This is a genomic window from Sphingomonas sp. CARO-RG-8B-R24-01, assembly GCF_022662295.1.
Taxonomy (GTDB): domain Bacteria; phylum Pseudomonadota; class Alphaproteobacteria; order Sphingomonadales; family Sphingomonadaceae; genus Sphingomonas.
Genome location: NZ_JAKNQI010000008.1, coordinates 56,176 through 263,842, shown reverse-complemented (window position 1 = coordinate 263,842; position 207,667 = coordinate 56,176). Strand labels below are relative to the sequence as shown.

The following is a 207,667-nucleotide window of genomic DNA, read 5'->3' as shown; positions in this document are numbered from 1 at the left end:
TCGATTGCGGTCCGTCCGCTTCCATCCCCGAAAGCTGCATGTCCGCTTCCGGAATGGTGGCGGCCTGCATTAGCGGCTGAACGTCACGATCTGGTGGGGCAGCTGACCTGGCGGAGATGACGGTGGGGGGACGAAATTCCTTGCAACCTGTCCGTCATTCCGGCGTAGGCGAGCTCCCTTGCGAAAGTCGCTCGGCGCCCGACCGTCATCCCGGCGAAGGCCGGGGCCGTCTGGTTACCCGGGCGTGCCGGTGCGATCGGGCCCTGTATCGCCGGTTGCGTCTGAACAACAGGCCGGCCCCGGCCTGCGCCGGGGTGACCGGGGGGGGTGTGACCCTTTCATGGCGGCCCCCGACGCATTTGGTTGAAACAGCGCAAATTGGTCGATTGGGGACCGGCCGCTTCCGCCGGCCGGACATACGACAGCGCCAAACGCACCCAGCTGCGGCTCACCCCAGCTGGATCAGTTCCAGGCGGTTACCGAACGGATCCTCGGTAAAGAACCGCGTGCGCCCGGGGAGCGGCACGTCCTCGCCGATCGGACAGCCGGCATCCTGAAGCCGATGCGCAGCGCGGCAAGGTCGTCGGTCGTCAGCGCGACGTGCGCCTTGCGTGCGGGATGGAAATCCGCGTCCGCGCCGAGATGGAGCTGGTGGAGACCGAGATCGTACCAGCACCCGCTCCGCCCCGCCAGAATTGCGGGACGGTCGAGTTCGCGCAAGCCCAGCCGCGTGCCGTAAAAGCCAGGCGCTTCGGTCTCGCTACCCGGCGGGATGGCGATCTGCACGTGGTCCAGCGCGAACGCCATTACGCCAGCGCGATGTCCGGCGCGTCCTCGGCCTTCATGCCGATCACGTGATAGCCTGCATCCACATGGTGCGTCTCGCCGGTCACGCCGCTCGCGAGGTCGCTCAGCAAATACAGCCCCGCCCCGCCGACGTCCTCGATCGTCACGTTGCGCTTGAGCGGCGAGTTGAGCTCGTTCCACTTGAGGATCAGGCGGAAATCGCCGATTCCCGAGGCGGCAAGCGTCTTGATCGGCCCCGCCGAGATCGCGTTGACGCGGATGTTGTCGCGCCCGAGGTCGACCGCGAGATATTGCACGCTCGTCTCGAGCGCGGCCTTGGCGACGCCCATGACGTTGTAATGCGGGATGACCTTCTCCGCGCCATAATAGCTGAGCGTCAGCAGCGCGCCGCCGTTCGGCATCATCGCCGCCGCGCGCTTGCACACCGCGACGAACGAATAGACCGAGATGTTCATCGTCATCAGGAAATTGTCGAGGCTGGTGTCGACATAGCCGCCACGCAGCTCGTTCTTGTCGGAGAAGCCGATCGCATGGACGACGAAATCGATCGTCGGCCATTCCTTCGCGAGATCCGCGAAGGTCGCGTCGAGCGCCCCCATGTCCGACACGTCGCAATCGAACAGTCGAGCAACGCCCAGCTGTTCCGCCAGCGGGCGTACCCGCTTTTCCATCGCCTCGCCCTGGTAGCTGAACGCGAGTTCCGCCCCCGCTTCGCTCAGCTTCTTGGCAATCCCCCAGGCGAGCGAGCGATCATTGGCCAAGCCCATGATCAACCCGCGCTTGCCCGCCATCAATTCCGTCACGCCGCTACCGCCTCCTGTTGGTCTGTTGCGCTCTCTACCCCTTGTTCGGGCGGTTCCGCCAGTGCTGCATTGAGATGCGCCCCGAACACGATCCCCAAACCGACCAGGAAAAAGAACAACAGCGCGACGATCACGCCCGCCAGGCTGCCATAGGTCAGGTCATAGCTGCCAAGTTGCGACAGTACCAGCGGCAGCAAGGCGGTGATGGTGATCCACCAGACCGTGGTGAACAAGGCACCAGGCCATTTGGGGCATTTGCTGACGCGGTACTTCGATGGGGTGACCGAGAGGAACAGCATGTACAGCGCGCCGAACATCACCACGCCCGGCACCGCGCGCGACAGTCCGATCCAGCCCGCGACATTCTCCGCAAACGGCAGCAGCGCATAGATGAACCGCTCCGCCGCGGTCAGCATCCCCTGCACCAGGAAGGACAACAGGGCGAGCACCACCGACGCGACGATCACGAGCATCGAACTGATCCGGTAATGCCAGAACGGCTTGCTCGACTTGACGCCATAGGCCCGACGGAAAATATCCCGGATCGTTTCGACGAAACTGCCGACGGACCACAAGGCCACCAGCGCACCGATCCAAAGCAGCGATCCGGTCCTGGCCAGCAGCACGTCGTGGATCGGCTTTTCGAGCAGTTCCGCGACGTTCCCGGGCAGGACGTGCAGGAAGGATGCGACCGCACGCTGGGTCTCGGCGCTCTGGCCGAGCAGCGAAGCGATCGCCGCCGCCAGAATGAAGAACGGGAAAACGGTGACCAACGCCAGATAGGCGAGGTTACCCGCATGGATGAAACCATCGGAGAAGACGCCGATCAACGCGCGCCGGGTGACCTGCCAGGCCCGCGCCAGCAGCCGGGCATTGGGCGCCACATTATCGGGGTGGATCCCCGCCTCGCCACGGACGGCACGTTCTTCGGGCGAAGCGGGGGATACATCACTCATCCGGGATCAGACGCCCATGTCGCCCCTGGGGTTCCCTAAGTCGCGGTCTTTCCAGCCTTGTACGAACTCGATCAGCGCATCGTCATCGACCGGGAGATCGACCATGAGCGTCACCATCTGGTCGCCCCGCGTGCCGTCCTTGCGGTGGAACCCGCGCCCGCGCAGCCGCAGCACTTTGCCCGAGGACGAGCCCTTGGGCACCGTCAGCATCACCGCGCCCTCGACCGTCGGCACACGCACGCTCGCGCCGAGTACGGCTTCCGACAGGCTGATCGGCAGGTCGAGCAGGACGTTGTCGCCGTCGCGCGAGAAGAAGCGGTGCGGTTCGATCTCGAGCGTGACGATGCCGTCGCCATTGCCCCCCGGCCCCGGCTGGCCCTTGCCCGCGAGCCGCATCTGCGCGCCGCTCTCGAGCCCCGCGGGAAGCTTGAGGTCGATCGTCTTGCCGTCGGCGAGCGTGATCCGCTGCGGTTTGGCGGCGGCGGCGTCGGTGAACGGGACGTCGAGCTTGTAGAGCACGTTCGCGCCCTTGGGCTGTTCGCGATTGCGCCCGAACCCCCCGAACCCGCCCGAGAAACCGCCGCCGCCGCGACCGCCACCTGAGAACATGCCCTCGAAGATGTCGCTGAGGTCGGGGCCGTCCGCCTGGAACCCCTGCCCGCCCGGCCCGGGACGGAACCCGCCGCCGCCACCCGCCGGACCACCGAAGCCGAACGGCGACGCGGGATTGCCGTCGCCGTCGATCTCGCCACGGTCGAAGCGCGCGCGCTTGTCCTTGTCGTTCAGGATATCATAGGCCTGCGTCACCTTGCCGAAGCGGTCGCTGGCCTTGGGGTTGTCCTTGTTGCGATCCGGATGGAGTTCTTTCGCGAGCTTGCGATACGCCTTCTTGATGTCCGCTTCGCTCGCGGTGCGTTCGACGCCCAATGTCGTGTACGGATCGGCCACTTCTATCCCCGGTGCTGGTCTTTCCCCGTATTTGGGGAGTCATTACGGCTAGCGCAAATACTGGGCGCAAATCTCAGGCGACCGGCTCTAGCACAGGCGCGACGTCAACGCTGACATCCATCTTCTGCGCGCTCGACCCGAGCACGACGCCGTCGATCGGCGCGATCTCGCCGTAATCGCGCCCGATCGCCATCACGATATGGTCGCCCGCCATCCAGATCCCGTTGGTCGGATCGACCCCGACCCAGCCGAGCTCCGGCCCGCACCACAGCAGCACCCACGCGTGCGTCGCATCCGCCCCGACGAGCCGCGCCTGTCCGGGCGGCGGGATCGTGCGGATATAGCCCGAGGCATAAGCGGCGGGCAGGCCGGCGGCGCGCAGGCCCGTGATCATGATCTGCGCGAAATCCTGGCACACGCCGCCGCGCTTGAGGAACGCCTCGTGCGGGGGGGTGTCGACCAGGGTGGCATGCGGATCGAACGCAAAGTCGTGCTGGATCCGCTGCGCCAGCGCGATCGCGGCGTCGAGCGCGGGGCGATCCGGATCGAGATCGAGCGCGCAATAGTCCGCAATGTCGCGGTCAAGCGGGATCAGCGGCGACGGGAACAGATAGCTCGCCGGGCCCGCCGGGGACGGATCGCGGCTCGCGCGCGCGGCGACCGCGATGTCGTGGAGCCGCGGCGATCCGTCCGACGGCATCGGGACGGGCCGGTCGATATCGATCCGCGAGATGCTTTCGATCACGAGATGCCGGACGGGTTCGTCGACCACCAGCCGCACGACGTTGGCCAGCCCCGCCTCCGCGCGCGCAGGCGACACGCGCCCGGCGGGGGAGATGCGCAGGTCATAATCGAGCAGCCGCTGCCCCGACCAGTGGATCGGCTTGAGCCGCAGGTTGCAGCGCGCGAACTTGACGTTGCCACCGTAATCGAAGCGCGTGACGTGGCGGATGTCGTAGATCATCGCATCGCCCCTCCCGGGCTCGGCGATACCTTTGCCAATACCGAACTGTTCTCCTGCGAAAGCAGGAGTCCAGGAGTCCCGGACACGATCCGCGGCGGCTTTGCCCAACTCTGGGTTCCTGCCTTCGCAGGAACACAAGCGATGGATCGAAATTGTCGGCTCACGCGAGCACCATCCCCGCCGCGCGGAGCGGCTCCGCGCCCTGTAGAAAATAGCGCCGCGCGATCGCCTCGGACAATTGGAACAGCCGCCGTTCGACGTCGCCGAGGATATCCGCATCGAGCGCCGCGGCGGTCGCGGTCGAGACGATCGCGTGGAGCACGGTCCCCTGCGCCTGCTGCGGCTCCTCCATCCCGTCGTCCTCGAGCACGGGCAAATCCTTCAGATGCTCGCAGATCCGCACGATCTGATAGGCGAGCGAACGCGGGTTGTTGGGGTCGAGCGCAACGAGGTCGACGACGGGCACGCGCGCCATCCCGGTCAGATAGCGCTGGCGATAGCTGATCTGGCTGTCGGCGAGATCGAGCAGCGTCGACAGATCGTCCCCGCTCGCGCGCGCCAGCCCGAACGCGCGGATCGCGCGCGTCATCGTCGTCGCGCGCTCGAGCCGTCGCCCGAGATCATGGAATCGCCACGACGCGGTCCGCCCCATATGCTCCGCCGACAATCCCGACAAAGCCGCATAGCGCCGCTGGAGCGACCCCGCGCGATCGAGCATCCCGCCCCGGCTCGGGAAGGGCGCGTCGAGCAGGCGAATCACGTCCGCCGCCAGCCGGTCGCGCGACCCCTGCCCGATCCCGCGCGCGAGCCGGTTGATCGTCCGCACGCTGTGCCAGCCGTCATCCTCGAGCGCGGTGCGCGCAAACGCGGCGAGATCGGCGCGGCGCAGCGTCGCCGGATGCGGCGCGCCGCCGCCATTGACGACCAGCCCGACGAGCTTGCCGACCGTCTCCACCGCGAGCGCCGCGCCCGCATCGGCATCGATCGAATTGCCCAGCATCACGCGGATCACCCCGAGCAACGCCTCGCCGCGTTCGAGATAGCGCCCGAGCCAGAAGAAATTGTCCGCGACCCGGCTCGGCAGCGTGCCCGGGTTGCGGCGGACGTGGATCGTGTCGGCGGGCTGGAGCAGCGACACCGGCGCGACCGATTCGTCGCTGCCATGGACGACGACATCGGCGGACCACGTCCCCTGCCCCATCACCGACGCCCGCGGATCGGGATGCTCGCCGATCCGCGCGAACCCGCCGGGGAGGACGGTCCAGCGCCCATCGCCCCCGCGCGCGGCAAACACGCGCAGCGTGAACGGACGCGCCGCGAGCCCCGCGTCGGTCACCACCGGCATCGTCGATAGCCGGACGATCTCCTGCCCGACATAATCCTGCGGACGGCGCTCGAGGTCGGCGAGCAACGCGGCGCGTGCCTCCCCGGTGATTTCGATCCCGGGCCGCGCGATGCCGTCGGGCAAGCCCAGCGGCGCCACCCCGAAGGCGGGGCCGATCAGCATCGTGTCGAGATCCTCGATCACGCTGGCGCGCGCGGCATCCTGCCCGCACCACCAGGTCGCGATATTGGGGAGGATCAGGTCCCGCCCGGTCTCGCGCGCCGCGATCCGCGGCAGGAACGCGCCGAACGCGGGCGATTCGAGCACACCTGCGCCCGGCGCATTGGCGATCACCAGATTCCCCGCCGCCACCGCGTCGATCAGCCCGGCGACCCCGATCCGCGAATGCGAATCGAACGCGAGCGGATCGAGCAGGCGCGGGTCGATCCGGTGCCACAAGGCATCGACGCGCTTGAGCCCGCCGATCGTGCGGACATAGAGCTTGTCCTCGAGCGCGGCGAGATCCGGCCCCTCGACCAGCAGGAACCCGAGATAGCGCGCGAGATGCGCCTGTTCGGCATAACTCGCGCTGTAGCGGCCGGGCGTCAGCAAGCCGATGCGCGGCTCGACCCGGCGGCACGCCGCCGCCAGCCCGTCGCGGAACGCCGCGAAGAACGGCGCATGGCGTTCGACGTTGAGCCGCGCCTGCAGCCCCCCGAGCGACCGCGCGATCGCGAGCCGGTTTTCCAGCGCATAGCCCGCCCCCGCCGGCGCGCGCAGATGATCCGCGAGCACACGCCACTCGCCGGTCGGCCCACGCCCGAGGTCGATCGCGACGAAATGCAGATGATGCCCGCCGGGCGGCACCAGCCCCGCCATCGGGCGCAGGAAATGCGGCGAGCCGCCGACCAGCGCCGCGGGGAGCAGCCCGCGCGTGACCAGCGACGCGCTCCCGTACAGATCCGCGATGATCGTTTCGAGCAGGTCGGCGCGCTGGACGATCCCCGCCTCGATATGCCGCCATTCGTCGCTGGCGATCAGCAGCGGGACGGGCGACAGCGGCCACGGTCGCTCCTCGCTTTCGCCAATGATGCGGAAGCCGGTGCCGATATCCTCGGCATGCCGCTGCACCCGGTCGCGCGCGGTGGCGAGATCGTCGCCCGCCCCCGCCGCGAGTTCCTCGAACATCGCGGCCCAGGCGGGATCGGGCTGCGCGCCGAGCACGTCCCCCGCGCCGGCGCGCGCGCGATAGTCCGCGATCCAGCGCGCGGCATGGGTTCCGGCGTCGAGCAGCGAGGGGGCGGGGGCGGTGGCCATCAGGTCGCTCGCCGTAGGGCGATACCACGCCCGCCCGCTTGTTGTGCTCCTGCGAAGGCAGGAGCCCAGGGGTACCGCGCGCCAACCGGCGTAATTCCACTTTGCTCTGGGTTCCTGCCTTCGCAGGAACACGGGGCAGGCGGTGATCCGGACGTTCGCGTGCGGTCCGCTGCTCGGAGCTCTGCGCCCGCGCAACAATCCGCGATCCGGCGCGCGGCGGGCGTTCCCGCGTCGGGCAGCGAGGGGGTGGGAGCGGCGGCCATCAGATTCCTCGGTCTTGGGCGAGACCACCGAACAACGACCGTCGTGCTCCTGCGAAGGCAGGAGCCCAGGGGTATCGCGCGCCTGCCGGCCTTGTCCGGCTTGGCTCTGGGTTCCTGCCTTCGCAGGAACACGGCGCAAGCGGTGCGCACGCGGCCATAGCCGCCGCCCGGAGCGGAACGCCGGTCGACCCGTGGGAACAGCAAATGGATGGCGTGACGATCACTCGGGCCCCTTTGATCCCCGGCCGACTTGGCCACAATCCCTTCGCTAGCGCAACATCGCAATCAAAGATCGGGCAGAACCTGATCCGCCACGCCCCACCCGGCGAGGCCGGGCGACGCCGCCCGCGCGATCAGTTCGTCGGCGTCGTTGACGCTCCAGCGGTTCGCAGCGTCGAGCGCGCGGAGTTCGGTCCACGACACCGGTGCCGCGACCGGCGCCCCGGCACGCGCGCGCGCGACGTACGGCAGCACCGCGGTCGCGCCGCGCTGGTTGCGCAGCCAGTCGATGAAGATCCGGCCCTTGCGCTTCGCCTTGGACATGGTCGCGACGAACCGCTCGGGTTCCGCCTCGCCCAAAGCCCGCGCGAAGCGGTCCGCGAAATCCTTGACCGCGGGCCATTCCGCCTGCGGCGTCAGCGGCACGACGACATGGACGCCCTTGCCGCCGGACAGCAGCGCGAAGCTCACCAGCCCGAGTTCGGCAAGATGCTCCTTGAGATCCTCCGCCGCCTTCTTGACCACGTCGAATCCGAGGTCCTCGTCCGGGTCGAGATCGAACACCAGCCGGTCGGGCTGTTCGAGCGTTCCGACCGAAGACCCCCAGCCGTGGAATTCGATCGTTCCCATCTGGACGCAGGCGACCAGCCCGTCGGCATCGTCGACGTAGAGATATTCCTCGGTCGATCCGTCCTTTTCGAGGATCGGCACCTTGTGGACCTGATCCTCCTTGAAGCTCCCGGCGTCATGCTTCTGGAAGAAGCATTGCTTCGCGCGGCCTTGCGGACAGCGGACGAGGCTGATCGGCCGGTTGCCCGCGAAGGGGAGCATGATACCCGCGACCTTCGCGTAATAATCCGCGAGCTGGCCCTTGGTGACGTTCGATTCGGGGAAGATCACGCGGTCGCGGTTGCTGACCTTGACGTTGGTCTCGGGAACTTCGCCCGCAGCAACCGGTGCCGCCGCCGGGGTTTCGGCGACGACCTCGGACGCCTTCTTGTCCTCGCGCAGGCCGAGGAAACTCGAATGGCGCAGCACGCCGTCCGGGGTGGTCTCGGCGAAGGCGACTTCGGCGACGAGCTTGGGGGTGACCCAATGCGCGCCCTTCACCGCCGCGCGCGGGGCCTCGACCGTCGGAGTCTTGCGCTCGATCTTCTCCATCCGCGCGCGCAGGTCGAGCATCGTCGCGGTGTCGAACCCGGTCCCGACCTTGCCCGCGTAGATCAGCCCGTCCGGCCCGTGGACCCCGAGCAACAGCGAGGCGAACCCACGCGCCTTGCTGCTCGCGGTCCAGCCGACGATCACGAATTCCTGCCGCCGGGTGCATTTGATCTTGAGCCACGCCTGCGTCCGCTTGCCGCGATACGGCGCATCGGCGCGCTTGGAGACGACGCCTTCATAACCCTCGCGGCACATCGTCTCGAACAGCGCCTCGCCCTGCCCGACGACATGCTCCGAATATTGGACGCGCGCGTCCTTGCCGTCGATCAGCGGCTGGAGCCGGTCCTTGCGCGCGCTGTTGGCGAGCGCGGTCAGGTCCTCGCCGTCTACGCTGAGCAGATCGAACGCGAAGAAGGTCATGTCGCCGCCGGATGAGATAGCATTCTTGAGCGTCGAGAAATCGGGCTTGCCATCCTTGAACGCGACGATTTCGCCGTCGAACAAAGCGGTGGCGACCGGGAGCTTCGCGACGGCGTCGGCGATCGCCTGGAACTTGTCGGTCCAGTCGAGGCCCGAGCGGGTGAAGACCTTGGCCTTGCCCTTGGCTACCGCGATCAGCGCGCGATAGCCGTCATATTTGACCTCGTGCAGCCACTGGTTCCCGGACGGCACCGAGTCGACCAACGTGCAGAGCTGCGGCTCCTGGAACACTGGCTTCCCCGTTTTCCGGCGAAGGCCGGAATCCAGAGCAACGAGCGCAGCCTTCGTAACCCTGGGCCCCGGCTTTCGCCGGGGAACGGCAGGCTTCGCCCCCTCGGCGATCTCCACCATCGTCCTGCCGGTCGAAACACTCGTCAGCCCGGTCTCAACCAGCGTATCCGCGCCGCCCGCTTCCGCATCGCCGACCTTGCGGAGCAGCCAGTTCTCGCCCTTCTCCTTGCCGCGCGGCTTCAGCCGGATCAGCATCCACTCGCCCTTCATCCGCTCGCCATCGAGGACGAAGTGGAGATGGCCGTGCTCGAGGTCCTTCGCGCTCTTGCCCGCGATCGGCGACCAGGTGCCGCTGTCCCACAGCATCACCGTGCCCCCGCCATATTCGCCCTTGGGGATCGTCCCCTCGAAGTCGGCATAGGACATCGGATGATCCTCGGTCCGCACCGCGAGCCGCTTCTGGTCGGGGTCGATGCTGGGGCCGCGCGTCACCGCCCAGCTCTTGAGCACGCCATCGACTTCGATCCGGAAGTCCCAGTGGAGCCGGCTGGCGTCGTGCTTCTGCACGATGAAGCGGTTGCCATGACCCGGCGCAAGCGTACCCGCAGGCTCCGCGGTCTTGGCGAAGTCGCGCTTGGAATTGTACTTTTCGAGCGGATCAAGGGTCATTTTTGCTCCCCTGAGTGGAAGAGCAGGACACCTGCCTTCTCCCCTCCCTGGAAGGGAGGGGTCGGGGGTGGGGCGCTCTGCAACGGGCGACCGGCTCCACCTCGGACCAACCCACCCCCTGCCCCCTCCCTTCCAGGGAGGGGAGGATGACACACGTTACGCACGCTTTTTAGCCGGTGCGCGCTTGGCGGGCGCCTTCTTCGCCGCAGGCTTGTCCTCGGCCTTGGCGGCACTTCCCCCCATCGACTTCTTCAGCGCCGCCATCAGATCGACCACGTTCGAGCTCTTGGCGGGCGCATCCCCGTCCTTGTCCTCGATGATCTTGCCACCCTTCGACTTGCGTTTGCGCTCGATCAGATCGCGCAACGCATCGACATAGCGGTCATGGAAATCCTGCGGGTGAAACGCCCCGCTCTTCTTCTCGATCAGCGCCTCGGCGAGATCCATCAGGTCGGCATCCGGCTCGTCATCGGGAATGTCGCGGAAATAGCCCTGCGCCTTGTTGACCTCATCGGCATAGCGAAGCGTCTCGAGCACCATCCCGCGCCCGCACGGCTTGAGGCTGACGACATATTCCCGCCCGCGCATCGCGAGCTGCCCGAGTCCGACCTTCTTGGTCCGCCGCAGCGCCTCGCGCAGCACGATGAACGCTTCCTCCGCGAGGTCGTCGGCGGGCACGACGAAATACGGCTTCTCGTAATAGAGCACGTCGATCTCGCTCGCGTCGACGAACTGCGTCAGCTCGAGCGTCTTCTTCGATTCGAGCTTTACCGCGTCGATCTCGTCCTGCTCGAGCAGGACGTAGGAGCCCTTTTCATACTCGAAACCTTTCATGATCTCGTCGGTATCGACCGGACCGACCCCCGTGACGACCTTGTCGTAATGGATCGGCTTGCCGCTCGGCTCATGAATTTGCTTGAAGCTGACCTGCGCACCCGACTTGGTCGCGCTGTAGATCTCGACCGGAATCGACACCAGCGCGAGCCGGATCTGTCCTTGCCAATAGGCGCGTGCGGCCATTGCGATCGGTCCCTTCGTTGCGAGACCGATTCAATCCTTGGCGCGCTGAGTCGTTCCGGTCATCCGAGCCGACTGCGCAGAATTGCGGCTACATCGCGCGCGCCGTTCAAGACCGCGATCACGATCACGCGGTCACGCTCGACCCGGTAACAGATCACGTAGCGACGAATACGCGATGGCGCACGCCCTGGCGTGGAAAGTCTTCATGGATCGGATAGGCGAACGGGTACGCGCATAAATTCTGGCAGCACGCCCGAATCTCTTCGACAAAACGATCGGCGCGGACGGGATCGTCGCGTGCTATCCAGTTGCCGCTTTCCGCCACGTCCTGCAGCGCAGGCCGTGAAAAGATGAACCTCACCGACCGATCATCGACCGGTATTTCGCGCTCAATTCGTCGAGAAACGTCTCGCCATAGACCACGTCCCCAGCATCCGCCGCAGCGATTCCCGCTTCGATCCTGGCGCGAAGGGCGGGCGGCAGGGTGTCAAGATCGACGACGTCGTCGCGTGGCAGCGGATCAAGTTGCCAGATCGCAGCCTCGACCGCCTGCTCGAGCGACTCATAGCGCCCGCTCGATACCAATGCCTCGGCGTGCGCCTTGGCCGCTTCGCTGATCACCACCGATATCGGCATGCGCTACCTCCGCACCGATGATACGCGCGAAGCGGTGGCGATTGAAGCGGCTTTGTCCTAAAGCGCCCTGATGTCCAGCGACCCCTTCCCCCTGTTCGACGCCTGGTATGCCGAGGCGCGCGCGAGCGAGATCAACGACTCCAACGCCATGGCGCTGTCCACCGCCGATGCGGCGGGGCGGCCGTCGTCGCGGATGGTGCTGCTCAAGGGGCACGGCCGCGACGGCTTCGTCTTCTACACCAACCGCGAGAGCCGCAAGGCACGCGCGATCGCGGAGAACCCGTATGTCGCGCTGCTGTTTCACTGGAAGTCGCTCCGCCGCCAAGTCCGCATCGAAGGTGCTTTGAGCGAAGTCAGCGACGCCGAGTCGGACGCCTATTTCGCGACCCGCGGGCGTGATTCGCAGCTCGGTGCCTGGGCGAGCGAGCAATCGCGCCCGCTCGACACGCGCGACACGTTCGAGGCCGCCTTCACCGCGATGACCGAGCGGTTCGCGGGCGGCGACGTCCCGCGTCCGCCGCATTGGGGCGGCTACCGGGTCGTGCCCGACAGACTCGAATTCTGGCAGGACCGCGCGCACCGGTTGCATGAACGCCGCCTCTTCCTGCCGGACGGGAACGGACAGTGGACCGAGGGGTTGCTCTACCCATGACCGAGGAACAACGCCTCGCGATCCCGCATACCGTCCGCGCCGCCATCGCGAGCGTCGCAATGGCCTGCGGCCTGATTGCGCTTAAATCCTATGCCGCCTGGACCACCGGCTCGATCGCGATGCTCGGCAGCCTTGCGGACTCAGGGCTCGACCTGCTCGCCAGCCTCGTCACTTTGTACGGCGTGCGGCTCGCGGCGCAGCCTGCCGACCACGACCATCGCTTCGGCCACGGCAAGGCGGAGGCGCTCGCCGCGCTGTTCCAGGTCATGCTGATCACCGCGTCGGCCGCCGGGATCGGCTGGCGCGCGGTGATGGCGCTTGGCAGCAACGAACCGACCAAGGGCGCGGAATTCGGCATCGGCGTATCGATCGTCGCGATCCTCGCGACGATGGTGCTGCTTGCCTATCAGCGCGCGGTGATCCGCCAGACCGGGTCGGTCGCGATCGTCGCGGATAACGTCCATTACCAGTCGGACGTGCTGCTCAACGGCTCGGTCATCATCGCATTGGTGCTCGACCAGTATCTCGGCTGGCGCAGCGCGGACCCGATCTTCGGCATCGTGATCGCACTATGGCTGGCGTATGGCGCGTTCCGTGCCTCGTCCAACGCGATCGACCAGCTGATGGACAAGGAATGGCCCGAGGACATGCGCCGCGACTTCATCGAGGTCGCCGCGCGGCAACCGGGCATCAAGGGCATCCACGATTTCCGCACGCGGCATTCAGGCGCGCATGATTTCGCGCAATTCCACATGGAAGTAGCGCGCGACATCACCGTCGCGCAAGCGCACGAAGTCGTCGAGAACGTCGAGGTCGCGCTGCGCCGCGCCTTCCCCAAGGTCGAGGTGCTGATCCATCTCGACCCCGAAGGCCATGTCGACACCGACAATCCTCTGGTCGAAGCGGACGTGACGCCGCACTGGTTCGGAAAACGCATATGAAGCTCCCCATCACAAAGATCGACGCGTTTGCAAGCCGGCCGTTCGAGGGCAACCCTGCGGCGGTGATGCCGCTGACCGAATGGCTCGACGACGCGACGCTCCAGGCGATCGCCGCCGAGAACAACCTCAGCGAAACCGCGTTCATCGTCCCCGACACGACCGACGCGAGCGATTACGAGCTGCGCTGGTTCACGCCCACGTCCGAAGTCGTGCTGTGCGGCCATGCGACGCTCGCAAGCGGGCATTACGTGCTGTCGGGCGACCCGGCGCGCGCTGCCGTGCGGTTCCGCACGCGCAAGGCGGGAACCCTGTCGGTGACGCGCGCGGGCGAGGGCTATGAACTCGCGCTTCCGGCGTGGAAGCCCGAACCCAAGCCGCTTGCGCATATCGTCGCGGCGCTGGGACTCGAATCCGCGGTCGAGACTTTGTGGCATCCGCATCGCTACGCACTGATCGTGCTGGAACATGCCGACCAGATCCACGCGCTCGACCCTGATTTCCGCGCCTTGGGTCGCCCGTCCGCGGCGGACCCCGAAGTTGCGGGGAGCGCCGAACCCGATGTGCTGACGATCGTCACTGCGCCGGGCGACGGCACCGACGTCGTCAGCCGCGTCTTCGCGCCGGGTGCGGGGATCGACGAGGACCCGGTCACTGGCTCGGCACATGCGGTGATGACGCCCTATTGGACGCAGCGGCTCGGCCGCGACCGCTTCACCGCGTTCCAGGCGAGCGCGCGCGGGGGGCATCTGACGTGCCGGCTGGAGGGGGATCGCGTGGTGCTCGGCGGGCGGTGCGTGACGGTGCTCGAGGGGACGTTCACCCTCTGACGCCTGCGCGTGGGTCAGGACTACGGTTCGGGGCACGCCGCCGCAAAAATCACAGGGCGGCGGCAGGGTGCGCCGGGACAACGCCTGGAAAACCGCCGTCACCCCGGCGAAGGCCGGGGCCGCCATGTCAGGGGGTAAAACCGGCGTTACCGCACCCAGCTGTCCCGCCGCGCCCAGCTAACAAAACGGCCCCGGCCTGCGCCGGGGTGACGGTACGGGTTACTTCAGCAAATCCACCGCAAACACGCGCACCGTCTCGGCAATCTCCGGCCGCGTCAGCGCAACCGCGAGGTTGGCGGTCATATACCCCGCCTTGTCGCCGCAATCGTAGCGCTTGCCCTGGAAGGTTAGGCCGTGGAACGGCTGGTCGCCGATCATCCGCGCCATCGCGTCGGTCAGCTGGATCTCGCCGCCGGCACCCTTGCCCTGCGTCTCGAGGATGCGCATCACCTCAGGCTGGAGGATGTAACGCCCGATCACCGCGAGGTTCGACGGCGACGTGCCGGCCGCCGGCTTCTCGACCAGCCCCTTGACCTCGGTCAGCGTGCCGTCGCGCGTGCCCGGCGTGATCACGCCGTACATGTGCGTCTGGTTGTCGGGGACTTCCTGCGCGCAGATGATGTTGCCGCCGGTCTGCATATAGGCGTCGACCATCTGCTTGAGGCAGCCCGGTTCGCCGACCATGAAATCGTCCGCGAGCAGCACCGCGAACGGCTCGTCGCCGACGATGTCGCGCGCGCACCATACCGCGTGACCAAGGCCCGACGGCTCCTGCTGGCGGACATAGGCGACCGCGCCCGGGGTCAGCCGGGTCTGTTCGAGCAACTGCAACGACTTGCCCCGCGCGGACATCGTCGCCTCGAGCTCATAGGCAATGTCGAAATGGTCCTCGATCGCGGACTTGCCACGACCGGTGACGAAGATCATCTGCTCGATCCCCGCCTCGATCGCTTCGTCGACCGCATATTGGATCAGCGGGCGATCGACCACCGGCAGCATTTCCTTGGGGATGGCCTTGGTAGCCGGAAGGAAGCGTGTTCCCAGTCCACCGACCGGAAAAACAGCTTTGCGCAGGGGTTTGATAGCCATGGCAATATTCCTTCGAGCTCGTTCCGATTCGCGAGCTCGCGTTACCGCGCTGCAGCAGAGAATTAAAGGGCGTTACCTGTAACAAACGCGCCAGACGAGCCGCCTACACGGTGAAACTCTCGCCGCAACCACAGGCGCCTTTGGCGTTCGGATTGTTGAACACGAACCCTGCGGCAAAATCGTCCTCGACCCAGTTCATGGTCGACCCAATAAGATACAAAATCGAAGCCCCGTCGACGAACAGAATACCGCCCGGCGTTTCGATGCGTTCATCGAACGGCTTCGCCTCCGATACATAGTCGACCGAATAGGCGAGGCCCGAACAACCACGCTTTGGCGTCGAAAGCTTGACGCCGATTGCACCGGCGGGCGCCCTCTCCATCAGCGCGGCGATCCGTGCCTCAGCCGAAGGGGTGAGGATCAGCGCGGCAGGCCGCGGACGGGCGATCGTCGCCATTACAGCATCCCCAGTTCGAGTTTTGCGTCGTCCGACATCTTGGCGGGATCCCATGGCGGATCCCACACGAGATTGACTTCGGCCGAACCGACCCCGGGGACCGAGCCGACCCGAAGCTCGACCTCGCCCGGCATCGATTCCGCGACCGGGCAATGCGGCGTGGTCAGCGTCATCATCACGACGGCGTGTCCCGCTTCGGTCACTTCGACGCCGTAGATCAGACCCAGGTCGTAGATGTTGACCGGGATTTCCGGGTCGTAAATGTCCTTGAGCGCCTCGATCACGCCCTCATAGACCGCGCCACCGGGCGCACCCGCTGCATCGGCCTGCGGCTTTTGCGTAAGGAAGCCTTCGAGATAGTCGCGCTTGCGCTCGAACGTCTCGGTTGCGGCTTCGACGCGGGCGCGCGGGGGCTGCTCGACGCCCGTCACCTCTTCGATCTCGATCCGGTCACTCATGTGAAAGTCCTACCCAAAAATTCGCGTCACGCGCTCGATCCCGCGGACCAGCGCCTCGACGTCTGCGGCGGTGTTGTAGACACCGAAGCTCGCGCGCGCCGTCGAATCGACGCCGAGCGATGCCATCAGCGGCTGCGCGCAGTGATGGCCGGCACGTACCGCCACCTTCGCTTCGTCCAAGATGGTGCCGATGTCGTGCGGATGCACCCCCTGAATGCTGAAACTGACGATTCCGGCGGAATCCTCAGGCCCGAACAGGGTCAGCGAGTTGATCTGCGACAGCGCCTCGCGCGTCATCGTGACGAGCGCGGTTTCGTGCGCGTGGATCCGATCGAGCCCGATCGATTCGACATAGTCGATCGCGGCATGCAGCCCGAGCGCGCCGACGATGTGCGGCGTCCCCGCCTCGAACCGCCCGGGGGGCGGCGCGTAGGTGGTGCGTTCGAAGCTGACGCTGTCGATCATCGACCCGCCACCCTGGTACGGCGGCATCGCCTCGAGCAATTCGGGCCGCGCCCACAGCACGCCGATCCCGGTCGGGCCGTACAGCTTGTGGGCGGAGAAGACGTAGAAGTCGCAATCGAGCGCGGCAACGTCGACCGTCATTCGCGGCACCGACTGGCAGCCGTCGAGCAGGATCTTCGCGCCGACCGAATGCGCGATCTCCGCCGCGCGCTTGCCGTCGAGCACCGAGCCGAGCACGTTCGAGACATGCGCCAGCGCGACGAGCTTGTGCTGCGGCGTGATCATTGCCGCCATCGCGTCGAGATCGATCCGGTGATCGGCGGTCAGCGGAAGCACGTCGATATGCGCGCCGACGCGCTCGGCGACCATCTGCCACGGCACGATGTTGCTGTGATGCTCGAGCTGCGACAACAGGATGCGGTCGCCCGCCTTGAGCTGCGTCCCCGCCCAGCTATGCGCGACGAGGTTGATCCCCTCGGTCGCGCCGCGGACGAAGACGATCTCGTCCGCGCTGCCCGCGCCGAGGAAGCTCGCGACCTTGCGGCGTGCGGCCTCGTAAGCGAGCGTCATGTCGGCGGAGCGCTGGTAGACGCCGCGGTGGACGGTAGCGTAGCTGGCGTCATAGGCGCGGGTGATCGCGTCGATCACGGCTTGCGGTTTCTGCGCGGTGGCGGCGGTGTCGAGATACGCCCAGCCGGTTGGGATGGCAGGGAAATCCGCGACATGGTCCAGCGCGGCGGTCCGGGTTTCAGTCACGACGCTCATCCCACGCTCCCGTCATCCTGAACTCGTTTCAGGATCCAGCCCTCCACAAGTCCGGCCAGCCGGTGCGGCGCGGTGGATGCTGAAACAAGTTCAGCATGACGGCGGTTGTGGGAGTGCCTCACAACATCCGCTCCAGCGCAGCCTGCGCTGCCGCCTCGACCTGCGCACGCTCGGCCGGATCATCGATCCCGTCGAACACCGACCCGATGAACGCGCCGAGCAGCATCACCTTCGCCTGCGCCGGCGCAATCCCGCGCGACGCGAGATAGAACAGTGCGTTCGCATCCAGCTCGCCCACGGTAGCACCATGCGCGCACTTCACGTCATCGGCATAGATCTCCAGCTCGGGCTTGGCGTTGGCCGTCGCGGTGCGGCTGAGCAGCATCGCCTTGACGCTCTGCGACGCGTCGGTCTTCTGCGCATGCCGCGCGACCGCGACCTTGCCGAGATACGACCCCGTCGCGCGCCCGCCGAGCACCGTACGCACCACCTGGTTGGACGTGGCGTTAGGCTCGATATGGTTGAGCGTGGTGACGATCTCGAGCGTCTGCTCGCCCGTCCCGAGCATCGCGCCGCCGAGTTCGAAATGCGCGCCCGAGTGACACGTCACATCGATCGCGACGCGCCCAAAGCTGCCGCCGGTGTTGAGCACATGAAACGTCGCGGTCGCGCCCTCGCGCAGGATCACGCGGTAATCGCGGATCGCCACCGTGTCGGTCGCAGCGTCCTGCACGATGACGCGCGCGATCGATGTGCCGGCGGGCACGTCGATCACTTCGGTCTCGACGGGCCAGACCGATGCGACCGCTTCGAGGTTGCTGTAGTGCCACGTCTCGTCGCGGCGGGTTGGAACGGCGAGCACGTTCATCTCCCCTCCCCTTCAGGGGAGGGGCCGGGGGTGGGGCCGCGCCTCGCAGAGAGCGCAGTTCTGCTGAACTGCCCCACCCCAACCCCTCCCCCGAGGGGGAGGGGCTTGATGATGCGCAAGCGGCTCACGCAACCACCCCCGCATACCCTTCGCGCTCCAGCTCCGCCGCGAGTTCCGGTCCGCCCGAGCGAATGATCCGCCCGGCTGACAGGACATGCACGAAATCGGGCGCAACATAGCTCAAAAGCCGCTCGTAATGCGTGATGAGGATCACCGCTTTGTCCGGCTTGCGCATGATCCGGTTGATGCCGTCGCCGACAATCCGCAGCGCATCGATGTCGAGCCCGCTGTCGGTCTCGTCGAGGATCGCGAGCTTGGGATCGACGATCCCCATCTGCACCATCTCGTTGCGCTTCTTCTCGCCTCCGGAAAAACCGACGTTGACCGGGCGCTTGAGCATCTCGGCATCCATCGACAGCGCGGCCGCCTGTTCGCGCGCGAGCTTGAGGAATTCCGCACCCGACAGCGGCTTCTCGTCGCGCCCGCGGCGTTGCGCGTTCAAGGCTTCGCGCAGGAACTGCACGTTCGACACGCCGGGGATCTCGACCGGATACTGGAAGCCCAGGAACAGACCGGCAGCCGCGCGCTGGTGCGGTTCCATCTCAAGCAGGTCCTGCCCGTCGAACTCGACCGCGCCGGACGTCACTTCGTAACCGGGCCGCCCGCCGAGGACATAGCCGAGCGTCGACTTGCCCGCGCCGTTCGGGCCCATGATCGCATGGACTTCGCCTGCATTGACGCTGAGCGAGAGGCCCTTGAGGATTTCCTTGCCGTCGATTTCGGCGTGGAGGTCGGTGATTTTAAGCATCTGTCTTCCGCAAATTCGTTTGAACTATAGTCCGTCCGTCACCCTGAACTTGTTTCAGGGTCCACCGCGCCACACGTCCGGTCCGTGCCGGTTGCACGGTGGATGCTGAAACAAGTTCAGCATGACGGCAGTGTCGGGCGGCGCTTACCCCACAGAACCCTCAAGGCTGATTCCCAGCAATTTCTGCGCTTCCACCGCGAATTCCATCGGCAGCTGCTGCAGCACTTCCTTGGCGAATCCGTTGACGATCAACGCCACCGCGCTCTCCGAATCGAGCCCGCGCTGCATCGCGTAGAACATCTGGTCGTCGCTGATCTTCGAGGTGGTCGCCTCATGCTCGATCTGCGCCGACGGGTTACGCACCTCGATATACGGCACGGTATGCGCGCCGCACTGGTCGCCCAGCAGCAGCGAATCGCACTGGGTGAAGTTGCGCACGCCCTCCGCGCCCGGCGCGACGCGCACCAGCCCGCGATAGGTGTTGTCCGAACGCCCCGCCGAAATCCCCTTCGACACGATCGTCGAGCGCGATCCCTTGCCGTTGTGGATCATCTTGGTGCCGGTATCCGCCTGCTGGCGATTGTTGGTGACCGCGACCGAGTAGAATTCGCCGACCGAATTCTCGCCGTTGAGCACGCACGACGGATATTTCCACGTGATCGCGCTGCCGGTCTCGACCTGCGTCCACGACACCTTGGAATTCTTGCCCTGGCACAGTGCGCGCTTGGTGACGAAATTATAGATTCCGCCCTTGCCGTTCTCGTCGCCCGGATACCAGTTCTGGACGGTCGAATATTTGATCTCGGCATCGTCCAAAGCGACCAGCTCGACCACCGCGGCGTGGAGCTGGTTCTCATCGCGCATCGGGGCGGTGCAACCCTCGAGATAGGAGACGTACGAACCCTTGTCCGCGACGATCAGCGTGCGCTCGAACTGGCCGGTATTCTCGGCGTTGATGCGGAAATAGGTCGACAATTCCATCGGGCAGCGGACGCCCTCGGGGATGTAGACAAAGGTCCCGTCACTGAACACCGCGGCGTTGAGCGTCGCGAAGTAATTGTCAGTCATCGGCACGACGCGCCCGAGCCACTTGCGGACGAGCTCGGGATATTCCTTGATCGCCTCGGAGATGCTGCGGAAAATGACGCCTGCGGCCTCGAGCTCCTTGCGGAAGGTCGTCGCGACCGAGACGCTGTCGAACACCGCGTCCACAGCGACACGGCGCTTGGGCTGGCCGTCCTCGCCAAGCTCCTCGACGCCCGCGAGCATCTTCTGCTCGGCGATCGGGATGCCGAGCTTCTCGTAGACGCGCAGGATCTCGGGATCGACCTCGTCGAGCGAACCCAGCTTGGGCTTGGGCTTGGGCTCGGCGTAGTAGAACGCGTCCTGGTAATCGATCGGCTCGAGATTGAGCTTCGCCCAATCGGGTGATTCGAGCGTCTGCCACAGGCGAAACGCCTTCAGCCGCCAGTCGAGCATCCACTGCGGCTCGCCCTTCTTGGCGGAGATGAACCGGACGGTGTCTTCGCTCAGCCCCTTGGGCGCGAAGTCCTGTTCGATGTCGGAGTGGAAGCCCCACTCATAGGTCTTGTTGACGGCCTCATAGGCCTGCGCATTCTTGGTAGCCATCATGCAATCCCTGCCGCGCGGCGGCGTTCAGCTAATCTAAGATTCTTCGTGTCTTTGTGGCTTTGTGCGAGAAAGTCTGCCTCGCACAAAGGCACTAAGCCACGAAGGAAGAAGGGGGAGGTGTTGATCATGCCGGTGCCCTCGACAGGCTGGCCAGCGAGACACCGTCGAGCGCGCCACGGACGGCGCCGTTGACGACGTTCCAGTGCGGCTTGACCCGGCAATCGCCTTCCAGCGCGCAATCGTGGCGGCCCTCGTCGACACAGGTCGTCATCGCGATCGGCCCCTCGACCGCCTCGATGATCTCGGCCAGCGAGATCGCCGCGGCGGGGCGCGCGAGGCGGAAACCGCCACCGGTGCCGCGCGTGCTCTCGATCAGCCCGCCCGCGGACAGGCGGCTGACCAGCTTCTGCACCGTCGGCAGCGGCAGCCCGGTCTCCTCCGCGAGCAGCGTCGCGTTGAGCCGGCACGACGAGCCGCAATGTCGCGCGGCGGCGGACATCATCACGACGGCATAGTCGGCAAGGCTGGAAAGACGCATGAGCTCCAATCGGACAATATTGGTAGGATTGCAAATGGGGGTGCGTGGTGAGTCGGTCAAGGGCTGTCCAAGGGTCGCGTCCCCCTTGCGGCCGTCACCCTGAACTTGTTTCAGGGTCCACCGCGCCACAAGTCCGGCCTGTGCCTGCTGGACGGTGGATGCTGAAACGAGTTCAGCATGACGGCGCGTGCGCTTTGACGCAGGCCGGCACCAGTGTCATCAGGCCCGCATGCTGTTCCCGCTCCTCCGCCCCGCGCTGTTCGCGCTCAATGCCGAACAGGCGCACGGCCTGACGATCACGCTCCTGTCGCGCTTCCCGCGCACCGCCCCGAAAAGCGCGCCGATCCTGCGGACCACCGTCGCCGGGCTCGATTTCGCCAACCCGCTCGGACTCGCCGCCGGGGTCGACAAGAATGGCGAAGCGATCGACGGCTTTTTCGGATTGGGCTTCGGCAGCGTCGAGATCGGCACGCTGACCCCGCTCCCGCAAGCGGGCAACCCGCGCCCGCGGCTGTTCCGCTTGCAAGAGGACGAAGCCGTCATCAACCGCATGGGCTTCAACAACGGCGGGATCCACGCCGCCCTCCCCCGCGCGAAGGCCGCGAAGCGGCGCGGGGTGCTCGGCATCAACGTAGGCGCGAACAAGGACGCACCCGACCGGATTGCGGACTACGCACACGGCGTTGCAGCGGCGGCACCGATCGCGGACTATATCACGGTCAACATCTCGTCCCCCAACACCCCGGGCCTGCGCGATCTTCAGCATGGCCGCGAACTGACCGACCTGCTCGCCGCCGCAGACGATGCGCGCCGGATCGGCAAGACACCGCGCCTGTTCCTCAAGGTCGCGCCCGATCTCGAAGCGTCCGCGATCGACGCGATCGCGCGCTCGGCGATCGAGCATCATGTCGATGCGCTGATCGTCAGCAACACGACGATCTCGCGCCCCGACCTGCGCTCGGCCAATGCGGGTGAGACGGGCGGACTGTCGGGCGCGCCGCTTGCGCCGCTCGCACGCCAGCGGTTGCGCGATTTCCGCAAGGCGACCGGGGGCGCGATGCCGCTGATCTCGGCGGGCGGGATCGACAGCGCGGACGAAGCCTATGCCCGCATCCGCGCGGGGGCGAGCCTGGTGCAATTGTATAGTGCGCTGGTTTTCCATGGGCCGGGCTTGGCGCAGCGCATCCTGCGCGGGCTGGCGGAGGCGTTGCAGCGGGACGGGTTCGCGAATGTTGCGGCGGCGGTGGGGGCCGAGGACTGAGGTTCGCCGTGCGTCTGCGCAGGCAGGAGCCCAGGGTAAAGGGCGTAGCGTTTGTAACTCTGGATTCCTGCTTTCGCAGGAAAACCGAACACGATTGAGCGGAAGCGCGCACCTCTAGCGGCTTCTCTTTGCGTCTTTGCGGCTTCGTGTGATCCAGCTTTGCTTCTTCCAGGCCCTATCGGCGCGGTGCAGCGGGACAGGTTGGCGAGCGTGGCGGCGGCGGTGGGGGCCGACGGCTGAGGTTCGCCGTGCTCCTGAACAGGCAGGAGCCCAGGGTAAAGGGCGTCGCGTTCGCAACTCTGGATTCCTGCTTTCGCAGGAAAACTGCATAGGATTGAGCGGAAGCGCGCACCTCTAGCGGCTTCTCTTTGCGGCTTTGCGGCTTTGCGCGATCAATCCTTCCTTCTTCCCGGCCCCGCCCCGCGCTGCACCCGCGCGAACCTGCGGCCGTCGAACGCGCACCCCGGTGGATGCTGAAACGAGTTCAGCATGACGGGGGATGGGGAAGCGCGCCGTACCGAAACCCCAACCTTGCCTGACCATCAAAGCGCGCTACGGTCCCGCGCATGTACAAGTCGTTCGTAACCCTCGCGCTCCTGCTGCTCGCCCCCACCGTCGCCGACGCGCGGCGGACCGACCCCAAACCTGCCGCTACCCAGGCCGGAACCGGCATGGTCAGCGCCGCCGACCCGCGCGCCGCCGCCGCTGGCGTCGAGATCCTCAAAGCCGGCGGCAGCGCGACCGATGCCGCGATCGCGACGATGCTCGCGCTCAACGTGGTCGAGCCGCAAAATTCGGGGATCGGCGGCGGCAGCTTCATGATTCATCACGATGCCGCCGCCAACGCGACGACCAGCTTCGACGGCCGCGAAGCCGCCCCTGCCGCCGCCGATGCGCGCTGGTTCTATGGCAAGGACGGCCAGCCCCTCCCTTTCACCCAAGCCGTTCCTGGCGGGCGCAGCGTCGGCGTGCCGGGCAACTTGCGGATGATGGCGCTCGCGCACAAGCGTTACGGCGTGCTTCCCTGGGCGCGGCTGTTCGCGCCCGCGATCAAGCTCGCGCAGCTCGGCTTCACGGTCACGCCGCGGCTCCACAACGGGCTCGCCAATTTCGGCGACCGGCTCGATCCCGCCGCGCACGCGCGCTTCTTCCCCGTCGGCAACGAACCCGTCGCGGTCGGCACGATCTTCCGCAACCCCGCGCAAGCCGCGCTGTTCGCGAAGATCGCCAAGCAGGGTCCGGATGCCTTCTACAAGGGGCCGGTCGCGCAGCGGATCGTCAAGGCGGTCAACACCTCGCCGCGCAATCCTTCGAAGATGACGCTCGCCGACCTCGCCGGTTACCGCGCCAAGGAACGCGCCCCGATCTGCGGCACGTACCGTGTCTACAAGATCTGCGGGATGGGCCCGCCGGGATCGGGCGGGGTCGCGGTGCTGATGATCCTCAAGCAGCTCGAACGCTTCGACATGGCGGGCCTCGGCAAGACCAGCCCGGTTGCATGGCATCTGTTCGCCGAATCCGAACGCCTCGCCTACGCCGATCGCGACATGTACCTCGGCGACCCCGAGAAGGTCGACGTCCCCGCCAAGGGCTTGCTCGACCCCGCCTATCTCGCGCAGCGCTCCGCGCTGATCGCGACCGACCGCACGATGCCAAGCGTCAGCGCGGGCACGCCCCCCGGTGCCCCTGCGCGCCAGCTCGCGCCGAACGCCGACGTCCCCGGCACGAGCGATCTCGTCACGGTCGACCGGCGCGGTAACGTCGCCGAAGTCACCACCACGATCGAAAGCTATTTCGGATCGGGCCTTTCGGTCGACGGCGTGCAGCTCAACAACGAGCTGACCGACTTCGATTTCGTCCCCGAAAAGAACGGCAATCTCGTCGCCAACCGGGTCGCCGGGGGCAAGCGCCCGCGCAGCTCGATGTCGCCGACGATCGTCTATAACCCTGACGGATCGGTCCGCATCGCGATCGGCGCGGCAGGCGGCTCGACGATCATCGCGCAAGTGTCGAAGGCGCTGATCGCGGTGCTCGACTGGAAGATGAGCGCGCAGGATGCGATCGGCCTCGGTTTGCTCTATGCTCCGGGCCAGACCGCGGCGGCGGAAAAGGGCACGCAGCTCGACGCGATGATCCCGGCGCTCCGCGCGCTCGGCGAACGCGTGGTGAGCACGCCGCTCGGGCTGAAGGCGAATGCGATCGAACGCGTGGATGGGCGCTGGGTCGGTGCGGCCGATCCGCGCAGCGAAGGCGTCGCGATCGGTGAGGACGGGCGCAGGACCGAGATCGTCCGGGTCGGCGCGCTCGCCAACCGCCCGCCCGAATAAGCCGCCCGAAGTATCACGCGCAGTCGAACACGACGCGCCAAAGGGAGAGACCGATGCGTACTCTTGAAACCTTCCCCAACCTCGTCGCGATGTTCCTCGCGCGCGTGACCGAGCAAGGCGATGCGCCGTTCCTGTGGCACAAGGCGGGCGGGGCGTGGCGCTCGCGCAGCTGGACGCAGACCGCGCGCGAGGTCGCGAGCCTGGCGGCGGCGCTGAAGGCGATCGGGCTGGTGCCCGGCGACCGCGTCATGCTGGTGAGCGAGAACCGCCCCGAATGGTGCATCGCCGATCTCGCGATCATGGCGGCGGGGTGCATCACCGTGCCGACCTACACGACCAATACCGAGCGCGACCACACGCATATCATCGAAAATTCGGGCGCCAAGGCGGTGATCGTCTCGACCGCGAAGCTTGCGAAGACGCTGCTCCCCGCCGCGATCCGCGCGTCGACCGCGAAGATCGTGATCAGCATCGAAGATTTCCGCAGCGGCCAGCAGGGCGCGCTCGAGTTCCATCATTGGGACAAATTGCTCGCGGACCATGCCGCCGAACCGTCGACGATCCACACCACCGCGACCCGCGACGATACCGCGTGCATCATCTACACCAGCGGCACCGGTGGCGCGCCGCGCGGGGTGATGCAACATCACGGCGCGATCCTCCACAATGTGTTCGGCTGCTGCACGATCATCTCGGAGGATTTCGGCTGGGACGACGAGATCTTCCTGTCGTTCCTGCCGCTGAGTCACGCCTATGAACATAGCGGCGGGCAGTTCTTCCCGATCGCGCTGGGATCGCAGATCTATTATTCGGAAGGGCTCGACAAGCTCGCGTCGAATATCGAGGAAGTCCGCCCGACGATGATGGTCGTCGTGCCGCGGCTGTTCGAACTGCTCCGCGCGCGCATTTCGAAGGCGGTCGAGAAGCAGGGCAAGCTCTCGACCTATCTGCTCGGGCGGGCCGAGGCGCTCGGGAGCAAGCGGGCGGCGGGCAAGGCCGGGTTGCTCGACAAGCCGATGGATTTGTTGCTCGCCGCGACGCTTCGCCCCAAGATCCAGAAACGCTTCGGCGGGCGGATCAAGGCGATGGTCTCGGGCGGCGCGCCGCTGACGCCCGAGGTCGGCACCTTCTTCGACGCGATCGGGATCACCGTGCTGCAAGGCTATGGCCAGACCGAGTCCGCGCCGGTCATCTCGTGCAACCGCCCCAAGGTCGGGATCAAGATGGACACGGTCGGCCCGCCGCTCGCCAATACCGAGGTGCGGATCGCGGAGGATGGCGAGATCCTGGTGCGCGGCGAGCTGGTGATGAAGGGCTATTGGCGCAACGACGCCGAGACCGCGCGGGTGCTGAAGGCCAACGGGCGCGAGCCCGACGACAAGGGACTCTGGTTGCACACCGGCGACATCGGGGTGATCGATACCAAGGGACGGATCCAGATCACCGACCGCAAGAAGGACATCATCGTCAACGACAAGGGCGAGAATGTCGCGCCGCAGAAGGTCGAGGGGATGCTGACGCTGCAACCCGAGATCTCGCAGGCGATGCTGTTCGGCGACCGGCGGCCCTATATGGTCGCGGTGATCGTCCCCGATCCAGAATGGACCCAGCAATGGTGCGCGCGGAATGGCGATGCGTGCAACTTCAAGCGGCTCGCGGAGAATAGCGAATATCGCACCGCGCTCGGCCATGCGGTCGAACGCGTGAATGCCGAGCTTTCGCTGACCGAGCGGATCCGCCGCTTCGTGCTGGCGGACGAGCCGTTCGCCATCGAGAACGAGCAGCTCACCCCGTCGCTCAAGATCCGGCGGCACGTGCTGAAACAGGTGTACGGCGCGCGGCTGGAGGGGCTGTACAAGGCGTAACCGCGCCCGCCCCCTTTGCGCCGTCGCCACGATCGCTGGACGGGACGGCGCGGTGGTGCGACGATAGCGATACCATCCGCCAGCTCCGGGAACCGCCGATCGTGTCGCACCACACCCTAGCCTTCGCCAACACGCATTGCGCGGGCGGGCCGACGCGCCGCACCCTCATCACGGGGATGACCGCGCTTGTGGTGGCGCCCGCCTTCCCTGCGGCGGCGCTGGCCGCGGACACCGCGCCCGGGATCGAGCGCCTGTCTCCCGCCGCCGACCGCTATCTCGCGCCCGGCACGACGATCGAGACGATCGCCACCGGGATCCGCTGGGCGGAAGGGCCGGTGTGGGTTCCCGCGCTCACCGCGCTGCTGTTCTCGGACCCCCCCGCCAATCTGATGCGGCGGTGGACGCGATCGGGGGGTGTTGCGCCGTTCCTGACGCCGTCGGGTGCCGCCAACCCCGACCCGAAGACGATCCGCGAGGCGGGATCGAACGGCCTCGCGCTCGCGGCGGATGGCGCGCTGGTGATCGCGGACAGCGGCAGCCGCGCGCTGATGCGCTACGATTTCGCGAGCCGGAAACGGACCACGCTGGTCGATCGCTATCGTGGCAAGCGGTTCAACAGCCCCAACGACCTCCACATCGCGCGCTCGGGCGCGGTCTATTTCACCGATCCGCCCTATGGCCTGGTCGACGGCGACACCTCGCCGCTGCGCGAACTGCCGCACAACGGCGTCTATCGCTGGACGCGCGGTGGGGAGACGGTGCTGATCGACGGGACGCTCACCCGCCCCAACGGGGTCGCCTTGTCGCCCGACGAGCGCAAGCTCTACGTCTCGGTGTCGGACGACAAGGCGCCGCGGATCATGGTCTACGATCTCGACGTGCGCGGATTGCCGACCGCGCGGCGGGTGTTCCTCGATGCGGGCACGATGCACGGTCCCGGCCTTCCCGACGGCATGAAGGTCGCCGCGGACGGGACGCTGTTCTGCAGCGCGCCGGGGGGCTTCTACCTGATGACTCCCGAGGCCGAACCGATCGCGCGGATCGCCAATGGCGGCCCGATCGCGAACGGCGCCTTCGGCGAGGGGGGACGGACGCTGTTCCTGACCGCGAACGATCGCGTGCTGCGGGTCCCGCTGGCACGGTCGGCGACGGCGCGGGGGTAGCGTGACGACGGTTCGACCGAAGTGGGGAGCGGTTTTCTTCTAGCCGCCGTCACCCTGAACGCGTCCCAGGGTCCACCGCGCAGCAAGTCCGGTCCGTGCCAGTCGCGCAGTGGATGCTGAAACAAGTTCAGCATGACGGCAGGGGGGGAGAGACGTCGCTCAAAACCACCGTCACCCTGAACTCGTTTAGGGTCCACCGTGCTACAAGTCCTGTCCGTGCCCGTTGCGCGGTGGATGCTGAAACAAGTTCAGCATGACGGCGGGGTTGGAGGGCCGAACGGCAGAAGCCGTCACTTCGCCTTTGGCACTACCTGCATCGTCCAGTCCTTGTCCGGCCGCAGATACTTGACCGCCGTTTCCTGCAACTGCGCCGCGGTCATCGAGGAGATGTCGCTGTACAGATGCATCAGCGCGACGATCCTCGCCGGATCATAGACCGCGCCGTCCAGCTGGTTCATCCAGAACTGGTTGCCGGTCGACTGGCGCATGATCGCCTGCTGCATCGGGCCGATCGTGCGCTTCAGTTCGTCCTCGTCGATCGGCTTGGACACCAGCTCGGCCGCAATCTCGCGCGACAGCTTGAAGAACAGCGGCACGTTCGCCGGCGCGACCTGCCCGATCGCGACGATCCGCCCGCCGCCGGGCTGCCCCACCGGCCAGTTGCTCGACACGTTCGGGCTGTAGCTCGCGCCCGCCTGCGACCGCAGCCGATCGAACAGGCGATCGCTGAAGATCGCCGCCAGCACGTCCAGACGCCGCGCGTCGGTCAGACCCGCTACACCGCTCCCCGTCGGCCAGGCGATGACCGCCGCCGCCTGGTTCTCGGGGCCATCGTGCGTGCGCACGACCGGCGTCAGGTTATGCGCCGGGAACCGAACCGGGGGCGGGGCGACATTGACCGGTGCCGCACGCGGCGGCAGGGCGCCGAGCGTCTTCTGGACCGCTGCGATGGCGGCGTCGGCCTTGATGTCACCGAACACCATGACCTCGACCGGCCCCGTCTTCAGCAGCGGCTCCCAAAGACCGCGGAAGCTCGCGGGCGACGTCGCCTCGATCGCCGCCTGGCTCGGGGTGCCCCAGCGCGGGTCACCATCGTGCAGCAGCCGCTCGAGATCACGCTGCAACACGCCGTCCGGCGACGAATTGTAACCCGGGAATGCAGAGATCGCGACGCTGCGCGCGCGCGCCAGCGGGGCGGGATCCCAACCCGGTGCGGACAGCGCCGCCGCCATCAGGCGCAGCTGATCGGACAGGTCGGCCGGCGATGTCAGCGCATTATAGGTGAACGCGTCTTCATCGATGCCGAAATCCAGCCCGATCCGGCGTCCCGAGGTCAAAGCGTCGAGATCGCCTTGCTTGAGCTTGCCGATGCCGCCCGCAGTGAGGGCGAGGTCGGCCGCCCAGGCGGGCGACTCCTTGTCGGCCGGCAGCGCGTTATATCCCCCGCCGAAGCGGACGCGGACATAGACGCGACTGTCCTCCGACGTGGTGGGATAGACCAGCACGCGGACGCCGTTCGACAGCGTATATTCCTGCATGTCGAACGGCTTGATCGGCGTCGTCGACGTGATCGTGGCGGGCGCGCCGAGCTTGGGAAGCTGATCGAACGAGACGTTCCCCTGGCGCAGTCGCTTGCCCGCCAGCCCCTTGACGTCGGCCTTCAGCGCATTGGCGAGCGACGCCTCGATCCCCTGCTCGGCGGTCGGGGTCGAGATCAACGCGCGCGGTGGCGTGCCCTGGAACAGGCGGCGCGTCGATTCCAGGATCTTGGCGGGCGCGAAATAGCCCTTGGCCACGGCATCCTCGAACACCTTCTGGATCACGTCGGGGGAGGTCGTCGTCTCGCGGATGTCGACCGCCTGCACCATGTCGTCGGCTTCCTTCGCCCCGGCTTCGGCACGATAGGTGTCGACCTGCGTGCGGAACTGGACGCGCTGCTCGGCGAGTTCGCGCTCGACCTCGGCCTTGGTCGGCGGGGAGGTTTGCGCATCGGCAATCACCGCCCGCACGTCCTTGACCGCGGGCGCCCACGCGTTGCCCACCGGCAGGATCGTGACGAACGTCCCGTTGGCAGAGCGCGACGGATCGTCCAGCCGCACCGCGGCCGCGATAAAGCTGCCACCCGAGCGTGCGCGTGTCTCCAGCCGACGGTTGATGATCGCGAGGCCCAGGAAGTCGACCAGCCGCTTCTGGTTGAAGATCACCGTATCGTCATTGTAATGCCAAGGCCGCAGGATCGCCATCTCGATCCGCGCGGCAATCCCTGGCTCGACCACCGCCTTGGTCGTCGATTGCTTGGGATCGGGCTTGCCGAAATCGGGATCCGCCGGGGCCGGACCGATGCCGCGCCAGTCACCGAAATTCTTCGCGACCATCGCTTCGAGCTGGGCCGGGTCGAAATCCCCCGCGACGACGACGACCGCGCGTTCGGGGCGATACCAGCGATCGTGGAACGCCTTGACGCTGTCCGCGGTCGCCGCCTCCAGTTCCTTGACATGCCCGATCGGCGAACGGTCGGCGAGTGGCTGCCCGGCGAAGAAGGTGGCGTTCAGCGCGTTGACGAAGCGCACCTGCGGTCCGGGCGCCTCCCGCTGCTCGGCAAGCACGGCGGGCCGTTCCGCGCCGAGCGCCAGCGTCGTGATGTTGGGACGCGAGACCATGCCGGCCAGGATCTTGAGACTCTCGTCGATCCCGCCCGCAGTCGCGCTGGGCAGGTCGAGCTTGTAGACGGTCTGCGTCGTGGTCGTCTGCGCGTTGGTATCCGACCCGAAGGTCGTTCCCATCCGCTGCCAGATCCGCTTCGCCTCGCCGTCCGGCACATATTGCGAGCCGCGGAACGACAGGTGCTCGATCATGTGGGCAAAGCCGCGCTCGGGATCGGTCTCGTACAGCGAACCGACGTCCATCCGCACGCGCACGGCGATCTGCCCGGGCGGCACGCCGTTCTTGCGCACGGCATAGCGCAGACCGTTCTTGAGCGTTCCGAACCGCCACGCCGCATCCGGCGTGATGTCACTGCCCTTGTAGAGCCACGCATCGCGGTTCGCGATCGCAGCCTCGCCCGCCTCTGCGATGGCGGCGGCGCTTGCGGGGTGCACGGACGACGGCGTCGTCGAGGGCGCCGGCGCGGTCGCGGCAGGACCGCTCTGCTGGGGTGCTGCACCGATGATGAGGGACGACAGAAGGGCGAGGCGCATCTTGCGCTGAAGCGAAGTCATGGTTCGACGATAGCGGCGGAATCCCGCCACCGCCAGCATTCAGGCGGATCGCGCAAACGGCCAGATCGGCCGCGATCATCCCTTGCGATCCGTGCAGCAGCGCGCCACATGACAAGCATGTTGATCGAAACCGAAACCACGCCCAACCCGGCCACGCTCAAATTCCTGCCCAACCGGACGGTGATGGCGGCGGGCACGCGCGACTTTGCCGCTCCCGAAGAGGCAGAAGCGTCGCCGCTTGCCGAAGCCCTTTTCGGGCTCGGGGATGTGACCGGCGTGTTTTTCGGCAGCGACTTCATCTCCGTCACCGCCGCAGCGGGTACGGACTGGAGTGTGCTCAAGCCTGACGTGCTCGGTCTGATACTCGACCATTTCAGTGCCGACATGCCGCTGTTCCGGGCTGGGTCGGCAGCCGGGATCGCGGTCGCCAGCGACAGCGGCTTTGCCGACGATCCCGAAGACGCCGACATCGTCGCGCAGATCAAGGACCTGATCGAGACGCGGATCCGCCCGGCGGTCGCCAATGACGGCGGCGACATCGTCTATCGCGGCTTCGAAAAGGGGAAGGTCTATCTCGCGATGCAGGGCGCTTGCGCCGGCTGTCCGTCGTCGAGCGCCACGCTCAAGAACGGGATCGAGCAATTGCTGCGCTATTATGTCCCCGAAGTCACCGAAGTGCGCGCAATCTGATGCCGATGCTCGACGACGCGGCGCTCGACCAGATCTTCCGTACCGCCCGCACCTACAACGGTTACACCGACGCCACGGTCAGCCGCGACGATGTCCGCGCGATCTGGGACCTGATGAAATGGGCGCCGACCTCGGCGAACCAGATGCCGGCGCGCATGATATGGTGTACGACCGATGCCGCCAAGGCGAAGCTCGCCGACTGCGTTTCCGCGCAAAATGCGCCCAAGATCCTGAAGGCACCGGTCAGCGTCATCATCGGGATGGATCGCGACTTCCACGAACATCTCCCGACGCTGTTCCCGCATGTCGATGCCAAGGCTTGGTTCGACGGGAACGCCGAATTGCGTGCGGCTTCGGCATTTCGCAACTCGTCGCTGCAGGGCGCCTATTTCATCATCGCGGCACGCGCGCTCGGGCTCGATATGGGGCCGATGTCGGGGTTTGACGGCGGCAAGATCGACACCGCATTCTTCGCCGAAACGCCTAGCGTGACGGTCAACTTCATTTCCACGCTCGGCCATGGCGACCCCGCGACGATCTTCGATCGCTCGCCCCGGCCGGACTTCGAGACGTTCAACACGATCGTCTGATCGCATGCGCACGCTTGTCATCGAGACCGCGACCGCTGCCTGCTCGGTCGCGTTGATCGCTCAGCAGCGCGTGATCGCGCGCCGCCACGAAGTGGTCGGGCGCGGCCACGCCGAACGCCTGATCGCCATGATCGCGGAACTGCCCGACGGTGGTCGGGCACCGTGCATTCTGGTCGATTGCGGTCCGGGCAGCTTCACCGGCATCCGCGTCGGCATCGCCGCTGCCCGCGGTCTTGCGCTCGGGTGGGGCGCATCGCTGCATGGCTATTCGTCGCTGGCGCTGATCGCTGCGGCGGCGTTTGACAGCATAACGGGGTGTTCCGATCTTGCGGTGGTGCTGGAAGGCGGGCATGGCGAAGTCTTCATGCAAGGCTTCGCCGCCCCTCTTCGCGCGACCGCCCCCTTTACTTCGCTTCGTCCCGAAGCGGCGCTGGCGGCAGTGCCCGCCGACCTGCCGCTCTTCGGGAACGGCGTCCGCTTCATGACCGCGCTCGATGCCAGCCGTATGTCGACCGACATGCTGCCCGACGCGGCGCATGCGACGCTGTTGCCGTCCCAATTCGCAACATTGTCGCCGGTACCGATCTATGGACGCGCGCCCGATGCCAAGCCGGCGGCACGCAAGGTCGACCTGGCGGGACGATCGACATGAGTACGATGCTGCGCGTCGACCTGCGCGGCGGCGTTGTCGCGGACCTGCCGATCGTCGATCGTATGATGCAGGCAGCGTTCGATCCGCGCTTCGGCGAAGCCTGGACGCACAACCAGGTCCTGGGGCTGCTCGCCATGCCCGGCGTCTGGTTGACGATCGCCACGCTGGGCGGCGAACCTTCCGGATTTGCCCTGTCCCGTCGTGTCTTAGACGAAGCGGAACTGTTGTTGCTGGCGACTGTTCCGGCGTTTCGGCGGCGTGGTGTCGCGGCTGCGTTGTTACGATCGGTGGTCGCCGACGCGACAAGTCAGGGGGCGCGAACCGTCCACCTCGAAGTGCGTAGTGGTAACGACGCGATCAAACTGTACCGGTCGGCAGGATTCGAGAAAGTCGGCGAACGTCATCAATACTATCGAGGACCGGCTGGTCAGGCATTCGATGCGCTGACATATCGACGCGATCTATAATGACGTATCGGTCATCTTCGTAATTGATCCTTGCATTCGAATCAGTGCAGGGCGATAGCCCGCATGTGCCACGGACTGTAATCGTGCGCACTATAGTGTGAAAGGATTCCAATGGACATCAACAGCGAGCTTCAGGACACCCTGATCACGCTTACCGCCGACATCGTCGCGGCCCACGTCAGCAACAACAGCGTCGCGGTCTCCGACCTTCCAGTGCTCATTTCCAATGTGCATGGTGCTTTGACGTCGCTCGGTGGCCCTGCCCCCGTCGCCGAAGTTCGCCAGGAGCCGGCGGTTTCGGTACGCTCTTCGATCAAGCCCGATTTCATCGTGTGCCTGGAGGACGGCAAGAAGCTGAAGATGCTGAAGCGTCACCTCATGACGCATTATCAGATGACGCCCGAGCAATATCGCGCGAAGTGGAATCTTCCGGCCGACTATCCGATGGTTGCACCCAACTATGCGGAACAGCGCCGGACCTTGGCCAAGAAGATCGGCCTGGGCACCAAGCGTCGCAAGCCGGTCGGTCGCTGATCGTCCCGCACAAGCCCTTCCCGGTGCGGGAAGGGCTTGTTGCGACTCACTATCCTCTTTCGCAATAAAGCGAAGACGCCTACATCGGGCCCATGCCCCGCCATATCGACCTTGAAGCCTTGTGCGCCGAAAAAGGCCTGCGCATCACCGACCAGCGTCGCGTGATCGCCCGCGTCCTGTCCGATGCCGAAGACCATCCCGATGTGGAGAAGGTGTATGAACGCGCCTCTGCGATCGATCCCGGCATTTCGATCGCGACGGTCTATCGTACCGTCCGCTTGTTCGAAGAGGCCGGCATTCTGGATCGGCACGATTTCGGGGACGGCCGCGCCCGCTACGAACCCGCGCCCGAGGCGCATCATGACCATCTGATCGATGTCGAGACCGGCAAGGTAATCGAATTCGTCGACCCGGAGCTGGAACAGTTGCAAAAGGCGATCGCCGAGCGGCTGGGCTTCCGACTGGTCGACCACCGCATGGAATTGTACGGCGTCGCGCTTGACCGCAAGGGCTGAAGCCGCCGCCGCCCGCGCGGCTGCGCGGGCCGATGCGGCGGCCGGACGGCCGCCCCCGATCAGCTGGCTCGGCTGGGTCCGCCTGTGGACGCGGGTGACGCTGCTCGCCTTGTCCCTGCTGATTACCATTCCGCTGCATTATCTCTGGCGCTTCGTACGCCTGTCGTCGCCCTGGCCGCGGCTGTTCCTCGGGACGGCCGCGCGGATCTGCGGCGCGCGCGTGCGGGTCGTCGGCGTACCGTTGAAGCGCGACGTCTTCTATATTTCCAACCATGTCAGCTGGGTGGACATCTGCGCGATCGCCGGGGCCAGCGGGACCGCGTTCGTCGCCAAGGCGGAAATCCGGGAAGCCCCGGTCGTCGGCTGGCTGGCGACGCTCAACCGCACCGTGTTCGTCGCGCGCGAGGATCGCCTGGGGGTCGCCGAACAGATCAACGCGCTGCGCGAGACGCTTGCCGAGAACTGGTCGGTCACCGTATTTCCCGAAGGCACGACGACCGACGGTCGCTCGCTGCTGCCCTTCAAGACCTCGATGCTCAAGGTGCTCGAACCCCCGCCCCCCGGCGTGATGGTCCAGCCGGTGCTGCTCGATTACGGGCCGGTCGGTGCGGACATCGCCTGGATCGGCGAGGAAAGCGGCAAGGCCAATGCGGTTCGCCTGCTCGCACGCGCGGAGCGGTTTCGCGTCGCGGTGCACTTCCTCGAACCCTTCTATCCGCGGGACTATCCGGGTCGAAAGGCGATCGCGGCGGAGAGCAAGCGGCGCATCGAGGCAGCGCTGTCGGTCGTGATGTGCGGGCCGGTACCGCCGTTCATCGGCCACGACGTCTGGGCCGGCAAGGGCGAGACCCTGCCCGCGGCGCTGGAGATCAAGGACCATCCCGCCGCGCGCGCCGGGGAGGCCAACGGCGTGAAGCGGACGGGGTGAAGCGGGCGCCGCGGGCGTAAATCCGCGCAACCGCCGCGCGAATCCTGGGCGGCAAAAAGGAAACGGTCGCCCCCGCCGCGTTGCGAGATCCGGCAGCAACCGAGGGGTTCATCCCCTGTCCGTTCTCGCCTATAGCGACCGCGACATGACCCCTGCCCCCAAGATTCCGCACAAAGCCCCAAAGACCTTCGCGGTCAAATCGTTCGGCTGCCAGATGAACGTCTATGACGGCGATCGCATGGCCGAACTGATGGCCGCACAAGGACTGACGCAGGCGGACCCCGCGGATGCCGATCTCGTCGTCCTCAACACCTGCCATATTCGCGAGCGCGCGACCGAGAAGGTCTATTCGGACATCGGACGGTTGCGCAAACACGGCAAGGACCCGATGATCGCGGTGGCCGGCTGCGTCGCGCAAGCCGAGGGTGCGGAAATCGTGCGTCGCGCCAAGGTAGACGTGGTCGTTGGCCCGCAAGCCTATCACAATCTTCCCGACCTGGTCGCACGGGCGGCGCGGGGCGAAGCCGCGCTCGACACGGACATGCCGGTCGACATGAAATTCGGGCATCTCCCCGCACGCCGCCGGGTCCCGCCCAGCGCGTTCCTGACGGTGCAGGAAGGGTGCGACAAATTCTGCACGTATTGCGTCGTCCCCTATACCCGCGGGGCGGAGGTGAGCCGCACCTTCGGCCAGATCGTCGACGAGGCGAAGGCGCTGGTCGAAGCCGGCGCGCGGGAAATCACGCTGCTGGGGCAGAACGTCAACGCCTGGACCGATGGCGGCCAGGGCCTGCACGATCTGATCGCGACGCTGTCCGGAATCGATGCGCTCGCCCGGATCCGCTACACCACCAGCCATCCGAACGACATGACACAGGGGCTGATCGAGGCCCACCGCGATATCGCGAAGCTCATGCCGTTCCTCCACCTGCCGGTGCAGTCCGGCAGCGACCGCATTCTGAAAGCGATGAACCGTAGCCACAGCCGGGACTCGTACCTCCGCATCCTCGACCGGGTGCGCGCGGTCCGGCCGGACATCGCGCTCTCCGGTGATTTCATCGTGGGGTTCCCCGGCGAGACCGAGGCGGATTTTGCCGATACGCTGAGCCTGGTCGATGCCGTCGGCTATGCGCAGGCGTTCAGCTTCAAATATTCGCCACGCCCGGGCACGCCCGCGGCGACGATGGGGGAGCAGGTTCCCGCCGACGTCATGGACGAGCGGCTCCAGCGGCTCCAGGCCGCGCTCAATCGGGATCAGGCGGCGTTCAACGCCGCCAGTGTCGGACGGCGGTGCCAGTTGCTGGTCGAGCGCAAGGGCAAGCTGCCCGGGCAGATGCTCGGCAAATCGCCATGGCTGCAATCGGTCCATCTCGTCACCGACGCGAAGGTCGGCGATCTGGTGACGGTCGAGATCACGCAGGCCGGGCCGAATTCCGTATCGGGCACCGAGTCGGCCGGTCTGCCGATCAGCTGAGGACGGCCACCGCGGCGACCACGCCGGTCACCACCACGCCCCACAACGCCAGCGACGCGCCGACGATGACGACCAGGCGCGTACGCATCGGCAGACGACGGAATTCGGGGTCCGCGTTCGCATCGCTCGCGCCGGTCGGCAGGGGATCGGCGCCCGTTGCGAACGGGACCACGGTCTGGACCGCACGCGCGGCCAGCACGGCTCCCTCGGACAGCGGCTGGTCGAAGGCACAGCCATATCGCTGCCCGTTGCGCCGCACGATTCGCGCGGAAACGCGCCCGATTCCAGCGATGCCGATGCTGATGTCGGACGGCACCGCAACCACGCCATCGACGACGATCAGGCATCCGGTGGTGGAAAGATCGACAACCTCGGCATCGATCGGTCGCGCGCGGTCGTCGCGGACAGTGGCGCCGGCATGGATCGGGCGACGCGGCGCCTGACGACCGCTGGGGCCCGGCTCCTGCAGGGCACCATCTTCCTGAAGAAAGAGTTGTGCAGTCAAAACCATGTACCGTTCTCCGAGAGGACACACGGCTCACACAAGAATACTAAGATTTCGTAACCCTCTTTCCTTCTTGGTCGGTAGTTTAACCTGAATTGATGATACGCTTCCCAAGCAGCTTTGGCCAGCGGCAACCTGACGTGTCGCGCCGGCCGCTCGCCGCACATGCTCTCGACAAGCAATCCGCTTTGGCGCACCATGGTGTCCATGCTTCCCGATCGCTCCTCGTCCGACCTCGCACCCGGCCAGTGGAAGCCGAATCCGCCCGCATTATGGGTGTACATTTTCATCGGCGCGGCGCGCATCATCGTGTCGGGGGTCGAGGTGGCGCTGACGCGCATCGGCGTCCGGCGCTGACACCGCGGCGTCGATTGAACGCCTGCGCATTTTTGTCTGTCACCGTTCACGACGGCGTGCCACACCGTCTCCCGGATGCAGCCCCGAACGATCCCGCCCCCCATCCTTGCCCGGCTGCCCATCGCTCCCCATGTTCGCGTTCCGTTCAGCGTCACCAGTCGTGATGCCTATCGTCCGCCTTTTCCCAGCAAAGGAATTGCATGAGCCGCAAGCCAGTCCCCGCGCAATCCGGCGACCGTAGCCGCACCGAGGTCGTGTTCGATCGCCCCCAGTTGATGGCGCAACTGTTCGGAGAGTTCGACCAGAACCTGCTCGCCCTGGAGAACAAGCTGGGCGTCTATATCACCGCGCGCGGCAACAAGGTCGGACTGGAAGGCACTGCGGAATCGGTCGCGCAGGCGCGCGACGTGCTCCACGGCCTGTACAACCGGATCGCACGGGGCGAAGTCGTCGACCCGGGCCTGATCGACGCGGTCATCGCGATGTCGAGCGAGCCGACCCTGGCCGGAATCATCCAGGCCGATGCCAGCGGCGGCGCGGTTCCGCAGATCATGATCCGCACGCGCAAGAAGACGATCGTCCCGCGCACGATCGCCCAGGCGCATTACATGCGGCAGTTGCTCAACAACGACATCATCTTCGCGCTCGGGCCAGCGGGCACCGGCAAGACCTACATCGCGGTCGCGCAGGCGGTGGCGCAGCTGATCACCGGCAGCGTCCAGCGGCTGATCCTGTCCCGCCCGGCGGTGGAAGCGGGCGAGAAACTGGGCTTCCTGCCCGGTGACATGAAGGAGAAGGTCGATCCCTATCTCCGCCCGCTCTACGACGCGCTCAACGACTGCCTGCCCGCCGAACAGGTCGAGCGGCGCATCGCGAGCGGCGAGATCGAAATCGCGCCGATCGCGTTCATGCGCGGGCGGACGCTGGCGGATGCGTTCATCATCCTCGACGAAGCGCAGAACACGACGCCCGCGCAGATGAAGATGTTCCTGACGCGCTTCGGCGAGAACAGCCGGATGGTAGTGTGCGGCGATCCCAAGCAGACCGATCTTCCCGGCGGCATGAACGCGTCGGGGTTGAACGACGCGGTCGGACGCCTCGAGGGAGTCGAGGGGTTGTCGATCTGCCGGTTCGGGTCGGGCGACGTGGTACGCCATCCGATCGTCGGGCGGATCGTCGAAGCCTATGAGGGGGCGAGCTGACGAAGCCGTCACCCCGGCAAAGGCCGGGGCCGCTGCGTTACCCGGGCGTCATCCGCGATAACGACACGGCCCCGGCCTTCGTCGGGGGTGACGAGAGCGCAGACAGGATGCCGCGCGTGCTACGCTCCGGGTGCATTTGCTCGATCGCCGGCGCCCGCTGATACCCTGGCCTCGGTCCAGACCGGCGTGGATCGAGGCTGGGGAATCCCCTAGGCCGGGAGTGCCCGCGTACCGCTATCGGAGGAGGGAGGCGTCCCCGTTCGCAGGAGCCGTCTTGTCTCGATGCGCGCGAGGATCCGATGGAAAATCCGTACAGGTCGCTTCCTGATGCCGCTTTCTGGCGCCGTTCCGTTGCGGCATGCCCGGGGGACAGCATCGACCCGGTCGTCGACATCCCCTTCCGGCTGTTTCGCAGGGACCGCATCGCGACCGCGGGCAGTTGCTTCGCGCAACATCTGTCCCGGGAATTGCGCGCCGCCGGCTTCGCACCCATCGTTGCGGAGGGAAATCCCCCGGATCCCCGCGACGTGGCGGCGCACGCAGCGTTCTCGGCCGCTTACGGCAACATCTACACCGCGCGCCAGCTGCTCCAGCTGTTCGAGCGTGCGTTCGGACTGCGCGATCCGCACGACACTGCCTGGCGTCGCGCGGATGGTCGCTATGTCGATCCGTTCCGACCGACGATGTGCACCGCTGGCTTCGATTCGCCCAAGGCGGTCGCGACGGCGCGCGTCGGGCATCTCGACGCGGTGTGCCGGATGTTCGAGACGTGCGACGTCTTCATCTTCACGCTCGGGCTGACCGAATGCTGGATCGCGGACGCGGATGGCGCGGTCTTCCCGATCACGCCCGGCGTGGAAGCCGATCCGGGATCCGGCGCCTATCGGTTCCACAACATGACGGTAGAGGAGGTGGTCGACGACATGCGCCGGTTTCTCGCGCTGCTGCGCGAGGTCAATCCGCGCGTGCGCGTGCTGCTAACCGTGTCGCCCGTTCCGCTGATCGCGACCTATGTTCCCCGCCACGTGCTGGTTTCGACGATCGCGAGCAAGGCGATCCTGCGCGTTGCAGCCGACATGCTGTCCGAGTCCGAGCCCGACCTGGCCTATTTCCCGTCTTACGAGATCATCACCGGGCCACAAGCGCGCGGACGGTATTTCGAGGCGGATCTGCGATCGATCACCGCCGACGGCGTGGCGCACGTGATGCGGGTGTTTTCGCGTCATTATCTCACCACGGACGACGACGATCGCAGACCGCCGGACGAGCAGCCCGACCGAGCAATCGACGAGGCGGACGTCGCCGGATCACTCCAGCGCTTGCAGGCGCTCGGGCGAATCATCTGCGACGAGGAATTGCTCGATCCGGAACGGAGCGCGCAATGAAGATCGCCGTCGTCGGCAATTGCCAGTGCGAGAGTTTTGCCGCGTGGGCGCGACTGGCGATCCCGGATGCAGAGGTCACGACCGTCCACCTGACGTGTGTGTATCATCCGGACTACGAACAGTTGGTCGTAGCCGAGTTGGAGACCGCCGACATCGTCTTGTCGCAAGGGGTCGAATGGCCGCACCACGGGCCCGTTCGTGCCGCGGCCATCGCCGCGCGGCCCAAGACCACGCATTGGCCAGGCTTCGGTTTCGACGGCTTCCACCCCGACAGCGCCTATTTGCTCGACTCGGCGGGCGGGGTGGTCCGGTCGGTGATGGGGGATTACAATTCGCGGATCATCGCGGCCGCCTTCGTCGCCAATCGCACCCCGGCGCAAACGCGTCGCCTGTTCAACAGCCTCAGCTACGCCCGTCTCGGCTATTTCGACGCCTTTCCAAAAGCGCGGGCAGCGGCCACGCTGTGGCTCGGCGAGCATGGATTGGAAGCCGAGCGACTGTTTACGGAATGGCTCGGCGCAGGTTCTTTCATGCATACGGTCAACCATCCCGCGATCCGGGTCGTCGCCGACATTGCGCGGCATGCGCTGACGCAGGCTGGATTGGAGATCCGCGAAGACGTGCCCGCAATTACCGACGATCCGATGGCGGGATGCAAATGGCCGATCTATCCCGAGATCGCGCGTCGGATCGGCCTTGCCGGGGACATGCTGTTCGTCACCGGTCATCCCGGCGCACAGGGATTGACGCTGGAGCAGATGATCGACGGCAGCTTCGAGGCCTATGCCGCCTTGCCACCGGGTACGCTCGCCGAGATCGCGACGATCAAATCCGCCGTCGCCACCCTGCAACTGTGATGGATCCTTCCGCGTGCATCGCTGCCGCTGGCTGAAGCGATGGAGACCGACCTTGCCCTCGCTCAACGCGCGCGGTTATGCAGGAGCGTTCACTCCATCGGCCCCGTCCATCGGCGAATGCGTCGCGCGCGCTTCGCAGGCAAGCGGGTATCAGAAGGCAGTGATCTTGCGCACTCCGGTCTCAAGGACGCGATAGTTTCATGATCCTCGTCGAACTGCAGCAGGAAGACATCTGGCCCCAATATGACTGGGAGGCGCTCGCAACGCGGGCTGCAACCGCCGCTCTGGAACGCACGCCGCATGCCGAACTCGCCACCGGTGCCGCAACGGTCGAGATTTCGGTGCGGCTGACCGACGACGCCGAAGTGCAGACGCTGAACGCGCAATATCGCCACAAGGACAAGCCGACCAACGTGCTGTCCTTCCCGATGGTCCAGGCCGATCTGCTCGACACGATCGCGCAGAATTCTGACGATGGTGAGGTGCTGCTCGGCGATATCGTACTCGCCTACGAGACGTGCGCCCGCGAGGCGGCGGAAAAAGATATCGCGGTCGAAACGCATGCAACGCATTTGATCGTGCATGGCACGCTGCATTTGCTAGGGTATGATCATCTGGACGATGACGAGGCGGGGGCGATGGAAGCGATCGAGGTCGCGGCCCTCTCCGCGCTGGGCATCGCCGACCCGTATCTGATCGACGAGGACTAACCCAAGCTCATGCCCGACGGCCAAAGTACGACCGGCACCGCCAATCCTAACGGCGGTGTCACCCATGCCTCCCCCGGGCATGAAACCAGCATTTGGCGGTCGTTCCGCAGCTGGATCTCGGGCCATTCGGGCGACGAATCGCTCCGCGCGACGCTCGAGGAAGCGATCGACGCGCATGAGGACGACCCCGCGCCCGACGCCAAGGGGGATCTGTCCCCGCTCGAGCGGACGATGGTCCGCAACCTGCTCCACTTCGGCGAGCGCGATGCGGGCGACGTCGGCGTGCCGCGCGCGGATATCGTCGCGGTCGAGGAAAGCACCAGCTTCGCCAATCTCGTCGCTCTGTTCGCCGAGGCCGGGCACAGCCGCCTGCCGGTGTACCGCGAGAAGCTCGATACGATCATCGGCATGGTCCACATCAAGGACGTGTTCCAGATCCTCGCGACCGGCGCCGAGCATCCCGACAGCATCGCGCCGCTGATCCGCGAGCCGCTCTACGTGCCGATGTCGCGCGGCGCGCTCGATCTGCTTGCGGACATGCGGCAGAAGCGGGTGCATCTCGCGATCGTGCTCGACGAATATTTCGGGACCGAGGGGCTCGTCACGATCGAGGACCTGATCGAGGAGATCGTCGGCGACATCGAGGACGAGCATGACGACGCGCCGACCGCGTTGCTCGTGCCGCTGGACGGTGGCGCCTGGGATGTCGATGCGCGCGCCGAGCTCGAGGATGTCGGCGAGACGATCGACGAGCGGCTCGCGGAGGTCGATGGCGACATCGACACGATCGGCGGGCTTGCCGCGGTGCTTGCGGGGCACATGCCCAAGGTCGGCGATTGCATCGTCCACGACAGCGGCTGGACGCTCGAGATCGTCGCGGCGGATCCGCGCCGCGTGCTGAGCCTGCGCCTGCATCCGCCACGGTCGGTGCAGGAGGGGCGGGAAGACTAGGTAAGGTTGCGCTTACCATTCACGCTTCCCCGGCGAAGGCCGGGGCCCAGGAGCGGAACGCCGAAAGGTGAGGACTGCGCTCCGTTACCTCGGCCATCTCGACTGGGCCCCGGCCTTCGCCGGGGAAGCGAACGGTTTCAGAGCGAAACACAGCTTCCCAAATATCACCCAACCGATCACTCTCTTCGGATTAATGCATTTCCTCAATTGCGCCGGTCGTGGCAGTCTCCAGCCTGAGTTTACAAGAGTCGATTGGAGAGACCCATGGACGCAATCACCACAGGCAGCCCGCTGAGCGATCCGAGCAAGGAGCCGGCTGCGCTCCGCTCTTTGCTCGGCCGCACCAACCGCGATTGGTGGCCCAACCAGCTCAGCCTCGAAATCCTGCAGCAGAACGGCTTGTCGGCAAACCCGATGGGCGACGACTTCGATTATGCCGAAGCGTTCAACGCGCTCGACTACGCCGCGGTAAAGCGCGATCTGACCGCGCTGATGACCGACAGCCAGCCGTGGTGGCCGGCGGATTACGGGCATTACGGCCCGTTCTTCATCCGCATGGCGTGGCATTCCGCCGGTACCTATCGCACCGGTGACGGTCGCGGCGGATCGTCGTCGGGCTCGCAGCGCTTTGCGCCGCTGAACTCCTGGCCGGACAACGGCAACCTCGACAAGGCGCGTCGCCTGTTGTGGCCGATCAAGTCGAAGTACGGCAAGCAGCTGAGCTGGGCCGATCTGTTCATCATGGCGGGCAACGTCGCGATCGAATCGATGGGCGGCCCGGTGTTCGGCTTCGGTGGCGGACGCGAGGACGTGTTCGAGCCGATGAAGGACATCTACTGGGGCACCGAAGAGGAATGGCTCGGCGATACGCGGATCGAGGAGGAAGAGGGCCGCGCGCTCGAGAGCCCGCTCGCCGCGATCCAGATGGGCCTCATCTACGTCAACCCGGAAGGCCCGGGCGGCTGCCCCAACCCGATGGGCTCGGCGCGCGACATGCGCGAGACGTTCGCGCGCATGGGGATGAACGACGAGGAAACCGTCGCGCTGACCGCCGGCGGCCACACCTTCGGCAAGGCGCACGGCGCGGGTGACGCCTCGCTCGTCGGCGTCGAGCCCGAGGGTGCGGATATCGCGACGCAGGGTCTTGGCTGGACCTCGACGCACGGCACCGGGATGGGCGACGACACGATCACCTCGGGGATCGAAGGCGCCTGGACCCCGACGCCGATCACCTGGGACCAGACCTATTGGGACATGCTGCTCGACCACGAGTATGAACTCGTCAAGAGCCCGGCAGGCGCGCACCAGTGGCAGCCGGTCGGCAACCCCGAGGAAACGCTCGCCCCCAAGGCGCACACCCCCGGCGTCAAGGTCCCGACGATGATGACGACCGCCGACATGGCGCTCAAGAAGGACCCGGCCTACCTCGAGATCAGCAAGCGTTTCCAGAAGGACCCGGCGGCGTTCGCCGATGCCTTCGCACGCGCCTGGTTCAAGCTGACCCACCGCGACATGGGGCCGAAGGTCCGCTATCTCGGTCCCGACGTTCCGGTCGAGGACCTGATCTGGCAGGACCCGATCCCCAAGGCGGACTATCCGCAGATCGACGCGGGTGACATCGGTGGCCTCAAGCAGGCGATCGCCAATTCGGGGCTTTCGGTCGCCGAGCTGGTGACGACCGCCTGGGCGTCGGCATCGACCTATCGCCAGTCGGACCACCGTGGCGGCGCGAATGGCGGGCGGATCCGGCTCGCGCCGCAGAAGGACTGGGAAGTCAACCAGCCCGAGCAGCTCGCCAAGATGCTTGGCATCTATGAGGGCATCAAGGCCGACTTCGACGGTCAGGGTAGCAAGAAGGTGTCGATCGCGGATCTGATCGTGCTCGGTGGTTCGGTCGGGGTCGAGGCGGCGGCGAAGGCGGCCGGCAAGACGATCGAAGTGCCGTTCCTGCCGGGTCGGACCGATGCGTCGGCCGAGCAGACCGATGCCGCGAGCTTCGACGTGCTCGAGCCCAAGGCGGACGGCTTCCGCAACTATCTGTCGGTCAAGTTCAGCGTTCCGACCGAGGAACTGCTGGTCGACAAGGCGCAGTTGCTCGGGCTGAGCGGCCCGCAGATGGCAGTGCTGCTCGGCGGACTTCGCGTGCTCGGGGCGAACCACCCCAAGGCCGAGAACCACGGTGTCTTCACCGACCGCAAGGGTCAGCTGACCAACGACTATTTCGTCAACCTGCTCGACATGCAGACCGCATGGAAGCAGATCAGCGACGAAAGCGACGAGGAATATCTCGGCACGCGGCGCGCGACCGGCGAGCAGAAGTGGACCGCCTCGCGCACCGACCTGGTGTTCGGCGCGAACTCGCAGCTGCGGACCGTCGCGGAGGTCTATGCCTCGGCGGATGCTGGCGACAAGTTCGTCAAGGACTTCGTCGACGCGTGGGTCAAGGTGATGAACGCGGACCGGTTCGACGTCGCGTCGGGCCATGTCGAAGGCGAGCCTGCGGTCGCCTGATAGGGGCGTGAGGATCCGGCGAAGGCCCGGGGGTGCAGGTTTCTCGCCTGTGCCCCCGGGCTTTCGCTTTTTTAGGGTCTGGTGTCGGACTTGGGTTGCGTCCGGCTAAAGTGGCGGCCCCGGCCTTCGCCGGGGTGACGGGTGTGTTGACGTCACCCCGGCGAAGGCCGGGGCCGCCATGTTCGGGGCACCACCGCGGCCACAAAGCCCCCTTCCAACAAGCCCCCCGCCCCCCTATCACCACCCCATGCGCAAACATATTCTCATCCTCCTCGGCATCTTCGTCGTCGTCGGCGCGGCGGTCCTCTGGTGGATGTTCCAGCCCGAACCCGCCCAGCTCCCGATCGCCCAGGTCGAAGGCGAACGCCCGACCATCGCCGCACCCCGCGAACAGACGATCCCGACCACGCAGGTCGCCAAGGCGGTCGGCTGGCCGGCGGGCGCGACTCCGGTCCCCGCCGCCGGGCTCAAGGTCGCCGCGTTCGCGCGAGGGTTGGAGCACCCGCGCTGGCTCTATCGGCTGCCCAATGGCGACGTGCTGGTCGCCGAGACCAATTCGCCGCCGCGCAAGGGCCGCAGCATCACCGACACCGTGATGCGCTACCTGCTCGGACGCGCGGGCGCGGGCGTTCCCTCCGCCAATCGCATCACGCTGCTGCGCGACGCGAACGGCGACGGCGTCGCGGAACAGAAGACCGTGCTGATCGGCGGGCTCAACTCGCCCACCGGCATGGCGCTGCTCGGGGGCTATCTCTACATCGCCAACACCGACGCGCTGGTCCGCGTGCCGTTCAAGACCGGCGAGACGAAGATCACCGCGACGCCTGATAAGGTGATCGCGCTCAACGGCGGCGGCAACCATTGGGCGCGCACGCTGCTCGCGGACCCGAACGGCAAGTATCTCTACGTCGGCGTCGGCTCGTCGTCTAACATCGCGGAAAACGGCATGGATAAGGAAAAATACCGCGCCAACATCCTCCAGGTCGACCCGCAGGCGAAGACGTTCCGCGTGTTCGGCGCTGGCCTGCGCAACCCGCAGGGGATGGCGTTCGAGCCCAAGTCGGGCGGGCTGTGGGTCGCGGTCAACGAGCGCGACATGCTGGGCTCGGACATCGTCCCCGATTACATCGCGCGGGTCGGCCTCGGGGACAACTTCGGCTGGCCGTGGTATTATTGGGGTGGCTATCCGGATGCGCGAGTGAAGCCCGAGAACCCGGCGTTGCAGGAATATTCCAAGCGCCCCGATTTCGCGATGGGGCCGCATGTGGCCGCCCTCGGGCTGACCTTCGCGAACGACGCGAGACTCGGGGCGGCGTATGCGAACGGCGCTTTTGTCGGCGAGCATGGCTCGTGGAACCGCGTGCCGGTGTCGGGCTACAAGGTCGCGTTCGTGCCGTTCGGCGAGCTCGGCTTCCCCAGGAAGGGTGCAAAGCCGGTCGACGTGTTGACGGGGTTCCTCAACGCCAAGGGCGAGGCGCAGGGCCGTCCGGTCGGCGTGACGTTCGATCGCGGCGGCGCGCTGCTGGTCGCGGATGACGTCGGCAACACGGTGTGGCGGGTCAGCGCGAAGTAGCCGTTCTTCTCCCCTCCCTGGAAGGGAGGGGCCGGGGGTGGGTCGCTATGGGGCGGGCGCTGGTCCCAATTCACACCGACCCACCCCCACCCCTCCCTTCCAGGGAGGGGAGACGCCTACAACCAGCGCTACTCCAGCATCTTCGGCGCTTCCTTCGCCAGCTTCGCGCGGATCTTGTCCGCGAACAGCGCGAGGAACGGCGGCAGGTCGACCTCGGCACGGACCGACGTCTCCGCCACCGTCAGCCGGCTCGCGACGCGCTGCCCCATCGCCGCGACGGTGAAGAACATCGTGTCCCCCTCCCAGCGATGATCGACCGCGGCACCGCCCGGGAACATCCCCGCGAGCTTGCCGATCCCGCCATCAACGCGCGCGCGCGCGGCGGCGAGGCCGAGCTTGTGGGGGATATCGACGACAATCGGTTCGCTCATGGTCTGTCCTTCACGCGACGGCGTATCACTGCGCGAAGATCATCGCGTCGTCGGCAAACGCCTTGAACTCGAGCGCGTTGCCGCTGGGATCATAAAAGAACATCGTCGCCTGCTCGCCCGGCTGCCCGACGAAGCGCGTGTGCGGTTCGATCCCGAAGCGAGTCCCCGCCGCGGTCAGCCGCTCCGCGAGCGCGTGCCAGTCGGGCATCGTCAGCACGACGCCGAAATGCGGCACGGGGACGGCGTGCCCGTCGACCGCGTTCGACACCGCGACCGGCTTTGCGGCGGGGTCGAGATGCGCGACGATCTGGTGGCCGTAGAGATCGAAGTCGATCCACTGATCCGAACTGCGCCCCTCTGTGCACCCGAGCGTCCCGCCATAGAAGGCGCGCGCGGCGGCGAGATCGTGGACGGGAAAGGCGAGGTGGAAGGGGCGGGTCATGCGCGGACGATAGCGGCGGGGGTGGGGGGCGTCACGTTCAGACTGGCTGCTGACCCCGAGCCGCCAACATCATGCCACTTCCCCGGCGAAGGCCGGGGCCCAGGAGAGGAGCGGAGGATTGCTGGCCGCTGCGCTTCGTTACCTCGGCCATCGCTCCTGGGCCCCGGCCTTCGCCGGGGAAAGGGAGAGAGGGGAAGCGCAAGTAGGGAAACTGCGAGGGCGCGCGCTCCCCCGTTGCGTCCCCACCTCGATAACGCGATAGCCACCGCATGACCCAGCGCCCCGCCCTCTTCTCCTTCCTCCTCGGCGGGATCGCTGCGGTCGGCTTTGCGCCGCTTGCGCTCTGGCCGGTCACGCTCGGCTGTTTCGCCGCTTGGATGCTGCTGGTGCATCAGGCCCCCACCCGGCGTGCGGCGCTGTGGCGCGGGTGGCTGTTCGGGGTCGCGCATTTCTCGATCGGCAACAACTGGATCGCCAAGGCCTTCAGCTTCCAGGACGCGATGCCGCATGCGCTCGGTTTCTTCGCGCCGATCCTGCTGTCGCTGTATCTCGCGATCTTCCCGATGGCGGCGGCGGGGGTCGCGTGGCGGCTGCGCAAGCCAATGCTCGACGCGTCCTACGTGCTGATCTTCGCGACCGCCTGGATCGCGACCGAATATCTGCGCGGTACGCTGTTGACGGGCTATCCGTGGAACCCGCTCTCCGAACTCTGGCTCCCGACCCCGGTCGCGGCGAGCGGCGCCTGGCTCGGGACCTATGCGCTGTCGGGTATCGCGGTGCTGGCCGCAGGCGCGATCCTGCTCGCGGTCCGGCGGATGTGGCGCTTTCCGGTCGCGGTCGGTGGGGTGCTCGTCGTGCTGTCGCTGGCTGCGTTCGACCCGACGACCTCCCCCGCACCGCTCGCCAACGCGCCGCGCATCCGCGTCGTCCAGCCCGATCTCGACCAGGAACAGCGCCCGCGCGAGGATTATGCCGAGACCAACCTCCGTGCGCTCGCGGGGCTCAGCGGCACCCCGCACGCCGCGCCGCGCCTGATCGTCTGGCCCGAGGGCGCGCTGCGCTATCTCCCCGAGGATGGCTATCCCCCGCAATATTACTTCCGCGGCGCGCCGTTCGTCACGCGCTCGCGGATCGCCGCGCTGCTCGGCCCGCGCGATGTCGTGCTGACCGGCGGTAACGCACTGACCTTCGACAAGGCTGGCGAGGTCAACGCCGCGACCAACGCGATCTTCGCGATCGATGCGCAAGCCAAAATCATCGGCCGCTACGACAAGGCGCATCTCGTGCCGTGGGGCGAATATCTCCCCGCGCGCCCGCTGATGTCCGCGATCGGCCTGTCGCGGCTCGTCCCCGGCGACCTCGATTTCGCACCGGGCAAGGGGCCGGACGGGCTCGACATTCCCGGCATCGGCCGGGTCGGGTTCGCGATCTGTTACGAGATGATCTTCTCGGGTTCGATCGTCGACCGCAAGCATCGTCCGGCGCTGATCTTCAACCCCTCGAACGACAGCTGGTACGGCAGCTGGGGCCCCGCCCAGCATCTCGCGCAGGCGCGAATGCGCGCGATCGAGGAGGGCTTGCCGATCATCCGCGCGACCCCGACCGGCATTTCCGCGATCATCGACGCGCGCGGTCATGTCCTCGCGTCGATCCCGTGGGAGACGAAAGGCGCGATCGAACTGCCGATCCCGGCGGCGGCACCACCCACCCTGTTCGCGCGTATGGGCAACCTGATGGCGCTCCTGTGCGGGGTCCTGCTGGCGCTAACGGCAATTGCCATCCGCCGACGGGCGCGATAGGAGCACATATAAGGAAAGCTTTATATGCGTGTTCCGGTCGCCCCGGTCCGCGCCCAGACGAGGGTTTCACTAAATGCGCGCATCGTTTCTCTTCACTTCCGAGTCGGTCTCGGAAGGTCATCCCGACAAGGTCGCCGACCAGATTTCGGACACCATCGTCGACCTGTTCCTCAGCAAAGACCCGCAGGCGCGCATCGCGTGCGAGACGCTGACCACGACCAACCTCGTCGTCCTCGCGGGCGAGATCCGCTGCAAGGGCGTGTACGAGAACGGCGCATGGGCTGATGGCGCGCTCGAGGAGATCGAGGACGCCGTGCGCAACACCGTTCGCGAGATCGGTTATGAGCAGTCGGGCTTCCACTGGGAGAACTTCCGCTTCGAGAACAACCTCCACGGCCAGTCCGCCGAGATCGCGATGGGCGTCGACGAGGGCGCGAACAAGGATGAGGGTGCCGGCGACCAGGGTATCATGTTCGGCTATGCGACCGACGAGACCCCGGGCCTGATGCCCGCCACGCTCTATTACAGCCACAAGATCCTGCAGCAGATGGCGGCAGACCGGCACTCGGGTGCGGCACCGTTCCTCGAGCCCGACGCCAAGAGCCAGGTCACGCTCGAGTACAAGGACGAGAAGCCGGTCCGCGCGACCGCGCTGGTCGTCTCGACCCAGCACAAGGCGGGCTATTGCCTTCAGGGCGACAACGCCAACCCGGCGCTGTACGAGGAACTCCGCAGCTACGTCGCCGGCGTGATGAAGGACACGTTGCCCGAGGGGTTCGTGACCGATGCGACCAAGATCTACATCAACCCGACCGGTGCGTTCGAGATCGGCGGTCCGGACGGCGATGCTGGCGTGACGGGTCGCAAGATCATCGTTGACACTTACGGCGGTGCTGCCCCGCACGGCGGCGGCGCGTTCTCGGGCAAGGATCCGACCAAGGTCGATCGCTCGGCAGCGTATGTCTCGCGCTATCTCGCGAAGAACGTCGTCGCGGCGGGCCTTGCGCGTCGCTGCACGATCCAGCTGAGCTATGCGATCGGCATTGCCGAGCCGCTGTCGCTTTATGTCGACCTGCACGGCACGGGCACGGTGCCTGAGTCGAAGATCGAGGAAGTGCTCCCGCAGCTCGTCCGCCTGACCCCCAAGGGCATCCGCGAGCACCTCAAGCTCAACGCGCCGATCTACAAGCGTACCGCGGCCTACGGCCACTTCGGGCGCGAGCCCGATGCGGATGGCTTCACCTGGGAAAAGACCGATCTGGTCGACGCGCTCAAGGCCGCCGTCGCCTGATCGCTATCGGGCGCGGCACATGCCGCGCCCGAGACCTTGCGAGGCCGGATCGCGGCCTAGCGTGGACTACCGGAAAACACCGACGGATCGAATCGCGCGGGCAAGACCCGTTCGGCTTGCCCGGAGCGATCTTCCATTGCCGCGACCGCCTGTTCGCTGTCGGGTTGCAGCGTGAACCGCATGTCGTCCGCCAGATAGGCGACGACCGGCGTATCAGCCGGCAGGCGACCGCTGGTGCCGTGAATGAACAGCATCGGCCACGCCACCACAACGCCGCCGCCGATCGCGAGCAAGGCCTGGTCGAGACCCTTTCGTGCGGCCCGGCCGGAGAGCCGCACCGGCCCGCTCGGTGTCTGAACGTAGTTCAGGCGGACGTCCAACTGGCCGCGCTTGCCAAAATACCCGTTCTTTTCGGACCGCATGACTTCGCCGACCGCGAGGGATCCCGCCGGAACGACCACCTGTCCTCGGTAGACCACGGGTTCCGCGACTTCGAGGTAGAAGCGGTCGCCTGCCTGATTGTCCTTGGTATTCAGCTCGGTCCGCGTCTTCAGGTGAAGCGCGGTGCCCATCGGGAAGTAAGCCGTGCGCCCGGTTGCGGCAACTGGCGCGGACCATTGCACGACGTCCTGCGCCACCGCACCGACCGGGGATACAGCAGCGAGCACGACGCACGTCCAGACACTGGCTTTCATCACATTCCCCTTCATCTTCAGGGGGAAGCTAGCGCCGTGGTGTTGCACCCGGCTTAGCGCAGATGGTAAATCCCGGCTTTAGGATCATGGCTCCAGCCATCAGCCATCAGCCAGCCGCAGCACGCCGCGCTTACCGCCGCCGTCGCTTGAGCGCTCCCAGCAGCGCCGCCTCCGCGACCCGCACGGCGGCGCTCGCCGCGCGCTGCGCGACGAAGCCCACGGCGGCCCCCGCGACGGTATCGAGGATATAATGTTTCCCGCGCGGCATCTGCACCGCTGCCACCCCGCTGGCCAGCGCATAGGCCGGCACGCCCAGCACCGGCACATCCTTCGCCAGCGCGCCCGCGACCGCCACGGCACCCGCAGTGTGCCCCGAGGGGAACGAGCTCTCGTCGTGATCCTTGCTGTCGCCAGGCTTGAAGTCGTGCTTGCCCGTGGCGATCGCCTTCGCGGGCCGTGTGCGATCGACCGAGCGCTTGATGATCGACTTGATGCCGGTCGCCACCACCTCGCTCGCCAGCATGCGCGCGCCCGTGCGCAGCATCACCGGCTGGCGCAGCGCCGCGCCGACCACCATCGTTCCCACGCCGAGCAGCAGCAACGGCGGCTGGTCCGCGCCTTCGCTGAGCTTGCCGAGGGCCTTGACGGCGGGCTGGTCCCGGTGTTGCGCCGCCTCGTGCGTCGCCTTGCGATCGGCTTTCGCCAGCTTCTTCGTGGCCTTGCTCATTGTGCTCATCGTCCTGCGTCTCCGACTGTGCCAAACCGAACGGGCGAGCCCGTGGTTCGGTCCATCGCCGCGCTCACGCGCCTTGCTCGCGCACCTGCGCATGCGCCAGCACCGCGAACAACCCGGCCCCGCCGAACAAATTGCCGAGCACCGCGGGAACGAGGAACGACAGCACCCCGCCGACCCCGATCTTGCCGGTCCATAGCAACAGGAACGCCTCGCTCGATCCGACGACCGAATGGCTGAAGCCGCCGATTGCCACGACATAGACGATCCCGAAGATCACCAGGAACGCCTGCTCGCGCGCGTTGGGTAGCGACCAGGCGACGATCGCGATCAGGAACCCCGCGGGCACGGCGTTGAAGAACGTCTCGAGCACGCCATGTTCGGTGATCTTCATCGACACCTCGATCATCCCGGCATCGAGCGACGCATCCCCCAGGCCGAGCCCCGCAAATGCACCGGTCGACAGCGCCGTACCGATGCAATTGGCGAGCAGCACCACCGCCCATAGCCGCAGCGTGCGCCCTAGCGCATCCCACGACGGTGTCGTGACGAGCGGCAGCATCGCCGTCACGGTACTCTCGGTAAAGAGCTGCATGCGCCCAAGAATCACCATCACGAACCCGATCGGATAGCCGAGCGCGATCAGCAGCGGGCGCGTCGGCCCTGGTGGAACGTGCGACGCGATCGCGCCCTCCGCGATCAGCGACGCCGTCACCGCAAGCCCGGCCGCGACCCCGGACCAGAACAGGGCGCTGACCGGGCGTTCGAGCTCCTCCTGCCCTTCCTCGCGCACTGCACGGTGCAGTTCCTGCGCATTGGCGGCCTTCAGTTCCTCGACGCTTCCGGCATCCTGCTCCTGCGTTTCGTCCTGCTGGTTCGCGTCCGCCATGATAGTCCGTTTCCTCGTTGCCGCAGGGTAACGACAGGCTCGGGACTTTGCTCCCGTCGCATCCCGCGCTACACGCCCGCCCGATGACCGATCCGATGACGACACGCCGCCTCTATGGCCGGCGCCAGGGCCACAAACTGCGGCTGGGCCAGGCCGACCTGGTCGAAACGCTGCTTCCGCAGATCAGCGTGCCGACCGATGGCCCGCTCGACGCGACGACGCTGTTCGGCGCGGACCGCCCGCTCGAGGTCGAGATCGGCTTCGGCGCGGGCGAGCATCTCGCCGGGCAGGCGGGGATGCGACCGGATACCGGGTTCATCGGCTGCGAACCGTTCCTCAACGGCGTGGTTGGCGCGCTCGCGCATATCCGCGACGATGGCCTCGACAACGTTCGGATCCACATGGGCGACGCGCTCGACGTGGTGGAGCGGCTCCCGGATTCATCGCTGTCGCGCCTGTATCTGTTGCACCCCGATCCGTGGCGCAAGGCGCGCCATGCCAAGCGTCGGATGGTCAACCACGGCCCGCTCGATCTGATCGCGGCGAAGCTCAAGCCCGGCTGCGAGTTCCGGCTCGGCACCGACGACCCGACCTATTGCCGCTGGGCGATGATGGTGATGGGGCAGCGCCGCGACTTCGAGTGGACCGCGCAGGGTCCCGCCGATTTCCTGATCCGTCCCGACGACTGGCCCGAGACGCGCTACGAACGCAAGGCGCGGCGGCAGGGGCGTGAGGTCTGGTACTTCCGGTATCTGCGGGTCTGATCCCAATCGGGCGGCCCCGGCCACGTTCCTGCAGAACGCCCGCTACCGCTTGCGCGACCGCCCCTTCGTCATCAAGTCCGGCTTGGGCGGTGGTGTCCACCCCTCGGGCGGGGTCATGCGCTGCTGGCTCGACCCTAGCCCCATCGCGCCGGGTTGTTGCCGCACCAGCCCCGCCGTATCCGCGTCTGCCGCGTCCTGCGTATCCGCCCCGCCGCGCACCAGGCTGATCCGGTCGCGCAACCGCCGCGCCTCTTCGAAATCAAGTGCGGCGGCCGCCGCTTCCATTTGTTCCTGAAGGTCCTCGAGCTCGCTCATCCTCCTTCAACGCCGGACGCCCGCATCCGCTCCCCGGGTTGCGTCGGCGCACCGCATTGCGCACAACGGCCCGGATGAATCCCTATCCCGCCGTCACCACGATCGCCCAGACGATCCAGCTCTCGCTCTCCCCCGTGTTCATGCTCGCCGGTATCGGTGCGTTGCTCAACGTGCTGGCCGGGCGCCTGTCGCGCGTCGTCGATCGCGCGCGCGCGCTGGAGGCGCTGCACCCTGCCTCGCAGGGCCCCGAGCACGACCGTCACGTGTGGGAGTTGCGGTTGCTCGACCGACGGATGATCGTCATCAACGCAGCCCTGGTGCTCGCGGTGTCCAGCGCGGTGATGACGTGCCTGGTGGTGGCGCTGCTGTTCGTGGCCGAACTGGTGAAGCTGCATATCGGGACGATGGTCGCGGTGTCGTTCATCCTTGCGATGGGCTTGCTGATCGCGTCGCTCATCTCGTTTCTGTTCGAAGTGCGGATGTCGCTGATCGCGATCCACATCCGGCCGGAACTGCTGGAGAAGTAAGGACCGCACCGTTGCCCGTTGGAAGCGGACGAACGGACGGATCGGGTTGGCCGCCGCTTGGCCGCACACCGGTCGGCGCGGTCCCCCCGCAGCGCCCTACCGCGTGCCGGCCAGCCCCGGCCCGGCATCGGTTGTCGCAAGATAGCGCGGCGCGACGCGCGCCTTGGCCGCCTGTTCGAACACATAGCCCGCGTTGAGCACGGTCTGGTCGCCCCAGCGCGTCGCAATGAACGACAACCCGACCGGAACCCCACGCACCAGGCCCATCGGCACGGTCAGATGCGGATAGCCCGAGATCGCCGGTAGTTCGCTTGCGCTCGGTCCGTTGAATGTGTCGCCATAGACCGTGTCGGACAGCCACGGCATGCCGTAAGTCGGGGCGACGATCAGCGTGGCCTGCGCCTTGGCGAGCAGCGCGTCGATCCCCTCGGTCCGCGACAGTCGCAGCGACTTGGCTCGCGCGCCGAGATATTCGGCGTCGGCCAACCCCCGCGTCTTGGCGGCCGCAAGGAACGTCTCCTGCAGGAAGAACGGCATTTCGGTGGCGGCATTGGCGGAGTCGAACGCGATCACCTGGTCCAGCGTCCGGGTCTGGACCGTTTTCGGCGTCGTCGTGAGATAGGCGTCGAGATCCGCCTTGAGTTCGGTCTGCAGCACCAGCGATTCGGCATCGCCCAGCCCATCGAGCTTCGGGCTGTCGACATCGACCAGCACCGCGCCCTGTGCCTTCAGCACCGCCAGCGAGGCTTCATAGCGCGTCCTCAGCATCTCGGGCATGTCGGGGCGGAGCACGGCAACGCGGACGCCCGATAACGACGCGGTGGCGAGCGGCGCGACGAAATCGTGAATGTGCGCCTTGCTCTCGCGGGTCGCCGCGTCGTCCGGATCGACCCCGACCATCGCGTTGAACAGCAGCGCCGCGTCGCGCACGCTCCGGGCCATCGGGCCGGGCGTATCCTGGCTATGGCTGATCGGGACGACATGCGTCCGGCTGACCATGCCGAGCGTCGGCTTCAGGCCGACCAGCCCGTTCATCGACGATGGGCAGACGACCGACCCGTCGGTCTCGGTCCCGATCGCGACGGCCGCGAGGCTCGCCGCGACCGCCGCGCCCGATCCGCTCGACGAGCCGCACGACGTCCGGTCGAGCGCATAGGGGTTGCGCACCAGCCCTCCGACCGCGCTCCACCCGCTGATCGAATGGGTCGAGCGAATGTTGGCCCATTCGCTGAGGTTGGTCTTGCCGAGGATTACTGCGCCCTGCCGGCGCAGGGCGGCCACCACCGGCGCATCCCGGCCGGTGACATTGTCCTTGAGCGCAAGGCTGCCCGCGGTCGTCGCGATCGGATCCTTGGTTTCGATATTGTCCTTGATCAGGACCGGGATACCATCGAGCGGGCCGAGCGGCTTGCCGGCCCTGCGGCGGGCGTCGCTTGCCTTCGCCTGGGCGAGCGCATCGGGGTTGGTCGCGATGACCGCGCGCAGCGTCGGGCCGGTCCGGTCGATCGCGGCAATTCTGGCGAGATAGGCTTGGGTGATGGCGACGCTGCTCGCCCCCTGCGCCATCTGCGCCCGCAGCGCGTCGATCGACTGTTCCTCGATGATGGGGCCCGGCTGCTGCGCCGGCAGCGCCGCCGGACTCATCACCAACGCCGCGACTACCGCCCGCATCCTCATTGCCCGTCATCCCCTCTTGATCTTCGAAGAGGCTGATCATGCTGGATTGTCTGCCGCACAACAAGCGGCTGTCGCGCAGTGCCGCGCCAGAAATGAAAAGAGGCTGCCGGGGGTCTTCACGACACCCCGGCAACCTCCTGACATGGTCAGCGGCCGGAAGCTCCAGCTTGGGAGACCATGCGAACCACTAGTACCTCGATGCGGCGGCTACGTTGTCTGGGGGAAGATACCCCCCGTGCCCACGATCGAAGGGGTTTCCCCCAAAGGCCTAGCGGTGCGTCCCCCGAACGAACTGAACCGACCCCTTTGCTGAACCATGAGACATCGGATCACCTCCTTTCGCTAGTTGAAACGGCGTGACCTGCGGTGGTCACGACTCGTGTTTGAATCATATATTTTTGCGAAACAAGTCTTGTAATGTTCGCGAGAATCACCGATTCTCCTCCGCCTGCCCGAAGCATGCCCGCAGCGGCATCCGATCAGCGACGGCAATCCTCCGTGACCCGTGCGATTTCGGCCCAGGCGGGCACGACCAGCGTCGCAGCGCCCGCCTGTTCCACGATAAAACGCCCACGACTGAACACCATCGCGTCGAGCAACGGATCCCGCGCAGTCAGGCGGGCGGCGACATACGCGGGCGCGCCAAGTGGCCCTGCGCTGGTCGGCTGGACCGGCAAGCTTCGCGCGATCGACGACGTCCGCACGGTGAGCGGCGTACCGCCCGCCCCTTGCCGCGACAGATAGAGTGTTCCGCTCGCCGCGTCGCAGTGCAGGGTCAGCACGGCGTTGGCGCCGGTCGCCCCGAACAGCGCAGTCGATCCGCCCTGCTCCTGGCGATACACCCAATCGCCCGTCGTGACCGGCCAGTCGCGCCAGTCGGTGCTGGCTGGCGGCACGGGACGGGGAACCACGGCGGGTCGGGCGACGGGTGCCGGCGCCGGGCGCGGCGCGACGGGCTTGGCCACGCACCCCGCGAGAACCACCAGTGCAACCAAGGGGATAGTGTTACGCATCCGCGGTCTATGCGCGATGCGCGCCGCCCGCTCAACCGCAACGCCCGCGCCGCCCCGCGTTTTCAACCCGTCCAACCTCAAAGCCACGCGGAACCGGGAGCACCCTAGCGCCGTTACGCCCGCGAACTGTAGGGATTGATCCATGTCACAAACCGAACCGACCCAGCTGCTGCTCCAGTCCAACAAGAGCGACACCATGCAGGTGCGCAGCCGCGACGGCGACAAGATCGGTTCGGTCTTCTCGTTGATGGTCAACAAGCGCAGCGGCCAGACGATCTACGCGGTGCTGACGATCGGCGGCTTCCTGGGCATGGGCAAGGCGTTCTACCCGCTGCCCTTCTCGCTGCTCCAGTTCGACCCGGTCAACGACACCTATATCGTGACGATCGACCGCCGCGTCCTTGAAGGCGGCCCGAGCTGGGCCAGCAACGCACCGGCATTCGACCAGGCCTATGCCGATCGCGTGTCGAAATATTACGACGTGGCGAGCGAGGACCTTTCGGTCGGTTAAGCCGCGCGGGGGACGATCCGGTCAAGCGCGCCATTGAGGGCGCGCTTGGCCTCGACGATTTCGTAGCGATCTTGCAATCGCAGGAAGAATCCTTCGGACATCCTGAAATAGCGCGCGAGACGCAGGTCCAATTCTGCGTCCATCGGGCACGTACCGTCTATCACGGCGGTGATCCGCTCCGGGCTTACCTCGATAGCAGTGGCCAGCCTTTCAACGCTGAGCGCTTCGGGCTCCAAAAATTCGCTTACCAGCAATTGCCCGGCGTGTTCGTTTTCAAGCCAGTCCGGATCAGTGATAGTCAACGATTGCGACGTCATATGCGTCTCCGTTCTTCCAGACGAAGCATATACGCCATTGGTCATTGATGGAAATGGAATGCTGCCCGGCGCGATCGCCGGTAAGGCGATGCAGCCGGTTTCCGCGTAGATTTCCAAGTTCTTCCAACGAATTCGCAGAATCTAGCAGCGTCAAACGGCGCATGGCTCGTAGCTGAATCTCGGACGGCAGTCGGCGGCTGAATTCCCGGTTCCATATACGCTCGGCATCAGCTGAAGCGAAAGTTCTTATCATGGCGTCGTCTCCGTCGGACACGGCAAAACTCACGCCAAGATTTCGTTTATAAGGGTCCGTTCGATAGCCTCGCAAGCGATCTTACGCCGCGTCATCCGTGGCAACCGTCGACTTCGCGCGAACTTCGAACCCTCTAATCACCGCGCCCGTCGCGAACTCCCCGCCATTCCAGCCCGCATCTTCTGGCTCTTGCCATAGCGCGTCTTGCGCGTCCCCGGCTTGCCCTCGTTCGAGCGCCCCATGATCGGCAACTTCTGCTGCTCGACCGGAAGCCCGAGCTCTTCCTGCTCGAGCTGCCGGATCTCGTCGCGCAGCCGCCCGGCGGTCTCGAACTCCAGATCCGCCGCCGCCGCGCGCATCTTCTTCTCGAGATCCTCGATATACGCGCGCAGGTTGTGGCCGACCATGTGCGGCCGGTCCTCGTCGATTTCCACGGTGACCTGATCGCGGCTCGACACGTCCTGGATGATGTCGCCGATGTTGCGCTTGATCGTCGTCGGCGTGATGCCGTGTTCCTCGTTATACGCGCGCTGCTTTTCGCGACGGCGCTCGGTCTCGTTCATCGCGCGCTCCATCGAGCCGGTGATGCGGTCGGCATACAGGATCACGCGCCCGTCGACGTTGCGCGCCGCGCGACCGATCGTCTGGATCAGCGAGGTTTCGGAGCGCAGGAAGCCTTCCTTGTCCGCATCGAGGATCGCGACCAGCCCGCACTCGGGAATATCGAGCCCCTCGCGCAACAGGTTGATCCCGATCAGCACGTCGTACACGCCAAGACGCAAGTCGCGGATCAGCTCGATACGCTCAAGCGTCTCGACGTCGCTGTGCATGTAGCGGACGCGCAGGCCCGCCTCGTGCATGAACTCGGTCAGATCCTCCGCCATGCGCTTGGTCAGCGTCGTCACAAGGGTACGATAGCCGAGCTCGGCGGTCTTGCGCGCCTCGACGATCAGGTCCTGCACCTGTTCCTCGACCGGCTTGATCTCGATGGGAGGGTCGATCAGCCCGGTTGGGCGAATGACCTGCTCGGCGAACACGCCGCCGGTCTGCTCCATTTCCCATGCGCCTGGCGTCGCCGAGACATAGGTCGTCTGCGGGCGCATCGCCTCCCATTCGTTGAAGCGCAAAGGCCGGTTGTCGATCGCCGAGGGCAGACGAAAACCATATTCGGCGAGCGTCAGTTTGCGGCGGTGATCGCCGCGCGACATGCCGTTGATCTGGCCGATCGTCTGGTGGCTCTCGTCGACGAACAGCAACGAATTCTCAGGCAGATATTCGAACAAAGTGGGTGGCGGCTCGCCCGGCATCCGTCCGGTCAGGAAGCGCGAGTAATTCTCGATCCCCGCGCAGGACCCGGTCGCCGCGATCATCTCGAGATCGAAATTAGTGCGTTGCTCAAGCCGCTGCGCCTCGAGCAGCTTGCCCTCGGGCACCAGCTCCTTGAGCCGCTCCTGCAGCTCGAACTTGATCGCTTCCATCGCCTGCTTGAGCGTCGGCCCCGGCGTCACATAGTGCGAATTGGCGTAGATGCGGATGTAACCGAGGCTCGCGACCTTCTTGCCGGTCAGCGGATCGAACTCGACGATATCCTCGATCTCGTCGCCGAAGAACGACACGCGCCACGCGGTGTCGTCATAATGCGAGGGGAAGATCTCGAGCGCATCGCCGCGCACGCGGAAATTGCCGCGCTGGAACGCCGCGTCGTTACGCTTGTACTGGAGCGCGACGAGCTTGCGCACGATCTCGCGCTGGTCGACGGTCTGGCCCTTCTTGAGGTCGAAGATCATCGCCGAATAGGTCTCGACCGAACCGATGCCGTACAGGCACGACACCGACGCGACGATGATCACGTCGTCACGCTCGAGCAGCGAGCGGGTCGCGGCATGGCGCATCCGGTCGATCGCCTCGTTGGTCGAGCTTTCCTTCTCGATATACGTGTCCGACCGTGCGACATAGGCCTCGGGCTGATAGTAATCATAGTAACTGACGAAATACTCGACCGCATTCTCCGGGAAGAACGACTTCATTTCCCCGTAAAGCTGCGCCGCGAGGATCTTGTTGGGCGCGAGGATCAGCGCGGGGCGCTGCACCGCCTCGATCACCTTCGCCATGGTGAAGGTCTTGCCCGAACCCGTGACACCCAGCAGCACCTGGTCGCGCTCGCCCGCCTCGGTCTGCGCGACGAGCTCGGCGATCGCGGTTGGCTGGTCGCCCGCCGCGGTATAGTCCGAGACGAGCTTGAACTTTTTGCCCCCTTCCGCCTTGGGCGGACGCGCCGGACGGTGGGGGACGAAGCTGACCCCGGTTTCGGGTTCATCGAGCGTGGTGCGAATCTGGATTGCCATCACGCAGCAATATGGGAAGGGATGCGGCAACAGACAATCGTGCCCGGCCGCGTGTCGCGTACGGCGCATCGGGGAAATTGCATGACGCTTCATCGTATAGCGACGCTCGCGCTCCCGATCCTCGCGGTCGCGGCGTGCTCGCCCGAGCAGGTGATCAAGCGTGAACCCGGCAGCTGGACGCAAAAGGTCCAGATCCTCCGTCTCGAGGGCAAGGGCGCGACACCGCAGGTCAAGGCGCAGATGCAAGCGATGTTCGACGCGATGGCGGGCATGGCGATCTGCCTGACCCCCGAGGCGGCCGCCAAGGAGGATCTCGCACAGACGATGGAGCAGATCGGCCCGCGCGGGAAGAACTGCAAGATCGGCAAACGCGACGAGACCGGCGCGACGGTCGGGCTCAGCGCGGTCTGCCCGCAGGAGGGCGGCGGGACGGTCAAGCTCAGCGTCACCGGCACCAACGCGACCGGCGACCGCGACATGACGATGAAGTCGGAAGGCTTCGACGCCAAGGGCGTGGCGGAAGGCGTGATGGAAATGCGCGTCCACGCCGTCCGCAGCGGACCGTGCAAGGCCGGTGACATTACGCCGCCGGCGACCCCGGCGGTGAAGAACTGACACGGACACGAACGGCGCCCCCCCCCTCCGTCACCCCGGCGAAGGCCGGGGCCGTCCGGTTAGCCTGGCGCGGCGGGACGACGGAATGCTGTATCGCCGGGCACGCCACGCAACATGGTGGCCCCGGCCTTCGCCGGGGGGACGGGAGGGGGCTCGCCTTCGCTAGAAAACAAGACGTCAGGGCAACGTCCGCACCGCCGCCGGCAGACGCTCGACAATCTCGATCCGGTCGATCGGAGCAACAGGCACACGCCCAACATACGGCGCAATCACCCGAGGTTCCCCAAGCGGCACCGTCCCGAACCCCAGCACCCCCGCCGCCCGTGTCACCCCCGCGAGCAACCGCGGCGGCGTATCATACGCTTCGGACGACAGATGGAACGTCCCCCAGTGGATCCCGATCCCCGTCGACGCGCCCAACCGGCGATAGACTTCGGCAGCGTCGATCGGCCCGATATGGCTCCCCGACACCATCTGCCCCGGCGCGAAGCGGAACGCGCCGATCGGGAGCAGCGCGAGCCGCACCGGCCCATAGCTTGCCGCCGCATTCGCCCAGGTCAGGTCACCCGGCCCGGTATCGCCCGCGAAAAACACGTTGCCGCCCGCCAACCGCACCACGAACGCCGACCACAAGGCGCGGTTGCGATCCCCGAACCAGCGGCTGCCCCAGTGATGGTTGCGCGTCACGATCACGTCGACCCCGGGCTTGACCGCAATCCGCCCGCCCCAGTCGAGCGCATGCGACGGAACGCCCGCTTGCCGGATCACGCTGTCATTACCCAGGCTGGTGACGATCAGCGGATGATCGCGCGTCCACAGCCGTTTGAGCGTCGCGAGATCGAGATGGTCGTAATGATCGTGACTGATCAGCACGACATCGATCTTCGGCAGCTTTCCGAACGCGATCCCCGGTTTGGCGACCCGCGCCGGCCCGATGCCGAGCGGACCCGCGGTCTTGCTCCACACCGGATCGGTCAGGATGTTGAGCCCCTGCGTCTGGACCAGCACCGTCGCATGCCCGACCCAGGTCGCGACCATCGCCTGCCCCGCGACACGCTGCGGCGGTGCGACCGGATGGATTGCGACGTGGTCGGGCCATTTCGGGCGTCCGTCGCTGCCCGTCAGGTAACGCCACAGGAAGCCGGCGCGGTTGCCGGCCATCTCGTCCTGCTCGCCGTCCGGATTATAGAAACGCTGCCCGTCGAAATGCCCGCCCGCCGCGCCGCGATAATAACGCGCGTCGAGAAAGCGCGGTACGATCGTCAGCGCGAGGCACAGCAGGATGACGATCCAAAGAAGGGCCGTGCCGATGCTTTTCGCGGCGCTTCGAAGGGTCAAGGGCAGGCCTTTGCAAAGGGAGGGGCGGGATGATGAAGTGCAGTCCCTAACTATCGCCAGGCTTGGTCGATCCGTCACCCCGGCGAAGGCCGGGGCCGCCACGTTATGGTTCGCGACCTCGATCACACATCGTCCGAGTCAACATGGCGGCGCCGGCCTTCGCCGGGGTGACGGTCATTTGTGCAGCGTATCCCACAGATCATCCCAGTTCGGATTGGCTTCGGCGATCAGCCGCAATTTCCAGGCCCGATTCCAGTCTTTCAGCCGCTTCTCCCGGAGGATCGCATCCTCGATCCGGTCGTGCACCTCGACCAGCACGAGCCGTTTACAGTCCCACTTCATGGCGAATGCAGCCCCCCGCCCCTCCCGATGCGCCTGAATCCGCAACAGGTCTGCCGTGACGCCGATGTACAGCACACCGAACGGCCGATTGGTCATGATATAGGTATAGCCCCCCACGCCCCGCCCCCGCGATGCCATGGTCGGGTTTTACCGCTTCTCCCTATCCCCGTCACCCCGGCGAAGGCCGGGGCCGCGAGGTTGTCGCGGATGACATGTGATCGAGGGAGCCAAACCATAACGTGGCGGCCCCGGCCTTCGCCGGGGTGACGAGATTACCGAAAACCGTCCCTGCCCAGCCAAGGCATCACGCCGGCAACAACCCCTCCCGCGCGATCTTCTCCTTCCACACCAGCGGCGCGAGCTGGTGGACGTTTGCGCCTGACGAATCGACCGCGACCGTCACCGGGAAATCGACCACCTCGAACTCGTAGATCGCCTCCATGCCGAGATCCTCGAACCCGACGACCTTCGAACCCTTGATCGCGCGCGCGACGAGATACGCCGCCCCGCCGACCGCCATCAGATAGGCGCTCTTGCCCTCGGCGATCGCCTTGGTCGCATCGGGCCCGCGCTCGGCCTTGCCGACCATTGCGAGCAGCCCCTGGTCGAGCATCATCCGCGTGAACTTGTCCATCCGCGTCGCGGTGGTGGGGCCAGCCGGGCCGACCACTTCCTCTCCGACCGGATCGACCGGCCCGACATAATAGATCACGCGGCCCTTGAACTCGACCGGCAGCGGCTCGCCCGCGTCGAGCATGTCCTTGATCCGCTTGTGCGCGGCATCGCGGCCCGTCAGCATCTTGCCGTTGAGCAGCAGCCGGTCGCCCTGCTTCCAGCCCTGCACGTCGGCCGGCGTCAGCGTGTCGAGATCGACGCGGATCGCGGCCTGGTCGGGCACCCAGTGGACGTCGGGCCACTCGTCGAGCTTCGGCGTCTCGAGATACGCCGGCCCGCTGCCGTCGAGCGTGAAATGCGCGTGGCGCGTCGCGGCGCAATTGGGGATCATCGCGACCGGCTTGCCCGCGGCGTGGCACGGCGCGTCCATGATCTTGACGTCGAGGATGGTCGACAGCCCGCCCAGCCCCTGCGCGCCGATGCCGAGCGCGTTGACTTTGTCGAAGATCTCGATCCGCAACGCCTCGATGTCGGTCTTCGGGCCACGGGCTTTCAGGGGCCCCATGTCGATCGGCTCCATCAGCGCCTGCTTGGCGAGCAGCATGCAATGTTCCGCGGTCCCGCCGATGCCGATGCCGAGCATCCCCGGCGGGCACCAGCCTGCGCCCATCTGCGGGAGCATCTCGAGCACCCAGTCGACGATCGAATCGCTCGGGTTCATCATCTTGAACTTGGACTTGTTCTCGCTCCCGCCGCCCTTCGCCGCGACGTCGACCGAGACGCGCGATCCCGGCACCATTTCGACGTGGAGCACCGACGGCGTATTGTCCTTGGTGTTGCGGCGGGTGAAGGCGGGGTCCGCGAGGATCGATGCGCGCAGCTTGTTCTCGGGGTTGAGGTACGCAAGCCGCACGCCCTCGTCGACGACTTGCTGGAGCGAGCGGCTGGTGTCGTCGAGCCGGCAGTCCATCCCCCATTTGACGAAGACGTTGACGATTCCCGTATCCTGGCAGATCGGGCGATGCCCTTCGGCGCACATCCGCGAGTTGGTCAGGATCTGCGCGATCGCGTCTTTCGCGGCGGGGCCCTGCTCCGCCTCATAGGCCGCGCCGAGCGCGCGGATATAATCCATCGGGTGATAGAAACTGATGAATTGCAGCGCGTCGGCGACGCTTTCGATCAGGTCGGCTTCGCGGATAATCGTGGACATAAGCGCTTCCCGTACTGGCGTTTGCCCAGCCTTATGCCGCGAAAAGCCCGTCGCCAAGCCGCCCGCGCCGCGCGACCGACTTCGTTAACCACCTCCTGCAAGGCAAAATGCAAGGATCGTCGGGTAGAGACACCTTGATGCGTATCAGTATAACCCCCTTTCGCGCACTCGGCGTCGCATTTGCGGCGCTGTGGACCGACCTGTCGCCCAGCACGACCGAGTCCGAGGGGCACCGCGACGCCTTGCGCCAACAATTGCGGCAGCTCTGCGCCACCTGGCCGTTCGCGGTGACCGTCGCGGTTGCAGCACCGCTACTGGTCGCGTGGACCGCGTGGGACGGGGGTGCGACCGGCGTTCTGATCGTCGCCATCGCCAGCGGCATCGCCATAACCGCATCGGGGACGGTACTGCTCGCGACGTTGCGCCACGATGCGGCGCGTCGCTGGCCGCCGCACGTGAAGGTCCGACTCGCGACGCTGCTTGGCGCGATCGGCGCGGCCGCGGTGCTCGCCCTGCTGTTTGCGACCGACCTGCTGCCGCCCGGGCCTTTGCGCATGGCCAGTTCCGCCACCACCATCGCCGCGATGATCGTGATGGTCATCGCTCTGTACCCGGTGCGCGCCGCAACGATCGGGTTCGGCGTGGGCCTGCTGGCGACGCTGGCGGTGCAGGACTTTTTCGGGATTGCCTGGTGGATCGGCCTGCTGGTGCTGCTGACGCTGACCGGCGCGACCTATCGACTCGCGCTGTTCGAGCGGAGCGCGGTCGCGCTGCGGGACCTCGACCAGGCGCAGGGTCGCATGGCGACCCGCCTCGTCGCCGAATTCGAGACGCATTCGAGCGGCTGGTTCTGGCAGACCAACAGCGAGGGCGAGGTGACCTATCTTACCGCCAAGGTCGCCCAGGAACTCGACGTGCCCGACGCCCCCGCGATCGGTGCGCCCTTGTCGCGCCTGTTCCGGATGGACAGCGCGCTACCCGAAACCGAGCGGACACTCGCCTTTCACCTGTCGTCGCGCACCGCCTTTTCCAATTATTCGGTCCGCCCGGCGAGCCGCGCCAAGCTGGAGCGATGGTGGTCGATGTCGGGGCGCCCGATTTTCGACGAGGACGGCATCTTCCTGGGATTCGTCGGCAGCGGCAGCGACCTGACCGAACGGCGCCGCGCGGATGCCGAGATCACCCGGCTCGCGCTGTTCGACAGTCTGACCGGGCTCGCCAACCGTCAGCGATTGCGCCTGTCGCTCGACCAGATGCTGGCGCATCCGGCGGCGGCGCAACGGATGACCAGCCTGTTCCTGCTCGACCTCGATCGTTTCAAGGCGGTAAACGACACGTTGGGGCACCAGATGGGCGACGCCCTGCTCAAGCAGGTTGCGCAGCGGCTGCAGCGGACGATCGGCGAAGCAGGCCTCGTCGGTCGGCTCGGCGGCGACGAGTTTCAGGTGATCCTGCCGGGTCATGCCGCGCGCGAGGATCTGACCGACCTTGCCCGCCGCGTTATCTTCGACCTGTCGCAACCCTATTCGATCGAGGGATCGGCGATCAGTATCGGCTGCTCGATCGGCGTTGCGATCGCGCCGCAGGACGGCGCGGATTCCGAAACGCTGGTCCGCAACGCCGATCTCGCGCTTTACGCCGCCAAGGGGGACGGTCGCGGCATCCACCGCTTCTTCCGCGACGAATTGCTGGTGGGCGCGCAGAGCCGCAAGCAGCTCGAGGATGACCTGCGACAGGCGCTCGTCGGCGACCAGTTCTACCTCGCCTATCAACCTGTGGTCGATACGCGGTCCGAGCGGATCGTCGGATACGAGGCGCTGCTGCGCTGGGAACATCCGACGCGCGGACTGGTCAGTCCGTCCGAGTTCGTCCCCGTCGCCGAGGATTGCGGGCTGATCGAGTCGATCGGCGAATGGGTATTGCGCACCGCGTGCATCGAGGCGGCAGGATGGCCGGGGGATGTCCGCGTCGCGGTCAACGTCTCGCCGATCCAGTTCGCCAATACCTCCTTGCCATCGCTCGTCACCTCGGCGCTCGCCAAATCGGGGATCGCGCCGCATCGGCTCGAACTCGAAATCACCGAAGGCGTCTTCCTCAATGAGAGCGCCGCGTCGGAACAGATGTTCAAGACACTGAAAGGGTGTGGCGTGCGGCTTGCCCTGGATGATTTCGGGACCGGCTATTCGTCGCTCGGCTATCTGAAAAAGGCGCCGTTCGACAAGATCAAGATCGACCAGAGCTTCGTCAAGGGTGCGACCATCGCGGGCAATCGCAACGCCGCGATCATCCGCGCGATCGTGTCGCTGGCCGAGGCGCTGGGCATGGACACCACGGCCGAGGGTGTCGAGAATCGTGACGAGATCACGCTGATCCGCGCGCTCGGGTGCAGCCACATCCAGGGCTATGTCTATGGCAAGCCCGCGCGCGCGGCGGACGTGCTGCAGCAGTTGGCGGTGGGCGGCGGGATGGCGACTGCGAGCGGCTTCCAGATCACCCGCAACCCGCGCACCGCGATGCTGCGCCACGCGCGGATCCAGGCCGGTGCCGTCTCGGGCGAGGTACGGATCCGCAACATCTCGTCGACCGGCGTGATGGTCGAGGGGATCGAGGTCGATGCGGGATCGGCCGACCTCGATGTGCTGATCGAATTGCTCGAGGACCAGATGTTCCCTGCCAAGCTGCGCTGGGCCGCGGATGGCCGCGCGGGTCTGGAATTCGCCGAGACCTTCAATCTGGAACGGCTCGCCGCGCCAAGCGTGCCGACGTCAGCGCGCAAGGCGGGATAAGGCTGCGCGGGAAGGGCGGGCCGCGCGCGGTTATCGCGCGGCCCGGTCGTTTACTTGCTTGCCGTCACGGTTGCGGTCGTCCGCGCAGCCGCGGGCGCAGCCGGCGCCACGGCGGGCGTCGCCCCCGGGGTTGCGTTAGGCGCAGCGGCCGGCGGTGGCGGCGGTGCGGCATCCTGCGCGCCGGGGCCATCGGGGCCGTCCGGTCCACCCGGGCCGCCGGGGCCATCAGGACCACCGCGCCCGTGCGGGCCACGCGGCCCACCCGGTCCACCGCGCGGCGGCATCGGGCGGAGCGCGGTGACCTTGCCGTCGGCACCGACCAGGAACGAGGCGTGCAGCATGCTGCGCCCGAAGCGCCCCTGCACGCTGACGGTCTGCCCGACCGCGACGAGGCCGGTTCCGTCGACCTGCCGCCCGCCCTCGACCAGCGTCCGCCCGGTGCCATCGGCAAGGATGAACATCGGGCCATAGGTCTCCGCGATCTTGCCGCGTACCGTGACGACGCTGCCGGTATCGCTGAGGCTCCGGATCGCGACGGGCTTGATCGGCGCCATCTCGACCGATGGTGCGGTCATCTGCGCGACGGTCGCGCCGCCGCCGACGCCGACCGCGACCAGCGCTGCGGCGATCAGCGCGCCGCGGGTCGAGATCGTGCGGCGCGGTGCGGTGTGTGTTTCTTCGGTCATGGTCATGCTCCTTCGGTTGGTATGCAGCCTTCTACCGAGTCGTCCCCCCGGCCCACTGAACCTTGTGGTTCAGATTGGGTTTAGCGCAGGGAGATAGCCGCAATGTTGCTGCGGCATCCGGTCCCGACCGCACGAGAGAGAGAGCTGCACAATGCGTATCCTGCTGGTCGAGGACGACAGCGCGCTCGCCGACGCGACCGCCAAGGCGCTGCGCGCCGAGCATTTCGCGGTCGACGTCGCAGCCAATGGCGAGGACGGCGCACATCTCGGCGACACCGAAAGCTATGATGCGGCGGTGCTCGACCTTGGCTTGCCGCTCAAGTCGGGCATCGCCGTGCTCGAGGAATGGCGTGCGGCCGGGCGCGTGCTCCCGGTGCTGATCCTTACCGCGCGCGATGGCTGGTCCGAAAAGGTCGCCGGGTTTCGCGCCGGCGCGGACGATTATCTGACCAAGCCGTTCCGGATCGAGGAACTGGTGATGCGGTTGCGCGCGCTGGTGCGCCGCTCGGCCGGGCATGCGTCGGCGCGAATCGTGTGCGGGCCGATCACCTTCGACGCGCAGACCGGGCAGGTCGAGCGCGACGGGCTGCCGCTACGGCTTACCGCGCTCGAATGGCGGGTGCTGTCGACGCTGATGCTGCGCAAGGGCGTGGTGGTCGAGCGGCTCGACCTGATGGAGCATATCTATGAGGGCGATGCCGATCCCGATTCGAACTCGCTCGAGGTGATCGTCGGACGTCTGCGCAAGAAGATCGGCGCGGACCTGATCGAAACGGTGCGCGGGCGCGGCTATCGGATCGTGGCAGCGTGAGCGCGCCCAGTCCCCCCTTCTGCCGTCATGCTGAACTCGTTTCAGCATCCACCGCGCTACAATGGCGGACAGCCGGTGTCGGACGGTGGACCCTGAAACGAGTTCAGGGTGACGCCGGGAAGAGGGGAAGCCTACCCGCCTACCCCTGCCGAGCAACCGCGTGACCCTCCTCCCGCGCTCGCTCTACGGACGCCTGCTCGTCACCGCGCTCGTCGCGACGCTCGCGGCGCTCGCCTTCGCTGCGCTGACGATCGGCGCGGTGCTCGACCGGTTCGTGATGCAGGGCCTCGACGACCGGCTGGATTCGCAGATCGCGATCCTGGCGCAGGCGGTTGGCCCGGACGGGCGCATCGATCGCAGCCGCCTGATCCTTGCGGCTCCCTATGACGATCCCGCGAACGGCTGGGGCTGGCGGGTCGACGCCGGCGGCAAGACGATCGCTTCCCCCGCGCCGCCCAATATCGATGCGATGCACGCGCCCTGGACCGCGTTGCCCCCGCCGCCGCCGCCGGGCGAGAATCCAGACGCGCTGCGACCCGCCGACCGCCATCCGGACCGCGCCCGCGCGCTGGACTGGCGCGACGGCAACGGCCGTCGCCATGCGCGCAGCCTGACGCTCGCGACGCCGGCGGGCGAGGTGCGCATCACCGCCTCCGCCCCGCGCGCGATCGTCGACCGGCCGCTGCGTGCCGCTATGGCGCCGCTGCTCGGATCGCTGCTGCTGCTGGGGCTCGCACTGGGCGCGGCGACGCTGGTGCAGCTGCGCGTTGGGCTCGCCCCGCTTGGGCGGATGCGCGCGGGCCTCGCGGCGGTACGAACCGGCCGCGCCACCGCCATTCCCGAAGACCAGCCGCGCGAGCTCGCCCCGCTTGCCAGCGAGATCAACGCGCTGCTCGGCGAGAATGCCGCCGCGCTCGCCAATGCGCGCGGGCATGTCGCCAATCTCGCGCACGGCCTCAAGACTCCGCTCGCGACGCTTGCCCTGTCGGTCCGCCCGCACGATCCGGACGGGACGCTCGGCGCGCAGATCGCGCGGATCGACCAGGCCGTGCGCCATCATCTCGGGCGCGCGCGCGCCGCAACCCCGGGGGTCGCGTCGCGCGTCGCTACCTCGCTCAGCGACGTCGTCGCGGATCTCGCCGCTGCGCTCGCGCGGATCCACGCCGAGCGCGGCATTACCGCCGACGTCGCGATCAATCCGGAGCTCGCGGTCGCGGTCGACCGGCAGGACCTCGACGAACTGATCGGCAACCTGCTCGACAATGGCTGGCGCTGGGCCGCCGCCCGAATCGTCGTCCGCGCCACGCAGGGCGCGGACGACCGGTTCGTCGTGCTGACGATCGAGGATGACGGCCCGGGCATCCCCGAGGCTACCCGTACCGCCGCGCTTTCGGCGGGACAGCGGCTCGACGAACGCGGCGACGGGCACGGCTTCGGGTTGTCGATCGCGACCGAACTGGCGAATCTGTATGGCGGCACGTTGACGCTCGATACCGCGACGATCGGGGGGCTCGCGGTCCACGTCACGCTCCCGGTCGGCTTCGCCGATCCGGCATGAAATAAATGTCACGTTCCCTGTTCGGCCTCTTGCCTTTCCGCAACGCCAGCTTTGACCGCGCGTCGCTGGCCATAAGTCACATTCGACGCCCGCCAGCCGCTGGAAAATAGCGACGAACCGAGTCCCCGAACTGTCATTTAGGATATTGCGTCGTGGACGCGATCGGCACAATCTGTAGGGGTAAGGTTCGGGGGCGAACCCAAGAACTGGTAGAGCGAAGCGTACGACCCTATATCGTACAGACGGCCGGACCGGCATCGTAGATGCTTGCAGGGCTGCTTTTTGGTCTCGCCGATCGCCCCTGAAATGCTAGCAAGGGGGCTCGTCCCCCGAGTCGAACGAAGATCGAACGGATCGGGAACGAATGTCGTGTCCGATCCTGTGACTTTGAGACGTAACCAGGGGCGGGACAATGGATTTTCGGGATACCGAGGAAGTGAAGACGGATATGGCAACCGACACGATCGAAGCGCTCGCGACGAGCGCCCAGGCACCGAATGCGGCCGACCGCAACGGTGCCGACCGCAAGCTCGAAGCGCGTGGGGATTCCAAGGAAGTCCACGTGCAGCTGTATCCGGTCGAGGTCGATCACTCGCGTGACGCGCTGCTGACCGATTTCGGCAAGGAGACGCTGCGCGACCGCTATCTGCTGCCGGGCGAGACGTTCCAGGACTTGTTCGTCCGCGTGGCCTCTGCTTATGCCGATAACGAAGCGCATGCGCAGCGGCTCTACGGCTATATCTCGCGCCTCTGGTTCATGCCCGCGACGCCGGTGCTGTCGAACGGCGGCACCGGGCGCGGCCTGCCGATCTCGTGCTTCCTCAACTCGGTCCCCGACAGCCTCGGCGGGATCGTCGATACGTGGAACGAGAACGTCTGGCTCGCCTCGCGCGGCGGCGGGATCGGCACTTATTGGGGCAACGTCCGCGGCATCGGCGAGCCGGTCGGCCTCAACGGCAAGACCTCGGGGATCATTCCCTTCGTGCGCGTGATGGATTCGCTCACGCTCGCGATCAGCCAGGGCTCGCTCCGCCGTGGCTCGGCGGCCTGCTACCTCGACGTGTCGCACCCGGAGATCGAAGAATTCCTCGAGATTCGTAAACCCTCGGGCGATTTCAACCGCAAGGCGCTCAACCTCCACCACGGCGTGCTGATCACCGACGCGTTCATGGAAGCGGTCCGTGAGGGCAGCGAATGGACTTTGGTCAGCCCGAAGGACGGTTCGGCCCGCGCGACGGTCGATGCACGCTCGCTGTTCCAGAAGCTGGTCGAGACGCGGCTTGCCACCGGCGAGCCGTACATCGTCTTCGCGGATCACGTGAACAAGGGCATGCCGCGCCACCACCGCGAACTCGGGCTCAAGGTGTCGACGTCCAACCTGTGCAGCGAGATCACGCTGCCGACCGGGACCGACCATCTCGGCAACGAGCGCACCGCGGTCTGCTGCCTGTCGTCGCTCAACCTCGAGACGTGGGACCAGTGGAAGGACGACAAGGGCTTCATCGAGGACGTCATGCGCTTCCTCGACAACGTCCTGCAGGACTTCATCGACCGCGCCGAACCCGGCATGGAACGCGCGGCGTATTCGGCAATGCGCGAGCGCTCGGTCGGCTTGGGCGTGATGGGCTATCACTCGTTCCTCCAGGCGCGTGGGTTGGCGTTCGAGGGCGCGATGGCGAAGTCGTGGAATCTGCGCATGTTCAAGCACATCAAGGCGCAGGTCGACGAAGCGTCGATGCACCTCGCGGTCGAGCGCGGGCCCTGCCCCGACGCGGCGGATCGCGGCGTGATGGAGCGGTTCAGCTGCAAGATGGCGATCGCGCCGACCGCGTCGATCAGCATCATCTGCGGCGGCACCTCGGCGTGCATCGAGCCGATCCCGGCGAACATTTACACCCACAAGACGCTCAGCGGCTCGTTCTCGATCAAGAATCCGTATCTGGAAAAGCTGCTGGTCGCCAAGTCGAAGAATTCGGACGCGATCTGGAACTCGATCCTCGAACAGGGCGGGTCGGTCCAGCATCTCGAGTTCCTCGACGTCGAGGAGAAGGATTGCTTCAAGACCAGCTTCGAGATCGACCAGCGCTGGCTGCTCGAGCTCCAGGCGGACCGCACGCCCTATATCGACCAGTCGACCTCGCTCAACCTGTTCATCCCGGCTGACGTCGAGAAGTGGGACCTGTTGATGCTTCACTTCCGCGCGTGGGAACTGGGGATCAAGTCACTCTATTACCTCCGCTCCAAGTCGGTGCAGCGCGCCGGTTTCGCGGGCGGGGTCGAGAACGACAACACGATCGAGAAGCCGCAATACGAGTTCGAGACGACCGACTACGACGAGTGTCTCGCCTGCCAGTAAACCATGCCGGGCACGACCGTCGACGGCGGCGTGCCCCCCATCCCGCGGCCTGAGCGCGGTCGTCCTCCAGGGTCAGCGCGACCGTTCCTCACCAAGCAACCGACGATAGTGGTGCTCGGGGCCGCCATAGGTGTCTCCGGCCAGCGCGATCAGCGTGGCGCGGTCGCGCACGATCACCCGCCCGCGCACCGCGCGGATCGCCTGTTGTTCCTCCAGCCGGTGGAGCGCGTCGGTGACGCTGCTGCGGCGCACGCCGAGCATCAGCCGAAATTCCTCGTGCGTCATGCTGATATCGTCCTCGCAGACGCGGTCGTGATAGAGCAGGATCCACCGGGCCAGCCGCCGCTCGACCGGATGCGCCAGCGCCGAGACGATCGTCCGGCCCATCTGGATCATGAAGACCTGGACGAAGCGTAACAGCGTCACCCGCAGCGTTTCGCTCCGCGCGGCCGCCGCCAGCAGCACGTCCGCCGGAATCCGCAGTGCCTCGCCGTGTTCGGCGCGCATCACGATGTCATACGGCGAGCGGTCGTCGCCCAGCAGCGGCGGCCAGCCGACGAACCCCTCCGCGCCGACCAGCCCGACCGCATAACACCGTTCCCCTTCCAGCGCGTCGAGCACCCCCGCGATGCCCGCCTCGAGAAAGCAGAAGCTCTCGACGGCGTCGCCCGCGCGCAGGATCACCTCGCCGACCGCGAACGGCACGCGCGTGAGATGTGGCTGGAGCAGCCCGAAATCCGCATCGTCCAGGCGGCTCAGCAGCCGGTTGCGGGTTTGCGCCCGCGTGATCGGTACGGCGCGCTCGATCGGATCTGGGGTGGCGGTGTTCACATCCATGCCATTCCATAAAAGGCTTCCCGCCATACCGCCAATCCGCTCTCTGTTCGGTTCCGTACAGAAACAACCACGGGTGCGTAGGTGTTGCTGCCTCCGAAGATACAGGAGAACCCATGACCTATTCGTTGAAGCGCGCCCTGTCCCACGGGGCGGTCGCGAGCACCCTGGCGATCGCATTGAGCCCGCTGTCGGCCCAGGCGCGCCGCGCGAACACCGCGCCGCCACCCCCGCCGCCCGCACCAACCCGGGTCCAGCCGCCCAAGGCCGCGCCGGACATGCAGACCGTGCTCGATGCGCTCGCGTCGCTCGGCGGAAAGCCGATCGAGACGCTGACGCCCGCCGAGGCGCGGCAGCAACCGTCCGCCGCGGACGGCGCGAAGGCAGTGATGGCGAAGCGCGGCATGCCGACCACGCCGGACGCAAGCGTGTCGACGCAGGATGTGCCTTATGGCGCGGATGCGATGCAGTTCGCGCGGGTCTACAAGCCCGCCGCCGCACCGGCCGGTCGCCCGTTGCCGGTCGTGGTCTATTATCACGGCGGTGGCTGGGTGATCGCCGATGTCGCGACCTACGATGCCGCCCCGCGTGCGATGGCCAAGGCGCTCAACGCGATCGTCGTGTCGGTCGAATATCGCCACGCGCCCGAATTCAAATTCCCCGCGCAGCATGACGACGCCGCGGCCGCCTATCGCTGGACGTTGCAGAACGCGGCATCGTGGGGCGGTGACCCTAGGAAGATCGCGGTCGCCGGCGAAAGCGCGGGCGGCAACCTTGCGGTCGCGACCGCCATCTATGCCCGCGACAACCACCTCACCGCGCCGCTCCACATCGTCTCGGTCTATCCGATCGCGAACAGCAGCATGACGCTGCCGTCGCGGCGCGATTCGGCGAACGCCAAGCCGCTCAACGCAGCGATGCTCAAGTGGTTCGGCCATTACTATCAGGCGACCCCGGCGGATGCGCAGGACCCGCGGCTCAATTTGGTCAAGGCCAATTTGCGGGGCTTGCCGCCGACGACGATCATCAACGCGCAGATCGACCCGCTTCGTTCGGACGGTGAGACGCTGGCGACCGCGATGCGCGCGGCTGGCGACACGGTCGAGCAGCGCACCTTCCCGGGCGTGACGCATGAGTTCTTCGGCATGGCGGCGGTCGTCCGCGGTGCCAGGGATGCCAATGACCTGGCGGTCGCGCGCCTGAAAACGGCGTTCGCCATGGCCCCACGCGCGCGTTGAGCGCGTTCAGGCAGGGGTGGCACGCTCCACCCCTGCCGATTTGTCTGCCCTGCAAGGAGTATTTGCAATGTCCCCGATCCGCTACAGCCCCGCCGTGGAAACCGTGCAGCCCGACGAGACCGAGACGGTCGCCGGCCTGAACGAAGCGTTCGACATCATCCTGGAGCGGACCGCCGAGGATTATGGCCATGCCGTTCGCTCGGTCCACGCCAAGTCGCACGGCCTGCTGGAGGGCGAGCTGGAGATTGACGGGAACCTTCCGCCCGAACTGGCGCAGGGCCTGTTCGCATCGCCGGGCAAGCACAAGGTGCTGTTGCGCATGTCGACCAACGCGGGCGATATCCTGCCCGACGTGATCAGCCTGCCGCGCGGCATGGCGATGAAGGTGTTCGACGTCGCGGGCGAACGGCTGCCGGGATCCGAAGGGACCGCGCAGGATTTCGTGATGGTCAACGGTCCGGTCTTCGCCGCCAAGACCGCCAAGAAATTCCTCGGCAACCTCCAGCTGCTCGCCAAGACGACCGATCGGCTGGAGGGCACCAAGAAGGTGGTTTCAGCGGCGTTGCGCGGCGTTCGTCACGCGTTCGAGGCGGTCGGTGCGGAGGCGCCGGCAGCGGTCAATTCCATGGGCGGCGCGCCCAATGTCGAGCCGCTCGGCGAGACCTATTACAGCGCGACCGCCTTCCGCTTCGGTGACTATGTCGCCAAGTTCAGCTTGGCCCCCGTCGCGCCGGCGATGACCATGCTGACCGGCAAGGAAATCACCATCGACGGGCGTGAGAATGCGATCCGCGAGGAAGTGCAGAAGGAAATGCGCGACATCAGCGCGGAATGGGAATTCCGCGTGCAGCTCTGCCGCGATCTCGATGCGCAACCGGTCGAGGATGCGACCGTGCTGTGGGACGAGGCGGACACGCCGTTCATTCGCGTCGGCACGGTCCGCGCAGCACCACAGGACAGCTGGAGCGATGCGCACGTCCGGAAGATCAACGAGGAAACCCGCTTCAGCGTGTGGACGGGGATCACCGCGCACCAACCGCTCGGCAACATCAACCGGGCGCGGCGCGATACCTATCGCCATTCCGCCGACTTCCGCGCGCGCACCAACGGCTGCCCCTATCACGAGCCGACCGGGCAGGACGGCTGATCGAAACCCGAACATAGCATTCAAGACCAGGCAAATGGAGACGACCATGACGTTGGAAGGCAAGAACATCGCGATCCTGATCGCACCGCGTGGCACCGAGGAGCCCGAATTCGCCAAGCCCAAGGCTGCGGTAGAGCAGGCCGGCGGCACCGTGACCGTCATCAGCCTGGCGACCGACGACGCGCAGTCCGTCAACAATGATCTCGATCCGGGCGCGACCTTCAGCGTCGACAAGGCGATCGAGGATGTTTCGGCGGACTCGTTCGACGGCCTGATCATCCCGGGCGGGAGCGTCGGCGCCGACACGTTGCGCGGATCGAAGGCGGTGGTCGCGTTCGTCCACGCCTTCTTCGCGCAGGCGAAGCCGGTTGCTGCCATCTGCCACGCCCCCTGGACGCTGGTCGAGGCGGACGTGCTGAAAGGCCGGACGGTAACCTCCTTCCCGACGCTGCAGACCGACATTCGCAACGCCGGCGGGACATGGGTCGATCAGGAGGTCGTCGTCGACCAGGGGCTGATCACCAGCCGCACCCCGGACGATCTGCCCGCTTTCTGCGCCAAACTCGTCGAGGAATTCGCCGAGGGCAAGCATGCCGAGCAGGCGGCCAGCGCCTGAACCCGCACGGGTCCCGGGAACGGTCGCAACCGTTCCCGGGATCCCCTAGCGCTGCCATGCCGTCATACGCTGGCCGGCATCAGCGGCAGCAGCAACGCAAAGCGTGCGCCGCCATCCGCGCCGTCGCCGATCTCGATCCGCCCGTCATGCAGGTCGACGATCCGCTGGACGAGCGATAGCCCGATCCCGGCACTGTCCGAGCGCAGGTGATCGGCCCGCCAGAAGCGCTGCGTCAGCAAGCTGCGATCGGATACCGTGATTCCCGGGCCTCGATCGGTCACGACGAGCGCGCCATTCGCGCACACCGCAACCTCGATCGCCGTTCCGGCGGCGGTGTGCCGCACCGCATTGGACAGCAGGTTGGTCAGCGCAATGTCGAGCAGCACGCGATTACCGCGAACCCGGACCGGCGCGTCGGGGGCCACGAACGCGACCGGATGCCCGCTGGCCAGTGCCATCGGCGCGGCCTGGGCCAGCGTGTCGCGAGCCAGCGCGACCAGGTCGACCGCGACCAGATCCTCATCCGAAATCGAATCGAGCCGCGCCAGGTCGCGCAACTGCGACACGACGTGCGACATGCGATCCGCCTGCGCCAGCAACGCCGCCCGCAGCGTGTCGTCCGCGACGGCGTCAAGCCGCACCCGCAGCGTGGCGAGCGGCGTGCGCAGTTCGTGGACGACGTTGCCGACGAACTCGGCCTGCGCGGCGAAGCTTTGCTCGAGCCGCTCGACCAGCCCGTTGGTCGCATCGACCAGCGGGCGGACCTCGGTCGGCAGGCCCGTATCGGCCAGGCGGACGTGCAGGCTGCGCGGCCCGATCGCCGCCGCGCGATCCGACACCTGCCGGACGGACCGCACCAGCCGGGCGATCAGCACGCTGTTGACCACCGGCAGCAGCAGCAGGATCGGCAGGAGCAGCGCCAGGTAGCGCGTCAGGAACGCGCGGGTGATGTCGTCGGTGATGGCGCCCGGGCGCGTCTCGTCCTGCGACACCAGGATCCACAGCGTTGCGCCGGACAGGCGTACGGGCACGCTGACGATCACATAGCCCGCCCGCCACAATGATCGCGCCGTCCGGCTGCGCGGGACCGCTTGCCAGGGAACGCCGCCCGCGTGGCGGCTGAACGCGACCGCTCGTCCGGTCGCCGCAACGATCGCGAAGGCGCGGCCGTCATAGGTGCTCGCATACAACGCCTCGAGCGCGGGGGGGAGCAGCAGGTGCCCGGCGTCGGACCGCGCCTGGGTCAGTTCGGCGGCGATGCTCTGTGCCTGCGCGACCAGCAGTTTCTCCTGGTAGATCGCCTTGGTCCGTTGCAGCACCGACCCGGTCAGCAGCGGGATGAGGATCGCCGCGCACAGGATCGCCACCCCTTCCAGCAACAGGATCCGCGCGATCAGCGACCGCGGCCAGCCGAACCTCATGCCGCCGCGCGCAGCATATAGCCCACGCCCCGGATCGTCTCGATCACCACGCTCGCCCCCGCCTGTTCCAGCTTGCGCCGCAGCCGATGGACATAGACTTCGACCGCATTCGACCCGAGCGTTTCGGACAAGCCGAACAGCTGGTCCTCGATCAGCGCCTTGACCACGACGCGGCCGGGCCGCTTGAGCAACAGGTCGACCAGTTCGAGCTCGCGCGCGGACAGCGTGACCACACGCGCCTCTACCGTCAGTTCGCGCGCGACGGAGTCGAATCGCACGTTGCCGACCGTCAGCTCGGCGCCCGCGAAGCCACCCTGTCGCCGCAACACCGCGCGCAACCGCGCGACCAGTTCCTCGACGTCGAACGGCTTGGCGAGATAGTCGTCGGCGCCATGGTCGAGACCGCCGATCCGCGCCGCCGTATCGCCGCGCGCGGTCAGGATGACGACCGGCACCGGGTCCTGCCGCGATCGCAGGGTGCGCAGCACGTCCAGCCCGTCGGCATCCGGCAGGCCGAGATCGAGCACCACCGCACTGTAGCGTGCGGCCCCCAGCATCAGCAGCGCGTCGTCGGCGGTCGCGGCGTGATCGCTCGACATGCCGCGCCGCGCGAGTGCCGCCGCCAGCGCCTCGGCCAGTTCCCGGTCATCCTCCACCAACAACAACCGCATCGACCCGTCCGAACCTGCTTGAGCGAAAACCCTCTTGGCAAAACCCTCGGGCCAGAAATAGGTCTGTAAGCCTGCTGTAAGCCTAGCCGCCTAGTGCGCCGGCTCCATCAGCCCCGCAAGCGAGTTCGAGACCGAGATGACGGCGACGACCGACCACACTATCGCCTTGCCACAGACCAAGCGGCTGGACCGACGTGCCCAACTCCGGCTGCTGGCGATCGCCGCAGCGCTTATCGTAGCGATCTTCATCGTCATCGCGATCATCGGCGCGGCGACCAAGCCGGCCGAACCGGTGACCGAGAAGACGCCGCCAGGCGCCTTTGCCCCGACGAAGGAGCAGCTTGCCGGAATGAAGCTGACGGTCGTGCGCGACGGGTCGACGATGGGCGGGATCCAGGCAACCGGCACGATCGCGGTCAATGGCGACAGCAGCACGCCCATCCTGCTCCCCTTCTCGGGTCAGGTCGCCGCGGTGTTCGTTCAGGCCGGGCAGAAGGTCACGCGAGGGCAGCCGCTGCTGCGCATCGCATCGCCCGATTTCGTCGAGGCGCGCGACCAGTTCCTGACCGCCAGCGCGCAGCGCGCGACCGCCGCCGCGCAGGTCCGCATCGCGCAGGACACCGCGACCCGCCAGGCCGCGATCTACCAGACCGCAGGCGGCGCGTTGAAGGATTACCGCCAGGCGCAAAGCGACCTGGTAACGGCGCAGTCCGCGCTGCGCTCGGCCGACGCAGCGCTCGCCGCGACGCGCGACAAGTTGTCGCTGCTCGGCAAGGGCGCGACCGAAATCCGCGGGCTGCAAACGGGCGGCGATTCGATCTCGGCGCAGACCGTTTACCGCGCGCCGGCGTCGGGCGTGGTCGCGACCCGCGACGTCGCGCCGGGCCAATATGTCACCGCGGGCGGCGACAAGCCGATCATGACGATCGCGGATGCCAGCCGCGTCTGGCTGATCGCGCAGCTTGCCGAAGGCGATGCCGCGAGCGTCCATCTCGGCGACCGTGCGCGCGTCACCACACCCGCCTATCCGGGCCGGGTGTTCGACGCGGTGATCGACAATGTCGGCGCAGCACTCGACCCCGCGACGCACCGCCTCCCCGTCCGCGCCACCGTGCGCAACGACGACGGCGCGCTGAAACCGCAGATGTTCGCGAGCTTCACGATCGAGCGGCGCAGCGGCGCGCCGACCGGAATCTACGTCCCGTCGGACGCGGTGATCCATGAAGGCGACAAGGCGGTCGTCTGGGTCGCCGGCCCCAAGGGCTATCTCTACGCACGCCCGGTCCAGGTCGCGGACAGCACTGACGGCGTCGACCATATCGTCGCTGGCCTGAAGGCGGGTGAGCGGATCGTCACCTCGGGCGCGTTATTCGTCAACGAAGCGGGGCTCTAAGGTGAACGGCATCGTCGGCTTTGCGCTGCGCCAGCGCATCCTCGTGCTCATGCTGCTGGTGGGGCTGATCCTGGCCGGCGGGATCGCTTTCTACAATCTCAACATCGAGGCCTATCCCGACCCGGTCCCGCCGATGGTCGAGGTGCTGACGCAGAGCAACGGCGTCTCGGCGGAGGAGATGGAGCGCAACGTCACGATCCCGGTCGAGGTCGCGATGGCGGGCGTGCCGCACATCACCTCGGTCCGCTCGATCTCGCTGTTCGGCCTGTCCGACGTGCGGATCCAGTTCAGCTACGATTACACCTTCGCCGAAGCCGAGCAGCGCGTGCTCGGTCGCCTGTCGCAGCTCGGCAACCTGCCGGGCGGCGCGCAGCCGCAGATCTCCCCGACCAGCCCGATCGGCGAAATCTACCGCTACCGCATCTCCGCGCCCAAGGGCTATTCGGTGATGGACCTCAAGACGTTGCAGGACTGGGTGCTGCAACGCCGGTTCAAGCGTATCCCGGGCGTCGCGGACGTGACCGGCTGGGGCGGCAAGCTGCGCACCTATGAGGTGGTGGTCGACAACGACCGGACGGTCGCGCACGGCGTGACCGTCTCGCAGGTGCTCGCCGCGATCAGCAAGGGCGACAGCAACGTCGGCGCGCAAACGATCAACTTCGGGTCGCAGGCGGCGATCGTCCGCGGGGTCGGGCTGATCCAGTCGACCGATGCGATCCGCAACGCGCTCGTCACGACCAATGCGGGCAACCCGGTGCTGGTCAAGGACGTCGCGACGCTGCGGATCGGCAATGCCCCGCGGCTCGGCATCGCGGGCGAAGGCGCGGACGACGACATCGTCATGGGCATCGTGCTGATGCAGCGCGGCGCGCAATCGATGCCGACGATCAACGCGGTCCAGAAAGAGGTCGAGACGATCAACGCATCCGGCATCCTGCCGCCCGGGGTCAAGCTCGAGCGGATCTATGACCGCTCCGAGCTGATCGGCGTCACCACGCACACCGTGATGCACAATCTGGTCGAGGGGATCCTGCTGATCTTCGTGCTCCAGTGGCTGTTCCTCGGCAACCTGCGCAGCGCGGTGATCGTCGCGCTGACCATCCCCTTCGCGCTCGCGTTCGCAGTGCTGATCCTGACGGTGCAGGGCGAATCCGCCAACCTGCTGTCGCTCGGCGCGCTCGATTTCGGGCTGGTGGTGGATGCCAGCGTCATCATGGTCGAGAACATCTTCCGCCACATGGTCGAACGCTCCGCCGCGATTGAAAGCGGGCACGGCCACGCCACCCCGGCGAGCCGCTTCTCCGCGATCCTGCACGGATCGAGCGAAGTCAGCCGCGGGATCTTCTTCGCCGCCGCGATCATCATCGCGAGCTTCATCCCGTTGTTCACGCTGACCGGGGTCGAGGGGCACATCTTCGGCCCGATGGCGAAGACCTATGCCTATGCGATCGCGGGCGGGCTGATCGCGACCTTCACCGTGTCGCCGGTGCTGTCCGCCTTGCTCCTCCCCGATTCGCTCGACGAGGTCGAGACCTGGGTCGTGCGCAAGCTGCGCGCGATCTACGAACCCGCCGCCGCCTTCGCCTTGTCGAACCGGATCGTCACGCTCGGGGGTGCGGCGCTGTTGCTCGTCACCGCACTGGTGGGGATGCGCTCGCTCGGGATCGAATTCCTTCCGCATCTCGAGGAAGGCAATCTCTACATCCGCGCGTCGCTGCCCGGGTCGATCTCGCTCGAGGCGGGGCAGCCGTCGGTCAACGCGATCCGCGACATGATCGCGGCCTATCCCGAGGTCCAGCGCGTCATCTCGACGCATGGCCGCCCCGATGACGGGACCGACGCGACCGGCTTCTTCAACGCCGAATTCTACACGCCGCTCAAACCTGCCGACCAATGGCCCGCGGGCGTGACCAAGGAAACGCTGACCGCCGAGCTGCAATACCGGTTGCAGGCGCGTTTCCCCGGCGTCGACTTTGAATTCTCGCAATATATCCAGGACAATGTCGAGGAAGCCTCGTCGGGCGTGAAGGGTGCCAATTCGGTCAAGGTGTTCGGCCCCGACCTCGCGACGCTCCAGCATATCGCCGAGCAGATCCGCGACCAGATGGCCAAGGTCCGCGGCGTCGCCGATCTCGGCATCTCCAACTCGCTCGGTCAGCCGACCGTCCAGATCGACATCGATCGCGGCGCGGCGGCACGCTATGGCCTGACGCCCGACGACATCAACACCGCGGTCGCCGCGTCGATCGGCGGGCAGAGCAGCGGCGACCTGTACGAGCGCGGGACCGACCGGCACTTCCCGATCGTCGTGCGATTGAAGGACGCGCAACGCGACAGCCTCGAGGCGCTGCGCCGGATCACGATCGGCGCGCCGTCGCCGAGCGGGACCGGGTCGATCCAGGTGCCGCTGTCCGAAGTCGCCAAGGTCCGGCTGACCACCGGCGCGTCGTTCATCTACCGCGAGCATCAGGAACGCTACGTCCCGATCAAGTTCAGCGTCCGCGGGCGCGATCTCGGCGGCACGGTCGACGAGGTCCAGGCGCGGATCGCCAAAAACGTCACGCTTCCGCCGGGCTACAGCCTCGAATGGGCGGGCGAGCTCGGCAGCCTGACGAGCGCGGTCAACCGGCTCGAGGTGGTCGTGCCGATCAGCCTCGCGCTGATCCTGGTGCTGCTCTACGCCAACTTCTCCTCGGTGCGTGATACGCTGCTCAGCTTCAGCGTGATCCCTATGGCGATCATCGGCGGTGTGCTCGCGCTCGCGCTGACCGGGACCGCGTTCAGCATCTCGGCGGCGATCGGTTTCGTCGCGCTGTTCGGGATCGCGGTGATGGACGGTATTCTGGTGGTAACGACCTTCAACCAGCATATCGACCAGGGGTTCGACCGCGACGCCGCGATCGCGAGCACCGTCCAGACGAGCCTGCGTCCGGTCGTGATGACGTGCCTTGCGGCTGCGATCGGGCTGCTTCCCGCCGCCGTCTCGTCGGGCATCGGAAGCCAGGTGCAGAAGCCGCTCGCGCTCGTCGTGGTCGGCGGGATGGGGCTCGCGCCGATCCTGATCCTGCTGGTGCTGCCGGTGCTGATCGGGCGTTTCTCGCGCCACGTCGGCCCGGAGGATCGCGGCGCGCACGGGCGCGACGTCGGGCACCGCCCGCATCCCGCCATCCCGCAGGGAGAACCGGCATGAAGCGTGTCACGCTCGCTGCGCCGTTGTTGCTGATCGGCTGCACGGTCGGTCCGCAGCATCCGACCACCGCGCTGTCGATGGCCCCCGCCGTAGCGCCCGAGCAGATCGCGCCGACACATGGCCCGGCGCAGACGATCGCGCCGGGGGCAAGCCTCGACGCAGCCTGGTGGCATGCCTTCCGGAACCCGGCGCTCGACGCGCTGGTCGCGCGCGCGCTGGCGGCCAACAACGATCTGGCGGTCGCCGACGCCACGCTCCGGCAGGCCCGCGCGCAGCTGGTCGTGACCGCCGCGGCTGGCAAGCCGCAGGTCGATGCCTCCTATCAGGTCGAGCGCGCACGCGTGTCGAACGCGCTGCAAAGCCCGCTCGCGGACCAGAACCAGAACCTCTACACGCTCCATACCGCGCAGGTCTCGGTCACCTATCCGCTCGACCTGTTCGGGCTGCAGCGCAACCGCAGCCGCTCCGCCCGCGCCGCGGCGGAGGTCGCCGCCAACCGCCTGCTGGCGGCGCGGACGACGGTGGTCGGCAATCTCGTCCTCGCGGTGATCCAGCAGGCCTCGCTCGCCGCGCAGATCGACGCCGCCGCCAGCAGCGTCTCCGGCAACCGCGACATCCTGCAACTGTTGCAACGCCGCCAGGCGCTGGGGGATATCGGCGCGGCGGACGTCGCCGCGCAACAGACCGTGCTGTCGACTGCCGAGGCCGCGTTGCCCCCGCTGATTCGCCAGCGCGATCATCAGCGGACCCTGATCGCGCTGCTACTCGGAGTCGCGCCCGGCGCGCCTTTGCCTGAACTGCCACGGCTGGACGCGCTGGCGCTTCCAGCGACGCTGCCGGTCGGCCTGCCCGCGCAGATCGTCGCCGCGCGCCCCGACGTTCGCGCGGCGGAGGCGCAGATGCGCGGCGCCGGCGCCGATCTCGGCGTGGCGATCGCGGCACGGCTGCCCAATATCTTGCTGACCGCGACAGGGGGCAGCAACGCGGTGGATTTCGGCGGGTTGTTCGCCAGCGGCAATCCGTTCTGGGCGTTGATCGGCGGGGTGACGCAGCCGATCTTCCACGCCGGCGCGCTGCGCGGGCAACAGCGCGCGGCCGAGGCGGCGTTGGACGGCGCCAAGGCGCAATATCGCAGTGCCGCGCTGCAGGCATTCGCGGATGTGGCGGACAGCCTGTCCGGGCTGCGCACCGATGCCGCCGCGCTCGATGCGGCGACTCGTGCGAACGACGCGGCGACGCAGAACCTCGTCTTCACCCGTCGCCAGCTGTCGCTGGGCGGGGTTGGCACGCTGACCGTCTTCAACGCGACGACCGCGAGCGCACAATCGACCGCATTGCTGCTCCAGGCGCGCGCCGCCCGGCTGGCGGATACGGTCGCGCTATATCAGGCGGTCGGCGGCGGCGTGACAGTCGAGGACGCTACGCGACAGTCGCACTGAAGCGCGTCATCCGTCGATGACCCAGACCAGGCACGGCCGGGCACGGCCGAAGGCGGTCGCATGCCCGCGCCCTGCCTCGCCCGCAACCGGCCCGGCGATGCCGCATGGCCACGGCGCGCGCGAACGGCGGCCCATCGGACGGTAGCCGATCTTGTATCTCGCGTGCCGGGGTAACACTACCCGTTGCGCATCCACCGCGCTTTTATGAACAGTTCGATAAGTTAGCGGTGGCGCAGCACGGTACGATCCGATACGTCTGGGACACGGTCGATCCGGGGGAGTCCCGCGTGCGGGAAACCGCCGGGTAATGCCCGGACGGCGCGGTATTCGGAGAAGACAAGTGCATCGGTCAGCGGCGTACCGGCTATGCGATGCGGGTTTTGTGGGACGGGTGTCTGCTGCCGTCGATGGCACATCAAACGTGCGCGCTGATGCCCCTGCCCTTGTGGCATCTGGCAGGCCGCCGAGATCGAAGGACATTGGGGTGACTGCTGCTGCCGCTTTCCACGGATACGACGCTTGCAAGAACGAGAGCATCCGTGCGTCGATCGTGTCGGGCGGCGTGTCGGGCAAGAAAAAGGGCACCGCATGAGCGATGCCCTTTTCGTGCGGACCCGTGCGGCGTGCGCGGGCCAGCCGCCGTTACTTCTCTTCTTCGAACGTCACGGCGACGTCGGCATTCGCGCTGAGGCGGACCTTGCCGTCCTCGACATCGGCGACCAGGCCGAGCGAGATGAAGTGATGATGGCCTTCATGGCTGCCGGTACCCTCGTTGACTTGCGCGCCCGAGTCCTTCTTGGTCAGCTTGATGCGGCCACCCTCGACGTGGTCGACCGTGCCGACATGGACGCCGTCTGCGCCGATGACTTCGGCATGTTCTTGGATCTGCGATGCGTCGACCATGATGGTAGCTCCTTCGTTACGGTTGCGGATCCCCAACGCGCGCCCGACCGATTCGATGCAAGGGCCATCGCATGAAGATGACGCGATCCGGCGTCGGCGGCCTGGCGATCGCGGCGGCGCTCCTGCTCGGCGGATGCGCGCACCAGGCAGCGAGCGCGATCGCGCCGGCGGCCCCTGGCTTCCTGCTGGGCGTGTGGCACGGCTTCATCTTCCCGGTCGCCTGGGTGGTGTCGCTGTTCGTTCCCGACGTGGCGGTCTACGCCGTCCCCAACGACGGCGGCTGGTATGATTTCGGCTATTTCGTCGGGATCGTCTTCCTCGGCGTCGGCTCGCACCGCACGCGCACGGTCTATGTCACGCGGGTGGTGAGGCGATGACCATGGCGATCGCGATCATGTATGTGGTAGCGGCGGTGTTCACCGTGATCGGCGCAGGTTTGCTGCTCGCGCTGCTGCGCCCGGCTGGCGAGGGCAAGGTCTATGCGTTCCGGATGGTCGGGATCATGGCGCTTGCGCTGGGCATCGTGCTGATCATGTCGGCAAGCGCGATGTGGCGCTGGAGCGTTGCGGCGTGACGGTCCGCCCCTTCTGGCTCCGTGACCCCGTCACCGCTTCCTTTCTGCGTTGCCCCATGCCACCCTTGTTTTCCCTTTTTGTTCCGGAGTAGCCCCCATGTCCCTCACCGAAGCCCGCAAGCAGTACAAGCCGTTCGAATACCCCTGGGCGTTCGATTTCTGGAAGCGCCAGCAGCAGATCCACTGGATGCCCGAGGAAGTGCCCTTGGGCGAGGATTGCCGCGATTGGGCGCAGAAGCTCAGCGACCATGAGCGCAACCTGCTGACCCAGATCTTCCGCTTCTTCACCCAGGCGGACGTCGAGGTGCAGGATTGCTATCACGAAAAGTACGGCCGCATCTTCAAGCCGACCGAGATCAAGATGATGCTGGCGGCGTTCAGCAACATGGAGACGGTGCACATCGCCGCCTACAGCCATCTGCTCGACACGATCGGCATGCCCGAGAGCGAGTATGGCGCCTTCCTCGAATATAGCGAGATGAAGGACAAGCACGATTACCTGCAGACGTTCGGCGTCGATTCGGACGAGGACATCGCCAAGACGCTCGCGATGTTCGGTGGCTTTACCGAGGGGCTGCAGCTGTTCGCGTCGTTCGCGATGCTGATGAACTTCCCGCGCTTCAACAAGATGAAGGGCATGGGGCAGATCGTCACCTGGTCGATCCGGGACGAATCGCTGCATTGCGAGGGGATCATCAAGCTGTTCCACGCCTTCTGCGCGGAACGCGATTGCATGACCAAGTCGGTGCGTGACGACATTGCCGACATGTGCCAGCACACCGTCCGGCTCGAGGACAATTTCATCGACCTCGCGTTCGAGATGGGTCCGGTCAACGGGATGACGCCCAAGGAAATCAAGAAGTACATCCGCTACATCGCCGACTGGCGGCTGGGGCAGCTCGGCATGAAGCCGATCTACATGATCGACGAGCACCCGCTGCCGTGGCTCGCGCCGATGCTCAACGGCGTCGAGCACGCCAACTTCTTCGAACAGCGCGCGACCGAATATTCCAAGGCGGCGACGCGCGGGAACTGGAACGAAGTGTGGGACGGGTTCGACAAGCGCCAGAAGGCGAAGGCTGGGCCGTCGGGCATGGTGTTCGCGAACGAGGATTCGGACGCGGGGGACATGTTCTCGCGGGCTGGGGTTGCGGCAGAGTAAGTTGCCTTGAGGCGGAGGATTGGCGCTAGCTAATCCACCGCCTGGGGCGCGATCGGCCGACGGCGCGGGCTTCGCCCGCGCTCGATCCGAACAGCTCATACGAACGTGGGCCATCAGATCCTCGGAAGTTTGGGTCTTCCCCGGCGAAGGCCGGGGCCCAGTCGAGGAACGCCTGAAAGCCACGCCGACGGAAACTAGCCAACGCTCTCGCTACTGGGCCCCGGCCTTCGCCGGGAAAGTAAGGCCGGTTACTAGATACGACTGACCAGCACCGCCCCGGGCCGTCGCCTCGGGCGATCGGCATGCTGTTCCCACGCGGCTCCGCTAGCCGCTCACCGCAACCAAGACAAAACAAACGGCCGCCGCACCCCGCTCGTCCCGTTCGGCACCGCCACGTCGATGTCCTGCCGGTGGAACTGGCGGTACAGCACCACGCTCAGCACCGCGGCATAGAAACACCACACCGAGGCGAAGGCATAGCCCTTCACCAGATGCACCACCGTCAGCCCGATCACGTTGAGCACCCCATATCCCCGCACCACGCGGTGGGTCGACAGCAGCAGCGCGCCGCACGTCGCGAGGATGTAGAGCAGCGACACCCACAGGCGGCTCGTCACCGGGTTGCTATAGGCGATCGAATGCTGGTCGATCACCGCGCAGGTCGGCGCGATCACCAGCCCCGCCATGTCCCACGCGAACACCACCGCGCCCACCCCCGTCAGCACGAGGACCGCGCGCCGCCGCCATCCCGGCGGCTCCATCAGCGCGACCGCGGTCGGCATCAGCAGCGGGAGGATGCCGATCGCGTAGAGGCTGAACAGGAACACGCTGTGATCGACCGCATAGCGCCCGAGCCGCCCCTCGAGCGACAGCCACACCAGCCCTTCCGAAAACTGGTGGAACGCGAACAGCAAGGGCACGCTCGCGAACAGCAGCGCGCGTGGTTCGCGGACGTGGCGCAGCGTGGCGACGCCGATCGTGGCGAGCACGGCGGCGGCGGTGAAGCTGGCGGTGGCGGAGAAGCACATGGTCGGTCCCTCGGGCGCGGAACCGCCGGGGCCTGTGTGGGGGGATTTGGGTTGGGTGGGAAGGGCCGTACTTCTTGAAGCCCCTCCCCTTTAGGGGAGGGGTTGGGGTGGGGCAGTCCAGCAGAACCCTGCTCTCTGCAAGGCACTTCCCCACCCCAACCCCTCCCCTGAAGGGGAGGGGCTTAAGTGTAACCCTACGCCCGCGCGCCCTCGACCACGCCGCCCGAATTATGCCGCAGCGCCTTCAGCACCGTCTCGACGATCGCATCCGCATCCAGACCCGCCTCGGCATATTGCGCCTCGGGCTTGTCCTGATCCTGGAACACGTCGGGCAAGCGCAGCGTGCGCAGCTTGAGCCCTGCGTCGATCAACCCGGTGTCGCTCGCAAAGGTCAGCACATGCGCGCCCAAGCCCCCGACCGACGATTCCTCGATCGTCACCGCGACCTCATGCGTGGTCAGCAGCTTGCGGATCAGTTCCTCGTCGAGCGGCTTGGCGAAGCGCAGATCGGCGACCGTGGTCGACAACCCCTTGGCTTCCAGCGCGTCCGCTGCCTTCAAGGCCTCGCCGAGACGAGTCCCCAAGGCCATGATCGCGACCTTGTGCCCCTGGCGGACGATCCGACCCTTGCCGATCTCGAGCCGCTCGGGAACCTCAGGCATCGCCACGCCCGTGCCGTTGCCGCGCGGATAGCGCACCGCGATCGGCCCGCTGTCGTGGAGCGCCGCGGTGTGGGTCATGTGGACCAGCTCGGCTTCGTCCGATGGCGCCATCACCACCATGTTGGGGAGCGTCGCGAGATAGGTCACGTCGAACGACCCGGCATGAGTAGCGCCATCCGCGCCGACCAGACCGGCGCGGTCGATCGCGAAGCGGACCGGCAGGTTCTGGATGCAGACGTCGTGGACGACCTGGTCGTAGGCGCGCTGGAGGAAGGTCGAATAGATCGCGCAGAACGGCCGCATCCCCTGCGCGGCGAGGCCCGCCGCGAAGGTGACCGCATGCTGCTCGGCGATGCCGACGTCGAAGAAGCGGTCGGGATACGCCTTGGAGAAGCCGTCGAGCCCGGTCCCCGACGGCATCGCCGCGGTGATCGCGCAGATCGTCGGATCGCTCTCGGCTTCCTTGAGCAACTGCGCGCCGAACACGTTCTGGTACTGCGGCGGCCCCGGGGGTGCCTTGGTCTGGACGCCCGAGATGACGTCGAACTTCTGGACGCCGTGATATTTGTCCGCCGCGGCCTCGGCCGGGGCATAGCCCTTGCCCTTCTTGGTCACGACATGGACGAGGATCGGGCCTTCCTCCGCATCGCGGACATTCTCGAGCACCGGGATCAGCTGCTCGAGGTTATGCCCGTCGATCGGGCCGACATAATAAAAGCCGAGTTCCTCGAACAAGGTCCCGCCCATCGCGAGGCCACGCGCGAATTCGTCCGCCTTGCTCAGGCTGGAGGCGAACGGGCGCGGGAGCTTCTTGGCGAGCCGCTTGGCGAGTTCGCGGAAACCGAGGAACTCGCGGCTCGACACGATGCGCGAGAGATAGGCCGACAGCCCGCCAACCGGCGGCGCGATCGACATGTCATTGTCGTTCAAAATCACGACCAGCCGGTTGCCCGCCTGCGCCGCATTGTTCATCGCTTCATACGCCATGCCCGCGGACATCGCGCCGTCGCCGATCACCGCGATCGCCTTGCCGGGCTTGTCCGCGATCTTGTTGGCAATCGCGAAACCGAGCGACGCCGAGATCGAGGTCGAGCTATGCGCCGCGCCGAACGGGTCATATTCGCTCTCGGAGCGCTTGGTGAAGCCGGACAGGCCACCGCCCATGCGCAGCGTGCGGATCCGGTCGCGACGCCCGGTGAGGATCTTGTGCGGGTAGCATTGATGCCCGACGTCCCACACGAGGCGGTCGCGCGGCGTATCGAAGACATAGTGAATCGCCACGGTCAGCTCGACCACGCCGAGCCCCGAACCGAGGTGCCCCCCGGTCACGCCAACGGCGGCAATCGTTTCCTGCCGCAGCTCGTCGGCAAGCGCACGCAACTCTGTGGCAGGGAGGGTCCGCAGATCCGCGGGAACATTGACCGTATCGAGCAACGGTGTCTTATGAGAGTCAACCATCGGACCTGTTTAGCGCCGCTGCCGCACGCTGTCGATTGCTCCAGATCGCTTCTGTCATATCGCGACATTTTCTTGACGCGCGTTGCAATCGCGCACGACAAGGATGCCATGCGCGACTTTTCCTACCGCACGGCGACCGAAGCCGACATTCCCGCGATCGCCGACCTGATGGAACGCGCCATCCTATCGCTGCAGACCGCCTTTCTCGACCCCGATGCGATCGCGGCGAGTCGGCTGAGCATGGGGCTCGACACACAACTGATCGCCGACCGGACCTACTTCCTTGTCGAGGAGGCGGGTGCCCTGGCGGGCTGTGGCGGCTGGAGCTTTCGCGCGACGCTGTATGGCGGGGATACGAGCGCGGTCGCACGCGACGTTCGAACGCTCGATCCGGCGAAAGATCCCGCACGGATTCGGGCGATGTACACCAACCCCGATTTCATCCGGAGCGGCGTCGGCCGCTTGGTACTGGCCTTGTGCGAAGATGCGGCGCGAGCCGCCGGCTTCAGGCGCGCCGAACTGATGGCGACGCTCGCAGGCGAGCCGTTATACCGCGCATGCGGCTATACCGAGATCGAGCGGGTCGCGCGGATGGCGCCGGCGGGGCCGCCGGTGCCGGGGGTGCGGATGGGGAAAGCGCTGGGGTGATTCACAATTTAAGCAGCGATCACTTTTAATACCAATCACTTCCCCGGCGAAGGCCGGGGCCCAGGAGCGGGCCGTCGATGCTCTGGCGCTGCGCTCTCTGACGACCACCTTCGCTACTGGGCCCCGGCCTTCGCCGGGGAAGCGGCAGGGGTAGGTCGACGCCCCCCGCTACGCAGCCTTCGCGGTCGCCGTACATGCGGCACATGTGCCGCGCACTTCGATCACCGGGCGTTCGGGCGTGAAACCCGCAGCTTCCGCGGCAGTCCGCACCCCCTTGGTCAGCCGGTCGTCATCCAGATGGACGATCTGCCCGCAGGAATCGCACACCAGGAAAATGCAGTCGTGCAGACAGTCTGGGTGGGCATTGGCGATATAGGCATTCGCGCTTTCGACCCGGCGGGCGAGGTTCGACGCAACGAACAGGTCGAGGATGCGGTACACGCTGTTAGCCGCAACCCTGCGCCCTTCGGTCTTGGAAACCGCCTCGGCGATGTCATAGGCCGAGGCCGGCTTGTCGAACCCCGCCAGCGCGCGGAAGATGTTGGCCCGCATGACGGTCCATTGCTCGCCCGATCGCTCGAGCGTCGCCTGCGCCGCCACGGCCAGATCGGCGTCCTGCGGGTGATAATGTCGATGCGTCGCCATGGACGGGAGATAGCCCCTGCCCGGCCCGGCCGCAATGTCCGGCCGGAATTCGCTCAGCAGGCGGCGCGACGGTTGAGGTCGTGCCCGAGTGCGAGCGTCGCCACGCCGATCAGCGTCCAGATCGTTTCCAGGCCATCGCCATCGTGCGGCAGCGAGATGGCGCCCGCCATCATCCCGAGTCCAGCCGATCCGACCACGGCGGGCATCATATAGCCATGCGTAAAGATCCCGCGCCCCAGCGCGAGCACGCCGAAACCGATCGCGATCGTCAGCCCGATCTCGTGGAACAAAGGGTTGAGCAGCAGCCCTCCCGCCGATGCCGCGAGCGCCAGGAACACCGAACTCGCGATGCAATGCACCACGCACAGCCCGGAGAGCCCGATCGCCATATTGTCGAATCGCTGCTCGATCCAACGATAGACAGGAAAAGAAGCGAGCGTCGTCATGCTGAGCGGCATGTGGCATGACCCACGCCAAGTTACAACATATCATGGTACTCTTTTTTGCACGCCGGCTGCAGCATTCAACAATCGACGTGTGCCTGCCCGAGGCGTAAGGCTTGAAGATGCTTCAAGCTTCCTCGCTTCCCGCTCGCGTCCGGCCCGCCACGCTGTCGGTCTGGCTGTTCGTGGCGGCGGCGCTCGTCGTCGCCATGGTGATCATCGGCGGGATCACCCGCCTGACCGAATCGGGGCTGTCGATCACCCAGTGGAAACCGCTCACCGGGATCATCCCGCCGCTCAATGCCGCGCAGTGGCAGGCCGAATTCGACAATTACAAACGCATCCCGGAATATCAGCAGCTCAACCGCGGAATGACGCTGGCCGGGTTCCAGGCGATCTTCTTCTGGGAATATGTCCACCGTTTGCTCGGCCGCGTGGTCGGCATGGTCTACCTGCTGCCGTTCCTCTATTTCTGGGTGCGCGGACGCCTGCCGCGTGGTTATGCGCCTCGGCTAGGCGCGCTGGTTGCGCTGATCGTGCTGCAGGGCGCGATCGGCTGGTGGATGGTGTCGTCGGGGCTGACCAAGCGTACCGACGTCAGCCATATCCGGCTCGCGATCCATCTTGTCACCGCGCTGACGCTCCTGGCGGGAACGGTATGGACCGCGCTCGACCTGCGCGACCTCGCTGCGACTCGCCTCGCGCGTCCAGCCCGGCTGCGCGCTTTCGCGGCGGCGGCGCTGGTGCTCTTGTTCACGCAGATCATGTTCGGCGCGTTCACCGCGGGGCTCGATGCGGGCTATGCCTTCTCGAGCTGGCCGTTGATGGGGGACGAGATCTTCCCCGCCGCCACGCCGATGACGGATCCGATGTGGCGCAACGCGATCGACAATCCGATCGTCGTCCAGTTCATCCACCGCTGGCTCGCCTTTATCGCCGCAGCGGGAATCGTCGCGCTGGGCTGGCGCGCGATCCGGGCGGGCGCGCCGCGAATCGGTGCCATCGCGATCGCACTGGTCGTGGGCCAGATCCTCCTTGGGATCGCCACGCTGCTCACCGGCGTCGAGATCGTCGTCGCCGTGGCGCACCAAGCGAATGCCGCCCTGCTGTTGATCGCAGCGATCGCCGCGGCGCATGCAGTCGGACGTCGTACGATCTGAGGCGGGATTGCCAGAGGTATCCCGATACCTGTCGGGAAACCCGCCGAAACCTTGACTTTCCGGCCCGCGCACAGCAATAGCCGCTCCAACGATGCCGTCCCCCGGGGCGGCATCCGTCATTTTAGCTATGTAAGGTCACAAGCCCCATGAAGGCGCTGATGAAGACCACCAAGCCGGCATTGCCGTATGAGGTGGAGAAGAAATGGATCATCGTCGATGCCGATGGTCTGGTCGTTGGCCGCATGGCCTCGATCATTGCCAACATCCTGCGCGGCAAGCACAAGCCGAGCTTCACGCCCCACGTCGATTGCGGTGACAATGTCATCATCATCAACGCGGACAAGGTGCGGTTCACGGGCAACAAGCTCAAGGACAAGGTCTATTACAAGCACACCGGTTATGCCGGCGGCATCAAGGGAATCACCGCGGGCAAGGTGCTCGAAGGTCGCTTCCCCGAGCGCGTGATCGAAAAGGCCATTGAGCGGATGATTCCGCGCGGCCCGCTCGGCCGTCAGCAGATGCGCAACCTGCGCGTCTTCGCCGGCACGGAGCATCCGCATGAGGCGCAGAACCCCGAGGTTCTCGACATCGCCAGCATGAACCGCAAGAACAAGGTGGGCGCATAATGTCCGACAACCGCCAGTCGCTGGCTGATCTCGCCGCTCTGACCAACACCCCCGCCCCTGCCGCCGCTCCGGCTGCAGCAGCCCAGTCCGACGCGCAGGCCGAGGACTACATGGCCGGCAAGATCGAGGAGCCCGCCGCTCCGACGATGCCGCTGCGCGAGCAGATCCTCGACCAGTACGGCCGCGCCTATGCGACCGGTCGTCGTAAGGACGCCGTCGCACGCGTCTGGATCAAGCCCGGCTCGGGCAAGATCACGATCAACGGTCGTGACCAGGAAGTGTATTTCGCACGTCCGACGCTGCGTCTCGTCATCAACCAGGTGTTCGGTGTGACCGAGCGCGAGGGTGCGTATGACGTCGTCTGCACCGTCAAGGGTGGTGGCCTTTCGGGCCAGGCCGGCGCGGTCAAGCATGGCATCAGCCAGGCACTGACCAAGTTCGAGCCGATCCTGCGCGCGCCCGTCAAGGCGGCAGGCTTCCTGACGCGCGACAGCCGTACCGTCGAGCGCAAGAAGTACGGCCGTGCGAAGGCACGTCGTAGCTTCCAGTTCTCGAAGCGCTAAGCTTCCAGACCTTCGATGCTTGCGAAAGGGCGGTCCGGCAACGGGCCGCCTTTTTCGTTTGGGGCAGAAGGCGAGGCGATACCATTCTTATTGATGAGCCGGACCATTGGCCCCGCACGATAAGGACACCCTTTCTCGTTCGTTGCGAACGACGTCGAGAAACCCGGCACAGCGCCGGTTTCTCGACTACGCTCGAAACGAACGGGGGGAACTTACTCCCCCGCCACAGGACCTTGCCCAGTGACCGACGACGCCACCCCGCCCGCCACGACCCAGACCGCCTTGCTGGACGGTCCCTCGGACGACGTCGTCGAGACTGCGGAGGGCACGTCGAATGAACCGACCTCCTTTGCCGAGGCGATCGAACAGGTCGGCGCCGGGTCGCTGCTCGGCTATCGGCTTCAGCAGCAGGCGATCCTTTCGGATTTCGGACTGTTCGCGTTGCAATGCCGCGATAACGCCGCGCTTTTGACGAAGGCGGCCGAAATGGCGGCTGACGGCATGCAGACCGGACTGTGCAAGGTGCTGGAATATCGGCCTGCACAAGACGACCTGCTGTTCCGCGCTGGCGTTGGCTGGAAGGCCGGAGTGATCGGCAACGCCACGCTCGGCGCGGACGAGGAATCACCCGCCGGCTTTGCGTTTCGCAACGGTACCCCAGTCATCTCCAACCATCTCGAGGGCGAGGAGCGCTTCCGCACGCCGCAGATCATGGTCGAACACGGCGTGCGCCGCGCGATCAACGTGCTGATCTCGACCACGGCGGGCGCCTGGGGCGTGCTCGAGGTCGACAGCCCGAGCGCGGGCCAGTTCGAGGCCGCCGACATCGCGTTCCTGCAGGGCTTCGCCAATCTGCTCGGGGTGGCGATGGACCGGCAGGAGGGCGAGCGGCGGCTGGCAGAGGCGCTCGACTACCAGAAGGTGCTCGTCCAGGAGGCGAGCCACCGCGTCAAGAACAGCCTGACGATGCTGTCGAGCATCCTCCACCTGCAATCGCGCAGCAACGCGCTCCCCGAGGTATCGAACGCGCTCAACGAAGCGTCGGGGCACGTCATCGCGATCGCGCGGACGCACGACCAATTGTGGCGGCAGGGTACCGGGCGGGTCGACATGCGGGCGTTGCTCGACGATCTCTGCGCGAGCCTGGCGGGACAATTGCCCAGCCTGACGCTTGAATGCACCTCGGATGCGATTTCGATCGATGCGGATCAGGCGGTCGCGGTCGGGCTGTTGATCACCGAGCTCGTCACCAATGCGGCAAAGCACGCATATGGCGAGGAGGGCGGCAGGGTGTCCGTCACCGCGATCGCGAACGACGTGTTGGTGACGTTGTCCGTTCGCGATTACGGCGCGGGGCTGCCGGAAACGTTCGACGTCCGCGCAGGATCATCGACAAGCCTCGGCCTGCAATTGATTCGCACGCTGGCGCGCAGCCTCGACGGAACCGTCGAGGCACAGTCGGACGGCGGCGGGCAGTTCGTCGTGACGTTCCCCGCGCAAGGGCGCTCAAGCTGACGGCCTCTGGCGCAATCCAGTCCTGTTCGAGCGACGATCGGTCCCCCAGCCGGTCAGATCGTCTTGCTGATCCCGAACAGGAAGCCGCGCCGCGCACCGAATTGCGGCGCACCGACCCCGACCCCGGAACCGTCGCGGATCTCGTACACATGGTCCGCTACGTTGATGATGTCCGCACGGATCTCGATCCCCGGGCCGGTGAAAGTGTGGCTCGTGGTCAGGTTGAAGACCGCATAGGCAGGCAGCTTGCCGCCGTTGGGAACATCGCCGTCGCGGCGCAGGCCTGACCCGTACAGCATCGACCCGCCGATCCGCGTGTTCCGCAACCCGCCCTGCTCGATGCGATAGGACGCACCCGCCGAGGCGGTCCATGTCTGGTCGTGGTCGAGATAGATCGACTGGCGCGCGATCGTCGCCAGGTCGGCGGGCGCAAAATTGAACTGTGACGAGACGATGTTGGTCCCCTGCGCCTTGGCATAGGCAAGGTTGCCGTACAGCGACAGGCCGTGCGCGGCATAGCTGACGTTTGCCTCGGCCCCCTTGATCGTCCCGCGCCCGTAATTGAACGGCGTCAGGATGATCGGCGCGCCGAACTGCCCTTCGTCGAGCAGGTCGTACGATTTGCGATAATAGCCATCGAGTCCGACCGTCACCGTCGGCGACAGCTTCCACTGCCCGCCGATATCGAAATAATCCTGCTTCTCTGCGTAAGGCGCATCCGCGAGTGGCGTATTTGCGCCATCGTCGCCCGGCGCCTGTGCACTTGTGCCACGGAACTTGAGCACGCTGGTCGTCGCGACATTGGCAAATGGCGGCGGCGAGAAATAGCGCGAATAGCCGGCATGGAGCGCAAGCCCTTCGACTGGCGTCAGCACGGCATTGACGCGCGGCGAGAAGGCGCTTTCCGAACGATAGCCGTCATAATGGTCGAAGCGTCCGCCGAAATTGACGACCAGAGGCTCGGCGATCTTCCATTCGTCCTGGAGATAGACACTGTACGTCATTTCGGTCTTGGCGCCATTGTCCACGACGGTGACCGGCTGTCCGGTCTGGGTGAAGGCGCGATCGGCATCATACGTGCCCGGCAACACCTGAGTCGCGGTCTGGCTGTTGTTGCGATCGCGCGACACGATCACGCCGCCGCGCAGCGTATGGGCGGAACTCAGGCGATACGCGCCCTCGACCTGCCCGCCGAAGGTGAAGTCGCGCTTATAGGCGTTCTGCGCGAGACCGTTGAACAGCAGTTCGCCGACCACGTCGGGCGTATAGCGCAGCGCGGAATAGCGCGCGAACAGGGACGCCTGGAGCGTCAGCGGCCCGGCATCGTGCAGCAGGCTGGCGAGCGCGAAGGCAGTCTGCTCGTGCTGGCGCTCGTCGAGATCGTTGCTGAGGAAGTCCGTCTGTCCACCAACGGTATAGCCGCTGTCCGGATGCAGACCGCGCGGGTTGGGAATCTGGAAGTTCTGGTCTGCATAACCCCCGATCAGCGAAACGCGGTTGTTCGAATCCAGCGTATGGTCGAGATAGACGAAGCCCTGATATTGGTCGGTATTGTCATGGATCGGCGTGCGCCCGGGATCGACCGCCTCGATCCCGATGTTGCTGTGCTTGTAGCTGCCGGTGACGAAGTAGTTGGTCTGTCCCGTCGACCCGCCATATTCGACGCTCGGCTGGATCGTGTCGTTGGTACCGCCGTACAGCGAGGCGACGCCGCTATTGTCGAAATGGCTCTTGGTCGTGACGTCGATGATCCCCGCCGTGCGCAGGCCATATTGCGCGGGGAGCGCGCCGGTGCGCAGGTCGAACCGCTCGACGATGCGCGGGCTGAGCGTCTGGCCGAACACCGAGACGCCTTCGGGCAGGATCGTGCCGTTGATGCGATATTGCAGATTGTTGTGATCATCGCGCACGTGGAACTGGCCCCCGCCATCCTGCACCACGCCCGGCAATTGCAGCAGGATCTGGTTGAGCTGGAGGTTGTCGCCGCCGGGCAGCGCCTGGATCTGGGCGTTGGTGATCGAATAGGTCGTCGCGCCAAGGCTCGGCTGGATCGAGGCGCGCGCCGCGTCGAGGCGACCGGTGATGACGATGTCGGGGCCTGCAGGGGTGCCGGGCGATGCGGTCGCCGTTGGTGCCGGCGTGGAGTCCACGGCCGTTTCGATCGTCTGCGTCTGCTGTGCGACGGCCGCCACGGGCATCAGCAGCGACACGGCAACACTCGACAAAAGAAGGGATCGAAGCATGGGGAGACAGCCTTTTCGAGCAACTTAGTTCGGTGCGACGGCGGTTCCGTACATGTGATGAGATAAAGTATCAAGGCCGTCTCATCGTCTCCCGGAACGATTCGGCCATGACCTTTCCGCCACGCTGCGCTGACGTGGGGCTCGCAAGCTTTCGCGGAGATGAACGACAGCGTTCCGGGAATGATGGGCGCACCCGCCGCGCGCCTGGCGGATCAGCGCTGCGTGCCGCGCAGGGTGACGATCGTGGCCAGTGCGAGGGATGCCGCGATCGCGACGACCGTCTCGCTGATCGAATGGCTGTTCCACTGCCAGATCTCGAGCCCGGCATAGCCGGGCATGTTCGCGCGGCGCCCCGCGCCGAATTGCTCGATCCACTGATATTCGCGCTGGGTGATCTCGCGCATGATGCACGCCGCGCTGCCAGCAAAGCATCCCATCCACACGCAGGGCGTATTGCGCACGCCGAACAGACGTCCGATTCCCCAGCATGCCAGCTGTAGGCCGATCGATACGGGAACATGGGCGAACATGGCGGAAGACGTGTTCCCTGATCGGGGGATGCTTCAGAAGCGCGGGTCGAGACCACCCTGCTTGACGAGCGAGTCGATCGCGATCAGCTGCTCCAGCAGCGGTTCAAGGCGGTCGAGCGGCCAGCTGTTGGGTCCATCCGACATCGCCTGGTCGGGATCGGGATGCGATTCCACGAACAAGCCAGAAATCCCTGCGGCGACGGCAGCACGCGCCAGCACGGGAACGAATTCCCGCTGTCCGCCCGAACGGTCCCCCTGCCCGCCCGGCAACTGGACCGAATGCGTCGCGTCGAACACGACCGGGCAATGGGTGTCCCGCATGATCGCAAGGCTGCGCATGTCGGACACCAGATTGTTGTAGCCGAAGCTCGCGCCGCGTTCGCACATCATGAAATTGTCGGTTTCCACCCCTGCCGCGGCGGCGGCGGCGCGAGCCTTGTCGGCGACGTGAATCATGTCGCCGGGCGCCAGGAACTGGCCCTTCTTGATGTTGACGGGCTTGCCGGACGCCGCGACCGCCGCAATGAAATCGGTCTGCCGCGCAAGGAAGGCGGGTGTCTGCAACACGTCGACAACCTCGGCCACCATCTTGACCTGGTCGTCGCCATGCACGTCGGTCAGCACCGGCAACCCGGTTTCGGCGCGGACCTTTTCGAGAATGCGCAGCCCTTCTTCGATCCCGGGACCACGGAAGGATTTCCCGGAGCTGCGATTGGCCTTGTCGAACGAGCTCTTGTAGATCAGCAGCACGCCAAGCCGGTCGGCGATCGCGCGCAACTGCGTCGCGGTGGACAGAGCGAACGACTCGCTTTCGATCACGCACGGACCGACGATGAAGAAGATCGGCTCGGCTGGACCGATGTCTCGCCCACACAGACGCATTATCCGTTTTCCCTCATCGTGCCGGCGCCAAAACACGCCTAAATGGCGGCGGCTGGTGACGCCGCGACTTCTGCCGTCGTTTCGCTGGAAGTCAACGCGATAACACTTTAGTTGCAAACCGACTGGGGGGTCAGAGCAACGTTGAGAGAGTCCATGCACGCGATCGCCGCGAAAGTATCAGACGAGAAGGGATTGCTCTCCGCCTTGCGGACGACGCGGATCGAGATCGATGCGTTGCACGCCCTGTCGGAAGCGCTGCGCACATCGCCCCTGCGGCAGAGTTTCCTGCAGACGGTGGCCGAGATCGGCGCGCTGTCCGGGCGCCTGATCGTGACCGGCATGGGGAAAAGCGGCCTGGTCGGTCGCAAGATCGCCGCCACTTTGGCCTCGACCGGCACGCCCGCGCTGTTTCTGCACTCCAGCGAGGCGAGCCACGGCGACCTGGGCATGATCAGCGTCGGTGACATCGTCTTCGCCCTGAGCTGGTCCGGCGAGACGACCGAACTCGGCGCGATCATCACTTATTGTCGCCGCTTCGGCGTCCGGCTGATCGTCGCTACCGCCAATCCGGAAAGCACCGCGGGACGCGCCGCCGATATCTGCCTCGCGTTGCCGACGGTTCGCGAGGCATGCCCCAACGAACTCGCGCCGACCTCGTCGAGCACCGTGCAGGCGGTGCTGGGCGATGCCATTGCGGTGGCATTGACCGAACAGCGCGGTTTCTCGCGGTCGGACTTTTTGACCTTCCACCCGGGCGGCCGGTTGGGCGCCCAGCTGACGACCGTCGCGCAACTGATGGCGAGCGAGGCCGACGTACCGATGGTGCGGATGGGCGCAACCCTGCTCGACGCGACGATCGAGATGAGTCGCAAGCGCTATGGCTGCACCGCGGTCGTCGACCTGCAGGACAGGCTCGTCGGCGTCTTCACCGACGGCGACCTCCGGCGCAGCTTTGCCAGCGAGCGGCTCGGAGACGCCATCGGCGAGCATATGACCGCGACACCGATCACGGTCGCGCCCGATACGCTGACCTCGGACGCGTTGCGGATCATCAACGACAATGCCGTCTCGGTCTTATTCGTGTGCGAAAAGGACCGGCTGGTCGGCGTCATCCATCTCCATGACATTCTGCGGGCAGGCGTTGCCTGAGGTAGCCGCGCCCGACCTGATCGTGGTTCCGGCCCGCTTCGGGTCCCAACGTCTGCCCGGCAAACCCCTGCTCCCGATCGCGGGACAGACGCTGCTCGCGCGCGTCGTGGCGATCGCGCGCGAAGGCGCGCGGCGCGCGGGGAATGTCGACGTGGTCGTCGCGACGGACGACCGGCGGATCCTCGACCATGCCCACAGCCTCGGCTGCGACGCGGTGATGACCGATCCTGCCATCGCATCCGGATCGGGCCGCGCCTGGGCAGCCGCGCTTAGTCGCCGCGATGCGCCACCCATCGTCGTCAATCTCCAGGGGGACGCGCCGTTCGTTCAGCCGGCGACGATCGCGACGCTGATCGCCGCGCTGCGGGCATCGTCGTGCGGTGTCGCGACCCCGGTGATCCAGCTGGCCTGGCCGGCGCTCGATGCGTTGCGCGCGCAAAAGGCGGTTTCGCCGTTCAGTGGAACGACCTGTACGCGTCGTCCCGATGGCCGCGCGCTGTGGTTTTCCAAGGCCATCATCCCCGCGATCCGCGACGAAGCGCGGGGGCGCGAGCGCGATCTCCTGTCGCCGGTGTTCCGCCACATCGGACTTTACGCCTACACATTCGCTGCCTTGCAACGGTTCGAGGCGACGACGCCGACGTGCTATGAACGGCTTGAAGGCCTTGAACAGTTGCGCTTCCTGGAGTCGGGTGACGACATACTGACGGTCGCCGCCGATCCGTCGCCGCACAGCATGTCGGGGATCGATACGGCTGCCGACGTGGCCATGGCCGAACGCTTGATCACCGAACACGGCGAACCCCTACTCTCATGGATCTGACGCTCGTGATCGTTCGGCACGGCAACACCTTTGCCGTGGGCGAGCCCGCACGCAGGATCGGCGCGGCGACGGACCTGCCGCTCGTCGAAAGCGGCGTGGCGCAAGCACAGGCGCTGGGCGTGGCCTTCGCGCGGCAGGGCCTGCGCTTCGATCGCGCCCTTGCGGCACCGCTGTTGCGTACGCGCGCCACGATCGCAGGGATCCTCGCCGATCAGCCGGACGCGCCGCGGATCGAAGCCGCCGATTGGCTGACCGAGATCGATCATGGCCCGGACGAGGGGCGGCTCGAGCAGGACGTTGTCGCACGGCTCGGCATGGCGGCGCTCGCGCGCTGGGATACCGCAGCGCAGGTACCCCCGGGATGGGTCGTCGATGTCGATCAACGGATCGAGGGCTGGCGCACCCTGATGACCACGGCGGGGGGATGCGTGCTGGTCGTGACGAGCAACGGTGCGGCGCGCTTTGCGTTGCACGCCGACCCGGCCTTGCAGCGCGACGCCTCGCAACTTGCCTCGCTCAAGCTGCGCACCGGAGCCTATGCCGTGATCGAACGCCGGGCCGGCATCCTCCGCCTTGCCGTATGGGATCGCAGACCATGACGGGCGTTGCATTGCCGCTGCTCCGCGCGCCTCCTTTCCCGGGGATCGACGCCGCTGTTACCCGCCCGGGCGACTGCCCCGCCCCGGATGTCACGCCCGACCGCATCGAACGACTGTTCTCGGCGATCCGCGAGGCCCGCGTGGGGGGCGATTTCTGGGGACGGCAACGACTTCCGGCAAGGTCGTGCGCGATATACCGGCCCCGATCGGACGCCGAAAGCGGCGTTGCCCTTGCGCTGGTGCCGGAAGGCGATCGGCCTACCGCGCAGGCCATGGCCACGATCGACGAGCAAGCGTCCCCGGTCGATTTCTGGTCGATGCAACCGAACATGACCGCCCTCGTCGCGCATGGCGACGACGAATGGGTGGCGCTTGCCGTGATCGCGGGGGTGCCGGTCCGCCTAATGACGGCAGGGCGCTACGGCACGCCTGGGGACGACGCGGCGACCCTTCGCGAGCGGGTTGCCCGGCAGCTATTCCAGAAGCTGTACCGCGATCCGTTCACCGGACAGCCCGCCGACCTGTTCGCGACCATCGCGGTCCTGGGCGATTGGCGACGGATGTTCGCGGACAACCGCAATATCGTCGCCGGTTGCGGCTTCAGCTGGTGGAAGCGCCAGGAGATCGGGCGCTTTCTGTACACGCCGGAACATCCGCTTCGCTTCTTCCGGTCGGAGCGCCGGGCGCTGGATCATGCGGCCCGGCTGGGCGGGGCGGTTGCGATATGGCCGTCCCGCGTCTCAAGCGCGATGATCGAGGCCGCGGCCGTCCGCGCCATTCCGCTCGTTCGCGTCGAGGACGGGTTCGTCCGGTCGGTCGGGCTCGGCAGCAATCTGGTACCCCCGTCCTCCGTCGCGGTCGATTGGCGCGGCATCCATTACGACCCAGGCAAGCCGAGCGATCTGGAAACCTTGCTCGCAAACGCCGATTTTGCGCCGGCCCTGCTGGCGCGGGCAGCGCGGCTGCGCGAAACGATCCTGCAAGCGGGAATCAGCAAGTACGGCAGTGACATGCCCCACGCCTTTCCGCCGCGACAGGCGGGACGTCGCCTCGTCCTCGTGCCCGGGCAGGTCGAGGACGACATGTCGGTGCGGCTCGGCGGCGGGGGCCTTGCCAGTAACCTCGACCTGCTGCGCCGCGCGCGGCAGCTCGAACCCGCTGCTGAAATCTGGTTTCGTCCGCACCCCGATGTGACCGCCGGTCATCGCAGGGGCGCGGTGTCGGAGAGCGATGCGCTGCGCTACGCCGACCGGGTGGTCGAGGGCGGTGGGATGGCGCCGCTGCTCGACCTGGTCGATGGCGTCCATGTATTGACGTCGCTGACCGGATTCGAAGCCCTGCTCCGGGGTCGTGACGTCACCTGCCACGGCACGCCGTTCTACGCCGGCTGGGGGGTCACACGCGATCTTGGAATTGTGCCCGAACGCCGCGGTCGCGCACGGACCGTGCTGGACCTGATCGCCGGGGTGTTGATCCAATATCCCCGCTATCTCGATCCGGTCACGGGCCTGCCCTGTACGCCCGAAGTGCTGATCGCGCGCATGGGGCAAGGGGCCGCGCGCAATCGCCTCGGATGGATCACGCGGCTCCGTCGACTCCAGGGGCGCATCACCGGGGCACGCAAATCGTGACGAAACGCGTGATTCTGGATCTCTCGCGGCTGGTTTCCCGCGCGCGACATCATACGCCATCCGGCGTCGATCGGGTCGAAATGGCGTACGCCCGCGGCCTTGTCGCGCGCCTGGGCGACCGCCTGGATTTTGCCGCCGTCCACCCGCTGGCGGGCTACGGCCGGCTGTCGCACCGTAGCGCGCTGCGGTATCTCGACCTGCTGGAGCGCCGCTGGGACAGCGAGGGCGGCGGCGTTGCGCAACGCTCGGTCGCCGAGACACTCCCGCTGCTGCTCTCGCTGCTCCCGAAACGTGGCCGCGCGTCGCCCGGGACCGTCTATGTGCAGGCCTCGCCACACCATTTGACCCGCCCTGCGCTGGTCAGGCGCATTCTCGATCAGGAACAGGCGCGGTTCCTGTGCCTGGTCCACGACCTTATCCCGATCGAATATCCCGAATATGCGCGGCCCGACGGTGCACTCCTGCATCGCCGCCGGATCGAGACGATCGCATCGCTGGCGGATGGCGTGATCGTCAATTCGGCAGCGACGGGCGAATCGATGCGACCATGGATCGAGAAGACGGGGCGGACGGTCGCCATGCACGTGGCCCTGCTCGGGACGCAATCGATGCCAACGCGGGCGATGGACGTCCCCGATGGGCGCTACTTCCTGTGCGTCGGGACGATCGAGCCGCGCAAGAACCACCTGTTGCTGCTGCACCTGTGGCGCACCCTTGCCGAGACCTTGCCGCAGCACGCCATTCCGAAGCTGATCATCGTGGGGCGTCGCGGGTGGGAAAACGAACAGGTCCTCGACATGCTCGAGCGCTGCCCGGCGCTGCGTGGCCATGTCGAGGAGCGCAACGGCTGTTCGGACCAGGACCTCGATGCGCTACTGCGCGGTGCGCGCGCGCTGCTGTTGCCATCCTTCGCGGAAGGGTATGGCATGCCCGTGGCGGAAGCGCTCGCGGTCGGTACCCCGGTTATTTGCAGCGACTTGCCTGCCTTGCGCGAGGCCGGCGGCGATGTCCCGGACTATCGCGATCCGCTCGACGGGCCAGCGTGGCGCGCCGCCATCCTCGATCATTACGACGATGGTCCGCTCCGCGCTGCCCAGCTACTGCGGCTTCCGGCCTATCGCCCGCCAACATGGGCCGATCATATCGCGATCGTGGAGACGGCGATCACTGCGCTCCAGCGCTGACCGGGACGCCGTCTCGGTCGATCACTTCTTCTTGGTTGGAATGTAGGTGCCGAACACGTGGTCCCACACGATCGCGGTGATCGCGAAATTGCCTTCCTGCTTGGCATAATGATGCCGGATATGATGCTGGCGCAATTTGCGCAGCAGCGGCCCGCGCATGGGAAGCTGATGGCACGCATAATGGATCACGTCGTACACGACATATCCGATCCCGAAACCCAGAAACAACACGGACCCCGGAGCGCCGAACAGCGCATAGAACAGAATCCAGATCATTCCCGAGATACCCACGCTGACCACCGGTGGCATGATGTTGCGATACCGATCGCCGGGCATCGTATGGTGGTTGCCATGGGTGATGAAGATCAGCTTGCGCCACCATTCCGAGCGCAGTTTGAGATGAAAGATAAACCGATGCATCGCATATTCGAACAACGTCCAGATCAGCAGACCGAGCGCAACGAGCACGATCGCCATCCCGAAGCTGACCACCCTCCAGCTGGCATAGACTGCACAGGACAGAAAGATCGTCCATGTTACAGCAAATGCCGGTGGTGAAATAAGTGTAAACCGTTCGAGCAAATCATTACGAAACAGCCGGATGCGCGGTGCAGCGGACCTGTAATTCGTCATAGGCAGGCCTCGCAATTCTGGATCCAATGCGCAGATGTGGCTCGCGGTATGCTCAGAACGGGGCACCTTCTGTCAACCCGCAAAGCGGCAAACTGCGGCCCCGCATCGGCCGATGGGGGGGTTTATTGTCGCTTTTGGCGACCGAACCGAGAGAAGCCTGCCATGAACGTTTCGTTACTAGATCGAATCTTGATCACGGGCGCCTCGGGCGGTCTCGGCGCGGCATTGGCAAGCCATTATGCCGCGCCGGGGCGCTCCCTCCTCCTGTGGGGCAGGGATCACGACCGGCTCGAGCGAGTCGCTGCCGCGTGCCGTGCGGCGGGCGCGACGGTCGCGGTCCGCCGCCTCGACTTGTCCGATATCGCCGCTGCGGTCGCCGCGGTCGAGGCGGATGACGCAGCCGCTGCGATCGGCGTTGCGCTGCTGGTGGCCGGTGCGGGCGACGTTCGCGCGCCGGGAGACATCGTCGAGGATGCGGCCCAGATCGCCCACCTCGGGCTTGTCAATTTTGTCGCGCCCAGCGCGATGGCGGCCGCGCTAGCAAGACGGATGGTGCAACGCCGCACCGGCACCATCGTCCTGGTCGGATCGGCGGCGGCGTTTCATGCCCTCCCCTTCGCGGCCGGCTATGCCGGATCCAAGGCGGGACTGCTGCGCTTTGCCGACGCGCTGCGATTGAGCGTCATCGACCGGGGGGTCCGCGTCACGGTCGTTTCGCCCGGCTTTATCGATACGGCCGCCGGGCGGAAGAGCCCGGGCCCACGGCCGTTCCTGCTGCAGCCGGCCGACGCCGCTGCTCGGATTGCGCGGGCGGCAGAACGTGGCCGCGCCCATTCGATTTTCCCGTGGCCGTTCGCGGTCCTGTGCTGGATTGATCGCCTGTTGCCGGCGATGGCTCGCGACCGGCTGTTACGTGCGCTTACGCCGCCGCAGGATTGACCGCGGCCCGGTCCCGTTGCGGTACCGCGCAGCCCAGAATCGCTTGGTGCAGATCGGCGGGGGTCAGGCTCACCGGAGCTCCGCTGCCGCGCATCGTTTCGCCATTCTCGCCGAAGCGCATCATGACATAGGGGGTATGTCGTGCGCCGCCTGGCGCGGTTACCCCCGGAATACTCGGCCGATGGTCACCGAAGAAGACCAACAGAGCGGGCCGACCATCGCGCGAAAGATGTGCGATCAAATTGCTGAGCATCGCGTCGCTGCTTTGCAGATGCCGCAGATAGGCATCACGCCGCCCGGCCGCATCGCGGGCGGTGGCGCTGTCCCACGGCCCGTGATTCTCCATGGTGACTGCGTAAAGCAGCGTCGGCTGTGCAGCCTGGTCGATCAGCGCGGCCAAGGACGCCCCGAGCGTCCGGTCATCGACATAGCGTCCAGCGTCCGGAGACCGCGGGGCGAACCCCTCCTCGCCGATCAACGCATCGAACCCGACCGCCGGCATCAACCGATCCCGGCTGTAGAAGCGCAAGTCGTGCGGATGGACGAACAGGCTGCGATACCCTGCACTGCCAAGGCGTGCGGACAGGGCAAAGGACGCCTCGCCCGCCGCCGTCAGAAACGGATCGTAGCGTCGGAAGCCCAGTTCCTGCTCGGTGCGGCCAAACAGCACGCCATATTCGGTCCGCATCGTATAAGCCCCGAACCCGCTGACATCCAGCGTGCCCCACTGCCATGCAGCCGCCCGTGCAGCCGCCAATCCTTCAAGCGTATTCCCGGGATCGTCGGTGATCTCCACCGGATCGCAGAAAGACTCGCACTGGACGATGACGATCACCTCGGGCGGAACGGGCGTCCTTCCGACGAGCGGGGGGCTCAGCGCGATGCAAGGCTGCGGATCAGGCGTCTCACGCCACCGCCACCAATACAATAAAAGCGTAGCGACCATGCCATAGCGCTCGAAATCGCGGGCGAGCTCCGGCGTCGCCGCAATGCCGTCATACGATCCCCCGCGCAGCAGCCCCGCCAAGACACCGATCGCCAGCAGCGCCAGCCCGGCACCGATGAGATGCGGGCGCCAGTGCCACGAAAACAACAGGGCGAGCGCGATCACCGCCCCCGCCGCCCCGAGCGCGAGCATCCAGCGCTGGCTCGCGGATATCGCGGTAAAGTAGAACCGGGGATGCCGGACGACCCCGACCAGCAAGGCGAGATCCGAAAAGACCAGCGGCTCCCCCAACAGCATTCGCTTGGCGTTGGAGGCAACCATGAAAAGACCGACAAGCGCTACCGACACGACGGCCGCGACCCAGACGTTGCCCGAAGCCGCGAGGAAGAAGCCGAACGCCCCCGTAACCACCAGCCACAGCAGGATCACGCCACGCCCGTCGCGCACTCGGGCCGCCCGCGGCCGTGCGGCCGTATCGAGGGCCAGGGACAGTATCAGCATTGCCAGGAAAGGGATCACACCGTCCGCCACAGAAAAGGTCGCGTCCCCGCCGTGTCGTTGTCGACCCGCGGCTTGGAGAAGAGAAGAATCCGGTCCGGCTATAGCGACGGGCCGTCTGGCTGTCACGGCCCCGCTCCGCCGCGCAATGCCTTGGAAATACGCCGCACGATCTCTATGGCCAGGCCGAGGCGGCGTTGCACTCAATGAAACGCCATCAGAAATGACGAGGAACTTACGGATGCCGGATCAGCTTTCCGACCAGTCCGGTCTGCGCGCACCGACCGCGGGGTTGGGGGATCCTCAACCGCTAGCAACGCGCAACATTCTCTTGTTGCAGGGATTGATGGGGCCACTCTTCCGTCGCCTCGGACAGGTGCTGCGACGCGACGGATATGCCGTGCACAAGGTCAACTTCAACGGCGGCGATCGCCTGTTCTGGCGGCTTCCAAATGCCATCGACTATCGCGGCCGTCTGGAAGACTGGCCGGCGGCGTTGCGTCAACTGATTGCCGATCGCGCGATTACCGACGTTCTGCTGTTCGGAGACTGTCGCCCGATCCACATGGCCGCCATCGCGGTCTGCCGCGAACTGCATATTCCCGTTCATGTCTTCGAAGAGGGCTATATCCGCCCGGATTGGGTAACGCTCGAACTCGGCGGGGTTAACGGTCATTCGACGCTGCCGCGCGACCCGCTATGGTATCGTGCCCAGGCGGCCGCGCTGCCCCCGGCCCCGCAGCACGAGCCCGTCTCGTCCTCCTTCCGACGCCGGGCGACCGAAGCGCTGATCTACAATACCGCAGACGTGCTCAGTCGTTCGCAGTATCCCCATTGGGAAAATCATCGGCCGTGGCATCCGCTGGTCGAGGGCATGGGATGGGTCCGGCGGCTGATGCGGCGCAAGGCAGCCGCGGAACGCGCGCAGTCCGTACAGAGCGCGCTGGCGGCGCGCGAGGACCCGTATGTCCTGTTCCCGCTCCAGCTCGATTCGGACGCGCAGATTCGGTTGCATTCGTCCTTTGCCGGCATCGCGGACGCCCTGCGCATGGTGATCACGTCCTTCGCGAGCCATGCGCCCCCTGCGCTGCGGCTGGTGATCAAGGAACATCCGCTCGACAATGGCGTGCGCGATTGGCGGCTCGAGACGATGACGCTCGCGGCGCTGCACGGCGTGACCGACCGGATCGATTATCTCGAAGGTGGCGACATCGTCCCCTTGTCGGAACGATCGCAAGGCATGGTGACGATCAACAGCACGAGCGGGACGCTGGCGCTGGCGCAGGGCATTCCGGTGATCGCGTTGGGGCAAGCCGTCTATGACATCGAGGACATCACCTTCCAGGGACGGCTCGACGACTTCTGGCGCAATCCCGGAAAACCGGATGCGGAGACCTTCGCTGCATTCCGGCGCGTTCTGATCGATCGGTGCCTGGTCCCGGGTGGTTTCTTCTCAGAAGAGGCGCTCGCCAAATTGACCGAAGGCATCGTCGCGCGGATCGAAGCGGCAAGCCCGCTGATCACCCCGCGCGTCCGGCAGACCCAGTCATCGGGACGGATGCGAACGACCCTGGCCAAGCCGCATCCCGGCTGACCGGATCGGCCTGCGCGCGCCGTGACAGGCGGCATTGGCTGGCACGGGCGTTTTTCAGGAATGCGTGGTGGGCTCGCCGGGATTCGAACCCGGGACCTACAGATTAAAAGTCCGTTGCTCTACCGACTGAGCTACGAGCCCACACGCCGATGCGCGTTAGGAGCGGACGGGCTTGCGGTCAACCATGTGCAAGCGCGTGGCGAGTTGGCGCATCGTTCGGCCCGACTGCGGATCGCGCCACTGCGGCGCAATGTCCGCGAGCGGCGCAAGCACGAAATCCCGCGACCGAAACGCGACGTGCGGAACGATCAGGCCCGGTTCGCGCCATGCCCCGCCCGACCACAGCACGATGTCGAGATCGATCACGCGCGCCGCCCAGCGCTGGCCACGGCGACGCCCGAACTGCCGTTCGATCGCCTTCAGCCGCAGCAGCAGCATCGGCGGCGGATCCGCGCTTTCCAGCAAGATGACGGCATTGGTGAAGCGCCGGATTGATGGCCCGATCGGCGCTGTCTCGATCAGCCGCGATACCGCCGTGACGCGCGGCAAAGCCGCAATCGCTGCCAGCACCTCGGCGCGCGGGCTGCCATGCCGCCCGCGCCGGTTCGAGCCGATTGCGATCGCATAGATCGGGTAGGTGGTTGAGATCGACACCCAAACACGCCTATCGCTTTTCGATGAACTTCGCACCCAGCCCGATCGCGGACTCCGAGCCGCCCCACGATTGCCCCCTCTGCCCCCGACTCGTCGGCTTTCGCGAGGAATTGCGGCAGGAATTTCCGACGTGGTGGAACGCCCCGGTCAACGCCTTTGGCGATCCGGCGGCGTGGCTCGGCATTATCGGCCTCGCGCCCGGCAAGCATGGCGCCAACCGCACCGGGCGCCCGTTCACGGGTGACTTCGCCGGGGTGCTCCTGTTCGAGACGCTCGCCAAATACGGCTTTGCCACCGGCGTTTATGAGGCAAAGCCGGATGATACGCTGCAGCTGCAGGGGGCGATGATCATCAACGCGGTCAAATGCCTCCCGCCCCAGAACAAGCCCACGCCGGAAGAAATCCGCACGTGCCGCCCGTTTCTGGAAGGACAGATCGCGGCGCTCCCGCGGGCGCGCGTATTCGTCGCATTGGGCCAGATCGCGCATCAGTCCGCGGTCAAGGCGCTGGGCGGCCGGCTGCCCAAGTGCAAGTTCGGTCATCTCGCCGAACATCGCATGCCCGATGGCCGGATCCTGATCGATAGCTATCACTGTTCGCGCTACAATCAGAACACCGGAAGACTGACCACCGAGATGTTCGAGGCCGTCTTCGCACGTGCAGCGGAATTACGCGATGAATCCGCACGTTAACGGAATATTTTCGGTCTAATGGATGAGAGATATTGTTACGCGCATTGGCTATACGGGTCTCGGCCGGTGCGGAGTATTGCAACGGTCGTGGCGCGTAGCGTACCGATGCGCGGGAGTGATCGAGGCATTTGAACGGGTCGAACCGTTCTCCCCCCCGCCCGGTTACCCCCGCGCGGATCTCCCCCGAACCATTGCTGTCGCATGCCGGTGTCAGATATCCTGGACCAGGCGACCGTACAGATCGGGCCGGCGATCCCGGAAGAAACCGAAGGCGGCGCGGTGGCGCTTTACCCGGTCGAGGTCGATCGTCGCGGTGATCACGCCCTCGTCTTCGCGACCCAGCTCGGCGAGAATGTCGCCGCGCTCGTCCGCGATGAAGCTGGTGCCGTAGAACGTCTGGTCATGCTCGACGCCGACGCGGTTGGCGGCGACGATCGGCACGACGTTCGACACCGCATGGCCGACCATCGCGCGCCGCCACAGCCGCGCGGTATCGAGCGAGGTGTCGTGTGGCTCGCTGCCGATCGCGGTGGGGTAGAACAGCACTTCCGCGCCCATCAGCATCATCGCGCGCGCGGTCTCGGGATACCATTGGTCCCAGCATACGCCGACGCCGAGCGTCGTCTTCTCAGGGCCGGGCCAGACCTTGAAGCCGGTGTTGCCGGGGCGGAAATAGAATTTCTCCTCATAGCCCGGGCCGTCCGGAATATGGCTCTTGCGGTACACGCCCTGCACTTCGCCATCGGGGCCGATCATCGCGAGGCTGTTGTAATGATGCGGCCCGTCCGCCTCGAAGAAGCTCGTCGGGATCGTCACCTTGAGCGCCTCGGCGAGCGCCTGCATCGCGAGCACCGCCTTGTGCTCGCCGACCGGCTTGGCGTTGGAGAACAGCCCCTCGTCCTCGACCCGGCAGAAATATTCGCCCTCGAACAATTCGGGCGGCAGGATCACCTGCGCGCCAAGGCTCGCGGCCTCGCGCACCCGTTCCGAGACATGCTCGATATTCGCGTCCATATCGTTGGAGAAGGCAAGCTGCAGCGCGGCGACGGTGATTTCGGTCATGCGCCGCCATATCGTGCTTCGCGCGCCAGATTCAAATGGGATATCGCTGATGGAACGCTTGTTCGAAACGATCGCGCAACGGGTTGCGAACTGGGCGGGCCGACCGGTCGCGTTCGTCATCGCCTTCATGGTCGTGCTGCTTTGGGGCCTGACCGGACCGGTCTTTCATTATTCCGACACGTGGCAGCTCGTCATCAATACCTCGACGACGATCATCACGTTCCTGATGGTGTTCCTGATCCAGAATGCACAGAATCGCGATGCCTCGGCGATCCAGGCCAAGCTCGACGAGATCATCCGCGCGACGAACACGGCGCGCAACGAGTTCATCGGGATCGAACATATGACGCAGGACGAACTCGAGCGGATCAAGCGCGTGCTCGAGCGCGAATGCGGTGACAACACGACGCATCATGAATCGATCGAGCGGTTGCTCGGGCGGCTGTAGGGTCCCGCCGCTGCGTGTTCCTGTGCAGGCAGGAACCTGGAGTTGCAGACACCGCGTTGGTTTGGCGCAATCCCCCCATCCGTTCGGGCTGAGCGAAGTCGAAGCCCCGCGCGCCACAGGCTCCGCTCTACTCGGCAAGCGGCCCTTCGACTGCGCTCAGAGCGAACGGAAGGGGTGAGTCTAGTGCGCCCCCGCGCGCAGCGTGATCCGCGTCAGCTCTGACGGCACGCCGAGCCGCAGCGCAAAGCCCGGCCACAGGCCCGTACCGTTGTTGACGTACAGCGTCATCCCATCGACGTCGTAGCGCCCCGAGACGAACCCGGCATTGGCGCGCGCCACCAGCCGGTCGAGACCGACGATCATCCCGCCATGCGTATGCCCCGACAGCTGCAACGCCACGCCGCGCGCCGCCGCCGCCCGCGCCATGCGGGGCTGGTGGTCGAGCAGGATGATCGGCGCGCCCGCCGGGGCGCCCGCAAGCGCCTTCCCCAGATCGGGCGCGGGATGGCCGGTCGCCCGCGCCGACAGATCGGTGACGCCCGCGATCACCAGCCGCCCGTCGCCGCGCGTCAGCACCGCATGCGCGTTGGGCAGGAGATGCATCCCCATCCCCCCGAAATGCGCCATCCACGCATCATATTCGAAGAAATATTCGTGGTTCCCCGGAATCGCGTAGATCCCGTCGGTGGCGCGAAGCCCGCGCAACGGCTCGACATCCGCGCGGCGCATCGCGATCGATCCGTCGATGAAGTCGCCGGTCACGACGATCAGATCGGGGTGGAGCGCATTGGTGCGATCGACCACCGCCTGCGTCCAGCGTGCGGGGAACAGGCGGCTGATGTGGAGATCGGTCAGCTGCACCAGCGTATAGCCGTCGAACGCCTTGGGGAGCCCGGGGATGACGACGTCGATATCGCGCACCGGCGGCACCCGCTGCGCCTGCGCCACGCCTAGTCCTGCGAGCACAAGCGCCACCCCGCCCATGACGTAACGCACACCGACCGGCACCAAGAAGCCACCCTGCTCGATCAGCAGCGCAGGCAGGCGCGCGAGATCGACCACCAATTGGAACACCGCGAGCAGCAGGATCGCGCCATAGACAACGTTGAACGCGAGCACGACGGCGCGCGGCATCTCGGGCGCGAACGGCGACCCCGAGGACAGCCGGCTCCACAGCAGGAATTGCGACCCGACCAGCAGCACCAGCGCGAGGATCACCTTCACCGCCGGATGCCACGGGAGCGGCAGGATGAAGCGCAGCGTTACGAACAGCCACGGGATGCTGAAAAACAGGTGGAAGATCGCGCGTTCCTTCTGGCGACGGGGCGTGGGCTAAGCGATTCGCACTAGTATCGACAACACCGCCGCCGCCCCCGTTCGTTTCGAGCGAAGTCGAGAAACCTGGCGTTGTGCCGGGTTTCTCGACTTCGCTCGAAACGAACGGGAGGTTGGGGGGAAGCCCCCTTACCCCGGAATCTGCTGCGAGATGCAGTGGAAGCTGCCGCCGCCGGTGAGGATCGCATCCGCGCGCAGGCCGACCACGTCGCGCCCCGGGAACAGCTTTTCGAGCGCCGCGACCGCCGCCGCATCGTTGGGCGCGCCGTACAGCGGCACCACCACCGCGGCATTGCCGATGTAGAAGTTCATGTAGCTCGCGGGCACGATCTCCTCGTCGCGAAGAACCCGACCCGGCGAGGGAATGCGTACGAGTTCGATCCCCGGCATCTCGGCGGCGACGGCAGCGGCGTGTTGATAGACCAGCCAGTTGGGGTCGTTGTCCGCGGCCTCGGGAATCGCGAGCACCCCCGGCGCGACGAAGCGCGCGAGATTGTCGACATGCCCGTCGGTATGGTCGTGCATGAGCCCGTCGCCGAGCCACAGGATTTGCGAGAAGCCGAGATCGTCGTGGAGCCGCTGCTCGATCTGTGCCTGGTCCAGCGCCGGGTTGCGGTTCGGGTTGAGCAGGCATTGCCGGGTGGTGACGAGCAACCCGGTCCCGTCGCCATCGACCGCGCCGCCCTCGAGCACCCAGTCGCAACTTTCGACCGCGATCTGCCTGTCCTCGGCGAGCCGCCGCCCGATGTCGCTATCCCCCGGCAAATCGTATTTCCCGCCCCAGCCATTGAAGGCGAAATCCCGCGCGCTGCCGTCCGACAACAGGATCGGCGCGGTGTCGCGCAACCAGATGTCGCCGAACGATTCGACCACGATCTCGGCGAAATCGCCCGCCATCGCGCGCGCGGCGGTCGCCGCCTCGTCATCCGCCGCGACGAGCAGGACGCGCTCGCCCCGCCCCTCGGCATGGACCGCGCGCGCGAACGCGACCACTTCGGTCCGCGCGGGCTCGAGGTCTTCGACCCACAATTCGGGATGGCTCGGGAAGCCGATCCAGACTGCGGAGTGCGGGGCCCATTCGGCGGGCGGGACGGCGCGTGTCATGCTTCAAACGTTCCTGTGTTTACTTGCCCGCGCGGCTCTTGTCGCGAATCGCGCGGAATTCGGCGGTGCTGTACCAGTTCGGCCAGCGCGTCCCATCCGCCAATTCACGGCCGAGACCGTAATAGAGCGTCAGATCCTCGACCGCACCCGACCAGTCCCACGCCGCATTATATTCGTCCTGCGGCTTGTGATAGCGATGCACGATATAGTCCTCGGTCGCGGCATGGCCAGCCGCGGTGCCGCCGACCCGCAGATCCTCCCCCGATTTGCCGTCGAACATCGGCACGCCTTGCCGCGCGAAAGCGAAATGGTCGGAGCGGAAGTAGCTCCCGCGCTCGGGATTGGGGTCGGGCTTCACCACCCGGCCTTGCTCGATCACGAGCGTCTTCATCATGTCCTCGAGCTCGGACTTGCCCGCGCCCGCCACGACGAAATCCTTCGCGCGACCGACGACGTTGAGCCCGTCCATGTTCACGCCGCCGACGGTCTGCGCCATCGGGTAGATCGGATGCTCGGCATAATAGCGCGAACCGAGCAGCCCGCACTCCTCGCAGGTCACCGCGAGGAACACGGTCGAGCGCCGCGTCGGCCCCGCCTTGGTGCTCGCCTCGGCAAGCGCGACCAGCCCGGCGACCCCGCTGGCATTGTCCAGCGCGCCATTGCAGATATTGTCGCCATCGACCGGGTCGCAGCGCCCGAGATGATCCCAATGCGCGGTGTAGAAGACGTACTCGCCCGGCGCCCCGCCCTGCGCGGCGGGCTTGCCGGGCAGGATGCCGACGACGTTCTTCGACGCCTGCCGCTTGATCGTGGTGTCGAACGACGCCGACGCGGTCACGCCTAGCGGCACCGCCTTGAACCCCTTGCCCTTCGCGGCCGTGTTGAGCGCATCGAAGTCCTGCCCCGCGCTCGCGAACAGGGCGCGCGCCTTGTCGAGCTGGATCCAGCCGATCGCCTGGCTCTGGTCGGCATGGTCGCCCTTCTCGTCGAGCTCGAGCTGCGGCCCGGTCCAGCTCGACTGGACGACGCCCCAGCCATAAGCGGCGGGCGCGGTCTCGTGGACGATCAGCGCGGCAGCGGCCCCGTGGCGGGCGGCTTCCTCGAACTTGTAGGTCCAGCGGCCGTAATAGGTCATCGCACGGCCTTCGAAGAGGCCGGTGTTGGTCGGGGTCTGCCAGTCGGGATCGTTGACCAGGATGACGACCGTCTTGCCGCGCACGTCGACGCCCGCATAATCATCCCACCCACGCTCTGGCGCGGTGATGCCGTAGCCGACGAACACAACCGGGCTGTCCTTCAGGTCGATCTTCGGGGTCACGCGGTAGGTCGCGAGCACCATGTCGCTCCGATAGGCGAAGCTGGCCGGGGTCTTGCCGCCCTTGAACGTCATCGGGGTGACGTTGGTCGCGGTCAGCTCGACCAGGGGCACGTCCTGGAACCACTTGCCGTCGTTGCCGGGCTTGAGCCCCGCCGCCTTGAAGCGTTCGACGATATAATCGGTCGCCTTGGTCTCGCCCGGCGTCGTCGGCTTGCGGCCTTCGAACGCATCGGACGACAGTGTCTTGGTTACGTCCTTCAGCGTTTCGACCGAGATGGCAGGCAATGGCCTGGCGGACTGCGCCGCAACTGGCTGCGCGAGCCCTGGCATGGTGCTCAGTGCGAGACCATAGCCCAGTGTTTTGAAACTGTTCATCAATCCGGTGCCCCCGTTGCGAACCACCGTTCTGGCATCCCCCGGCAAACCACGCAACTGGACCGCGTCAAGTCCCTTGGCAGATTTGAAACCCGTGATTATCGTCCGGCAGGGGGAGAATAGGGGATGTTGAAGCAATTCATCTTGGCCGCGTGTGTCTGCTGCACCGCCACGCCGGGGTATGCTGCGAGCGACGCCGCGCGGAAATTCGGGGCGCGCGAGGAAGTACAACAGGTGAGCCTGTCCCCGGACGGAAAGCGCTTCGTTGCGTTACTGTCGGATGCAAAACGCGGGGTGCGCGCGCTGGTCTTCACGATCGACGGCTCGGCGCCTCCAGCGGCCCTCCTGGCGTCGAGCGGGGAGAAGGAACAGGTCGATTATTGCGAATGGGCCAACAGCAATCGGCTGATCTGCGGGGTCAGCGTCACGACCGGCCGGATTCGCGATATGATCGGCTTCGATCGCCTCGTCACGGTCGGTGCCGACGGCAAGGACATGAAGATGCTGAGTGTCCACGATTCGTTCCAGGCGCTCGGAATCATGCAAAATGGCGGTCATGTGATCGACTGGCAGGGGGACCCGACGGGCAATTCGGTCCTGATGACCCGTCAATTCGTGCCGACCGCCGATACGGGCACACATATCTCGGGGGCCGCCGAAGGCATGGGGGTAGAACGCGTCGACCCTGTCACGCTACGCCGTCAAACCATCGAAAAGCCACGCGAGACCGCCAAAGAGTACATTGCCGACGGGCTGGGGACGGTTCGCATCATGGGTTTGCGGCCAACCCGGGGCAACGGGTATAGCGACGGCCGCACCGTCTATCAGTATCGCAAGCAAGGCCAGACGGGCTGGCTGCCGCTCAGTACGGTGAGCGGCGATTCCCAGACCGAACATGGCTTCGATCCCTATGCCGTCGATCCCACGCTGGATGTCGCTTATGGCTTCGATGCCCAGGATGGACGCAACGCCCTGTTCAAGGTCGCCCTCGATGGCAGTCTGAAGCGCGAGCTCGTGTTTGCACGACCCGATGTCGATCTGGCCGGACTGATCCGGATCGGCCGCCGCCACCGCGTCGTCGGCGTCAGCTACGTCACCGATCGACGGCAGGTCGAATTCTTCGATCCGGAATTGAAGAAGCTCGGGATCAGCCTCGCCAAGGCGATGCCAGAACGGCCTCTGGTGCAATTCGTCGATGCCAGCGCCGATGAATCGAAGCTGCTGCTATGGACTGGCAGCGACGTCGACCCGGGCGAATATATGCTGTTCGACAAAAAGACGCGGCACCTCGACGGCCTGCTGCGCGCGCGCCCGCCGCTCGACGGCGTGACGCTCGCTCCGGTCAAGGCGATCACCTTCCCCGCTGCCGATGGCACGCCGATCCCGGCGTACCTTACGATGCCAGTCGGCAAACCCGGCACCAACCTTCCGGCGATCGTCATGCCACATGGTGGACCCGGCGCGCGCGACGAATGGGGGTTCGACTGGCTGGCGCAATTCTTCGCTGCGCGCGGCTACGTCGTGCTCCAGCCCAATTACCGCGGCTCGACCGGGTACGGCGAGGGGTGGTTCAAGGAAAACGGCTTCAAGTCGTGGCGTACCGCGATCGGCGACGTGAACGATGGCGGGCGCTGGTTGGTCAAGCAGGGGATTGCCGCGCCGACCACGCTGGCGATCGTCGGCTGGTCCTATGGTGGTTATGCAGCCCTGCAATCCGCCGTGCTCGATCCGGCCCTGTTCAAGGCGATCATCGCCATCGCACCGGTCACCGACCTGGATACGCTCCGCCACGAGCACGACGACTTCCAGGACTATTATCTGGTCGATGCGTTCATCGGCAAGGGACCGCACGTGCGTGAGGGATCGCCTGCGCAAAACGCCGCGAAGATCACCGCGCCCGTTTTGATGTTCCACGGCGACATGGACCAGAATGTCGGCATCAGCGAATCGCGGATGATGGCAAGTCGGCTGCGCAGCGCGGGCAAGTCGGTCGAACTGATCGAGTTCAAGGGTCTCAGCCACCAGCTCGACGACAGCGAGGCGCGAACCGCGATGCTCGACCGGAGCGACCTGTTCCTGCGGGAGAAAATGGGGATCCAGTAGGGGCGAGTTTCAGGCTGCCCCCACCCCCATCCGTCCGGGCCCAGCGACGTCGAAGCCGTTTGAGCTGAACGAACTCGAATCCGTTCGGGCTGAGCGTAGTCGAAGCCCCCTCTCCCCACGCGCCTTGGCCTGTGTGCGCGCGGCCCTTCGACTGCGCTCAGGGCGAACGGGCTGGGGGAAAGGAAGCGCAACGAAAAAGGGCGGCCCCAGCGGGACCGCCCTTTTTTGTCTCGAACCGCGCCGTGGCAAAGCCACGTCGTCGGACGGGGCGGTGCCCCGCCGGCCGCTCGCGCGGGATGTCCGGATTAGCCAAGGCTAATCCGCGTCATCAGCGCGAGTAGAACTCGACCACGAGGTTCGGTTCCATCTTCACCGGATACGGCACTTCGTCGAGCGACGGAACGCGCGTGAAGGTGACCTTGGCCGCGCCGTCCGGAGCGACGTAGTCGGGGATGTCGCGCTCGGCGAGCTGCTGCGCTTCGAGCACCAGCGCCATTTCCTTGGCCTTATCGCCCAGCGTGATCTCGTCACCGACGAAGCAGCGACGCGATGCGATGTTGCACTTCACGCCGTTGACGCGAACGTGGCCGTGCGAAACGAGCTGACGTGCTGCCCAGACGGTCGGGGCGAACTTCGCGCGATACACGATCATGTCGAGACGCTGCTCGAGCAGGCCGATCAGGTTCTGGCCGGTGTCGCCCTTCATGCGCGCTGCCTCGGTGTAGCAGGCGCGGAACTGCTTCTCGGTCACGTCGCCATAATAGCCCTTGAGCTTCTGCTTGGCGCGGAGCTGGATGCCGAAGTCCGAGACCTTGCCCTTGCGGCGCTGACCGTGCTGGCCGGGGCCGTATTCGCGCTTGTTGACGGGCGACTTGGGACGACCCCAGATGTTCTCGCCCATCCGGCGATCGAGCTTGTACTTTGCGCTGCTACGCTTCGACATGATGAATTCCTTGCAAGTGCCAATAACAAGACCAGCGCCGCGGAGTACGCTTTGCTGATCGATACCCGGTCATCGCTCCGCCTGACCCAAGGGTCTGGTCGGGGCCACCGCTTCACCGGGGTGCGGGGCCTTTTGCGAAGGCGGGCGGGTAGCGGGGGATGCGGCGTGAGTCAAGCTGGACAGCGTCGCGATGCCGCGCCAAGGGCTTGGCATGACCGATCCGATCCTTCCCGGCGCCGACTGCATCACCATGGCCGACGTTCGCGCCGGCGTGGACGCGCTCGACCGCGAGCTGGTCGCGCTGCTGGCGCGGCGCTTCGCCTATATGGATGCCGCCGCCCGCATCAAACCCGAGCGTGGCGCGGTGCGGGACGAAGCGCGCAAGACGCAGGTGATCGCCAACGCCTGCGCCGAAGCGCGCGCGTCGGGCGTCCCCGAGCAGATCGTCGCCGATCTGTGGGAGCAGCTGGTCGAAGCGTCGATCGCCTATGAATTGCGCGCCTTCGACCAGCGCTAGCCCGCGCGTTCGCCTCGGGGTCGTCGCGCGCGGGACGCTTACGCGCCGGCGCCGCTAACGCCCATGCCGAGGATCAGCGCGCGACGTCTGCCGCCCCGACATATTTCTGATCGCGCAGCCGATCGGTCAAAACCTGCCGCTGAGCACTGATCGTCGCCCATTCCGCTTTGCTACGGCACACGCGCTTCGGGAACAGCGAGCCCGTAACCTCTTCCGAGCGGCAGATCTTCTTGTCACCTTCGGCGGTCTTGTCGGAAGACTGAGGCTCCGTCGCCTGCGCCGTGATCGGCGCACACAAAAGTAAAGTGGCAAGTAGCGTCTTCATCATTCCCCCCGGATGCTCAGCACCGTACTTTGCCGTTGGTGCTGCGCCGCAATACCGGACCGGGCGTATTGCTTCAAGTTCCGCGTGGCTTCTTTCCTGCCAGAGAACTCAACACCCCGCGCATCGTCCGCACCTCCTGCGTCGACCAACCCGGTTTTGTCAGCAACGTCCGCAAGGTCCGCCTGGTCACCGGCGTCCGCGCGGGTGGGAAGAAGAAGTCGCTGTCCTCGAGCATCGCATCGAGCTGCGCGATCATCCCGTCGAGCTCCTCCTGCGGCGCGGGGAGCGGCATGTCGACTTCGGGCGGGCTCGCGAGCGCGACGCCCTTGGACCATTCGTACGCGACCAGGATCACCGCCTGCGCGAGGTTGAGCGAGCCGAACTCGGGGTTGATCGGCACGGTGATGATCGTGCGCGCGACCGCGACGTCGTCGGTCTCGAGACCCGAGCGTTCGGGCCCGAACAGGATCGCCGAGCGACCCGCGGTGGCGTGGATCGCCTGCGCGGCGGCTTCGGGGGTGAGCACGGGCTTGGTGATGCCGCGTTTGCGCACGGTGGTGGCATAGACATGCGCGCAATCGGCGATCGCCTCGGCGACGGTTTCGAACACCTGCGCCTGTTCGAGCACGATATCCGCACCCGAGGCGGCGGGGCCCGCGCCGGGATTGGGCCAGCCGTCGCGCGGGGCGACGAGGCGCAGCTCGGTCAGCCCGAAATTGAGCATCGCACGCGCGGCCTTCCCGATGTTCTCGCCGAGCTGGGGGCGGACGAGGACGAGGACGGGGGGCGGGGCAGGTGCGGTTTCGGGCGTTTCGCTTGGGGCGGTGCTTCGACTTCGCTCAGCATGAACGGAATTTACAACAGTTGCTTCTATCAAAGATTCGGGCGTCGGTTGCTCGTCGAAACCATCCCCCTCCGTTCGCCCTGAGCGAAGTCGAAGGGCCCTCTCCGCGGGCGGTATCGCGGCCTCATGCAGCGCCTGCCAGTCCGAACGCATCAACGCTTCCTTCTTTACCCGTGTCCACCCTTTGATCTGGCGCTCAGCCTCAAGCGCCTCGATCCGCGAGGGAAAATCCTGCGACCACGCCAGTACAACGGGTCGGCGCATCTGCGTATAGCCTTCAATTGTACCGGACTGATGTTGCCCGATGCGGCCCTCGAGGTTGTCGGTGTGCCCGGTATAATAGCTGCCGTCGCCACAGCGTAGAATGTAGACCCAGAAGCTCATCGTGCAGCCCTGTCCTTCGATACGCGTCTTCGCCTTCGCTCAGCCGCTACTCGGGACGAACGGAAGTGGGCGAAACCGGGGATGAAAGCAGAGGCAAGCGCTCCGCTCCTACCCCTTCCCCACCTCGCTCACATTCCCCGCAAACTCCTCGAAGTCGCGCGCCTCGCGGAAGTCCTTATAGACGCTCGCGAACCGGATGTAGGCGACCGAGTCGAGGCCCTTCAGCCCCTCCATCACCATCTCGCCGATCCGTCCCGAACGCACTTCGTTCTCGCCGAGCGTCTCGAGCTGGCGCTGGATCCCCGACACCAGTTTCTCGAGCTGCACCGCCTCGATCGGCCGCTTGCGCGCCGCGATCGAGACCGAGCGCAGCAGCTTCTCGCGGTCGAACGGCTCGCGCTTCAGGCCAGCGCCCTCGCTCTTCACCACGGTCAACTCGCGCAGCTGGATCCGCTCGAACGTGGTGAAGCGCGCGCCGCAGCCCTCGCATTGCCGCCGCCGCCGGATCGCGCCCGCATCCTCGGTCGGGCGCGAATCCTTTACCTGGCTGTCTTCATGGCCGCAGAACGGACAGCGCAATCACATGCCCTCGGGATAGATCGGGAAGCGTGCGCACAAGGTGCGGACGCGTTCGCGGACATTCGCCTCGACCTGCGGGTCGCCATGCTCGCCGTGGGTGCGCAAGCCGCCGAGCACGTCGGCGACCATATTGCCGATCTCGCGGAACTCGGCCGGGCCGAACCCGCGCGTCGTGCCGGCGGGCGAGCCGACGCGGATCCCGCTGGTCTTGGTCGGCGGGAGCGGATCGTTGGGGATGCCGTTCTTGTTACAGGTAATTCCGGCGCGCTCGAGCGCCTCGTCGGCGTCCTTGCCGGTCACGCCCAGCGGCGTCAGGTCGATCAGCGCGAGATGTGTGTCGGTGCCGCCCGAGACGACCTCCGCGCCGCGCTCCTTCAGCGTCGAGGCGAGGATCTTGGCGTTCTCGATCACCGCGGCGATGTAGCTCTTGTAGCCGGGCTGGAGCGCCTCGCCGAACGCGACCGCCTTCGCTGCGATGACGTGCATCAGCGGGCCACCCTGGAGCCCCGGGAACACCGCCGAGTTGAATTTCTTGCCGAGCGCCTCGTCATTGCTGAGGATCATCCCGCCGCGCGGGCCGCGCAGCGTCTTGTGCGTCGTCGTGGTGACGACATGCGCGTGCGGCAGCGGCGACGGATGCAGCCCGGCGGCGACCAGCCCCGAGAAATGCGCCATGTCGACGAGGAAATAGGCGCCAACCTCGTCCGCGATCGCGCGGAACTTGGCGAAATCGATCTGGCGCGGATAGGCCGAGCCGCCCGCGATGATCAGCTTGGGCTTGTGCTCGCGCGCCAAGGCCGCGACCTCGTCGAAGTCGATCAGATGGCTGACCGGATCGACGCCGTACTGCACGGCATTGAACCACTTGCCCGACATCGCCGCGCGCGCGCCGTGCGTCAGATGCCCGCCTGCATCGAGGCTCATGCCGAGGATCGTCTCGCCCGGCTTGACCAGCGCCAGCATCACCGCGCCGTTCGCCTGCGCGCCCGAATGCGGCTGGACGTTGACATAGGCGCAATCGAACAGCGCCTTGGCGCGGTCGATCGCAAGCTGCTCGACTTCGTCGGACGGCGCGCAGCCCTGATAGTAGCGCTTGCCCGGATAGCCCTCGGCGTACTTGTTGGTGAAGACCGAGCCCTGCGCCTGCAACACCGCCTTGGAGACAATGTTCTCGCTCGCGATCAGCTCGATCTGGGTCTGCTCGCGCGTCAACTCGTGCGCGATCGCGCCGAAGACGGCGGCATCGGCGTCGGCGAGGCCTTGCGTGAAGAAGCCGTCGGGCTGGACGTCGTGCAGCTGGGTGGGGTTGGTGCTCATGCCGGTTCTCTCACGAAGGCGGGGGCGCCGAGCTTGTCGACGCGCGGTTGATGACGGCCACCGGCGAAATCGGTGGCAAGAAAGGCGGAGATGCACGCGCGCGCCATGTCCTCGCCGACGAGCCGCGCGCCCATTGCCAGAACATCGGCATCGTTATGCTCGCGCGCAAGCGCAGCGGACAAAGGCTCGGACACCAGAGCGCAGCGCACCGCCGGGTTGCGGTTGACCGCGATCGAGATGCCGATGCCCGAGCCGCACAAGGCGATCCCGCGCTCCGCATCGCCGGATGCGACCGCCTCCGCGAGCGCATAGCCGTAATCGGGATAATCGACCCGCGCATCACTATCCGGGCCAAGGTCGAGCACATCGTGGCCCTGCTCGGCAAGCCAAATGGACAACCCGCGCTTGAGAGCGAAGGCGGCGTGATCGGAGGCGATGGCAATGCGCAAGCTGGGCGCGCTCCCTCAAAAAAAGCCCCCGCGGCGGGGCAGGTCGTTGGCTGCGCCATACCGATGCGCCTGCCAAAATGCCACAGCGAACCGCAGATACCGACACAAATCGCCGCTCCGCCGCGACGAACGATTGCGGGCCGCCCGCTGCCGGGGTAGGCATCTGAGCTGTGACGGATTTCCCGCCCGATGCTGCAGCAGCCCCCTATTCGGCCCCGGTGCCGGGTGGCGTCTCCCCTGAAGCGGCGGCGCGGGCGCGACTGGTCGAGGTCCTGCTCCGTACCGGAGAGGAAGACCGGGCGGCGTTCCGTGACCTGTATTCGCTGACCTCGGCGAAGCTTTTCGGGATCTGCTACCGTATCTGCGGCGAAAGGCAGGCAGCGGAAGACGTGTTGCACGACGTATACCTCACGATCTGGAAGCGCGCCGGGGCCTATGAGCCCGCACGCGCCAGCCCGATCACATGGCTTGCCACGATCGCGCGCAATCGCGCGATCGACTGGCAACGCGCCCAGAAGGTTCGTCGCGCAACCCCGATCGAGGACGCTCCACCGATCATCGACACCGCGCCGCTCGCCAGCGCCACGATGCTCGATGACGAGCAGCATCATCTGCTGCGCGAATGCCTCGAAACACTCGAGGAGCGCCAGCGCGGCGCAATCCACACCGCATTCTTCGACGGCGTCACTTACGCCGAGCTCGCCGAGCGCCAGAGCGTTCCGCTGGGAACGATGAAGAGCTGGGTGCGTCGCGGCCTCGCCCGACTGCGCGAGTGCCTCGAACGATGACCGACTCGCGGCATCCCGAAATGCCGGGCGACGAAGGTCCCGACACGACGGCCGCCGAGCTCGCGCTTGGTGTGCTCGAGGGCGAGGAGCGCGCGTCCGCGACGCGCCGTGTCCTCTCCGAGCCGGGTTTCGCCCGCGCCGTGGACCAGTGGCGCGACTATCTCGCACAATTGTTCGATCTTTGGCCGGAGATCCCGGCTCCCGACATTCTTCCGCGGATCGAGCAGTCGATCGACCGCGTGTCCGGCGTGCCGACGGTCGTTTCCGCCCAGCCGCGCGGCAGTCGGATTTGGCCGTCGCTGGCGGCGCTGTCCAGCGTTGCCGCCGTGGGCCTGCTGGCCATCCTGCTGCTCCGTCCGGTCCCGCTGCCGACCGTTCCGCAGCCGCGCGTCAGCGCACCGGTCGCCGCCCCGCAGCCAACGCTGGTCGCTTCGCTCGAACCGGACGCCAAGGTGGGGCCGATGACCGTCGTCTATGATCAGGGCAGCGGCACGATCCGGCTGACCGAATCGACGCTGGCACGCGCCGATCGCAGCGCGGAATTGTGGGTGATCCCGGCAGACGGAACGCCGCGTCCGCTGGGTCTGTTGCAGGATCGGGGCGGGACCGCCTTGACGCTGAGCCCGGCAGTGCGCCGGCATCTCGCGGCCGGCGCGACGCTGGCCGTCTCGATCGAACCGCTCGGCGGGTCGAAGACCGGACTGCCGACGGGGCCGGTCGTCGCCAAGGGTGCGCTGGCACCGGTCTGATCGGCGCGACGTTAATTACGCGCGCCGCATCTACGCTGCCTCGATGGCCGTATCTCCCGCCGTGTCCAGCCAAGGACGCAGCAACAGGAGAGCAGTCATGAACCGCATCATTCCAACCGCGCTCATCGCGGCAGCCATCGCTGTCGGCGGCGCATCGTTCGCCGGCGCCGCGACAAACCCGATGGTCGGCGGGGCGGCGATGTACGCCAACAAGACCATCGTCGAGAATGCCGTCAATTCGAAGGATCACACCACCCTGGTCGCAGCGGTCAAAGCAGCCGGCCTGGTCGACACCCTGTCGGGTCCGGGCCCCTTCACGGTTTTCGCGCCGACCAACGCGGCCTTTGCCAAGCTGCCCGCCGGCACGGTCGACACGCTGCTCAAGCCAGAGAATAAGGCGATGCTCACGTCGGTGCTGACCTATCATGTCGTACCCGGCACGATTACCGCCGCCGACATCGCCGCCAAGATCAAGGCGAACATGGGCAAGGCAACCTACACCACCGTACAGGGCGGCACGCTGACCTTCATGAAGTCGGGCAAGGGCTATACGATCGCCGACGCCAAGGGCCACAGCGGAAAGATCACGATTGCCAACGTGATGCAGTCGAACGGCGTGATCCATGTGATCGACGCGGTGATGCTCCCGTAAAAAAAGTTCGGCCTGGACGCATCCCGAGCCGGAATCGTTCGTATCTTGCTATGCTTCGGCCCCAAGCCGATGCGCGTACCCGTTCGCTGGATCCCCTCCTTTGCGGCGAACGGATGATTGTAAGGGACCTGCCGGCCCCCCTTTAGTCGGCAGGTCCTTTTCATCCCCGCACAAAATCGTCATGGAAGCGTCACCAGATCGTCGTAGCGGCATCCTTGCCGCCCGCGCCCCAGGACGACGCGCGATCCGGCAGGAGAGTGTTGAGATGGCCATCGCGCTTCGGTCCCCCAAGAATGCGACCTCCAAGAACACCGCGGTGCAAAGCGCGGTGCATCGGCACGAACATCTGTCCAAGCAGGGATTGCTGGAGCGCGCCTTTACCTTCGCGTTTCGCGGGTTGGTCTATGCGCAGATCTGGGAAGATCCCGCGGTCGACATGGAAGCGCTGGCGATCACGCCTGACTCGCACGTCGTGACGATCGCATCGGGCGGGTGCAACGTACTGTCGTACCTGACGGCCAACCCGCGGGCGATCACCGCGGTCGACCTCAACACCGCCCATATCGCGCTCAACAAGCTGAAGCTCGTCGCGGCGCGTCACCTGCCGAGCTACGAGGCATTCCATCGTTTCTTCGCGACCGCCAATTCGCGGGCCAACGTGATGGCGTATCGCACCTACATCCGCCCGCATTTCGACGAAGCCACGCTCGCCTATTGGGAAGGGCGCGACATGATCGGGCGGCGCCGGATCGGCGGCTTTTCGAAAAACGTCTACAAGCGCGGGTTGCTCGGCAACTTCATCGGCGTGGCGCATCTGCTCGCGCGCCTGAACGGCGTGAACCCGCGGGTCCTGCTCGAGGCCAAGTCGATCGAGGAGCAGCGTGAGATTTTCGACCGCGACTTCGCCCCCTTCTTCGACAAGGCGGTCGTGAAATGGATCACCGACCAGCCGGCGTCGCTGTTCGGCCTCGGTATTCCGCCTGCGCAATATGATGCGCTGGCGGGCAACGAGAAGATGGCGGTCGTCTTGCGTGCGCGGCTCGAGAAGCTTGCCTGCGACTTCGACATCAAGGACAATTATTTTGCCTGGCAGGCGTTCGGCCGTGGCTATGGCAAGGACGAGGCCGCTCCCCTGCCGCCGTATCTGCAGCGCGACCACCATGCCGAGATCGTCGATCGCGCCGAGCGGATCGAAGTGCGCCACATCAACTTCACCGAATATCTGCGGACCAAGAGCGATGCGACGCTCGACCGCTATATCCTGCTCGACGCGCAGGACTGGATGACCGACGAGCAGTTGACCGACCTGTGGACCGAGATCACCCGCACCGCCAAGCCCGGCGCGCGCGTGCTGTTCCGCACCGCCGGCATTCCGACGATCCTGCCGGGACGTGTCCCTGACGCCACCCTCGCGCGGTGGGACTATCGCACCGAGGAATCGCGCGATTACACCAAGCGCGATCGCTCCTCGATCTACGGCGGCGTTCACCTTTACGTTCTGGCGTGACGAACCCTGCCGGCCATGCGGGGCATATGGATGCGATCTATCGATCGCAGCGCCATATCTACGATCTGACCCGCAAATATTATCTGCTGGGTCGCGATGCGCTGATCGGCGGGATTGCCCCGCCGCCGGGGGGCCTCGTCCTGGAAATCGGGTGCGGGACCGGACGCAACCTGATCGCGGCGGCGCGGGCCTTTCCCAATGCACGCTATTTCGGGATCGATATCTCGTCGGCGATGCTCGAAACCGCCCGCGCCAAGATCGCCGCGGCGGGGCTTTCGCATCGCATAGCCCTTGCGCAGGGCGATGCGACCGCGTTCGATTCCACCGCGCTGTTCGGGATTGGCGCATTCGATCGGATATTCCAGAGCTATACGCTGTCGATGATCCCCGATTGGCAGGGGGCACTTCGCGAGGCTGCCGGCAAGCTTGCCCCCGGGGGACGGCTCGACATTGTGGACTTCGGCCAGCAGGAGGGCTTGCCACGCCCTTTTCAGGTCATGCTGTTCGCATGGCTTGCAAAGTTCGACGTGATGCCGCGCGCCGCCTTGCCCGAGGCGGTCCGGGCTACCGCGCGCGAACACGGGCTGATCGGGCGTTTCGCTTCCTTGCGCCGGGGCTATGCCTGGAGCGCCTCGCTCACTCGCGCATGACTTTGGCGGGATGATGATGATCGGAAGGCTGCCATGAACCCGCCACTCCTGCCACGCTGGCTCGGCCTTGCCGGGCTGCTGCCGCAGATCGCTGCCGTGGCGATCGTCTTCAGCGGCGACGGCGCCTTGCGCTTCTCGGCACTCGCGCTCGGCTATGCCTATGCCGCCTTGATCCTCAGTTTCCTGGGGGGCTTGTGGTGGGGGATCGGCGCCGCCGCCGAGAAGCCGCCGGAATGGCTGTGGGTCGCCGCCATTGCGCCGTCCCTGCTGGCGCTTGGCAGTGCGGTGCCCTGGGCGATCGGCGAACCGTGGCCCGCACCGTCGCTCGCTCTGCTGGGCATCGCGCTGATCGGCGCCCTGGGCATCGACGTGCAACTGGCGCGCGGCGGACTGACCCCCCGCTGGTGGATGAGCCTGCGTTTCCCGTTATCGCTGGGATTGGGCGGGCTCACCCTGTTGCTGGCATTTGCCTGATCCGGTCGCTGGTCTCAGTGGTGGAACAGCAGGTACAGCACGATGATCACCGGGATCGGGACGCCCAGCAACCACAGAATACAACCCTTGCCCATAGTGCCTCCTCTTGATGTCGGAGGCGTAACGGATTGATTGCGCGGCGGTTCCGTAGCGGGCCAAGCCTCAGGCTGCCTTGCGCAACTCCAACCGGCTCCAGATTTCGACCAGAGCATCGGTGAGGTCGCGCATCATCGCTTCGTCATGCGCCGGACCCGGCGTGAACCGCAGCCGTTCCGTCCCGCGCGGAACGGTCGGGTAGTTGATCGGCTGAACGTACACACCGTATTCGGCCAGCAGGATATCGCTGATCTTCTTGGCCTTGACCGGGTCGCCCACCATCAGCGGGACGATGTGCGTGGTCGAGTTCATGACCGGCAGGCCAGCCCCGGCGAACATCGCCTTCAGCGACGACGCTGCGCGCTGCTGCCCGTCGCGTTCCGCACTCGATGCCTTGAGATGCCGCACGCTGGCCAGCGCACCGGCGACCAGCACCGGCGACAGCGACGTCGTGAAGATGAACCCGGGAGCATAGGAGCGGATCACGTCGACGATCGTCTGGTCCGCGGCGATATAGCCGCCCATCACGCCGAACGCCTTGCCGAGCGTTCCCTCGATGATCGTCAGCCGATCCGCAAGTCCCTCGCGGTCCGAGATGCCCCCGCCACGCGGGCCGTACATGCCGACCGCATGGACTTCGTCGAGATAGGTCAGCGCGCTGTACTTGTCGGCGAGGTCGCAGATCTCGGCGATCGGCGCGATGTCGCCTTCCATCGAATAGACGCTCTCGAACGCGATCAGCTTGGGCGTTGCCGGATCGACCGACGCGAGCAGTTCTTCCAGATGCGCGAGGTCGTTGTGGCGGAAGACGTGCTTCTCGCACCCCGAATTGCGGATCCCCGCGATCATCGAGGCATGGTTGAGCTCGTCCGAGAAAATGATGCACCCCGGCAGGATCTTGGCGAGCGTCGCCAGCGTCGCCTCGTTCGAGACGTAGCCGCTGGTGAACAGCAAGGCGCCCTGCTTGCCGTGCAGATCGGCGAGCTCATATTCGAGGTCGACGTGATAATGCGTGTTGCCGCCGATGTTGCGCGTGCCGCCCGAGCCCGCACCCACATCGTGCAGCGCTTCTTCCATCGCGCCGATCACCGCGGGATGCTGCCCCATCGCGAGATAGTCGTTCGAACACCATACCGTGATCGGCTTGGGGCCGTTATGCCCCGCAAAACACCGGGCGTTCGGAAACGCGCCCTTGTTGCGGAGGATGTCGATGAAGACGCGATAGCGACCTTCGACATGGAGGCGGTCGATCGCCTGCGCGAAGATGCGCGAATAATCGACTCCGCGCGCGGATGTTTCCATGTCCATGCTGCTCAAATAGACCGCGTCCCCGGTGAATTCCAGCGCCTTTGCGCGATCACTCTGATCGAGCGACCGTGTCACAGCATCTCGATCGCGCCGAGCCCATGGGCGGAGAGTGCCTGATCCAGCGCCGCCATTCCCGGGGTGCGCGCGGTGAACACCGCAAGTCCCGGCCTCGGCACGTCCGGCCATGCCTGACCCCGGGTGAGGAATGCGATCCGCCGCGCGATCCCGTCCGACCCGTCGACGAACCGCACCGGACGCGGCGCGGCCGCGAGCAGCTCCGCCTCGACCAGGGGGAAATGCGTGCAAGCGTTGACGAACGTATCGATCCGCTCGCCGCCCTCCTGCCCGAACAATCCGGCAAGGATCGCGGCATAGCGGGCCGGGTCGGTCGGCTCGCCGCGCAGCTTTGCCTCGGCCAGCGTCACCAGTTCGGCCGACCCATGGCGCAAAACGACGCAATCGCTCGCAAAGCGCGCGGCAAGATCGTCGACATAGGGTTGCCGCACGGTCGCGTCGGTGCCGAGCACGCCGATCACGCGAGTCGTGCTGTGCAGCGCGGCGACCTTGATCGCCGGCACCGTCCCGACCACCGGAAGATCGAGCGCGCCGCGCACCGCTGCAAGCGCGATCGTGGAAGCGGTGTTGCAGGCTATCACGATCAGGCGCGGATGATAGCGCTCGACCAGTCGCCCCAGCAGCGCCGGGACGCGTGCGCCGATTTCAGCCTCGCTCTTCGTGCCATACGGGAAACCGCCCGAATCGGCGACATAGACCAGCGGCATGCACGGCAGCTGTGCCCGTGCCGCGCCCAGCACCGACAATCCGCCGATCCCGGAGTCGAAGAACAAAACGGGTCTTTCATCCATCGGGCGGACCCTAGCCGAAGCGCTGCAGATCACAAAATCGTGGCCTGCACGACGGTGTTGGGCCATGGCACGCATCCTGCTATCATCGACCGCCAAGGGGGGGTTGCGAACAGTGCCGACCGAATATCTGTGGATTGCCCCGGTGACGGCGCTGGTCCTCGGCTACCTGCTGGGATCGATTCCGTTCGGCGTGCTGCTGACGCGCATGGCGGGTGCCGGCGACCTGCGTCAGGTCGGGTCCGGCAACATCGGTGCGACCAACGTGCTGCGCACCGGCCGCAAGGGCCTTGCGGCGGCCACGCTGATCCTGGATGCGGCAAAGGGGTTCGTCGCGGTATGGGTCGCGGATGCGTACCTCGGCGGCAATGGCGTGGTTGCGGCCGCGGCGGTGTTCATTGGTCATCTCTATCCGGTGTGGCTCGGCTTCAAGGGGGGCAAGGGCGTGGCGACCCTGCTCGGGATCGTCCTCGCCCTGCACTGGCCGATCGGGGTCCTCTACGCCGCGGTGTGGATCGCGCTTCTGGCGTTCGGGCGAATTTCGTCGCTTGCGGGGATGACCGCGGCGGTCAGCGCGCCATTGTGTGCGGCCTATTTCTACAAGTTCGATATCGTGCTGCTGCTGATGGCGCTCGCGCTGCTGGTGCTCTGGAAGCATCGGGGCAACATCGACCGGCTCATGAACGGCACCGAGCCGCGGATCGGGCAGAAAAGTGGCTGATGCGGAGGGGCTCGGCGGCGACGCGGTCGCGCGGCTCCGCCTGATCCGGACGCCGCGAATCGGGCCTGTTACCTATGCCCATCTGCTCGCGCGCTTCGGTTCTCCCGAAGCTGCCATCCTTGCCCTTCCGCAACTCGCAGCGCGCGGCGGCGGCATTCCGCCCGCGGTTGCCGCGCCTGCCGTCGCCGAGCGCGAACTGGCCAGCGTGCGCCGTCTGGGCGCGCGACACTTCTTCAAGGGCGATCCGACCTATCCGCCCCTGCTCGCCCAGCTCGACGATGCCCCGCCAGCGCTCATCCTGCGCGGGGATGCGACACTGCTGTCGCGGACGCCCATTGCGATGGTGGGGGCCCGCAACGCGTCCGCCGCGGCATGCCGCTTCGCGCGCCAGCTCGCCGTCGAGTTGGGCCGCGAACAGGTCGTCGTCGTTTCGGGGCTGGCGCGCGGAGTCGATACCGCGGCGCATGTCGGCGCGATCGAGACCGGGACGATTGCGGTGATCGCGGGAGGGATCGACATATCCTACCCCCCCGAAAATGCCGAGTTGCAGGAGCGGATCGCTCGCGAATGCTTGCTGATCGCGGAACAGCCCCCCGGCACGGAACCGCGCGCGCGGCATTTTCCCTATCGCAACCGGATCATCGCGGGCCTTGCGCTCGGCACGGTGGTGGTCGAGGCGGCGCCCAAGTCGGGATCGCTGATCACCGCGCGGCTCGCCGCCGAACTGGGCCGCGAGGTCATGGCGGTGCCGGGCAGCCCGCTCGATCCCCGCGCGCAAGGGTGCAACGGGCTGATCCGGGACGGCGCCACGTTGATCCAGTCGGCCGCCGACGTGCTCGAAACGATCCGCCCGATCGATTCGCGGATGGTCGAGAGCCCCCGCAGTGGTTTCCGCACGGCCACGCCCGAGGATGCGAGCGACAGCGACCGACGCGCCATCGTCGACCTGCTCGGCCCCGTGCCGGTCGCGATCGACGAACTGATCCGGCAATCGCAAGCATCGCCTGCGATCGTCCAGACGGTACTGCTCGAACTCGAACTGGCCGGACGATTGGAGCGTCATGCCGGTGGGCGGGTGGCGCTGTCATGATCCCGCCCGCCCTTGGCAAGTCTCCATCGGCATCATACGTCGCTTGACGCCTAACGATCCCGCTCTCCATCCTCGCGCGTACACGTAAGGACGCAATAGACCCCCATGCAGCTTGTCATCGTCGAATCGCCCGCCAAGGCGAAGACCATCGAGAAATACCTCGGTTCGGATTACCGCGTGCTCGCGAGCTACGGCCACGTCCGCGATCTGCCGCCCAAGGACGGATCGGTGAACCCCGATGAGGGGTTCGCGATGGAGTGGGAGAATTACGCGGACAAGACCAAGCAGCTCAAGGCGATCACCGATCTCGCCAAGACCGCCGACCGCCTGATCCTCGCGACCGATCCGGATCGCGAGGGCGAGGCGATCAGCTGGCACGTCCAGGAAGTGCTGCGCAACCGCAAGGCGCTCCCCAAGGACGTCCAGCGCGTCACCTTCAACGCGATCACCAAGGCGACCGTCACCGATGCGATGAAGCATCCGCGCGAGCTCGATACCGATCTGATCGACGCCTATCGTGCGCGTCGTGCGCTCGATTATCTGGTCGGCTTCACGCTCTCGCCGGTGCTGTGGCGCAAGCTGCCCGGCGCCAAGTCGGCGGGACGCGTGCAATCGGTCGCGCTGCGGCTGATCGTCTCCAGAGAGCGCGAGATCGAAGCATTCCGCGCGCAGGAATATTGGTCGGTCATCGCCGACATGGAGCAGGACGGCACGCCGTTCCAGGCACGGCTCGTGACGTTCGAGGGCAAGAAGCTCGATCGCCTGTCGATCGGCGAGGAAGGCGTGGCCAACCGCGCCAAGGCCGCGGTCGAAAGCGGACATTTCACCGTCCAGTCGGTCGAGGTGAAGCCCGCGACGCGCAACCCGCCGCCGCCTTTCACCACCTCGACGCTCCAGCAGGAAGCCTCGCGCAAGCTCGGTTTCTCGGCGGATCACACGATGCGGATCGCGCAGGGCCTCTATGAGGACGGCGCGATCACCTACATGCGGACCGACGGCGTGCAGATGGATTCGAGCGCGATCTCGGCCGCGCGCCATGCGGTCGCGAACCGCTATGATGCGAGCTATGTCCCCGACAAGCCGCGCGTCTACCAGACCAAGGCGAAGAACGCGCAGGAAGCGCACGAGGCGATCCGCCCGACCGATTTCTCAAAGGACAAGGCCGGCGGCGGGGATCATGCGCGGCTGTACGACCTGATCTGGAAGCGTGCGCTCGCGAGCCAGATGGCGAGCGCGCGGATGGAGCGCACCACCGTCGAGATGGCGGACGGCACTGGCCATACCGCGCTGCGCGCGACCGGGCAGGTGATGCTCTTCCCGGGCTATCTCGCCTTGTACGAGGAGGGCTCGGACGACACGCAGGACGAGGACGCCAAGCGCCTGCCGCGGCTGCGCGAAGGCGATGCGCCCGCCAAGAAGAGCGTCACCGCCGAACAGCACTTCACCCAGCCGCCGCCGCGCTTCTCCGAAGCGTCGCTGGTCAAGCGTCTGGAAGAGCTCGGGATCGGGCGTCCGTCGACCTATGCGTCGATCATCAAGACGCTCAAGGACCGCGAGTATGTCCGGGTCGAGAAGAACCGTTTCTTCGCGGAGGAATCGGGGCGTCTGGTGACCGCGTTCCTCGAACGGTTCTTCGAGAAATACGTGAGTTACGACTTCACCTCGGGCCTCGAGGACGAACTCGATGAAGTCTCGGGCGGGCGTGCCGAATGGCAGGCGGTGCTGGAAGCGTTCTGGAAGGACTTCAAGCCGCGCACCACCGAGGTGATGGAGCAGAAGCCGTCCGAAGTGACCGCCGAGCTCGACAAGTTCCTGGCACCCTATCTCTTCCCGCCGATGGCGGACGGCAGCGACCCGCGGCTGTGCCCGAATTGCGGTCAGGGGCAGCTCGCGCTGCGCGGCGGCAAGTTCGGCGCGTTCGTGGCGTGCTCCAACTATCCCGAATGCAAATACACCCGCCGCTTCGGCCAGCCGGGTGCGGACGGTGCTGGGGTGGATACGGGTCCGGAGACGCTCGGCAACGATCCCGAAACCGGCTTGCCGGTCGAGCGCAAATCGGGACGGTTCGGGCCCTATATCCAGATCGGCGAGGGCGAGACGCGCAAGATGGCGTCGATCCCGAAGGATATCGGCGAGCTCGATCTGCAATGGGCGCTCAAATTGCTGTCGCTGCCGCGGACCATCGGCACGCATCCCGAAACCGGCGAACCGATCACGGCGGCGATCGGACGCTATGGCCCGTATCTGAAGCACGCGGGCAAATATGCGCGGCTGACCTCGACCGACGACGTGTTCGAGACGGGGATGAACGCGGCGGTTGTGAAACTCGCCGAAGCCGCGGCGGGCGGCGGGCGTCCGCAGCGTGGCGCGCAGGCACCGCTCAAGGTGCTCGGCCTGCATCCGCGCAGCGAGGCCGAGATCAAGCTGATGGAGGGCCGTTATGGCGCTTACGTCACCGATGGGACGACCAATGCGACGTTGCCCAAGTCGATCGAGAAGGATGCGCTGACGCTCGAGGAAGCCGCGCAGCTGATCGACGCGCGCGCAGCGGCGGCTCCGCCGACCAAGGGGAAGAAGAAGCCGGCGGCCAAGAAGCCGGCAGCGAAGAAGGCGCCCGCGAAGGCCAAGACGGCGGCAACCGCGGATGCCGCAGCGGAGGCCCCGGCGAAGAAGGCTCCCGCGAAAAAGCCCGCTGCGAAGAAGCCGGCAGCGAAGAAACCCGCCGCGAAGAAGGCGACCGCCTGAGTCGCCACGCCGTGCTCCTGCGCAAGCAGGAGCCCAGGGTTACGGGCGCGTCGCTTGGGACTCTGGGCTCCTGCCTGCGCAGGAGCACCGCGCCTCAGGCCGCGCGGCGCTGCGTCGCGCGGAGCCAGGCGCGCGCGGCGGCCTGTGCGGTCGCGATTTCGCGCGCGGTCATGTCCTCGGCGATTTCACCGCGGCTCGCCATCCCCGCTTCGCTGCCCGCGACGGCGGCGAGATTGAACCATTTGTGCGCCTCGACCAGGTCGACCGAAACTCCGGCCGCGCCGCTCGAATAGACCATGCCGAGCTCGTAGCAGGCATCCGCGTCACCGCAGGCCGCTTCGGCCAATTTGCTGTCGATGAGAAACTGCGCGTTCTTGAGGCTCGTGCCCATGTCGAATCTTCCCGGTTAACCATGCCCTAGCCCCGACAGTGCGCGGGGCCCGGTCAAAGAAAGGTTAACGGGGGGGATTAGCCTTTGGTCGTAGCGGGGGTCTGCAAAGGTCGCAGCGGGGAGCCTTCCAAGCCCTTCCTCGGCGGAGGCCGGGGCCCAGTCGCGATGTCCAGGGGAACGGAGGGCAGCGCTCGCCTTCTCCCGCTGCGCTGCTGGGCCCCGGCCTTCGCCGGGGAAGCGGTGCGAGCGAGAGCAGTCACATTCTAGAACTTTCGTGCCCCCCCGCCCCGGCTACCCCCGTGCCGGCACGTCGAGGTTGTCGATCAGCCGGGTCGCGCCCAGCCGCGCCGCCGCGAGCAGCCGCCGCGGCCGGTCCTCCGCCATCTCCGCGGTCAGCGTCGCGGCATCGACCAGTTCGACATAATCGACCACGAACCCAGCCGCGATCAGCGATTCCCGCGCCGCCGCCAGCGCATCCTCGGGCGAATCGCCCCGCGCGATCGCGCGCGCCGCCTCGCCCAGCGCGCGCGGCAGCGCCACTGCGGCGGCACGCTGCTCGGGCTCAAGATAGACGTTGCGCGACGACAGCGCGAGGCCGTCGTCGTCGCGCTGGGTCGGAACGCCCTCAATCTCGATCCCGAAATCGAGGTCCGTGACCATCCGTCGGATCACCGCGAGCTGCTGGAAATCCTTCTCGCCGAACAGCGCCACGTCTGGCCGAACCTGGTTGAACAGCTTGGCGACGACCGTCGCGACCCCGTCGAAATGCCCCGGCCGCGCCGCGCCATCGAGCCCCTCGCTCACCCCCGACACCGAAATATTGGTCGCGAAGCCCGCCGGATACATCACGTCCACCGGCGGCAGCCACAACAGGTCGCACCCCGCCTCGGTCAGCATCCGCGCATCCGCCGCCTCGCGTCGCGGATAGCGCGCGAGATCCTCGTTCGGGCCGAACTGCCTGGGATTGACGAAGATCGACGCGACGACCTTGCGCCCCTGCCGCCGCGCGGTCTCGATCAGCGCGATATGCCCGCTATGGAGCGCGCCCATCGTCGGCACGAGCGCGATGCCCGCCCCGTCGCTGCGAAAGTCGGCGATCGCGGAGCGAAGCGCGTCGAGAGTACGGATGGTTTGCACGCGGGTTGGGCCTTCGGTAAGGACGGGCAGGCCTTCTATGGGGGCAGGCCGAACCGAACAAGACGCTAGGACATCATCCCGTTGGCCACTGCTGCGCGAAAACCACACATCATCGTTTTCGCCAACGAAAAGGGCGGCACCGGTAAGTCGACCACCGCGGTCCATGTCGCGATCGCGCTCGCCGCGCGCGGGGCGAAGGTCTCGGCGTTCGATCTCGACCACCGCCAGCGCACGATGGGGCGCTATTTCGACAATCGCGCCGCAACCGTCCAGCGGACCGGTCGCGCGCTGCCGATCCCGCGCCACGCGACGCATGACGGCGAGACCGACGAGCGTTTCGAGGAGCTATTCGCCGACCTCGCGACCGACACCGATTTCCTCGTGATCGACACGCCGGGCCGCGACGACCGTTTCGGGCGGTTGTCGGCGGCGCGCGCGGACACGCTCGTCACGCCGATGAACGACAGTTTCGTCGATTTCGACCTGATCGGGCAGGTCCATCCCGAAACCTACAAGGTCACCCGCCCGAGCTTCTACGCCGAGATGATATGGGACGCCCGCAAGGCGCGCGCCAAGGCGGACGGCTCGACGATCGACTGGGTCGTGCTGCGCAATCGCGTCCAGCATATCGAGGCGCGCAACATGCGCCGCGTGTCGGACGCGCTCGACCAGCTCGCCAAGCGGGTCGGGTTCCGCATCGTCCCCGGGCTCGGCGAACGCGTGATCTATCGCGAGCTGTTCCCTGCCGGGCTGACGATGCTCGATTCGGGCGAATTCGGTGCGATGGGGCTGGCGCATGTCGCCGCGCGGCAGGAGCTGCGCGAGATGATGGGCGCGCTCGCCTTGCCCGAATCCGTGCTGCCGCTGTTCGCCTGATGAGCAAAGTCCTGCTTCTCGTCGCACTGCTCGTAGCGGCATGGCTGCTGCTGCGCCCCAAGCCCAGGCGCGCGCCGATGCAACGCCCTGAAGAGACCGAGGCGCGCGCCGTGCTCGGGGTCGGCCCGGCGGCGGATGCCGCGGCGATCCGCGCGGCGCATCGCCGGCTCGTCTCGGCGCTGCACCCGGACAAGGGCGGCTCCGCCGAGCTGACCCGACGGATTAACGCGGCGCGTGACGTGCTGCTTAAGCCTTAGTCACTGAACTTTCTCACGATTGGTCGATTAGGCCCTATCAAACCCCAGGAGGAACCGCATGACCCATCGCTTCGACCCCACTTCGCTCCGCGAATATGACATCCGCGGCATCGTCGGCAAGACGCTGGGCACCGCCGACGCCGACGCGATCGGTCGCGGCTTCGGCACGCGCGTGCGCCGCGCCGGCGGCACCCGCGTCGCGGTCGGCTATGACGGCCGCCTGTCCTCGCCCGAGCTCGAAGCCGCGCTCGTCGGCGGGCTGACCGCGGCCGGCGTGGACGTCGTACGGATTGGCATGGGGCCGACCCCGATGCTGTATTACGCCGAGGCCACGCTAGAAGTGGATGGCGGCATCGAGATAACCGGCAGCCATAATCCCTCCGATTACAATGGCTTCAAGATGGTGCTGCAACACAAGCCGTTTTTCGGCGCGGACATCCAGGATCTCGGGCGGATGGCCGAGGAAGGCGATTGGGAGACGGGCGAAGGCACCGTCTCGACCGCCGACGTCGAGGACGAATATGTCGGCCGCCTGATGGCCGGTTTCGCGGGCGGCACCTACAAGATCGGCTGGGACGCGGGCAACGGCGTGTCGGGCCCGATCATCGAGAAGCTGGTCAAGCTCCTCCCGGGTGAGCATCACCTGCTGTTCACCGATGTCGACGGCAAATTTCCCAACCATCATCCCGATCCTACCGATGAAGCCAATCTGGTCGATCTCAAGCGGCTCGTCGCGGAGAAGAACCTCGATTTCGGTCTGGCGTTCGATGGCGACGGCGACCGGATCGGCGCGATCGACGGCGAAGGCCGCGTAATCTGGGGCGACCAGATTCTCTCCATTCTGGCCGAACCTGTTCTCAAGGAGCTTCCCGGCGCGACGATCATCGCCGACGTGAAGGCGTCGCAGATGCTGTACGACCGGGTCGCCGAACTCGGCGGCAAGCCGCTGATGTGGAAGACCGGGCACAGCCTGATAAAGATGAAGATGAAGGAAACCGACAGCCCGCTCGCGGGCGAGATGAGCGGCCACATCTTCTTCGCGCATGAATATTACGGGTTCGACGACGCGCAATATGCGGCCGTCCGCTTCATTCGTGCGGCGCACATGATCGGCAAGTCGGTCACCGAACTGCGCGGCAACATGCCCGCGCTGGTCAACACGCCGGAGATGCGCTTCCAGGTTGACGAGAGCCGCAAGTTCGCGGTGGTCGAGGAAGTGCTCGCGCGGCTCGAGGCGGATGGCGCCGAGGTCGACCGTACCGACGGCGCGCGCGTCAACACCCCCGACGGCTGGTGGCTGCTCCGCGCATCGAACACGCAGGACGTGCTCGTGGCGCGCGCTGAAGCAAAGGACCAGCCCGCGCTCGACCGCCTGCTCGCGATGATCGACGACCAGCTCGAGAAGAGCGGGCTGCAGCGTGGCCCACAGGCGGCGCACTAAGCACCGCCACACCCGTCTTGCCGGGCATCGTCCGGGATGACGCCGTGAGGGGGGCGAACCCATCGCCCCCCTCGCAATCCGGCGTAAAACACGCCACCTAGGCGCAATGCCTCCCCCCGCGCCCCAGATCATCCGTGTCATCGACCTAGAGACCACCGGCGAAGGCCCGCCGATCCACGGCGTGTGCGAGATCGGCTGGCAGGACGTCGCGCTGCAGAAGGACGGCCGCTGGGAGATCGAGGGCGAAGGCGGCGCGCGGCTCGTCAACCCCGGTCGCCCGATCCCGCCGCTGACCCAGGCGATCCACCATATCCTCGACGAACAGGTCGCCGACGCGCCCTTCTGGCACGACGTCGCGCGCGGGGTGCTCGACCCCTATCCGCGCCGGATCGCGCTCGCGGCGCATCGGGCGGATTACGAGCAGAAGTTCTGCACGACCCCGCTGACGCGCGGCGCGCCGTGGATCTGCACGTGGAAATGCGCGCTGCGGCTATGGCCCGATACGCCGAGCTTTTCCAACCAGATGCTGCGCTATTGGCGCAAGCCCGAGGGGATGGTCCACGAGCTCGGCCTCCCCGCGCATCGCGCCTTCCCCGACGCCTATGTCACCGCCTTCCACCTGCGCGACATGCTCAACGAAGTCGGCCCCGAGCAACTGCTCGCCTGGTCCGCGGTCCCCGGCCTGCTGCCGCGCGTGATCCGCCCCGGGCCGGATCGCGGCAAGAGCTGGCAGGAGATCAGCGACGACTCGCTGTCGATCATGCTCGGCGATCGCGACATGGACGTCCGCTTCACCGCCGAGACCGAACTCGCGCGGCGGCGTGGCGGGGGTGTCGTCGGGCGGCCGTCGCCGCAGGGGAAGCTGGTGTAGGGCGCTGTCCGTCCTGGCGGGCCGCCCAGTTCCGTTCGGGCCGGTTTCGTTCGGGCTAGTTCGCTCGCGCCAGTTCCGTTTGGGCCAGTTTCGTTCTGGCCAGTTCCGTTCTGGCCAGTTCCGTTCGGGCTAGTTCGCTCGCGCCAGTTCCGTTCGAGCTAGTTCCGTTCGAGCTAGTTCGCTCGCGCCAGTTCCGTTTGGGCCAGTTCCGTCCGCGCCAGTTCGCTCGCGCCAGTTCCGTTTCCGCCAGTTCGCTTGCGCTAGTTCCGTCCGGGCCAGTTCGCTTGCGCCAGTTCGCTCGCACCAGTTCGCTCATGCCAGTTCGCTCACGCCAGTTCGCTCGCGCCAGTTCCGTTCGGGCTGAGCGAAGTCGAAGCCTCTGCGCAGCGCTGGCCCTTCGACTTCGCTCAGGGCGAACGGAGGGGGATTTGGGACTCCGCTCAGGGCGAACGGTAGCGATCTTCGACTCCGCTCAGGGCGGACGGTGGCGATCGGCAACTTCGCCCAGGGCGGACGGTGGCGATCTGCGACTCCGCTAAGGGCAGACAGTGGCGAATCGATTGATCGTCATCAACGCCGAGCCACTGGCGTTTGTCGTTGCTGCTGCGTAAGGACACTGCATGTACAAGCGGTTAGTCCAGGGGTTTGGCATCAGCGAAGGCCGTATGGGCCGATTCCTGGTGGCCTGTATGTCACTTGGATTCCTGCTACTGGTCGTCGCCGGGATCGCTGCGGCCTGGTCGACCGACCAGAACGAGCGTCACACCCGCGACGTCAACCACACCTATGAGGTCGAGCTGTCGATCGACCGCGCGCGGATTGCGATCGAGCAGGGGGAAACCGCACGGCGTGGCTTTCTGCTGACCGACGATCCGATCTATCTGGCAACCTATCGCGCCGCGATGACCGAGCTTCCCCGTGCGATCAACCGGATCGCCACGCTGACCGCCGACAACCCCCGCCAGCAGGCCAATGTCGCTGCGTTGCGCGTCCAGACCGCCGATCTCGCCGCGCAGCGCGAACGCACGATCGTCCTTGCCGGGCAGGGCAACCGTACTGCCGCGGTCGCGCAGTTCGAGGCCGAGACGAGCGCGCGCCGGATGCGCACCGTCCGCGCGCTGGCGGACCGGATGGTCACCGAGGAACAGCGGCTGCTCAAGATCCGCGACGCCGCCCAACAGAACAGCGTCCGGCTCTTCTACATCACGCTCGCGCTTGCCGGGCTGCTGCTCGCGCTGGTCGCGCTCGTCACGCTGGTGACGGTGCTGCGCTACACCCGCGAGCTTGCGACCTCACGCGATACGCTGCGCGACTTCGCCGACACGCTCGAGAACCAGGTCGAGGAACGCACCGCCGACCTCAGCCGCGCGAACGAGGAAATCCAGCGCTTCGCCTATATCGTCAGCCACGACCTGCGCAGCCCGCTGGTCAACGTGATGGGCTTCACCGCCGAGCTCGAGGCAGCGACCGGCGCGATCACCGACCTGATCGACCGCGCCGAGGAGAAGGCCCCCGAGATCGTCAGCGAGGACGCACGTCTCGCCGCGCGCGAGGACCTCCCCGAGGCGATCCGCTTCATCCGCACCTCGACGCAGAAGATGGACCGGCTGATCAACGCGATCCTCAAGCTGTCGCGCCAGGGCCGCCGCGTCATTTCCGCGGAGCCACTCGATCTGGCGACGCTGATCGACGGGATCGGCGCGAGCCTGACGCAGCAGATGGAGCAGCGCGGCGCGACGCTGACGGTCGAGCGCCCGCTTCCCGACCTCGTCAGCGACCGGGTTGCGGTCGAGCAGATCTTTTCCAACCTGATCGAGAATGCGGTCAAATACCTAGATCCCAAGCGCCCCGGCCGGATCGTCGTGCGCGGGCGCCGGGAGGGGAAGCGGATCCGCTATGAGATCGAGGACAATGGCCGCGGCATCGCGCCCGCCGATCACGCGCGCGTGTTCGACCTGTTCCGCCGTTCGGGCACGCAGGACCAGCCGGGCGAAGGGATCGGACTCGCGCATGTCCGCGCCTTGGCGTATCGGCTTGGCGGGGTGATCGACGTCACGTCCGAACTCGGACGCGGCGCGACGTTCCATTTGACGCTTCCGGCACTGTACGCCGAACCCAAGACCGATACCCGAGGAAGCCAGCGATGACCGACCACCAGACCGTCAGCATCATCATGATCGAGGATGACGAGGGGCACGCACGGCTGATCGAGAAGAACATCCGCCGCGCAGGAATCCTCAACGAGATCCAGCATTTCACCGACGGCACCAGCGCGCTCGAATATCTCTTCAACGCCGACAAGGGCCCGGCGCAAGGCGGCCCCGCGCTCGTGCTGCTCGATCTCAACCTGCCCGACATGGGCGGCACCGACATTCTCGCGAAGATCAAGGGCTCGGACGGTCCGCTCAAGCGCACGCCCGTAGTCGTGCTGACGACCACCGACGACAAGGTCGAGATCCAGCGCTGCTACGATCTCGGCTGCAACGTCTACATCACCAAGCCGGTCAATTACGAAAGCTTCGCGCAGGCGATCCGCCAGCTCGGCCTCTTCCTGTCGGTGATCCAGGTCCCCGACGCCGAGGGCCACGGGTGATCGAACAGCCGGTTCAGGCGACCGGGCCAGCGGTCCTCTATATCGACGACGACGCGGGGCTGCGGCGGCTCGCGGCGCGCGCGCTGACGCGGCTCGGGTTTGCCGTCACCGTCGCCGAGGGCGGCGCCGAGGGGCTCGCGCTTGCGCGTGAGCGGCACTTCGACCTGATCGCGGTCGACCATTACATGCCCGGGATGGACGGGATCGAGACGCTCGACGCGATCCGCCAGCTCCCGGACGCACCGCCCGTTGTCTATGTCACGGGGTCGGAGGAAGGCCGGATCGCGGTCGCCGCGCTCAAGGCGGGCGCGTCGGACTATGTCGTCAAGACGGTCGGCAGCGACTTCTTCGACCTGCTCGCCAGCGCCTTCGCGCAGGTGCTCGAACGCGCCGCGCTCGAACGCGACAAGACCGCCGCCGAGGACCAGCTCCGCGCGAGCAACGCCCGGCTCGAGGCGCTGCTGCGCGAGGTCAACCACCGTGTCGCGAACAGCCTGCAGATCGTCTCCGCGATGGTGCGGATGCAGTCGGCCGCGTTGCAGGACGATGGCGCGCGCCTCGCGCTCGAGGATACGCAGCGCCGCATCGCCGCGATCGCGCAGGTCCACCGCCGGCTCTACACCAGCAACGACGTCGAGCAGGTCGACATGCGCGAATATCTCAAAGCGCTGGTCGATGAACTGGGCGAGACCTGGTCGACCCCGACCGCCCCGCGCACGCTCTCGCTGTTCGCCGAACCGATCCGGCTTGCGACCGATCGCGCGGTGTCGCTCGGCGTGATCGTCACCGAGCTCGTCAGTAATGCGTGCAAATATGCGTATCCCATGGGCGGGGGCGAAGTCCGCGTGGTCCTCAGCGGGGATGGCGACGCGCATTTCAAGCTATCGGTCGAGGATGACGGCATCGGCATGGCGGCAGACGCCTCTCCACAGGGAACCGGGGTCGGGACCAAGCTGATCCGCGCGATGGCGCAGAGCCTGCAGACGATCGTCGAGTACGACTCCGTCGGGACGGGCGTTCGCGCAAGCCTTAGGGCTGCGCTCGATTAGTCCAGCGGTTTGCTACTAAAGGCTTAGTCGCGGTCGATCCATGAGTTACTGGCCGTTAACCGGTCCTGCCTAGACCGATCGTCATGCGACGCCCTTCCCTTTCGATAACGGTATCACTCCAGGTGACGCTCGGCGTGCTCGCGCTTCTGGCGATGGCACTGTGGCCCCCGGTTTCGGGAGCGATGTTGCTGGTTCCCTTGATGCAGGGGAATGCCGGAACGCTGGTCACGCTCGCGCGCTCCAGCGGGGCCATGCTTGTGGGAACGGGGCCGCTTCCGGGATCGCTCGTGGTGCTGGGAGACCGGGCGCGCATCACGCGCAAACTCCGCGCCTGGAACGTCCTGTTGATCGCGGCGCCATCCTCGGGGTGCGGGGACGATCGCCTGTTCGGGGCGTCGGCATGACTCGCCTGGTTCCGATGATCGCCCCTCTGTTTGCGCCACAATCGCATCTCCCACCACTGGACACGCTGCGCCGCCGCGGGGTCCAGCTTTGGGCGTTGCTCGGCTGGGTTTCGCTCGGGCTGCTGCTGTTGGGCAATGCGCTCCTTCACGCCGGCGCGGGGTGGGCGCTGCTCGGCATCGGAGCCTTGGTCAATATCGCGCCGACGGCCATGGCGCTGTCGGGGCGCCACGATGCCGAAGCGCGCACGGTCATGGGGACGACCGCCACGATCGTACCCGCCATGCTCGTGTTTCTGCTGAAAGGGCATCCCTGGCAGATGGATGCCCACATGTATTTCTTCGTCGGCATGGCCGCGCTCGTCATGCTGGCCGACTGGCGTCCGATCGTGCTGGCGACGGGGCTGACCGCGGTGCATCATGTCGCGCTGGAAGGCCTGGCGCCGGAATGGGTCTTTTCGGGAAGCGGGAATATCGGGCGGATCCTGTTCCACGTCGTTGCGGTCGGCCTGCAATGCAGCGTGCTGGTGCTGTTGATGGTACAGCTGGAGCGCCTGTTCAAGGAACAGGAGGCGGCACTGCGACGGTCGCAGGACCTGACCGAGGCTGCCGAGGCGGGGCAGCGGCAGACCGAGCTGGCGATGCAGCAGGCGCGACATGCCGAGGCGGACGCAGCGCGCGAGCGTCACGAGCGGGAGACCCAGGCGGATCGACTCGCGCAATCGCGGCGGGGCGAGCTGATCGCGATCGCCAACGAATTCGAGCGCTCGGTCACATCGGTGATCAAGGCGATCGGCGAGGCGACCGAACGGCTCGAACAGGGCGCGGTCCAGCTGGAGCGCATTACCGGCAGCACGACGCGCGAGGCGGACGAGGTCGCCGTCGGGGCCGGGCAGGCCGCGCAGGATATCGCGCAGGTCGCCGCGACGATCCGTACGCTGTCCGAATCGGTCCAGACGATTGCGATCGCCGCCGACCGCCAATCGGCGCTGACCGAAACGGCGAGCAGCGAGGCCAAGCGGAGCGTCCAGACGGTCGCCATGCTGGAGGAACATGCCGTTCAGATCGAAGGCTTCCTCGCCGACATCCGGAAGATCGCCGCGCAGACCAACCTGCTCGCGCTCAACGCGACGATCGAGGCGGCACGCGCCGGCGATGCCGGGCGCGGCTTTGCCGTCGTTGCGGGGGAGGTCAAGACGCTATCGGCAGACACCACCCGGGCAAGCGACCGGATCGGCAGCCTGATATCGGGCATCCGGGAGGGCGTGGCCGACACCAGCGAAAAGCTGCGCAGCGTCAACGGCGCGATCGGGCAGGTATCGCTCGCGGCGTCGGGAATTGCGACGGCGGTCGCCGAGCAACGGCTGACCGCGCAGGACGTCGACGCGGGTGCCGCACGGGCCGCCTCCACCGCGGACGAGGTCGAACGGCGTATTGCCAACGTCGCGCGTGCCGGGGGAACGGCGTCGTCGCTCTCCGCCGACGTGAGCAGAAGCGCGGGCGAACTGGCCGTCAGCGCCCGTGACCTGCTCCGCTCGACCGATCGCTTCGTTTCGTTCCTGCAAGCCGAAGAGGCGGTTGCCGCCTAGCCGCCAGACCTGCTGTCGCGGATCGCCGCCGCTCAGCGCGGCTTGCGGAAGCGATAGACGAACTGGTCGGTCTTGCCGCGGATCGCCGAGTCGAAGACGGCGGCGCTGTGGTCGTCGGCAGGATTGCGCAACACGTCGCTTTCCCCATCGAACACGAACCCGGCCTTGACGACTTCGGCCTTGACCGCCGCGGGATCGATCCGGTGCTTGGTCGAGGTGCCGGCCAATCCGCTGCCCGGCGCATCCGCATGATCGATCACGATATAGGTACCCCCCGGCTTGAGCGCGGCGAAGACCTGCCTGTTGAACGCATCGAGCGTCGCCTCGCCACCGGGCACGTTGTTGACGTCGTGATAATTCTGGACGGTCCAGAACAGGTCGACCGGCTCCGAGGCGCGCACGCCCGCGCCGGACATCACGGTCAGCGAGGTATTGGAGAGATGCCGAGCCTCCAGCGCGGGGACGGCCTTCTCGGCGAATCTGGCGGCGGCGGCTGGCCAGATCGCATAGACATGCCCGGCCTTACCGACGATGCCGGAGAAGATCCGCGTCCAGTACCCCGAGCCCGGGAAGAAATCGAGGACCTCGTCTCCGGGCCCGACACCCGAGAAAGCAAGAACCTCCGAGGCCTTGCGCCGCGCGTCGTCGCCTTGCTGATCGGCGCGGGCGGGATCGGCAAGCGCCTTGGCAACCGCGCGCTGCGTATCCTTGACCGCGTGCCGGGAGGCCGGCGCAACCGTCGCCGCACCTGCAGCGGAAGAAATCAAGGCGGTCGCCGCCAAGGTTGTCAGGATCGTGCGCATCATCGTCTCCCCCGTCCGCAACGGCCCGTCACGGTTTTGCGCAGTTCACCATAACGCACGCGTTCCAACAAGCCGTCTGGCGACGAATTATCGCGCGGACCCGGCGATCGTTGCGGAAGCGAGATGGATCGATATGCCTGCCGCACCGTTCCCGCTGGCATTCGTTCATGACGTTTCGTTCATAAATTTCGGAGACACGCCGCATGCCCTCTGGTCTGGTCGCCCTGCTCGACGACGTCGCGGCGATCGCAAAGCTTGCCGCGGCCTCGGTCGACGATGTCGCGGCGGCATCGATGAAGGCGTCGTCCAAGGCGGTCGGTGTCGTGGTCGACGATGCGGCGGTGACCCCCAAATACGTCTCGGGCCTCACCCCGGCGCGCGAACTGCCGATCATCTGGCGGATCGCCAAGGGGTCGCTCCGCAACAAGCTGCTGTTCCTGCTTCCCGCCGCGCTGCTGCTGAGTGCGTTCGTGCCGTGGATCATCACTCCGATCCTGATGATCGGCGGGCTTTATCTCGCGTTCGAGGGGGCGGAGAAGATTCTCGGGAGCCTGCTCGGGCATCACGCTGCCGAGGACGAGGCGGCAGCGGGCGAGCAAAGCCCCGAGCAGCTCGAGACCAGCAAGGTCGCGGGCGCGGTGCGGACCGACCTGATCCTGTCGGCCGAAATCATGGCGATCGCGCTCGCCGAAGTGTCCGACCAGCCGATCGTCACCCAGGCCGCCGCGCTGATCGCGGTATCGTTAGTGATCACCGCGGGGGTGTACGGGGTCGTCGGGCTGATCGTGAAGATGGACGATATCGGGCTGCATCTCGCGCAGCGCGAGAACGCGGTGACGCAGCGGATCGGGCGCGGGATGGTCGCCGCGATGCCCGTCGTGCTCGGCGCGATTGCGAAGATCGGGACGGTCGCGATGCTGTGGGTCGGCGGCGGCATCCTGGTCCACGGGCTCGAGGAGTTCCACTTCACCACGATCCCGCATACCGCTGAGGTGGTCGCTGCGTGGTTCGCGGGGCTGCTGTCGTTCGCGCCGGGGATCGGCCATTGGTTCGGCTTTGCGCTGGCTTCGGCGGTGGTCGGGCTGGTCGCGGGGGGCATACTCGCGCTGATCGTCCCGCGGATCATGGCGTTGTTCGGCAAGGAGGCGGCGCATTGAGGGGAGTGCCAATGCCCATAATTACTTCCCCGGCGAAGGCCGGGGCCCAGTAGCGGGCCGGTCATGGCGGACGCTGCGCTCCCTTACTCAGGTCCTCGCTACTGGGCCCCGGCCTGCGCCGGGGAAGTGCAAGGGAATGGCGCTGTTCACCAATGCAACGGCGCGCCGACAGCGGTGGCGTCACAGCGTCCGATCCCCGTCACTTCCCCGGCGAAGGCCGGGGCCCAGTAGCGGACCGGTCATGGCGGACGCTGCGCTCCCTTACTCAGGTCCTCGCTACTGGGCCCCGGCCTTCGCCGGGGAAGTGCAGGGAGAGATAGAAGAGAGCTTGGACGATCCCTCCGCCGCCCCCCTCAGCAAGGCCGCTTCGTCCCCGCATCGGGAATCACCCGCAACCGGCGTTTCCCCCAATAGCTCAGGTCCATCGATATCCGCACCGCCACGCCCAGACGCGTATAGACGATCTGGTCGCCGCGATCGCCCGTACCGGTGCTGCAATTGCGCCACCGCTCCGCGTCGAGCACGTCGGTGATCTTGTAGACCGCATATTGGTCCGCCTCGTGCCACACGATCAGCTGGTCGAACCCGCCGCTGCCGTCATGCCCTGCGAGATCGACCGCCGCCTCGAACGGCCCCGCCCCTTTCACCGTCACGCCATGTCGTCGGCAGCGCAGGCTGTCCCAATCGGGCTGGACGCAGTCGGTGAATCCCGCGCGGCGCGCATCGGCGAGGCTGCCGCGCACCGGCAGCCCCTCGAACAAAAGCGACGGCGGTGGGGTGCGCTGCGGCCCGCACCCCGCGAGGAGCAGTGCAGCGCCGATCAGCGCGACCCGTACCGCCGAGGCGTCAGACGTCGAGATTGGCGACGCTCAGCGCATTCTCCTGGATGAATTCGCGGCGCGGTTCGACCACATCGCCCATCAGCCGGGTGAAAATCTCGTCCGCGACATCGGCCTGGTCGACCTCGACGCGGAGCATCGAGCGGTTCTGCGGGTCGAGCGTGGTTTCCCACAGCTGGTCCGCGTTCATCTCGCCCAGTCCCTTGTAGCGCTGGATCGCGAGCCCCTTGCGGCCAGCGGTCAGGATCGCGTCGAGCAGCTGCGACGGCCGTGCGACCATCGTCGCCCCCTTGCTTACCGTCGCAGGCGCGCCGGCACGGCCACCCTCAAGCGCGGTCGCCTCGGCTTCGTCCGCCGCCGCATCGGCTTCCGCCTGCGCCGCTGCCGCCGCCTTGTTCGACACGAGACGGGCTGTATCGACGAACGCCTCGGCCTGTTCCGCCGCGAGCGTGTGGAGCTTGCGCGCCTCCGCCGAGCCGAGGAACGCCGCCTCGATGATGTGGTGATCGGTCACGCCGCGCCACACGCGCTCGACATGGAAGCCGCCGTCCTCGGCAAGCGTCGCCGACCAGCGCGCATCCTGATCCGCCGCATCGAGCCCGCGCACGACCTGCACCACGCGCTCGCGCCGTGCGTCCATGTCGAGCGCCGGATCGAGCGCGCCGCCCATCGCAAGCGCCTCGACGATCGTCGGGTCGTAGCGCCGCGGCACGAAGCGCATCAGCGTCCGCATCCGCCGCGCATGATCGACCAGCGTCCGCAGGTCCGCGCCAGACCGCGACCCCTGCGCACCCTCGAGCACGACGCTCGCGACGCCATTCTCGACCAGATATTCGTCGAGCGCGCTGTCGTCCTTGAGATACACTTCGGACCGCCCGCGCGTCGCTTTGTAGAGCGGCGGCTGCGCGATGTAGAGGTGCCCCTTGGTGATGATCTCGGGCATCTGGCGGTAGAAGAACGTCAGCAGCAGCGTGCGGATATGCGCGCCGTCGACGTCTGCGTCGGTCATGATGACGATCTTGTGGTAGCGTAGCTTCTCGACGTTGAAGTCGTCGCGCCCGATCCCGGTGCCCATCGCCTGGATCAGCGTGCCGATTTCCTTCGACGACAGCATCCGGTCGAACCGCGCGCGCTCGACATTGAGGATCTTGCCGCGCAAGGGCAGGATCGCCTGGAAATGGCGGTCACGCCCCTGCTTGGCCGACCCGCCAGCCGAGTCGCCCTCGACCAGGAACAGCTCGGACTTGGCCGGATCGCGCTCCTGGCAATCCGCGAGCTTGCCCGGGAGCGATGCGATATCCATCACGCCCTTGCGCCGGGTCAGTTCGCGCGCCTTCTTGGCGGCTTCGCGCGCGGCGGCAGCGTCGATGATCTTGAGGACGATCGCCTTGCCGTGCGCGGGGTTCTCCTCGAGCCATTCCGCGAGCTTGTCCGCCATCAGCGATTCGAGCGGCTGGCGCACCTCGGACGAGACGAGCTTGTCCTTGGTCTGGCTGCTGAACTTCGGATCGGGCAGCTTGACCGAGACGATCGCGGTAAGGCCCTCGCGCATGTCGTCGCCGGTGAGGCTGACCTTCTCCTTCTTCAACATGCCGGATTTCTCGGCATAATTGTTGAGGGTGCGCGTCATCGCCGCGCGGAACGCGGCCATGTGCGTCCCGCCGTCGCGCTGCGGGATGTTGTTGGTGAAGGCGAGGACGTTCTCGTAATAGGAGTCGTTCCACTCGAGCGCGACGTCGATCGTGACGTCGTCGCGCGTGCCGCTAATCGCGACCGGCTCGGGCATCAACGCGGCCTTGTTGCGATCGAGATATTTCACGAACGCGGCGATCCCGCCTTCGTAATAGAGCTCGACCGTCTTCACGTCCTCGTGCCGCGCGTCGTTGAGGAACAGTCGCACGCCCGAGTTGAGGAAGGCGAGCTCGCGGTAGCGATGCTCGAGCTTGTCGAAGTCGAATTCGGTGATCTTGAACGTGGCGGGCGACGGGAAGAAGGTAACGCGCGTCCCCTTCTTGCCCGGCGCCGGGCCGACGATCTTGAGCGGGGCCACCGCATCGCCGAACGCGAAGCGCATGTAATGCTCCTGCTCGTCGCGGAAGATCGTAAGATCCAGCCATTCGCTTAGCGCGTTGACGACCGAGACACCGACGCCGTGAAGCCCGCCCGAGACCTTGTACGCATTGTCGTTCGAGGTGTTCTCGAACTTCCCGCCCGCGTGGAGCTGGGTCATGATCACCTCGGCGGCGCTGACGCCTTCCTCGGTGTGGATCCCGGTCGGGATGCCGCGACCGTTATCCTCGACCGTGACCGATCCGTCGGCGTTGAGCGTGATGTCGATCCGGTCGCAATGTCCGGCCAAAGCCTCGTCGATCGCGTTGTCGCTGACCTCGAACACCATGTGGTGGAGGCCGGAGCCATCGTCGGTATCGCCGATGTACATGCCGGGGCGTTTGCGCACCGCGTCGAGGCCCTTGAGCACCTTGATCGAGTCTGCGCCATAGTCGTTGGTATTGGGGTCTTCTGCCATGCCAAGCGTATAGGGATTCAGGGCTGGAAACGGAAGCGAAATGGCGTTTCCCGGCCCGGGACGCCACACCCGGGCCGGATTACGCTACTTCCCGACGATGAAGGGCAATTGCCCGCCCCCGGCGTTGGACGAGCAGCCCCGCGCAGCGCAAGCTGAAGCCGAGACGAGCCACAGATCCAGCGATTTCATGGAAGGTTTACCCCGCACGCCCCCGAAGGATGCCGGGGCCGCCGCGTCCCGTCAGGGGTGGGTGGCAATATCTGCGCGTTACGAGGTCGCTACGATCGCAATCGGAACCCGCGCCACGCAATCGTGCGTGCAGGCGCTGCATGATAGAGGCGATATCGGCGGGGTGTGGGGCCGCTGCGAAACAATCGCTGTTCTCCCGCGAAGGCGGGAGTCCAGGAGTCACGAAAACTGTAGCCGTTGTTCTGCTTGACCCTGGATTCCCGCTTTCGCGGGAAAACAGCAGGTAACGAGACCGTACTTTAACTTTCGCGCCAGTCCGCCCCGGCAGACTGCCGGGGCGGCATTACCACTCAGAACCGATCGGCGCGCTGCCCAAGCAGTGTCACCTCGACCCGGCGGTTCTGGCGCATGCCCTGCGGGGTGGTGTTGGGCGCGACCGGATTGGCCTCGCCATGCCCGACCACCGAGAACCGCGCGCGAGTCACGCCCATCTGGTCGAACGCGGTGCGCACTGCATCCGCGCGGCGCTCGGACAGCGCCTGGTTGTGCGCGTCGGTCCCGCGCGAATCGGTGTAGCCGTCGATCGCGACGCGCACGCCCGATTCCGACCGCAGATAGTCGGCAAGACCTTTGAGCTTGTCGATCGCGCCCGGGCGCAACACCGCGCTGTCGGTCGCGAACAGCACGTCCTCGTCGAGCCGCATCATCGCGCCACGCGACGTCTGGCGGAAGCCGTAGCCACGCATCGCGCGCTGGTCCCAGCCGCCGCGCGGCGGACCGCGGCGGTCCTCGACCACGACGACGCGGTCGCGCGACGCCCAGTCGAACCGGTCGCGGCGCGGGCCGGCAACCTGCGCGAACGCGCGGTTGGCGGCATCCGCCTCGCGCGGGTTGACGCGACCGTCATGGTTGAAGTCGAAATTGCGCATGACGAACGCACGCCCGCGGTTGGTCCCGCGCAGCTCGGGGAACAGGATCGGTACGCCCGCGCCAACCAGGCGATAGTCGCGGTCACCCGGGCGGCCACCACCCCAGTCCCACCGCTCCTGCGCGGCGGCGGGCATCGCGCTTCCCGCGATGGCAATGGCGGCGACAGCGGCGGTAAGGATCGACTTGCGAATTATCGTCATCGTGAAACTCCCAGGCCCCCGCCCGATGCCGGGGGTTTGAGCGCGAGCGCTTGAACCGGGGGTGAGTTCCCTCGACAGCCGGGGTTCAGGCGGCGACCTGCCCCAGGGTGAGACGCAACGCGTCGCGCCCGAGGTCCGCGAACAGCGCATCCTCGGTCCCGGTCATCCACACCTGCCCGATCCCCGCGAGCCGTGCGAACAGCGCCGCGCGGCGGACCGGATCGAGATGCGCCGCGACTTCGTCGAGCAACAGCACCGGCGCCATCCCGGTCCGCTCGGCGACGAGATCGGCATGCGCGAGGATCAGCCCGAGCAGCAACGCCTTCTGCTCGCCGGTCGAACACAGCGCCGCCGCCTGCGCCTTGCCGAGATGCGTCACCGCCAGATCGCTGCGATGCGGGCCGACCAGCGCGCGCCCCGCGGCGGCATCGCGCGCGCGGCCCGCCGCGAGGTCCGCCGCGAGCGTCTCCCCCGCCCCGGTCCAGCCGGTCAGCTCGAGCCCGGCGCGCGCGAACGGCCCGTCGGGCTGCTCGACCAGCCGCGCGCCGAGCGCGGCGACCGTATCGCGCCGCGCGAGATCGATCGCGCTCCCATGCTCCGCCATCTGCGCCTCGAGCGCGCTCAGCCACTCGCGGTCGGGCCGTCCCTCCTCGCCAAGCAGCCGGTTGCGCGCGCGCATCGCGGCCTCGTAGCGGTTGGCGTGGACCGCATGGCCGGGGCTGAGCGCCAGCGTCAGCCGGTCGAGGAAGCGCCGCCGCTCCCCTGCGGGCTCGACGAACAGCCGGTCCATCGCAGGGGTCAGCCACAGAACGGTGAGCCATTCCGCCAGTTGCGTCGCCGCGACCGCAGAACCCTGCACCCGCACGATCCGCCGCTCGGGCGCGCTCGCCTGCGTGCCGGTCGCGAGCGCGACGTCGCCGCCGAGGTCGCTCGCGATCCCGAATCCGCCCGGCCCGTCCTGCCGCGCCATCTCGCCCAGCCCCGCGCGCCGCAGCCCGCGCCCGGGCGCGAGCAACGATACCGCCTCGAGCACGTTGGTCTTGCCCGCGCCATTCTCGCCGGTGAGCACCACGAACCCGGGGCCCGGCGCGATCGCCAGCGCGGCGTGATTGCGGAAATTGGTGAGGACCAGACGCGTCAACATTGCCACCGCTCTACCCTGTCACGCGCGTTTCGCAATTTGCGTGATGATGCAGGAACGATACGGCGCGCAGACCGCTTCGCCGTCACCCCCTTCGGACAAAGGACACCCCGATGCGCCTGCCACCGATCGCCCCCGCCGACCTGACGCCAGACCAGAAGCCGTTGTACGACGACATGAAGCAAGGCATCGCGTCGAGCTTCTCCGCATTCAAGACGGTGGATGCCGATGGCGCGCTGATCGGCCCATGGAACCCGTGGCTGCATGAGCCGGTGATCGGCAAGGCGGTGTGGGCGCTGACGAAAGCGATGACCGCGCAGGCGACGCTCAGGGACGAGCCGCGCCAGATCGCGATCCTCGTCACCGGCGCGCATTTCGACGCGGCGTATGAGATCTACGCGCATATCGCGGTTGCCGAGCAGGAACAGATGCCCGCCAAGCGGCTGTCCGAACTGTGCGCCAACATAAAGCCGACCGACCTGTCGCCGGAAGAAGGCGTCGCCTATGACGTCGCGTTCGCGCTGGTGAATGGCGGGGTACTGCCCGAGCCCTGCTACCGCCTAGCGCTCGAGACGTTCGGGCAGCATGGCACCAACGAGCTGATCTATCTGGTCGGGCTCTATGCCCTGGTGTCGATGACACTGAATGGCTTCAACGTGCCGGTACCCGAGCGAGAATGACGCCGGGTGCCATATCGGGATTGTCGCGCAATCCACTGGACCACGTCATCGCCGGTCCAGCATTGCGACGGTAATCCCGGCCGAGGCCGGGATTACCGTCGCCAATCATGCCGCAAGCTGTGCCGCTTCCCCACGCCGCTCGCTGAGATAGGACGCCAATTCCGGCCCCAATTCGCGTTGCGCCTTGAGATAGGCGACCGGCGTCGCGATTCCGAGCCGCGCGCGCGCCATATCGATAGGCTCGGCGAGCAGCGCGAGATAATCCTCGCCCGAAATCCATTTTGCACGCCGCCCGTTGCGATACCCCTCCCAAACCGCACGTGCGAACAGCGTGTTGCGGGTCACCTTCAGGCTCTTGAGTGCCGCCGCGCCGCCGATGAAGGCCCAGCCGAGTCCACCGACCTGCGCGTAGCTGAACGCGACGAGACACGCCTCGCCCAGCGATTCGTCCGCCTTGTAGCCGGTCAGCACATGCCAGATGTCGTGCGTGTCGCGGACCCGCCGCCCGAACCAGGCATAGGGATGCGCGACCTGATCCTCGCTGATCACCTTGCTCACCTGGACCAGCCCGTCGGCGGAATAGCCGGTCGACTCGAGGAAATCGCGATAGGCGGCGCCAACCGTGCCGGGCGCGAACGACGCGACGAACGCCCTGTCCGAAAACCGCTCGGCAAGTTCGACCTGTTCGCTCGCCAGCCTGCCGCCCTGCGGGGTTGAGAGCAGGCGCGCATAGTTCATCGGCGCATTGCCGACGTTGAGGGCGCGCATGATACGGAAAACCTGGGTCGTATCGTCGCCGTTCGCGAGCAACTTGCGTATCGCCTCGAACGCGGTGCGCCAGTCGCGCCGTCCGCTGGTGCCGGGGAACGGGGGAAGCGTGGCCATCGACTCGGCTCCTTACTGACAAGTATGTTAGTAAAAACCCGAACGCGCTATGTCAATCCTGCCGTGCCGCCACCGCGCTCCCGCCAAAGACCACGCCCTGCCGCCCCTGTGGTGTGAACAGGCCATAGATCATCGCTCCCTCGGGCTTGCTCGCCGCATCGAGCAGCGCGACCTGCTCGGGCGGCAAGCGCAGGTCGGTCGCCGCGATATTGTCGTGGAGCTGTTCGACCCGGCTCACCCCCATCAGCGCGGTATCGACCCCCGCACGCCCGAGTACCCACGCCAGCGCAACGCGCGCGGGTGTCTCCCCGAGCGCCTCCGCCACCCCGCGCAGCGCATCGACGATCCGCCAGTTGCGCTCGGTGAACAGCGTGTCGCCAAACGGGTTCGCACCATCCAGCCGCTGGTCGCCCTCCGCGCGCGACACGCCGGTGCCGGCAGCGCTCGGCAGTCCACCCGCGCGTGGCGCTCCCGCTTCGACGCGCGCGCGGTCGTACTTTCCGGTGAGCAGCCCGTAGGCCAGCGGGCTCCACGGCATCATTCCCATACCCGTGTCGCGCGCGAGCGGCAGATGCTCGGCCTCCATTTCGCGACTGACCAGCGAATAGAAATATTGCAGCGCGATCGGCCCGGGCACCCCGTGGACGGCCGCAAGGGTCGTCAGCTTGGCGACATACCAGGCCGGTGCGTTCGACATGCCCCAGTAGCGGATCTTGCCCGCGCGGACGAGGCTTGCCATCGTCTGGAGCAGCTCCTCGGCCGGCGTCACCGAATCCCACACATGGATCCAGTAGAGATCGACGTAATCGGTCCTGAGCCGGCGCAGCGATCCCTCCAGCGCCGCACGGATGTGCCGTGCGCCATTGCCGCCGGCATGCGGCCCCGATCCCACCGCGAACCCCACCTTGGTCGCAACCACGATCCGGTCCCGCACACCGCGCGCCGCGATCATCGCGCCGAGCATCTCCTCGCTGCGGCCGCTGGCATAGACGTCGGCGGTATCGACGATATTGCCACCCGCCCCGACATAGGCGTCGAACACCGCTTCGGCCGCAGGCTGCTCCATTCCCCAGCGCGCGACCCCGAACGTCATCGTGCCGAGCGCCAGCGGGCTGACCACGAGGCCCGAACGGCCAAGGGTACGATAATCGGTGAGCGCCATGATCGGGACTTCCATAGGGATCGATACGGAAGGTCGTGCCCCGGATTGTCCGGGCAGGTCAACTCTTATATAGCACTCGCTATGGAGCAACCGATCCCGATCCGCCGGCGCACCGGGCGACCGCGCGCCTTCGACCGCGACGCCGCACTGACCGCTGCGATGCACCTCTTCTGGGAACACGGGTTCGAGGCGACGTCGATCGCGGACCTGACCCGGGCGATGGGGATCACCCCGCCCAGCCTGTATGCCGCGTTCGGCGACAAGCAGCGGCTATTTCGCGAGGCAGTCGATCGCTACCTCGGCGGCCGCGACGCGGTCGTCCGCACGATCGCAACGGCCGCTTCGTCGTTCGCGGCGGCGCGCGATCTGCTCGTCGCGGCGGCGACCGGCGATACCGGCGAGCACACGCCCGCGGGTTGCCTGCTCGCCAGCGCGATGGTGAGTTGTTCTGCCGATGCGGCGGCCCTTCGCGAGGACCTCGCCGCGATCCGCCGCGCTATCGAAAGCGCGCTCCGCGAACGGATCGAACGCGATATCCGCGCGGGGATCATGCCCGCTGACTGCGATGCCGACACGCTGGCGGGGCACGTGTTCGCGGTAGTGCAAGGCATGTCTACCCTGGCGAAGGACGGCGCGGGGCGGGACAAGCTGTTGCGGATCGGTACCGCCGCGATGGCCGGCTGGCCGCGATAGCCCGATACAGCCCGCCGACCTGTGCCAGGTGCCAACGGTATCGCCTGGAAGGATGGCATTGGGGGTAGTTGGTGCACCCGGGCTGAAAGCAATGGGCACTCAAATCATTGGGAAATTCCGAGACCACGCTGATGTCTGACGAGTAGGGCGGCATGGGTTCGATGGCGGAGCTCTTGCCCGCGTTCGTCATGCCAAACCATCCCCGCCATAGACCGGGTGCTTAAGGTCAATGGGGCGATTGCGATGGATCCGGCATAGGAATGACGGGCACTGGGAACGTTGGGAAAATTGCGGGCCGCCTGCAGGCTCAACAGCTGCGCATGAGACGAATCGTTTGCAAACGCAAAGGCCGCGGTTTTCCCGACGGCCTGCTTCACCGGCGCGGTATCGATTTCTTTGGAGCAGACACTGTTTCGCCAACAATACCCTCAGCCTCCATCGCGCCCTTACGACTGACGAGGATGAACGCAGCCGTCTCGCGGTCGGCGGACAGAACGCCGAACATCCACCCGTCCTTGCTCTCCTGCACCGATGTTATCCTGTGGGTGCAGACGCCGGTACGGAAACCCACGCCCCTGCCACACAGGTCCCGCGCATATTCAAGCGCATAGCCTGCTGCGGTGGGTTGGTCGATAAACGGCCTCCATTGGTCATTGAGCCAAAAGAGAAAGAAGCCGACAGCCACGCCTAGGCCGAACGCGATGCTGCAGGACAACGCGCACCCGCCACGGCGGAAGATCCCCTGAATGCTCAACGACGCCCGCGCTCGCTGAACGGCTTGGATCCGATCATGTGAACTGTAAAAGACTTGCCAGAGATTTGACGCCCATTTTTGGTCGATGCGTCCGCTAAGGGAGATCGTCCCCTCCTCTTGTTGAAATCATAAATGTCATCGTCAGCAGATCGCCTGCCACTGAAAGTATAGTAACCATCGCCCGCGATAGCGAGCACACCGCTTGCCCGCAAAGTCAGTCCGCCAACCGTCGCAGCGGACGTTAGGTTCGACGTCCTGCCCAATGTGCCGCCATTATACCCCCTAATGCGTCTACGATCTTGTGCAATCCAGGCTTAGCTTCAGCCACTAGCTTTCAAATCGAAGGAAAGTTTGCCAGAGTAACATGCGAAGTATCGACTTTCTGAAAGTAGTAATTTCGGTCTTCTCCGGATCCGGAAAGAAAGTGCATCAAGGCTTCGTCAGGGGAGTGAAGCGCGTAGCGATCCGGCGCGAACATTTCCGGGACGGGGCGACCGTTTCGATCTGTTCCACCGCCACTTACCGGACGAATTTTACGCACGCCGCCAGCTGTCATACCGCGATATTCGTGCGCAGCGTGAGCTGTGTTCGGTCCGAATGTAAAGCGCCCGTCCTCGGGATCATGATACGGGTTGAACTTGAATTCGACCGCTGTCACGCTCGGCAACCGTCTCATGTCCAAGATATCGCGTGGTACCGACCCAAATCGAGCCCACGATTCGAACGCAAGCCGATCAACTGCGTCAATCGCAAAGCGTTCCTGCATGCCCGCCCCCAAAGCTTACAACCATAAGAACATAACAGGAACGGGATTAAATGTCAATATTTTGTCTTGGGCCCGTAGCCAATCACGGGCAGATCGTGCCCAGTGCTTTCCGGTCGGTTTGAAAATGGTGCACCCGACTGGATTCGAACCAGTGGCCTCTGCCTTCGGAGGGCAGCGCTCTATCCAGCTGAGCTACGGGTGCCTGAGCCATCGCCTAGCAAAGCCCGCGCGCCGACGCCAGCCCCGATGCACGATGAATCATCGGCCCGCGAGTGTGGCCGGCTGGAATTGTCCGAGCCCGCAGCTCGGCCCGCGCATCAGATCGGGCGTCTGGTACAAGACCGTGATGATGTCGCTCGAACAGAGCTGGCTCAGACTCGTCGCGTAGCTGAACCGCTGCTCCGACCCGAGGCTCGGACACGCGTAGGGCAGTGTGTTGCGATAGACCTTGCGCCCGCTCATCACGAAATCGATCGTCCGGTCGTCTCGCACACGGCTTTCGCGGATCTGCGTCAACGGGATGCAATCGACGGGCTTGCCCTCCGAAGTCGCCACCGGAATCGTGTCGCGGGCGGCAGCGGCGGTGGCAGAGAGCAGGGCGATGACGACGAGCAGGCGGCGCATGATGCTATTCCTTCGCTGGACGCGGCGCACTGCGGACCGGCGGCGCGGGCGTCTTGGGCTTGAACGCGCAAAGATCCGCGACGCTGCAGCGCCAGCATTCGGGCGTGCGCGCCTTGCACACATATCGGCCATGCAGAATTAACCAGTGATGAGCATGCAGCCGGAACGGCTGCGGCGTCGCCTTGTCGAGCTTGAGTTCGACCGCGAGCGGCGTCTTGCCGCGCGCGAGGCCGGTGCGATTGCCGACCCGGAAGATATGGGTGTCGACCGCGAACGTCTCCGCGCCGAACGCGACGTTGAGCACGACATTGGCGGTCTTGCGCCCGACCCCGGGAAGCCGTTCGAGCGCGGCGCGGTCGTTCGGCACCACGCCATCATGGTCGTCGATCAGCTGCTGTGACAAGGCGATCACGTTCTTCGCCTTGGTGTTGAACAGCCCGATCGTCCGGATATGCGTCTTGAGCCCGTCCACGCCGAGCGCGACCATCTGTTCGGGCGTCTTGACCTGCTCGAACAGCAGCCGCGTCGCCTTGTTGACCCCAACATCGGTCGATTGCGCCGACAGCGCAACCGCGACGACCAGCTGGAACGCGTTCCCCGCCGCGAGTTCCGTCTCGGGGTGCGGGTTGTCGGCGGCGAGCCGCGCGTAGAAGTCGATGACGTCGGCCTTCTTCAAACCCCGAGCACCTCTTCCATCCGATAGCGTCCGGCAGGCTTGCCCGCGAGCCACAACGCCGCGGTGATCGCGCCGCGCGCGAAGATCGCGCGATTCTCCGCGCGATGGCCAAGCTCGATCCGCTCACCATCGCCCGCGAAGACGACCTGATGATCGCCGGCGACCGATCCACCGCGCAAGGCGGCGAAACCGATCGTCCCCTCCGAGCGCGCTCCGACCAGCCCAGCGCGATCCGACACCCGCAAATCGGCAAGCGATGCGCCACGTCCCGCCGCCGCGGCCTCGCCCAGCAGCAGCGCGGTGCCCGAAGGCGCATCGACCTTGTGCCGGTGATGCATCTCGACGATCTCGATATCCCATTCGGTGCCGAGCCGCGCCGCCGCCTCGCGCACCAGCTTGGACAACAACGTCACGCCAAGCGAGACGTTACCGGTCTGGAGCACCGCGATCTCGGCCGCCGCCGAATCGACCAGGGCATGATGCGTCGGGCTCAGGCCCGTCGTCCCGATCAGGATCGGCGTCCCGGTCAGCCGCGCGGCCGCAAGGTTGCGCTCCAGCGCGGAGGGGACCGAAAAGTCCACCAGCACGTCCGAATCATGGGCCAGGGCCGCAGGATCGCCGCCCGCGTCGATCCCGCCAGCAAGCGTGGCGCCCAGATCCGGCACCGCCGCTGCCAGCGCCTGCCCCATGCGCCCCGCGCTGCCGATAATGCCGATCGCGGTCATCGCGCCTACTCCGTAAATTCCCCTCCCGGGCCTCTAGGGCCTCGCGTACAGAGATACCATGCAAGACACCGAAAACATCGTGGTTCTGACAGGCGCCGGGATTTCCGCCGAAAGCGGTATTGCGACCTTTCGCGGGCCAGGTGGCCTGTGGGAAGGCCACCGAGTCGAGGACGTGTGCACGCCCGAGGCGCTCGCCGCCGATCCGGTGCTGGTACACCGTTTCTACGATGCGCGGCGCGCCACGCTGGCGGGCGTCGCGCCCAACCCGGCCCATGCCGCGCTCGCGCGGCTCGATGCCGAATGGCGTGGGCAATTGCTGATCGTGACGCAGAACGTCGATGATCTGCACGAGCGTGCGGGGGCGTCGCGGTTGCTCCACATGCACGGCGAGTTGCAGTCGGCGCTTTGCGCGGCATGCGGCGCGCGCGTGCGGTGGACCGGGGCGCTCCCGCCGGGGTCGGTGTGCGGACGCTGCGGCGCGCCGGAGCTGCGGCCCGACATCGTGTTCTTTGGCGAGATGCCGTACGAGATGGAGCGGATCGAACGCGCGCTCGCGGATGCCGACCTGTTCGTATCGATCGGTACATCGGGCGCGGTCTATCCCGCCGCGGGGTTCGTCCAGGGTGCGCGTTATTCCGGCGCGCGGACGTTGGAGCTCAATCTCGATCGCTCGGCGGGAAGCGGCTATTTCCACGAGACGCGGCTCGGCGCGGCGGGGGTGTTGGTGCCGGAATGGGTCGAGGAGATGCTGGGCTGACCGCCGCCGCGCGCTTCCCCGGCAAAGGCGAGACCTCTGCGAAACCACAATTGTTCTCCCGCGAAGGCGGGAGTCCAGGAGTCACAAGAACTGTAAACTGTTGTTTTGCTTGGCCCTGGATTCCCGCCTTCGCGGGAAAACAGCAAAGGACCGGTCGGCAAACCAACTTTTGCAAAGGTGTCGCAAAGGTCGGGCTGAACCCCACCGTGCACTTCCCCGGCGAAGGCCGGGGCCCAGTTGTGATGTCCAAGGTAACGGAGCGCATCGCCCGGCCTTCGTCCGCTCCGCTCCTGGGCCCCGGCCTTCGCCGGGGAAGTAAGAAAAGGGAAGCAAACCGGGGCGAAAGCGCGCGCCTTACTCCACCCAGTCTAGCCCCATGTCGCGATAGACGTCGCGCTCGTCGTCCCAGCCCGGGCGGACCTTGACGTGCAGGTACAGATGCACCGGTCGCCCCATGATCCCGCTCAGTTCGGCCCGCGCGCGCGCGCCGATTTCCTTGATCCGCACGCCGCCCTTGCCGAGCACGATCGCGCGCTGGGTCGGGCGTTCGACCAGGATCTGCTGGTGGATCTCGACCGATCCGTCCGCGCGCTCGAGATATTGCTCGGTCTCGATCGTCGAGGCGTAGGGCAACTCGGCGTGGAGCTGGAGGTAGAGCTGCTCGCGCGTCACTTCGGAGGCGAGGCTGCGCTCGGTCGCGTCGGACACCTGGTCCTCGGGGAAATGCCACGGCTCGACCGGCATCCGCGCGGCGAGATGCGCCTTGAGCTCGGGCAGGCCGTCGCCGGTCGAGGCGCTGACAAAGAAGATCTCGTCGAACGGCACCAGCGCGTTCAATCGCTCGGCGTGGAGCAGCAGCTTGGTCTTGTCCGCAAGATCGACCTTGTTGAGGATGAGGTACTTGGGTTCGCCGCGATCCTTGATCGCCTCGGCGATCTCGATCACCTTGCTCGGCAGCCCGCCCTTGGCGTCGACCACCAGCGCGAGCACGTCCGCGCCTTCCGCGCCGCCCCATGCCGCCTGCACCATCGCACGGTCGAGCCGGCGCTTGGGCTCGAAGATGCCGGGGGTGTCGACCAGCAGCAGCTGCGTGTCGCCCTCGATCGCGACGCCCATCAGCCGGACGCGCGTGGTCTGCGCCTTGGGGCTGACGATCGCGATCTTCTGCCCGACGAGCGCGTTGACGAGCGTCGACTTGCCCGCATTGGGGGCGCCGAGGACGGCGACGAGGCCGCATTTCTGGGGGCCGCATTTCTGGTCGGTCATGGGGTATCCTTGGAACAACGCGGCGTCACGCCGATAAAATGAATGCACGCATCAAGGCGCTTCCCCGGCGAAGGCCGGGGCCCAGTAGCGGGCGATATGGTTGCGAGCGCAGCGCGTTGTTGCAACCCCCTTCGCTACTGGGCCCCGGCCTTCGCCGGGGAAGCGCTCCTGATTTTAAGGTGCGTGTACCCAAAACCGCGTCCCCGCGCCAGCCGCCGCTATTGCTCGTCCTGATAGCCATCGCGCTGCGGTGCGCGATCCTCGGGGTCGTCGCGGCGGCGGCGGTCGCGTTCGTCGCTGCGGTTGGGCTGGAAATCGAGCTGCCCATCGCGCAGCCGTACCCGCCCGACGCCCGGAATTTCCCCTTCGACCGGCGGAATATTCGCTGGGTCGAGGAAGTTCTCGATCGTCTCGCCAAAACCGTTGCCGTCGGGGTCGACGTCTGGCGGCACTGCTTCCGGCACCGCCGCCGGACCGACGCCCAACGCCTGCTGCATGAAATCGCGCCATACCCGCGCGGGAACGCCGCCCCCCGACAACCCGGCGTTGGGTTTGTTGTCGTCATTGCCGACCCACACCCCGACAACCAGCCCGTTGGCGAAGCCCACGAACAGCGCGTCGCGGCTATCCTGCGTCGTGCCGGTCTTGCCGTAGGTCTTGACCGACAAGGCCGCCGCGCGCCCCGTCCCCGTCTCGGCAGACGCCGACAGCAGGTCGAGCATCTCGTCGCGGATCGTCTCCGGCAAGGCATGCGGCCGGTCGGTCAGGCTGGCAAGCATGCCGCGCGCGGGTGGATCCTCGAGCCCGCGGGCGCGCACCGGATATTGCTCGGCGGCAATCGCGGCATAGGCCTGTGTCAACTCGATCAGCGACATGCTCGCGGTGCCGAGCGCGATCGTCGCCTCGTTCGGGATGGGCGTCGTCACGCCCAGGTCGCGTGCGGCCTTGATGACGTTGGCGACGCCCACCTCCTGCGTGATCCGCGCCGCCGCGACGTTGGACGAGCGTGCGAACGCCTGCCGCAGCGTGATCGGGCCGAGATAGCGCCCGTCCGCATTCTTCGGGCTCCAGTTGGCGATCGTGATCGGCTTGTCGTCGATGATTGAATCCGGGGTCATCCCGTGGCGCATCGCCGCGAGATAGACGAACAGCTTGAACGCCGATCCGGGCTGCCGCAACGCCTGGGTCGCGCGGTTGAACGGGCTGTCGGCATAGGATTTGCCGCCGACCATCGCGACGACGCGGCCATCCGGCCGCATCGCGACCAGCGCGACCTGTGCCTGCCGCAGCCCGGCGCGCTTGACCGAGCGTTCGGCGGCGCGCTGCAACCGACGGTCGAGCGTGGTGCGGACCTTGCTTTCGGCGGTGAGTTCGCCCGCCTGGTCGCGCGCGGCGGGGAGGACCCAGTCCGCGAAATAGGTGCCGTTGGGCAAGGGCGCGATCCGGTCGGCCGCGAGCCGCGCGGGACGGACGCCCGCTGCGGTCGCCTTGTCGAGGAACCCCGCCTGGACCATCGCCTGAACCACCAGCGCGCCGCGCGCACGCGCACCCGCCAGATTGACCGTCGGCGCGAGCTTGGACGGCGCCTTCACCAGCCCCGCGAGCATCGCACTCTGCGCAATCGACAAATTCTCCGGGGCTCGCCCGAAATAATGTTTCGCGGCGGCGCGCAGGCCGTAGGTATTGTCACCAAAATAGACCGTCGACAGATAGCGCGACAGGATCTGGTCCTTGGTCAGCCACGCCTCCAGCCAGAAGGCGATCAGCACTTCGCGGATCTTCCGCGCGGCGGTCCGGTCCGAATCGAGGAACGCGTTCTTGGCGAGCTGCTGCGTGATCGTGCTGCCGCCCTGGTCACGCCCGCGCGAGGTCAGATTATGCACGAACGCGCGCGCGATGCCCTGCGGGTCGATCCCCCAATGCGATCGGAAACGCCGGTCCTCGATCGCGAGGAAGGCGTTGGTGACGTTCTTCGGCAGCTCGGCGGCATCGACCGACGCGCCGACGATCGCCCCGCGCCGCGCGATCGGCGTGCCGTCGTCCGCGAGCAGCGTGACGCTCGGCGGCGTCGGCGGCTGGAGCGACTTGGACAGCGGCGCGGTTACCGCGAGCCATGCCACCGCGAGCACGAACAGCACGATTCCCACGCCCAGCCCGCGCATGATCCAGCGCAGCCAGTTGATCCGCCGCCGCTGGCGGGGCGGGCGCGGATAATCGTCCTCGTCCGGCTCGAACGGCGTCTCGCGCAGATAGCGTTCGGGCGGGGGGACGCCGTTCTTCAGTTCGAGCGGGCCAGCGCGCGAGGAAGCCGGATCGGCGTCGAACGGATAAGGGCGCATGCTCAGCAGATCCCGACAGGACGAACGAGTGTGTTATCTGCGTATGACAGATCGCGCAAGCAGGGGAACAGCATCGCGCGCTTTTAGCAGGCCCCGCGGTTTCACGCGAGCAATGTTGCGTGCCTGCCTGCACCACGGCAGCCAGGGGCATTGAGGCAAACCCCTTGCCGGGCTATTGAGCGCGCTCCCGGTCCGCTCGGACCCAGCCGAAAGCCCTGCTCCGATGGCCGAACCCGTATCCGATCAGCCCCTCGTCGTCGGGATCGGCGGGACGATCGGCGGCATTTCCTCGACCGAACGCGCGTTGCGGATCGCGCTCGACGCGGCGGGGCGCGAGGGCTTCCGCACGCGGATGTTCGGTGGCGCGGACATGGCGCGGCTCCCGCTTTACGACCCGAAGGCGACGACGCGGACGCCCGAGGAAACCGAATTCGTCGAGACCATGCGCAAGGCGTCCGCGGTCATCATCGCCTCGCCGGGCTATCACGGCAGCATCTCGGGCGTCGTCAAGAACGCGCTCGACCTGCTCGAGGAAACCGCGCGCGACCCGCATCGCCCGTATCTCGCGGACATGCCCGTCGGGCTGATCGCGACCGCCTACGGCTGGCAGGCGACCGGCAGCACGATCGCGGCGCTCCGCTCGATCGTCCACGCGCTGCGCGGCTGGCCGACCCCGTTCGCCGCCGCGGTCAACACGCAACTGACCAAGTTCGACGAGGACGGCGGCGCGAGCGATGCCGCGGTGATCGAGCAGCTCTCGCTGGTCGGCAAGCAGGTCGCGCGGTTCGTGCCGGTGGCGATCCAGCATGGCTGAGCGCATCGATCGCCGCGCCGCGCTCGCGCTGGGTGGCCTCGGGGTCGGCGCACTCGCGAGCGCACCGCTGTTGGCGCAGGCGATGGTCGACCTCGGCCTGTCGGACGGCACCGGGCAGCGCCCGCTGACCGATGCCTTCCCCGGCAAGAAAGGGATGATCCTCCAGCGCAGCCGTGCGCCGCTGCTCGAAACCCCGATGGCGGCGTTCGACGGCGCGCTCGGCGACGATCCGTTCACCCCGAACGATCGCTTCTACGTCCGCTGGCATTACGCCGACATTCCCTTGTCGGTCGATGCGGCGGCGTTCCGGCTCAGGATTGGTGGCGCGGTCAAGCGCGCGACCGCGTTGTCGCTGACCGACATCCAGGCAATGCCGAAGGTCGAAGTCGCGGCGGTCAACCAGTGTTCGGGCAATTCGCGCGGGCTGTTCGCCCCGCGCGTGCCGGGCGCGCAATGGGGCAATGGCGCGATGGGCAATGCGCGCTGGACCGGCGTGCGGCTGCGCGACCTGCTCGACCGCGCGGGTGTCGCGCCGGGGGTGGTGCAGGTGAAGCTCTCCGGACTCGACCAGGCCCCGGGCGAAGCGCCGAAGTTCGCCAAGTCGCTCGCGCTCGATCATGCACGGACCGACGAGGTGATCGTCGCCTACGGGATGAACGGCGCGGCCCTCCCGCTGCTCAACGGCTTCCCGCTGCGGCTGATCGTCCCGGGCTATTATTCGACCTACTGGATCAAGGCGCTCGACTCGATCGAGCTGCTGACCGCGCCCGACACCGGTTTCTGGATGGAAAAGGCGTATCGCATCCCCGCGACCGCCGACGCGGGCGTAAAGCCTGGCGCGAAGGACTTCGCAACCGTCCCGATCGGCCGGATGCCGCCGCGCGCCTTCTTCACCCGCACGACCCCGCAGGAGGCGCGCGGGATCGCGCTGGGCGGCGACGCGGGGGTCGCGAAGGTCGAGGTGTCGCTCGACGGCGGGCAAAGCTGGAAGGCGGCGCAGCTCGGTCCGGACCACGGCCCCTACAGCTTCCGCCGCTGGGCGATGCCGCTGGCGGGCCTGCCGCGCGGATCGCACGAGATCGCGGTGCGCACCGTCAACACGCGCGGCGTCGGCCAGAAGGCCACGCCGATCTGGAACCCCGGAGGCTATATGCGCAGCAGCATCGAAACCGCGCGCGTGGTGGTGGCATGATGCGCGCGCCGCTCGTTGCGCTGTTGCTGCTCGGCGCGTGCCAGCGTGCGCCCGAGGCGACCCCCGCGCCCACCGCGATCGCGCTGACGTCGCAGTCGATCACGCTCCCGCCCGAGACCGCGACGCTCCCCGCGAGCGCGGAGATCCTGACGACCAATTGCACCGCCTGCCATTCGGCCGAGCAGTTGCTCACCCAGCCCAAGCTCGACGCCAAGACCTGGACCGCCGAGATCGGCAAGATGCGCACCGCCTACAAGGCATCGATCGACCCGAAGGACGACCCGAAGATCCTCGCCGCGCTGCTTACTTTGCCCAATCAGAAATAGGCGCGCGCGAAAAACACGATCGTCGTCGCGGCGGTGACGAGCAGCGTCCACCCGCGCACCAGCCCGGGCGACAGCCGCTTGCCGACGATCGCGCCGATCCACCCGCCGAAGATCGCGCCGACCAGCATCGGCACCGCTGCCGCCCACGCGACCAGCCCGGCCGCGATGAACACGATCGCGGCGGCGGCATTGGCGAGCGCGAGCATCAGCGTACGCGGCGCGAACAGCGCGCGCGGGGAAACCCCCGCAAGCAACCCGTAGATCGCGGTCGTCATCAACCCGACCCCGCCGCCGAAATAGCCGCCATACACGCCGAGCAACGTCTGCGCCGCGATCAGCGTCCGCGGCCCGATCGCGACGCGGCTGTGGAGCGCGTCCGCGGCCTGCTTGCCGAACGCGATCACAACGAACGCGAACAGCAGCAGCCACGGGATGATCAGGTCGAACGCGCGCGTCGGCGTGACGACGAGCAGCGCACTCCCCGCCAGCCCGCCGACGAAGGTGATCGCGCCGAGCAACCGGACATCGACCCCGCCGACCGGCTGAAGCTCCTTGCGAAACGCCCAGCTGCTCGTCGCCGCGCCCGGCAACAGCGCGACGTTCGAGGTGGCGTTGGCGGTATTGGCGGGCAGCCCGAGCGCGATCAGCGCGGGCAGCGTCGCGAACGTCCCCCCGCCCGCCAGCGCGTTCATCGCACCGCCGAGGATGCCCGCGCCCGCGGACAGGCCGATTGTCGTCAGGGTCACTGTTACTCCGTCCTGCCGTGCTGAGTGATGCGTCGGACGGCATGTGGCGCAGGGGCCGGATCGAGGCAAGCTACGCGGGCCGACTGACGCGTGAGGCTCCTCAAGCGCGAGCAGCTATCCGTCACCCCGGCGCAGGCCGGGGCCGCTGGGAAACCGGCACCCGGGTGCCACGAACGCGACGGCCCCGGCCTCCGCGAGACATCTGCAAAACCATACGTGTTCTCCCGCGAAGGCGGGAGTCCAGGAGTCGCGATAACTGTAAGCCGTTGTTTTGCTTAACTCTGGATTCCCGCCTTCGCGGGAAAACACCAAACGAAGGGTCCGTAAACCGACTTTTGCAGCGGTCTCGCCTCCGCCGCGGTGACGGGCTGCTGGAGCCCCGCTTCACCCCAACGCCGCCTGCTTCTCCTCCGCCAGTCGGTCGAGCTCGGCGCGCGTCTTCTTCTCGCTCGCGGTCTTGAGCTGCCCGCATGCCGCGTCGATGTCGCGCCCGCGCGGGGTGCGGACCGGGGCGCTGATCCCCGCATCGAACACGATGTTCGAGAACGCCTTGATCCGCTCCGGGGTCGAGCACTCGTACGGCGCGCCCGGCCACGGGTTGAACGGGATCAGATTGACCTTCGCCGGCAGGTCATAGAATTTGAGCAATCGCACCAGCTCGCGCGCATCCGCGTCGCTGTCGTTCTTGTCCTTGAGCATCACATATTCGAACGTGATCCGCCGCGCATTGTTCGCGCCCGGATAGTCCGCGCACGCCTGGAGCACTTCCTCCAGCTTGTACTTGCGGTTGATCGGCACGATCTCGTCGCGGATTTCGTTGGTGACGGCGTGGAGCGACACCGCGAGGTTGACCGAAATCTCCTCGCCCGCGCGCGCCATCAGCGGCACCACGCCCGAGGTCGACAGCGTGATCCGGCGCCGCGACAGGCCGATCCCGTCGCCGTCCATCACGATCTTCAACCCGTCGCGGACATTGTCGAAATTATAGAGCGGCTCGCCCATCCCCATCATCACGATGTTGGTGAGCATCCGCCCCTCGGGCTGGCTCGGCCATTCGCCTAAAGCATCGCGCGCGAGCATCACCTGCCCGACGATCTCGCTCGGGCTGAGGTTGCGCACCAGCCGCATCGTGCCGGTGTGGCAGAAGCGGCAGTTGAGCGTGCAGCCGACCTGGCTCGACACGCACAAGGTGCCGCGGTCCGCATCGGGGATGAACACCATTTCGTAATCATTGCCGTCGTCGGTCCGCAGCAGCCACTTGCGCGTCCCGTCGGTCGACACCTGCGCCTCGACCACTTGCGGGCGGCTGATCGTGAAGCGCTGCTCGAGCCACGGCTGCATCGTCTTCGAGATGTCGGTCATCAGCGAAAAGTCGGTGACGCCGCGATTGTAGATCCAGTGCCACAATTGCTTGGCGCGCAGCTTCGCCTGCTTGGGGTCGAGCTGCGAGGTCTCGAGCGCCATCCTGAGATCGGGCTTGGACAGGCCTAGCAAATCGATCCGCCCGTCGCTGCGCGGCACCAAAGCGCGCGGCACGGGTACGGGGTCGATATGCCCCGGGATGGGCATGGAGAAGGCTGGTGCTGTCTGCATGGTGGCGCACATAGGGGAAAATGGCGGGATTTTCTACTCCCTGTGCGGGGGGAGGGTATCGCGGCGTTGGTCGAGGTGCACACCCGGGCGGCTTCGCCCCGGTTCCACCCCGGTAGCGATGGCAAGTTCAGGCGGAAGGTTAGGCAAAAGTTAGGGAGATTGCGCGGTACGGCGCGCGCCTTGCGCATGGCGCAGAAACGGGGCCAGACCTGTCAAAGAGAGCGTCGCAGGATAGCAGAGAAGGCGCCTGTAGGACACGGCAATGTCGACGTTCGCCCCGATCTGGCGCTGCAACCGACCTTGTCGCGGGCCGAACGACGGACATCAGCGTGGTTCAGCCTAACCATCGGGGCCGCGCTGCCCCAACGTCCATCCTTCCTTGACACCCCGTTGACCCGCGGGAAGCGCCAAGCCGACCCGGTGGCGTGACAGCGATCCTCCGGGGTCGAGATTGGTCATGATGACCGTCGCGACGCCTTCATACGATACGATCAGTTCCGGCAGCTTGAACTTCAGGACCAGCGACAGCGCGATGGATGGCGCAAATCGTGCCCATGCTCCGATTTCATAGGGCATGGCATCGATCGAAACACGCAGCGCGTCGTGCGTTTCGCCGTCTTGCGCCGCCGTCATCGGACCGGGGCACATCAATGACCAATCAAGCGTCGATCTTGCGAGCCTCTGCCAATTGACGCGGTGCGGCTCGTAGATGGCGGGTACGAACGGGAGTCCGACCCCGATCCGCCGCGTATGCGGGATGTCGAGAACAGCCGCACCGCCCAGAAACCACGCTTTTTCGACGGCGGCATGACGCTCGACCGCAGTGACGACGTGATCGAATAGCGCGCTGAACGGCTTTCCATCGTTCACGTTGCCAGCCGCGTTGATGACGACATGCTGCCCCTCGATGGCCGAATGCAGCCCGTCAGTATCGAAGATATCGCATTCGACGATACGAACGTCGTTAGGCTCGTCGCCTGTCAGCCTGGAGGTGAAGGCCCCGCCGTCGCGAACCAGCGCGGTCATCTCATGGCCGTGTCGCTGCCCCGCCCGGATCAGGCGCCTGCCGAGATTGCCCGCAGCACCGACGACCAACACCTTTTTGCGCGTCACCACCATGCCCCCTTACGATGCTTCCGCATGGGAAGACTCTCGACGAGCGTTCTGCCAACGCCCCGTGGTCGCTCAAAAGCGGCCGGTCGGCAAGGCACCCATCCCGTCCATTCCCAAAACACGATCCGATCCGGGCGCTGGCGGCCCGCCCCTCCAAACAGGCATCTCGACCGCGCCCGCAACCCGGCGTAGCGTGCGCGATCATCGTCGCAAGGGGGGCTGCCGTGGGGGCATGGGGGGCACTGATCATGGGCTTTTTCGGCGCGGTGTTCGCGTCGCTGGCGCTCTATTGGCAGGGGCATCTGGTCGGTGTTGCGCTGGCCGCGCCGTTCGGGGTGTTCGTCCTGATCGCCCTCGCCGCCTGGTACGGACTCCGCACACCGGGCAAGGGCATAACGCCCTCGCCGCAGGAAGAACGGGTGATCGTGTGGAGCACCGTCGGAGAAGGGATCGGCCTCTTCCTCGCGTCCAACATCGTCATCAATCTTCACCGGCCCGACCTGCTCCTGCCCGCGATGGCGCTGGTCGTCGGACTGCATTTCCTGCCGATCGCCTTCGCATCCGGATTTCGTCCGTTTCACGGCCTCGGCGGCGCGCTGATCGCCGCTGCGGTAGCGGGAGTCCTGGTCGGCGCGCCGGCGGGCGGCGACCTGGCGGGGTTCGGGGCCGCGGCGGCGTTGTGGCTGGCGGCCGGGCTTGCGCTCCGCCGCGATGCGATGGCCAAGCGCAGCGCCGCGATCCGCGCCTAACTGCCTCCTACCGCGCCAGACACGCCAGTGCCGCCGCGTCGATCGCGGTGGCCGCGCCCTTCAGCGCATAGACGTCCGCGAACGGGCCCCCGGTTCGGCCCAGCGTTTCGACGCTCATGCTCCGGCTCGATCGGATCGCCGACACGATCGCGGCGTCGGTCCGCGCATCGCTTGCCCAGGCGTCGGCGGCGGTCGCGGTCAAGTCGAAGCGCCGGTCGCCGACCGACAGCGTGACGCGCGCCTGCGGGTTGCGATCCCGGCTCAGGCGGACGTGAAGCTGGTTGCGCACCCCGCCGCCGCCCGATCCGGGCGTCGGCCAGCTCGCGATGCTCGCGAACGGTCGCCAGCGCGACGCGCTGCCCGCGCGCACCGGCTCGGCGATCGCGTAGCAGCGGCGCGGCGCGGGATCGCTGAACGCGCCCCAGCGGTCGAACACGCCGAGCGTCTCGCGCGCGCCCGCGGCCGCGGGAAGGGCGACCAGCGCCAGCACCGCCAGCCCGGGCCGGATCACGCGGGCGCATGCCCCGCGCCGCGATGGACCAGCGCCTCCACCCCGCGCGCGATCAGCACGATCGACCCTTGCGGCAACCCGGGCAGCGCGGGCGCGCCATAGCCGGGCAGGTCCGCGCCCCCGGTCATCACCCCGCGCAGCACGCGGCTCGACACGCCGTGCATGATGACGAGGCGATCGCCCGGATCCCCGTCGGTATCCGCGAGCCAGCCCGACACGCGCGCGGCGATCGCGGGATACTGTTCGCCGTTCGGGGCGGGATGCAGCAGCCCGGTCGCGCGATCGACGACCTTCTGCCCTTCCGCCGCGAGATCGGCATAATAGCGCCCGGCCCAGTCGCCGGTGCCGATCTCGACCAGGCGCGAATCGGTTTTTGCGGCGTGCCAGTCGAGCTCGAGATGCTCGGCGATCACCGCGAGCGTCTGCAACGCGCGTCCGGTCGGTGATGCCCACAGGGTAAGCGCCGGTTTGCTGCCCAATTTCTGCCGCAACACCCGCCCCATTTCGTCCGCCTGCGCAAAACCGGCGCGCGTGAGCGGCGTGTGCGGATGCTCGCCCTGCAAGCGTCCGGCCGCATTGAAGACGGTTTCGCCATGCCGCGCGATGTAATCACGGCCACGCCGTGGCGTTAAGGCGGCAGGGTGCGACAGCATCGTGGCGTTGGAATTCATGGCCGTCTCTTCAACCCCGTGTGGCGCAATAGCAACGGTTTTCCGTGTTTATCTGAGGTTCATGCAACGCCGTACCGGGCCGCCTATTTGAGCATTCCCGCCGCGAAGGATTTAGGACCGGCGGGCGAACACCATGGAGTACCCCCAATGCGCAAGATCGTCCTCACCGCCGCCACCGCCGTTCTCGGCCTCGGCATGGCAGCCCCCGCACTGGCCCAGGACGGCCCGCCCCCGCCCTCTTCCGACCGCGCGTTCAACGGCCCGCGTGCCGGCGTCCTGCTCGGCTACGACAAGCTGCAGCCCGGCAGCACCGATGGCTCGAGCATCCGCGGTGATCGCGGCGCCGACGGCCTGACCTATGGCGGCGACATCGGCTATGACATCGACACCGGCGGCCGCTTCGTGTTCGGCGTCGAAGGCGAAGTCACCGGGTCGACCAGCAAGGTCACCAACAACCCGGTCGACGCCGCCGCGCTCGGCTATGGTCGCGTCAAGGCCGGTCGCGACTTCTATGCCGGCGCGCGTGCCGGCTACAAGCTCCAGCCGACCACGCTGCTGTACGTCAAGGGCGGCTACACCAACGCCCGCCTCGACCTGACCGCCAACAACGGCACGGTCACCACCGGGCAGCATTACACGCTGGACGGCTACCGCGTCGGCGCCGGTGTCGAGCAGGCGATCACGCCGCGCACCTATGCCAAGCTCGAATATCGCTATTCGAACTATGGCAACGCCCGTCTCGAGTTCGCAAACGGCGCGAACACGAACAACTTCAGCGTCGATACGGACCGTCACCAGGTTCTGGCCGGCGTTGGTTTCCGCTTCTGATTCGGTTCGTTCCGACCGGAAAAGAGACGGCCCAGGCCTGATTTAGGTATGGGAAAGAGGGGTCGGGGCGCTTGCCCCGGCCCCTTTTATGTTTAAGGAAAGGGACACGGCGAAATGCCCCCGGTGCGCACCGGTACGGGCTGAAATTGGGGCGGCGGCCCGGGGGAACGGCATGAAGGCGACGATCGAACGCGCAACCTTGTTGAAGGGGCTCAGCCACGTCCAGTCGGTGGTCGAGCGGCGCAATACCATTCCAATCCTCTCCAACGTCCTGATCGAGGCGACCGCCGAAGGTGGCCTCAAGCTGATGGCGACCGATCTGGATCTCCAGATCAACGAGACGATCGCGGCCGCGGTCGACCAGCCCGGCTCGACCACCGTGTCGGCGCACACGCTGTTCGACATCGCGCGCAAGCTGCCCGAGGGTAGCCAGGTCTCGCTGAGCGCGGCCGAAGGCAAGATGACGATCATGGCGGGACGCGCCAAGTTCCAGCTCGGCACGCTGCCGCGCGACGATTTCCCGGTGATCGCCGAGGGCGAGCTCCCGGTCAGCTTCGAGCTGCCCGCCGAGACGCTCAAGCAGATCATCGACAAGACGCGCTTCGCGATCTCGACCGAGGAAACGCGCTATTATCTGAACGGCATCTTCTGGCACGTGTCGGAGGATCCGCTCCCCGTGCTCAAGGCCGCCGCGACCGACGGTCACCGGCTCGCGCGCGTCACCATGCCACGGCCCGACGGTGCTGAGTCGATGCCCGACATCATCATTCCGCGGAAGTGCATCGCCGAGCTGCGCAAGCTGCTCGACGAGATCGACGGCTCGGTCGGCGTGTCGATGTCGCCGACCAAGATCCGCTTCGATCTGGGGCAGGCGCTGCTGACCTCGAAGCTGATCGACGGGACCTTCCCGGATTACAGCCGCGTCATTCCGACCGGCAACGACAAGATCCTCAAGATCGACCCGCGCAGCTTCGAGGAAGGCGTCGACCGCGTCTCGACGATCGCGACCGAGAAGACCCGCGCGGTCAAGATGGCGCTCGACCGCGACAAGATCATCCTGTCGGTCAGCTCGCCCGAAAACGGCACCGCCGCCGAGGAAGTCCCCGGTGACTACACCGCGCTCGGCTTCGAGATCGGGTTCAACAGCCGCTATCTGCTCGACATCCTCGGGCAGCTGGATGGCGACACGATCGAGGTTCACCTCGCCGATGCCGCCGCGCCGACGCTGATTCGCGAGAATGACAAGTCCGCGGCGCTGTACGTGCTGATGCCGATGCGCGTCTGACCGACGCCGGTCGACGCAACGTCCGGGCGGCCGAGGATCTGGCCGCCCGCACGACGCCCTATTTCGCCCTGGTTACCGCCTCGATCTCGGCACCCCAGGGATCCTTCTCGGGCCGGGCAGTGCCATCGGGCGCGAAGTCCAGGAGCATGTCGCTCGCGCGGCGGTAGCGTGGCCATTCGGCCAGCCCGGCGCCGTTGGGATCGCCGGTCTTCGCGAAGCGGGCGATATAGCCGCTGATCGTCCTGCCCATGGCCACGTCCCGCGGGGTCGTCTGCGCGCCATATTTGATCGCGGCATTGTCGAAGAAGAACGGGATGTCGCTCGCATGGTCCGCGCCGGGGTGCTGGAGCGACGCGGCGACATAGGAGAAACGATAGGCGTAAACGGGCACGCCCTCCTCCGCGATGACCTGTGCGGCCTGCCGCGCGCCGGCGATCATGAAGCCGGTCTTCCCGCCAATGTCGTTGCTGGTCGCGCCGATCATCATCGGCACGTGCGCGAACGCGCCCGAGGCATAGGCCGTGCCGAGATCGACCGCGATCTTCCCGTCGACGACCGGGCTGCTGTAGGTCTCGGGTCCGCCCGACGCTCCGCCGCGATGGGCCAGGTTGAGCCCGTCGACGACGGTTTCCGCACTCAGGCCGCGCAGCTTGTCGATCGCGTTCGGGTCATCCGCCGCGATGCCGTGCGCTGCGGCGAAGGCGACGCCGGTCCGCTCGGCCGCCGCCAGGGTCGCCCCGGGGTCGCTCGCGCCTGCCCCGCCAGACATCACGATCGCCTTGCCGAACAAGCCCTTTGCCAGCGGGGACGTGACCATCGCATGGACCGACATGCCGCCCGCGCTTTCGCCGATGATCGTCACATTGGCCGGGTCGCCGCCAAACGCCGCGACGTTGCGCCTGACCCATTGCAGCGCGGCGATCTGATCGAGGAATCCGTAATTGGCGAGCAACCCGTGGTCGGGATCCTGCCGCGTCAGTTGCGGGTGGGCGAAGCTGCCGAACCGGCCGAGGCGGTAGTTGAAGCTGACGAACAGGACCCCCTGCTTCGCCATGTTCGCGCCGGCATAGGTCGGGGGCGATGCCCCGCCGTTGACGAACCCGCCACCGTAGATCCACACCAGCACCGGCAGCTTGCGCGCCGCGCCGGCGGGTCTCCAGACATTGGCGTAGAGGCAGTCCTCGGCGGGTTGCGTCCCGAGCGGGGCGGCGTCGCTGGGGAAGGGCAACTGCATGCAGTCATGGGCATAGCCGGTCGCATCTCGGACCGCGCGCCACGCGGCAACCGGCTGCGGTGCGCGCCAGCGCAGCGCTCCCGTCGGTGCGGCAGCGAACGGAACGCCCTTCCAGCTGAGAATGCCGTCCGCCGACGCGCCGCGGATCGGCCCGCTGTCGATCGTCACGACCGTCGGTGTGCCATCGCGCGCGACGACCGGGGCGGCGGCGGCGGCGGACAGCGTCGCGCCGACGGCGGCGAGCAGCGTGAAGACGGGACGGTTCATCGGCGAACTCCGGGGCTTTGGCAGGGACTGTACGCCGTCGCGCACGATCGTGGGACCGTCATGCTAGGTCGGAAAGGATTGCAACGGAAGGACCAGCCCCGCCGCGACGAAATAGGCGACGTCCACTTGCGCCGCGACCGCCTGGTTCAGGCGCCCGGCCGCATCCCGAAACGCGCGACCCAGCGGATGGTCGGGCACGATCCCAAGCCCGACCTCGTTCGTCACGATCGCGACGGGCAGCGGCGTATCGGCAAGCGCGGTGAGCAGTTCCCGGGTGTGCCGGGCGATATCCAGGTCAGCCAGCATCAGGTTGGAGAGCCACAAGGTCAGACAGTCGATCAGGATCGCGCCAGTGCCGACCGCGCGGATCGCCTCGGGCAACCGCACCGGGCACTCGACGGTCCGCCAGCGCGGCCCGCGATCGGCACGATGGCGGGCGATCCGGTCGATCATCTCGGCATCGCCCGCCTCGGCGGTCGCGAGATAGGTCAGCGGCCCCGCGCACTGCTCGATCGAGCGTTGCGCAAGGCCACTCTTGCCGGAGCGCGCGCCCCCCAGGAATAGTGTCGTTCGTGCCACGGCTTGCCCTTGTCTGAAGCGCGCTCTAGACGCGCCGATGCGACAGGTTCCCAGAGATGGGATGAAAAGGGAACCCGGAAGCGCGTCCAGGGCGCGTCATCCGGGGCTGTCCCCGCAACTGTGACCGGCGAGTCTTGCCCCGATCGTGTGCCACTGGATCCCAGGATCCGGGAAGGCCGGGCAAGACGAAGACCCGGGAGCCAGGAGACCTGCCTGTCGCGGTTGTCCTTCGTCCGGCCGGGGTGTGCCGCGCGATCGAGGGTTTCCTCGCGTGACGACATGGTTGGGGTCGTGCGTGGTCGGAAGCTCTTTGGCCCCGATGCGCGCGTGATCCCGGAGCTGTTGCGAAGGGGGAAACACGTGAAGACCTGTGCCTATCTGATTTGGCTGCCGTGCATCGGCATGGCGGCCCCCGCGCTTGCGCAAAGCGCGCAGTCGACCGGCGGCCTGGAGAAGGCGGCCGACGCGGCGCAGGACATCGTCGTCACCGCCAATCGCGCGGCACGCCCTTCCGACACGGTCGGGCAGTCGGTCACCGTGCTCGACACCGCGACGATCACGCAGCGGCAGGCGGTGGTCGTCTCCGACCTGCTGCGCCAGACCCCGGGCGTCACGGTGGTGCGCAATGGCGGCATCGGGACCACGACCTCGGTCAGCATCCGTGGCGCCGAGAGCGACCAGACCGTCGCGCTGATCGACGGGATCAAGCTCAACGATCCGTCCTCGCCGGGCGGGGGGTTCAACTTCGGCGGGCTGATGATCGGCAATATCGCGCGGATCGAAGTGCTGCGCGGCGCGCAATCGGTGCTGTGGGGCAGCCAGGCGATCGGTGGCGTGGTCAACCTCATCACGCGCCAGCCGACCGAGCACGTCGCGATCAACGCGCGCGCCGAGGGTGGCGGCTATGGCACCGGCCAGGGCTTCGCCAACGTCTCCGGCAAGGTCGGGCCGGTGTCGGCGAGTGTCGGCGGCGGCTATTATACCACCGACGGCGTCTCGGCCTACGCCCCGGGACCGGAGCGCGACGGTTTCCGCACCTACGCTGCCAACGGCAGCCTCGGCATCGCGCTCGCCAGCACCGTCTCGATCGACTTGCGGGGGTTCTACAGCAACGGCCGCACCGACATCGACGGCTTTCCGCCCCCCGACTACAGCTTCGGCGACACCCGCGAGTATGGCGAGTCCGAACAGTGGCTCGGCTATGCCGGGCTCAACGCCGCAGTGTTCGATGGCCATTTCCGCAACCGCTTCGGGTATGCGCATACCGACACCGACCGCCGCAACATCGACCCCGACGGGACCCCGACCGAGACCTTCCGGGGAGTCGGCCGCAACGACCGGATGGAATATCAGGGCACGCTCGACGTCACGTCCGCGGTGTTCGCGACCTTTGGCGCCGAACGCGAAGTCTCGCGCTTCGCGACTTCCAGCTACGAGGGGCCGGTCACGCGCGGGCGGGCCCGGCTGTTCAGCGTCTACGGGCAGCTGTCGGTAACCCCGATCGCCGGGCTGACCGCGACCGGCGGCATGCGGCATGACGATCACTCCATCTTCGGCGGCGCGACGACCTTCTCGGGCAGCGGGGTCTATTCCCCGAACGATGGCGCGACCACGTTCCGCGCGAGCTATTCCGAAGGGTTCAAGGCGCCGACCCTGTACCAGCTGCAAAGCGAGTACGGGAATGCCCGGCTGGCCCCGGAGCGGTCGCATGGCTGGGATGCCGGGATCACGCAGAAGGCGCTCAACGGCGCGGTCGAGGCGAGCGCGACGTGGTTCCATCGCACCTCGACCGATCTCATCACCTTCGTCTCGTGTGACACGACGCTGACCGGGATTTGTACGGATCGGCCGTTTGGCACGTACGACAACGTTGCGCGGACCCGCGCGCAGGGCGTCGAACTGACGCTGCTGCTCCGCCCGGTCGAGGCATTGAGCGTCAGCACGAGCTATACGTATCTGGACGCGACCGACCGCTCGGCGGGCTCCGCGACGTTCGGCCGCAAGCTCGCGCGGCGGCCGGACCAGAGCATCACGGTCAATGCCGACTATCGCTGGGGCTTCGGGCTGACGACCGGCGCGACGCTGACATCCGTCGGCGACAGCTTCGACAATGCGTCGAACGCGCGGCGGCTCGACGGCTATGTGCTCGCGGACCTGCGCGCGTCCTTTCCGGTCACCAAGAGGGTCGAGGTGTACGGTCGGATCGAGAACGTGCTCGATACGCACTACCAGACGATCTACCAATATGGGCAGCCCGGCCGCGCCGCCTTTGGCGGCATCCGGCTGACCTATTGACCGCCCGATGACACCCCGCGACCTCGCCCTGTTTCACGCCCACGGCGGACGGGTCGAGGCTGCGCGGGCCGCGTTCGGGGGCGCGGACTGGATAGACCTGTCGACCGGGATCGCGCCCTGGGCGTGGCCGGTGGCGGGGGTCGATCCGGGCTGGGAGCGGTTGCCCGAGCCGGGGGCGATCGCCGCACTCGAGGCAGCGGCGGCGGACGCGTTCGGGGTGGCCGATCCGGCACAGGTCGTCGCGGTGCCGGGGACCGACCTGGCGATGCGAGTGCTCGCGTCGTTGCTGGGGGCGAAGCGGGCGTGCGTGATGCGACCGGGCTATGCGGGGCATCTGGCGGCGTGGCCGGACGCGGTGGCGGTTTCGGCGGATGCGGTGGGTGTCCAGACCTTCGACCAAGACCGTTTTCCCGCGCAGGCGGGAATCCAGGGTAACGGGTGCTGCGCCCGCAACCCTGGATTCCCGCCTGCGCGGGAAAACAGCACTGCGGAAACGGGCCTTTTGCTCGACAGCGACCTGCTGGTGCTCGCCTCCCCCGCCAACCCCGACGGCCGCGTCACCGATCCTGCCCTGCTGCGCGATCTCTCGACAACGATGACCGTCGTCGTCGACGAAGCCTATGCCGACCCCGCCCCCGGCCTGTCCCCCCACGCGAGCGACCGGTTGATCGTGTTGCGCTCGTTCGGGAAATTCTACGGGCTCCCCGGCGTGCGGCTCGGCTTCGTCGTTGCCGGCCAGGATCTTGCAATACGCCTGCGCGCCCTGCTCGGCGACTGGCCGGTCTCGTCCGCCGCCGTCGCGATCGGCACGGCCGCCTATCGCGACCACGGCTGGCGCCAGGCGCAAGCCGCGCGGATCGCGGAGACCGGCACGCTGCTCGATGACGTGCTGCGCGGCGCCGGGCTCGACCTGATCGGGCATGCGCCATTGTTCCGGCTGATTGCCTGCAGTGCGGCAACTCGCCTGTTCGAGACGCTTGCACGCCATGCGATCCTGACCCGCCCTTTCGCCGATCAGCCCGACCGGCTCCGCATCGGCCTGCCGCGCGGTGCGGCTGGCCTCGTCCGTCTTGCCACCGCGCTCGAGGAGTTCTCCCGATGACGACCGAAACCCCGGAAGATTTTGCCCGCCACAACGCGCGCAGCAAACGCATCGCCGCCGCGCGCGAGCGGATGCAGGCGCGCCGCACGCTCGAGCGCGGGTTGCTGATCGTCCACACCGGCAACGGCAAGGGCAAGTCCTCGTCCGCGTTCGGCATGGCGATCCGCAGCATCGGCTGGGGGATGAAGGTCGCGATCCTGCAATATGTGAAGGGCAAGTGGGAGACGGGCGAGCGCAATTTCTTCGAGGCGCATCCCGATCTCGCGACGTTCGAGGTGATGGGCGAAGGCTTCACCTGGGACACGCAGGACCGCGCACTCGACATCGCCGCGGCGCGTGCGGCGTGGGAGCGGTCGAAGGCGATGATCCTCGATCCCGCGATCGACTTCGTGATCCTCGACGAACTCAACATCGTCCTGCGCAACGACACGCTGCCGATCGCCGAGATCGTCGCATTCCTCAAGGACCGCCCGCTCACCAAGCACATCTGCATCACGGGGCGCGGCGCGAAGCCCGAGCTGCTCGAGATCGCCGACCTCATCACCGATTTCACCGAGGTGAAGCACCCGTATAACGCCGGGTTCGCGGCGCAGAAGGGCGTGGAATTTTGATCCGGCTGGTCGCCCTGCCGCTGGCAGCGGCGGTGCTGGCGTCGGCCGCGCCGGTGCGCCCGCCGCGGATCGTGTCGATCAACCCGTGTATCGATGCCGTACTGGTGCGGGTCGCCGACCCCGCGCAGATCGCGGGGATCAGCCATTATTCGCAGGATCCACGCGCGACCTCGATCCCGCTCGCCGTCGCCAACCGCTTCCGCGCGACTTCCGGGACCGCCGAGGAAGTCGTCGCGCTGCGGCCCGACGTGGTGCTGACCGGGCCGCATACCGAACCCGCGACGGTCGCCGCGCTCAAGCGGCTGCATATCCGGCTCGTCCAGTTTGCGGTGCCGGAGTCGGTCGCCGAAAGCATCGTGCAGGTCCGCGACATTTCCGCCGAGACCGGGCATCCGGCGCGGGGCGCTGCGCTCGCGGCACGAATCGCGGCGGCGGCGGCGCCATCGCGCGCCGCCCCGCTGCCCGCGCTGATCTGGCAGTCCGGCGGGCTCGTGCCCGGCAGCGGGACGCTTCCCGACGAACTGCTGCGCCGCGCGGGGTTCCGCAACATGAGCGCGGCTTACGGCCTCAAGAAATGGGACGTGCTGCCGCTCGAATATCTCGTCGCGCGGCCGCCGCGCGTGCTGCTGTCGGTTGCCGCCGCCGAGGTGGGCGAAGACCGGCTCACCTCGCATCCCGCGATCCGGCGGCTCGCACGGCGGATCGTCGTAGCGGCCTATCCGGCGCGACTGATGAATTGTGGCGGGCCGACGATCATCGATGCGATGGCGCGCCTGAACCAGGTGCGCGGCGGGTTCGCCGCATGACCCGGCTCAATCTCGGCCTGCTGCTGGCGCTGGTCTGCGCGGCGGGCCTGTCGGTCGCGGCGGGCAAGGTGTGGGTGCCGCTCGACGCATGGACCGCCGCCGACCCGCGCTCGATCATCATCGTCGAGCTGCGCCTCCCGCGGACGCTGCTCGCGCTGCTCGTGGGCGGCGCGCTCGGGCTGTCGGGGGCGGTGATGCAGGGCTATCTACGCAATCCGCTCGCCGATCCCGGGCTGTTCGGCGTGTCGTCGGGGGCGGCGCTGGGAGCGGTGGTATCGCTCTATTTCGGTTTTGCCGCGCGGCTGTGGTTGCTGCCGGGGTTTGCGTTGATCGGTGCGGGCGCAACGATGGCCTTGCTCGCGGTGATCGCCGGGCGGTCGGGTAGCCTGATCCTGTTCACGCTGGCGGGGATGATCCTGACCAGCATCACGGGTTCGCTGACCGCGCTCGCGATCAGCCTTGCGCCGACGCCGTTCGTTTCATCGCAGATCGTGACCTGGCTGATGGGCGCGCTGACCGATCGCAGCTGGGACGACGTTACGGTCGCCCTGCCGTTGATCCTGGTCGGCAGCGCGCTGCTCGCCACGACGGCGCGGTCGCTCGATGCGCTGACGCTGGGAGAGCAGGCGGCGCGGTCGGTCGGGGTCGATCCCGGGCGGTTGCAGTTGGTGGTGATCGCCGGGACCGCCTTGTGCGTCGGCGCGGCGGTGGCGTCGGCGGGGATCATCGGGTTCGTCGGGCTGATCGTGCCGCACCTCGTCCGCCCGTTCGCGGGCAACCGGCCGTCGGCGATCCTGCTGCCCGCCGCGCTGAGTGGCGCGGTGCTGCTGACGGTGGCGGACAGCCTGGTCAGGCTCGCGCCCACGGTGAGCGAATTGCGGCTGGGGATCGCCATGTCGATGCTCGGCGGGCCGTTCTTCCTGTACCTGCTGATCCGCATGCGCCGGCGGCTCGCATGAGCCGCCTCGCGGCCGAGGGCATCGGGCTGTCGCTGGATGGCAAGCGCGTGCTCGACGATGTCCGTCTTGCGTTCCGGCGCGGGCGCGTGACCGCCTTGCTGGGCCCGAACGGCGCGGGGAAGAGCACGCTGCTCGCGTGCCTTGCCGCCCTGCGCACGCCCGACGACGGTGCGGCGACGCTCGACGGGACCGACGTGCAGCGGATCGACCGTCGCGTCCGCGCGCGCGCGATCGGGCTGTTGCCGCAGGCGGCGGACGTGCACTGGAATATCGACGTGGCCACGCTGGTCGGGCTCGGTCGCCTGCCGCATCGCGGACGCTGGGGCGAGACGGCGGCGGATCGGGCGGCGGTCGCGCGCGCGCTTGCCGCGACCGACATGACCGGCTTTGCCAGAAGCGGCATCGAGCATCTGTCCGGCGGCGAACGCGGCCGCGCGTTGCTGGCGCGCGTTCTGGCGGGCGAGCCCGACTGGCTGCTCGCCGACGAACCGCTCGCCAGCCTCGATCCTGGGCACCAGCTGGACGTGCTCGCGCGGTTGCGGCTGATTGCGGCCCACGGAAGCGGGGTCGTGCTCGTGCTGCACGACCTCCATCTCGCCGCCCGCATCGCCGACGATGCGGTGTTGCTGCGCGACGGAAAGGTGGTTGCCGCCGGCCCGGCCGCCGACGTGCTGACCGCACCGTTGATCGCCGCGGCGTACGGCGTGGATGTCGAGATCGGGCTGACCCCGGCGGGATATCGCTTCATCCTGCCGATCGCGCGATGAGCCATGCCGTCCTGCTCCTCCTCATGCTGATCGCGGAGGCGGCGCTGGGCTATCCGCGCGGCTGGCCGCATCCGGTGGTGGCGGTGGGCGCGCTCATCGCCGCGCTCGAACAACGATGGAACAGGGGCGACGCCCGCCGCCAGCGCATCGCGGGGGTCGCGCTGCTCGCGGTGCTGGTCCTCGCATCGGCGGCCGTCGGCAGCGCGATCGAGCGGATCGCCGGGGACGGCTGGGCGCTGGTGATCGTCGTCGCGGCGGGCACCACCGGTCTGGCGCAGCGCAGCCTGGACGAGCATGTCGTCGCGGTCTTGCGGCCGCTTTCCGTCGGCGACCTGCCCGCCGCGCGGACCGCCGTTGGCAGGATCGTCGGGCGCGATACCGCCACGCTCGACGATGCCGGGATCGCCACCGCCGCGATCGAAAGCCTTGCCGAGAGCTTCTGCGACGGCGTCGTCGCGCCCGCTTTCTGGTTCCTGCTCGGCGGCCTGCCCGGCCTGTTCGCGGCCAAGGCAATCAACACCGCCGATTCGATGATCGGCCACCGCACGCCGCGGTATCGCTGGTTCGGCTGGGCGGCGGCGCGTGCCGATGATGGCGTGAACTGGATTCCCGCGCGCCTGTCCGGCGGGTTGATCTGTCTCGCCGGACGCGGCGGGTGGCGCACGATGGTGCGCGACGCGCGACACCATGCCTCCCCCAACGGTGGCTGGCCCGAGGCGGCGATGGCCGGCGCGCTCGGATGCCGCTTGGGCGGGCCGGTCCGCTATGACGGGGAGCCGGCCCCGCGCGCGACGCTCGGTGAGGGGCCGCGGCCCGATGCCCGCGACCTGCTGCGCGCAGTGCGGGTCTATCGGATGGCGTGCGGATCGTTATGGCTGGTCGTCGGGGGGATCGCATGGCTGCGATAATGCTGCAGGGAACGGGATCGGATGTCGGCAAGTCGGTCCTGGTGGCGGGACTGTGTCGCCTGCTCTCCGATCGCGGGCTCCGCGTGCGCCCGTTCAAGCCGCAGAACATGTCGAACAACGCCGCGGTCACCGCCGATGGCGGCGAGATCGGACGGGCGCAGGCGTTGCAGGCGATCGCTGCCCGGGTCGCTGCCAGCGTCGACATGAACCCCGTGCTGCTCAAACCGCAGAGCGACCGCACCGCGCAGCTCGTCGTCGGCGGCAAGGCACGCGGGACGATGGGCGCGGGCGATTACTGGCGCCGGAAGCCGATGCTGCTGCCCGACGTGCTTGCCGCCTATCATCGCCTCCGGGCCGAGGCGGACATCGTGGTGGTCGAGGGCGCTGGCTCGCCCGCCGAGATCAACCTGCGCGCGAGCGACATTGCCAACATGGGCTTCGCGCGCGCCGCCGGCGTGCCGGTCGTGTTGGTCGGCGACATCGATCGCGGCGGTGTGATCGCGGCGCTGGTCGGCACGCAGGCGGTGATCGACCCCCAGGATGCCGCGATGATCCGCGGGTTCCTGATCAACAAGTTTCGCGGCGACGAGGCGTTGTTCGGCGACGGGTTGGCCGCGATCACCACGCGGACCGGGTGGCGCAGCATCGGGGTGGTGCCGTGGCTGGCGGATGCGGCCCGCCTGCCCGCCGAGGATGCGGTCGCGCTCGGGCGCGACCCGGGTGATGGCGACGGTCCGCTGATCGCGGTGCCGATGCTGTCGCGGATCGCCAATTTCGACGATTTCGACGCGCTGGCGCACGAACCGGGCGTCCGGCTGCAGCTGGTTCCCCCGGGCCAGCCCTTGCCCGGCGATGCGGCACTCGTCATCCTGCCGGGGACCAAGGCGACCATCGCGGATCTGGCGTTCCTGCGGGCGCAGGGCTGGGACGGAGACCTGGCGGCGCACGTCCGCCGGGGCGGGCGCGTGCTCGGCATTTGCGGCGGCTACCAGATGCTCGGCCGCACGATCGCGGATCCGGACGGGATCGAAGGACCGGCGGGCGCGGTCGAAGGGCTCGGCATGCTGCCGGTGACGACCGTGATCCGCGGCGACAAGTCGACGCGACCGATCGCGGGGCGGTTCCTTGCGGGTGACGTCCCCTTTGCGGGCTATGAAATCCATGTTGGCGTGACGACCATCGATCCGGGAGCGCCCGCGATGCTGCGGTTCGGCGACGGAACGCACGATGGCGCAACCGCCCGCGACGGGCAGATCGCCGGATGCTACGTCCACGGCCTGTTCGACCGCGCGGACGCCCGCGCGCATCTCATCGCCAGCCTCGGCGCGACCTCGGACGGACTGGACCGACGGGAGGCGATCGACACCGCGCTCGATGCAATCGCCGCCACGCTGGAACGCGTGCTCGACGTGGACGCATTGCTCGCCATCGCAAAGGAAGCGGAATGATCGACGAACAGGCACTATGGGCGCATCTCGACGCGCTCGCCAAGCCGCGCCGCAGCCTCGGGCGGCTGGAACAGCTCGCGGTTACGCTGGCGCTGACGCAGGCCCGGCGCGATCCGCGGACACGACCGCGGCGGGTCGTGCTGTTCGCCGGCGACCATGGCTGCGTCGCCGATGGCGTGTCGGCATGGCCCTCGGCCGTGACCGGCATGATGGTCGGCACGATCCTGTCGGGCACCGCCACCAGCAACGCGCTGGCGGCGACCCACGAGTGTCCGCTGCGGCTGGTCGACGTCGGCGTGGCGGGGCCGCGCGCGATCGATCCCCCCGCTTTCTTCCGGGATGCCCGCATCGGCGACGGAAGCGCCAGCCTGGCGCACGGTCCGGCGCTGACCCGCGACCAGTTCGAGGCGGCATGGCACGTCGGCGTGGAGGAGGCCGACCGGGCCGTCGCGGAGGGCGCGGCGGTGCTGATCGCCGGAGAGATGGGGATCGGCAACACCACCCCCGCCGCGTGCCTGACCGCCCTGCTGACGGGGATCGATCCCGATGCGGCCGTCGGTCGCGGCGCGGGTGCGGACGATGCGATCCTCGCGACCAAGACGCAGGTCGTGACGCGCGCCGTGACGCGCGCGGCCGTGCTGCTGGACGCCGACGCGGTGACCGCGATAGCCTCGGTCTGCGGCTATGAGATCGCGGCGATGGCGGGTTTCTACGCGCGAGGGGGCGCGCTCGGTTGCACGCTCCTGCTCGACGGCTATGTCGCCACCGCCGCCGCCCTGGTGGCCGAACGGCTCCGGCCGGGGACGCGGCGGCGCATGATCGCGGGGCATCGGTCGGCCGAGCCGGGGCATGCCGCCGCACTGGACTCGCTCGGCCTCGAGCCGGTGCTGGCGTGGGACATGCGCCTGGGCGAGGCGAGCGGCGCGCTCGTGGCGTTGCCGCTGCTCGACGCGGCTGCCGCGCTGCTGACCGACGTCGCGCGGCTCGATGCGATCGGCGCGGATCGGGCGGACTGAGATGGCGCGCGCGCCGTCCTGGTCACCGCCGTTGCTCGCGCTGCAGTTTCTGACGCGGGTGCCGGTGCCGATGCTCGCGCGGCTGTCGGCGGAACAGGCCGCCGATGGCCTTGCGCGCGCGATGGCGTGGCTGCCGCCGGTGGGGTCGCTGGTCGGGCTGGCGACGGCGGGCGTGTTCGCGGGCGCCGGCACGGTGTGGCCGCCGGTCGTCGCAGCGGTGCTGGCGTTGATGGTCGAGGGCGTGCTGACCGGCGCGTTCCATGAGGATGCCTTCGCCGATTTCTGCGATGCGTTCGGCGGCACCGCCCACGGCGAGACCGCGCTGCGGATCATGAAGGACAGCCGGATCGGCAGCTACGGCACACTCGGGCTCGGGCTGGCGGTCGCGCTGCGGCTTGCGGCGATCGTCGTGCTCCCGGCGGGACTCGCGGTCGCGGCGATCGTCGCCGCCGCAACGATGGGACGGCTGTGCGCGGTGGTGCTCGCGGGGATCGTCGCGCCGGTGCGGGGGGACGGGATGGCGGTGCGCGCGGGGAAGGTGCCGCTCGGGCGGGTGCTGCTCGCGGTTGCCCTGGCGGTGCCGGGTTCCGTGCCGCTGCTGCTGCTGCGCCCGGTGGCGATGCTGGCGTGCCTGCTGGTCGGGGCGGTGTTCCTGCTCTGGCTGGCCGGGTTCCTGCGGCGGCGGATCGGCGGAAGTACCGGCGACTGCCTCGGTTTCGCGGCCTATGTCGGGCAGCTCGTCGTGTTGCTCGCGGCGGCGGCGTGAGCGGGACGGTGCTGCTCGTGCGGCATCCGCCGGTCGCGCTCGCTTGGCGCAAGCGCTGCTATGGCCGGTCGGACATGGGGTGGAGCCGCGCGGGTCTGGCGATGGCACGGCACCTGGCGGAGGATCTTGCGGCACGGCCGATCGATGCGATCGTCCATTCGGGCGCGCGGCGGACGGCGCGGCTGGCGGCGATGATCACGCGGCGGAGCGGGGTTCCGGTGCAGGCCGATGCCGGCTGGCTGGAGCGCGATTTCGGCACGTGGGAAGGGCGGACGTGGCAGGCGATCTGGCGCGAGACCGGCGATCTGATGGACCGGATGATGACCGATCCGGCGGGGTTCGGTCCGGGTGGGGGGGAGACGGGGCGGGATCTCTCGTATCGGGCCCGTGCCGCGTGGGGGCGATTGCCGATGGCGGGGACGACGCTGGTGATCGCGCACGGGGGCCCGATCGCGGCGGTACAGGCGTGGCGGGCGGGTGCGCCGCTGGAGGCGATGGTGCGGTTCATTCCGGCGTGTGGGGAGGTAGTGGAAGTTTTGCGGACTTAGCCCCTCCCCTGAAGGGGAGGGGCTTCCAGGCGGGTGCGCCGCTGAAGGCAAGGGTGCGCTTGATTTCTGCGTGCGGGGATGTGGTGAAGGTTTGGCGGACGGAGGCACTTAGCCCCTCCCCTTCAGGGGAGGGGTTGGGGTGGGGAAGTGCCTCGCAGAGAGGTTGGCGTACTGGACTGCCCCACCCCCAACCCCTCCCCTGAAGGGGAGGGGCTTTCAGGCGGGTGCGCCGCTGAAGGCAAGGGTGCGCTTGATTTCTGCGTGCGGGGAAGTGGTGGAGGTTTTGCGGACGGAGGCACTTAGCCCCTCCCCTTCAGGGGAGGGGTTGGGGTCGGGAAGTGCCTCGCAAAGAGGTTGGCGTACTGGACTGCCCCACCCCCAACTCCTCCCCTGAAGGAGAGGGGCTTAAGATGATCAGCCTTCTCGTGAAGCACTCCCTCCACGCACGACCGTCCCGCCCTTCATCACGAACGACGGATGCTCGAGCGTCCGGATGTCCGCCAGCGGATCGCCGTCGACCGCGACCAGATCGCCGTACCGCCCGACCGCAATCGCGCCGACGTCCCCGGTGCGATCCAGCGCCTGCGCCGCGCTGCTCGTGGCGGCCTGGATCGCCTCCATCGGAGTCATCCCCCATTCGACCATCTTCGCGAACTGGAGCGCGTTGTTGCCGTTGGGATAGACGCCCGCATCGGTCCCGAACAGCATCTTGACCCCCGCTGCATGCGCCGCGCGAAAGGTCTGGCGCTGTTTCAGGCCGATCGCGCGCTCCTTGTCGAGGCTCTCCTGGAACACCCCGTTCTTGGCGCCTTCACCGAGGATATAGTCGTCGTCATAGATATCCATGTCGAACCACGCGCCATGTTCCTTGGCGAGCTTGAACGAGGTCGCGTCGGCAAGGCTCGCATGCTCGACCGTATCGACCCCGGCGCGCAGCGCGTCGTTGATCCCCGCGGTCCCGTGCGCATGGACCGCGACGCGCATCCCGAGCATGTGCGCCTCGTCGACGATCGCCTTGATCTCGTCATAGCTCAACTGCTGCGCGCCGACCGAGTCGGTCTTGGACAGCACGCCGCCGGTCATGCACACCTTGACCACCTGCGCGCCATATTTGCGGATGGTGCGGACCGCCGCGCGGAACCCCTCGGGCGAATTGGCGATCTGCGGGGCGGGCACCGTGATCGACGGCGGGAATTCGGTCGCGTCGCAATGCCCGCCGGTCACGCCGAGCGCATAGGTCGCGGGAACGATCCGCGGGCCTGGGATCTCGCCCCGCTCGATCCCCTGCTTGATCCCGACGTCGGCATAGCCGCTCGAGCCGACGTTGCGCACCGTCGTGAAGCCGGCATTCAACGTCTTGCGCGCATTGGCGACGCCAAGCACGGTCCAGTAGCTGTCAGTGAATTCGAGCCCGCGATAGCCGCTGAGCGTCGGGTCGCTGGTCAGGTGGACGTGCATGTCGATCAGCCCGGGGAGCACCGTCCGATTGCCGAGGTCGATCCGCTCGGCACCCGCCGGAACCGCGTCGCCGCGCTTGCCGACCGTCGCGATCCGCCCGTCGACGATCACGATCTGCGCATCGTCGACGCGCTTGCCCCCGAGCACGTCGATCATGTGCGCGGCGGTGACGACCACGGTCCTGGCGGATGCAGGCACGGCACCCGCCATCAGGGCCGCGGCCGCGATGGGCAGGCAGGAGCGGAAACGCATGCAGGATACTCTCACGAAGAAATTGAAACCAAAGCCTTAAATCAGAATTTCGCGCCCGCGCGAAGGCCGATCGTGCGCGGCGTGTTGGTCACAATATACGGCCGCTGCCCGCAACTGCCGCATTCCTGGAACCGCGACAGCTGCGCGCGCTCGTCGAATGCGTTCTGCGCGAACAGCTCGAACGTGTAGCGCGAGAATTCCGCACCGATCGCGAAATTGGCGGTCGTATAGGGCGCGAGCCGGCCCTGCAGTTCGGCCGGATTGACGATCGCACCCGTGCCCGCCTGCACGATCGCGGTGCGGATGTCGGACGAGGCCGAGCTCTGATGCGTCACCAGCGCCTGGACATAGGCCTTCGCCGCCCCGACCGGCTTGGTGTAGCGCGCATTCCCGCTGATCTTGAACCGCGGCGTCACCGGCAGGCGCGTGCCCGCGGGCGCGCTGATGAAGTTGCCCGCCCCGCTGCAGCTGAAGGTCGGGTCAGCGGCCGAGCACAGGTTCCGTCGCGTCTTGGCATCGGTATAGGATCCCGCCGCGGTCAGCGCGAAGCCCCCGCGCGACAGCGTGACGTCCGATTCCACCCCCCGGATCCGCGCATCCGGACCGTTCTGGATTTCGGTAAAGCTGTTCTGCCCGAGGAAGGCGAACTGGAACGCCTTCCAGTCCTGCTGATAGAGCGCGCCGTTGAAGCGCAGCAACCCGTGGAGCAGCGTCGTTTTCCAGCCGACCTCGTAGTTGATCAGCGTGTCCGCGGCATAGGGTGCGACGGTCGCGCGGCGGTTGATCCCGCCCGGGCGGAAGCCCTTGGAGACGGTGCCGTACAGCATCACCTTGTCGATCGGCTTCCACGTCGCGTTGAAGCGATAGGTCGCGCCCTGTCCGTCGATCTTGCGCGGCGAGAGCGCGCCGCTCGCATATTGCGCGAGGTTGGTACACGGGCTGTCGGCGACGGTCGCGGGAAGCAGCGTCCCGGTCGGATTGTCGCGCAGCACCTGCCCGGTGGTGGTGTAGCAACCGGCGACTCCCGTCTTCGAACTGCCCGCCGCATTATACGGCGGGCCGTTGAAATCACGCCCGAACCCGAAGAAGCCGATCAGCGAATTGTCGAAGATATAGGCGCGCCCGCCCGCGGTCAGCGTCAGGCGTGGGAGCAGGTCGAAACTCGCTTCGCCGAACACTGCATAATCCTTATCGACGCGGTGCTGCTGCGTGAGCCAGAGCGTGCCCGGATGCCCGTTGACCGACAACGTGTCGGCAAGCCCGGGAACCTGGTAATCCTGGTGGATCGCGTTGCTCTGCCGCTGGTAGAAGGCGCCCGCGACGACACGGAAGCGTTCGTCCTGCGGCGAGGCGATACGCAGTTCCTGGCTGGTCTTCTTGAAATGGTCGGTCGCGACGATGTGCTGGCGCGAATCGATCTGCTGCCCCGCGTTGTTCTGGAAGTAGAAATAGCCCGCGATCCCGCCGACCGAGGAATAGAGCGAGTCATACGCCTCGGCATAATCGGTATAGTCGGAGGACTGGGTGTCGCGCCGGTCGAAATAGGCGCCGGCATAGGTCACGTCCCAATTGCCGACCTTGCCCTGGATCGTCAGCGCCGCCTGGACATAGCGATCGCGGCGATATTCGGGGAAGAAGTGCTGGACCTGCAGGTCGCCGACCTTGGGATCGTAGCCGAAGCTGCCGTGGTTGCGCTGTTCCTGGTACAGCACGGTCGGGGTGACGGTCCAATTGTCGTCGAGGTCGATCTTGAGCGCGGCACGGCCGCCCCAGATATCCGAATCGTTATAGTTCTTTTTGACATAGGCCGCGTTGTTCGCGGTAATGCCACCGATGAAGCTGCGCGTGCCGGCGACGTTGTCGATATAGCCCGCATCATGCTGATAGAAGCCGACCACGCGCAGCGCGGCCTGCGTCGACAGCGGGATGTTGAGCATCCCCTCCAGCCGACCGCCCTGCCCGCCGGACTTGACCGTGTTCGCCTCGGCATCGACGCGGCCGTAGAAGCTCGTCACGTCGGGCTTGTTGGTGATGATGCGGATCGTCCCCGCCTCGGACGAGGCACCGTAAAGCGTGCCCTGCGGCCCCGCGAGGCTCTCGATCCGTGCGACGTCGTAGATGTGGATGTCGGGGGTTCCGCCGATCGTCGTCACCGGCTGTTCGTCGAGATAGACGCCGACCGAGGGGAGCGAGCCCGAATGGTTGCCGTCGCCGCCGCTCGCGACACCGCGCATGTAGATCGTCGTCACGCCCGGCTGCGAGCTCTGGAACGCGACCGAGGGGAGCAGCTGCGAATAATCGGCGAAGCTGGTGACGTTGAGCTGGTCGAGCTTGCGCGTACCGAGCGCCTGGATGCTGATCGGCACGTTCTGGATATTCTCGTCGCGCTTCTGAGCGGTGACGATGATGTCGCCTTGCTCCTCGGGCGCCGGAGCAGCCGCTGGGACGGAGGGCGTCGCGGTCTGCGCAAAGGCCGGCGCGCCGATCGCCGCGCACGACACCATCAATGCCGCAATGCTTGCCCGACGCGTTGAACGATACATAAAGACCCCCCAGTCCGAAACTATGTTGCGAAGCTGCACGCCCCGACACGAAGGGTCAATATGACACTTCCGCGATACGACGTTCGCATGTGCAGCGTGACAGTTTTGCCACGTGGGCGGTCAGGAGGCGGGCGTTGCCGCCGGATAATGGTCGAGCACGGCCCCCAGGGCTGACCGGAGCCCGCCGAGATGCCGCTCGAACGGCTGCCATGCGCGCGTTCCCTCCTGGAAGATCGGCTGGCGGACCTGTTCCGAACTTGCGGTCCGGACCGAGCGGCGCGTTTCGTAGAAGGCGAGGCAGGCCGGATCGAAGGTCAGGGCGCACGCATCCAGCAGGCTGCGGACTTCCGCCTCGGTGTCCGACACCATGCGCTCGTACAGGACGCGGTGGATCCGGCCCGGCGCGATACGATCGACATGCGCCATCAACCGCACGTAATCGCGGTAATAGCGCCCCATGTCGTCGAGCGCGTAGCTGAACGCCTGGCCGCGCGCGAAATGCTGCTTGAAGTTGGAGAAGCAGCAGCCGAGCGGATGACGGCGCGCATCGATGATCTTCGCATTGGGCAGCATCAGCAGGATCAGCTGGACGTGTGCCCAGTTGTTGGGGAGCTTGTCGATGAAGAACGGGCGGGCGGTCCGCCGCTGCACCGCGGCGCGTTCCAGATAGTCCTCGCCCATCCGCCGCAGCGTCGCCGCGTCGAGCGCCGCGATCCCCGCCGGATAATCCGTCACGCGCCGCGCGAGGGCCGGAATGTCGGGCAGCTCGGACGTGCCTTCGACCAGCGGATGGCTCGACAGGATCTGCTCGACGAGCGTCGACCCGGCGCGCGGCATACCCAGGATGAAGATCGGATCGGGCGCCGGACAGCCCTGGCCGGCGCGCGCCGCGAGGAACGGCGCGTCGACCGTCGCGATGCTGCGATCGACGAAGGCGCTGGTTTCATCCGCGGCGTAGACCAGCGTCTTCCGCCGCAACGCGTTGCCCGCCGCATAATGGCCGAAGGCGGCATCCGCAGCGCCACGATCTTCCAGCGCCTTGCCCAGCGCGAAATCGAGATGGAAATGGTCCTCGTCGCTGAGGCCGTCGTGCGCGAGCGCGGCTTCCATCGCGGCGATGTCCGTATCGGTGAAGACCAGCGTCTTGAGATTGGCAAGGCTCCACCAGGCTTCGCCCAGCGTCGGCGTGATCGCCACGGCGCGACGATAAGCGGCGATCCCGTCCGCCTGGCGTCCGACGGTCTTGAGCATGTGGCCATAGCTCATCCAGACGCGCGGCTGGTTCGGCGCGGTCTTGAGCACGGTTTCATAAAGCATGATCGCATCGTCGAACCCGCCGACCCGGCCGAGGGCGGCCGCCTTCAGGTTCGCATGGCCGGCATGATCGGGTTCTTCCTCGAGCAACGTGTCGAGCTCGGCGATCGCCTCCATCGGGCGATTGAGCCGATACAGCACGATCGCCAGGTTCGCGCGCGCGGCGTGAAAGGCGGGGGACACTTCCAGCGCGCGCCGGAGCAGCGTCTCGGCGTCCTTGTACCGCCCGATCCGTCCAGCGAGCTCGGCCAGCATCCGCATCGCGGGGGCATCGAACGGATCTTCCTTGAGATGCGCGCGCAGCAGGGGCTCGGCGTCCGACAGGCGGTTGTCGTGCAGCGCGAGCGCCGCTTCCATCAGCCGGGGGTGCCAGCGCGGCGGGGAGACGGCGGAGACGGTCGTGGGCATCGCCGCGCTACAGACCATGATGCGGCGGCGTGATCAAGCGGCGGCTGGAGGTTTGGCGCGCAATGCCGATAGCCGGCCGATCACCGCCCGCGCGGCGCGAAGGCGTTGCCATCCGCCGCGCCCTCGCCGATGATGCGGCATGCCAAGCCCGACCCAGACCGACGACGCGCTCGTAGCGCGGATCGCCGCCGACCCCCGCTACGCCGCGCTGGTGCGCGACCGGCAGCGCTTCTCGTGGATCCTCACCGCGATCACCGTGGTCGTCTACAGCAGCTTCATCTCGCTGATCGCGTTCGACAAGCCGCTGATGGCGCAGCCGGTCGGCGACGGGACGATCAGCCTCGCGGTGGTACTCGGCGCGGCGATGCTGGTCGGCACCGTCGCGATCTGCGCGGTCTATGTGTGGCGTGCCAACGGCTCCTATGACGCGCGCGTCGCCGACCTGCTCGCGGATGCCCGCGCGTGACGCCGGGCCTGTGGCGTAGCGCCGGACTGCTGGTCCTGCTCGGCTGGGCGACCGGCGCGAACGCCGCGATCGGCGGCGCGATCGCGCGCCAGCCGACCAACTGGACCGCGATCCTGATGTTCGCCGGCTTCGTCGGGATCACTTTGTGGATCACCGGCGCGGCAGCGCGGCGGACGCGGACCGTGTCGGATTTCTACACCGGCGGCGGGATCACCGGCTTCCAGAACGGCCTCGCGATGGCGGGCGACTATTGCTCGGCTGCGTCGTTCCTCGGCATCACCTCGCAGATCTTCAACGATGGCTATGACGGGCTGATCTACGCGATCGGCTTCCTCGTCGGCTGGCCGATCGTATTGTTCCTGGTCGCGGAAAAGCTCCGAAACCTCGGGCGCTTCACCTTCGCCGACGTCGCATCGTACCGCTTTATGCAGGGGCCGGTGCGGAGTTTCTCGGCGGTGAGCACGCTGCTCGTCGTGTCCTTCTACCTGATCGCGCAGATGGTCGGCGCGGGGCAGTTGATCCAGCTGCTGTTCGGCCTGCCCTATCTGTGGGCGATCATCGTCGTCGGCGGGTTGATGATGGTCTACGTCCTGTTCGGCGGGATGCGCGCGACGTCGTGGGTACAGATCATCAAGGCGGTGATGCTGCTGTGCGGCGCGACCTGCCTTGTGCTCGGCGTGATGGCGCATGTGGGCTTCTCGTTCGAGGCGCTGTTCGCGCGAGCCGTCGCGGTCAAGACGAAGCTCGCGCTCGACAGCGGGCTGTCGCCTGCCGATGCCGCCGCCAAGGGCCGCGCGATCATGGGGCCGGGCGGGTTCATCAAGGATCCGATCTCGGCGCTGTCGTTCGGCTTTGCGCTGATGCTCGGCACCGCCGGGCTGCCGCACATCCTGATGCGCTTCTTCACCGTCCCCGACGCACGCGAGGCGCGCAAGTCGATCCTGTGGGCGACGGTGTGGATCGGCTATTTCTACGCGCTGACCTTCGTACTCGGTTTCGGCGCGATCGTGATGATCTCGTTCAATCCCGATTATGTCGACGCAGCGGGCGCGCTTCGCGGCGGCAACAACATGGCGGTGATGCATCTGGCGCACGCCATCGGCGGCAACCTGTTCCTCGGCTTCATCTCGGCGGTCGCCTTCGCGACGATCCTCGCGGTGGTCGCGGGACTGACGTTGTCGGCGGCGTCGGCGATCTCGCATGACGTCTATGCGAGCGTAATCCGGAAAGGCGCTGCCGATCCGGTCAAGGAACTGCGCGTGTCGCGGATCACGACGATCCTGCTCGGGATCGCCGCGATCATCCTCGGCGTGGTGTTCCAGAAGCAGAATGTCGCCTTCATGGTCAGCCTCGCCTTCGCGCTCGCCGCCTCGGGCAATTTCCCGGTGCTGGTGATGTCGCTGCTGTGGAAAGGCTGCACCACCAGGGGGGCGGCATGGGGCGGCGCGATCGGCCTGCTCAGCGCGTTCGTGCTGACCGTGCTGTCGCCGGTGATCTGGGTCGCGGTGTTCCACTTCGAGGCCGCGATCTTCCCGTACAGCTCGCCCGCCTTGTTCTCGGTTCCCGCCGGGTTCCTCGCGATCTGGCTGATCTCGACGCTCGACCGATCGCCGCGTTCGGCGATCGACCGGGCGGCCTATCCCGAGCAGCGGTTGCGCTCGGAGACGGGGATCGGCGTCCACACCGCGGCGGATCACTGATCCGCCACGATCACCGGTCCGGCTTGCGCTGATCGCGTCGCCCGCTAGGCTTGGCCGATCTACCGTCCGGAGGACCCCGCCATGCGCCTGATTTTCGCCGTCCTCCTCGCCGCCACCGGCCTGACCGCCACCGCACGAGCCGCCCTGCCCGCACCGAACAAGGCGGCCGATCAGGCGCTGGACCTCGCCAAACAGGCGATCGCGCTACGCTCGGTAAGCGGCCCGGGCAACCAGACGCCGCAGGTCGCCGCGCTCTACAAGACCGCGCTGGTGGCGGGCGGGTTTGCCGCCGCGGACGTCGAGATCGTGCCGGTTGCCGACACCGCCTATCTGATCGCGACCTGGCCGGGATCCGACCCCAGGCTGAAGCCGCTGGTCATCTCGGGCCATATGGACGTGGTCGAGGCGAAGCCCGCCGACTGGCAGCGCGACCCGTTCACGCCGGTGGTCGAGAACGGCTATCTCTACGGGCGCGGGGCAACCGACATGAAGCTCGACGGGACGATCGCGATCGCCGCGCTGACCGATCTGCGGCGCGGCGGCTACAAACCCCGGCGGACGATCGTCCTCGAATTTTCCGGCGACGAGGAAACCACGATGAAGACTTCGGCGCTGATCGCCGAGCGGCTCAAGAATGCCGAGCTGGTGCTCAACATCGATGGCGGCGGCGGCGTGCTCGACGAGGCGACCGGCAAGCCCAAATACTGGACCTGGAACGGCGCCGAGAAGACCTATGCCGACTTCGAGCTGACCGTCACCAACCCCGGCGGCCATTCGTCGATGCCGCGGCCGGTCAATGCGATCGTCGAGCTGTCCCAAGCGCTGGCCAGGGTCGGTGGCTATCATTTCAAGCCCGAACCGAGCGCCCTGACGCGCGAGGCGCTGGGCAAGGCGGCACCGTTCGAGGAACCCGCGATCGGCGCGGCGCTGAAAGCGTTCGTCGCCGACCCGACTGACCCGGCGGCGATCGCGACGCTCACCGCCAACCCCGCGACCGTCGGCAAGATCGGCACGACCTGCGTGCCCACGCTGGTGAGCGGCGGCCACGCGCTCAACGCGCTGCCGCAGCGCGCGACCGCGAACATCAATTGCCGGATCTTCCCCGGCCACAAGCCCGCCGACATCATGGCCGAACTGGCACGCGCGATCGGCGATCCCGCCGTCACGCTGCGCGATGTCAGCGAGGGCTCGGTCGCGAACGACGCCTCGCCGATGCGCCCCGATTTCATCAGCGCGATCAACCGCGCGATGGGGCAGGTCTATCCCGGTGTGCCGGTGTTTCCCGCCATGGCCTCGGGCGCGAGCGACAGCATGTGGTTCCGCTATCACCATGTCGCAAGCTATGGCGCCAGCCCGACCTTCATCAAGCCGTCGGAGGATTTCAGCCACGGCCTGAACGAACGCACGCCGGTCGCGACGATCGCCCCCGGCGTCCGCTATTACCGGCTGCTGTTTGCCGACCTGTCGAAATAACCCGCCAGCTGCCGCACCGCGATCGCGCACGCTTCGGCGGGCGTGAAGCTGCCGGGAGACAGGCAAAGCTCGAGCCACAACCCGTCGACGAGCGCGGTGATCGCGATCGCGGCGAGCCGACGCTCGGCCGCGGCCATGCCGCACGCCGCGAGCAGCGCGACCAGCGTGTCGCGATAGCCCTGATAGATCGCATCGTGCTGCATCCGGATCGCGGGCTTGGACGACAGGCTCCAGAACGCGATCCAGGTCGCGAATAACGCGCGGTCGGCGATCGGCGCGGCGAAGCTTGCGGTCACATAGGCTTCGACGCGTTTGCGCGGGTTCGCGCCGGCCGCCGCGACCGCCTCGGCCAGCGCGGCGCGCACCTGCTGTCCGGTCGCGGCATAGGTTTCGGCGACCAGTGCGTCGATGCCCGCGAAATAATGCCCGACCAGCCCGGGGGAGACCCCCGCCTCCAGCGCAATCGCGCGGACCGACGCGCCCGTCGCGCCATCGCGCGCGAGAACACGCGCGGTCGCGGCGACCAGCGACTGGCGGCGCGCGTCCGGTTCGGCGCGGAGGAACGCGGGCTTGCTCATCGCGCGGGCTTATTATACGATCGTCCAACAAGCAATTGGAGCCCGCCATGGCGCGCCGTTTCGCCGACATCGCAGCGCCCGATCCGGATGCCGACTGGAGCCTGCCCGGCTGGCTCTATACCGATCCCGAATATCATGCCGTGGAACTGGCGCGCGTCCTACGGCCGTCCTGGCAGATCGTCTGCCACCAGAACGACGTCGCCGACCCGGGCGATTTCCACACGATCGACTATCTCGGCGAGAGCGTCATCGTCGTGCGCGGCGATGACCGACGGATCCGCGCGTTCGCCAACGTCTGCCGCCACCGGGCGATGCGGCTGGTCGAGGGGCCACGGGGGTGCGCGCGGAAGTTCGTCTGTCCCTATCATGCCTGGACCTATGAGACCGACGGTCGCCTGTCGGGCGTGCCGATGCGGCGGGATTACCCCGCGCTCCAGCTCGAGGAGCATGGCCTCGCCCCGGTCGAGATCGAGCTGTGGCACGGCTTCGTGTTCGTTCGGCTGGAGGGCGACGGGCCGTCGGTGGCGGCGATGATGGCGCCCTATGACGCGCAGATCGCGCCGTATCGCATCGAGCAGATGCACGCGCTCGCCCCGGTCCGGCTGCGCGCGCGCGCGGTCAACTGGAAGAATGTCGGGGACAATTATTCGGACAATCTCCACATCCCGGTCGCGCATGACGGGCTGACCCGCCTGTTTGGCAAGAGCTATGCGATCGAGGCGCATCCCTATGTCGACAAGATGTCGGGACAGATCGTCGACCGCCCGTCCGACAATCCGTGGGAGCGCTTCTATCAGACGCACTTGCCGCCGGTCGACCATCTGCCCGCGGCGAACCAGCGGCTGTGGCTCTATTTCAAGCTGTGGCCGAACATGGCGTTCGACCTGTACGCGGACCAGATCGATTTCATGCAGTGGCTGCCGCTCAGTCCCACCACCAGCGTGCTGCGCGAGATGACGTTCGCCCTGCCCGACGATCGTCGCGCGATGACGCTGGTGCGCTATGCCAACTGGCGGATCAACCGCGTCGTCAACGCCGAGGACACGTGGCTGATCGAACGCGTCCAGCAGGGGATGGCCTCGCACAGCTACACCGCCGGGCCGATCGGCCGGAGCGAGGTGTGCCTGCGCAGCTTCGCGCGCAAGATCCGCGAGCGCATCCCGGAAGCGCGCCTGCACCGCCCCCCCGCGCCCGGCTGGTCGCGCAGATGACAGACCGATGGGCGACAGAAGGATGGGCCACACATGACCAAGAGCTATGATGCGCTGATCATCGGTGGGGGACATAACGGGCTGGTCTGCGCCTTCTATCTGGCGCGCGCGGGGCTCAAGGTGCGGATCCTGGAGCGGCGCGCGGTCGTCGGCGGCGCGGCGGTGACCGAGGAATTCCACCCTGGCTTCCGCAATTCCACCGCCAGCTACACGGTCAGCCTGCTGCGCCCCAAGGTGATCGCGGACATGAAGCTGCACGATCGCGGCTTTCGCATCATCGAACGGACGATCAGCAACTTCTTCCCCTTTCCCGACACCTACCTCACGCTCGGTGGCGGGACCGCGCGAACGCAGGCGCAGTTCGCCCGCTTCAGCCGGAAGGATGCCGACGCCTATCCCGCCTATGACGCCGCGCTCGAAAAGGTCGCGCAGGTGTTGCGCGACCTTGCGCTGAAGACACCGCCCAATGTCGGCGGCGGGCTGCGCGCGCTGCTCGCCGGTGCCGCGCAGGGCTGGCCGGTCGCGAAGATGGGGATCGAACAGCAACGCGATCTGCTCGACGTCTTCACCAAGTCCGCGCGCGATTTCCTGGACGGCTGGTTCGAGGACGACCACGTGAAGTCGGCGTTCGCCTTCGACGCCGTCGTCGGCAATTACGCCGGGGTGTCGACCCCGGGGAGCGCCTATGTCCTGCTCCACCATGTCTTCGGCGAGGTGAACGGCAAATATGGCGCCTGGGGCCATTCGGTCGGGGGAATGGGCGCGATCACCCAGGCGATGGCGCAGGCCTGCGTCGAGGCCGGGGTCGAGATCAGTCTCGAGGCGCCCGTCGCCACGCTGCTGACCGAGGGCGGCAAGGTCGCCGGCGTGCGGCTCGATAGCGGCGAGGAGATCGCCGCCAGAATCGTCGCGGCGAATGTCGGCCCCGCACTGCTGTACCGCCAGATGGTCGACCCGGCCGATCTGCCCGCCGACTTCAAGCGGCGGATCGACGGCTTCAAGACCGGCAGCGGCACCTTCCGGATGAACGTCGCGCTGTCCGAGCTTCCCGATTTCACCGTGCTGCCCGGCAAGGACAAGGCGGAACACCACACCGCCGGGATCATCATCGCGCCGGGGATGGACTATATGGACCAGGCGTTTCTCGATGCACAGCAGCATGGCTGGTCGAAACAGCCGATCGTAGAGATGAAGCTGCCCACTACGGTCGACGACAGCCTCGCCCCGCCGGGACAGCATATCGCCAGCCTGTTCTGCCAGCAGTTCGCCCCGACGCTGCCGCCCCGTCCCGACGGCAGTGCGCGGTCGTGGGACGATGCGCGCGAGGAGGTGGCCGATCTCATCATCGATACCGTCACCGCGCATGCCCCGAACTTCAGGAAATCCGTGATCGCGCGGCAGATCCATTCCCCGCTCGATCTCGAACGCAAGTTCGGGCTGATCGGGGGCGACATCTTTCACGGCACGATGGGGCTCGACCAATTATGGGCTGCGCGCCCGATGCTTGGCCACGGCGACTATCGCGGGCCGATCGCGGGGCTGTACATGTGCGGATCGGGAACACATCCGGGCGGCGGCGTGACGGGCGCGCCGGGGCACAATGCCGCGCACGAAATCCTGCGCGACCGCAGCCTCGTCGGGCGGCTGTTCGGTCAGTCCGGCGCGACGCGCAGCAGGTAGAGCGGCAGCGCGGTCACCATCAGCCCCAGGCTGAGGCCGACCGCTTCCAGGCCCGCGCCCCACAGCGCCCAGCCCGCGAAGGCGAGCCCGGCGGCGGCGGCGGCGGGCACGATCCGCTTGATCAACGCGGTCAGGCACGCGCCGACATACAGCCAGATCGTCGCCGCCGCGGTCAGCCGCAGCATGAAGTCGAGCAGCCCGCCGAGCGAACGGGTCGCGTTGGACAGGACCAGCAGGCTCGCCAGCGCGCTCGACACCAGCAGCATCGCGATCGGCACGTCGCGCGCGCTCGTCCGCCCGATCCAGCGCGGAAGCAGGCCGGCGCGCGCCATGCCGAGCGGCACTTCGCCCTGCACCAGCGTCCAGCCGTTGAGGGCGCCGATCGCCGCGATGGCGGCAAAGGCGGCGGTGGCCAGGCCTGCCCCGCCACCCCAATAGGTCGCGACGAACAGCGCGAACGGCGCCTGCGCCGCCGCCAGCGGCGCCGTCGGCAGCACGAAGATGATCCCGCTGCACACGATGATGTACAGCACGCCGGTCAGGGCGAGGCCGAACAGCGTCGCGCGGACCACGTTGCGCGCGGGATCGCGGACGCGTTCGGCCGCGACGCTGGCAGCCTCGAACCCGACGATCGCGAAAAAGGCGAGCGTCAGCGCCGGGGTCAGCTCAGCCCAGGCGAACCCCGGCCGTGCCGCGGCGGGGGCGCCATGGCCGGCGGTCAGGGCCACCCCCGCCAGGATCAGCAACACCGCGACGAGCGGCAGCAGCTTGAGCACCGTCGTCGTCACCTGGAACAGCCCCGCAAGCCGTGCGCCACCGAGATTGAGCAGCGTCAGCAGCCAGATCAACCCGGTCGCCGATACCGCCAGCGACAGCGTGGTCGCGGCGAGAGCGGGCACGAACTGCGCGAGATATCGCACCGCGGTCAGCGCGATCACCGCATTGGCCGACCATATCCCGACCCAATAGCTCCAGCCGACGAGCACCCCGCACACCGGACCGAGCCCCTCGCCGCAGATCGCGACGACGCCGGTCGCGCCCGGGAACGCGACCGTCAGTCGGGCAAGGACCCAGGCGATCAGCATCGCGCCCGCGATCCCGGCGATCCACGCCGCGACGCTCGTCCAGCCATAGGGCGCAAGCTGCCCGGGCAGGACGAAGATGCCCGAGCCGATCATGCCGCCGACCACCAGCGCGGTCGCGGTCCAGAATCCGAACGGGCGTTGCGATGGCGAAGCGATACGATCACCCCCTTCGCAACCGAGTTGAGCACGCCTTGCGCGCCCATGCCAGAGGCAGCGCCGCGACCGCGCGACGGCGTGCCGGAAGGACGGCCCGTTTCGGATCGCCGGGACCGCATGGCCCGGGATGCCGCCGACATCCTCCCGCCCCTGCGCGATCGCAGCGGATGCCGCGCGCGGGCATCGCGCGCAGCCCCAGGCGGGTTCAGCCGCCCTGCCGGACCTGCATCAACGTCGCGTCCGACGGCAGCAACTGGTCGAGGAACGGCAGCAACGCCGCGCCGATCACTGGCGCATCGCCCGCCAGCCCGGCACGGATGACGGGCGCCATCGCGGGCAGGGCCATCTCGGCCAGTTGCACGTGGAGGCGCGCGATCAGCGCGTCGACGAGACGTTCCGACAGCCGCCCGCCGATGATGATTGCATGCGGATCGATCAGGCAGTTGATGTTGACGAGCGGCGCGACCAGCGCCCGGGCGGCCACGTCGACCCAGCGGTCCAGCACCGCCTGCACACCCGGATCGGAATGATCGATGTCGTCCGGGCTGGCCACGCCGAAGCCAGCGGTCGCGAGATAGTGCAGCAGCGCGGACAGCGAGACGACATCCTGCACGACCGCGCCGGGGACGCCGCTGGTCATGTCCGGGAGCAGGCCGAGTTCCGCACTGCGGCGGTTCGCGCCTTCGACATAATGCCGATCGATCATCAACCCGCCGCCGAGTCCCGAATTGATCAGGATGTAGAAGAAGCTCGAGACCGAACGCCCCATGCCCGACTGCGATTCCCCGACCGCCGCCGCCGCCGCATCATTGTCGACCAGCACCGGCCAGGGCAGCACCGGCGCGAGCAGGGCCGGGATCGAGAGACCGATCCAGTCCTCATAGGTGGGCGGCCGGCCGGGAAGCGCGATCGATCCCAGATCGTCGGGCACCGCAACACCGACCCCGATCACGCGATCCCGCCCCACCCCCGCCATCGCCAACAGCGGGTCGAGCGCGCCCTTGACGAACGCGACCACATCCTCGGGCAAGGCGAAGGCGACGTCGCGTCCGATCCGCCCCCGCACCTCTCCGGCGAGATCGAGCGCCACGAGCGTCAGATGGTCGCGGTCGATGTTGAGACCGATCGTCAGGCAGCCGAGCGGCTCGATCGTCAGCCGGATCGCAGGCTGCCCGCGCGGCCCCTGCAGGCGGCCGATCTCCTTGACCAGCCCGGCATCGATCAGCCGGCGCGTGATGTTGGCGATCGTCGGCGCGGTAAGCCCGGTCGTCCGGCACAGGTCGACCCGGGTCGTCTCCTGACTGGTCCGGATCGCCTGGAGCACCACGCGCTGGTTATAATCGCTCGCACGGGCCAGGTTGGTCCCGGACAGCGAGACGGCCAGCCGCGCGCCCCGCGTTTCCCGGACGGATTCTGCACTCATCAAACTCCCTTTCCGACGCATCGTTACACGGTGCGGCGAAGCGAAGTCACCAAATGCTTCGGGCGTCCTCGCAAACAAAATCAAATTTATTAATTAGCTTGATCGCGCTGATATGCCGTCCTAGCCTCGGTGCAAGATCATCCCCGGCCTGGGCGAGACGACGACGGCTCGCGACAGGACCAGCGGGCGGCCGCGAAGCGGTCCCGGGCGATGACGGGAAACGAGGAGAGAGTTGGTGGCGGCCGCTACACCGATTTGTCCAGGCGCGCCGGGTCCGGAGGACGGCGAAGTCCGCCCGCGCCCGCGCTGGCGCGAGACCACCGACGCCGGCACCGGTTTTAGCCACGAGCCGTTCGACAAGGACGATCCGACAGGTTTTTCACGGCCGTGGTCCGCCCGGGCCAACGGCGTGTTCGGCGACCCACCCCCCTCGTTTCAGGAGATCATCGCTTGATCCGCGCCAATCGTCGCGAGCTGCTCGGGGGCACCGCCCTCGCCGCCTTCGCCGCCGCCGTTCCCGCCGCCGCTCCCGCCGCGGTCCTCGCCCAGTCGCCGAAGGCGACGACGCCCGATCTGTTCGTCGGCAGCGGCGGGCATGGCCATACCTTTCCCGGCGCGACCTTGCCGTTCGGGATGGTCCAGCTGTCGCCGGACACCAACAATTTCGGATGGGATGCGTGCTCGGGCTATCACCAGTCCGACCGCTCCATCATGGGGTTCAGCCACACCCACCTGTCGGGCACCGGGATCGGCGACATGCTCGACGTGCTGGTCGTCCCCACCCGCGCACCGCTGAAGCTCGTCTCCGGGCCGCGCGAGAACCCGGACTCGGGCTATCGCCAGCGCTATAGCGACGAACATGCCGAGCCGGGGTATTACCGGGTGAAGCTCGAATCCGGCGTCCTGGCCGAACTCACCACGACCGAGCGTACCGGGCTCCACCGCTACACCTTCGCCAAGGGCCCCGGTCATATCCTGATCGACTTCGCGCACTGCAAGCAGGAGAGCGAAGCCGAACTGATCCGGATCGAGGACGCGGCGCTCGCGCTTGGGGGCGACGGGGTGCTGACCGGAAGCCGGCAGGTGTTTCGCTGGGCGGAAGGACGCCGTATCCACTTCGCGCTGCAGCTCTCCCGCAACCCCGACCGGGTCCAATTCTATGGCGACGACGACCGACCCGTCGCCGCCGGGGCGCGCGGGGTAACGGGGCACAGGCTCAAGGTCGCGCTGTTCTTCGACGACGCCGGATCTGCGCCGATCCTGGTCAAGACGGGCATTTCCGCCGTGGACGTCGCTGGCGCGCGCGCGGCCCTGGCCGAGGCGCCGGGCTGGGCGTTCGACCGGGCCTGCACCGCCGCGCGTCGCATCTGGGCGGGGGAGCTCGATCTCGTGCGGGTTGCGGGGGGAACGCCGGCGCAGCGGACCATCATGGCCAGCGCCCTGTACCATACGCTGATGGGTCCGACCCTGTTCAGCGACCGCGACGGGCGCTACGTCGGGCTGGACCAGCAGGTCCACACCCTGCCGGCGGACCAACGCGCCTACAGTGCCTATTCGCTGTGGGACACCTATCGCGCGCTGCACCCGTTGCTGACGCTGGTGCGCCCCGACATGGCGGAACGCTTCGTCCACGACCTGATCCGCCAGACGCAGCAAAGCCCCTACGGCCCGCCGACCTGGCCGCTCCAAGGGTTCGAGACCGGATGCATGAACGGGTGGCATTCGGTCGTCGTGCTGGCCGAGGCGCATGCCAAGGGCATCAAGGCCGATTATGCCGCCGCCTGGCCCAACATCCGAAAGCGCGCGTTCGACCCGGGCTATCAGGACAGTCTCGCGACGCTCGGCCGCGATCACTATATGAAGCTCGGTTATATTCCCGCCGACAAGATCCGCGAAGCGGTCAGCCGGACGCAGGAATATGCGTATGACGACCATGCGATGGCCGCTCTCGCTGACGCGATCGGCGCGCGCGAAGATGCCGCCGCGCTGCGCAAGCGCAGCGGCAATTGGCGCAACGTGATCGATCCCGCGATCGGTTTTGCGCGGCCGCGCTTCGCCGACGGCACATGGTGGACGCCGTACGATCCGATCCAGCTCGGCCACATGCCGGAACCCCGCTGGCGCGATTATACCGAGGCCAATGGCTGGCAGGCGACCTTCCTCAACCAGCACGACATCTACGGCATGATCGCGCACATGGGCGGCGACACGGCCTATGAGGCCAAGATCGATTCCTTCTTCAACGCCCCTTCCACCCTCCCGGCCAACGCACCGCCTGATATCGCCGGCCTGGTCGGGCAATATGCGCACGGCAACGAACCCGATCACCACGCGGCATATTTGTACGCCTATGCCGGCGCGCCGTGGAAAACCCAGGCGATGGTCCGCCGCCTGTGCACCGAAATGTACAAGGACGACCCCGACGGCGTGATCGGCAACGACGATTGCGGCCAGATGAGCGCATGGTTCATCCTGTCGGCGCTCGGCTTCTACCCGGTCGATCCGACCACGGGAATCTATGTCTTCGGATCGCCGCTGTTCGACACCGTCGACGTAAAGGTCGGCGCGGGCAGGACG

194 protein-coding genes, 2 tRNA genes and 1 riboswitch (1 of these 197 cut by a window edge) are annotated in these 207,667 nt (G+C 67.0%); of the genes, 104 read left to right on the top strand and 92 right to left on the bottom strand.

From position 1 onward, the window contains the following. Positions 1-462: 462 nt before the first annotated feature. The 10 genes from L8G49_RS16585 to L8G49_RS16540 all read right to left on the bottom strand — a co-directional run bounded on the left by L8G49_RS16585 (position 463) and on the right by L8G49_RS16540 (position 11,798). Entirely contained in the window at positions 463-807 is a 345-nt protein-coding gene (locus L8G49_RS16585; protein WP_242186818.1) for a hypothetical protein, read from the bottom strand. Continuing rightward, positions 807-1,610: an enoyl-ACP reductase FabI gene (gene fabI / locus L8G49_RS16580; protein ID WP_347272077.1), complete on the bottom strand. Its 804-nt coding sequence runs from the start codon at positions 1,608-1,610 to the stop codon at positions 807-809. The genes L8G49_RS16585 and fabI overlap by 1 nt, the downstream gene beginning before the upstream one ends. Next, positions 1,607-2,566, bottom strand: coding sequence for a YihY/virulence factor BrkB family protein (locus L8G49_RS16575; RefSeq protein ID WP_242138465.1), 960 nt, complete (start codon positions 2,564-2,566; stop codon positions 1,607-1,609). The genes fabI and L8G49_RS16575 overlap by 4 nt, the downstream gene beginning before the upstream one ends. Before the next feature lie 6 nt (positions 2,567-2,572). Next, positions 2,573-3,514 (bottom strand): DnaJ C-terminal domain-containing protein, encoded by a 942-nt coding sequence (locus tag L8G49_RS16570; RefSeq protein WP_242186817.1) that lies wholly within the window; start codon positions 3,512-3,514, stop codon positions 2,573-2,575. A gap of 73 nt (positions 3,515-3,587) precedes the next feature. Next, positions 3,588-4,478, bottom strand: a complete 891-nt coding sequence (locus L8G49_RS16565; protein ID WP_242186816.1) for a transglutaminase family protein — start codon at positions 4,476-4,478, stop codon at positions 3,588-3,590. Positions 4,479-4,638: 160 nt separating this feature from the next. After that, complete coding sequence (locus L8G49_RS16560) at positions 4,639-7,119, bottom strand: circularly permuted type 2 ATP-grasp protein (protein WP_242186815.1); 2,481 nt, start codon at positions 7,117-7,119, stop codon at positions 4,639-4,641. Between the two features lie 548 nt (positions 7,120-7,667). Further along, on the bottom strand, positions 7,668-10,142 hold the full coding sequence (gene ligD, locus L8G49_RS16555; protein WP_242186814.1) for a DNA ligase D: 2,475 nt from the start codon (positions 10,140-10,142) through the stop codon (positions 7,668-7,670). A gap of 156 nt (positions 10,143-10,298) precedes the next feature. Then, on the bottom strand, positions 10,299-11,162 hold the full coding sequence (locus L8G49_RS16550; RefSeq protein ID WP_242186813.1) for a Ku protein: 864 nt from the start codon (positions 11,160-11,162) through the stop codon (positions 10,299-10,301). A 154-nt stretch (positions 11,163-11,316) separates the two neighbouring features. Further along, positions 11,317-11,523, bottom strand: a complete 207-nt coding sequence (locus L8G49_RS16545; RefSeq protein WP_242186812.1) for a type II toxin-antitoxin system RelE/ParE family toxin — start codon at positions 11,521-11,523, stop codon at positions 11,317-11,319. Next, positions 11,520-11,798, bottom strand: a complete 279-nt coding sequence (locus L8G49_RS16540) for a hypothetical protein (protein WP_242186811.1) — start codon at positions 11,796-11,798, stop codon at positions 11,520-11,522. Before L8G49_RS16540 ends, L8G49_RS16545 begins: the two co-directional genes overlap by 4 nt. Positions 11,799-11,868: 70 nt before the next feature. Here L8G49_RS16540 and pdxH point away from each other — a divergent pair, with 70 nt between their 5' ends. The 3 genes from pdxH to L8G49_RS16525 are packed head-to-tail and all read left to right on the top strand — an operon-like array spanning position 11,869 to position 14,218. Beyond that, the gene (gene pdxH, locus L8G49_RS16535; protein WP_242186809.1) at positions 11,869-12,450 is read left to right on the top strand and encodes a pyridoxamine 5'-phosphate oxidase; all 582 of its coding nucleotides are present in this window, start codon (positions 11,869-11,871) and stop codon (positions 12,448-12,450) included. Beyond that, entirely contained in the window at positions 12,447-13,391 is a 945-nt protein-coding gene (locus L8G49_RS16530; RefSeq protein WP_242138456.1) for a cation diffusion facilitator family transporter, read from the top strand. Before pdxH ends, L8G49_RS16530 begins: the two co-directional genes overlap by 4 nt. Beyond that, positions 13,388-14,218, top strand: a complete 831-nt coding sequence (locus L8G49_RS16525) for a PhzF family phenazine biosynthesis protein (protein WP_242186808.1) — start codon at positions 13,388-13,390, stop codon at positions 14,216-14,218. The genes L8G49_RS16530 and L8G49_RS16525 overlap by 4 nt, the downstream gene beginning before the upstream one ends. A gap of 219 nt (positions 14,219-14,437) precedes the next feature. On the opposite strand, the gene galU is transcribed toward L8G49_RS16525, so the two are convergent. The 8 genes from galU to L8G49_RS16485 all read right to left on the bottom strand — a co-directional run bounded on the left by galU (position 14,438) and on the right by L8G49_RS16485 (position 21,358). Continuing rightward, positions 14,438-15,307, bottom strand: a complete 870-nt coding sequence (gene galU, locus L8G49_RS16520; RefSeq protein ID WP_242138454.1) for a UTP--glucose-1-phosphate uridylyltransferase GalU — start codon at positions 15,305-15,307, stop codon at positions 14,438-14,440. A 103-nt stretch (positions 15,308-15,410) separates the two neighbouring features. Then, entirely contained in the window at positions 15,411-15,764 is a 354-nt protein-coding gene (locus L8G49_RS16515; RefSeq protein WP_242186807.1) for an iron-sulfur cluster assembly accessory protein, read from the bottom strand. Continuing rightward, entirely contained in the window at positions 15,764-16,222 is a 459-nt protein-coding gene (locus L8G49_RS16510) for an SUF system Fe-S cluster assembly protein (protein WP_010162122.1), read from the bottom strand. The genes L8G49_RS16515 and L8G49_RS16510 overlap by 1 nt, the downstream gene beginning before the upstream one ends. Before the next feature lie 9 nt (positions 16,223-16,231). Continuing rightward, positions 16,232-17,452 carry a cysteine desulfurase gene (locus L8G49_RS16505; RefSeq protein WP_242186806.1) on the bottom strand — a complete coding sequence of 407 codons (1,221 nt, stop codon included), beginning with the start codon at positions 17,450-17,452 and terminating at the stop codon, positions 16,232-16,234. A 118-nt stretch (positions 17,453-17,570) separates the two neighbouring features. Then, on the bottom strand, positions 17,571-18,320 hold the full coding sequence (locus tag L8G49_RS16500; RefSeq protein WP_242186805.1) for a SufD family Fe-S cluster assembly protein: 750 nt from the start codon (positions 18,318-18,320) through the stop codon (positions 17,571-17,573). A gap of 124 nt (positions 18,321-18,444) precedes the next feature. Then, a complete protein-coding gene (gene sufC / locus L8G49_RS16495) occupies positions 18,445-19,188 on the bottom strand; it encodes a Fe-S cluster assembly ATPase SufC (protein ID WP_242186804.1) in 744 nt (247 codons plus the stop codon). 144 nt (positions 19,189-19,332) lie between these two features. Beyond that, a complete protein-coding gene (gene sufB / locus L8G49_RS16490) occupies positions 19,333-20,817 on the bottom strand; it encodes a Fe-S cluster assembly protein SufB (RefSeq protein ID WP_131530406.1) in 1,485 nt (494 codons plus the stop codon). 127 nt (positions 20,818-20,944) lie between these two features. Continuing rightward, positions 20,945-21,358 carry an SUF system Fe-S cluster assembly regulator gene (locus L8G49_RS16485; RefSeq protein WP_131530404.1) on the bottom strand — a complete coding sequence of 138 codons (414 nt, stop codon included), beginning with the start codon at positions 21,356-21,358 and terminating at the stop codon, positions 20,945-20,947. 229 nt (positions 21,359-21,587) lie between these two features. Between L8G49_RS16485 and L8G49_RS16480 the strand changes: the two genes are divergently transcribed. The 4 genes from L8G49_RS16480 (at position 21,588) to L8G49_RS16465 (ending at position 27,974) form a co-directional block, all read left to right on the top strand. After that, on the top strand, positions 21,588-22,619 hold the full coding sequence (locus tag L8G49_RS16480) for a quinone-dependent dihydroorotate dehydrogenase (RefSeq protein ID WP_242186803.1): 1,032 nt from the start codon (positions 21,588-21,590) through the stop codon (positions 22,617-22,619). A 566-nt stretch (positions 22,620-23,185) separates the two neighbouring features. Continuing rightward, positions 23,186-24,946 carry a gamma-glutamyltransferase gene (gene ggt, locus L8G49_RS16475; protein WP_242186802.1) on the top strand — a complete coding sequence of 587 codons (1,761 nt, stop codon included), beginning with the start codon at positions 23,186-23,188 and terminating at the stop codon, positions 24,944-24,946. A 53-nt stretch (positions 24,947-24,999) separates the two neighbouring features. After that, on the top strand, positions 25,000-26,811 hold the full coding sequence (locus tag L8G49_RS16470; RefSeq protein ID WP_242186800.1) for an AMP-dependent synthetase/ligase: 1,812 nt from the start codon (positions 25,000-25,002) through the stop codon (positions 26,809-26,811). Positions 26,812-26,912: 101 nt separating this feature from the next. Then, complete coding sequence (locus L8G49_RS16465; RefSeq protein ID WP_242186799.1) at positions 26,913-27,974, top strand: SMP-30/gluconolactonase/LRE family protein; 1,062 nt, start codon at positions 26,913-26,915, stop codon at positions 27,972-27,974. A gap of 290 nt (positions 27,975-28,264) precedes the next feature. Here L8G49_RS16465 and L8G49_RS16460 read toward each other — a convergent pair whose 3' ends face one another. Further along, entirely contained in the window at positions 28,265-31,192 is a 2,928-nt protein-coding gene (locus L8G49_RS16460) for a M16 family metallopeptidase (protein WP_242186798.1), read from the bottom strand. Between the two features lie 117 nt (positions 31,193-31,309). Here L8G49_RS16460 and L8G49_RS16455 point away from each other — a divergent pair, with 117 nt between their 5' ends. From L8G49_RS16455 to miaB, 8 genes are all read left to right on the top strand, one after another. Beyond that, positions 31,310-31,882: a NifU family protein gene (locus L8G49_RS16455; RefSeq protein ID WP_242138749.1), complete on the top strand. Its 573-nt coding sequence runs from the start codon at positions 31,310-31,312 to the stop codon at positions 31,880-31,882. Next, on the top strand, positions 31,882-32,472 hold the full coding sequence (locus L8G49_RS16450) for a malonic semialdehyde reductase (protein WP_242138444.1): 591 nt from the start codon (positions 31,882-31,884) through the stop codon (positions 32,470-32,472). Before L8G49_RS16455 ends, L8G49_RS16450 begins: the two co-directional genes overlap by 1 nt. Positions 32,473-32,476: 4 nt before the next feature. Continuing rightward, entirely contained in the window at positions 32,477-33,124 is a 648-nt protein-coding gene (gene tsaB / locus L8G49_RS16445; RefSeq protein WP_242186797.1) for a tRNA (adenosine(37)-N6)-threonylcarbamoyltransferase complex dimerization subunit type 1 TsaB, read from the top strand. Next, a complete protein-coding gene (locus L8G49_RS16440) occupies positions 33,121-33,591 on the top strand; it encodes a GNAT family N-acetyltransferase (RefSeq protein WP_242138442.1) in 471 nt (156 codons plus the stop codon). Before tsaB ends, L8G49_RS16440 begins: the two co-directional genes overlap by 4 nt. A gap of 111 nt (positions 33,592-33,702) precedes the next feature. Continuing rightward, positions 33,703-34,125 carry a MucR family transcriptional regulator gene (locus L8G49_RS16435; protein WP_242138441.1) on the top strand — a complete coding sequence of 141 codons (423 nt, stop codon included), beginning with the start codon at positions 33,703-33,705 and terminating at the stop codon, positions 34,123-34,125. Between the two features lie 92 nt (positions 34,126-34,217). Further along, positions 34,218-34,640 carry a Fur family transcriptional regulator gene (locus L8G49_RS16430; protein ID WP_242138440.1) on the top strand — a complete coding sequence of 141 codons (423 nt, stop codon included), beginning with the start codon at positions 34,218-34,220 and terminating at the stop codon, positions 34,638-34,640. Beyond that, on the top strand, positions 34,624-35,568 hold the full coding sequence (locus L8G49_RS16425; protein WP_242186796.1) for a lysophospholipid acyltransferase family protein: 945 nt from the start codon (positions 34,624-34,626) through the stop codon (positions 35,566-35,568). Before L8G49_RS16430 ends, L8G49_RS16425 begins: the two co-directional genes overlap by 17 nt. 145 nt (positions 35,569-35,713) lie before the next feature. Next, positions 35,714-37,042: a tRNA (N6-isopentenyl adenosine(37)-C2)-methylthiotransferase MiaB gene (gene miaB / locus L8G49_RS16420; RefSeq protein ID WP_277923320.1), complete on the top strand. Its 1,329-nt coding sequence runs from the start codon at positions 35,714-35,716 to the stop codon at positions 37,040-37,042. Here miaB and L8G49_RS16415 read toward each other — a convergent pair. Further along, positions 37,035-37,553: a PilZ domain-containing protein gene (locus tag L8G49_RS16415; RefSeq protein WP_242138438.1), complete on the bottom strand. Its 519-nt coding sequence runs from the start codon at positions 37,551-37,553 to the stop codon at positions 37,035-37,037. The two genes, miaB and L8G49_RS16415, sit on opposite strands and share 8 nt — an antisense overlap. A 201-nt stretch (positions 37,554-37,754) precedes the next feature. On the opposite strand from L8G49_RS16415, the gene L8G49_RS16410 reads away from it, so the two are divergent. The 8 genes from L8G49_RS16410 to L8G49_RS16375 all read left to right on the top strand — a co-directional run bounded on the left by L8G49_RS16410 (position 37,755) and on the right by L8G49_RS16375 (position 47,093). After that, on the top strand, positions 37,755-37,904 hold the full coding sequence (locus L8G49_RS16410; RefSeq protein ID WP_242138437.1) for a hypothetical protein: 150 nt from the start codon (positions 37,755-37,757) through the stop codon (positions 37,902-37,904). Positions 37,905-38,104: 200 nt separating this feature from the next. After that, the gene (locus tag L8G49_RS16405; protein ID WP_242138436.1) at positions 38,105-39,106 is read left to right on the top strand and encodes a PhoH family protein; all 1,002 of its coding nucleotides are present in this window, start codon (positions 38,105-38,107) and stop codon (positions 39,104-39,106) included. Between the two features lie 299 nt (positions 39,107-39,405). Continuing rightward, entirely contained in the window at positions 39,406-40,491 is a 1,086-nt protein-coding gene (locus L8G49_RS16400) for a GSCFA domain-containing protein (RefSeq protein ID WP_242186795.1), read from the top strand. Further along, positions 40,488-41,348, top strand: coding sequence for a WcbI family polysaccharide biosynthesis putative acetyltransferase (locus L8G49_RS16395; protein ID WP_242186794.1), 861 nt, complete (start codon positions 40,488-40,490; stop codon positions 41,346-41,348). Before L8G49_RS16400 ends, L8G49_RS16395 begins: the two co-directional genes overlap by 4 nt. A gap of 200 nt (positions 41,349-41,548) precedes the next feature. Further along, the gene (gene ybeY / locus L8G49_RS16390) at positions 41,549-42,058 is read left to right on the top strand and encodes an rRNA maturation RNase YbeY (protein WP_242186793.1); all 510 of its coding nucleotides are present in this window, start codon (positions 41,549-41,551) and stop codon (positions 42,056-42,058) included. A 9-nt stretch (positions 42,059-42,067) separates the two neighbouring features. Next, positions 42,068-43,009, top strand: coding sequence for a hemolysin family protein (locus tag L8G49_RS16385; protein WP_242186792.1), 942 nt, complete (start codon positions 42,068-42,070; stop codon positions 43,007-43,009). Positions 43,010-43,273: 264 nt separating this feature from the next. Further along, on the top strand, positions 43,274-45,520 hold the full coding sequence (katG, locus tag L8G49_RS16380; protein ID WP_242186790.1) for a catalase/peroxidase HPI: 2,247 nt from the start codon (positions 43,274-43,276) through the stop codon (positions 45,518-45,520). Positions 45,521-45,767: 247 nt separating this feature from the next. Continuing rightward, positions 45,768-47,093, top strand: a complete 1,326-nt coding sequence (locus tag L8G49_RS16375) for a sorbosone dehydrogenase family protein (RefSeq protein WP_242186789.1) — start codon at positions 45,768-45,770, stop codon at positions 47,091-47,093. Positions 47,094-47,221: 128 nt separating this feature from the next. On the opposite strand, the gene L8G49_RS16370 is transcribed toward L8G49_RS16375, so the two are convergent. Both L8G49_RS16370 and L8G49_RS16365 read right to left on the bottom strand, forming a co-directional pair. Continuing rightward, on the bottom strand, positions 47,222-47,524 hold the full coding sequence (locus L8G49_RS16370; protein WP_010218730.1) for a polyhydroxyalkanoic acid system family protein: 303 nt from the start codon (positions 47,522-47,524) through the stop codon (positions 47,222-47,224). Between the two features lie 25 nt (positions 47,525-47,549). Continuing rightward, positions 47,550-47,966: a VOC family protein gene (locus tag L8G49_RS16365; RefSeq protein ID WP_242186788.1), complete on the bottom strand. Its 417-nt coding sequence runs from the start codon at positions 47,964-47,966 to the stop codon at positions 47,550-47,552. 269 nt (positions 47,967-48,235) lie between these two features. Here L8G49_RS16365 and lnt point away from each other — a divergent pair, with 269 nt between their 5' ends. Together lnt and metK are read left to right on the top strand one after the other, a co-directional pair. Then, entirely contained in the window at positions 48,236-49,765 is a 1,530-nt protein-coding gene (gene lnt, locus L8G49_RS16360) for an apolipoprotein N-acyltransferase (RefSeq protein ID WP_242186787.1), read from the top strand. A 73-nt stretch (positions 49,766-49,838) separates the two neighbouring features. Next, positions 49,839-51,056 (top strand): methionine adenosyltransferase, encoded by a 1,218-nt coding sequence (gene metK, locus L8G49_RS16355; RefSeq protein ID WP_242186786.1) that lies wholly within the window; start codon positions 49,839-49,841, stop codon positions 51,054-51,056. A 56-nt stretch (positions 51,057-51,112) separates the two neighbouring features. Here the strand turns inward: metK and L8G49_RS16350 are convergent, their stop codons facing one another. The 3 genes from L8G49_RS16350 to L8G49_RS16340 form a co-directional block, all read right to left on the bottom strand. Continuing rightward, the gene (locus tag L8G49_RS16350; RefSeq protein ID WP_242138426.1) at positions 51,113-51,751 is read right to left on the bottom strand and encodes a hypothetical protein; all 639 of its coding nucleotides are present in this window, start codon (positions 51,749-51,751) and stop codon (positions 51,113-51,115) included. A gap of 130 nt (positions 51,752-51,881) precedes the next feature. Beyond that, a complete protein-coding gene (locus L8G49_RS16345) occupies positions 51,882-52,478 on the bottom strand; it encodes a phosphatase PAP2 family protein (RefSeq protein ID WP_242186785.1) in 597 nt (198 codons plus the stop codon). A gap of 73 nt (positions 52,479-52,551) precedes the next feature. Continuing rightward, complete coding sequence (locus L8G49_RS16340) at positions 52,552-53,373, bottom strand: formate/nitrite transporter family protein (protein WP_242138424.1); 822 nt, start codon at positions 53,371-53,373, stop codon at positions 52,552-52,554. 83 nt (positions 53,374-53,456) lie between these two features. Here L8G49_RS16340 and L8G49_RS16335 point away from each other — a divergent pair, with 83 nt between their 5' ends. Then, a complete protein-coding gene (locus tag L8G49_RS16335; RefSeq protein ID WP_242186784.1) occupies positions 53,457-54,137 on the top strand; it encodes a tRNA (guanine(46)-N(7))-methyltransferase TrmB in 681 nt (226 codons plus the stop codon). 42 nt (positions 54,138-54,179) lie between these two features. On the opposite strand, the gene L8G49_RS16330 is transcribed toward L8G49_RS16335, so the two are convergent. Beyond that, positions 54,180-54,452, bottom strand: a complete 273-nt coding sequence (locus L8G49_RS16330) for a UvrB/UvrC motif-containing protein (protein WP_242138422.1) — start codon at positions 54,450-54,452, stop codon at positions 54,180-54,182. 74 nt (positions 54,453-54,526) lie between these two features. Here L8G49_RS16330 and L8G49_RS16325 point away from each other — a divergent pair, with 74 nt between their 5' ends. After that, positions 54,527-54,979 carry a DUF2721 domain-containing protein gene (locus tag L8G49_RS16325; protein ID WP_242138421.1) on the top strand — a complete coding sequence of 151 codons (453 nt, stop codon included), beginning with the start codon at positions 54,527-54,529 and terminating at the stop codon, positions 54,977-54,979. Between the two features lie 96 nt (positions 54,980-55,075). Here L8G49_RS16325 and L8G49_RS16320 read toward each other — a convergent pair whose 3' ends face one another. After that, positions 55,076-56,650 carry an amidase gene (locus tag L8G49_RS16320; protein WP_242186833.1) on the bottom strand — a complete coding sequence of 525 codons (1,575 nt, stop codon included), beginning with the start codon at positions 56,648-56,650 and terminating at the stop codon, positions 55,076-55,078. 485 nt (positions 56,651-57,135) lie between these two features. After that, complete coding sequence (locus L8G49_RS16315; RefSeq protein WP_242186783.1) at positions 57,136-57,669, bottom strand: hypothetical protein; 534 nt, start codon at positions 57,667-57,669, stop codon at positions 57,136-57,138. Between the two features lie 142 nt (positions 57,670-57,811). On the opposite strand from L8G49_RS16315, the gene L8G49_RS16310 reads away from it, so the two are divergent. Further along, positions 57,812-58,180 carry a PRC-barrel domain-containing protein gene (locus tag L8G49_RS16310; RefSeq protein WP_242138419.1) on the top strand — a complete coding sequence of 123 codons (369 nt, stop codon included), beginning with the start codon at positions 57,812-57,814 and terminating at the stop codon, positions 58,178-58,180. Here L8G49_RS16310 and L8G49_RS16305 read toward each other — a convergent pair. The 3 genes from L8G49_RS16305 to uvrB form a co-directional block, all read right to left on the bottom strand. Beyond that, positions 58,177-58,497 carry a HigA family addiction module antitoxin gene (locus L8G49_RS16305; RefSeq protein WP_347272076.1) on the bottom strand — a complete coding sequence of 107 codons (321 nt, stop codon included), beginning with the start codon at positions 58,495-58,497 and terminating at the stop codon, positions 58,177-58,179. The genes L8G49_RS16310 and L8G49_RS16305 overlap by 4 nt on opposite strands. Next, the gene (locus L8G49_RS16300) at positions 58,469-58,750 is read right to left on the bottom strand and encodes a type II toxin-antitoxin system RelE/ParE family toxin (RefSeq protein WP_242186832.1); all 282 of its coding nucleotides are present in this window, start codon (positions 58,748-58,750) and stop codon (positions 58,469-58,471) included. Before L8G49_RS16300 ends, L8G49_RS16305 begins: the two co-directional genes overlap by 29 nt. A gap of 137 nt (positions 58,751-58,887) precedes the next feature. Further along, entirely contained in the window at positions 58,888-61,095 is a 2,208-nt protein-coding gene (uvrB, locus tag L8G49_RS16295) for an excinuclease ABC subunit UvrB (protein WP_242186782.1), read from the bottom strand. Positions 61,096-61,176: 81 nt separating this feature from the next. Here uvrB and L8G49_RS16290 point away from each other — a divergent pair, with 81 nt between their 5' ends. Continuing rightward, a complete protein-coding gene (locus tag L8G49_RS16290; protein WP_242186781.1) occupies positions 61,177-61,710 on the top strand; it encodes a DUF3617 family protein in 534 nt (177 codons plus the stop codon). Positions 61,711-61,887: 177 nt separating this feature from the next. On the opposite strand, the gene L8G49_RS16285 is transcribed toward L8G49_RS16290, so the two are convergent. From L8G49_RS16285 to L8G49_RS16275, 3 genes are all read right to left on the bottom strand, one after another. Further along, the gene (locus tag L8G49_RS16285) at positions 61,888-63,048 is read right to left on the bottom strand and encodes an MBL fold metallo-hydrolase (RefSeq protein ID WP_242186780.1); all 1,161 of its coding nucleotides are present in this window, start codon (positions 63,046-63,048) and stop codon (positions 61,888-61,890) included. 174 nt (positions 63,049-63,222) lie between these two features. Then, positions 63,223-63,507: a GIY-YIG nuclease family protein gene (locus tag L8G49_RS16280; RefSeq protein WP_242186831.1), complete on the bottom strand. Its 285-nt coding sequence runs from the start codon at positions 63,505-63,507 to the stop codon at positions 63,223-63,225. Positions 63,508-63,694: 187 nt separating this feature from the next. Next, on the bottom strand, positions 63,695-65,215 hold the full coding sequence (locus L8G49_RS16275) for a fumarate hydratase (RefSeq protein ID WP_242186779.1): 1,521 nt from the start codon (positions 65,213-65,215) through the stop codon (positions 63,695-63,697). 137 nt (positions 65,216-65,352) lie between these two features. On the opposite strand from L8G49_RS16275, the gene L8G49_RS16270 reads away from it, so the two are divergent. Next, positions 65,353-68,001 carry an EAL domain-containing protein gene (locus tag L8G49_RS16270; RefSeq protein ID WP_242186778.1) on the top strand — a complete coding sequence of 883 codons (2,649 nt, stop codon included), beginning with the start codon at positions 65,353-65,355 and terminating at the stop codon, positions 67,999-68,001. Between the two features lie 50 nt (positions 68,002-68,051). Here the strand turns inward: L8G49_RS16270 and L8G49_RS16265 are convergent, their stop codons facing one another. Beyond that, complete coding sequence (locus L8G49_RS16265) at positions 68,052-68,687, bottom strand: hypothetical protein (protein WP_242186777.1); 636 nt, start codon at positions 68,685-68,687, stop codon at positions 68,052-68,054. A gap of 151 nt (positions 68,688-68,838) precedes the next feature. Between L8G49_RS16265 and L8G49_RS16260 the strand changes: the two genes are divergently transcribed. The 3 genes from L8G49_RS16260 to L8G49_RS16250 all read left to right on the top strand — a co-directional run bounded on the left by L8G49_RS16260 (position 68,839) and on the right by L8G49_RS16250 (position 73,412). After that, positions 68,839-69,498 (top strand): response regulator transcription factor, encoded by a 660-nt coding sequence (locus L8G49_RS16260; protein WP_242138411.1) that lies wholly within the window; start codon positions 68,839-68,841, stop codon positions 69,496-69,498. Between the two features lie 160 nt (positions 69,499-69,658). Beyond that, a complete protein-coding gene (locus tag L8G49_RS16255; RefSeq protein ID WP_242186776.1) occupies positions 69,659-71,056 on the top strand; it encodes a HAMP domain-containing sensor histidine kinase in 1,398 nt (465 codons plus the stop codon). 412 nt (positions 71,057-71,468) lie between these two features. Continuing rightward, positions 71,469-73,412: a ribonucleoside-diphosphate reductase subunit alpha gene (locus L8G49_RS16250; protein ID WP_242186775.1), complete on the top strand. Its 1,944-nt coding sequence runs from the start codon at positions 71,469-71,471 to the stop codon at positions 73,410-73,412. A gap of 72 nt (positions 73,413-73,484) precedes the next feature. Here L8G49_RS16250 and L8G49_RS16245 read toward each other — a convergent pair whose 3' ends face one another. Further along, positions 73,485-74,249, bottom strand: coding sequence for a Crp/Fnr family transcriptional regulator (locus L8G49_RS16245; RefSeq protein WP_242186774.1), 765 nt, complete (start codon positions 74,247-74,249; stop codon positions 73,485-73,487). 113 nt (positions 74,250-74,362) lie between these two features. Here L8G49_RS16245 and L8G49_RS16240 point away from each other — a divergent pair, with 113 nt between their 5' ends. The 3 genes from L8G49_RS16240 (at position 74,363) to L8G49_RS16230 (ending at position 77,247) form a co-directional block, all read left to right on the top strand. After that, positions 74,363-75,484: an alpha/beta hydrolase gene (locus L8G49_RS16240; protein WP_242186773.1), complete on the top strand. Its 1,122-nt coding sequence runs from the start codon at positions 74,363-74,365 to the stop codon at positions 75,482-75,484. A gap of 67 nt (positions 75,485-75,551) precedes the next feature. Then, positions 75,552-76,631, top strand: coding sequence for a catalase family protein (locus L8G49_RS16235; RefSeq protein WP_242138406.1), 1,080 nt, complete (start codon positions 75,552-75,554; stop codon positions 76,629-76,631). Positions 76,632-76,677: 46 nt separating this feature from the next. Beyond that, a complete protein-coding gene (locus L8G49_RS16230; protein WP_242186772.1) occupies positions 76,678-77,247 on the top strand; it encodes a type 1 glutamine amidotransferase domain-containing protein in 570 nt (189 codons plus the stop codon). A 62-nt stretch (positions 77,248-77,309) separates the two neighbouring features. On the opposite strand, the gene L8G49_RS16225 is transcribed toward L8G49_RS16230, so the two are convergent. Then, positions 77,310-78,668: a HAMP domain-containing sensor histidine kinase gene (locus tag L8G49_RS16225; protein ID WP_242186771.1), complete on the bottom strand. Its 1,359-nt coding sequence runs from the start codon at positions 78,666-78,668 to the stop codon at positions 77,310-77,312. Next, positions 78,665-79,339 (bottom strand): response regulator transcription factor, encoded by a 675-nt coding sequence (locus L8G49_RS16220; protein WP_242186770.1) that lies wholly within the window; start codon positions 79,337-79,339, stop codon positions 78,665-78,667. The genes L8G49_RS16225 and L8G49_RS16220 overlap by 4 nt, the downstream gene beginning before the upstream one ends. Positions 79,340-79,475: 136 nt before the next feature. On the opposite strand from L8G49_RS16220, the gene L8G49_RS16215 reads away from it, so the two are divergent. The 3 genes from L8G49_RS16215 to L8G49_RS16205 are packed head-to-tail and all read left to right on the top strand — an operon-like array spanning position 79,476 to position 85,361. Continuing rightward, a complete protein-coding gene (locus tag L8G49_RS16215; RefSeq protein ID WP_242186769.1) occupies positions 79,476-80,732 on the top strand; it encodes an efflux RND transporter periplasmic adaptor subunit in 1,257 nt (418 codons plus the stop codon). 1 nt (position 80,733) lies between these two features. After that, on the top strand, positions 80,734-83,922 hold the full coding sequence (locus L8G49_RS16210) for a CusA/CzcA family heavy metal efflux RND transporter (protein ID WP_242186768.1): 3,189 nt from the start codon (positions 80,734-80,736) through the stop codon (positions 83,920-83,922). Next, complete coding sequence (locus tag L8G49_RS16205; protein WP_242186767.1) at positions 83,919-85,361, top strand: efflux transporter outer membrane subunit; 1,443 nt, start codon at positions 83,919-83,921, stop codon at positions 85,359-85,361. The genes L8G49_RS16210 and L8G49_RS16205 overlap by 4 nt, the downstream gene beginning before the upstream one ends. A gap of 642 nt (positions 85,362-86,003) precedes the next feature. Here the strand turns inward: L8G49_RS16205 and L8G49_RS16200 are convergent. Continuing rightward, positions 86,004-86,264, bottom strand: coding sequence for a DUF2171 domain-containing protein (locus L8G49_RS16200; RefSeq protein ID WP_010162063.1), 261 nt, complete (start codon positions 86,262-86,264; stop codon positions 86,004-86,006). A gap of 77 nt (positions 86,265-86,341) precedes the next feature. Between L8G49_RS16200 and L8G49_RS16195 the strand changes: the two genes are divergently transcribed. From L8G49_RS16195 to L8G49_RS16185, 3 genes are all read left to right on the top strand, one after another. Beyond that, complete coding sequence (locus L8G49_RS16195) at positions 86,342-86,641, top strand: hypothetical protein (protein WP_242186830.1); 300 nt, start codon at positions 86,342-86,344, stop codon at positions 86,639-86,641. Further along, positions 86,638-86,838 (top strand): hypothetical protein, encoded by a 201-nt coding sequence (locus L8G49_RS16190; RefSeq protein WP_242186766.1) that lies wholly within the window; start codon positions 86,638-86,640, stop codon positions 86,836-86,838. The genes L8G49_RS16195 and L8G49_RS16190 overlap by 4 nt, the downstream gene beginning before the upstream one ends. 97 nt (positions 86,839-86,935) lie before the next feature. Further along, positions 86,936-88,000 (top strand): ribonucleotide-diphosphate reductase subunit beta, encoded by a 1,065-nt coding sequence (locus L8G49_RS16185; protein WP_242186765.1) that lies wholly within the window; start codon positions 86,936-86,938, stop codon positions 87,998-88,000. Between the two features lie 332 nt (positions 88,001-88,332). Here the strand turns inward: L8G49_RS16185 and L8G49_RS16180 are convergent, their stop codons facing one another. Both L8G49_RS16180 and dxs read right to left on the bottom strand, forming a co-directional pair. Continuing rightward, the gene (locus L8G49_RS16180; RefSeq protein ID WP_242186764.1) at positions 88,333-89,028 is read right to left on the bottom strand and encodes a DUF6629 family protein; all 696 of its coding nucleotides are present in this window, start codon (positions 89,026-89,028) and stop codon (positions 88,333-88,335) included. Positions 89,029-89,222: 194 nt separating this feature from the next. Beyond that, entirely contained in the window at positions 89,223-91,148 is a 1,926-nt protein-coding gene (gene dxs / locus L8G49_RS16175) for a 1-deoxy-D-xylulose-5-phosphate synthase (RefSeq protein WP_242186763.1), read from the bottom strand. Positions 91,149-91,256: 108 nt separating this feature from the next. Between dxs and L8G49_RS16170 the strand changes: the two genes are divergently transcribed. Next, the gene (locus L8G49_RS16170; protein WP_242186829.1) at positions 91,257-91,796 is read left to right on the top strand and encodes a GNAT family N-acetyltransferase; all 540 of its coding nucleotides are present in this window, start codon (positions 91,257-91,259) and stop codon (positions 91,794-91,796) included. A gap of 168 nt (positions 91,797-91,964) precedes the next feature. On the opposite strand, the gene L8G49_RS16165 is transcribed toward L8G49_RS16170, so the two are convergent. Further along, the gene (locus L8G49_RS16165; RefSeq protein WP_242138395.1) at positions 91,965-92,441 is read right to left on the bottom strand and encodes a transcriptional repressor; all 477 of its coding nucleotides are present in this window, start codon (positions 92,439-92,441) and stop codon (positions 91,965-91,967) included. Between the two features lie 53 nt (positions 92,442-92,494). Further along, a complete protein-coding gene (locus tag L8G49_RS16160; RefSeq protein WP_242138394.1) occupies positions 92,495-92,887 on the bottom strand; it encodes a MerC domain-containing protein in 393 nt (130 codons plus the stop codon). Between the two features lie 119 nt (positions 92,888-93,006). Between L8G49_RS16160 and L8G49_RS16155 the strand changes: the two genes are divergently transcribed. The 4 genes from L8G49_RS16155 to L8G49_RS16140 all read left to right on the top strand — a co-directional run bounded on the left by L8G49_RS16155 (position 93,007) and on the right by L8G49_RS16140 (position 96,748). Beyond that, positions 93,007-94,044, top strand: coding sequence for a COX15/CtaA family protein (locus L8G49_RS16155; RefSeq protein ID WP_242186828.1), 1,038 nt, complete (start codon positions 93,007-93,009; stop codon positions 94,042-94,044). Between the two features lie 146 nt (positions 94,045-94,190). Next, on the top strand, positions 94,191-94,670 hold the full coding sequence (rplM, locus tag L8G49_RS16150; protein WP_010162051.1) for a 50S ribosomal protein L13: 480 nt from the start codon (positions 94,191-94,193) through the stop codon (positions 94,668-94,670). Further along, positions 94,670-95,233 (top strand): 30S ribosomal protein S9, encoded by a 564-nt coding sequence (gene rpsI, locus L8G49_RS16145; RefSeq protein ID WP_242138392.1) that lies wholly within the window; start codon positions 94,670-94,672, stop codon positions 95,231-95,233. Before rplM ends, rpsI begins: the two co-directional genes overlap by 1 nt. Before the next feature lie 240 nt (positions 95,234-95,473). Next, positions 95,474-96,748 (top strand): histidine kinase dimerization/phosphoacceptor domain -containing protein, encoded by a 1,275-nt coding sequence (locus L8G49_RS16140; RefSeq protein ID WP_242186762.1) that lies wholly within the window; start codon positions 95,474-95,476, stop codon positions 96,746-96,748. A gap of 53 nt (positions 96,749-96,801) precedes the next feature. On the opposite strand, the gene L8G49_RS16135 is transcribed toward L8G49_RS16140, so the two are convergent. The 3 genes from L8G49_RS16135 to kdsA form a co-directional block, all read right to left on the bottom strand. Beyond that, positions 96,802-98,991, bottom strand: coding sequence for a TonB-dependent receptor (locus L8G49_RS16135; protein ID WP_242186761.1), 2,190 nt, complete (start codon positions 98,989-98,991; stop codon positions 96,802-96,804). Positions 98,992-99,203: 212 nt separating this feature from the next. Further along, entirely contained in the window at positions 99,204-99,395 is a 192-nt protein-coding gene (locus L8G49_RS16130) for a hypothetical protein (protein ID WP_242138389.1), read from the bottom strand. A 159-nt stretch (positions 99,396-99,554) separates the two neighbouring features. After that, entirely contained in the window at positions 99,555-100,403 is an 849-nt protein-coding gene (gene kdsA / locus L8G49_RS16125) for a 3-deoxy-8-phosphooctulonate synthase (RefSeq protein ID WP_242186760.1), read from the bottom strand. Between the two features lie 153 nt (positions 100,404-100,556). Between kdsA and L8G49_RS16120 the strand changes: the two genes are divergently transcribed. From L8G49_RS16120 to L8G49_RS16100, 5 genes are read left to right on the top strand one after another with little or no spacing between them, the layout of a single operon-like run. After that, entirely contained in the window at positions 100,557-101,552 is a 996-nt protein-coding gene (locus tag L8G49_RS16120; protein ID WP_242138387.1) for a KpsF/GutQ family sugar-phosphate isomerase, read from the top strand. Continuing rightward, on the top strand, positions 101,524-102,375 hold the full coding sequence (locus L8G49_RS16115; RefSeq protein ID WP_242186759.1) for a 3-deoxy-manno-octulosonate cytidylyltransferase: 852 nt from the start codon (positions 101,524-101,526) through the stop codon (positions 102,373-102,375). Before L8G49_RS16120 ends, L8G49_RS16115 begins: the two co-directional genes overlap by 29 nt. Further along, positions 102,366-102,974, top strand: a complete 609-nt coding sequence (locus L8G49_RS16110) for a histidine phosphatase family protein (RefSeq protein ID WP_242186758.1) — start codon at positions 102,366-102,368, stop codon at positions 102,972-102,974. The genes L8G49_RS16115 and L8G49_RS16110 overlap by 10 nt, the downstream gene beginning before the upstream one ends. Then, entirely contained in the window at positions 102,971-104,605 is a 1,635-nt protein-coding gene (locus L8G49_RS16105) for a beta-3-deoxy-D-manno-oct-2-ulosonic acid transferase (RefSeq protein WP_242186757.1), read from the top strand. The genes L8G49_RS16110 and L8G49_RS16105 overlap by 4 nt, the downstream gene beginning before the upstream one ends. After that, positions 104,602-105,789 (top strand): glycosyltransferase family 1 protein, encoded by a 1,188-nt coding sequence (locus L8G49_RS16100; protein ID WP_242186756.1) that lies wholly within the window; start codon positions 104,602-104,604, stop codon positions 105,787-105,789. The genes L8G49_RS16105 and L8G49_RS16100 overlap by 4 nt, the downstream gene beginning before the upstream one ends. Before the next feature lie 21 nt (positions 105,790-105,810). Here L8G49_RS16100 and L8G49_RS16095 read toward each other — a convergent pair whose 3' ends face one another. Continuing rightward, positions 105,811-106,422, bottom strand: a complete 612-nt coding sequence (locus L8G49_RS16095) for a sterol desaturase family protein (RefSeq protein ID WP_242138382.1) — start codon at positions 106,420-106,422, stop codon at positions 105,811-105,813. Positions 106,423-106,611: 189 nt separating this feature from the next. Between L8G49_RS16095 and L8G49_RS16090 the strand changes: the two genes are divergently transcribed. Beyond that, entirely contained in the window at positions 106,612-107,361 is a 750-nt protein-coding gene (locus L8G49_RS16090; protein ID WP_242186755.1) for an SDR family NAD(P)-dependent oxidoreductase, read from the top strand. On the opposite strand, the gene L8G49_RS16085 is transcribed toward L8G49_RS16090, so the two are convergent. Next, positions 107,342-108,808 carry an LTA synthase family protein gene (locus tag L8G49_RS16085; protein WP_242186754.1) on the bottom strand — a complete coding sequence of 489 codons (1,467 nt, stop codon included), beginning with the start codon at positions 108,806-108,808 and terminating at the stop codon, positions 107,342-107,344. The two genes, L8G49_RS16090 and L8G49_RS16085, sit on opposite strands and share 20 nt — an antisense overlap. A 343-nt stretch (positions 108,809-109,151) precedes the next feature. Here L8G49_RS16085 and L8G49_RS16080 point away from each other — a divergent pair, with 343 nt between their 5' ends. Beyond that, positions 109,152-110,399, top strand: a complete 1,248-nt coding sequence (locus L8G49_RS16080; RefSeq protein ID WP_242186827.1) for a capsular biosynthesis protein — start codon at positions 109,152-109,154, stop codon at positions 110,397-110,399. Positions 110,400-110,464: 65 nt separating this feature from the next. Here L8G49_RS16080 and L8G49_RS16075 read toward each other — a convergent pair. Further along, positions 110,465-110,540 (bottom strand) — tRNA-Lys (locus tag L8G49_RS16075). A gap of 15 nt (positions 110,541-110,555) precedes the next feature. After that, complete coding sequence (gene folK, locus L8G49_RS16070) at positions 110,556-111,053, bottom strand: 2-amino-4-hydroxy-6-hydroxymethyldihydropteridine diphosphokinase (protein ID WP_242138379.1); 498 nt, start codon at positions 111,051-111,053, stop codon at positions 110,556-110,558. 23 nt (positions 111,054-111,076) lie between these two features. Here folK and L8G49_RS16065 point away from each other — a divergent pair, with 23 nt between their 5' ends. Next, entirely contained in the window at positions 111,077-111,745 is a 669-nt protein-coding gene (locus L8G49_RS16065; RefSeq protein ID WP_242138378.1) for a uracil-DNA glycosylase, read from the top strand. A 210-nt stretch (positions 111,746-111,955) separates the two neighbouring features. Here L8G49_RS16065 and aguB read toward each other — a convergent pair whose 3' ends face one another. Continuing rightward, positions 111,956-112,807 carry an N-carbamoylputrescine amidase gene (aguB, locus tag L8G49_RS16060; protein ID WP_242186753.1) on the bottom strand — a complete coding sequence of 284 codons (852 nt, stop codon included), beginning with the start codon at positions 112,805-112,807 and terminating at the stop codon, positions 111,956-111,958. 49 nt (positions 112,808-112,856) lie between these two features. On the opposite strand from aguB, the gene L8G49_RS16055 reads away from it, so the two are divergent. Further along, positions 112,857-113,255 (top strand): low affinity iron permease family protein, encoded by a 399-nt coding sequence (locus L8G49_RS16055; protein WP_242138376.1) that lies wholly within the window; start codon positions 112,857-112,859, stop codon positions 113,253-113,255. 180 nt (positions 113,256-113,435) lie between these two features. Here the strand turns inward: L8G49_RS16055 and L8G49_RS16050 are convergent, their stop codons facing one another. The 3 genes from L8G49_RS16050 to L8G49_RS16040 all read right to left on the bottom strand — a co-directional run bounded on the left by L8G49_RS16050 (position 113,436) and on the right by L8G49_RS16040 (position 117,342). Next, positions 113,436-114,479, bottom strand: a complete 1,044-nt coding sequence (locus L8G49_RS16050; protein ID WP_242186752.1) for a metallophosphoesterase — start codon at positions 114,477-114,479, stop codon at positions 113,436-113,438. A gap of 240 nt (positions 114,480-114,719) precedes the next feature. Continuing rightward, positions 114,720-115,694, bottom strand: a complete 975-nt coding sequence (locus L8G49_RS16045) for an agmatine deiminase family protein (protein ID WP_242186751.1) — start codon at positions 115,692-115,694, stop codon at positions 114,720-114,722. A gap of 19 nt (positions 115,695-115,713) precedes the next feature. Beyond that, a complete protein-coding gene (locus L8G49_RS16040; protein ID WP_242186826.1) occupies positions 115,714-117,342 on the bottom strand; it encodes a M28 family metallopeptidase in 1,629 nt (542 codons plus the stop codon). Positions 117,343-117,621: 279 nt separating this feature from the next. Here L8G49_RS16040 and L8G49_RS16035 point away from each other — a divergent pair, with 279 nt between their 5' ends. Then, positions 117,622-119,490 carry a S9 family peptidase gene (locus L8G49_RS16035; RefSeq protein ID WP_242186750.1) on the top strand — a complete coding sequence of 623 codons (1,869 nt, stop codon included), beginning with the start codon at positions 117,622-117,624 and terminating at the stop codon, positions 119,488-119,490. A 328-nt stretch (positions 119,491-119,818) separates the two neighbouring features. Here the strand turns inward: L8G49_RS16035 and rpsD are convergent, their stop codons facing one another. Then, positions 119,819-120,433, bottom strand: coding sequence for a 30S ribosomal protein S4 (rpsD, locus tag L8G49_RS16030; protein WP_010161826.1), 615 nt, complete (start codon positions 120,431-120,433; stop codon positions 119,819-119,821). Positions 120,434-120,644: 211 nt separating this feature from the next. On the opposite strand from rpsD, the gene L8G49_RS16025 reads away from it, so the two are divergent. Next, a complete protein-coding gene (locus tag L8G49_RS16025; protein WP_242138372.1) occupies positions 120,645-120,950 on the top strand; it encodes a chorismate mutase in 306 nt (101 codons plus the stop codon). Positions 120,951-121,023: 73 nt separating this feature from the next. On the opposite strand, the gene L8G49_RS16020 is transcribed toward L8G49_RS16025, so the two are convergent. From L8G49_RS16020 to rpiB, 5 genes are all read right to left on the bottom strand, one after another. Next, entirely contained in the window at positions 121,024-121,278 is a 255-nt protein-coding gene (locus tag L8G49_RS16020) for a hypothetical protein (RefSeq protein WP_242138371.1), read from the bottom strand. 70 nt (positions 121,279-121,348) lie between these two features. Further along, the gene (locus tag L8G49_RS16015) at positions 121,349-122,503 is read right to left on the bottom strand and encodes a TrmH family RNA methyltransferase (protein WP_242186749.1); all 1,155 of its coding nucleotides are present in this window, start codon (positions 122,501-122,503) and stop codon (positions 121,349-121,351) included. A 108-nt stretch (positions 122,504-122,611) separates the two neighbouring features. Next, complete coding sequence (gene nrdR, locus L8G49_RS16010; protein WP_010219069.1) at positions 122,612-123,082, bottom strand: transcriptional regulator NrdR; 471 nt, start codon at positions 123,080-123,082, stop codon at positions 122,612-122,614. After that, the gene (gene glyA, locus L8G49_RS16005) at positions 123,083-124,399 is read right to left on the bottom strand and encodes a serine hydroxymethyltransferase (protein WP_242186748.1); all 1,317 of its coding nucleotides are present in this window, start codon (positions 124,397-124,399) and stop codon (positions 123,083-123,085) included. Beyond that, positions 124,396-124,848 (bottom strand): ribose 5-phosphate isomerase B, encoded by a 453-nt coding sequence (gene rpiB / locus L8G49_RS16000; protein WP_242186747.1) that lies wholly within the window; start codon positions 124,846-124,848, stop codon positions 124,396-124,398. The genes glyA and rpiB overlap by 4 nt, the downstream gene beginning before the upstream one ends. A gap of 218 nt (positions 124,849-125,066) precedes the next feature. Here rpiB and L8G49_RS15995 point away from each other — a divergent pair, with 218 nt between their 5' ends. From L8G49_RS15995 to L8G49_RS15970, 6 genes are all read left to right on the top strand, one after another. Next, entirely contained in the window at positions 125,067-125,636 is a 570-nt protein-coding gene (locus tag L8G49_RS15995) for a sigma-70 family RNA polymerase sigma factor (protein WP_242138740.1), read from the top strand. Continuing rightward, positions 125,633-126,385: an anti-sigma factor gene (locus L8G49_RS15990; RefSeq protein WP_242186746.1), complete on the top strand. Its 753-nt coding sequence runs from the start codon at positions 125,633-125,635 to the stop codon at positions 126,383-126,385. Before L8G49_RS15995 ends, L8G49_RS15990 begins: the two co-directional genes overlap by 4 nt. Before the next feature lie 97 nt (positions 126,386-126,482). After that, on the top strand, positions 126,483-127,037 hold the full coding sequence (locus tag L8G49_RS15985) for a fasciclin domain-containing protein (RefSeq protein WP_242186745.1): 555 nt from the start codon (positions 126,483-126,485) through the stop codon (positions 127,035-127,037). A gap of 265 nt (positions 127,038-127,302) precedes the next feature. Continuing rightward, a complete protein-coding gene (locus L8G49_RS15980) occupies positions 127,303-128,544 on the top strand; it encodes a DUF3419 family protein (RefSeq protein WP_242186744.1) in 1,242 nt (413 codons plus the stop codon). Between the two features lie 26 nt (positions 128,545-128,570). Continuing rightward, positions 128,571-129,194, top strand: coding sequence for a class I SAM-dependent methyltransferase (locus L8G49_RS15975; protein ID WP_242138739.1), 624 nt, complete (start codon positions 128,571-128,573; stop codon positions 129,192-129,194). Between the two features lie 33 nt (positions 129,195-129,227). After that, entirely contained in the window at positions 129,228-129,668 is a 441-nt protein-coding gene (locus L8G49_RS15970; RefSeq protein ID WP_242186743.1) for a DUF3429 domain-containing protein, read from the top strand. Positions 129,669-129,830: 162 nt separating this feature from the next. On the opposite strand, the gene hemA is transcribed toward L8G49_RS15970, so the two are convergent. Both hemA and murI read right to left on the bottom strand, forming a co-directional pair. Beyond that, positions 129,831-131,072, bottom strand: coding sequence for a 5-aminolevulinate synthase (gene hemA / locus L8G49_RS15965; protein WP_242186825.1), 1,242 nt, complete (start codon positions 131,070-131,072; stop codon positions 129,831-129,833). Positions 131,073-131,143: 71 nt separating this feature from the next. Beyond that, positions 131,144-131,938, bottom strand: coding sequence for a glutamate racemase (murI, locus tag L8G49_RS15960; RefSeq protein ID WP_242186742.1), 795 nt, complete (start codon positions 131,936-131,938; stop codon positions 131,144-131,146). A 112-nt stretch (positions 131,939-132,050) separates the two neighbouring features. Here murI and plsY point away from each other — a divergent pair, with 112 nt between their 5' ends. The 3 genes from plsY (at position 132,051) to topA (ending at position 136,491) form a co-directional block, all read left to right on the top strand. Beyond that, complete coding sequence (plsY, locus tag L8G49_RS15955; RefSeq protein WP_242138362.1) at positions 132,051-132,656, top strand: glycerol-3-phosphate 1-O-acyltransferase PlsY; 606 nt, start codon at positions 132,051-132,053, stop codon at positions 132,654-132,656. Beyond that, positions 132,649-133,746: a DNA-processing protein DprA gene (dprA, locus tag L8G49_RS15950; RefSeq protein WP_242186741.1), complete on the top strand. Its 1,098-nt coding sequence runs from the start codon at positions 132,649-132,651 to the stop codon at positions 133,744-133,746. Before plsY ends, dprA begins: the two co-directional genes overlap by 8 nt. A 105-nt stretch (positions 133,747-133,851) precedes the next feature. After that, the gene (gene topA, locus L8G49_RS15945) at positions 133,852-136,491 is read left to right on the top strand and encodes a type I DNA topoisomerase (RefSeq protein ID WP_242186740.1); all 2,640 of its coding nucleotides are present in this window, start codon (positions 133,852-133,854) and stop codon (positions 136,489-136,491) included. A gap of 94 nt (positions 136,492-136,585) precedes the next feature. On the opposite strand, the gene L8G49_RS15940 is transcribed toward topA, so the two are convergent. Further along, entirely contained in the window at positions 136,586-136,882 is a 297-nt protein-coding gene (locus L8G49_RS15940; protein ID WP_242138359.1) for a hypothetical protein, read from the bottom strand. A 291-nt stretch (positions 136,883-137,173) separates the two neighbouring features. Beyond that, positions 137,174-138,019: a pantoate--beta-alanine ligase gene (gene panC / locus L8G49_RS15935; protein WP_242186739.1), complete on the bottom strand. Its 846-nt coding sequence runs from the start codon at positions 138,017-138,019 to the stop codon at positions 137,174-137,176. 81 nt (positions 138,020-138,100) lie between these two features. Here panC and L8G49_RS15930 point away from each other — a divergent pair, with 81 nt between their 5' ends. The 9 genes from L8G49_RS15930 (at position 138,101) to L8G49_RS15890 (ending at position 147,096) form a co-directional block, all read left to right on the top strand. Then, a complete protein-coding gene (locus L8G49_RS15930; protein WP_242138357.1) occupies positions 138,101-138,895 on the top strand; it encodes a division plane positioning ATPase MipZ in 795 nt (264 codons plus the stop codon). Further along, positions 138,895-139,152: a DnaJ domain-containing protein gene (locus L8G49_RS15925; RefSeq protein ID WP_242186738.1), complete on the top strand. Its 258-nt coding sequence runs from the start codon at positions 138,895-138,897 to the stop codon at positions 139,150-139,152. The genes L8G49_RS15930 and L8G49_RS15925 overlap by 1 nt, the downstream gene beginning before the upstream one ends. 58 nt (positions 139,153-139,210) lie before the next feature. Next, on the top strand, positions 139,211-140,593 hold the full coding sequence (locus L8G49_RS15920) for a phosphomannomutase/phosphoglucomutase (RefSeq protein ID WP_242138355.1): 1,383 nt from the start codon (positions 139,211-139,213) through the stop codon (positions 140,591-140,593). Between the two features lie 106 nt (positions 140,594-140,699). Beyond that, a complete protein-coding gene (locus tag L8G49_RS15915) occupies positions 140,700-141,464 on the top strand; it encodes a 3'-5' exonuclease (protein ID WP_242186737.1) in 765 nt (254 codons plus the stop codon). A 620-nt stretch (positions 141,465-142,084) separates the two neighbouring features. After that, the gene (locus L8G49_RS15910) at positions 142,085-143,611 is read left to right on the top strand and encodes a sensor histidine kinase (RefSeq protein ID WP_242186736.1); all 1,527 of its coding nucleotides are present in this window, start codon (positions 142,085-142,087) and stop codon (positions 143,609-143,611) included. Beyond that, a complete protein-coding gene (locus tag L8G49_RS15905; protein WP_242138352.1) occupies positions 143,608-144,057 on the top strand; it encodes a response regulator in 450 nt (149 codons plus the stop codon). Before L8G49_RS15910 ends, L8G49_RS15905 begins: the two co-directional genes overlap by 4 nt. Beyond that, positions 144,054-145,106, top strand: a complete 1,053-nt coding sequence (locus tag L8G49_RS15900; RefSeq protein WP_242138351.1) for a response regulator — start codon at positions 144,054-144,056, stop codon at positions 145,104-145,106. Before L8G49_RS15905 ends, L8G49_RS15900 begins: the two co-directional genes overlap by 4 nt. Positions 145,107-145,189: 83 nt before the next feature. Beyond that, on the top strand, positions 145,190-145,510 hold the full coding sequence (locus tag L8G49_RS15895) for a hypothetical protein (protein ID WP_242138350.1): 321 nt from the start codon (positions 145,190-145,192) through the stop codon (positions 145,508-145,510). Further along, positions 145,507-147,096, top strand: a complete 1,590-nt coding sequence (locus L8G49_RS15890) for a methyl-accepting chemotaxis protein (protein WP_242138349.1) — start codon at positions 145,507-145,509, stop codon at positions 147,094-147,096. Before L8G49_RS15895 ends, L8G49_RS15890 begins: the two co-directional genes overlap by 4 nt. Positions 147,097-147,128: 32 nt before the next feature. Here the strand turns inward: L8G49_RS15890 and L8G49_RS15885 are convergent, their stop codons facing one another. Then, positions 147,129-147,902: a methyltransferase gene (locus L8G49_RS15885; protein ID WP_242138348.1), complete on the bottom strand. Its 774-nt coding sequence runs from the start codon at positions 147,900-147,902 to the stop codon at positions 147,129-147,131. Positions 147,903-148,102: 200 nt separating this feature from the next. On the opposite strand from L8G49_RS15885, the gene L8G49_RS15880 reads away from it, so the two are divergent. Beyond that, positions 148,103-149,056, top strand: coding sequence for a DUF808 domain-containing protein (locus tag L8G49_RS15880; protein WP_242186735.1), 954 nt, complete (start codon positions 148,103-148,105; stop codon positions 149,054-149,056). 353 nt (positions 149,057-149,409) lie between these two features. On the opposite strand, the gene L8G49_RS15875 is transcribed toward L8G49_RS15880, so the two are convergent. From L8G49_RS15875 to recF, 4 genes are all read right to left on the bottom strand, one after another. Then, the gene (locus L8G49_RS15875) at positions 149,410-149,799 is read right to left on the bottom strand and encodes a hypothetical protein (protein WP_242186734.1); all 390 of its coding nucleotides are present in this window, start codon (positions 149,797-149,799) and stop codon (positions 149,410-149,412) included. 103 nt (positions 149,800-149,902) lie between these two features. Further along, positions 149,903-152,422 carry a DNA topoisomerase (ATP-hydrolyzing) subunit B gene (gene gyrB / locus L8G49_RS15870; protein WP_242186733.1) on the bottom strand — a complete coding sequence of 840 codons (2,520 nt, stop codon included), beginning with the start codon at positions 152,420-152,422 and terminating at the stop codon, positions 149,903-149,905. A gap of 539 nt (positions 152,423-152,961) precedes the next feature. Then, positions 152,962-153,741 (bottom strand): OmpA family protein, encoded by a 780-nt coding sequence (locus L8G49_RS15865; RefSeq protein ID WP_242186732.1) that lies wholly within the window; start codon positions 153,739-153,741, stop codon positions 152,962-152,964. Positions 153,742-153,826: 85 nt separating this feature from the next. Next, positions 153,827-154,885, bottom strand: a complete 1,059-nt coding sequence (recF, locus tag L8G49_RS15860; RefSeq protein WP_242186731.1) for a DNA replication/repair protein RecF — start codon at positions 154,883-154,885, stop codon at positions 153,827-153,829. A gap of 110 nt (positions 154,886-154,995) precedes the next feature. Here recF and L8G49_RS15855 point away from each other — a divergent pair, with 110 nt between their 5' ends. Then, a complete protein-coding gene (locus tag L8G49_RS15855) occupies positions 154,996-155,562 on the top strand; it encodes a carboxymuconolactone decarboxylase family protein (protein ID WP_242138342.1) in 567 nt (188 codons plus the stop codon). Positions 155,563-155,667: 105 nt separating this feature from the next. Here the strand turns inward: L8G49_RS15855 and L8G49_RS15850 are convergent, their stop codons facing one another. Then, positions 155,668-156,447, bottom strand: a complete 780-nt coding sequence (locus tag L8G49_RS15850; protein ID WP_242186730.1) for a Coq4 family protein — start codon at positions 156,445-156,447, stop codon at positions 155,668-155,670. Positions 156,448-156,499: 52 nt separating this feature from the next. Further along, positions 156,500-157,609, bottom strand: coding sequence for an aldo/keto reductase (locus L8G49_RS15845; RefSeq protein ID WP_242186729.1), 1,110 nt, complete (start codon positions 157,607-157,609; stop codon positions 156,500-156,502). Positions 157,610-157,690: 81 nt separating this feature from the next. On the opposite strand from L8G49_RS15845, the gene L8G49_RS15840 reads away from it, so the two are divergent. Next, positions 157,691-158,302 carry a TetR/AcrR family transcriptional regulator gene (locus tag L8G49_RS15840; protein WP_242186728.1) on the top strand — a complete coding sequence of 204 codons (612 nt, stop codon included), beginning with the start codon at positions 157,691-157,693 and terminating at the stop codon, positions 158,300-158,302. 373 nt (positions 158,303-158,675) lie between these two features. Here L8G49_RS15840 and L8G49_RS15835 read toward each other — a convergent pair whose 3' ends face one another. The 6 genes from L8G49_RS15835 to dapB all read right to left on the bottom strand — a co-directional run bounded on the left by L8G49_RS15835 (position 158,676) and on the right by dapB (position 161,847). Then, on the bottom strand, positions 158,676-159,056 hold the full coding sequence (locus tag L8G49_RS15835; protein ID WP_242186727.1) for a hypothetical protein: 381 nt from the start codon (positions 159,054-159,056) through the stop codon (positions 158,676-158,678). Between the two features lie 334 nt (positions 159,057-159,390). Beyond that, positions 159,391-159,714 carry a hypothetical protein gene (locus tag L8G49_RS15830; protein WP_242186726.1) on the bottom strand — a complete coding sequence of 108 codons (324 nt, stop codon included), beginning with the start codon at positions 159,712-159,714 and terminating at the stop codon, positions 159,391-159,393. A gap of 233 nt (positions 159,715-159,947) precedes the next feature. Beyond that, positions 159,948-160,024: transfer RNA gene (locus L8G49_RS15825), tRNA-Arg, on the bottom strand. A gap of 56 nt (positions 160,025-160,080) precedes the next feature. Continuing rightward, positions 160,081-160,446 (bottom strand): hypothetical protein, encoded by a 366-nt coding sequence (locus tag L8G49_RS15820; protein WP_242186725.1) that lies wholly within the window; start codon positions 160,444-160,446, stop codon positions 160,081-160,083. A gap of 4 nt (positions 160,447-160,450) precedes the next feature. After that, complete coding sequence (nth, locus tag L8G49_RS15815; protein ID WP_242186724.1) at positions 160,451-161,122, bottom strand: endonuclease III; 672 nt, start codon at positions 161,120-161,122, stop codon at positions 160,451-160,453. Further along, positions 161,119-161,847 carry a 4-hydroxy-tetrahydrodipicolinate reductase gene (gene dapB, locus L8G49_RS15810; RefSeq protein ID WP_242138336.1) on the bottom strand — a complete coding sequence of 243 codons (729 nt, stop codon included), beginning with the start codon at positions 161,845-161,847 and terminating at the stop codon, positions 161,119-161,121. The genes nth and dapB overlap by 4 nt, the downstream gene beginning before the upstream one ends. A gap of 58 nt (positions 161,848-161,905) precedes the next feature. On the opposite strand from dapB, the gene L8G49_RS15805 reads away from it, so the two are divergent. Then, positions 161,906-162,604, top strand: a complete 699-nt coding sequence (locus L8G49_RS15805) for an NAD-dependent deacylase (protein ID WP_242186723.1) — start codon at positions 161,906-161,908, stop codon at positions 162,602-162,604. Positions 162,605-162,958: 354 nt separating this feature from the next. Here L8G49_RS15805 and era read toward each other — a convergent pair whose 3' ends face one another. Both era and L8G49_RS15795 read right to left on the bottom strand, forming a co-directional pair. Next, entirely contained in the window at positions 162,959-163,870 is a 912-nt protein-coding gene (era, locus tag L8G49_RS15800) for a GTPase Era (protein ID WP_242186722.1), read from the bottom strand. A 218-nt stretch (positions 163,871-164,088) separates the two neighbouring features. After that, positions 164,089-166,209, bottom strand: a complete 2,121-nt coding sequence (locus tag L8G49_RS15795) for a PBP1A family penicillin-binding protein (RefSeq protein ID WP_242186721.1) — start codon at positions 166,207-166,209, stop codon at positions 164,089-164,091. A gap of 223 nt (positions 166,210-166,432) precedes the next feature. Here L8G49_RS15795 and L8G49_RS15790 point away from each other — a divergent pair, with 223 nt between their 5' ends. The 3 genes from L8G49_RS15790 to L8G49_RS15780 are packed head-to-tail and all read left to right on the top strand — an operon-like array spanning position 166,433 to position 168,541. After that, positions 166,433-167,023: an NADPH-dependent FMN reductase gene (locus L8G49_RS15790; protein ID WP_242186720.1), complete on the top strand. Its 591-nt coding sequence runs from the start codon at positions 166,433-166,435 to the stop codon at positions 167,021-167,023. Continuing rightward, entirely contained in the window at positions 167,016-168,215 is a 1,200-nt protein-coding gene (locus tag L8G49_RS15785) for a molybdopterin-dependent oxidoreductase (RefSeq protein ID WP_242186719.1), read from the top strand. The genes L8G49_RS15790 and L8G49_RS15785 overlap by 8 nt, the downstream gene beginning before the upstream one ends. Further along, positions 168,212-168,541 (top strand): cytochrome C nitrite reductase, encoded by a 330-nt coding sequence (locus L8G49_RS15780; protein WP_242186718.1) that lies wholly within the window; start codon positions 168,212-168,214, stop codon positions 168,539-168,541. The genes L8G49_RS15785 and L8G49_RS15780 overlap by 4 nt, the downstream gene beginning before the upstream one ends. On the opposite strand, the gene L8G49_RS15775 is transcribed toward L8G49_RS15780, so the two are convergent. The 3 genes from L8G49_RS15775 to L8G49_RS15765 form a co-directional block, all read right to left on the bottom strand. Beyond that, positions 168,532-169,287, bottom strand: a complete 756-nt coding sequence (locus L8G49_RS15775) for a sulfite exporter TauE/SafE family protein (RefSeq protein ID WP_242186717.1) — start codon at positions 169,285-169,287, stop codon at positions 168,532-168,534. The genes L8G49_RS15780 and L8G49_RS15775 overlap by 10 nt on opposite strands. A gap of 384 nt (positions 169,288-169,671) precedes the next feature. Next, positions 169,672-170,880 (bottom strand): 23S rRNA (adenine(2503)-C(2))-methyltransferase RlmN, encoded by a 1,209-nt coding sequence (rlmN, locus tag L8G49_RS15770; RefSeq protein WP_242186716.1) that lies wholly within the window; start codon positions 170,878-170,880, stop codon positions 169,672-169,674. Between the two features lie 339 nt (positions 170,881-171,219). Further along, positions 171,220-171,993, bottom strand: coding sequence for an NAD(P)H-binding protein (locus L8G49_RS15765; RefSeq protein ID WP_242186715.1), 774 nt, complete (start codon positions 171,991-171,993; stop codon positions 171,220-171,222). A gap of 224 nt (positions 171,994-172,217) precedes the next feature. Between L8G49_RS15765 and L8G49_RS15760 the strand changes: the two genes are divergently transcribed. Continuing rightward, entirely contained in the window at positions 172,218-172,742 is a 525-nt protein-coding gene (locus L8G49_RS15760) for a hypothetical protein (RefSeq protein WP_242186714.1), read from the top strand. Between the two features lie 7 nt (positions 172,743-172,749). Here L8G49_RS15760 and L8G49_RS15755 read toward each other — a convergent pair whose 3' ends face one another. Then, positions 172,750-173,253: a hypothetical protein gene (locus L8G49_RS15755; protein ID WP_242186713.1), complete on the bottom strand. Its 504-nt coding sequence runs from the start codon at positions 173,251-173,253 to the stop codon at positions 172,750-172,752. Continuing rightward, positions 173,250-173,924 carry a histidine phosphatase family protein gene (locus tag L8G49_RS15750; RefSeq protein ID WP_242186712.1) on the bottom strand — a complete coding sequence of 225 codons (675 nt, stop codon included), beginning with the start codon at positions 173,922-173,924 and terminating at the stop codon, positions 173,250-173,252. Before L8G49_RS15750 ends, L8G49_RS15755 begins: the two co-directional genes overlap by 4 nt. A 147-nt stretch (positions 173,925-174,071) precedes the next feature. Between L8G49_RS15750 and L8G49_RS15745 the strand changes: the two genes are divergently transcribed. Next, entirely contained in the window at positions 174,072-174,752 is a 681-nt protein-coding gene (locus tag L8G49_RS15745) for an outer membrane beta-barrel protein (RefSeq protein WP_242138323.1), read from the top strand. 172 nt (positions 174,753-174,924) lie between these two features. After that, positions 174,925-176,037 (top strand): DNA polymerase III subunit beta, encoded by a 1,113-nt coding sequence (dnaN, locus tag L8G49_RS15740; RefSeq protein ID WP_131530146.1) that lies wholly within the window; start codon positions 174,925-174,927, stop codon positions 176,035-176,037. A gap of 58 nt (positions 176,038-176,095) precedes the next feature. Here dnaN and L8G49_RS15735 read toward each other — a convergent pair whose 3' ends face one another. Both L8G49_RS15735 and cobU read right to left on the bottom strand, forming a co-directional pair. Continuing rightward, the gene (locus L8G49_RS15735) at positions 176,096-177,538 is read right to left on the bottom strand and encodes a carboxylesterase family protein (RefSeq protein WP_242186711.1); all 1,443 of its coding nucleotides are present in this window, start codon (positions 177,536-177,538) and stop codon (positions 176,096-176,098) included. A 63-nt stretch (positions 177,539-177,601) separates the two neighbouring features. Next, positions 177,602-178,117, bottom strand: a complete 516-nt coding sequence (gene cobU / locus L8G49_RS15730; protein ID WP_242186710.1) for a bifunctional adenosylcobinamide kinase/adenosylcobinamide-phosphate guanylyltransferase — start codon at positions 178,115-178,117, stop codon at positions 177,602-177,604. A gap of 27 nt (positions 178,118-178,144) precedes the next feature. Continuing rightward, a riboswitch (cobalamin riboswitch) is annotated at positions 178,145-178,349 on the top strand. A gap of 128 nt (positions 178,350-178,477) precedes the next feature. On the opposite strand from cobU, the gene L8G49_RS15725 reads away from it, so the two are divergent. From L8G49_RS15725 to L8G49_RS15675, 11 genes are read left to right on the top strand one after another with little or no spacing between them, the layout of a single operon-like run. Continuing rightward, entirely contained in the window at positions 178,478-180,412 is a 1,935-nt protein-coding gene (locus tag L8G49_RS15725; RefSeq protein ID WP_242186709.1) for a TonB-dependent receptor, read from the top strand. Positions 180,413-180,419: 7 nt separating this feature from the next. Next, positions 180,420-181,514 (top strand): aminotransferase class I/II-fold pyridoxal phosphate-dependent enzyme, encoded by a 1,095-nt coding sequence (locus L8G49_RS15720; RefSeq protein WP_242186708.1) that lies wholly within the window; start codon positions 180,420-180,422, stop codon positions 181,512-181,514. Then, complete coding sequence (cobO, locus tag L8G49_RS15715; protein ID WP_242186707.1) at positions 181,511-182,125, top strand: cob(I)yrinic acid a,c-diamide adenosyltransferase; 615 nt, start codon at positions 181,511-181,513, stop codon at positions 182,123-182,125. The genes L8G49_RS15720 and cobO overlap by 4 nt, the downstream gene beginning before the upstream one ends. Further along, positions 182,122-182,931 (top strand): ABC transporter substrate-binding protein, encoded by an 810-nt coding sequence (locus tag L8G49_RS15710; protein ID WP_242186706.1) that lies wholly within the window; start codon positions 182,122-182,124, stop codon positions 182,929-182,931. Before cobO ends, L8G49_RS15710 begins: the two co-directional genes overlap by 4 nt. Continuing rightward, positions 182,928-183,890, top strand: a complete 963-nt coding sequence (locus L8G49_RS15705; RefSeq protein ID WP_242186705.1) for an iron ABC transporter permease — start codon at positions 182,928-182,930, stop codon at positions 183,888-183,890. The genes L8G49_RS15710 and L8G49_RS15705 overlap by 4 nt, the downstream gene beginning before the upstream one ends. Then, a complete protein-coding gene (locus L8G49_RS15700; RefSeq protein WP_242186704.1) occupies positions 183,887-184,657 on the top strand; it encodes an ABC transporter ATP-binding protein in 771 nt (256 codons plus the stop codon). The genes L8G49_RS15705 and L8G49_RS15700 overlap by 4 nt, the downstream gene beginning before the upstream one ends. After that, positions 184,654-185,565: an adenosylcobinamide-phosphate synthase CbiB gene (gene cbiB, locus L8G49_RS15695; RefSeq protein WP_242186703.1), complete on the top strand. Its 912-nt coding sequence runs from the start codon at positions 184,654-184,656 to the stop codon at positions 185,563-185,565. Before L8G49_RS15700 ends, cbiB begins: the two co-directional genes overlap by 4 nt. Next, positions 185,553-187,013: a cobyric acid synthase gene (locus tag L8G49_RS15690; RefSeq protein WP_242186702.1), complete on the top strand. Its 1,461-nt coding sequence runs from the start codon at positions 185,553-185,555 to the stop codon at positions 187,011-187,013. The genes cbiB and L8G49_RS15690 overlap by 13 nt, the downstream gene beginning before the upstream one ends. Next, complete coding sequence (gene cobT, locus L8G49_RS15685; protein WP_242186701.1) at positions 187,010-188,029, top strand: nicotinate-nucleotide--dimethylbenzimidazole phosphoribosyltransferase; 1,020 nt, start codon at positions 187,010-187,012, stop codon at positions 188,027-188,029. Before L8G49_RS15690 ends, cobT begins: the two co-directional genes overlap by 4 nt. Position 188,030: 1 nt before the next feature. Then, positions 188,031-188,795: an adenosylcobinamide-GDP ribazoletransferase gene (locus L8G49_RS15680; RefSeq protein ID WP_242186700.1), complete on the top strand. Its 765-nt coding sequence runs from the start codon at positions 188,031-188,033 to the stop codon at positions 188,793-188,795. After that, on the top strand, positions 188,792-189,343 hold the full coding sequence (locus L8G49_RS15675; protein ID WP_242186699.1) for a histidine phosphatase family protein: 552 nt from the start codon (positions 188,792-188,794) through the stop codon (positions 189,341-189,343). The genes L8G49_RS15680 and L8G49_RS15675 overlap by 4 nt, the downstream gene beginning before the upstream one ends. Positions 189,344-189,757: 414 nt before the next feature. Here the strand turns inward: L8G49_RS15675 and L8G49_RS15670 are convergent, their stop codons facing one another. The 3 genes from L8G49_RS15670 to L8G49_RS15660 all read right to left on the bottom strand — a co-directional run bounded on the left by L8G49_RS15670 (position 189,758) and on the right by L8G49_RS15660 (position 195,267). Further along, positions 189,758-191,053 (bottom strand): amidohydrolase family protein, encoded by a 1,296-nt coding sequence (locus L8G49_RS15670; RefSeq protein ID WP_242186698.1) that lies wholly within the window; start codon positions 191,051-191,053, stop codon positions 189,758-189,760. A 41-nt stretch (positions 191,054-191,094) separates the two neighbouring features. Next, on the bottom strand, positions 191,095-193,596 hold the full coding sequence (locus L8G49_RS15665) for a TonB-dependent receptor (RefSeq protein WP_242186697.1): 2,502 nt from the start codon (positions 193,594-193,596) through the stop codon (positions 191,095-191,097). 120 nt (positions 193,597-193,716) lie between these two features. Next, the gene (locus L8G49_RS15660) at positions 193,717-195,267 is read right to left on the bottom strand and encodes a sulfotransferase (RefSeq protein ID WP_242186824.1); all 1,551 of its coding nucleotides are present in this window, start codon (positions 195,265-195,267) and stop codon (positions 193,717-193,719) included. A 190-nt stretch (positions 195,268-195,457) separates the two neighbouring features. Here L8G49_RS15660 and L8G49_RS15655 point away from each other — a divergent pair, with 190 nt between their 5' ends. From L8G49_RS15655 to L8G49_RS15645, 3 genes are all read left to right on the top strand, one after another. Beyond that, positions 195,458-195,784, top strand: a complete 327-nt coding sequence (locus L8G49_RS15655) for a DUF485 domain-containing protein (RefSeq protein WP_242186696.1) — start codon at positions 195,458-195,460, stop codon at positions 195,782-195,784. 26 nt (positions 195,785-195,810) lie between these two features. Continuing rightward, positions 195,811-197,484 (top strand): cation acetate symporter, encoded by a 1,674-nt coding sequence (locus L8G49_RS15650; RefSeq protein WP_347272079.1) that lies wholly within the window; start codon positions 195,811-195,813, stop codon positions 197,482-197,484. Positions 197,485-197,565: 81 nt separating this feature from the next. Beyond that, a complete protein-coding gene (locus tag L8G49_RS15645; RefSeq protein WP_242186694.1) occupies positions 197,566-198,957 on the top strand; it encodes a M20/M25/M40 family metallo-hydrolase in 1,392 nt (463 codons plus the stop codon). On the opposite strand, the gene L8G49_RS15640 is transcribed toward L8G49_RS15645, so the two are convergent. Next, entirely contained in the window at positions 198,924-199,535 is a 612-nt protein-coding gene (locus L8G49_RS15640) for a TetR family transcriptional regulator C-terminal domain-containing protein (protein ID WP_242138304.1), read from the bottom strand. The two genes, L8G49_RS15645 and L8G49_RS15640, sit on opposite strands and share 34 nt — an antisense overlap. Before the next feature lie 47 nt (positions 199,536-199,582). Here L8G49_RS15640 and L8G49_RS15635 point away from each other — a divergent pair, with 47 nt between their 5' ends. Together L8G49_RS15635 and L8G49_RS15630 are read left to right on the top strand one after the other, a co-directional pair. Next, on the top strand, positions 199,583-200,746 hold the full coding sequence (locus L8G49_RS15635; RefSeq protein WP_242186693.1) for an aromatic ring-hydroxylating dioxygenase subunit alpha: 1,164 nt from the start codon (positions 199,583-199,585) through the stop codon (positions 200,744-200,746). A gap of 33 nt (positions 200,747-200,779) precedes the next feature. Continuing rightward, positions 200,780-202,426, top strand: coding sequence for an NAD(P)/FAD-dependent oxidoreductase (locus L8G49_RS15630; protein ID WP_242138302.1), 1,647 nt, complete (start codon positions 200,780-200,782; stop codon positions 202,424-202,426). Here L8G49_RS15630 and L8G49_RS15625 read toward each other — a convergent pair. Both L8G49_RS15625 and L8G49_RS15620 read right to left on the bottom strand, forming a co-directional pair. Continuing rightward, on the bottom strand, positions 202,399-203,667 hold the full coding sequence (locus L8G49_RS15625) for an amino acid permease (protein WP_347272078.1): 1,269 nt from the start codon (positions 203,665-203,667) through the stop codon (positions 202,399-202,401). The genes L8G49_RS15630 and L8G49_RS15625 overlap by 28 nt on opposite strands. A 205-nt stretch (positions 203,668-203,872) precedes the next feature. After that, positions 203,873-205,090, bottom strand: a complete 1,218-nt coding sequence (locus L8G49_RS15620; protein ID WP_242186691.1) for an ROK family transcriptional regulator — start codon at positions 205,088-205,090, stop codon at positions 203,873-203,875. Positions 205,091-205,325: 235 nt separating this feature from the next. Here L8G49_RS15620 and L8G49_RS15615 point away from each other — a divergent pair, with 235 nt between their 5' ends. Together L8G49_RS15615 and L8G49_RS15610 are read left to right on the top strand one after the other, a co-directional pair. Then, positions 205,326-205,544, top strand: a complete 219-nt coding sequence (locus L8G49_RS15615) for a glycoside hydrolase family 125 protein (protein WP_242186690.1) — start codon at positions 205,326-205,328, stop codon at positions 205,542-205,544. Beyond that, positions 205,541-207,667, top strand: the 5' portion of a protein-coding gene (locus L8G49_RS15610; protein ID WP_242186689.1) for a GH92 family glycosyl hydrolase. Its footprint extends 201 nt past the window's final position; the window shows 2,127 of its 2,328 coding nt (coding positions 1-2,127); its start codon is at positions 205,541-205,543; its stop codon lies off the right edge, out of view. Before L8G49_RS15615 ends, L8G49_RS15610 begins: the two co-directional genes overlap by 4 nt.

Bases quoted from the DNA above. Each gene is read 5' to 3' on its own strand.
- L8G49_RS16585 (WP_242186818.1), bottom strand. From the start codon at position 807: ATGGCGTTCGCGCTGGACCACGTGCAGATCGCCATCCCGCCGGGTAGC.
- L8G49_RS16575 (WP_242138465.1), bottom strand. From the start codon at position 2,566: ATGAGTGATGTATCCCCCGCTTCGCCCGAAGAACGTGCCGTCCGTGGC.
- L8G49_RS16565 (WP_242186816.1), bottom strand. From the start codon at position 4,478: ATGATCTACGACATCCGCCACGTCACGCGCTTCGATTACGGTGGCAAC.
- L8G49_RS16560 (WP_242186815.1), bottom strand. From the start codon at position 7,119: ATGGCCACCGCCCCCGCCCCCTCGCTGCTCGACGCCGGAACCCATGCC.
- ligD (WP_242186814.1), bottom strand. From the start codon at position 10,142: ATGACCCTTGATCCGCTCGAAAAGTACAATTCCAAGCGCGACTTCGCC.
- L8G49_RS16550 (WP_242186813.1), bottom strand. From the start codon at position 11,162: ATGGCCGCACGCGCCTATTGGCAAGGACAGATCCGGCTCGCGCTGGTG.
- L8G49_RS16540 (WP_242186811.1), bottom strand. From the start codon at position 11,798: ATGCCGATATCGGTGGTGATCAGCGAAGCGGCCAAGGCGCACGCCGAG.
- pdxH (WP_242186809.1), top strand. From the start codon at position 11,869: ATGTCCAGCGACCCCTTCCCCCTGTTCGACGCCTGGTATGCCGAGGCG.
- L8G49_RS16530 (WP_242138456.1), top strand. From the start codon at position 12,447: ATGACCGAGGAACAACGCCTCGCGATCCCGCATACCGTCCGCGCCGCC.
- L8G49_RS16525 (WP_242186808.1), top strand. From the start codon at position 13,388: ATGAAGCTCCCCATCACAAAGATCGACGCGTTTGCAAGCCGGCCGTTC.
- galU (WP_242138454.1), bottom strand. From the start codon at position 15,307: ATGGCTATCAAACCCCTGCGCAAAGCTGTTTTTCCGGTCGGTGGACTG.
- L8G49_RS16515 (WP_242186807.1), bottom strand. From the start codon at position 15,764: ATGGCGACGATCGCCCGTCCGCGGCCTGCCGCGCTGATCCTCACCCCT.
- L8G49_RS16510 (WP_010162122.1), bottom strand. From the start codon at position 16,222: ATGAGTGACCGGATCGAGATCGAAGAGGTGACGGGCGTCGAGCAGCCC.
- L8G49_RS16505 (WP_242186806.1), bottom strand. From the start codon at position 17,452: ATGAGCGTCGTGACTGAAACCCGGACCGCCGCGCTGGACCATGTCGCG.
- L8G49_RS16500 (WP_242186805.1), bottom strand. From the start codon at position 18,320: ATGAACGTGCTCGCCGTTCCAACCCGCCGCGACGAGACGTGGCACTAC.
- sufC (WP_242186804.1), bottom strand. From the start codon at position 19,188: ATGCTTAAAATCACCGACCTCCACGCCGAAATCGACGGCAAGGAAATC.
- sufB (WP_131530406.1), bottom strand. From the start codon at position 20,817: ATGGCTACCAAGAATGCGCAGGCCTATGAGGCCGTCAACAAGACCTAT.
- L8G49_RS16485 (WP_131530404.1), bottom strand. From the start codon at position 21,358: ATGCGTCTTTCCAGCCTTGCCGACTATGCCGTCGTGATGATGTCCGCC.
- L8G49_RS16480 (WP_242186803.1), top strand. From the start codon at position 21,588: ATGCTGTTCCCGCTCCTCCGCCCCGCGCTGTTCGCGCTCAATGCCGAA.
- ggt (WP_242186802.1), top strand. From the start codon at position 23,186: ATGTACAAGTCGTTCGTAACCCTCGCGCTCCTGCTGCTCGCCCCCACC.
- L8G49_RS16470 (WP_242186800.1), top strand. From the start codon at position 25,000: ATGCGTACTCTTGAAACCTTCCCCAACCTCGTCGCGATGTTCCTCGCG.
- L8G49_RS16460 (WP_242186798.1), bottom strand. From the start codon at position 31,192: ATGACTTCGCTTCAGCGCAAGATGCGCCTCGCCCTTCTGTCGTCCCTC.
- L8G49_RS16455 (WP_242138749.1), top strand. From the start codon at position 31,310: ATGTTGATCGAAACCGAAACCACGCCCAACCCGGCCACGCTCAAATTC.
- L8G49_RS16450 (WP_242138444.1), top strand. From the start codon at position 31,882: ATGCCGATGCTCGACGACGCGGCGCTCGACCAGATCTTCCGTACCGCC.
- tsaB (WP_242186797.1), top strand. From the start codon at position 32,477: ATGCGCACGCTTGTCATCGAGACCGCGACCGCTGCCTGCTCGGTCGCG.
- L8G49_RS16440 (WP_242138442.1), top strand. From the start codon at position 33,121: ATGAGTACGATGCTGCGCGTCGACCTGCGCGGCGGCGTTGTCGCGGAC.
- L8G49_RS16435 (WP_242138441.1), top strand. From the start codon at position 33,703: ATGGACATCAACAGCGAGCTTCAGGACACCCTGATCACGCTTACCGCC.
- L8G49_RS16430 (WP_242138440.1), top strand. From the start codon at position 34,218: ATGCCCCGCCATATCGACCTTGAAGCCTTGTGCGCCGAAAAAGGCCTG.
- miaB (WP_277923320.1), top strand. From the start codon at position 35,714: ATGACCCCTGCCCCCAAGATTCCGCACAAAGCCCCAAAGACCTTCGCG.
- L8G49_RS16415 (WP_242138438.1), bottom strand. From the start codon at position 37,553: ATGGTTTTGACTGCACAACTCTTTCTTCAGGAAGATGGTGCCCTGCAG.
- L8G49_RS16410 (WP_242138437.1), top strand. From the start codon at position 37,755: ATGCTTCCCGATCGCTCCTCGTCCGACCTCGCACCCGGCCAGTGGAAG.
- L8G49_RS16405 (WP_242138436.1), top strand. From the start codon at position 38,105: ATGAGCCGCAAGCCAGTCCCCGCGCAATCCGGCGACCGTAGCCGCACC.
- L8G49_RS16400 (WP_242186795.1), top strand. From the start codon at position 39,406: ATGGAAAATCCGTACAGGTCGCTTCCTGATGCCGCTTTCTGGCGCCGT.
- L8G49_RS16395 (WP_242186794.1), top strand. From the start codon at position 40,488: ATGAAGATCGCCGTCGTCGGCAATTGCCAGTGCGAGAGTTTTGCCGCG.
- ybeY (WP_242186793.1), top strand. From the start codon at position 41,549: ATGATCCTCGTCGAACTGCAGCAGGAAGACATCTGGCCCCAATATGAC.
- L8G49_RS16385 (WP_242186792.1), top strand. From the start codon at position 42,068: ATGCCCGACGGCCAAAGTACGACCGGCACCGCCAATCCTAACGGCGGT.
- katG (WP_242186790.1), top strand. From the start codon at position 43,274: ATGGACGCAATCACCACAGGCAGCCCGCTGAGCGATCCGAGCAAGGAG.
- L8G49_RS16375 (WP_242186789.1), top strand. From the start codon at position 45,768: ATGCGCAAACATATTCTCATCCTCCTCGGCATCTTCGTCGTCGTCGGC.
- L8G49_RS16370 (WP_010218730.1), bottom strand. From the start codon at position 47,524: ATGAGCGAACCGATTGTCGTCGATATCCCCCACAAGCTCGGCCTCGCC.
- L8G49_RS16365 (WP_242186788.1), bottom strand. From the start codon at position 47,966: ATGACCCGCCCCTTCCACCTCGCCTTTCCCGTCCACGATCTCGCCGCC.
- lnt (WP_242186787.1), top strand. From the start codon at position 48,236: ATGACCCAGCGCCCCGCCCTCTTCTCCTTCCTCCTCGGCGGGATCGCT.
- metK (WP_242186786.1), top strand. From the start codon at position 49,839: ATGCGCGCATCGTTTCTCTTCACTTCCGAGTCGGTCTCGGAAGGTCAT.
- L8G49_RS16350 (WP_242138426.1), bottom strand. From the start codon at position 51,751: ATGAAAGCCAGTGTCTGGACGTGCGTCGTGCTCGCTGCTGTATCCCCG.
- L8G49_RS16345 (WP_242186785.1), bottom strand. From the start codon at position 52,478: ATGAGCAAGGCCACGAAGAAGCTGGCGAAAGCCGATCGCAAGGCGACG.
- L8G49_RS16340 (WP_242138424.1), bottom strand. From the start codon at position 53,373: ATGGCGGACGCGAACCAGCAGGACGAAACGCAGGAGCAGGATGCCGGA.
- L8G49_RS16335 (WP_242186784.1), top strand. From the start codon at position 53,457: ATGACCGATCCGATGACGACACGCCGCCTCTATGGCCGGCGCCAGGGC.
- L8G49_RS16330 (WP_242138422.1), bottom strand. From the start codon at position 54,452: ATGAGCGAGCTCGAGGACCTTCAGGAACAAATGGAAGCGGCGGCCGCC.
- L8G49_RS16325 (WP_242138421.1), top strand. From the start codon at position 54,527: ATGAATCCCTATCCCGCCGTCACCACGATCGCCCAGACGATCCAGCTC.
- L8G49_RS16320 (WP_242186833.1), bottom strand. From the start codon at position 56,650: ATGCGGGCGGTAGTCGCGGCGTTGGTGATGAGTCCGGCGGCGCTGCCG.
- L8G49_RS16315 (WP_242186783.1), bottom strand. From the start codon at position 57,669: ATGCGTAACACTATCCCCTTGGTTGCACTGGTGGTTCTCGCGGGGTGC.
- L8G49_RS16310 (WP_242138419.1), top strand. From the start codon at position 57,812: ATGTCACAAACCGAACCGACCCAGCTGCTGCTCCAGTCCAACAAGAGC.
- L8G49_RS16305 (WP_347272076.1), bottom strand. From the start codon at position 58,497: ATGACGTCGCAATCGTTGACTATCACTGATCCGGACTGGCTTGAAAAC.
- L8G49_RS16300 (WP_242186832.1), bottom strand. From the start codon at position 58,750: ATGATAAGAACTTTCGCTTCAGCTGATGCCGAGCGTATATGGAACCGG.
- uvrB (WP_242186782.1), bottom strand. From the start codon at position 61,095: ATGGCAATCCAGATTCGCACCACGCTCGATGAACCCGAAACCGGGGTC.
- L8G49_RS16290 (WP_242186781.1), top strand. From the start codon at position 61,177: ATGACGCTTCATCGTATAGCGACGCTCGCGCTCCCGATCCTCGCGGTC.
- L8G49_RS16275 (WP_242186779.1), bottom strand. From the start codon at position 65,215: ATGTCCACGATTATCCGCGAAGCCGACCTGATCGAAAGCGTCGCCGAC.
- L8G49_RS16270 (WP_242186778.1), top strand. From the start codon at position 65,353: ATGCGTATCAGTATAACCCCCTTTCGCGCACTCGGCGTCGCATTTGCG.
- L8G49_RS16265 (WP_242186777.1), bottom strand. From the start codon at position 68,687: ATGACCGAAGAAACACACACCGCACCGCGCCGCACGATCTCGACCCGC.
- L8G49_RS16260 (WP_242138411.1), top strand. From the start codon at position 68,839: ATGCGTATCCTGCTGGTCGAGGACGACAGCGCGCTCGCCGACGCGACC.
- L8G49_RS16250 (WP_242186775.1), top strand. From the start codon at position 71,469: ATGGATTTTCGGGATACCGAGGAAGTGAAGACGGATATGGCAACCGAC.
- L8G49_RS16245 (WP_242186774.1), bottom strand. From the start codon at position 74,249: ATGGATGTGAACACCGCCACCCCAGATCCGATCGAGCGCGCCGTACCG.
- L8G49_RS16240 (WP_242186773.1), top strand. From the start codon at position 74,363: ATGACCTATTCGTTGAAGCGCGCCCTGTCCCACGGGGCGGTCGCGAGC.
- L8G49_RS16235 (WP_242138406.1), top strand. From the start codon at position 75,552: ATGTCCCCGATCCGCTACAGCCCCGCCGTGGAAACCGTGCAGCCCGAC.
- L8G49_RS16230 (WP_242186772.1), top strand. From the start codon at position 76,678: ATGACGTTGGAAGGCAAGAACATCGCGATCCTGATCGCACCGCGTGGC.
- L8G49_RS16225 (WP_242186771.1), bottom strand. From the start codon at position 78,668: ATGAGGTTCGGCTGGCCGCGGTCGCTGATCGCGCGGATCCTGTTGCTG.
- L8G49_RS16220 (WP_242186770.1), bottom strand. From the start codon at position 79,339: ATGCGGTTGTTGTTGGTGGAGGATGACCGGGAACTGGCCGAGGCGCTG.
- L8G49_RS16215 (WP_242186769.1), top strand. From the start codon at position 79,476: ATGACGGCGACGACCGACCACACTATCGCCTTGCCACAGACCAAGCGG.
- L8G49_RS16205 (WP_242186767.1), top strand. From the start codon at position 83,919: ATGAAGCGTGTCACGCTCGCTGCGCCGTTGTTGCTGATCGGCTGCACG.
- L8G49_RS16200 (WP_010162063.1), bottom strand. From the start codon at position 86,264: ATGGTCGACGCATCGCAGATCCAAGAACATGCCGAAGTCATCGGCGCA.
- L8G49_RS16195 (WP_242186830.1), top strand. From the start codon at position 86,342: ATGACGCGATCCGGCGTCGGCGGCCTGGCGATCGCGGCGGCGCTCCTG.
- L8G49_RS16190 (WP_242186766.1), top strand. From the start codon at position 86,638: ATGACCATGGCGATCGCGATCATGTATGTGGTAGCGGCGGTGTTCACC.
- L8G49_RS16185 (WP_242186765.1), top strand. From the start codon at position 86,936: ATGTCCCTCACCGAAGCCCGCAAGCAGTACAAGCCGTTCGAATACCCC.
- L8G49_RS16180 (WP_242186764.1), bottom strand. From the start codon at position 89,028: ATGTGCTTCTCCGCCACCGCCAGCTTCACCGCCGCCGCCGTGCTCGCC.
- dxs (WP_242186763.1), bottom strand. From the start codon at position 91,148: ATGGTTGACTCTCATAAGACACCGTTGCTCGATACGGTCAATGTTCCC.
- L8G49_RS16170 (WP_242186829.1), top strand. From the start codon at position 91,257: ATGCGCGACTTTTCCTACCGCACGGCGACCGAAGCCGACATTCCCGCG.
- L8G49_RS16165 (WP_242138395.1), bottom strand. From the start codon at position 92,441: ATGGCGACGCATCGACATTATCACCCGCAGGACGCCGATCTGGCCGTG.
- L8G49_RS16160 (WP_242138394.1), bottom strand. From the start codon at position 92,887: ATGACGACGCTCGCTTCTTTTCCTGTCTATCGTTGGATCGAGCAGCGA.
- L8G49_RS16155 (WP_242186828.1), top strand. From the start codon at position 93,007: ATGCTTCAAGCTTCCTCGCTTCCCGCTCGCGTCCGGCCCGCCACGCTG.
- rplM (WP_010162051.1), top strand. From the start codon at position 94,191: ATGAAGGCGCTGATGAAGACCACCAAGCCGGCATTGCCGTATGAGGTG.
- rpsI (WP_242138392.1), top strand. From the start codon at position 94,670: ATGTCCGACAACCGCCAGTCGCTGGCTGATCTCGCCGCTCTGACCAAC.
- L8G49_RS16135 (WP_242186761.1), bottom strand. From the start codon at position 98,991: ATGCTTCGATCCCTTCTTTTGTCGAGTGTTGCCGTGTCGCTGCTGATG.
- L8G49_RS16130 (WP_242138389.1), bottom strand. From the start codon at position 99,395: ATGCGCGAGATCACCCAGCGCGAATATCAGTGGATCGAGCAATTCGGC.
- kdsA (WP_242186760.1), bottom strand. From the start codon at position 100,403: ATGCGTCTGTGTGGGCGAGACATCGGTCCAGCCGAGCCGATCTTCTTC.
- L8G49_RS16120 (WP_242138387.1), top strand. From the start codon at position 100,557: ATGCACGCGATCGCCGCGAAAGTATCAGACGAGAAGGGATTGCTCTCC.
- L8G49_RS16115 (WP_242186759.1), top strand. From the start codon at position 101,524: ATGACATTCTGCGGGCAGGCGTTGCCTGAGGTAGCCGCGCCCGACCTG.
- L8G49_RS16110 (WP_242186758.1), top strand. From the start codon at position 102,366: ATGGATCTGACGCTCGTGATCGTTCGGCACGGCAACACCTTTGCCGTG.
- L8G49_RS16105 (WP_242186757.1), top strand. From the start codon at position 102,971: ATGACGGGCGTTGCATTGCCGCTGCTCCGCGCGCCTCCTTTCCCGGGG.
- L8G49_RS16095 (WP_242138382.1), bottom strand. From the start codon at position 106,422: ATGACGAATTACAGGTCCGCTGCACCGCGCATCCGGCTGTTTCGTAAT.
- L8G49_RS16085 (WP_242186754.1), bottom strand. From the start codon at position 108,808: ATGCTGATACTGTCCCTGGCCCTCGATACGGCCGCACGGCCGCGGGCG.
- L8G49_RS16080 (WP_242186827.1), top strand. From the start codon at position 109,152: ATGGGGCCACTCTTCCGTCGCCTCGGACAGGTGCTGCGACGCGACGGA.
- L8G49_RS16065 (WP_242138378.1), top strand. From the start codon at position 111,077: ATGAACTTCGCACCCAGCCCGATCGCGGACTCCGAGCCGCCCCACGAT.
- aguB (WP_242186753.1), bottom strand. From the start codon at position 112,807: ATGACCGAAATCACCGTCGCCGCGCTGCAGCTTGCCTTCTCCAACGAT.
- L8G49_RS16055 (WP_242138376.1), top strand. From the start codon at position 112,857: ATGGAACGCTTGTTCGAAACGATCGCGCAACGGGTTGCGAACTGGGCG.
- L8G49_RS16045 (WP_242186751.1), bottom strand. From the start codon at position 115,694: ATGACACGCGCCGTCCCGCCCGCCGAATGGGCCCCGCACTCCGCAGTC.
- L8G49_RS16040 (WP_242186826.1), bottom strand. From the start codon at position 117,342: ATGCCAGGGCTCGCGCAGCCAGTTGCGGCGCAGTCCGCCAGGCCATTG.
- rpsD (WP_010161826.1), bottom strand. From the start codon at position 120,433: ATGTCGAAGCGTAGCAGCGCAAAGTACAAGCTCGATCGCCGGATGGGC.
- L8G49_RS16025 (WP_242138372.1), top strand. From the start codon at position 120,645: ATGACCGATCCGATCCTTCCCGGCGCCGACTGCATCACCATGGCCGAC.
- L8G49_RS16020 (WP_242138371.1), bottom strand. From the start codon at position 121,278: ATGATGAAGACGCTACTTGCCACTTTACTTTTGTGTGCGCCGATCACG.
- L8G49_RS16015 (WP_242186749.1), bottom strand. From the start codon at position 122,503: ATGAGCTTCTGGGTCTACATTCTACGCTGTGGCGACGGCAGCTATTAT.
- glyA (WP_242186748.1), bottom strand. From the start codon at position 124,399: ATGAGCACCAACCCCACCCAGCTGCACGACGTCCAGCCCGACGGCTTC.
- L8G49_RS15990 (WP_242186746.1), top strand. From the start codon at position 125,633: ATGACCGACTCGCGGCATCCCGAAATGCCGGGCGACGAAGGTCCCGAC.
- L8G49_RS15985 (WP_242186745.1), top strand. From the start codon at position 126,483: ATGAACCGCATCATTCCAACCGCGCTCATCGCGGCAGCCATCGCTGTC.
- L8G49_RS15980 (WP_242186744.1), top strand. From the start codon at position 127,303: ATGGCCATCGCGCTTCGGTCCCCCAAGAATGCGACCTCCAAGAACACC.
- L8G49_RS15975 (WP_242138739.1), top strand. From the start codon at position 128,571: ATGGATGCGATCTATCGATCGCAGCGCCATATCTACGATCTGACCCGC.
- L8G49_RS15970 (WP_242186743.1), top strand. From the start codon at position 129,228: ATGAACCCGCCACTCCTGCCACGCTGGCTCGGCCTTGCCGGGCTGCTG.
- hemA (WP_242186825.1), bottom strand. From the start codon at position 131,072: ATGGACATGGAAACATCCGCGCGCGGAGTCGATTATTCGCGCATCTTC.
- murI (WP_242186742.1), bottom strand. From the start codon at position 131,938: ATGGATGAAAGACCCGTTTTGTTCTTCGACTCCGGGATCGGCGGATTG.
- topA (WP_242186740.1), top strand. From the start codon at position 133,852: ATGCAGCTTGTCATCGTCGAATCGCCCGCCAAGGCGAAGACCATCGAG.
- L8G49_RS15940 (WP_242138359.1), bottom strand. From the start codon at position 136,882: ATGGGCACGAGCCTCAAGAACGCGCAGTTTCTCATCGACAGCAAATTG.
- L8G49_RS15925 (WP_242186738.1), top strand. From the start codon at position 138,895: ATGAGCAAAGTCCTGCTTCTCGTCGCACTGCTCGTAGCGGCATGGCTG.
- L8G49_RS15920 (WP_242138355.1), top strand. From the start codon at position 139,211: ATGACCCATCGCTTCGACCCCACTTCGCTCCGCGAATATGACATCCGC.
- L8G49_RS15915 (WP_242186737.1), top strand. From the start codon at position 140,700: ATGCCTCCCCCCGCGCCCCAGATCATCCGTGTCATCGACCTAGAGACC.
- L8G49_RS15910 (WP_242186736.1), top strand. From the start codon at position 142,085: ATGTACAAGCGGTTAGTCCAGGGGTTTGGCATCAGCGAAGGCCGTATG.
- L8G49_RS15905 (WP_242138352.1), top strand. From the start codon at position 143,608: ATGACCGACCACCAGACCGTCAGCATCATCATGATCGAGGATGACGAG.
- L8G49_RS15895 (WP_242138350.1), top strand. From the start codon at position 145,190: ATGCGACGCCCTTCCCTTTCGATAACGGTATCACTCCAGGTGACGCTC.
- L8G49_RS15890 (WP_242138349.1), top strand. From the start codon at position 145,507: ATGACTCGCCTGGTTCCGATGATCGCCCCTCTGTTTGCGCCACAATCG.
- L8G49_RS15885 (WP_242138348.1), bottom strand. From the start codon at position 147,902: ATGATGCGCACGATCCTGACAACCTTGGCGGCGACCGCCTTGATTTCT.
- L8G49_RS15880 (WP_242186735.1), top strand. From the start codon at position 148,103: ATGCCCTCTGGTCTGGTCGCCCTGCTCGACGACGTCGCGGCGATCGCA.
- gyrB (WP_242186733.1), bottom strand. From the start codon at position 152,422: ATGGCAGAAGACCCCAATACCAACGACTATGGCGCAGACTCGATCAAG.
- L8G49_RS15865 (WP_242186732.1), bottom strand. From the start codon at position 153,741: ATGACGATAATTCGCAAGTCGATCCTTACCGCCGCTGTCGCCGCCATT.
- recF (WP_242186731.1), bottom strand. From the start codon at position 154,885: ATGTTGACGCGTCTGGTCCTCACCAATTTCCGCAATCACGCCGCGCTG.
- L8G49_RS15855 (WP_242138342.1), top strand. From the start codon at position 154,996: ATGCGCCTGCCACCGATCGCCCCCGCCGACCTGACGCCAGACCAGAAG.
- L8G49_RS15850 (WP_242186730.1), bottom strand. From the start codon at position 156,447: ATGGCCACGCTTCCCCCGTTCCCCGGCACCAGCGGACGGCGCGACTGG.
- L8G49_RS15845 (WP_242186729.1), bottom strand. From the start codon at position 157,609: ATGGCGCTCACCGATTATCGTACCCTTGGCCGTTCGGGCCTCGTGGTC.
- L8G49_RS15840 (WP_242186728.1), top strand. From the start codon at position 157,691: ATGGAGCAACCGATCCCGATCCGCCGGCGCACCGGGCGACCGCGCGCC.
- L8G49_RS15820 (WP_242186725.1), bottom strand. From the start codon at position 160,446: ATGCGCCGCCTGCTCGTCGTCATCGCCCTGCTCTCTGCCACCGCCGCT.
- dapB (WP_242138336.1), bottom strand. From the start codon at position 161,847: ATGACCGCGATCGGCATTATCGGCAGCGCGGGGCGCATGGGGCAGGCG.
- L8G49_RS15805 (WP_242186723.1), top strand. From the start codon at position 161,906: ATGCAAGACACCGAAAACATCGTGGTTCTGACAGGCGCCGGGATTTCC.
- era (WP_242186722.1), bottom strand. From the start codon at position 163,870: ATGACCGACCAGAAATGCGGCCCCCAGAAATGCGGCCTCGTCGCCGTC.
- L8G49_RS15795 (WP_242186721.1), bottom strand. From the start codon at position 166,209: ATGCGCCCTTATCCGTTCGACGCCGATCCGGCTTCCTCGCGCGCTGGC.
- L8G49_RS15790 (WP_242186720.1), top strand. From the start codon at position 166,433: ATGGCCGAACCCGTATCCGATCAGCCCCTCGTCGTCGGGATCGGCGGG.
- L8G49_RS15785 (WP_242186719.1), top strand. From the start codon at position 167,016: ATGGCTGAGCGCATCGATCGCCGCGCCGCGCTCGCGCTGGGTGGCCTC.
- L8G49_RS15780 (WP_242186718.1), top strand. From the start codon at position 168,212: ATGATGCGCGCGCCGCTCGTTGCGCTGTTGCTGCTCGGCGCGTGCCAG.
- rlmN (WP_242186716.1), bottom strand. From the start codon at position 170,880: ATGCAGACAGCACCAGCCTTCTCCATGCCCATCCCGGGGCATATCGAC.
- L8G49_RS15750 (WP_242186712.1), bottom strand. From the start codon at position 173,924: ATGAATTCCAACGCCACGATGCTGTCGCACCCTGCCGCCTTAACGCCA.
- L8G49_RS15745 (WP_242138323.1), top strand. From the start codon at position 174,072: ATGCGCAAGATCGTCCTCACCGCCGCCACCGCCGTTCTCGGCCTCGGC.
- dnaN (WP_131530146.1), top strand. From the start codon at position 174,925: ATGAAGGCGACGATCGAACGCGCAACCTTGTTGAAGGGGCTCAGCCAC.
- L8G49_RS15735 (WP_242186711.1), bottom strand. From the start codon at position 177,538: ATGAACCGTCCCGTCTTCACGCTGCTCGCCGCCGTCGGCGCGACGCTG.
- L8G49_RS15720 (WP_242186708.1), top strand. From the start codon at position 180,420: ATGACACCCCGCGACCTCGCCCTGTTTCACGCCCACGGCGGACGGGTC.
- cobO (WP_242186707.1), top strand. From the start codon at position 181,511: ATGACGACCGAAACCCCGGAAGATTTTGCCCGCCACAACGCGCGCAGC.
- L8G49_RS15705 (WP_242186705.1), top strand. From the start codon at position 182,928: ATGACCCGGCTCAATCTCGGCCTGCTGCTGGCGCTGGTCTGCGCGGCG.
- L8G49_RS15700 (WP_242186704.1), top strand. From the start codon at position 183,887: ATGAGCCGCCTCGCGGCCGAGGGCATCGGGCTGTCGCTGGATGGCAAG.
- cbiB (WP_242186703.1), top strand. From the start codon at position 184,654: ATGAGCCATGCCGTCCTGCTCCTCCTCATGCTGATCGCGGAGGCGGCG.
- L8G49_RS15690 (WP_242186702.1), top strand. From the start codon at position 185,553: ATGGCTGCGATAATGCTGCAGGGAACGGGATCGGATGTCGGCAAGTCG.
- cobT (WP_242186701.1), top strand. From the start codon at position 187,010: ATGATCGACGAACAGGCACTATGGGCGCATCTCGACGCGCTCGCCAAG.
- L8G49_RS15680 (WP_242186700.1), top strand. From the start codon at position 188,031: ATGGCGCGCGCGCCGTCCTGGTCACCGCCGTTGCTCGCGCTGCAGTTT.
- L8G49_RS15670 (WP_242186698.1), bottom strand. From the start codon at position 191,053: ATGCGTTTCCGCTCCTGCCTGCCCATCGCGGCCGCGGCCCTGATGGCG.
- L8G49_RS15665 (WP_242186697.1), bottom strand. From the start codon at position 193,596: ATGTATCGTTCAACGCGTCGGGCAAGCATTGCGGCATTGATGGTGTCG.
- L8G49_RS15660 (WP_242186824.1), bottom strand. From the start codon at position 195,267: ATGGAAGCGGCGCTCGCGCTGCACGACAACCGCCTGTCGGACGCCGAG.
- L8G49_RS15655 (WP_242186696.1), top strand. From the start codon at position 195,458: ATGCCAAGCCCGACCCAGACCGACGACGCGCTCGTAGCGCGGATCGCC.
- L8G49_RS15645 (WP_242186694.1), top strand. From the start codon at position 197,566: ATGCGCCTGATTTTCGCCGTCCTCCTCGCCGCCACCGGCCTGACCGCC.
- L8G49_RS15640 (WP_242138304.1), bottom strand. From the start codon at position 199,535: ATGAGCAAGCCCGCGTTCCTCCGCGCCGAACCGGACGCGCGCCGCCAG.
- L8G49_RS15635 (WP_242186693.1), top strand. From the start codon at position 199,583: ATGGCGCGCCGTTTCGCCGACATCGCAGCGCCCGATCCGGATGCCGAC.
- L8G49_RS15630 (WP_242138302.1), top strand. From the start codon at position 200,780: ATGACCAAGAGCTATGATGCGCTGATCATCGGTGGGGGACATAACGGG.
- L8G49_RS15620 (WP_242186691.1), bottom strand. From the start codon at position 205,090: ATGAGTGCAGAATCCGTCCGGGAAACGCGGGGCGCGCGGCTGGCCGTC.